Here is a 224370-nt window from a genome sequence, read left to right on the forward strand (position 1 = left end):
TCTTCACCGCCCGCTCGGTGTCGCGACCGTCGACCCTGACATGGTGGATGCTCTCGCCCGCGCTGCGTCTGCTGCAGTGGTGGACGCATCGGCAGTACACCCGGATCGTGCTGGACGCCGTGCGTCGCCAGTACCCTCCCAGAATCGATGAGTAGGCTGGAAATCATGCGGCGCGGTACCTTCCGAGACGGCACGGTGGATTATGCAGCCGTGGGAGCGACTCACGCGCCCGATCTCATGCAGTATCCGCCGGAGCGGAGCATCCCCGCGGAGAACGCCTGGCGCATCGGCAGCGGTGCGGAGCGCTTCCGCAGCGCGGGAGACGCCCTGCTCTCCTGGACGGCGCAGCGCGCCGCCGGTTTGAGCCTCGAGGACGTTCAGCCCGCGCCTGGCCCGTCCTACACGGGCGTGAGCTTCGACGCCGAGGGAAACGCGATCGCGCCGAGCAAGCGCGATGTCGAGCAGCGCTTCGACGCCGAGGGGCTTCCTTATGCAGGCGCAGGAATGACCGTGCACCTGCGCGGACGCGTCGGCGGCATGCGCGCGGACGCGGAGCTCCGCGTGATCTCCGTGACCGAGGAGGCCCGTCGGATCGGTTTCGTGCTCGGAACCGTCGGCGGCTCCGTCGTGAGCGGCGAGGAGTCGTTCGAGCTCGACTGGCGTGAGGACAACGACGAGGTCTGGTTCACGGTCCGCGCCTTCGATGCACCGACGGGTCTGCTGTACCGCACCGTCCCCGCGCTGGTGAAGCGGCGCCGACGCGAGCTCTTCGCCCGCTATCTGCGGGCGATCTCGCCGCTGTACGCGACGCCGGTCTGATGGCCGGTCCGCTTCCCGTCGGTGCGCCGGCGCCAGTTGACGGACGCCTTCCCGCCGATCTCGACATCGACGCAGCCGTCTCGTTCTCGGCGTACCTGCATATCCCGTTCTGCCGGGTGCGATGCGGGTACTGCGATTTCAACACCTACACGTCCGGGGAGCTCCGCGGCGCGCGCCAGGAGGACTACGCGGACACGCTCGGCGCGGAGATCGCCCTCGCGCGAGACGTCCTCGCCGACGTCGGCGCCCTCCGCCCGATGGATACCGTCTTCTTCGGCGGCGGGACCCCGACACTGCTGCCGGCCGGGGACCTCGCCAGGATGATGGACGCCGCCACGGAGGCGTTCGGCCTGACGGAGGGCGCCGAGGTCACCGTGGAGGCCAATCCGGACACGGTCACCACCGAGGTCGTCCGCACACTGGCCGCCGCCGGTGTCACCCGGCTTTCGGTGGGGATGCAGTCGGCGGTCCCGCACGTGCTCGCGGCGCTGGACCGCACCCACAGGCCCGAGAACGTGCGCACGGCGGTGGAGGCGGCGAAGGATGCCGGCCTCGCCGTGAGCGTCGATCTCATCTACGGCGCACCGGGGGAGTCGCTCGGCGACTGGGAGACATCGCTGGATGCTGCGCTGGCGCTGGAATCGGATCACATCTCCGCGTACGCCCTGATCATCGAGGACGGCACGAAGCTCGCCCGCCAGATCCGTCGCGGCGAGGTGCCCAGGCCGGACGACGACCTTCAGGCCGACATGTACGAGCTCGCGGACGCCAGACTCGCCGCTGGCGGATTCGAGTGGTACGAGGTGAGCAACTGGGCGCGCACGCCCGAGCAGCGTTCGCGTCACAACCTCGCGTACTGGCGGGGAGCGGACTGGTGGGGCTTCGGACCAGGCGCCCACAGCCACGTCGCCGGCCTTCGCTGGTGGAACGTGAAGCACCCGGCGGCGTACGCGCAGCGTCTCGCTGCCGGCGAGTCGCCGGCAGCGGGGACCGAGCGGCCGGACGCCGAGTCGAGGATGCTCGAGCGGGTGCTGCTGCTGAGCCGGATCCGCGAGGGCATCCCGGTCGCCGATCTTCCCTCGGCGAATCGTCAGCGCGTTGCCGGCCTCATCGCGGACGGTCTGGTGGATGCTGCAGAGGCCGTCCGCGGCAGCGTCCGGCTCACCCTGAAAGGGCGGCTCCTCGCCGACGCCGTCGTGCGCGAGCTCACCGACTGAGCATCGAGACGGGCGCTCTGCTCAGGGGAGGAGGTCCAGGGGGCGCTGCCTGCGCTGCGGAACGTCCTGGATGACCGTGTCGTACACGCGCGTGGTCCGTGCCGGGCCGAACGCCGGCCAGCCGGGGTCGCCGCTCGTGATGAATCGGATCCAGTCGGCGTGCATCGATGCGGCGAGGTCACGGGGCGCATCCGGGCCCGCCATGCGCAGCGACTCTCCGCTGTCGAGCCGATCGAAGGTGAAGCCCAGCTCGAGCGCATGCGCGGCTCTGAGATCCCGCATCCTGCTCTGCCAGGCGAACTCGTACACGTGCACCGGCGCACCCGAGCGGCGGGCGACTCGCGTCGCCGGTGCGCGGAGAAGGAAGTCCGTGGCGACCTGTCCGAAGATCTCGCCGGTGCTCGCGGCCGGCCATGCCTCGCGATACGCCCGGATCGCCGTGCCTGGAATCCGCAGCGCCGTGCGGGCGAGCAGCAGTTTCGCCCTGCCGATGCCGTCCAGCGCCTCGGGCGTGAACCACAGGCGGTACTCGTCGGTGTTCGTGCCGATCAGCAACGGGACCTCGGAGCTGCCGAGGACCTCGTGCGGGGAGCGCGGGAGGGACGCGTCGTCGATCGCGAGCTGGAATCCGGGGGCCCCTCCCAGCGGCGAGCTCCCCGCGGCCTGTACGCGCCTCGCTTCGAGGAGCTGCTCCGGCGGGACGGCAAGGAACGAGTCCCGATCCGCGTGGATGCCCAGCGCCTTCGCGAGCTGGGCCGTGACGCGCCCTGCTCTGCGGGCGGGCTGAGCCGTCAGCGGACCGGACTGGATGATCGCCCGGTGGATGAACTCGCGGGAGTCCTCCCGCGCGAGCAGCGCAGCGACGAGCGAGCCGCCGGCGGACTCGCCCATGACGGTGATCCGCGCCGGGTCGCCGCCGAAGGCGCCGATCTCCCGATGCACCCACTCCAGGCCGGCGGCGGCGTCTCTGAGGCCGAGGTTGAGGGGCGCCCCGTCGAGCACGGAGAACCCCTCGGAGCCCAGCCGATAGTTGATGGAGACGAACACGATTCCCGCGCGCGCGAATCCTGAGCCGTCGTAGCCCTCCATCGCCGCGGCGCCGCGCTCCAGTGCTCCGCCGTGCAGCCAGAGCACGACGGGAGCGGCGGAGGCGTCGGTCGGTGACCAGACGTTCGCGGTGAGGATGTCCTCGCCGGCGATCGAAACGCCGCCGAGGAGCTCGCCGATGGGTCCTGAGTAAGGGAGCTGGGGTGCGGTCGGGCCGAAGCGGGTAGCGTCCCGCACGCCGTCCCAGACCCGCGGAGGGCGAGGCGGGCGGAACCGGTCGTCGCCGAAGGGCGGCGCGGCGTACGGGATGCCGAGGAACCGCCGGACTCCGTCCTCGCTCGTCCCTCGGACGGTCCCGGTGGAAACCTGCGCGTGCGACTGCTCCGTCATGGACGTCATCGTATGACGCGCTGTCCGGAGCCTCGTGCACGCGCCGCCGTCGCTTCGCCGGGTAGAATTGGCACTCGAACGAGGTGAGTGCCAGGCGGAGGGAGGCGGACATGGTCACCGAACGCGGTCTCCAGGTGCTGCGAGCCATCGTGCAGGACTATGTCGAGACCCATGAGCCGGTGGGCAGCAAGTCGATCGTCGACCGCCACTCCTTCGGCGTCTCCGCCGCCACGATCCGCAACGACATGGCGCTGCTGGAGGACGAGGAGCTCATCACGGCTCCGCACACCTCGTCCGGTCGGGTGCCGACGGACAAGGGGTACCGGGTCTTCGTCGACCACCTCGCGCAGCTGCGCCCGCTCTCCGGCGCTCAGCGCAGCGCGATCGAGACGTTCCTCTCCGATCCCGCGGACCTCGACGACCTCATGGCCCGCACGGTCCGCGTGCTCACGCGCCTCACGGGGCAGGTCGCTCTCGCCCAGTATCCGTCCTTCGCCAGAGCCAGGCTGACTCACCTCGAACTGGTGGCACTGGCTCCGAACCGTCTGCTCGTCGTGCTCGTCACGGATGCGGGCGGGGTCTCGCAGCGCATCGCGACGCTGCCGTTCGAGCTCGACGAAGGCGACGTCGCCGTGCTGCGCGCGCGTCTGCTGACCCTCATCGCGGGCCAGGGCGTCGGCGAGGCCCGAGAGCGCGTGTCCGCGCTCGCGCTGCCCGTGGAACCCACCGGCGGCGACCGCGCTCTCGTGATGCTCGCGACGGTGATCGGCGAGGAGCTCGACGAGTTCCGTCAGGAGCGTCTCGTGATGGCGGGCGCCGCCACGCTGGCGCGCAGGGAGCAGGACTTCCGTGGCAGCATCCATCCGCTCCTCGAGGCGATCGAGGAGCAGGTGACCCTGCTGCGGCTGATGAACGAGATGGTGACCGACGAGCACGGGCTCGCGGCCAGCATCGGCACGGAGAACGCGCCGTTCGGCTTGGGCGAGGCGTCGATCGTGGCCAGCAACTACGCCACCCCCGGTGGGATGGCGAGGGTGGGCGTGATGGGCCCGACCCGGATGGATTATCCGAGCAACCTGGCAGCGGCGCGGGCGGTCGCCCGCTACCTGTCCCGGCTGCTCGACGAAGACGAGAGGTGATTTGTGGCGGACCACTACGAGGTCCTCGGCGTCGCGCGTGACGCCTCGCAGGATGAGATCAAGAAGGCCTATCGCAGGCTCGCACGACAGCTGCACCCCGATGTGAACCCGGGGGAGGACGCCTCGGAGCGCTTCAAGCTCGTCACCCACGCCTACGACGTGCTCAGCGACGAGGACTCGCGACGCCGCTACGACATGGGCGGCGATGAGAACGGCGGCTTCGGCGGAGGGTTCGGCGGGTTCGGCGACATCTTCGAGACCTTCTTCGGCGCGGCGGGCGGAGGCCGCGGCGCACGACCGAGGTCCAGGCGCGAGCGGGGTCAGGACGCCCTCGTGCGCGTGTCGCTCGAGCTCGGCGACGTCGTCTTCGGCGCGCACAGGGACATCGAGGTCGACACAGCCGTGCTGTGCGAGACCTGTCAGGGTTCGTGCTGTCAGGAGGGGACGTCTCCCGTCACCTGCGACATCTGCGGCGGAAGCGGCCACGTGCAGCGTCAGGTGCGGAGCCTGCTCGGCAACGTCGTCACCTCTCAGCCCTGCGGCACGTGCGAGGGATACGGCACGACCATTCCGTACCCGTGCGCGACCTGCGCCGGCCAGGGCCGGGTGCGCTCGCGTCGGACGGTGTCGCTGGACATCCCCGCCGGCGTCGAGACGGGTCTGCGGCTGCAGCTGCCCGGCTCCGGCGAGGTGGGCAAGGCGGGCGGTCCGAACGGCGACCTCTACGTCGAGGTGACCGTCGCGACGCATCCGACGTACAGCCGTGAGGGCGACGATCTGCTGGCCACGCTCGAGGTCGCGATGACGGATGCGATCCTGGGCGCCGAGACGACGATCGAGGGACTCGACGGTCCGGTGGAGCTGGAGATCCGACCCGGCGTGCAGTCCGGCGATGTGCTGACGATCAAGGGCCGCGGCATCACGCCGCTGCGCGGAACACAGCGCGGAGACCTCCGCGTCGGTGTCCAGGTGCTGACCCCGACCAAGCTGGATCACGCGCAGCGCAAGCTCGTTGAAGAGCTCGCGAAGAAGACGAAGGCTCCCGCGCCGCAGCTCGCGCAGTTCCAGCAGGGGCTGTTCCACAAGCTGCGCGATCGCTTCCGCGGGCACTGAGCCGATGGCGCTGCACTTCGTCGTCGACGCCGCCTCGGACGCCGTGGCAGGTGACGTCGTGGTCCTCACCGGGGCGGAGGCCAAGCATGCCGCCGTCGTGCGGAGGGTCCGCGTCGGTGAGCCCGTGACGCTGGGCGACGGCTCCGGCGTGTGGCTGGAAGGGGCGGTCGCCGACGTCGAGCCCGCCCGCGTCGAGGTCGCGGTGACGTCCCGTCTCGAGATCGCCGCGCCATCACCGCGTCTCGTCCTCGTGCAGGCGCTGGCCAAGGGCGACAGGGACGAGCTCGCCGTGCAGGCGTCGTGCGAGCTCGGCGTCGACGAGATCGTGCCGTGGCAGGCGGCGCGCAGCGTCTCACGCTGGGAAGGGCCCAAGGCGGCCAAGGGACGCGAACGCTGGGCGAGCATCGTGCGGGAGGCGGCGAAGCAGGCGCACCGGGCGTGGATCCCGGCCGTCGCGGATGCCGCGACGACGGCACAGCTCGCCCAGCGCGCCCGCACCGAGCGGATGCTGGTGCTGGATCCCGGCGCTGACGTCCGATTGTCCTCGATCGACCCCGACGATCGTGACCTCGTCCTCGTCGTCGGTCCCGAGGGCGGGATCGCTCCGGAGGAGCTGGAACGACTGGTCGCGGCCGGCGCCCAGCGCGTTCGCCTCGGTGACACGGTGCTCCGCACCTCGACAGCGGGCCCTGCCGCGATCGCGGTGCTGTCGGCCGCGCTCGGTCGCTGGTGATCCCTGCACCAGACCGATGCCGCATCGGCTTGGCTAGACTGGACGCATGACCGAGCCGACGATCTTCACGCGCATCCTCGAGGGCGAGATCCCCGGGGAGATCGTGGCGTCCACCGACCGTCTCTTCGCTCTGCGCGACATCGCCCCGCAGGCTCCCGTGCACATCCTCGTCATCCCGAAGAGCGCCGACTACCGCGATGTGGTGGAGCTCGCCGCCGGCGACCCGCAGCTGCTCGCAGAGCTCATCGCATTCGCGCGCGAGATCGCCGATGAGCACGCCGACGGCGATTTCCGACTCGTCTTCAACACCGGGGCGAACGCGGGCCAGACCGTCGCCCACGTGCACGGCCACGTGCTCGCGGGCGGCCTCAGCGAGAAGAGCGTCGGTGCCTGACCCCGGAGAAGACGCGGTCACAGAACGTCTCTACGCCGACGGCGTCGCCATGGTGCGCGTGCTCGGTCCGCAGGATCGATTGTTGAGGATGCTCGAGAAGGAGCACCCCGAGGTCCAGGTCCTGGTGCGAGGCAACGAGATCACCCTCAGCGGTGCGGCATCCCGTGTCGCCGCTGCCAAGACCCTCGTGGAGGAACTGCTCACGATGACGAAGGAAGGCCACGACCTCGCCCCGAGCGACGTGTCGAGTTCGGCGCGGATGCTGCGGCAGGAGGGCGGCCCCCGGCCGAGCGAGGTGCTCGGCGAGGCGATCCTCTCCAGCCGCGGCAAGGTCATCCGGCCGAAGACGCCGGGGCAGAAGGAGTACGTCGACGCGATCGAGGAGAGCACCATCGTGTTCGGCATCGGTCCCGCCGGCACGGGGAAGACCTACCTCGCCATGGCCAAGGCCGTCCAGGCACTGCAGCGCAAGGAGGTCACGAGGATCATCCTCACCCGCCCCGCCGTGGAGGCCGGCGAGCGGCTCGGGTTCCTCCCCGGAACGCTCAACGACAAGATCGACCCCTACCTCCGCCCGCTCTACGACGCGCTGAACGAGATGATGGACCCGGAGATCGTTCCTCGGCTCATGGCGACGGGCACGATCGAGGTCGCGCCGCTGGCCTACATGCGCGGGCGCACGCTGAACGACTCGTTCGTCGTCCTCGACGAGGCGCAGAACACCACGCCGGAGCAGATGAAGATGTTCCTCACCCGCCTCGGCTTCGGAACGAAGATGGTCGTCACCGGTGACATCACGCAGGTCGATCTGCCCACCGGCGCATCCGGGCTCCGCCTCGTGACGCGCGTGCTCAAGGACATCGACGACATCCACTTCTCGCGCCTGACCAGCGACGACGTGGTGCGTCACTCGCTCGTCGGCAGGATCGTCGACGCCTACAGCGAATACGACGAGCAGCGCACCGCGGCCAGGCACGAGCGCGAGCAGGCGGCCGAGTTCGCCAATCGGGCGGAGCGTCGCGCGCCGCTGCAGGGACCACGGGATCGGATGCCGAAGCGAGGACGCGCATGATCGAGATCAACAACGAATCCGCCATCGACGTGGACGAGACGGTGCTGCAGCGCCTCACCGACTTCAACCTCGCGCAATTGCACGTGAGCGCGGATGCCGAGGTGGCCATCGTCCTCGTCGACGAAGGAGCCATGGAGGCGCTGCACGTGCAGTGGATGGACGAGCCGGGCCCCACCGACGTCCTCAGCTTCCCGATGGACGAGCTGCGACCTGGCACCGAGGATCGGCCGACGCCACCGGGGCTGCTGGGCGATATCGTGCTCTGCCCGCAGGTGGCCGAGTCCCAGGCGCAGACCGCCGGGCACACGCTGATGGACGAGCTGATCCTGCTCACCACGCACGGGCTGCTGCACCTGCTGGGCTACGACCACGCCGAGCCCGATGAGGAGCGTGAGATGTTCGGGCTGCAGAAGGAGTTGATCGCAGGCTTCGCCCGCACCGAACGCGCTCGATGACCGAGGTCCTGCTGCTCGTCGCGGCCGTGCTGCTGGTCGCGACAGGTGGCCTCATGTCCGCCATCGACGCGGCGTTCGGTGTCACATCCCGCTCGGATCTCGAAGCCCTCGGCGAGCAGGGACGCCATGCGAAGGAGCTCCGCAGCATCGCCGCCGACCCCGACGTGCACGTCAACGCGGTCGCCTTCATCCGCATCCTGGCGGAGACGACGGCGGCCGTGCTCGTCACCGTGGCATTCGTGAACCTCATCGGCAGCATCTGGTGGGCGATGCTCGCCGCCGCCGTCCTCATGACGGGGATCACCTTCGTCCTCGTCGGAGCGAGTCCCCGTACCGTCGGACGCCGCAGGGCTCCCGGTCTGCTGCGCGGTTGCGCTCCGCTCGTGCGAGGCCTGCGGATCCTGCTCGGTCCGCTCGCCCAGGGCCTCGTGGCTCTCGGCAACCGGGTGACCCCAGGCGCGGGTCGGAGCACCTTCACCAGCGAGGACCAGCTTCTCAGCATGGTCGACGAGGCGGCCTCGAACGACCTCATCGAGGAGGACGACCGGGATCTCATCCACTCGGTGTTCGACTTCACAGACCAGTTCGTCCGCGCCGTGATGGTGCCGCGCACCGAGATGGTGGCTGTCGACGCCACCGCCACGACGAGCGAGGCGATGGAGCTCTTCCTGCGACGAGGCGTCTCCCGCATGCCCGTGGTGGACGACGACGCCGACGACGTCGTGGGCGTCCTCTACCTCAAGGACCTCGTGCAGTTCGCATATCGCGACGAGAGCGCATGGCGCGGCGTGCCGGTGCGCCCCATCGCACGACCCGCCACCTTCGTGCCCGAGTCGATGCGAGCCGAGACGCTCCTGCAGCAGATGAAGCGGGATGCCGTGCACGTGTGCCTGGTGATCGACGAGCACGGCGGGATCTCGGGGCTCGTGACCCTCGAGGACCTCATCGAGGAGCTCGTCGGCGAGATCTCCGACGAGTACGACCACGGCCCTGCCGAGGTGGTGGAGCTGGGTGACGCGCGCTACCGGGTGAGCGCGCGTCTGTCGCTGGAGGATGTCGGCGATCTCTTCGGGCTCGAGCTCGAGGACGACGATGTCGATTCAATCGGCGGGCTGCTGGGCAAGGCGCTCGGGCAGGTTCCCCAGCCTGGTGCGACCGCTGTCGTCGGTGCGCTGGTGCTCACCGGCGGCGCTTCGCGTGGGCGGGGAAGAGGAATCGCGACGGTGTTCGTGGAGCGCGCGCCGGATGATGAAGGAGACGACGATGACTGAGACCACGCGCAGCGGATTCGCCACCTTCGTCGGCAGGCCGAACGTGGGCAAGTCCACCCTCACGAACGCGCTCGTCGGCGAGAAGATCGCGATCACCAGCGAGAAGCCGCAGACGACGCGGCGGGCGATCCGCGGCATCCTGAACCGGCCGGACGGACAGCTCGTGATCGTCGACACCCCCGGCATCCACAAGCCGCGGACGCTGCTCGGAGAACGTCTGAACGACCTCGTCGAGCAGGTGCTCGGCGACGTGGACGTGATCGGCTTCTGCGTGCCGGCGACCGAGAAGGTCGGGCCGGGAGACCGGAGGATCGCCGCGTCGCTGGACGGATATCCTCGCGCGAAGAAGATCGCCATCGTCACGAAGACCGATGCCGCGAGCCGCGATGAGATCACCGAGCGCCTCATGGAGGTGGACTCGCTGCGCGAGGACTGGGCGGCCGTCATCCCGCTGTCCGCGCTCACGCGGCAGCAGCTCGACGTCCTCGCCGATGAGATCATCCAGCTCATGCCGGAAGGTCCTGCGCTCTACCCCGAGGGCATCACCACCGACGAGTCCACGGAGGACAGGATCGCGGAGATCATCCGCGAAGCCGCGCTCGATGGCGTCCGCGATGAGCTGCCGCACTCCATCGCCGTCGTCGTCGACGACGTCGCCCCGCGGGAGGACAGCGATCTCACCGATGTCCATGCTCAGATCGTTGTGGAGCGCGACAGCCAGAAGGCGATCATCATCGGGCGCAAGGGCTCTCGCCTGAAAGACGTCGGCGCTCGGTCCCGCGCGGGCATCGAGGAGCTCCTCGGCACGAGGGTGTTCCTCGGGCTGCACGTCAAGGTGGCCAAGGAATGGCAGCGCGACCCGAAGCAGCTCGGGCGGCTGGGATTCTGAAGCCACGTGCGGCGGAGCGCCTTGCGCACCGCCGCCGTGTCTTCGACTGGCTCTTCGAGGAGTTCTGGTCGCCGGTCACCCGGCATGTGGAGTGCTATCTCGGAACCGATGCCGAGGTCTACGAGGTCGTCGGCCAGGTGTTCCAGCTCGCCTGGGAGCGTCTGAGACCAGAGCGGCCTGCGAGGTTGACCTGGCTGCTCCGGCTCGCCGATGACGTGCTCCGCGACCGCCGTCGCAGAGGGACGCTCCGCGAACAGGCGATCGGTGCCGTTCACCAGAAGGCGGTGACGGGCGAGGAGAACGGGAGTACCCTCGGCCCTCGAGAGGTCCGCTCCGCGTTCGCGCGTCTTCGCGAGCGCGAACGCAGAGTCATCGTCCTCCTCTATTGGGATGCTCTCACGGTGGAAGAGGCCGGGGAAGTGATCCGCAGGGCACCAGGGGTGGTCCGTGCGATCGATGCGAGGGCACGCGAGAAGCTGCGGAAGGCATGGGAGGGCGCGGGCGGTGAGAACGATGGATGACGCGGAGCTGACACGTCTGCTCGTCGAGGCGAGCCCGGCACGCACGCCGAGGGATGCTCGGCCGGACGCACACGCCAGGAGGATGCGGGATCGCATCCTCACTGAGACGCGCCGTGCACCGCGGCGATCTCCATCTCCGCGCCTGGCCTGGGCGTCCGTCGCGACCGCCGCCGTCGCCGGCGTCGCCGTCGTGCTCGGCGTCGTCGCCCAGGGTGGTGCGGCCGTCGCCGTCACACCGAGACCGCTCCAGTTCACGGAGGCGGGCACCACCGGTGAGATGCTCACGCGCGCCGAGACGCTGCTCGCGGAGGACGCAGGGCCGGCCGAGCCGTCGCGGGAGGTGCGGTCGGTCACCTGGGCGCTCTCGGTGGATGGCGAGGAGCAGACGATGCAGATCGTCCCGCAGTGGACGACTCTCAGCTGGCAGGAGGACCTCTCCGGATCGATCACGGTGATCGCCGGGGATGCCTACTGGCCGACCGAGACCCCACCGTCCGGGGCGGAGGTCGTCGAGGGCGACGAGGTGCTCTTCGACCTCGTCTTCGAGCCGGGGGACTTCAACACTCCGGTGGCGCAGCCACCCGGCGATACGATCGACGACGTCGTGGCGATGCTTACGGCCTTCGGCATGCCGGCGGATCCGTCGGCGCGCGACGTCGTCGTCGCCGCCTTCACCGCCATGGACCAGTGGACGCTGACGGATGCGCAGCACGCGGGCATCCTCGACTACCTCGTGTCCAGGGGAGGCGTCGAGGCGCTGGGGGAGACGACCGATCGCGCAGGACGTGCCGTGGACGCGCTGCGGGTGACGGGGGAGACGGGCGTTTCGGAGACCGTGCTCATCTCGCAGGAGACGGGGCGGATCATCGGGATGGAGACGATTCAGACGGAGGGTGACGGGATCATTCCCGCAGGAGCGGTGGTGAGCTACCGCCTGTGGGACCTGCAGGAAAGGACAGGAAGATGAACCCCACCCTCACGGCGATCGTCGCGGCCGCGCTGATCGCACTCGGAATGACGGCGGCTCCGCCCGCCGTCGCATCCGAGCACCCCCTCGATGACCAGGTGCAGGAGATGCTCGATGCGATTCCCGGAGGGATCGCGCTGAGCTCGACGCATGCGATCTGGCCGGAGCTCGGCATGGATCTCGTGATCGTGCCCGCCTCGGCGTCTCTCGACGCGTCGTCGCTCGCGCTCCTCGCCGCGGTCGGCGCCTGCCCCAGCGGCAGGGTCTGCGCCTTCAGCCAGGCAGCGACGGCCGGCTCGCGCCTGAGTTGGACCACGTGCGACACCTCGTTCCCGGTGGGGACATTCGTCGTCCGGTCGATCGCCGATGCGCGCTCGACCGGCTACGCGCAGGCGAAGTACGGCACGACCGTCAGAGGCACGGCCTCCGCGGGATCGTTCACGAACATCTTCGCATCGGTGACCCGTGTGAGCTGCGTCTCCTGAGCCTCAGTCGAGGGGCACGAGAGCGGAGCGCACGATGACGACACGTTCGCCGAAGTCTGCGTCGGCCGCGTCCTGCAGGGTGCCGTCATCCCAGACGACGTCCACCCAGACGTATCCGCGGTCGGGGTAGGCGCCGAGGAGGACGTCGTCATCAGCAAGGCGCGCCGCGACCTCGTCGACGATCTCGCTCGCGCGGGACTCGTCGGTCTCGCCCTGCTCGCCTCCGGTCGGATCAGGCAACGGCATCGGGTCGTACAGGGCGAGGAGGACCGGTGCTTGCGTGCTCGTGAACGTGTCGCCGTCGTAGGTGCCCGTCACGGCATAGGCGCCCCAGCGCACCTCGCCGGACTGCTCGCTGCCGTCGACGCCCTCCCAGCTCCAGCCCGCGACGGGGATGCCGCTGCACTGGGGCGGATACGACTCGGCGACCGCTCCGAGGCAGAGCTCGACGTCACCCGCCGTGTCCATCACCGTTCCGGTGGCTCGCACCTCGCCGTCGGGAGGAGCGGGCAGCAGCGAGCCGAGGCCCTGCTCTGGCGGTGCATCCGAGCTGACCGGGGCCGGCGACCCGGGGGAAGCGGCGGCGCAGCCCGCGAGCGCCAGCATCATCGCGGCGGTGAGGGCGATCCGGCATCCTTGCGTTCTGCTCATACCCGTCAGTGTCGCAGGCGCTCGGATCGTCTCAGAGCTGTTCGATGCGTGGGCGCGTCCCTGCTACCATGGCGCTATGCCATTCGGCGGTCTGCTTCTTCTTAGCTGCCGCGACGAGTCCTGAACGTAGGGCCTTCCTCGTCGCGGCGCTTGTGTTGGCCCGGTCACATTGACGAAGAGAAGAAGCCCATCATGCAGAACACCCAGCGCCCGTCCTCGATGCCGATCCACAAGTATCGGCCGTTCCACGAGCAGATCCGCGTCGAGCTGCCCGACCGCACCTGGCCGTCGAAGACGATCACCACCGCACCTCGGTGGTGCGCTGTCGATCTCCGCGACGGCAACCAGGCGCTCATCGACCCGATGTCGCCGGAGCGCAAGCGCATCATGTTCGAGCTGCTCGTCGGCATGGGGTACAAGGAGATCGAGGTCGGGTTCCCGTCGGCGAGCCAGACGGACTTCGACTTCGTGCGCCAGCTGATCGAGGAGGGGCTGATCCCCGACGACGTCACGATCCAGGTCCTGACCCAGGCGCGCGAGCACCTCATCAAGCGCACCTACGAGGCCATCGCGGGCGCTAAGCAGGCCATCGTGCACCTCTACAACTCCACGAGCATCCTGCAGCGGGATGTCGTGTTCCGCACGGACCGGCAGGGCATCGTGGACATCGCGCTGGAGGGCGCCCGTCTGTGCCGCGAGTACGAGAAGACCGTGCCCGAGACGCAGGTGTTCTACGAGTACTCGCCCGAGAGCTACACCGGTACCGAGCTCGAGTTCGCCGTCGACATCTGCAACGAGGTCCTCGAGGTGCTCGAGCCGACGCCGGAGCGGAAGGTCATCATCAACCTGCCGGCGACCGTCGAGATGGCGACCCCGAACGTCTATGCGGATTCCATCGAGTGGATGAGCAGGAACCTGAACCATCGCGAGAACGTCATCCTCTCGCTGCATCCGCACAACGACCGCGGCACCGCGGTCGCTGCCGCCGAACTCGGCTACATGGCAGGCGCCGACCGCATCGAGGGATGCCTGTTCGGCAATGGCGAGCGCACGGGCAACGTCGACCTCGTCGCGCTGGGCATCAACATGTTCACCCAGGGCATCGACCCGCAGATCGACTTCAGCGACATCGATCAGGTCAAGCGCACGGTCGAATACTGCAACCAGCTCCCGGTGCCTGAGCGCAGCCCCTGGGCCGGCGATCTCGTCTTCACCGCGTTCAGCGGATCGCACCAGGACGCGATCAAGAAGGGCTTCGAGGCGATGGCCGCGACGGCCGCGGCGAACGGCGTGACGGTCGACGACATCGAGTGGGCTGTGCCGTACCTGCCCGTCGACCCGAAGGACCTCGGTCGCTCTTACGAGGCCGTCATCCGCGTCAACTCGCAGTCCGGCAAGGGCGGCGTGGCCTACCTGCTCAAGGCGGACCATTCGCTCGATCTGCCCCGCAAGCTCCAGATCGAGTTCTCCGGTGTGGTGCAGGCGATGACGGATGCCGAGGGCGGCGAAGTCACCAGCGACGCCATCTGGTCGATCTTCAGCGACGAGTACCTGCCGTCCTCGGATGCCGCCGAGAAGTGGGGGCGGTTCGAGCTGCTCGCCACGAAGACCGCGAGCGAGATGACGGGCGACGTGGAGCTGAGCGTCCGTCTGCGCGACGGGGATGCGGCCTCCGATGAGGTCGGACACGGCAACGGCCCCATCGCCGCCTTCCTGGAGATCATCCGCTCGCGCGGTTTCGACATCTCGCTGTACGACTACGTCGAGCACACGCTCTCCACGGGAGGCGATGCTCAGGCGGCTGCGTACGTCGAGCTTCAGGTCGAGGGCGACCGCCTGTGGGGCGTCGGCATCGACGGTGACATCTCGACGGCCTCGCTCAAGGCGATCGTCTCCGCGGTGAACCGTTCGATCCGCACGCGGGAAGCGGCATCGGAGCTCGCCTCGGTCTGACCTTGAGACTGCGACACCACGCCGAACCGACGTCGGTATGACGCGGTCTCGGCGTGGTGTCGCAGTCTCAATGAGGGTCACGGCTTGACGATCGGGATCGCCCCGGTCTCCGCGGCGACCTTGCGGCGGTAGAGTCTGCGCTGTTCGGGAAGCGACAGGTCGAACATCACGGCGAGCACACGGATGACGGCGGTGACGGCGATGCCGATCACGCTCGAGGTCACGATGTCGACGCCGAAGGCGTGCGCGGCGACGATGACCGTGCAGCCGAGGCCAGCGGCGACCGCGTACAGAGAGCCGACGTGCATGATCGAGACGGGGAGCCCCATGATGACATCTCGCAGCACGCTGCCTCCGACGGCGGAGGCGACGCCGATGAAGACGGCAGGGACGGGCGGGACTCCGAGCCCCAGAGCCTTGCTGGTTCCGAACGCGCCGAACATCCCGATGACCACAGCGTCGAGACCGACGATGACCGCTGTCGCCCTGTTCAACAGGCCGGACAGGAGCATCCCGACGATGGCGGCTCCTGCGGCGGTGACGAGGTACCAGTTGTCCTGGAGCGTCGCGGGGGGCTGCCCCAGCAGCAGGTCGCGGATGAGACCGCCGCCCATGCCGATCAGGATTCCGATGATCGCCACGCCGAGCAGATCCAGGCGCCGCTGGCCTTGGAACCCCGAGGCGAAGAGGGCCCCCTGAACGCCGCCGAGCCCGACGCCGAGCAGATCGGCCCAGAGCGGAATGGTGAAGAGCGGTTCGGTCACGCATCCATTCTTCCGTGAGCGGAGGATAATCGGACAGTGCCCACCTACCGAGATGAAGCGGTGATCCTGCGCACTCACAAGCTCGGTGAGGCGGATCGCATCGTGACGATGCTCTCGCGGCGCCACGGCAAGATCCGGGCGGTGGCCAAGGGGGTGCGTCGCACGTCGTCGAAGTTCGGCGCGCGGCTGGAGCCGTTCATGGTCGCCGACGTCCAGCTCTACCAGGGACGCTCGCTGGACATCGTCCAGCAGGCGGAGTCGTTGGGCTCGTACGGCACGGACATCGCCGTGCACTACGACCGTTTCACCTCGGCGAGCGCGATGGTCGAGACCGCGGACCGCTTGAGCGATGCCGAGGCGACCGCCGATCAGTACCTCCTGCTCGTCGGCGGGCTGCGTGCGCTGTCGCGGGGCGAGCATGCTCCGCGGAGCATCCTCGATTCCTACCTCCTCCGGGTGATGGCGCTGTCCGGCTGGGCGCCGTCGCTCTCGGACTGTGCGCGCTGCGGACGGCCGGGACCGCACAGCGGGTTCGTCGCCCAGCTGGGCGGCGCGGTCTGCGCGGATGACGCTCCGGCGGGCAGCCCCCGCATCGCGGCATCCGCGCTCGCTCTGCTGCGCGCGCTGCTGGCGGGCGAATGGGAGATCATCGATGCGGCCCCGCCCGCCGATGCTGCGGCGGCGTCCGGCGTGATCGCCGCCTATGCCCAGTGGCATCTCGAGCGAGGCATCCGCTCGCTCGCACATCTGGAAGGATCACGGTGAGCCCGAAGCCGTACACCCACAAGGACGCGGTCGCCTACCGCCCGCTGGACTGGACCGGTCTGTACCCGCCCGCGTTCCCGAAGGTGCCTGAGCACGTGGCGATCGTCATGGACGGCAACGGACGCTGGGCGAATCGTCGAGGTCTCACGCGCATCGAGGGGCACAAGGCGGGGGAGGAGGTGCTGCTCGACGTCGTCGCCGGCGCCATCCAGGCAGGGGTGAAGCACCTCAGCGTCTACGCCTTCTCCACGGAGAACTGGGCTCGCTCGCCCGAGGAGGTCCGCTTCCTCATGGGATACAACCGCGATGTGCTGCACCGTCGTCGCGATCAGCTCAACGAGTGGGGCGTGCGCGTGCGCTGGGCGGGCCGCAAGCCGCGGCTGTGGGGCTCGGTGATCAAGGAGCTGCAGCACGCCGAACAGCTCACGGCGGGCAACGACGTGCTCACCCTCACGATGTGCGTGAACTACGGGGGCAGGATCGAGCTGGTCGACGCATTCCGTGCGATCGCCGCGGACGTCGCGGCCGGGCGCGTGAAGCCGAGCGCGATCAGCGAGAAGATGATCCGCCGGAACCTGTACGTCCCCGACATGCCCGATGTGGACCTCTTCCTTCGGAGCTCGGGCGAGCAGCGGACGTCGAACTTCCTGCTCTGGCAGTCCGCGTACGCCGAGATGGTGTTCCTGGACACTCTGTGGCCCGACTTCTCCCGCAGCGAGCTCTGGCGGGCGATCGGCGTCTACCTGTCCAGGGACCGCCGCTTCGGCGGTGCGATCGACACGCCGGACGCCTCCGCCTGAAGAGCGGCCAGCCATCGTTCGGCCTCCCGAGGATGCCGCAGGCGGATGATCGTCAGATGCGGGAATCGCTCGATGAGCCCCGGCATCCTCTCCCGCCACCGCTCGAGCGTCACCGTCTGCCAGCGGAGCACGTTCTCCTCCGGCTCGCGCGTGGTCGCGAGCTTCCACAGACTCGGCTCGACATTGCCGTTCCACAGCTCGCGGCGCAGGATGCTCCGCACGAGCGTCCGTCGCCACAGGCGCGCCCGCACGATCCGGTTCGGATAATCCAGCCACACGACGAGCTGCGCGCGTGGCGGAAGGATCTCGTCGACGCCCTTTCCGGAGTACTGCCACTCCGACACCCAGCGCCTGCTTGTGGCGAAGGCACGGACATCGTCGATGAACGCCGGTCGCGGGACCCATCCTGGGCCGTGATGGAGCGCATCCAGCTCGTAGCGGGGGAGGCCGAGCGCCTGGGCGAGACGCGCGGCGAAGGTCGTCTTACCTGATCCCGAGACGCCGGCCACGAGGATCCGATCGGCCGCGGCATGAGGGTCTGGCGCCGGGAGCATCCGAAGATGCTATCAACGGAATACTTCCCGTGCATCGGGTGTTGGATGGTGACGTGACTGAACCCATCTCGATCGACATCTGGTCCGACATCGCCTGCCCCTGGTGCTACATCGGCAAGCGCAACCTCGAGAAGGGACTCGAAGCCGTCTCCGGCGACGAGGACGTGCCGGAGGTCACCATCACGTTCCATTCCTTCGAGCTCTCGCCGGACACCCCGGTCGACTTCCACGGCGACGAGATCGACTTCCTATCCGGACACAAGGGCATGCCGCGCGAGCAGGTGCAGCAGATGCTCGACCGCGTCACCGGCGTGGCGCGCGACGCCGGGCTCGAGTACCGGTTCGACCTGCTCCAGCACACCAACACCGTCAAGGCGCACGAGCTCCTGCACCACGCCAAGGCAGAGGGCCTGCAGCACGAGATGGAGGAGCGGCTGATGTCCGCGTACTTCACCGAGGGCAAGCACGTCGGCCGCATCGACGATCTCGTCGAGCTCGCCGCGGAGGTAGGCCTCGATGCAGAGCAGACGCGAGTCGCGCTCGAGGGATCCGTGCACCTGCCCGCCGTCCGCCAGGACCAGGCGCAGGCCCAGGCCTACGGCATTCAGGGCGTGCCGTTCTTCGTCATCGACGGGCAGTACGGCATCTCCGGTGCCCAGCCGCCCGCGACCTTCGAGAGCGTGCTGCGCGACCTCTGGGCCAAGCGCGATCAGGCGACGCCGGAGGACGAATCGGCGGCCTGAGCCGCTGCCGTCCAGCGGTGGGCGGTGAGAGCGCGCAGGAGGTTCGTGCGCCACACCGCCCAGTCGTGCCCGGCCTCGTAGGGCGAGAGCGCGACCTGCCGCCGGTCTGAGCGCACATCGGCGCGCAGCGCGGTGGCGAGGGCGGCGGCGTCCGCGAGCATGTCGCCTTCGTACGCGCCCGCCTCGAGCAGGATGGAGTGCCAGTCGTCTGCCTCCAGGAGCGCCTCTGCCATCTCGAAGCGCCACAGCGACGGCGACTGGGCGATCGCATGCCCCACCTCGCCCCTCGAGAGCGCGACGGTCCACAGCGCGGCGATCCCGCCCAGGCTCTGCCCGCACACGAGCGTGTCCGCACCGTCACGGCTGACCGCCCACCGGTCGCGCACGAGAGGCAGGAGCTCGTCGATGACGACATCCACTTGACCGTCGGGGACGCCGAGCCGTTCCCATCGGGTGTCGGCGTCGTGCGCGTCGAGCATCGCGACATGCAGCGGCGGCAGGAGTCCCGCGTCGATCGCCGCATCGAGGCGCGGAGGGAGCTCGTGCCGCCAGACGTCGCCGTCGAAGAGCACGAGCAACGGCGTCGGCTCGGTCACGTCCGCGGGGGAGTAGATCCAGGCCCGCTCACCGGCCGCGAGCCCGAGCTCTTCGACCCGGCCGACGGCTGTGGCAGCCGGGATCACCGCGAGCGGATCCTGCGGCGCGTCGGGCCCTGCCGCGACGGACGAGATGGACCCTCGAGATCCTCGTACGACATCCGGGCAGCGCTCGTCCGGTGCACTCGCGCCCATCGCAGCGAGGATGACGGGCCTCCGTCCCGTCGCTTCGCGCCACGGAGGAATCGTGTCCTCACGCCACACGCCGATCCGATAGGACGCGCGTAGGGCCGAGGGCAGCCGCAGGCAGATCGTCCATAGATCGGAGTCGGCGAGGCGGGTGAACTCGGCGGTCGAGACGTTCTCGTGGTCGAAGACGGGATTGGTCCAGAGCACGATCGCGCGGGCGCGGGGATCTTCGACGACCCAGGTCCATCGGCTCATCGAGGCGTCCTCACCGTCGGCCTCGATGAACGGGTTGGGCCTGCGCAGAGCTTCGGCCCGCAGCGTCGCGCGTCGGCGCGGATCGGCCCATCCGCTCTCGAGTGCGCTCGAACGGCGATCCATGCGCGGCTCCGCGCTGCGCGTACCAGGGCGACGCTCGCGATGGACGCGCCCGAACCGGTCTGTCCTGTCCCTGAGCTCGGCGAGGTCGCCGGGGAACCGTGCACGGGCGCTCATGCGCTTCTCCCATCGATGTCCAGCCTGTGCGCATCAAGTGCGCGCGGGTCGAGCGGCACCACCAGCGGTGTCTTCGTCACGGGATCGGGCATGACCAGCGCGCGCAGGCCGAAGACCTCCTCGATGAGCCTGCTCGTGATCACCTCCTGCGGTGAGCCGGCAGCGACGGCTGCGCCGTCGTTCATGACGATGACGTGCGTGGCGTACCTGGCCGCCTGATTGAGGTCGTGGAGCACGGTGACGACGGTCTTGCCCCGCGCATGCAGCCCGCGGAGCAGCTCCATGAGGTCGTACTGATGCGCGATGTCGAGGAAGGTGGTCGGCTCGTCGAGCAGCATGATCGGGGTCTGCTGCGCCAGCAGCATCGCGATCCAGACGCGCTGGCGCTGACCGCCGGAGAGCTCGTCCACGAGGCGTCCGGAGAGGTCCTCGAGCCGCGTCGCGGCGAGGGCGTCCTGCACGGCCTGCTCATCGCTGGCGCGCCACTGCTGGATCAGCGACTGGTACGGGGAGCGCCCGCGCGCGACGAGATCGGCCACGCGGATGCCGTCTGGCGCGAGCGAGGTCTGCGGCAGCAGGCCCAGCCTGCGAGCGAGCTGCTTGGTCGGCACAGAGCTGATCGAGGCGCCGTCGAGGAGGACGTCCCCCTCCGTCGGCCTGAGGACACGGGCGAATGCTCTGAGCAGCGTGGACTTGCCGCATCCATTCGGGCCGATGATCGCCGTGAACGACCCATCGGGGACGCCGACCGTGAGCTCGCGTGCGATCACGTTCTTGTCGTAGCCGATCGTGACGGCGTCGGCGAAGAGGGCAGGGGTGTGCGGCGTGCTCAACGGGGTGCTCCTGAATGGATGCGGGCTTCGCGGATGAGAAGGACGATGAGGTAGACGCCTCCGAGGCACACCGTGATGAGCCCGAGGGGTACGGGCCGGAACAGCACGCCGAGGAGCTGGGACGCGAGGTGCGCTGCGCTCAGGAGCGCGGCACCCATCGCCGCGGCTCCGAGGATGCTGACGCCTGGCGTCCCCGTGACCCGGCGGGCCAGCTGCGGCGCCACGAGGGCGATGAAGCCGATGGGGCCGGCCGCGGCGGTCACGAGCGCGGTCGTCGCGACGCCGACGACGAGCAGCGCCAGGCGGGCGGGCCCGACACGGATGCCGTGCGCGACGGCGACATCGTCGCCCAGCTCCATGGTGCGCAGCGCCGGCGCGAGCACAATGGCGGCGCACACGATGACGGCCGTGATCGTCAGCGAGGGCACGAGCGTCGACCACGACACCCTGCTGAGCGACCCGGCGCCCCAGAAGCCGACCTGCATGGCGTCGTCGATGTCGGCGCGGGTGATGAGGTAGCTGTTGATCGAGCCGAGCATCGCCGAGACGGCGATCCCCACCACGATCAAGCGGAAGCCCTGCATGCCTCTGCGGTAGGCGAGCACGTAGACGAGGAGCGCGGTGAGCAGCCCGCCGAGGATCGCCGCGCCGGCGATCGACCAGGTGACGCTCGAGCCGAACACGAGCATGACGAGCACGACGGCGGTGTACGAGCCCGCGTCGAAGCCGATGACATCCGGCGATCCGAGTGGGTTGCGGGTCAACGATTGGAAGATCGCCCCGCCGATCCCGAGCAGCGCCCCGAAGAGGACGGCGGCGATGGCGATGGGCAGCCGCCATTCCAGGACGATCATGCGGATGAAGTCGTTCGCGTGTCCGCCGAGGGCGGCTGACACGTCCGAAAGCGTCAGGGGATAGTCCCCGAGGAAGAGCGCGATGAACGCAAGTAGAGCCGCGAGCACCGTCAGGAAGGCGCTCGTCACGGCCAGGCGCACGCCGATCCGGCCGGAATACAGACGTGATTGCGTGCGGAGCATCCGGTACCCGAACTCCAGGGGCGGCGTCTGCACGTTCACAGCCCGCTCGCCTTCCGTCGCCGCACGAGCGCGATGAGCACCGGAGCACCGACGACGGCGGTGACGATGCCGACCTCGATCTCGCTGGGGCACACGACGACGCGGCCGATCACATCGGACAGCAGCAGGAGGATGGCGGCGCCGACGGCGCTGCCCGGGATGATCCGCCGCTGATCGGGTCCGGTGAACCACCGGATGACGTGGGGGACCATCAGTCCGACGAAGGCGATGCCCCCGGTCAGCGCGGTGGCACCGCCGGCGAGCAGCGTCACAGCGATGACACCGAGAACACGGGTACGCAGGATGCTCGTCCCGAGCGATGCGGCGAGATCGTCGCCGAGGGCGACGGCGTTCAGCGAACCGGAGAGCATGAATGCGAGGAGGAGCCCCGCCGCGAGGAAGGGCAGCACCGTCAGGGTGTCGTCGATGCTCGTGCGGGCGATGGATCCGACGCCCCAGGTGCGCACGGAGCGGAAGGTGTCCTCGTCGAGAAGCGTCAGGAACGTGGAGATGCCGCCGAGGACGGCGCCGAGCGCGACGCCGGCCAGCACCATCGTCACCGGCGACGTGCTGCGACCGAGCGAACCGATGAGATAGACGAGCACGGTGGCTCCTGCCGCGCCCAGGAAAGCCCACCAGATGTAGCCGGAGACGCCGCTCAGGCCGAAGAGCCCGACGCCGATCGTCACGGCGAAGCCGGCTCCCGCGTTGACCCCGAGGATCCCAGGATCGGCGAGCGGGTTGCGTGTCATGGCCTGGATGAGGGCGCCGGCGACGCCGAGCGCCATGCCCACCAGCACCCCGAGCAGGGTCCGCGGCATGCGTTCAGTCCACACGATCACGGACGCTTCGCTGGCGTCGGGGTGGACGAGACCTTGCCATACCTGGGCGGGGGTGAGCGGGTTCGCGCCGACCAGGAGGCTGAGCGAGAGGGCGAAGGCCAGCCCCGTGACGAGGACGACGACCCCGAGCGGCCCTCTGGCGGACGCGGGCGTCGCCGCGGTCGCCAGAGCGGGGCCGATCGGGGTCGCGCTCATCGTGATGCGATCACTCCGCGAGCGTCGCGGAGAGCGCCGGGGCCAGCTGCTCGGCAGCCCACGTCGCGGAGAGCGGGCCGCTGCGGGCGAGGCCCCACGGCAGGTTGCCCTCGTGCTCCACGCCGTCGATGACGAAGACGCCTTCGGTCGCCTGGTTGTCGATGAGGATCACGTGGTCGGACTGCGCGGCCGACAGCCCCTGGAACAGCGGCGAGTCCGTGACCTCGGCGTAGCTGCCGCCCGAGTTGTCGGAGAAGATGATGACGTCGGCGTCGATGGCCGAGAGCATCTCATTGCTGACGGCGGCGCGGTACTCGAGCCCGGCCGCGTTCGGGTTCGTGGCGAAGCCCATCTGCTCGAGCGTGGATCCGGCCGGGCTGCCTGCCGTCGAGTGGTACTGGAGTCCGGATTCCGCACCGTAGTACACGACGTAGGAGGCGGTGAGGCCGTCGAACTCCGGATGCTCGGCACGGAAGTCGGTGAAGAACTGCTCCTCGGTGGCCAGTGCCTCTTCCGCGGCCGCCTGCAGATCGAGCGCCTCGCCGATCGCGGTCAGGCTGGTCTCCCAGTCGTTGGCGACGGATGCTTCGCCGGCGTTCGACTCCGACGTGCTCAGCACGGGAGCGATGGCCGCGAGCTTCTCGTAGTCGGCGCTGACGTCCGCGCCGAGGACGATGATGAGATCGGGGTCGGCGGCAGCGATCTGCTCGACGGGGAAGTCCGTGTCGCCGGTGCTGTAGCGCTCCGGGATCTCCTGGGTGAGGGCCCTGGCGGTCCACACATCCGTGGAGTACTCGTTGGCGAGCACGGGTGTCACGCCGATCGCCGCGAGTGCCTCGACGTCGTCCTGCGACGGCGTGATCGCCGCGATCCGCTCCGGACGCTCCTCGAGCGTCGTCGATCCCCAGGGGGAGTCGAGTTCGAGCGGGTAGGCGGTGGTTCCCTCGGCGGCGGGCAGATAGCTCTCGGCGGCTGCATCGGCATCCGGTTCGGCCGCGGCCGGCGCTTCGGACGAGCAGGCGGTGAGGGCGAGCGCCCCGACGAGGGCGAGCGCACCGAGAGCTCCGGCGCGCGCACGAATGGTGCGGATCATGGGTCTTCTTCCTCCGGGCGCCCGATTCGGGTCGGGCGCGGCTGTCACGGCAACAGCTACCTACGTTAGGTGAGGGTACCCTTATTTCGCCGTGCCGAAAGCGACACCATGCTCGCCGGAGGCGACAGCACCGCCGCCCGTGCTCACCGGGTCAGCGCGGCCTCGATCGCCGAGACGATCTCCGGGGAGTCCGGCTTCTGCTTCGGGCGGAAGCGCTGCACGGAGCCGTCTGGCAGCACGAGGAACTTCTCGAAGTTCCATTCCACGCGCCCCGCGCCGCCGCCGGCGTCCTGCGTCTTCTTGAGCTGCTTGTACAGCTCGGTCGCGTTTCGGCCGTTCACCTTGACCTTGTCGTTGATCGGGAAGCTGACCCCGTAGGTCGTGGAGCAGAACTCCAGGATCTTCTCCATGGAGCCGGGCTCCTGGCCCATGAACTGGTTGCACGGGAAGCCGACGACGCTGAAGCCGCGCTCCGCATAGGTGCGCTGGAGCTGTTCGAGCTGCTCGTACTGCGGGGTGAGGCCGCACTTGGAGGCGACGTTGACGACGAGGAGCACGTCGGCGCCGTAGTCGTCGAGGGTCTTCTGGGCGCCTTCGGCGTCGGTGAACGGGATCTGACGGAGGCTCGCATCGCTCATAGTCCACAGCCTAGGACGCGCTGGGCCGCCGAGGGCCGAGTCGGTGGGAGAATGGACGGGTCATGACTATCGCTCCCGCTCCCGCCAGGCCGCTGCGTATCGGCCCGATCGACATCGACGTTCCCGTCGTCCTGGCCCCCATGGCCGGGATCACCAACACCGCCTTCCGACGGCTGTGCCGTGAGTACGGTGCGGGCCTCTACGTCAGCGAGATGATCACCTCGCGCGCGCTCGTCGAGCGCAACGACGTCACGATGCGCCTGATCCGCCACCACGAGTCCGAGACGCCGAGGTCGATCCAGCTCTACGGCGTCGATCCAGGAACCATCGCTGAGGCGGTCCGGATCATCGTCGCCGAGGACCATGCCGATCACATCGACCTGAACTTCGGCTGCCCGGTTCCGAAGGTGACCCGCAAGGGCGGGGGAGCGGCTCTTCCCTGGAAGACGACGCTGTTCGCCGACATCGTCGACCAGGCGGTGAAGGCAGCGGGCGACATCCCGCTGACGGTGAAGATGCGCAAGGGCATCGATCGCGATCACCTCACGTTCCTCGACGCGGGGCGTGCCGCTGAGAATGCGGGTGCTGCGGCGGTGGCGCTGCATGCGCGCACCGCGAGCGAGTTCTACTCGGGGCACGCCGACTGGAACGCGATCGGCGAGCTCAAGCAGGCCGTCACGAGCATCCCCGTGCTCGGCAACGGCGACATCTGGTCGGCCGACGACGCGGTGCGGATGATGGCCGAGACCGGCTGCGACGGCGTCGTCGTCGGGCGCGGATGCCTCGGCAGGCCGTGGCTGTTCGGCGATCTCGCCGCGGCGTTCGGGGCGGAGTCCCGTCCCGTCGATGCGACGCTGGGTTTCGTCGCCGATGCCTTCCGCAGACACGCCGATCTCCTCGTGGAGTTCTTCGAGGACGAGGATCGCGGCTGTCGCGACATCCGCAAGCACGTGTCCTGGTACTTCAAGGGCTATCCGGTCGGCGGGGAGCTGCGGACGGCGCTCGCGAAGGTCGAGAGCCTCGCGCAGATGGACGATCTGCTCGGTGAGCTCGACCGCTCGGCTCCGTACCCCGGTGCGGATGCCGAGGGGCAGCGCGGGCGTGCGGGTCATCCCAAGCGGCCTGCGCTTCCGGACAAGTGGCTGGAGTCCCGCGACGTCGCCACGGAGACGCAGGAGATGCTGCGCGGAGCGGAGATCGAGAACAGTGGTGGCTGAGGGGTCTTCGCCCGTCGAGGGCTACGGCGGGCATGACACCGAGCGCTTCTTCGCCGAGACGCATCGCTCCGAACGCGATGACTTCGCACGCGACAGGGCCAGGGTGCTGCACTCGGCTGCGCTGCGCCGCCTTGCGGCGAAGACCCAGGTGCTGAGCCCTGCGTCGACAGCCGACTTCGCCAGGAACCGGCTGACCCACTCGCTGGAGGTCGCCCAGGTGGGGCGGGAGCTCGCCGTCGCTCTCGGGGTCTCTGCGGACGTCGTCGACACGGCGTGCCTCAGTCACGATCTCGGGCATCCCCCCTTCGGACACAATGGCGAGCGCGCGCTCAACGAATGGGCCGAGGACATCGGCGGCTTCGAAGGGAACGCCCAGTCGTTGCGCATCCTCACCCGGCTCGAGGCCAAGGTGCTGGACGACGACGAGCGATCCGTGGGGCTGAACCTGACCCGCGCGAGCCTCGATGCGACCTGCAAGTATCCGTGGACCGTCGACAACCCCGTGCCGGACCCCGGCGGCAGGCTGAAGTTCGGCGTGTACCCGGAGGACGAAGCGGTCTTCCGCTGGATGCGCGAGGGGGCGCCTGGGCGCCTGCGCTGCATCGAGGCGGAGATCATGGACCTCTCGGACGACATCGGCTATTCCGTGCACGACTTCGAGGACGCCATCGTGAACGGCTATCTCGACGTCGCCCAGCTCTCCGACCCCGCCGAGCACGAGGCCCTGCTCAGCCGCGTGCAGCAGTGGGTCGGCTACGACTTCACCCGTGAAGAGCTCGCGGATGCGCTCTACCGACTCTCCTCGCAGCAGATGTGGCTGCGCTCCTTCGACCGGTCTCGTCAGGACCTGGCGCGCTTGAAGAACCTGACGAGCGACCTGATCGGCCGCTTCGCCAGGGCCGCGGTCACTGAGACCAGAGCGGCCTATGGCGGCTCTTCGCTCGCCCGCTACAACGCCCACGTCGTGGTGCCGCGCGTGGTCGAGACCGAGATCGCCGTGCTCAAGGGCATCATGGGTCAATCCATCGTCACGATCGATGCGCGCCGGGGCGTCTACAAGGAGCAGCGCCGGGTGCTCAAGCGCCTCGCGGACGCGCTCTGGTCGACCGATGCCCTCTGGATCGCCGGTGCAGACGTGCTGGAGCCGGCGTTCGCCGCGGACTTCATGGCGGCGAAGACCGACGCAGAGCGGGCGCGGGTCGTCGTCGACCAGATCGCGAGCCTCACCGACCAGACCGCGCTGGACTGGCACGGCAGGCTCGTGGGCGATGTCGATCCGGCCGAGGTCGGCATCTGGACGCCGCGCCACGCTCGTCCAGGCGCCAGGGCCCACATCACTCCGCGGACGGTCTCCGAAGGGGCGATCTGATGCCCCGCATCCGGCAGGCCGACGTCGATGAGGTCAAGGCCCGCACGAACATCGCGGACATCGTCGGGGAGCGGGTCGCGCTGAAGTCCGCCGGCGTCGGGTCCCTCAAGGGACTGTGCCCGTTCCATGACGAGAAGAGCCCGAGCTTCCACGTGCGCCCGCAGGTCGGGTACTACCACTGCTTCGGATGCGGCGAATCCGGCGACGTCTACTCGTTCCTCCGTGAGATGGATCATGTCAGCTTCACCGAGGCGGTGGAGCGGCTCGCCGGACGCCTGGGGTACGCACTGCACTACGAGGACGGGGGCGCCGCACCCGAGACGAGCGGGCGCAGCCGTCTGTATGCCGCCAACTCCGCTGCCGCGGAATTCTTCCGAGGCCAGCTGCTGTCGGCCGAGGCGGAGGCGGGCAGGCGGTTCCTCGGCGAGCGCGGCTTCGATGCCGGAGCCGCCGCCCACTTCAGCGTCGGATACGCCCCCCGCGGATGGGACGGCATGCTCAAGGCGCTCACCGCCCAGGGCTTCACCAGGGAGGAACTGCTCGCCGCCGGACTCGTCTCCCAGGGCCAGCGCGGCGTGTACGATCGATTCCGCGGTCGCCTCGTCTGGCCCATCCGCGATGTCACCGGCCAGACGATCGGCTTCGGCGCCCGCAAGCTCTACGACGACGACCAAGGTCCGAAGTACCTGAACACGCCGGAGACGCCGATCTACAAGAAGGCGCAGGTGCTCTACGGGCTCGACCTCGCCAAGCGCGACATCTCACGCGGCGTCCCGCGACGCGTCGTCGTCGTCGAGGGGTACACGGATGTGATGGCGGCCCACCTCGCCGGGCTCACGACAGCGATCGCGACGTGCGGGACGGCGTTCGGCACCGAGCACATCAAGGTCCTCCGCCGTGTGATGGGCGACGACTCGGCGGCGGGCGAGGTCGTGTTCACCTTCGACGGCGATGAGGCGGGGCAGAAGGCTGCGCTGCGAGCGTTCAGCGAGGACGATCGGTTCAACGCGCAGACCTTCGTCGCCGTCGCGCCGGACGGCCTCGACCCCTGCGATCTGCGACTGCAGCGCGGAGACGCGGCCGTGCGCGGCCTCATGGACGCGAAAGTGCCGATGTTCGAGTTCGCGATCGACCGCAAGCTCGCCTCCTTCGACCTCGCCACGGTGGAGGGGCAGGTCGGCGCGCTGCGCGCGGCCGCGCCGATCGTGGCCGAGATCCGGGACCGGCTGCTCCGTCCCGGCTACGAGCGCGTGCTGGCGCGGAGGCTGGGCATGGACCCCACCGAGGTGCATCGGGAGGTCGAGCGCGCAGCCAGGGGTGCGGCACGTCAACCTCAACGCCAGGAGACCGCGGCGACACCCGCCGAGGCGGGGTCCGGTGGACAGGTCGTCGCGGCGGTGACGCTGGCGAGCCTGCCGCGTGGCGCGGATGCGGCGCTGGAGCGCGACGCCCTCATCGGCGTGCTGCAGTACGGCCACAGGGTCGACCAGGAGCTGCTCGCCACGGCGCTCTCGCATCCTTTCCGGCATCCCGCCCTCGACGCCGTGCGCGAGACCGTCCTCTCGGCCGACCGGACGAGAGCGGGGTGGGTCACGGAAGCCGTCAACCGCGTCCGCGAGCCGTACCGGTCGCTCGCCGACGAGCTGCTCATGACATCGTTCCCCGCGCGCGATGAGGCGGGTGCGATCGCCTCGACGACGGATCTCTCGCGACGACTGATCGTGCGCGGTCTGGACCGCGAGAAGCACGAGCTGCTGGCCGCCGTGCAGCGGGTGCCGGCCGATTCCGATGGCGGGCGCGCGCTGCGCGTCCGGCTGAGGGACATCGACCTGGAACGTCAGCGGTTCACCGAGTCGTAACGGCTGCCGCCGCGCAGCGCGGGGGAGGATGGACGCATGTCTCGCAGTCCCGAATCGTCGAACGTCATCGACTGCTCCGATCTCGTCATCGACCGCCTCGGTCACGGCGCGCCCACTCGGGCCGTGGACGGGGTGTCGTTCAGTGTGGAGCCCGGTGCGCTGCTCTGCGTGGCGGGGCCGACGGGTTCCGGCAAATCGACCCTCGTGGCTGCTCTGGCCGGCTCCACGGACCCCTCGGTGCGGATCGTGGGCGGAAGCGCCGTCGTCTGCGGCGTGAATGTGCGAAAGCCGGGGCGGCGCCATCGTGAGCTCACCTACGCCAGCGGATTCGTGCCGCAGGGCGCTGGGGCGGATCTCCCGCCCAGCCTGACGGTCAACGAGGTGATCGCGGAACCCATCCTCATCAGGGAGAAGAAGGTCAACGCGAAGGCGCTCTCCATCCGCGTCGCGACCCTGCTCGACGAGTTGCACCTCCCGCTGGGCACGGCAGGGAAGTTCCCCTACGAGCTCAGCGCAGGCATGCGTCAGCGGGTGGCGATCGCGCGGGCATTCGTTCTGGAGCCGAAGGTGCTCATCGCCGATGAGATCCTCGCGAACCTCGACCTCGAAGTCCGGCCCGTCGTCTTCGATGCGATCACCCGCCGCCGTCGCGAGCAGGGGATGGGGGCGCTTCTGGTGACCAACGACGCCGCCTTCATCCGTGAACTCAACGCAGAGACCCTGATGCTGCGCGGGGGGCATGTGGTCGCACGCGGTGTCGGCGACGATCTGCTCTGGGTGCCCAACGCGGAGGCGGATTCGCGTCGCTGAGCGCGACACTCCCGGGCGCGCGAAAGTGCGACCTGGTGTCATGCGCACGTCCTGGAGTTTGCTAAGCTAGTGGAGTTGCTTCGGCAGCAGAGGATGATCCTCGGTAGCTCAATTGGCAGAGCAGCCGGCTGTTAACCGGCAGGTTCTTGGTTCGAGTCCAAGCCGGGGAGCTCATGAAGGCGCCTGTCCCTCCTCGGGACGGGCGCCTTCTCCCTTTTAGGTGCGCATTCTCCGCAGCGCATGTGCCGGACGCAAGACACGTCGAGGGTAGTGCAAGACGCGTGATTCGCATGAGCGGCGCCAGGGACACACGAAGGGCCCGCGCAGATGCGCGGGCCCTTCCTGTTCGAGTGGTGTCGGATCAGCGGGCGACGCCGGCGAGCGACCCCTCGACCTCGGCGTTGACCGTGTCGAAGATCAGGCACTGGACGAGGCGGTCGTTCGATGCCCAGCTCGACTCGGTGGGCTCGTACCAGGTGATGTCCAGCGTGGAGGAGGCGTAGTCCAGACCGACGAAGTCCTCGAACGCCGGCATGCACTGGGCCTCGACCTCGGTGTAGATCGCGTCGCTGCCAGGGAACTCGCCGTCGGCGAGGTCGAACTCGTAGTAGACCTCGTAGACGTGCGGCTGGTCGCAGGGCACGAGGTCCGCGTCGGAGGTCTCTCCGCCGGTCATCGCGCTCTCGGGAAGGCAGTCGCCCAGCTTCAGCGAGAAGATGTCGACGTTCGACTCCTCGGTCACGTTGCCCTCGTCGTCGCGCGGTGCGTCACCGCCGCCGAGCAGGCCGTTCAGGGCGCTGCAGCCGGTGAGCGCGATGCTCAGGACGGCCGCGGAACCGGCGAGTGCGAGTGCGCGTCGCGTGCGCAGCTTCATCATGGTGTCATTCCCCCTCGGAATAAGAGATTTTGGGGGATGCGTTCACCCCGCCTCAGGAACCGTACCGAGCCTTGAACCTGTGACGCAACTTGGAAGATCCTGTCTAGCGGCTGAATACGCGGCCGTCACGCCTCGAGGTGGTCGACGCCCGGCGTCCAGCGCGCGCCGGGTTTTCCCCAGCCCCGCTTGCGGGCGATCTTCTGGGCGGTCTTCCAGTCCCCGTCGGACAGGCGATCGACGTAAAGGATGCCGTCGAGGTGATCGAACTCGTGCTGCATGATGCGTGCGCGCCAGCCGTCGACCTCGATGCGCACGGCTGCGCCATCCAGGTCGATGCCGGTCACGAGGACGCGATCGGATCGGCGGAGCGGGAACCGTTCCCCGGGGAAGGAGAGGCACCCCTCGGACTCCTCGTCCGGGTCGGGAGAGCCGGGCTCTGGCGGCGACATCCACAGCACGGGGTTGATGAGGACGCCGCGCCAGGGGCGGTCGTCGTCATCGATGTAAGCGTATGTATAGATGCGCAGGGGGACGCCGACCTGCGGCGCGGCGAGACCGACGCCGGGCGCGGCATCCATCGTCTCGTACATGTCCGCGACGAGCGTGCGGACCTCGTCGGTGATCTCCTCGACCTCGGCGGCGGGGGAGTGCAGGACGGGGTCGCCCATGATGCGAATCGGAAGAACAGCCACGCCATAACCCTACCCGCGACGTACCGCCGGGTATGGTCTTAGTGTGCGTGCGGATGTGTGGATGGCGGGGGTCGACGTCGGCGACCAGCTCGTCGGTGTGTTCCAGAACCCCGGCCTCCTGCTCGGCATCCCGCTCGCTCTCGCCGGAGCCGTCTTCATGTCGCTCGGCGCGCAGTATCAGCACCGCGGTGTCGAAAAGGTCGAGCGCCTCAGCGGGGAGGATGGCGCCACCGGCCTCTCCATGGCGCAGCTGGGACGGCTGCTGACCCGTCCGTCCTGGATCATCGGAACGCTCATGCTCGGGCTGGCGATCGTCTGCCAGCTCGCCGCGCTCTCCGTCGCCCCCCTCATCGTGGTGCAGCCCCTGGGCGCGATCGCCCTGGTGATGACGACCCTGCTCAACGCCCGCGTCTCCGGCCACACTCCGACCAGGCAGTCGCTCATCGCCATCGCGGCGTGTGTGGGCGGCATCTTCATCTTCGTGTTCTTCGCCGCGATCTACGCGGTCGAGAAGGAGATCACGACCGATGAGCTGTTCACGATCCTCGTGATCCTGCTCGTGGTGATCATCCTTCTCGGCGCATGCTGGCTCATCCTCCGCCACCGCATGCGTGCGCTGTTCTACGTCGTCGGAGCAGGCATCCTCTACGGCTTCGTCGCGACGCTCGCCAAGACGGTCATCGTGCGCGTCAAGGCGGGGGAGTTCGACTGGGTCACCGCGGTCTGCGTGCTCGCGCTCATCGCTGCCGCCGCGGTCGGCGCGTACTTCGTGCAGACCGCGTACAGCTCCGGCCCACCGGACCTCGTGATCGCCGGTCTCACCGTGGTCGATCCGCTCGTGGCCGTCCTCATCGGCGCCCTGGTGCTCGGGGAGGCGGATGCCGCACCCGGCTGGGTTCTCGTCGCCTTCGGCGTCTCCGGCGCGATCGCGGTCTGGGGAGTCGTCGGTCTGGCGCGCTACCATCCGCAGGTGCTCAGCGAGAGCCAGGATCTCGGTATCACGCGCGGAAGCGATCGCGAAGGACCGCAGCCGCCTGCGGGCGGCGTGCGCTGATCCCTCGCTTTGACAGGCTCAGCGAGCTCAGTGGTGGGGCTCAGCGAGCTAGGGACTGCTCGCCGGGTTCAGTACGCCTGATCGATGAGGTCGGGGGAGACCTCTGAGGCCGCTGCCTCGTCGACGAAGAACACCGTGCGCTTGCGCCCCTTGGCGCCGGCTACGGGCACGCTCGTGTAGCTCGCGCCGGCGAGTGCCAGCCCGAGCGCGGAGGCCTTGTCCGCGCCGGTGAGCACCAGCCACACGCGCTTGGACGAGTTGATCACCGGACGCGTCAGGGTGACGCGCTCCGGCGGCGGCTTGGGGGAGTCGCGCACCGGCAGCGCCGCCGCATCCGTCACCGTCACCTCGGCGCGGTCGGGGAAGAGCGACGCGATGTGGCCATCGGGGCCCACACCGAGGAAGCACACCGCGAACGAGGGCCATGGCTGCTCCGGTGTGCCGAAGCGGGCCAGCTCCGCCGCGTATGCCGCAGCCGCCTCGTCGAGTCCGACACCCTCGTCCGCCCCGGCCACCTCGTGCACGTTGTGGGGCGGGACGGGGATGTGATCGAGCAGTGCCTGCCTGGACTGCCTCGCGTTGCGGTCGGCGTCGTCCCTGGAGACGAAGCGCTCGTCGCCCCACCAGAAGTGCACGAGGGACCAGTCGATCTCGCCGGCCCGCGGATGGGTGCGCACCGCCGAGAGCACGGCGCCGCCCATCGAGCCGCCGGTCAACGCGATGTGCGCGACCCGTCCGTTCCGCGTCCTCGCGCGGACCCGTGCGAGGAACCGGTCGGCGACCCGCGCGGCAAGCGCCTGCGGGGTCGCCTCGACGACGACGGTCTTCTCGGCGGCAGCCTCCATGGTGCTCACGCTCCCGTCTCGGGCGGACCGAGCCTCTCCCAGCCCTCGGTGATCACTCGACCGTACAGGACGTCGGGGTCGAGGCGGCGGAGCTCTTCGGCCAGGCACTCGCGCAGCGTGCGCCGCGGCAGATGCAGGTCGTGATCGGGCTGACCCGGCTGCGTGAGCACGGCGGTACCCGGCACGGGACGCGTGAGCAGGATGTCCCCTGACGCGCGGGTGAGCCGCACCGACTTGATGCCCTCGTTCCACGTCGCGGGGTCCTCGTAGGCCCAGTGCACGGGCACGTCCAGCGCGAGTCGCAGCCAGGCCGCCAGCAGTGCGGTCGAAGGAGACGCGGCGGAACCGCGCACCTCGACGGCGGTGACCGGTTCGAACGGAGGCTGATCGAGCACCGCGGCGAGCTGCTCGCGCCAGTGCGTCAGACGGGTCCATGCGAGGTCGGTGTCGCCGGGGGCGTGCGTCTTGTCGAGCAGGGCGAGGCGATCACGGACATCAGGCGAGGTCGCCGCATCCGTGATGCGACGCTGCGCGATCCGCCCGAGCGGGGAGGATGAAGGATCCGTCGGCGCCTGCTCCGGCCACCACGCCACCACAGGCGCATCAGGCAGGAGCAGCCCCGTGATGAGGCTCTCCTCATTGCTCGCCGCGTCGCCGTAGGCGCGGAGCACGACTACCTCGCTCGCACCGGCGTCGCCGCCGACGCGGATCTGGGCGTCGAGGTGCGATTCCCCGTCGCCCGTGGTGAGCACGATGACACGCATCGGATGCTCGCGGGAAGCGTCGTTGGCTGCATCGATGGCGGCCTCCGCGACGCCGTTTCTGGCGGCGATCACGAGGGTGAGGACGCGGCCGAGGGCGACGGCGCCGCCCTCCTCGCGCACGCTGACGAGCTTCTTGGCGACCTGGCTGACGGTCGTGTCGGGAAGGTCGATGATCACGGTCGTCTCCAGACTCGTCCGTCGCGGGCAAGCAGAGCGTCGGCGGATGCCGGGCCCCACGAACCGGGTGCGTACTGCTCCACCGGGCCGCCCTCCGCGGCCCAGTACTCCTCCACGGGATCGAGGATCTTCCAGCTCAGCTCGACCTCCTCGTGGCGGGGGAAGAGGGGCGGGTCGCCGAGGAGGACATCGAGGATGAGGCGCTCGTACGCCTCGGGGCTCGCCTCGGTGAAGGCGTGGCCGTATCCGAAGTCCATCGTGACGTCGCGCACGTTCGTACCGGCGCCAGGCACCTTCGACCCGAAGCGGATCGTGACGCCCTCATCGGGCTGCACGCGGATCACGAGGGCGTTCTGGCCGAGCTCCGAGGCGTTCGAGCGACCGAAGAGGTGCTCGGGGGCGCGCTTGAACACCACGGCGATCTCGGTGACCCGGCGGCCGAGGCGCTTGCCCGTGCGCAGATAGAACGGCACACCGGCCCAGCGGCGGGTGTCGATCTCAAGCTTGATCGCCGCGTAGGTCTCCGTCGCGGAGGCGGGGTTCATGCCGTCCTCATCGAGGAAGCCGGTGACCTGCTCGCCGCCCTGCCAACCGCCTGCATACTGGCCGCGCGCGGTCGCGTGCGACAGGTCCTCGGGGAGGTGGACGGCGGCGAGGACCTTCTCCTTCTCCGCCCGCAGGTGCTCGGCGGAGAGGCTGATCGGCTCCTCCATCGCGGTGAGCGCGAGCAGCTGCAGCAGGTGGTTCTGGATGACGTCCCGCGCGGCGCCGACGCCGTCGTAGTAGCCGGCGCGACCGCCGACGCCGATGTCCTCAGCCATGGTGATCTGGACGTGGTCGACGTAGTTGCGGTTCCAGATCGGCTCATAGAGCTCGTTCGCGAAGCGCAGCGCCAGGATGTTCTGGACCGTCTCCTTGCCGAGGTAGTGGTCGATGCGGAAGATCGAGTCGGGTGCGAACGCCACCTCGAGCGCCTTGTTCAGGTCCCTCGCCGATTCGAGGTCGTGCCCGAAGGGCTTCTCGATGACCACGCGACGCCAGTGATCCTCGTCGACCTCGTCGCCGACGAGACCGGAGTCCTTCAGCTGACGTGCTACCACGGGGAACGCCTTGGGCGGGATCGAGAGGTAGAACGCGTGGTTGCCCATGGTGCCGCGCTCCGCGTCGAGCGTGTGCAACGTGTCGCGGAGCCTGGCGAAGGCGTCCGGATCGTCGAACTCGCCCGAGACGAAGCGGATGCCCTGCAGCAGCTGCTGCCATGTCTCCTCGCGGAAGGGCGTGCGCGCATGCTGCTTGACGGCGTCGTGCACGACCTGGGCGAAGTCCTGATCCTCCCAGTCGCGGCGGGCGAACCCGACGAGAGCGAACCCCGGCGGCAGCAGCCCGCGGTTCGCGAGGTCGTAGACGGCGGGCATGAGCTTCTTGCGCGAGAGATCGCCGGTGACACCGAAGATCACGAGGGCGCTCGGGCCGGCGATCCGGTTCAGGCGGCGATCGTCTGGGTCGCGCAGCGGGTTGTTCCCGCGGGTGATGGGGACAGACATCAGTGGGGTGTTCTCCTACAGAACTACTTCTGAGCGGCTTCGAAGAGGGTGAGGACGTCCACCGAGGAATCGGTGATCGTCAGGGATACGACCGGTCGACCGTGCTCGGCGAGGACGGCGGCGTCTCCCGCCGCCTGCGCCTGGATGAGCTGGCCGAAGGTGAATGGGCGGCCGGGGATCTCCAGATCCACATCCGTGCGTTCCAGGATCTGCACGAACACGCCCTCCGCGGGACCGCCCTTGTGGTACTGCCCGGTGGAGTGCAGGAAGCGCGGCCCCCAGCCGAAGGTGGTCGGACGCCCGGCATCCGCCGCGACGAGCTCGCGAAGGCCCTGCAGCTGCGGGAGGTCGAGACGGTTCACGTAGGCGTGGATCGCGACATACCCCGACTCGGGAATCCTCGCCCAGAGCGCGTCGAGGACGCCCTCCAGCGTGCCGGAGGCGGCGAGCGAGGCATCGGAGACCCGCACCTCGACGCCGTTCTCCACGAACGCGGGGGACGCGGCTGCGGGGCGCGCATCGAGGAGGCCACGAGCGGCCTCCTTCGCCGACTCCACGTCCGGCTGGTCGAACGGATTGATGCCGAGCAGGTGACCGGCGATCGCTGTCGCGTGCTCCCACACGACGAAGCTCGCGCCCAGCGTGCCGCTGACGAGGATCTCGCCGGGATGCGGTTCACGCAGGTGGAACTCGTTCGCGTCGTCCACGAGACGCACGATCTGCAGGTCCGGCGTCTCCGTCTCGAGCTCCGGAGAGACCGGCAGGAGCACGACGGGCAGGATGCCGGTGCCCTCCTTGCCCGTCGACTCGGCGACGAGCTGCTCGATCCAGTCCGGGAGCCCCTGGATGTGCGTGCCATCCGTGATCAGGCCGAGCTTGTCGCGGCGCGGAGAGGTTGCGGCGATCGCCGCCGCGAGCCGCAGCGCCGGGTTCTCCGCCGAGTCGACGGCCACCTCGAGCAACGAGGCCTCGGCCTCATCGAGCAGCTCCGCGATGTCGGCACCGGCGAGCCCCGCGGGGACGAGCCCGAATGCCGTCAGGGCGGAGTAGCGCCCGCCCACGTTCGGATCGGCCGTGAAGACGCGGTAGCCCGCATCGCGCGCGGAGGCGTCCAGCGGCGAGCCGGGATCGGTCACCACGACGATGCGCTCCGCAGGGTCGATGCCGAGGTCGCGGAAAGCGGCCTCGAAGGCCCGGCGCTGGGAGTCGGTCTCGACGGTCGAGCCGGACTTGGAGGAGACCACCAGTGCGGTCTGCTCGAGTCCGTCATCGATGGCCGAGAGCACCTGGCCCGGCGCCGTCGAGTCGAGGATCGTCAGCGGCACGCCAGCGGTGCGGGCGATGACCTCCGGCGCGAGCGAAGAGCCGCCCATGCCTGCAAGGACGATCCGGTGCACGCCCTTGGCCGCGAGTTCCTCGCGCAGGGCGACGATCTCGGGCACGAGCGGTCGGGAGACGGAGACCGCCTCCACCCAGCCCAGCCGGATCGAGGCCTCCGCCTCGGCCTCGGGGCCCCACAGGGTCGCATCTCCCGCGGTGAGCCGGGATGCGACCAACCCGCCGACGAGGGCGGGGACGGCCGAATCGATGGCCGCCGCCGCCCCGCCGGAGGCGTGCAGGGCGAATGTCACCGCTGGGCCTCCAGGCCCGCGGCGACCTGGGTGAGCAGGTCATGCCAGGATTCGATGAACTTCGCGACGCCCTCGTCCTCCAGGACCTGGGTGACGTCTGCGAAGTCGACGCCGACCTCGGCGAGACCGGCGAACACCGTCTTCGCCTCGTCGTAGCCGCCGGTGATGGTGTCGCCGGTGACGACGCCATGGTCGAAGGTCGCCTCGAGGGTCTTCTCGGGCATGGTGTTGACGACGCCCTTCGCGACGAGCTCCGTGACGTACAGGGTGTCCGGCAGCGCCGGGTCCTTGACGCCGGTGGACGCCCACAGCGGGCGCTGCAGGTTCGCGCCTGCGGCGAGCAGCGCTGCGGCGCGGTCGCCGGCGAAGGTGTTCTCGAAGAGCTCGTAGGCGAGACGCGCGTTGGCGAGGCCGGCCTTGCTCTTGAGCGCGAGCGCCGCGTCGGTCCCGATCGCGGTGAGACGCTTGTCGGTCTCGGTGTCGACGCGCGACACGAAGAACGAGGCGACCGACTGGATCGTCGACAGGTCGATGCCCGCCGCCTTTGCCGTCTCGAGGCCGGTGAGGTATGCCTCGATGACCTCGGCGTAGCGCTCCAGGCTGAAGATCAGGGTGACGTTGACGCTGATGCCTGCACCGATCGCCTGGGCGATGGCCGGAAGGCCCGCCTTGGTGGCCGGGATCTTCACGAGGAGGTTGGGACGGTCGATCTTCGCCCAGAGCTGCTTCGCCTGTGCGACGGTGCCATCGGTGTCGTGGGCGAGGTCGGGCGAGACCTCGATCGAGACGCGGCCGTCGACGTGTCCTGAGGCCTCCCAGACGGGGCGGAACACGTCCAGGGCTGCGGCCACGTCCTGCGTCGTCGCAGCGAAGACGGCGTCCTCGGCGGTCGCGCCGGAAGCGGCGAGCTCGGTCACCTGGGCGTCGTAGGAGGTGTCGTCAGGGTTGGTGATCGCGTTCGCGAAGATCGTCGGGTTCGTGGTGACACCCGTGATGTTGCGCGTCTCGATCAGCTCGGCGAGGTTGCCGGAGCTGATGCGGGTGCGGGAGAGGTCGTCCAGCCAGATGCTGACGCCGGCGTCGTGGAGCTGTGCGGTGGGGGTGCTCATGCGTTCTCCTTGAGGGTCTCGCGCGCCGCCTCGACGACGGCCTCGGCGGTGATGCCGAACTTCTGGAACAGGGTCTTGTAGTCGGCGGATGCGCCGAAGTGGTCGATGCCGATGGAACGGCCCTTGTCGCCGACGATGCCGCGCCAGCTGAGGACGGAGCCCGCCTCGACGGAGACGCGCGCGGTGACGGCGGACGGCAGGACGGACTCGCGGTAGGCGGCATCCTGCTCGGCGAACCACTCCAGAGACGGTGCCGATACGACGCGGGCGTTGACTCCGTCCGCGGCGAGGGTCTCGCGCGCCGACACGGCCAGCTGAACCTCGGAGCCGGTGGCGATGAGGATCACGTCCGGCGTGCCGTTCGGTGCCTCGGCCAGCACGTAGGCGCCCTTGGAGGTGTTCGCAGCGGATGCGAAGACCTCACCGGATGCCTCGCCCGTGCCGCGGGACACGTTCGGCACGTTCTGGCGGGTGAGGGCGATGCCCACGGGGCCACCGTGACGACGCAGGATCTCCAGCCAGGCGGCCGCGGTCTCGTTGCCGTCCGCCGGGCGCACGACCGTGAAGTTCGGGATCGCGCGCAGCGTCGCGAGCTGCTCGATGGGCTGGTGCGTCGGGCCGTCCTCGCCCAGCGCGACGGAGTCGTGCGTCCAGACGAAGATGCTCGGGATGTCCATCAACGCCGCGAGGCGCACCGCCGGGCGCATGTAGTCGCTGAAGATCAGGAACGTGCCGCCGAAGGAGCGCGTCTTGCCGTGCAGCGTGATGCCGTTCAGGATCGAGCCCATCGCGTGCTCGCGGATGCCGAAGTGCAGGACGCGCCCGTAGGGGCTGCCCGTCCAGTCGTGGGTGGACCACTCGGCCGGGATGAACGATGCCGCGGGGGAGATCGTCGTGTTGTTGGAGCCGGCGAGGTCGGCGGAGCCGCCCCACAGCTCGGGCAGCTCGGGAGCGAGCGCGTTGATCACCTTGCCGCTGGCGGCGCGGGTGGAGACCTCGGTGCCTCCCTCGAAGACCGGGAGGGCGTTCTCGATGCCATCGGGCAGCACCTGCGCCTCGAGGCGGTCCAGCAGCGCCTTGCGCTCTGGGTTCGCGGCGGCCCACGCGTCGAAGTCGGCCTGCCATGCGGCACGCGCCTCGGCCGAGCGGCCGACCAGCTCGCGGGTGTGCGCGATGACGGCATCCTCGACGACGAAGCTCTTCGTCGGGTCGAAGCCGAGCACCTCCTTGGTGGCGGCGACCTCGTCCGCGCCCAGCGCGTTGCCGTGCACCGACTCGGTGCCCTTCTTGTTCGGCGCCGGGTAGCCGATGACCGTCTTCAGGATGATCAGGGTCGGCTTGGCGGTCTCCGCCTTGCCGTCCTCGATCGCGCCGAGCAGCTCGGCGACGTCCTCGACGTACTCGCCGGTCCGGGTCCAGTCGACCTCGAGCACCTGCCAGCCGTAGGAGCGGTAGCGGGCGGCGACGTCCTCGGTGAAGGCGACGTTCGTGTCGCCCTCGATGGAGATCTGGTTGGAGTCGTAGATCGCGATGAGGTTGCCGAGCTGCTGGTGGCCGGCGAGCGACGAGGCCTCGCTGGTGACGCCCTCCTGCAGGTCGCCGTCGCCCGCGACGACATAGACGTAGTGATCGAACGGGCTCGTGCCTGCCGCGGCCTCAGGGTCGAACAGGCCGCGCTCGTAGCGGGCGGCGTAGGCGAACCCGACGGCGGAGGCGAGGCCCTGGCCGAGAGGGCCTGTGGTGATCTCGACACCCTTGGTGTGTCCGTACTCCGGGTGACCCGGGGTCAGCGAGCCCCAGGTGCGCAAGGATTCGAGGTCGCTGAGCTCGAGACCGAAGCCGCCGAGGTAGAGCTGCACGTACTGCGTCAGCGAGGAGTGGCCGACCGAGAGGATGAAGCGGTCGCGACCCAGCCAGTCGGTGTCCGTCGGGTCGTGGCGCAGGACCCGCTGGTAGAGGAGATACGCCACGGGCGCGAGGCTCATCGCCGTTCCGGGGTGACCGTTGCCGACCTTCTGCACGGCGTCCGCCGCCAGGATCCGCGCGGTGTCCACCGCACGTCGATCGATCTCATCCCACTGCAATTCCGACACGGTCATGCCCTTTCCGACAGTAACGAGGGCGCCCGTATTCCCCTGGCGCATCCGCATCGTCACGGACAGGTGCACAGCGCCGGGCGCGCGAGTGATTTTCAGCATAGCCCGCATACTCCGTTCACATTGCGCGCATGACGAAGTGAGGCTCCGACAAGGGATGCTCGCCGCGCGGAAGGCGTGCCGTAGAATGAGCCGGGTATGCCCATCGGCTTAAGGAGGGGATCGAGATCTCGACGCAGACGCAGTCGGTCACGGCCAAGAAGTCGCTCGGACGCACGGTGAAGGCCTACGTGGCGCTCACCAAGCCCCGTGTCCTCGAACTCCTGCTGGTCTCCACCGTCCCGGTGATGTTCCTCGCACAGGGCGGTCTGCCCGACCTCTGGCTCGTGCTCGCGACCGTCATCGGCGGGTCCATGAGCGCGGGCTCCGCCGCAGCGTTCAACATGTATCTCGACCGCGACATCGATGCGCACATGCACCGTACGGAGAATCGTCCGCTCGTCACGGGTGAGGTCTCGCCGCGCGGTGCGCTCGTCTTCTCCTGGGTGATGGCCGTCGGATCCACGATCTGGCTGCTCGTCACGACCAACTGGCTCGCCGCGGCGCTGTCCGCCGGCGCGATCTTCTTCTACGTCGTCATCTACACGATGATCCTCAAGCGCCGCACGGAGCAGAACATCGTCTGGGGCGGGATCGCCGGCTGCTTCCCCGTGCTCATCGGCTGGGCTGCGGTGACGGGGTCCCTGGACTGGCCTGCCTTCATCCTCTTCCTGCTCGTCTTCCTCTGGACGCCGCCGCACTACTGGCCGCTGTCGATGAAGTACCGGGGCGACTACGAGGACGTCGACGTGCCCATGCTGGGCGTCACCCGCAACGCCTCGCAGGTCGGCCTCCAGGTGATCCTGTACGCCTGGGCCACCATCGCGTGCTCCCTGCTCCTCATCCCGGTGGCCGGCATGGGCGTGGTCTACTCGGTGTCGGCCCTCGTCTTCGGCGGATGGTTCATCTACGAGTCTCACCGTCTGTATAACCAGGCGGTGCGTGGTTCGGAGCCGCGCCCGATGCGCGTGTTCCACGCGTCGATCACCTATCTGACCCTGATCTTCGTCGCGGTCGCCGTCGATCCGCTGCTCCCGTTCTGATCGCGAGGAACGCCCGTCCGCCGAGGACTCTCGTGCCTGCCGAAGGCCGAGCATCCGCTCGTCGGACGGGCGTTTCATCCGTCACCGGGTGATCGCCGGCTCCGCCTGCTCAGCGTCGACCTCGGACGACGTGTCGGAAGTCTCGGCCTCCGTCGCTCCGGTCGGGTCCGCCGACTCGCTCTCGTCGTCGTCCGACCCCTGTGCCGTCCAATCGATCGCCTCGACGACCTCGACCGCAGGCCGTGGCAGCAGAGCCCTCGCTGCGGCGAGGGCGAGGGCGAGGAAGAGCCCGATCACTCCGCCGGCGAGCAGCGCGCCGGCCAGCACCACCCACGCCTGGCCTGCGTAGACCTCGACGCCGGTGGCGGTTCCGTCGAGCAGCGTCGTCGTCATGACGCCGATCTGATCGGTGGCTATCCAGCCGCCGATGCCGATCGCGGCGAGGGAGAGGACGAGCAGCAGCCAGAAGGGGATGCTCCGTAGGAGCGCTGTGTTCTTCATAGGGCCAACCCTGACGGGGGACCCGGTGCGTTCCTTATGCGGAGATTGTGGATGCGCTGTGCGCCGTCGCGACGGGCGGCACCGGCGTGCGCTTCAGGTTCAGCACGACGACGGTGTACGCGGCCGCCGACAGCGAGGCGAGCACCATGTGCGTGCCGACGAGGATCTCGGGCAGACCCTCACGGGCCTGCCACACCCCGACGGCGATCTGGACGAGGATCACCCCGGTGAGGGCGAGGAGCCAGCGCTGCAGCGGATATCTGCGGATCAGGGCCGTGACGGTGAGCGTGAGGACGAGGACGGCGAGGATGTATCCGGGCCAGGAGTGCACGTGCGCGAGGACGGTCGCGTCGAAACCGTTGCGGACGACGTTCTCATCGCCGGAGTGCGGTCCGTTGCCCGTCGTCAGGACGCCGAAGAGGATCGTCGCCGCGAGTGCGACGCCCGTGACGTGCGTGAGGATCGCGAACCACCGGGGGACGACGCGCTCGCGCGGACCGGGGACGGCGGCGAGCCGGACGAGATACGCCGCCGTGACGCACACGAGCACGAGGGACGACGTGTAGTGGAATCCCACGATGAAGGCGTTGAGGTCCGTGACGACGGCGAGGCCGCCGACGACGGCCTGCGCCATGACGCCGGCCAGGACGAGCCAGGCGAGGACGGCGAGGTCCTTGCGCTGGGCGATGCGACGGATCGAGTCGATCGCCGCGACGAGGACGGCGAGCAGGAGAACGGCGGAGAAGGCGAACGCGCCAAGACCTGATGCGGCGGTCGTGAGGTACGCCGCGAACCCGAGGACGATGCCCCCCAGGGCGAACCAGACGGCTCGCAGGACCGCGCCGCGGCCGGTGACGGCGGACAGGGTGAGGAACAGCACGGCCAGGGCGAGGATGCCGACGAGGCCGGTCATCGTCCTGTTGCCGAACTCGATGATCCCGTGGATGCCCTGCTCAGGCAGCGGGACGAGGGACTCCGGCGTGCACAGCGGCCATTCGGTGCACCCGAGGCCCGAGCCGGTGAGCCGGACGGCACCGCCGGTGCCGATGATCACGACCTCCGCGAGGAAGGACAGCCACGCCAACACCTTCAAGGGCGTCGAGAAGCGTGCGGTCGTGACGGCGAGGGGTTCGGCGGTGCGCTCGGGCATGGGTCCTCCGGTTCCCTCCGGACGCCGGGGATCGGCCCGGATGTCAGGGGGAACCTGTAGAATCGGATTGTTGCGATGCGCGCGAGAAGCGCGAGATGCATCAACAACAGTTTAGGCGCGACGATCGCGCCGGTGATGAGGGCCCCAGAGCGGCATCCCACCCCGTTCTCCCGACGGGGCTACGGCATGCCGGAGCGGATGACACCGTCTGGGCCTGAAGAGGAGAGTGTGTGATGTCGGATGTGCTGATCGACCGCCCGGAGCTCGAAGGTCTGGGGGTGTACGAGTTCGGCTGGCACGACCCCGACGCCGCCGGCGCGAGCGCGAAGCGGGGCCTCTCCGAGGCCGTCGTGCGCGATATCTCCGCCCTCAAGAGCGAACCCGAGTGGATGCTCAAGACGCGTCTCAAGGGCCTCGGACTGTTCGGCCGCAAGCCGATGCCGACCTGGGGCGCCGATCTCAGCGAGATCGACTTCGACAACATCAAGTACTTCGTCCGCTCGACGGAGAAGCAGGCGCAGTCCTGGGAGGATCTCCCCGAGGACATCCGCGAGACCTACGAGCGGCTCGGCATTCCCGAAGCCGAGCGCCAGCGCCTCGTCGCCGGTGTCGCCGCCCAGTACGAGTCCGAGGTCGTCTACCACCAGATCCGCGAGGACCTGGAGGAGCAGGGCGTCATCTTCATGGACACCGACACGGCGCTGCGCGAGCACCCGGAGTTCTTCCAGGAGTACTTCGGCACCGTCATCCCGGCCGGTGACAACAAGTTCGCGGCGCTCAACACCGCGGTGTGGTCGGGCGGCTCGTTCGTGTACGTGCCCAAGGGCGTGCACGTGGAGATCCCGCTGCAGGCCTATTTCCGGATCAACACCGAGAACATGGGCCAGTTCGAGCGCACGCTGATCATCGCCGATGAGGACAGCTACGTCCATTACATCGAAGGCTGCACGGCGCCGATCTACAAGTCCGACTCGCTGCACTCCGCGGTCGTCGAGATCATCGTGAAGAAGAACGCCCGCGTGCGCTACACCACGATCCAGAACTGGTCGAACAACGTCTACAACCTCGTCACCAAGCGCGCCGTCGCCCACGAGGGCGCGACGATGGAGTGGGTCGACGGCAACATCGGCTCCAAGGTGACGATGAAGTACCCGTCGATCTACCTCATGGGCGAGCACGCCAAGGGCGAGACGCTCTCCGTCGCCTTCGCAGGGCCCGGCCAGCACCAGGATGCCGGCGCGAAGATGATCCACATGGCGCCATACACGCAGTCGTCGATCGTCTCGAAGTCGATCGCCCGTGGCGGCGGCCGCGCAGGCTACCGCGGCGAGGTCCGTGTGGATGCGAATGCGCATCACTCCGCCAACACCGTGCGCTGCGACGCGTTGCTCGTCGACACGCAGTCGCGCTCCGACACCTATCCCGCCATCGACATCCGTGTCGACGACGTCCAGCTCGGGCACGAGGCGACGGTCTCGAAGGTCAGTGAAGAGCAGCTGTTCTACCTGCAGTCGCGCGGTATGCCGGAGGACGAGGCGATGGCCATGATCGTGCGCGGCTTCATCGAGCCGATCGCACGCGAGCTGCCGATGGAGTACGCGATGGAACTGAACAAGCTCATCGAGATGGGCATGGAAGGATCGGTCGGCTGAGATGACGACCCAGACCACGACGCCCAGCGCGTCGCAGGATTCCCGCGCGCACGTGGACCCCGCCGCACAGGTCGCGGACGCCGGATTCGTGCCGGTGCAGACGCGCTCCGAGCGCCCGCATTCCTTCGAGCCGGCGGACTTCGGCACGCCGACGGGGCGCGAGGTGAACTGGAAGCACACGCCGATCGCTCAGCTCGACGCTCTGCTGCGTGACGAGGCGGGGGACGCGGATGCGATCTCCTACGATCTGGATGCCGTCGAGGCCTTCCTCACCCCGGAAAGCGACGGGTACGGCGAGTTCTTCCGTCCGGAGGATCTCCCCAGCGCGCTCGCCTGGAAGCACGGACCGCGCGGTCTGCACATCCAGGTGCCGGCCGAGACGGAGATCGCCGAACCGATCATCGTGCCGATCACGGGCGCGGCGATCGACAAGCGCGGCTTCGCGCAGATCCTCATCGAAGCGCAGCCGCATGCGCGCGCCACCGTCGTGCTCGAGCACTCGGGTTCGGCGCAGTACGCGCAGAACGTCGAGATCATCGCGCGGGACGGATCCGCGCTCACCGTCATCAGCCTGCAGCGCTGGGACGACGACGCCGTGCATGCCGCGGCCCATCAGGCGACCGTCGGTGCGGATGCCACGCTGAAGCACTTCGTCATCACCTTCGGTGGCGCGCTGGTGCGCGTCAACCCGAGCGTCGAGCTCACGGGGGCGGGCGCCGAGGGATACCTGTACGGGCTGTCCTACGCCGACGCCGGACAGCACCTCGAAAGTCAGGTGTACCTGCACCACAAGGGCGCGCACACCACCGGCGACGTGCTCTACAAGGGTGCACTCCAGGGCGAGGGTGCTCACAGCGTGTGGATCGGCGACGTCCTCATCGGCAAGGACGCGACCGGCACCGACTCCTACGAGGCGAACCGCAACCTGGTGCTCACCGAAGGCGCGCGCGCGGATTCGATCCCGAACCTCGAGATCGAGACGGGCGACATCCAGGGCGCAGGCCACGCCAGTGCCACCGGACGTTTCGACGACGAGCAGCTCTTCTACCTCCAGGCCCGGGGCATCACGGAGGAGGAGGCGCGCAGGCTCGTCGTGCTCGGCTTCCTCAGCGACATCGTGCAGCGTCTCGGCATCCCCTCGCTCGAGGAGGAGCTGCTGGCCCGCATCGAAGCCGAACTGGCGGAGGTGAGCGCGTGAGCGCGCAGCGCGCCTGTGCCCTGAGCGACCTCGAGCAGGACACCCCGCTGCGCGTCGAGCTCGATGGCGTCCCCATGGCGCTGGTGCTCGATTCCGAGGGAACCGTCCACGCCATCGGAGACACCTGCACTCATGGCGACATCTCCCTGTCCGAGGGCTTCGTCGAGGGCGACACGCTGGAGTGCTGGGCGCATGGCTCGGCCTTCTCGCTGTGCACCGGCAAGCCCCAGAATCTCCCTGCTTTCGAGCCCGTCCCGGTCTACATCGTCGAGATCGACGGAGACGACGTGCTCATCGACCCCACCGTTACGAAGGAAGTCTGAATGTCTGTTCTCGAGATCCGCGATCTGCACGTGACAGTCGAGACCGAGGCGGGGACGACCCCGATCCTCAACGGCATCACGCTCACCATGAAGACCGGTGAGACCCACGCCATCATGGGCCCGAACGGCTCCGGCAAGTCCACGCTCGCTTACACGATCGCCGGTCACCCGAAGTACACGGTCACCGGTGGATCGATCACCTTCGACGGCGAGGACGTTCTGGAGATGAGCGTCGACGAGCGTGCGCGCGCCGGTCTCTTCCTCGCCATGCAGTACCCGGTGGAGATCCCGGGCGTCACGGTGACGAACTTCCTCCGCACGGCGAAGACCGCGCTGGACGGCGAGGCGCCGTCGATCCGCTCCTGGACCAAGGATGTCAAGGAGGCCATGGGCAATCTGCGCATGGACCCGAAGTTCGCGCAGCGTAACGTCAACGAGGGCTTCTCGGGCGGAGAGAAGAAGCGTCACGAGATCCTCCAGCTCGAGGTGCTCAAGCCGAAGTTCGCCGTGCTCGACGAGACCGACTCCGGTCTCGATGTCGACGCGCTGAAGATCGTGTCCGAGGGCGTCAACCGCGCCAAGGAGGCGACCGGTCTCGGCGTCCTCCTCATCACGCACTACACCCGGATCCTGCGCTACATCCGACCCGACTTCGTGCACGTCGTCGTCGCGGGGAAGATCGTCGAAGAGGGCGGCCCCGAGCTCGCAGACCGGCTGGAGGACGAGGGCTACGACCGCTTCCTCGACCCCGCCGCCCCTCTCGAGGCGTAGGCTGAACGCATGACGGCCACGCTTGCAGGCGAGAAGTACGATGAGGTCACCGAGGCGCTCAAAGACGTCATGGACCCGGAGCTCGGGATCAATGTCGTCGACCTCGGGCTGATCTACGACCTCGCCTGGGATGAGGAGAACGACGCGCTCGTGATCCACATGACCCTCACCAGCGCCGGCTGCCCCCTGACGGACGTGCTCGAAGAGCAGACGGCCCAGGCGCTGGACAACGTCGTGGAGCGATTCCGCATCAACTGGGTGTGGATGCCGCCGTGGGGTCCCGAGCGGATCACGGACGACGGCCGCGACATGATGCGCGCCCTCGGCTTCGCGATCTGATCCGCCCGGAGATGCAGCGGGTGGAAGCACTCCCGCTCGAGAAGCTCCGTGAGCGCTCCAGCGAGAAGTGGCGGGAGTATCCGGCGGATGTGCTGCCGATGTTCGTCGCCGAGACGGATTTCCCTCTCGCGCCCGAGGTGTCGCGCGTGCTCGAGCGCGCCGTCGCTCTCGGCGATACGGGCTACATCGCGTCGCGGACGGCGCTTCCTGAGGCCTTCGCCGCCTTCGCTCGACGGCGCTACGGCTGGGACCCCGATCCTGCGCGGATGCGCCCGACAGCGGACGTCAGCATGGGCATCGTCGAGATCCTGCGGCGGGTGACCGAACCCGGTGACAGGGTCGTGGTGATGCCGCCGGTGTATCCGCCGTTCTACGACCTCGTCGAGGAGGCGGGTGCCGTCGTCGAGCGGGTGCCGCTGCGGGATACCGGCGATGGCTGGGAGATCGACGTCGACGGCGTCGAGCATGCCGTCGACCAGGGCGCCACCGCGATCCTGCTCTGCAATCCGCACAATCCCACCGGAACGGTGCACTCGGCGGCTTCGCTGGCGGCGCTGGCAGATCTCGCCGCGTCGCGGTCGGTCTCCGTCGTCTCCGATGAGATCCACGCGCCCCTGGCTCAACCGGGAACGGGCTTCACTCCTTTCCTCGCGGTGTCGGACGCGGCGCGCGAGGTCGGCTTCGCGGTGGTCAGCGCCAGCAAGGCCTTCAATCTGGCAGGGCTCAAGTGTGCGCTGATGGTGACCGCGGCTGATGAGCCGACGAGGGTCGTCCGCGGGATGCCGATCGAGGTCGTCTGGCGCACGGGGCAGTTCGGCCTGCTGGCGGCCGTGGCTGCGTTCGGCGAGGAGAGCGATCCGTGGTTGGACGGCCTGCTGCACACTCTGGACGGCAACCGGCGTCTCCTCGCCGAACTGCTCACGCAGCACCTGCCGGAGGTCGGCTATCGCGTGCCGGACGCTGGCTATCTCGGCTGGCTCGACCTCGGTCCACTGGAATGGGGCGACCGTCCTGCCCGACGGATCCTCCGCGAAGCGAAGGTGGCTCTTCAGGACGGACGTCCGTTCGGTGCGGAAGGTGAGGGATTCGCCAGGATCAACTTCGGCACGAGCGCCGAGATCATCACGGAGGCGATGATGCGCATCGCCGCGCTGCGATGAGCGCGCTGCGGCCGACGGCCGAGGCGTCGATCTGGGATGCGGAGCGGCGGTGGATCACCGCCGGCGCCGTCGCGTTGATCTTCCTCGCGGCGATCGAGTCGCTCGCCGTCACCACCGTGATGCCCGTGGTCAGCGCCGCGCTCGACGGGGAGTCGCTGTACGCGGTCGCGTTCGCGGGCACGCTGGCGACGAGCGTCATCGGCATGGTGGCGAGCGGCGCCTGGTCCGACTCCCGAGGTCCCCGCGGAGCACTGTACGCTGCGGTGACGCTCTTCCTCGTCGGGCTGGTGATCTCCGGCGCCGCCGTGTCGATGCATCAGTTCCTCCTCGGACGCCTCGTGCAGGGACTCGGGGCCGGGGGACAGACCGTCGCGCTCTACGTCGTCGTCGCGCGGCTGTATCCGCCGCACCTGCATGGCCGGGTGTTCGCGGCCTTCGCGGCCGCATGGGTCGTGCCGTCGATGATCGGCCCGTTCCTCGCCGGTGCGGTCGCCGACTATCTGGACTGGCGATGGGCCTTCCTGGGCGTCGCCGTGCTCACGGCCCTCGCTTTCCTCACCGTCGCCGTCCGGCTCCGCGGTGTGGACCTCGGAACGGGCGAGCCCATGGAGAAGCGCGTCGTGGCGGTCCGGCTGCTTCTCGCGCTGGCCGTTGCCGCATCCGCCGTCGTCGTGGGCTTCTCGGCGGATGCGCCGCCCGCGCTCGGCTGGCCGATCGCCGGCACGGCCGTCGTCCTGATCGGCCTCGCCCTGCTGCGCCTGATGCCGCCCGGCACGCTGCGCGCCGGGCGGGGGCTGCCCAGCGTCGTCCTCCTGCGAGGAATCGTGGCCGGTGCGTTCTTCGCGGCTGAGGCGTACATCCCCTACCTCCTCATGGAGCGCTTCGGATTCACGGCGACGTTCGCGGGGATCGCCCTGATGTTCGCGGCCTTCGCCTGGGCGGGCGCCTCAGCGCTGCAGGGCCGCTTCGGCGAGCGCCTCGGCAACACCCGCATCGCCCTCATCGGCCTGTCGCTCGTGCTCGCCGCGCTTCTCGCCGTGCTCTGCACCACCCTGCTCGGCGCGTCGCCGGTGGTGGTGATCCTCGGGTGGATGCTCGCCGGCGGTGGGATGGGCCTGCTCTACCCGCGGCTCACCGTGCTCACCCTCGCGTACTCGGATGAGGCCAACCAGGGGTTCAACTCCTCGGCCCTCTCGATCTCCGACGCCGCCGGCTCCGCCGTGGCGATCGCTCTCGCCGGTCTTCTCGTCGCCACGCTCGGCGGCGGCGTCGGTGCGTTCGGCGCGGTGTTCGCGTTCGCCATCGTTCTCGTGCTCGTCGGCGCGATCCCGGGGCTGCGCCTCGGACATGCCGCCGAGCGGCGCTGAGCGGCTGCAGCGCAGCGCGCAGGCGAAGAGTGCGACGGCGATGGCCGCGGTGAGCGGCGTCGTCCCGACGACGAGGAGCAGGACGACGCCGGCGAGGCCAGCCGGCACTGCGAGGGAGAGCCTGACCGCCGACGCCGTGGCGCGCGGCGGGCGCGCCGTCTCGCCACGCGCCAGACCAAGCGCGACGAGCGCCGTGAGCGCGAGCGTGGAGAGCACCCAGAGCGGGCGGGTCGCCCACCAGCTCGCCGTGCCAGGATCGGGCAGCGGTGTCCCCGTGCCGATGGCGAACAGGGCAAGGATGCCCGCCATCGACAGGAGAACGGGCATGTGCCAGAGGTAGACGGTCATCGCGCGTCTGCAGACGAAGTGGCGGATCGGTGCGATCAGGCGGTGCCCGCTCCACTGCGTCAGCCGCTCCCGATGAAGGGAGAGCAGCATGGTGTGGGCGACCCCGACGAGGATCAGTGCCGTGGTGGGGGGATTGAGGTGCGCGATGAGATCCGGCGACCAGACCCCGGCGAGCATCGCGACGGCGAGCACGCCGACGGAGGAGAGGAGCAGACCGCGACGGATGGCCGGGGGGAGCGCATCGAGCACCCCATCGGCGAGGAGGAATCCGATCTGCTGCACGGCGAGCCAGACGAAGGCGAGATTGGCGAAGCCGATGCCATCGAACCCGGTCGCCGCTCTGACGACGTCGACGCTGACCGCCGCACCGACGAGCACCGCCAGCGTCCGAAGCGGTGCACGGTCATGCAGGGAGAGCATGGCTGGAAGCAGAGCCTGGCAGAGCAGGAACACGCCGAGGAACCAGAGCGGCTGCGCGAATCGGTAGCCGGCGATGACCAGAACCTCGTGAGCGACGCCGGCCCCGGCGAGGATCACCAGCGCTGAACCGGCCGTCCCGATGGCGATGGTCGCGGGCAGCAGCAGGCGATGAAGCCGTCCGGCGACGAAGGCCCTCGCTGTCCCGCCGCGGGCCAGCGAGCGTCGGTACGCACTCGCGCCGGCGAAGCCCCCGATGACGAAGAACAGCGGCATCACCTGCAGGACCCAGCTCACCGGCACGATCCACGGTGACCCCTCACTCGCGTTCGCGAAGACCGGTGCCCCCTCGGAGACGGTCACCCCGACCATGAGCGCGTGCAGCACGACCACGCCGATCACACAGGCAGCGCGGACGAGGTCGATGCCGGCATCCCGCCTGGTGGTGCGTGCGCCGTCACGATGCGGTGCGGTCGGAACCCCGGAAGCGGGGTGTGTTGTCAGGACGGTCATGGCGCCTCCTCTGCGTCGTGAGGAGGCTATGCAGGCGGTGCCGGTGCGGACATCACCCGTCGGAGCGGTCGTACCCCATACGGGGGTATGAGATCAGGCCGGCTCGACGAGGCCTGCGTCGTAGGCGAAGATCACGGCTTGCACGCGGTCGCGGGCGGCGAGCTTCGCGAGCACCTTGCCGACATGCGTCTTCACGGTCTGCTCCGCGATGAACAGCTCCGTGGCGATCTCAGCATTGGAGAGCCCTCGGCCGATGAGGACGAGAACCTCGCGCTCGCGCTCGGTGAGCTCGGACAGCTGCGGCCCGAGCCGCGAGCCGCGGGGCTTCTGCGCGGCGAAGCGCTCGATCATTCGACGGGTGACGCTCGGGGCGAGCAGGGCGTCGCCGGCCGCTACGACGCGGACCGCCTGGACGAGCTCCTCCGGCAGCGCATCCTTCAGGAGGAACCCGCTCGCACCCGCGCGGAGCGCGTCGTACACGTAATCGTCGATGTCGAAAGTCGTCAGCATGATGATCCGCGGAACCTTCGCCGCCGGATAGTCCGCCCCGAGTATCCGCGACGTCGCCTGGATCCCGTCGAGTTCCGGCATCCGCACGTCCATGAGGATCACATCCGGGTCGAGCCGTGCGGCGAGGCGAACGGCTTCGGCGCCGTTCGCGGCCTGCCCGGTCACCCTGATCCCCTCGTGCGCGTCGAGGAGGGCTGCGAAGCCTGCCCGTACCATGGCCTGGTCGTCTGCGATGAGCACATCGATCGTCATACGGAGCCTTCCTGGAAGGGGGCGGGATGCCGGGGGAGTGTCGCCGAGACCCTCCAGATGCCTTCCGCGTCGACGCCGGCCGTGAGCGCCCCGCCGAGGAGGGTGGCGCGCTCGTTCATGCCGCGCACGCCGTGACCGCTCGTCAACGCTTCGGATGCCGCGTCGGTGGTCGGATTGCGGACGGACAGCGTGAGCGAGGCCTCGTCCGTGCGGAGCACGACCTCGATCGCCGTACCTGGCGCATGCCGGACGGCGTTGCTGAGCGCCTCCTGGATGATGCGATAGGCGGCGATCTGCGTGGCGGGGGAGATGTCACCGCTGACTTCGGTCGTGAGCGCCACCTCGGCGCCGGCGCGGCGCACGGTCTCCACCAGCGCGGGGACGTCGTCGACGCCGCGCTGCGGTGCGAGCTCGAGCTCCTGATCCTCGGTGCGGAGCACGCCGAGGATCCGGCGCATCTCGGTGAGTGCACTGCGGGCGGAGGCGGCGATGTCCTCGAATTCCTGAGCGGCGTCGTCGGTGAGCTCCGGCACGCGGTATCGCGCGGTGGATGCCTGCACCTGAATGACCGACATCCCGTGCGCGACGACATCGTGCAGCTCCCTGGCGATCCGCGTGCGCTCCTCGACGAGCTCGCGTCTGGCCTGCTCCTGCGCCGTGTGCGCGCGCTCCCTGGTGAGCTCACGGCCGAGACGGAGCCGCCCTGCCAGCAGCACGGCCAGAAGATAGATGCCGCCCACGACGGCTGTCGTGACGATCAGCGAGTTGGCACTGGGGATCGCCGGGAGCATGATCGCCGCAACGAGCCCTGCGGCCGTGCCGAGCGCGAGCTGGACGAGCCCCCTGCGCCAGCCGTACTGGAAGGTCGTCGTGGTCACGATCACGGCGAAGGCGAGCAGCATCGGCACCGACCACGGCCACGGTCCGCCGAGAGACGGATCTCTGGACACGGTGAGCGGGATGAGCAGCGCGGGGCCCGTGAAGAGCACCATCGCGAGGTCGGGATGGGTGACCGACACCAGCGGCGCGGCCGTGGCAGCCGCACCCAGCAGCATCGTGACGGCGACCGCGCTGCCGTAGGCGCCCGCCTGCACGGGAACGAGCACGCTGTAGAGGGCGACCGCGACGATGCCGAGGACAATGAGCAGCGCGATGCGCCGCTCGTGAGCCGTGTACTCTCGGCGGACGCGCTTCATGCGGGTTCTCCGGCGCTTCTGCCCTGAGCCCGCGCCCGCATCCTCCGGCGTCTCGGTCCGAGGGGTCCGTGAGGCGCGCGCACTCCGCTTGCTCGCCCTCATGGGTGTCATCCTGCCATCCTTGCGGGCTCGCCGCGGCGCACCTCGCCCTCGCATCCGCTCTCGGCCGCGGCTGCGGTGCGACGCCGTCGCCGCGCAGCGATCCGATCGACGACGATGCCGATGGTCACGGCGAGGACGATCCCGAGGACCGCGCTCAGAAGGGGCTGATCCTCCAGCCAGTGGCCGGCGAGCATCCCGATGCCCGCGCTGTACGCGGCCCACGTCGCTCCAGCCATGGCGCTCAGCGGGAGGAACCGCCGCCACGGATAGCCGAGGGCTCCCGCCGACATGTTGACGGCGACGCGGCCGATGGGGATGTAGCGTGCTCCGAGGATCAGTCCGGCACCGTTGCGAGCGAGGGTGCGTTGCGCCCAGCCGAAGGCGGAGGCGATGCGCGGTCTGCGCATCCACGTGAACCGGGTCGTCCCGACCGCCCGCCCGATCGCGTAGGCGATGTTGTCGCCGATCATCGCGCCGAGCGCTGCCACCGCGCACAGAGCCAGGATGCTGGCATCCCCCGTGGACATCGCGACCGCCGTCGCTGCGACGAGCACCGTCTCGCTCGGGATCGGCGGGAAGAACCCGTCGATCACAGCCGTCGCGAACATGACGGGCAGCAGCCACGGCGAGGCGACAGCCTGCAGGATGATCTCGTTGATGACGTCCACGCTTCGACGCTACGGAGCGCGGGCGCCGTAGGCATCACTCTCGAGTATCGTCCGCGTCATACCGCAGAGGGGTCTTCCAGCCCGCTCGTCCTATACTGGGAGGCTGGCCCATCGGGTCTTCCCATCCCCTCCTGACGAACGGACATCCGCTGTGCTCGCCGTGCACGACCTCGAGATCCGCGTTGGTGCGCGCCTGCTGATGGAGAACGTGTCGTTCCGCGTCTCCGACGGAGACAAGATCGGCCTCGTCGGCCGCAACGGCGCGGGCAAGACCACGCTGACCAAGGTGCTGGCCGGCGACCTCCTGCCGTCCGGGGGAGAGGTGACCCGCTCCGGAGAGCTGGGCTACCTCCCGCAGGACCCGCGCTCCGGCGATCCCGAGATGCTCGCCCGCACGCGCATCCTCGACGCCCGAGGTCTCGGCTCGCTCGCCCTCGGCATGGCGCAGGCCACCGTCGACATGGGATCGGACGACCCGGCCGTCGCCGACAAGGCCATGAAGCGCTACGCGCGCCTCACCGAGCAGTTCGAGGGGCAGGGCGGCTACGCCGCGGAGGCGGAGGCGGCGTCGATCGCGAACAACCTCTCGCTGCCGGACCGCATCCTCGACCAGCCGCTGAAGACGCTCTCCGGCGGTCAGCGGCGCCGCATCGAACTCGCCCGCATCCTGTTCTCGGATGCGGACACGATGATCCTCGACGAGCCGACCAACCACCTCGACGCCGACAGCGTGGTGTGGCTGCGCGAGTTCCTGAAGAACTACAAGGGCGGCCTCATCGTCATCAGCCACGACGTGGAGCTCGTCGGGGAGACGGTCAACCGCGTCTTCTACCTCGATGCGAATCGTCAGGTCATCGACGCGTACAACATGAACTGGAAGAACTACCTCCGCCAGCGCGCCGCCGATGAGGAGCGCCGCAAGAAGGAGCGGGCGAACGCGGAGAAGAAGGCGACGACCCTGCAGCAGCAGGCCGCGCGCTTCGGTGCCAAGGCCTCCAAGGCCGCCGCGGCGCATCAGATGATGGCGAGAGCCGAGAAGCTGCTTGCGGGTCTCGATGACGTCCGCCAGGAGGACAGGGTTGCGAAGCTCCGGTTCCCGAAGCCTGCTCCGTGCGGGAAGACCCCGCTGATGGCGTCAGGGTTATCGAAGTCCTATGGCTCGCTGGAGATCTTCACCGATGTCGACCTGGCGATCGACCGCGGCTCGAAGGTCGTGGTCCTCGGCCTGAACGGTGCGGGCAAGACGACGCTGCTGAGGATGCTCGCCGGTGTCGACCAGCCGGACACGGGCCAGCTCGAACCGGGGCACGGTCTGAAGGTGGGCTACTACGCGCAGGAGCACGAGAACCTCGACGTGAACCGCTCGGTGCTGGAGAACATGGTGTCGGCGGCGCCGCACATCACCGAGACCGAGGCGCGCAAGGTCCTCGGCTCGTTCCTGTTCACCGGAGACGACGTCCTGAAGCCCGCCGGCGTGCTCTCCGGCGGAGAGAAGACGAGGCTCTCGCTGGCGACGCTGGTGGTGTCATCGGCCAACCTCCTGCTGCTCGACGAACCGACGAACAACCTCGATCCCGCGTCCCGCGAGGAGATCCTCGGCGCACTGGCGCACTACGAGGGCGCTGTCGTGCTCGTCTCGCACGACCCCGGTGCGGTGCAATCGCTGAACCCCGAGCGCGTGCTCATCCTCCCCGACGGCGTGGAGGACATCTGGAACCAGGAGTATCAGGACCTCATCGAACTGGCCTGAGCCGGGCTCAGCGTCGTTCGCGGATGAAGTCGCCCTTGGCCTCGACGTAGGCGATTCTGTCGTTCGGGTGCCGCCGGGCGAGCCGGGCCTTGAGCGCCGCATAGGCATCGCGGTCCGCGGCAGAGGTCCTCAGTCGGTCTCTGAAGTCGATGTAGTGGTGCCAGGCATCGGTCCCGTGTTCGAGAACGTGGACGTTCATCAGCCGGACACGCGGATCGAGTTCATAGCCGTACAGTCGATCAGGGCGGATTCCGTTTGCCTCGCCGCGGAAGCTCAAACCGAGTCGCGTCAGCCAGGCGTCGACGTCCGGCAAGACAGCACCGGCATCGACCGGAACGGTGAGCGCCACGGCGACGTCGAGGATCGGCTTGGCCGCGAGTCCCGGCACCGCGGTGGAACCGATGTGCTCGATCGATCGAACGGCTGCCGGTGCGGATTCCATCAGAAGGTCCCGCACCCTGTCGAACACGTGGTGCCATCGACGCGTCGGTGAGGCGAGAACGACCCTGCCTCGGAGAAGTCCGAGCTCAGCACCGGCGAAGGCGGCAGCGAGCTGTTGCGGAGGTGACACGGTCCTGCTCCTCGTGCGTCAGCGCGAGACCGGCTCGGCGTCGAGGAGCTCGTCCTCGGCATCCGCGTCGCGATCCCTGCGGCGCTTCTTCGGTGCGCTCGGCCTGCCCTCGACGTCCTCGCGGTGCTTCTGGATCTCCGTCCGGATGATGTACCCGATGAAGACGAAGCCCATGATCGCGAAGAGGATCCACTGGATGGCGTAGGAGAGGTTCATGCCGGAGTCCTCCTCCGGCTTCTCGAAGCCGCCGAGCGGCGTCGACGGAGCGGGGTCCTCCGAGACGAGTTCGCCATACGCCGTCGTGATCGCATCCGCCTCGTCGAGCGCATCGGCGACGGTGGGGAGATGGATGGTCGGCACCTGGCCCTCGGGCGCGGAGCGCCCTGACGGCGGCAGCACTTCACTCGGACGCATCCGCACGACGACGGTGACCTGACCAGACGGCGGCTCGGGAACCGCCTCCGTCTCGTCGCCGGAGGCCGCCCCGACCCAACCGCGATTGACGATGAGGAGTCGACCGTCCGGCGTGCGGAAGGGCACGAGGATCTCGTAGGTGTTCGTTCCTCCGTTGACGCGATTGCGCACCGCGATGTGCTCTCCGGGGACGTACTCGCCCACGAGCATCACCTGTCGCCATTCGTCCGTCTCCGGCGCGAAGCGATCGTTATCGCCCATCACCGCGTCGAGCGCGACAGGGGCGGCGTCGTAATTGGCCTCGACGAGGGCGATCGTGGCGTTCTTCTCCTCCGACCGGGAGAACTGCCAGTGGGACAGGAATCCGCAGGCGATCGCGAAGCAGATCGCCACGGCGACATACGCGCACCACCGGGCCGCACGGCTGCTCATATGCTCACCTCGTCGTCGGCCGGGACGCCGCTCTGCACCGATACCGGGAAGTCCCTCGCGCGGAGGTACTCGCTGAGAAAGTCCACGTGCTCGTCGCAGGCCAGCCAGATCTTCCGGCGATCCTCGGCGTGGATGCGAGGATTGCGCCAGATCACGTGATGCGTCGCGGCCTCCCGGCATCCTGCCCGTGAGCACTCCAGGGCGCTCATCGCGCCCCGTCCTCGCCTGCGCGACGCTCCTCGATCCGGAGCACGTCCGGTTGCTCGGCTGGCTCAGCCGGCTGCGGAGGCGCGGTGAGCTCCTGCTGCGGAGACTCCGCGCCGACGACCCTCGCATCGCTGCCGGTGTTCGCTGCCACGACGGCGATGTACGGCAGCACGGCCGCCGCGATGCCGAACACCCAGGTGTACCAGCCGTAGGGCGTGACGAGGACCATGAGGGCGAAGCAGAGGATCCTGATGCCCATCGAGATGAGATATCGGCGCGTGCGGGAGTCTGCCTCGACCTTCGGCGACTGCGGAAGCGAGGTGACGGATGCGGCATCCCGGGTGCGTTTCACGATGCCTCAAGCCTACGCCGCGCAGAGACCGGCGCGGGCCTTGGCACGCCCTTCTCCGCAGGCCTCAGGACGTGAGGAAAGGCACGCTGAAGGCGCCGAAGGCGACGATGGCGAGGATGCCGAAGAGGAGAAGGATGATGCTGATCGCGATCGGCACGTAACCGAGGATGAGCCCGGTGAGGGCCATGCCCCGCCCGCCCAGTGCCGGGTTCCGCTTGATCTGCGACAGCGAGATGTGGCCCATGACGACCGCGGCGAGGGAGATGAAGATGGGGACGATGATCGCGAAGATCAGCCAGCTGAACACGATGCCCGCGATCCCGCAGATGAGGGTCGCGAGCGCGAGCCCATTGGTGGGCCGCGCAGCGGCATACGCCGGGTATGCCGGGGCAGGGTATCCGGGAGCGGCAGGCGCCTGATAGACCGGTGCTGCGGGGGCGGAGTACGTCGGCGCACTCGGGTACGCGGGGGCGGCAGGGTAAGGCTGTCCTGCGGGGGCCGCGGGGATCGGATGGACGGGCTGCGCAGAACCCGGGTATCCGGGAATCGCGCCTGCGGGTGCGGCCGGCGGCACGGGCGGAATCTGCTGCGGAGCGGCGGGGGTCGTCGCGTGACCGGCCGGGAACGGCGGCGGCGTCGTCGGCTGCACGGCCTCGGCCGGGAACGACTGCTGCGGCCCCGGCTGCGGAGGCAGATAGGGGTTGCTCGAATTCTGAGTGCTGTTGTCGCTCACGATGCGCCTTTCGTCACGCACAGGCTCTCAGCCGGGAAGGTGGGTGTCAAACGGCCCGATAGGATTGCCGAGCCCGAGTCCACCGATCTGGAGTGAAGTCATGAGCGAAGGACGCGTCGTCCTTGTCACCGGAGGCAACCGCGGTATCGGCCGCGCGATCGCGGAGCGCTTCCTCCGGGACGGCTACCGGGTCGCCGTGACGGCGCGCAGCGGCGAGGGGCCTGTCGGCGCGCTCACCGTGCGCGCCGACGTCACCGATGCCGCGGCCGTCGACGCCGCGTTCACCGAGGTGGAGCAGCGACTCGGCCCGGTGGAGATCGTCGTGGCGAACGCGGGGATCACGAAGGACACGCTGCTCCTGCGCATGAGCGAGGAGGACTTCGACAGCGTCGTCTCCACGAACCTCGGCGGATCGTTCCGTGTCGTCAAGCGCGCCTCGAAGGGGATGCTGAAGGCCAGGTTCGGTCGTGTCATCCTCATCTCGAGCGTCGTGGGCCTCTACGGCTCCGCTGGGCAGATCAACTATGCGGCCTCCAAGAGCGCACTCGTCGGCTTCGCCCGTTCGCTCACCCGGGAGCTGGGCGGACGAGGGATCACGGCGAACGTCGTCGCTCCCGGATTCATCGAGACCGATATGACGGCGGAGCTCCCCGAGGAGACGCAGAAGCAGTACAAGGCGAACATCCCGGCAGGCCGTTTCGCGACCGCGGACGAGGTCGCCGGTGTCGTCACCTGGATCGCCGGGGACGATGCGGCGTACATCTCCGGCGCCGTCATCCCCGTCGACGGCGGCCTCGGGATGGGGCACTGACCCCTCAGGGCCGCTGCCGCACGGCATCCTCAATCACGCCTGCGAGGCGATCGGGGACGCTGAACTGCGGCCAGTGACCGGAGCCGATGGCGACGACCGTCGCATCATGGATGGCGCGGTACTCCTCTCCGTACGGCCCCCAGTCGTCGATCTCCGCCTCCAGGCCCTGCTGATCGAGTGAGCCCATCAGGAGGGTGACCGGTACTCGATGGCGCCCCCCGTTCAGCGCGATGGAGCCCGTCGGAACCCGTGCGGGCACGCTCAGGGTGAGAGCCTCGGTGGCCGCTCGCGTCTCCGGCGGAAGATCGGCCGTCTCCTCGGGCGGGAAGAACTCCCAGCCGGGGAACGGGATCACGCCGTCGACGACGGCGAACTCGGCGATCGAGGCGCCGGGCGGCGGGGGAACGGTGTCGACGAGGATGACGCGCCGCACACGGTCTGGTCTGGCGTCGGCAGCGCCCCAGGCGACGTTGCCACCGCCGCTGTGACCGACGATCACGACGTCGCCCGTGAGCTCGTCGATGCGTTCCACGACCGCATCCACCCAGTCGGAGATCCCGATCTCCGAAGATCGTTCTGCCGGCTCGCCGACTCCCGGCATCGTCAGGGCATGCACACGATGACCTGCGGCGGTGAGAGCGGGGGATACCCCGCTCCATGAAGAGCCGTCGAGCCAGAGACCGGGGATCAGGATGATGTCCATCCCCTGACGCTACGCGCGGCCTCCGACACCCGCCAGGGGGATCAGGGCAGGAGCGCGATGACCTCTCGCAGGTCCACCGCGTCGATGACGAGATCGGCCTGCTGTCGCGCAGCGGGCTTCGCGTTGAAGGCGAGGCCGAGACCCGCCTCCGCGAGCATCAGGAGATCGTTGGCTCCGTCGCCGATCGCCACGGTCGCCGTCCGCGCGATGCCGAGATCGTCGGCCCACTCCCTGAGCGAGGCCGCCTTCGCAGCCGCGTCCACGATGTCGCCGTCCACGCGGCCGGTCAGAGCGGCATCCGCGACCTGCAGCCTGTTCGCGCGCCAGCGGTCGACGCCCAGCTCGGGCGCGATCTCATCGAGGATCTCGTGGAAGCCGCCGGAGACCACGCCGACGACCCCGCCCTTCGCGTGCACGGCAGCGGTGAGCTCGCGAACGCCCGGCGTCGGTTCGATGCGCGAGATGACACGTGCGAAGGCGTCCGTCGGTACGCCGGCGAGCGCCTCTACTCGAGAGCGCAGACTGGTCGCGAAGTCGACCTCGCCGCGCATCGCCGCCTCGGTCGCCGCCTGCACCTCCTCGCGACGCCCCGCCTCATCGGCGAGGAGCTCGATCACCTCGTTGCGGATGAGGGTGGAATCGGCATCGAGGACGACGAGGAAGCGCGGGGAACTCACGGACGAAAGCTTATGGCACCCCGTGCCCTCCGCCTTACCGCGCGACGCGGATGCCCTTGCCGACCACGGTGATGCCGGAATCCGTCACCGTGAACCCGCGCGAGAGATCGAGTTCGCGGTCGACGCCGACCGTCGCGCCGTCCTCGAGGACGACGTTCTTGTCGAGCACGGCCCTGTGCACGCGCGCACCCTGGCCGATGTGCACATGGTCGAAGAGCACCGAATCGGTGATCGTGGAGCCACCACCGGCGAGCGTCCACGGTCCGACCACGCTGCGTTCGAGATGGGTGCCGGACAGCACGGAGCCGAGCGAGACGATCGAATCGATCGCATTGCCGATCCGGCCGACCGAATCCCGCACGAACTTCGCCGGCGGCGAGTTCACGGCCTGGGAGTGGATCGGCCACTCCATGTTGTAGAGATTGAAGACGGGCAGCGTGGAGATGAGGTCCATGTGCGCGTCGAAGAAGGAGTCGATCGTTCCGACATCCCGCCAGTAGGCGCGATCGCGCGGCGACGAGCCTGGCACGTCGTTGCGCTTCATGTCGTAGTAGCCGGCTTCGCCGCGGGAGACGAAGTAGGGGATGATGTCCCCGCCCATGTCGTGACCGGACGTGGTCAACTCGCCGTCGGCCTCGACGGCGGCGATGAGTGCATCCGCATCGAAGATGTAGTTGCCCATCGACACCAGCACCTCATGCGGGGAGTCCGGAAGGCCGGCGGGGCTCGTCGGCTTCTCCAGGAAGTCCTTGATGAGGCCTGAACCCTCAGGATCGGCGTCGATCACGCCGAACTGCGACGCGAGCGCGAGGGGCTGCCGGATGCCGGCTACCGTCGCCTTGGCTCCGGAGGCGACGTGGGCCTCGAGCATCTGCCGGAAGTCCATCCGGTAGACGTGGTCGGCGCCGATGACGACGACGATGTCCGGCTTCTCGTCATTGATGAGATTCAGGCTCTGCAGGATCGCATCGGCCGATCCCGAGAACCAGCGCTTGCCGAGCCGCTGCTGCGCGGGGACCGAGGTCACGTAGGAGTCCAGGAGGGCCGACATGCGCCAGGTCTGCGAGATGTGCCTGTCGAGGCTGTGCGACTTGTACTGGGTCAGGACCACGACCTGTCTCAGCCCCGAGTTGATGAGGTTCGAGATCGCGAAGTCGATGAGGCGGTACTGCCCGCCGAAGGGCACCGCCGGTTTCGCTCTGTCCGCCGTGAGAGGCATGAGTCGCTTGCCCTCGCCGCCGGCGAGGATGATCCCGAAGACTTTCAGCGGTGCCGCCATGGCTCAACCATAGATCCCCAGAGCCCGGCTGTACTACCGTTCAGACATGCGCGTCGACATGATCACGAAGGAATACCCGCCGGAGATCTACGGCGGTGCCGGTGTGCATGTGACCGAGCTCGTCTCGGCGCTGCGCGAGGGCACCGATGTGCGGGTGCGGGCGTTCGGGGCCGATCGATCAGAGCAGGGGACGATCTCGTACCGGACGCCTGCTGAGCTGGCATCCGCGAACCCGGCGATCCAGACCCTCGGCACCGATCTCGCGATGGTCGGCGACATCGCCGGTGCCGATCTCGTGCACAGTCACACCTGGTACGCGAACTTTGCGGGACACCTCGCCTCGCAGCTGCATGGGATCCCGCATGTGCTCACGGCCCACAGCCTGGAACCGCTGCGGCCCTGGAAGGCCGAGCAGCTCGGCGGCGGCTACGCCGTCTCGAGCGGCATCGAGCGCCTCGCCTACGAGAACGCAGCGGCGATAGTCGCCGTGAGCGCAGGGATGCGCGCAGACATCCTGCGCAGCTACCCGCAGGTCGATCCTGCGAGGGTGCGCGTGATCCACAACGGCATCGACGTGGAGAAGTGGCACCCGGTGGAGGATCCGGCGTTCCTGGAGAGCATCGGGATGGATCCCGGACGACCCTCCGTGGTCTTCGTGGGGCGCATCACGAGGCAGAAGGGCCTGCCGTACCTGCTGCGTGCGGCGGCCGAACTGCCGCCGGAGGTGCAGCTCGTGCTGTGCGCCGGCGCGCCTGACACGCCCGAGATCATGGCTGAGGTGCAGGAGGGCGTGCGCCTTCTGCAGCGGAGCAGGCAGGGCGTGATCTGGATCGAGAGGATGCTCCCGCGGGAGCAGCTGTCCGCGATCCTCACGGCGGCGACGACATTCGTGTGCCCCTCGGTCTACGAGCCGCTCGGCATCGTCAACCTCGAGGCGATGGCGTGCGGTGCGGCCGTCGTCGGTACGGCGACCGGGGGGATTCCGGAGGTGGTGGACGACCACGTGACCGGCAGGCTCGTCCCGATCGAGCAGGTGCAGGACGGCACTGGCACGCCCGTCGATCCCGATGTCTTCGTCGCCGAGCTCGCGGGCGTCCTGACCGAGGTCGCGATGGATCCGGAGCGTGCTCGCGCCTACGGGGATGCCGGCCGGGAGCGGGCGAGAAGCGCCTTCAGCTGGCAGGCGATCGCCGACACCACCCGCGCGCTCTACGCCGAGCTGATCGACTGAGCCGATAGGCTGGCGGCATGCCGAGTGCCCTCGAACTCACCGATGTCGTCGTGCGCCGTGACGGGCGCAACATCGTCGATCATGTGACCTGGCAGGTCGCTGACGACCAGCGATGGGCGGTGCTCGGGCCCAACGGCGCGGGCAAGACCACGCTGCTCCAACTCGCAGACACCTTGCTGCACCCGACGTCCGGCACGGTGAGCGTGCTGGGCGAGACGCTCGGCAGGAGCGACCTCTTCGAGGTGCGCCCCCGGATCGGCTTCGCCTCGTCCGCACTCGCCAAGCGCATCCCCCGAGACGAGACGGTCCTGAACACCGTCCTCACCGCCGCCTACTCGGTGATGGGCCGGTGGAACGAGCAGTACGAGAACATCGACGAGCGTCGTGCGTTGCGCGTGCTCGCCGACTGGCGGCTGGATCACCTGGCCGATCGCCTGTTCGGAACTCTCAGCGACGGCGAGCAGAAGCGCGTCCAGATCGCGCGCGCGGTGATGACGGATCCAGAGCTGCTGCTGCTGGACGAGCCGACGGCATCGCTCGATCTCGGTTCGCGCGAGGAGCTGCTCTCCCTCCTCAGCGGGTACGCCTCATCGCCGACGACGCCGGCGATGGTCATGGTCACGCACCACGTCGAGGAGATCCCCGTCGGCTTCACGCACGTGCTGCTGATCCGTGACGGCGCCGTCGTCGCGGCCGGTCCGATCCAGGAGACCCTCACCGAGGCGAACCTCAGTTCGGCGTTCGGCATGCGCATCGCGCTCTCCGCGGACGGCGGTCGCTACGCCGCGAGGGCCGCTGCCTGACGCATTCGGCGGTTCTGGCAGACCACTGCTATAATCGATCCTTGGTGCATTCTGCACCGCAGACTTCCCTCGCTCCTGGCACAATCCAGGGCAACACCTAAGGAATCCCATGAAGACTGACATCCACCCCGACTACCAGGCGGTCGTGTTCCGCGACCTCGGCTCGGGAGAGACCTTCCTCACCCGTTCCACCGTCACCAGCGACAAGACCATCGAGCTGGACGGCGTGGAGTACCCGGTGATCGACGTCGAGATCTCCTCGGCATCGCACCCCTTCTACACGGGCAAGCAGCGCATCATGGACTCGGCCGGTCGTGTCGAGAAGTTCAACCAGCGCTTCAAGGGCTTCGGCGGCAGCAGCAAGTAATCCGCCGCTTCAGAAGGCCCCGATCTCTTCGGAGATCGGGGCCTTCGTCGTTGATCGATTCCCGCTGTCAGCGCAGGCAGGGGTGGTCACGGCATGTCGACGTCGAGGGTGATGCGGCCGTCGCCGATCATCCAGGGCGGGTCGCCTGGTGCGGGTGCCGGGGCAGTGCGCTTGGTCTGACGATCGCGCTCGATGCCCGCCTCCTGCGAGGTGGGGAAGAACGCGGCATCCATCCCGCTGAGCGCGCCACCGACGATCCTTCCTGAGCCTCCGTAGCGCTTCTCCAAGGGGCGACGGGAGTAGAGCGTCCAGATGCCTATGCCGCCCAGCACGACCGACAAGACGACGAGCATGAAGACGAACGCTGTCATCAACCCGCCCTCGATGATGTCGCTCATGTGTCCACGCTAGGCCTGGCGTCCGGTTTCCGCATCCGCCTTCAGGGTGAGGGAGCTCCGTCTCTTACGGGCCAGGAGCCGTCCAGTGCTTCCTCGGGGTCGAGTCGCCCGATCCGGATGAAGTACTCCGTCAGGCTCTCCGCCTGGGTGCGGGCCCAGCCGATCTGCTGCGTGTGCAGGTCGGCGGCGGAACCGGCCAAGGGGAAGCGGCGGACGAGCTCGAGAGCGACACGACCGGCCGCGGTCGCATCGGCGGAAGCCTCGTGCGCGGCATCCAGTGTGACGGCGTAGTGACCGGCGACCACTTCGAGCGTGCGTTTTCCCTTCCGGAAACGATCGACCGCCTTGTCGATGACGAGCGGATCGATCACGGGGGAGGGATCGACCAGCGGCTCCAGACCGTGCCGGAGGCATTCGTGGTGGAGCAGGGAGAAGTCGTAGGAGGCGTTGTACGCGACCACGGGCACGCCCTGGCTGAGCAGAGCGCGCAGGGATGAGGTGATCTCGGCCACGACGGCGGCGGCGTCGCGCCCTTCCTGCCGTGCCCGCTCGGTCGAGACGCCGCGGATCGCGGCAGCCGATGCCGGGATCGGGATGCCGGGGTCGGCGATCCAGTCGCGAGCGGCGAGTCGGCGGCCTCTGCCGTCGAGGATCCCGACGTGCGCTGTGACGATGCGATCATGAGCGACATCGACTCCCGTGGTCTCGAGATCGAACACGCCGATGCGGCTGATCCAGTCGGGGAGCGCGGTGTCTTCGGCCATGACCACACGCTATGGCGGCCCTCGGACATCATGCCTGAGGCGCTCCGGGCCGGGCGTCCGTCCACCGAGCGCTCAGTAGAATCGGGAGCATGTCCTCGCCGTATGCCGACCGTCTCCGCACGCTCCCGTCTCAGCGCAGAGAAGTCAGCGTGGCAGGCGGGACGACCGTGTTCTGGGACTACGGCGACTCCGCCGCGGATACGGTTCTCATCGCCGTGCACGGCTTCCGCGGTGATCACCACGGCCTGGAGCCGGTGCTCGCGTTCCTGCCCGGGGTGCGTGTCATCGCCCCTGATCTTCCCGGGTTCGGCGAGACCGCGCCGTTGCCGGGTGGTACGCACGACCTCGATCGCTACGCGCGATGGCTCATCGAGTTCGCCGGATCCGTCGCGCCCGGCGCTGTCATCCTCGGCCACTCCTTCGGATCCATCGTCGTCTCCGCAGCCCTCGCCGCAGGGCTCGAGGCGCCCAGAGTCGTTCTGATCAATCCGATCGGCGCGCCTGCTCTGGAAGGCCCGAAGGGTCTGATGACCCGTCTTGCCGTCTTCTACTACGCGCTCGGCGCGAAGCTCCCGGCGCGCATCGGCACGGCACTGCTGCGCAACCGCGTGATCGTCCGGGTGATGAGCATCGCGATGGCGAAGACCCGCGACCCCGAGCTCCGGCGGTTCATCCACGATCAGCACGATCGATACTTCTCGCGCTTCGCCGACCGCGACGTCCTGCGCGACGCCTTCGTCGCGAGCGTCTCGCACGATGTCCGCGAGTTCGCCGGAGGCATCGAGGCGCCGACGCTTCTGATCGCCGCGCAGAAGGACGACATCACCCCGATCGAGGCCGAGCGCCGCCTCGTCACGCTGTTCCCCGACGCCGAGCTCGTGGAGATCGCGGATGTGGGGCATCTCATCCACTACGAGACGCCCGCTGAAGCAGCGGGCGCGATCAGGCGCTTCCTCAGGCTTCCCGCCTGGCGAGACCGATGAGCCCGGCGACGCGGTAGGGGATCACCTCGCCCATCGCCAGGGAGGTCTCCGTGCGCTCGATGCCATCGATCGCCAGGATGCGGGCATCGGTGTCGAAGAGATGGCGGGCGTCGCGGCAGGCGACCCTTGCCATCAGATCGATGGATCCGCTGAGACCGTGGACCTGAAGGATCTCGGGGATGCGCGCGAGCTCGGCCGTGATGCGCGGCAGCTCGGTCTGCCGGAGGCCGATGCTGATGAAAGCCTGCAGCGGGAATCCGAGGACCTCCGGTGAGTAGGAGCGCTCGTATGACAAGAGCACGCCGGTCTGCTCGAGGCGGGTCATCCTCGCCTGGATGGTGTTCCTGGAGAGGCTGAGACGCTCGGCGAGCGCGACGATCGTGACGCGGGGATCTTCGGCGAGGGCGGTGAGCAGCTCGAGGTCGGTTCGGTCCAGTGCTGGCATAGTGCCAAACGATAGCAGGGCTGGGGCGTGGCTTTCTGAGCAACATGCTCAGTGCAGGCGTTAATGCTTGAGCGAGGTGATCAGCAGACGTACCCTCGAACCAGCCGATGATGATGTCGGCGAGGCAGCGACGCTCTCATGAGGAGCGCGCGGACGAGGAGGACGATGATGTCGCCGCACGCCGGACCGATCACCCAGACCGCCCAGGATCTCGATCTCTCAGAACGTCTCATCGCGCCGGACGGCACGAGACTGGTGCACCCCGAGCTCGACCGCCACGTCGCCGACGTCACGCCGGAGCAGCTGGGCGCGCTGTACCGCGACATGGTCGTCCTCCGACGCATCGACGCCGAGGGATTCGCCCTGCAGCGGCAGGGCCAGCTCGGTCTCTGGGCACCCTGTCAGGGGCAGGAGGCGACGCAGATCGGCACCGCCAGGGCGCTCGCCCCGCAGGACTTCGTCTTCCCGAGCTATCGGGAGACCGGAGTGATCCTCGCTCGTGGCGCCGAGCCCGGCGACTTCGTGCGCACGTGGCGCGGGGAAGAAGGGGCTGCGTACGATCCGCAGCGTCTGCGGTGCGCCCCCATGCAGATCATCATCGGCGCGCAGAGCCTGCATGCCGTCGGCTATGCGATGGGCGTCCAGCGCGACGGCGCCGACGAGGTCGCCGTGGCGTACTTCGGAGACGGTGCGACGAGCCAGGGAGATGTCAGCGAGGCGATGGTGTTCGCGGCGTCGTATCAGGCGCCGGTGGTCTTCGTCTGTCAGAACAACCACTGGGCGATCTCGGAGCCGGTCTCGGTCCAGTCGCAGTATCCGATCGCCGGGCGCGCACCCGCGTTCGGGATCCCCAGCCTGCGCGTCGACGGCAACGACGTCCTCGCGTGCATGGCGGCGATGCGCTGGGCGCTCGAGCATGCGCGCAGTGGGAAGGGTCCCGCCTTCATCGAGGCGGTGACGTATCGGATGGGACCGCACACCACGGCCGACGACCCGACGCGCTACCGGGACCCCGCCGAGCTCGAGGCGTGGCGCACCAGAGACCCCATCGCACGGCTCGACGCCCATCTGCGCAGCATCGGCGCCCTCGACGACGCGGCGGCGGCCGAGGTCGCCGCCGAGGCGGACGCCATGGCGCGTGCGATGCGCGCGGAGTGCATCGGGATGATCACCAGGGCGCCATTGGCCGTGTTCGACGGGGTGTACGCCGAGCCGCACACCGGGATCGCAGAGCAGCGCGCGGCATACGCCGCCTACCTCGACTCCTTCGAGCCGGAGGCCTGACATGACCGAGATGACGTTGGGAAAGGCGCTCGGCGCAGGACTCAGGCAGGCGATGCGCGACGATGACAAGGTCGTCCTGATGGGGGAGGACATCGGCCGGCTGGGCGGTGTGTTCCGGATCACCGACGGGCTCATCGACGAGTTCGGTGCGGCACGGGTCATCGACACCCCGCTCGCCGAGTCCGGGATCGTCGGCACCGCGGTCGGGCTCGCCTACCGGGGCTATCGCCCGGTCGTCGAGATCCAGTTCGACGGATTCGTGTACCCGGCCTTCGACCAGATCGTCTCGCAGGTGGCCAAGCTGCACTATCGGACGCAGGGCCGGGTCAGGATGCCGATCACGATCCGGATTCCATGGGCAGGAGGCATCGGCGCCGCGGAGCACCACTCCGAGTCGCCCGAGGCCTACTTCGTGCACACGGCAGGCCTGAGGGTCATCGCAGTATCGAATCCGCAGGACGCCTACCGGTGCCTCCGCCAGGCGATCGCCAGCGACGATCCGGTGATCTTCTTCGAGCCGAAGCGCCTGTACCACCACAAGGGCGAGGTGGATCTCGATTCCCCGTTGGCGGATGCGGTGCCGATGGGGCTCGCCCAGATCGCGCGCTCCGGAACGGATGTTACCGTGCTCACGTACGGGGCCATGGTGACGACCGCGCTCGATGCGGCAGAGGCCGCCGAGCACGACGGCGTGTCCCTGGAGGTGATCGATCTGCGGTCGCTCTCGCCGGTGGACTACGACACCATCGCGGCATCGGTGCGCCGCACCGGGCGAGTGGTGGTCGTGCACGAGGCGTCGCGCGAGGCCGGAGTCGCGGCCGAGGTCGTCGCAAGCGTCACGGAGCGCTGCTTCGAGTACCTCGAGGCCGCGCCCCAGCGCGTCACGGGACACGACATCCCCTATCCGCCCGCGAAGCTCGAGAAGCACCATCTCCCGGACCTCGATCGAATCCTGGATGCGGTGGACCGCGTGCTGGACCGTCCCGGCAGCCTTTCGGAGGCGGAAGCATGAGCACCGAGTTCCGCCTTCCCGATCTCGGCGAGGGCCTCACCGAGGCGGAGATCGTCCAGTGGCTGGTCGCGCCGGGCGATGCCGTCGTGCTCAACCAGACGCTTGCGGAGGTCGAGACGGCCAAGGCCATCGTCGAGCTCCCCTCGCCCTATGACGGAACGGTGACGGCGTTGCACGCCGAGGCAGGTGACACGGTCGCGGTCGGTGCTCCGCTCATCGCGTTCGCGGTCGCCGGCGATGCGCCGGACGACCCCGTCGACGGGCGCGCGGAGGGAGTGCGGACGCAGGAGTCGCAACCGGCGGCGGACGCGGCGCCCGCTGCGCAGGCGAATCTCGTCGGCTACGGTGCAGCACCGGCTGCTGGCCGTCCCGCGCGGCGTGCGCGCCGTGCAGCGACGGCCTCCTCGGCCGATACCGCCGTCCTCGAAGCCGCGCCGCATGACGCGGTCGCGGCGACGCCGATGGATCCGGTCACGGGAGACCGGCCACGGTCGACCCCGCCCGTGCGGGCATACGCGAAGCGACGCGGCGTCGACCTGGTCCTGCTCGCGACGGAGATCGGCGAGCGGGTGATCACCCGCGCCGATGTCGACGCGTACGCCGAGAGAGTCGACCCCGTAGCTCCTGCGGTGAACGAGCGACGTTCAGAGCGCGTGCTCGTCGAGACGCCGGAGCGCGAGACGAGGATCCCCATCCGCGGGGTCCGCAAGCACACGGCGGACGCCATGGTGGCCAGCGCCTTCACCGCGCCGCATGTGACGTGCTTCCACACGGTCGATGCGACGGCCACGATGCAGCTCATCGCGTCGCTGCGCGAGGACAGGATGCTCGCAGAGCACCGTATCGGGCCGTTGGCGGTGATCGCCAAGGCGGTGTGCCTGGCGCTGGCGCGAACCCCAGGGCTCAACGCACGCTGGGACGAGGATGCGGTCGAGATCGTGCAGCATCACTTCGTGGATCTCGGCATCGCGGCGGCGACGGATCGCGGGTTGATCGTCCCGCACATCCGAGAGGCTCAGGGGCTCTCGCTCATCGGCATCGCGGACGCCCTGCGCGAGCTGACCGATGTCGCGCGTGCGGGGAAGACATCGCCGGCGGATCTCGCAGGGGGGACCTTCTCGATCACCAACATCGGGGTCTTCGGGATCGAGGGCGGGACACCGATCCTGCCACCCGGTCAATCGGGCATCCTGGCGGTCGGAGCGATCCGACCGCAGCCGTGGGTGCACGAGGGGGAGTTGGCGGTCCGTCAGGTGATGACGCTCAGCCTGTCCTTCGACCATCGCATCGTCGATGGCGCGGAAGGCGCGCGGTTCCTCAAGGACGTCGGCGATCTGATCGAGGAGCCAGGACGCGCCATGCTGATGGCATGAGCGCAGTCATGCGGTGAGTGCGGCGAAGGCCATCTCCGCGAGCACGGAAGCCGTGGAGGCTCGTCGCCGCGCGGCCGAGCGAGTGCTGTGCGGTGTCGAGTTGATCAGGCCGAACCCGGCCTGGACGCGGAGGCGGAGCTCATCCGTCTCCGCGTCGCAGAGCGGGGCGAGAGCGGCGATCCACAGATCGATGTACGCGCGCTGCAATCGGCGGACCTCGGCCCTGTCCGCATCGGTGAGGTGCGCCAGGTCGCGATCCTGCACGCGGATGACCTCTGCGTTCCCGACGGCGAAGTCGACGTGGAAGCGGATCAGCGCGCGCATCCGCTCCTCGCCCTCCGCGCAGCTCGTCGAGACGGAGGTGCCGCGCTCGACGAGCTCTCGACTGACGCCGATGAGGAGCGCACCGAGCAGCGCCTGCTTGCCGGCGAAATGGCGGTACACGGCGGGACCGGAGACGCCGACGGCGGCGCCGATGTCCTCCAGGCTCACGCCGGAGAATCCGCGCTCGGCGAAGAGCCCTGCCGCGGCACGGAGGAGGGCATCGGAGCGCTCCGCCTTGGCTCGATCTCGGGGGGTGATCGGGGTTGTCATTTCAGTTAATGCTCACTAACCTAAATGAACGGGTTAGTGAACACTAACCGACCGGCGCGGTCGAGCGCCAGTGCGTGAGTCGAGGAGGACATCACGATGTCGTATACCCAGCGCGAACTCGCATCGCGGCTGCGTGAACGGCTGCAGCAGGCAGCGCTCGGGGGACCGGAGTCCTCGCGGCGCCGCCATGTCGCGCGGGGCAAGCTGCTGCCACGGGAACGGGTCGCTCGGCTGCTCGACGAGGGCAGTCCGTTCCTCGAGGTCGCGCCGCTCGCCGCGGACGGGCTCTACGACGGGGGAGCCCCGGCCGCCGGGGTGATCGCCGGCATCGGTCTGGTGCACGGCCGCCACGTGATGGTGGTGTGCAACGATGCGACGGTGAAGGGCGGCAGCTACCTGCCGATGACGGTGAAGAAGCACCTGCGGGCCCAGGAGGTCGCGCTGGAGAACCGACTCCCGTGCCTGTATCTCGTCGACTCCGGCGGAGCCTTCCTGCCCAAGCAGGACGAGGTCTTCCCTGATCGCGATCACTTCGGGCGGATCTTCTTCAACCAGGCGCGGCTCTCCGCTGCGGGCATCCCTCAGCTCGCCGCCGTCCTTGGATCATGCACGGCCGGCGGTGCCTATGTCCCCGCGATGAGCGATGAGACGGTCATCGTGAGGGGGCAGGGAACGATCTTCCTCGGCGGTCCGCCGCTCGTGAAGGCGGCGATCGGTGAGATCGTGACCGCGGAGGAGCTCGGCGGAGGCGAGATGCACGCGCGCCGGTCCGGCGTCGTCGACCACCTCGCGGACGACGACGAGCATGCACTGGAGATCCTGCGCGACATCGTCGCGACGCTGCCTCAGATGGGCGATCCGGTCTGGGACGTGCGGCCGTCGGTTCCTCCGGCCGATAGCTCCAGCCTCTATGACGTGGTTCCGGTCGACGTGAACGAGGGATACGACGTCCATGAGGTGATCGTGCGCCTCGTCGACGCAGGCAGCGTCCTGGAGTTCAAGCCCGATTACGGCACGACGCTGGTGACCGCGTTCGCCCGGTTGCACGGACATCCGGTCGGCATCGTCGCGAACAACGGCGTGCTGTTCAGCGAGTCCGCGCTCAAGGGTGCGCATTTCATCGAGCTGTGCGACCAGCGGGGGATCCCGCTGCTCTTCCTGCAGAACATCACCGGGTTCATGGTGGGCTCCGACGCCGAGGCGGGAGGCATCGCGAAGGACGGTGCGAAGATGGTCACCGCCGTCGCCACGACCAGGGTGCCGAAGCTGACGGTGATCATCGGCGGATCCTTCGGCGCGGGGAACTACTCGATGTGCGGGCGCGCATACGCGCCTCGCTTCCTGTGGAGCTGGCCGGCGAGCAGGATCTCCGTGATGGGTGGCAACCAGGCGGCCTCGGTGCTCGCCACGGTGAAGGAGGACCAGCTCTCGTCCCACGGAGAGAGCTGGAGCGCGGCGGAACGGCTCGCCTTCGAGGATCCGATCCGGAACCAGTACGAGCAGCAGGGCGAGCCCTACTACGCCACAGCCAGGCTCTGGGACGACGGGATCGTCGACCCGGAGCGCACCCGCGATCTGCTCGGACTCGCCCTCGATGTGATCTCCCGTACGCCGCTCCCCGCGCCGGGTTTCGGCGTCTTCAGGATGTGAGAGAGATGTTCGACACCGTCCTCGTGGCCAATCGCGGCGAGATCGCCCGCCGTGTCATCCGTACGCTGCGCCGGCTCGGCATCCGCAGCGTCGCCGTCTTCTCCGATGCGGATGCCGGTGCACCCCACGTCCGTGAGGCGGACGTCGCCGTTCGGATCGGTCCGCCGGCCGCTTCGGCCTCGTACCTCGACGTCGGCGCGATCATGGCCGCCGCCGTGGAGCACGGTGCCCGTGCCGTGCACCCCGGCTACGGCTTCCTGTCGGAGAGCGCTGCGCTCGCGCGGGCCTGTGCAGAGGCGGGCATCGTGTTCATCGGTCCGGGTGTCGAGGCCCTGGAGGTCATGGGCGACAAGGCACGGTCCAGGGATCACGTCTCCCAGCGCGGCGTGCCCGTCGTGCCCGGCTTCGACGCCGCCGGCCTCACCGATGCCGAGATCGCCGGCCGCGCCGTGCAGACCGGATTCCCGCTGCTCGTGAAGCCGAGCGCAGGAGGTGGCGGCAAGGGCATGGAGATCGTCGAGGATGAGGCGGGTCTCGCCTCCGCACTGTCGGCGGCTCGCAGGGTGGCGAGGTCGTCGTTCGGCGACGACGCGCTCATCCTCGAGCGTCTGCTCCGGCGCCCTCGGCATCTCGAGGTGCAGGTGTTCGGCGACGCCCATGGTCGGATCGTGGCGGTCGGGGAGCGGGAGTGCACGCTGCAGCGACGGCATCAGAAGGTGATCGAGGAGGCTCCGGCCGCGATCGACGCGGCGCTGCGGGCCCGCCTGTGGGAGGAGGCCGTCCGCGTCGCCGAGAGCGTGCAGTACGTCGGCGCAGGGACTGTCGAGTTCCTCGTCGACGCGGATGCTCCCGGCGAGTTGTTCTTCATCGAGATGAACACCCGGCTCCAGGTCGAGCATCCCGTCACGGAGGCTGTGACCGGGCTCGATCTCGTGGAGCTGCAGCTCAGGGTCGCGGCAGGCGAGCCGCTCCCCGAGATTCCTCCCGTGGTCGGCCATGCCGTGGAGGCGCGCGTGTACGCGGAGAGCCCGGAACGAGGGTTCATGCCGTCGACGGGGACCGTGCTCCGATTCGATGCGCCGCCGGGTGTGCGCGTGGATGCCGCCGTCGAGACCGGCTCCGAGGTCACAGGTTTCTACGACCCGATGATCGCCAAGGTGATCGCGACGGGGGCGGACCGTGGCGAGGCGCTCGCGCGGCTCGATGCGGCACTGGGGCGGACCATCGTGCTCGGGGTGGAGACGAACATCTCCTTCCTGCGACTGCTCTGCTCGCACGGGCGGGTGGTCGCCGGAGATCTGGACACCGGGCTGATCGAGACGATGCTTCCGGTGGTCGCGCCGCCCGTCTCCGAAGGGATGCTCATCGCGGCATCTGCGGCGGTCGACGTGGAGCGCGAGACGGGGGCGGCGAACGAAGGGCCCTCTCAGCTTCCTGGGTCGGTGTGGTCGATGCTCCGCGGATGGCGCCTTTCTGCGACGGAAGACGCTTCGCCGCGCCGCGCGTTCCTCACCGACGCGGGCGAGATGCTCGAGGCGTCGGCGCACGGCGCGGGTGCGGCGGGGCATCACGCCGTCGCCGCCATCGGTCCTGACTCGGCCCTGTGGGTCGCCGAGGACGGTCGGACGGTACGCCTGCGGCCGCTGACTCGCAGGCAGCGCATGGATCAGCTCCGTGGCCAACGGCACCCGGAGGTCAGCGACAGCCAGCCGGAGGTCAGCGCCCCGATGCCGGGGACGGTCGTCGCCGTGCATGCGGCGGACGGCGACACGGTGCGGGCGGGACAGGTCCTCGTCTCGATCGAGGCGATGAAGATGGAGCACGCTGTCACCGCGCCGCATGACGGCACGGTTCGCGTCCTGGTCGCGCAGGGCGATCAGGTGCGTCGCGATCAGACGGTCGCGCGTGTGGAGACGGAGGAGAACGATGACTGATCTGTCCGAAGAGGAGCAGCAGCTCGCCGGGATGGTCCGGGAGTTCGCGGAGTCCGTGGTCGCGCCTCAGGCCTACCAAGCCGATCGCTCGCACACGCTCAACCTGGAGGTCGTCGCCCGGATGGGTGAGCTCGGGTTGTTCGGCCTTCCCTTCCCCGAGGAGTACGGCGGGCAGGGCGGCGACCTCATGGCGTTGGGCATCGCCATCGAGGGCCTGGCACGCGCGGATCAGTCCATCGCCATCACGCTCGAAGCGGCAGTGAGCCTCGGCGCGATGCCCGTCTTTCGGTTCGGCAGCGAGCGTCAGAAGGCGGAGCTGCTGCCCGATCTGCTCGCCGGCCGCGCTCTGGCGGGCTTCGGCCTCACGGAGCCCGAAGCGGGCAGCGATGCGGGCGCCACGAGGACCACCGCCCGGCGGGATTCCGGTGAATGGGTGATCAACGGCGCCAAGCAGTTCATCACCAACTCGGGGACGACCATCACGCGCTTCGTCACGGTCACGGCGGTGACGGGGGTGGAGAACGGTCGAAAGCGCATCTCGACGATCATCGTGCCGAACGGCACACAGGGCTTCACCGTGGAGGCTCCCTACGACAAGCTCGGCTGGCGTGCCTCCGACACGCATCCGCTCACCTTCGTCGACGCCCGCGTTCCGGAAGAGAACCTGCTGGGTGAAGAGGGACGGGGATTCGCGAACTTCCTCAGCATCCTGGACGAGGGGAGGGTCGCGATCGCGGCCCTGTCGACCGGTGCAGCAGAGGGATGCCTGGAGGAGGCGACGGCCTATGCGCGCAGCAGGACGGTGTTCGGCGCTGCGCTGAGCACGCGTCAGAACGCACAGTTCACCCTCGCCCGAATGCGGGCCCGCGTGCACACCGCGCGCCTCGCCTGGCACCATGCGGCGCGTCTCAGGGATGCCGGTCAGGCATTCGGCGAGGCAGCGGCGATCGCGAAACTCGTGGCCGGGGAAGCGGCGATGGACAACGCCAGGGATGCGACGCAGATCTTCGGCGGAAACGGCTTCATGGACGAGTTCCCGGTGGCGCGTCACTACCGCGACTCGAAGATCCTGGAGATCGGTGAAGGGACGACCGAGGTCCAGCTCCTCGTCATCGCGCGAGCGCTCGGGCTCGCCGGGTAGCGTGGGCGCCATGACGGAGATCGTCCAGCGCGGGTTGTACTTCGAGGAGTTCGAGGTGGGCGCCACGTACGTGCACCGACCGGGGCGCACAGCGACCGAGGCGGACAACGTGCTCTTCACCACCCTGACGATGAACACACAGGCGCTGCACCTGGATGCCGCGTTCGCCGCGGAGCAGGAGTTCGGTCAGCGCCTGGTGAACTCGATGTGGACGCTGTCGACGATGGTGGGGTCGTCGGTCGCCCAGCTCACCCAGGGCACGCTCGTCGCGCAGCTGGGGCTCGGCGACATCCGCTTCCCGAGACCGCTGTTCGTCGGCGACACGCTCTACACGTCCAGTGCGGTCGCGGACAAGCGCCTCTCCACGTCGCGGCCCGGTCAGGGCATCTGCACGATCGAGCACACCGGCCGCGATCAGCACGGCGAGATCGTCGCGACCGCCACGAGGACCGTCCTCGTGCGTTGTATGCCCGAAGGGGAATGATGGATTTCACGCTCGGCCCCGCGCTGCTGTTCTGCCCTGCAGACCGCCCCGAGCGGTTCGCGAAGGCACTGGATCGTGCGGATGCGGTGATCCTCGATCTCGAGGACGCCGTGGCCCCCGCGGACAAGCTCGCCGCGCGGGGGAACATCATCGACGCGCACCTCGACCCGCACCGGGTCGTCGTACGGGTGAACGCGCCGGGTTCGCGGGAGTTCGCGAGCGATCTGGCCACGCTGGCGCAGACGGACTACCGCACAGTGATGGTGGCGAAGTCGGAGTCGCCCTCCGAGCTGGATGCGTTCGATCCGAGGTTCCAACTCATCGCGCTCTGCGAGACGGCGCGAGGTGTCGCCGCGGCGGGCCGCCTGGCGGAACACCCCCTGGTCACGGCTCTCATGTGGGGAGCGGAGGATCTGGTCGCCTCACTCGACGGGACATCGAGCAGACGCGCGGACGGCGCTTATCGCGACATCGCCCGACTCGCGCGGGCGCGCATTCTCCTCGAGTCAGGCGCCCGCGGCAAGGCCGCGATCGACGCCGTGCACATCGCCATCGAGGATCAGGTGGGTCTCGCGGCCGAGGCGGAGGATGCCGCGGCCAGCGGCTTCGCGGCGACGGCGTGCATCCATCCCGCCCAGGTCGAGGTGATCAGGGCGGCGTACCGTCCCGACGAGCGGACCGTGGCGTGGGCGCGAGCGGTGCTCGAGGCGGCGGCGGGGGAGCGCGGGGTCTTCCGCCACGAGGGGCGCATGGTCGACGAGCCCGTGCTCCGGCATGCGCGCTCGGTCCTCGAACGCGCCCGTTGAGGCGAGGATTCGAACCCCGCGAGAGAAACTCAGCCCGCGACGGGCTCCAGGAGCCGGAGCACACCAGGCGATGCTTCGAAGCGATGGACGGAGCCATTCGCAAGCGGAACGCCCTGCAGGGGGAGAGCACCGCTGGAAGCATGATCCAGGAGCGATCGGATCACGGCGCCGTGCGCGACGACGATCACGGATTCGGCGGCGGGCGCTGAACGCAGCCGGGATGCGCGGGCGATGGTGTCCAGCGCGCCCAGTGCGCGGTCTCGCACCTGGTCAAAGGTCTCGGCACCAGGGACATCGGCGTGCCAGTCGCCGTACCGGTCGATGTAGTCGGCGACGAGCATCCCCTCTCCCTCGCCGAACTCGCGTTCCCGGAGGTCGGGCACGAGTTCCGGCTCGTCGAGCCCGATGAGACCCGCGATGATCTGCGCCGTCTCCCTGGCACGGACGAGCGGGCTGGCGTAGATCGCGTGGTGGGTGTCGCTTGCAAGGATCGCGGCGGCATCCCTCGCGTGGCCGCGTCCCGTCTCGTTCAAAGGGATGTCCGTTGTCCCCTGGATGCGCCGCTCCAGGTTCCAGTCGGTCTGGCCGTGGCGGACGAGGGTGAGGAAGGTCATGTGAGCAGCTCCTGCAATGCGGGCAGGACCTCGCTCGTGCCGCCGGCGAGCGTCACATCGGCCCAGGCATCCGCCCGTGTCGGTTCTCGGTTGATGATGATGAGGGGGATGCCGCGGCGTCTGGCGCGCTCGACGAGCCGTACCCCCGAGTTGACGACCAGCGACGATCCGGCGACGATCATCGCGCTGCTGGCCCTGAGCAGGGATTCGGCCGCGCGGAAACGGTCGCCCGGGACGAACTCCCCGAAGAAGACGACATCCGGCTTGAGCATCCCGTCGCACACCGTGCAGGTGGGGATGACGAATCCCTCCGCGGTCTCCGGTGTGACGTCGCCGTCCGGATTCAGCCGGATGTTCTCCGGCACGGAGATCCAGGGGTTGAGCTGCTCGATCTGCGTCGCGATGTCACGACGGTCGAACACCTGACCGCACTGCAGACAGGTCACGCGGCGCATCGTGCCGTGCACCTCGATGACGTGCGAACTCCCTGCACGCAGGTGCAACCCGTCGACGTTCTGCGTGATGACGCCCGTGACGAGGCCATCGGACTCCATCTCAGCGAGCGAGACGTGCCCGGCATTCGGCTCCGCCTGGGCGAAGGCACGCCATCCGAGGTGTCCGCCGATCCAGTATCTCCGCCTGGCTGATTCGTCGGCGAGGTAGCGCTGGACGGTCATCGGGTCCGCCCGGACCATCGCGCCTTCGCCGCGATACGCGGGGATGCCAGAATCTGTCGAGATGCCGGCGCCGGTCAGCAGTGCGATTCTCTTGCCGTCCAGGAGTTCGGCGGTGCGGGCGATGCCGGCGCTCAGCTCGGCAGTCATCGTCACGGTCACAGATCCTCCCTGTGGGAGTCTACGACCTGGTCGGATGCGTGGCGCACCGACGCTCTAGTCCACGATCCCGGTCAACCGGTGTCACGGTTCGAAAATGACCCCCGCCCGGGGGTCATTTACTTCCTCAGCCGCAGACGCGTGCATTCCATCCACTTGACTGTGCTCGCAGCTCCCCACAGCTGCGTCATGTTTTCGTGCGCATCGCACGCCCCGGGTGTGCGGCTCGCGCTGGCGCGCATCTGCGCGCCTGACTGGAGGAGGAACGATGGCGGATCATCCGCGACAGCTCACGGCACGGAGGATGGGGGCGATCGCTGTAACCGGCGGTCTCGTCGCCGGCTCCATCTTCTTGGCGGCACCGGCTCAGGCCGCCGCGGACGTGATCACGGTCACGAATCTCGCCGTCTCCGGGAGCGGTTCGCTCCGCGCTGCCATCGAGGCGGCCAACGCTTCTGTGAACCCGGATGGCGTGGAGATCGTCTTCGACGCCGCTCTCGCCGGTACCGGCGAGCTCTCGCTCACGGGCGGCGCCGCGGACAATATGTCGACAGCACAGGTGGGCAACGGCACGGGGCATCTGGCCGGTTCGATCGGCCCTAACGGGGCGCGCTTCCTCATCGATTCCGCTGTCCCGGTCTCGATCGACTTCACGAACCTCGACGGCATCACCGATGTCGATGGGTCGTTCTCGGCCGGCTTCCACGTCGCGTCCGACAACGTGTCGCTCTCGAATCTCGCCAACCTTCGCGCGGCCGAGACGGGCATCGCGATCAGCGGCACGAACGTGCGCGTCACGAACGTCGAACTCAAGGACAACGAGACGAACTTCCAGGAGGCCGGCGTCGTCCTGCTCGACGGAGCGTCCCAGGTCGCCCTGGTGGACCTCGTGATCCAGAGCCCGCTGTACACGAGCTTCGGTGTCGAGACCAACGCGACCGTGTCCGACGTCACGATCACCGGTGCGGCCAGCCGCGGCGTGGAGAACTGGGGCCACATCGACATCGAGGACGGCGCGACCGTCGACGGATTCATCGTCGATGACAGCGTCCTCGGTCACCAAGATGAGACCTCGCCGACGCACGGCTTCTACATGAACCCCAACATCACCGTGACGGGTCTGGAGTTCGTCAACTCCGAGTTCCACTCCCCACGGCAGAACTTCATGTACTTCGAGGGTGCGGGACAGACGTTCAGCGACACGTTCATCGCTGGCAACGACATCAGCGGAACCGGCAACGATGTCCGTGGGTTCGACAGCGGCAACATCTCCCGGGTGATCGGCGGAAACACGGCGACCTGGGACGAGTTCATCTTCGCGGAAAACACTGTCGACCAGGCGCAGAGCATCGTGTTCAGCGGCTCGCTGTCGAACGCGAGCATCGTCAACAACACGTTCACGAACATCAACGACGGCGCGTACGCTGCTCTGCAGCTGGGCAACGTGACCTCGGACGTCCTCGTGTTCGGAAACTCGTTCGACAGGATCTGGGCCGTCGACACGATCCGCATCCAGGGAACGAGCGCAACGGGCGTCCAGATCGGCAACAACACGATCGAGAACCTTGTCGCGGACAGCAGCCGGTCGGCGATCCGCATCGACGTACGCGGTGGCGAGAACATCATCGCCGGCAACACGCTCACCCAGGACATCTCGGGTTCTGATTCGAACCTGCCGCTGGACATCGACAACCACTGGGCCATCTACAACTCCGCGAACGCCGTGGACGCGGACTCGTCCGTCGGGTGGTCGATCATCGAGAACGCGATCGACGGCTTCGGCGGCGAGGATCGTTCTCAGGCTCCGATCGTCCACAACGCCTACGGAAAGCTCGACGTCGTCGGCAACACGTTCGGTACCAACACCCGTGGTGGCGTCACGACCGACGTTGAGCACTCCGCGTACTGGTTCCTCTGGAACGTCGGTGACTCCGTCAGCAACAATACGGTGCAGACTTTCCGCGTGGGCGAGCCGTCGTTCGACGGGGCCAACGCCACGTTCACGGCAGAGCAGCCTGCTCCGCTGATCGGCAACAACGCCGCCGTGGGGCCTGTCGTGCTGCACGTCTACTGGACCGCCGCCGACAACGCCGAGGAGTACCTCGGCGCGATCGAGGACGTGAACCCCGGCGACGTCGTTTCGATCCCGACCACCCACACCGACGGCTTCCTCCGTCTTCAGACGGTTGACGCGAACGGCAACGTGTCGCAGTACTCCAGCATCGACCCCGACGCGCCGAGCGTCCAGCCGGTTCAGCCGGTCGTCGTCACGGTCGGCGAGGACACCGCTGAGGGCACCGGCGCCGCCGGCGCCACGGTCAGCATCCGCAACGCCGACGGCGAGGAGATCGCGACCGCGGTCGTCGACGAGGAGGGTACCTGGGCTCTGGAGGACGGCGTCCTCGAGTGCGACAGCGACTACGTCGCCGTGCAGACGCTGAACGGCATCGAGAGCGAGGAGACCTCGTTCTCGACCGCCGCCTGCGACTCCGGCGCCGCTGAGGGCGCAGCCGACGCCGAAGGCGCTGCTGACGGTGCAGACGGCTCCGCGGACAGTGCTGGTGCGGCCGACGGCTCGTCTGCTGATGCGGACTCCGATGGATCGCTCGCGACGACCGGTGGTGCTGCACCGATCGCCCTCATCGTGATGGCCGCGTTCGCCGTGGCTGCCGGTGCAGGCCTTGTCGTGCTTCGCATGCGGCGCCGCCTGAGCTGATCGCACGCTGAAACGCCGAGGGGCGGGGTCCGGATGTCGGGGACCTCGCCCCTCGCCGTGTCTTCGGCGCAAGCGGCATCCGCGGCCTGGCAAAGTTGTTTCGTGCTGCTTCATCAGGTGACCGAACCGGACGACCCGCGTCTGGACGAGTATCGGGGGCTTACGGACACGGCGCTGCGGCGCGTTCAGGAGCCACGCGGCGGGTTGTACATCGCGGAGTCCGCGAAGGTCATCGCACGCGCCGTCGAGGCTGGTCATCGCCCCCGGTCAGTGCTCACGCAGCGCCGCTGGGTGTCGGGGCTCGAGGAGATCCTCGACGACGCCGACGTCCCCGTTTACCTCGTCCCCGATGACGTCGCCGAAAGTGTGACCGGATTCGCGGTCCATCGGGGAGCGCTCGCATCCATGCACCGACCGGAGCTCCCACCGGTCGCCGATATCGTGCGGGACGCCTCGCTCGTGCTGATCCTCGAGAACCTCCTCGATCACACGAACGTCGGGGCGGCGTTCCGCGCTGCCGCGGGGCTCGGCGCTGACGCGGTGCTCGTGTCCCCTGGCTGCGCCGACCCGTTGTACCGTCGCAGCGTCCGCGTCAGCATGGGCACGGTGTTCCAGGTCCCCTGGACGCGGATCGGCGACTGGCCGGAGGCGACCGAGCAGCTGCACGGCGAGGGGTTCGAGATCGCCGCACTCGCATTGAGCGATCGTGCGGTCGCCTTGGACGCCTACGCCGCTGACCGTGCGTCCAAGACGGCGCTCGTGCTCGGCACCGAGGGCGACGGTCTCACCCGAGCAGCTCTCGACGCGGCCGACCGCGTCGTCACCATCCCGATGAGCGGGGGAGTGGACTCGCTCAACGTGGCATCGGCGGCAGCCGTCGCGCTCTGGGCACTGCGGACCGGAGGTCAGTCCGCGGCAGGGCTGTCGAACGGCACGTAGTCCGGTCGCTTCGCCTCGACGTGATCGCCGGAGGACTGGTGGCGCAGACGCCGCAGCACCCAGGGCACGAGATGTTCGCGTGCCCATCCGAGGTCCTCGCCGCGTGCCTCGCGCCAGGTCCGCACCGGAAGCGGGTCTGGCTGCATGGCCTGCAGGTCGTTGGGGACGTTCAGCGCCCGCAGGACCATTCTCGCCACCTCATGGTGGCCCAGTGCGTTGTAATGCAGGCGGTCGTCGTCGAAGAATCGCACGTCCTGGACGGTCTTCAGCGCCCACTGATCGGCGACGATGCAGTCGTGCCGGTCTGCAATGCCACGGACGTTCTCGTTGTAGATCGCGACCTTGCCGCGGAAGGCTCGGAAGACCGGAGTGAATCCCGTGTCGATCCCGGTGAACAGGATGACCGCCGCGCCCGTCGAGGAGAGCCGCGCGACCGCGTCTTCGAGCTGCATCGCGATCGCGTCGGGATCGGTGCCAGGACGGATCACATCGTTGCCGCCCGCGCAGATCGACACCAGGTCGGGGCGCAGCGCGACGGCCGGCTCGATCTGATCCGCCACGATCTGCGCGATGAGCTTGCCGCGGACGGCGAGGTTCGCGTAGGCGAAGTCGTCGACCTGTCGGGCCAGCACCTCGGCGACCCGATCCGCCCAGCCCCGGTGCCCGCCTGGCACGGCGGGATCCGGGTCGCCGATGCCCTCGGTGAACGAGTCACCGACGGCGACGAACCTGCGCCATGGATGCATCCCCTCGTTCGGGACGAACGGGGTACGGGACGATTCCTGATCGGCCATCACACTCTCCTTCGTGGCAGCGCGGCCATGGATCGCGGCCTCGCAGGCATCGAGCCTACTCGCCGAGCAGACGCGGCCGATGTCCCCGGCACGGATTATCGTGGAGGGGATGCTTTCTCCGTCCTTTCCCCAGCGTGCTCCCTGGGGCACCGCCAACAAGCTGAGGGCGTGGCAGCAGGAGTGCCTGGAGGACTACTTCCAGGCCGACAAGCGCGACTACCTCGTCGCGGCGACGCCCGGTGCAGGGAAGACGACGTTCGCCCTCACCCTCGCCGTCGAACTGATGCGCACGGGTGAGGTCAACCGGGTGATCGTCGTCGCACCGACCGAGCATCTCAAGACCCAGTGGGCGGATGCCGCCGCGCGCGTGCACATCCGCCTCGATCCGCACTTCAAGAACAGCCACTGGGCACCGTCGCGTCAGTACCACGGCGTGGTCGTGACGTATGCGCAGGTCGCGGCGAAGTCCTCCGTGCACCGGCACCTCACCGAGGACGCGAAGACGCTGGTGATCCTCGACGAGGTGCATCACGGCGGAGATGCCCTGAGCTGGGGCGACGCCATCCGTGACGCCTACGGCCCCGCCAAGCGGCGCCTGCTGCTCTCCGGCACCCCGTTCCGCAGCGATACCGCCCCGATCCCGTTCGTGGAGTACCTGCCGGACGAGTCCGGTGCGCGGGTGTCGAGCACCGATTACTCCTACGGCTACGGGCGCGCGCTGGCCGACGGCGTGGTCCGTCCCGTGCTCTTCCACATGTACTCCGGCAAGATGCGCTGGCGCACGAGCACGGGGGACGAGCTGGAGGCGCACCTCGGACAGGACAACACCAAGGACGTCAACTCGCAGGCCTGGCGGACGGCTCTCGACCCCGAGGGCGAATGGATGCCGGCGGTGCTCTCCGCCGCCGATCGAAGGCTGACGGAGATCAGGCATCACGTCCCAGACGCCGGAGGTCTCGTCCTCGCCACGGATCAGACGGTCGCCCGCGCCTACGCGAAGATCCTGCACAGCATCACGCGTGAGCAGCCGACGATCGTGCTCTCCGACGACGCGTCCGCCTCGGAGCGCATCGAGAAGTTCAGCGCCAACACCTCGCGGTGGATGGTCGCGGTGCGCATGGTGTCGGAGGGCGTCGACGTTCCCCGTCTGGCCGTCGGGGTGTACGCGACCTCGTCTTCGACGCCGCTCTTCTTCGCGCAGGCCATCGGGCGCTTCGTGCGCGCCAGGCGTCGCGGCGAGGCGGCGAGCGTCTTCCTGCCGAACGTGCCCGTGCTTATGGGGCTCGCCAACGAGATGGAGAAGGAGCGCGACCATGCCCTGGACCGCCAGAGCAAGGATGACGACGGCCTCGAGGACTCGCTGCTGGAGAGTGCGAACCGCGAGGACGACGCCTCCGACGCGCTGACGCAGGAGTTCAGCTATCAGGCGATCTCGTCCTTGGCCCATTTCGACCGGGTCGTCTTCGAGGGCAAGGACTTCGGCCAGCTCGCCGAGCCGGGCACGCCGGAGGAGGAGGAGTTCATCGGCATCCCGGGACTCCTCGAGCCCGAGCACGTGCATGAGCTGCTCATGCAGCGCAGCGCGCGCCAGTCGCGCCTTCGGGAGGCGCGTGAGGCCGAGCAGGGTCCGGATGCCGTCACCACTCTTCCACCGCCCTTGCACCGCACGCTGAAGGAGCAGCGTCAGCTGCTGAACAGCCTCGTCGGGCTCTACGCCCGCCAGGCCGGCGAACCGCATGGCGCCGTCCATGCCGAGCTGAGGCGCCTCTGCGGCGGACCTGCCGTCGCACAGGCGACGGTGACGCAGCTCCAGTCGCGCATCGACCTGCTCCGCAAGCGCGTGAAGGCGCGCTGACACAGGCGGGTTCCGCGGCGAGAGCGCATCGGCCGATGCTGCTCCTCGCTACACTCACGGGGTGCCTCGCATCGTCTTCCTCGCGGTGATCCTCCTCGTGCTGGCCGCCGTGCTCTATGCGGAGGCGCGGCACTGGCGGGCCTCCCGACGTGGGCTGCCACGATCGCGTCCACGTGGTCGGTTCACCGAGGCGATCATCGTCCTCGGGTTCCGCAACGGCGGACGGCGGGCGAACGCCGTGAACCGATATCGCGTGCGCGCGGCGCTGCGATCGGTCGATCCCTCTGCGTCACGCTCCGTTCTCGTGCTCTGCGGAGGAGCCGTCGGAGGGCCGGTGCCCGAGGCCGAGCTGATGCGGGACGAGGCGCGAAGACGGGGGTGGCGAGGGCCGATCCTCATGGATGCGACCAGTCGCAGCACGGAGGAGAACATCCGGCACGCGATACCCCTCATCGAGGACGCCGACGTCATCCGCATCGTCTCGAACTCGCTGCACGCGGAGGTCGCCAGGGGGATGCTGCGCGTGCTGCGTCCTGATCTGGCGGCTCGGCTGCACAGGGCGGCGGAGCACCGCCTTGGAGAGGTCGTCCTGCAGAAGCTCTACGCCGTCGTCAGGCTCGCCGTGCACGCGCGTTCGGCAGCCTCGTAGCGTCCGCGACTCGCTCGGGTTCGGAGGCCCGAAATGCTGGCAATCCGGGCCGTTCGGCGATTGCTGGCACGATGCGTCGCTAGCGTGGAAGTTCCATGATCCGGCCCGATAGGAGTTCTCTTGAGCGTGCCAGCGACCGCCGAACCGACAGCAGCCGATCGCCGTCGGTGGGCGCGCTATCTCGTCGAGGAACGCGCTGAGGGTCTCGTCTATCAGAAGCTCGCCGCGCGGCGTTCCGGTGAGGAACGCGAGATCCTCCTCAGCCTTGCCGATGCCGAGCGGCGCCATGAGCAGCACTGGCTCGGTCTGCTGGGGGAGGAGCCGTCACGGCTGCCGCGCGCGGGGTTCCGGTCGAGACTGCTGGGATGGATGGCCGGCCGATTCGGGACGATCTTCGTCCTCGCCCTGGCGCAGAGCGCAGAGGCGAGATCTCCGTACGACACCGAGCAGTACGCCACCGCTGCCATGCGCGCGGATGAGAAGATCCACCACGAGGTCGTCCGCGGGCTCGCGGCGCGCGGACGCAGGCGCCTCTCCGGCTCATTCCGTGCGGCCGTCTTCGGAGCCAATGACGGACTGGTCAGCAACCTCGCCCTCGTGCTCGGCATCGGCGCCACAGGCGTCAGCAGCGGCTTCGTGCTCTTCAGCGGCATCGCCGGCCTGCTCGCCGGGGCGCTGTCCATGGGTGCCGGCGAGTTCGTCTCGGTGCGTTCGCAGCGGGAGCTCCTCGCCGCGACCGAAGCCAACGATGACGCCCATGACGCGGCCGTCGACCTGGACATCGACGAGAACGAGCTCGCGCTCGTCTATCGAGCGAGGGGGATGGACGAGGCTGAAGCGCTGAGGAGGGCCCGTCGGATCGTGTCAGCGGCTCAAGCCGGTGTGCGCGCCGCTGCGACAGGGCCTGTGCGCACGCACAGCGATGAGCATGATGTCGTCGGCAGCGACTGGACGGCCGCGCTCTCCAGCTTCCTGCTCTTCGCCTCCGGGGCGATCATCCCCGTGCTGCCGTGGATCTTCGGTCTCCAGGGCGTCGCAGCTGTCGTCCTCGCCCTGGTGCTCGTCGGCATCGCCCTGCTCAGCACGGGCGCCATGGTCGGCATCCTCTCCGGAGGTCCTCCGCTGCGCCGAGCGCTCCGACAGCTCGCGATCGGCTTCGGCGCCGCGGCGATCACGTATCTGCTCGGTCTCCTCTTCGGCGTCGGCGCGGTCTGACTCCGGCGGACGGGTGCCGCACGGGCCTGCTGAGTAGCCTTGATGCGTGACTCTGCTCAACAAGGACATGACGCTGTGCATCTCGTTGTCGGCTCGCCCCAGCAACAACGGCACGCGGTTCCACAACCACCTCTACGAGGCGCTTGGCCTGAACTGGATCTACAAGGCGTTCGCGCCGACCGATCTCGCCCTCGCCATCGGCGGTGTGCGCGGGCTGGGCATCCGGGGGTGTGCGATCTCGATGCCGTACAAGGAGGAGGTGATCGCCCTCGTCGATCGGATGGATGCCTCGGGCTCCGCCATCGACTCGGTCAACACCATCGTGAACGACGATGGCGTCCTCACGGCCTACAACACCGACTACTCGGCGATCGCGCAGCTCATCGAGCGTGAACAACTGGACCCGGCATCGACGGTGCTGCTGCGCGGATCAGGAGGCATGGCCAAGGCGACCGCGGCGGCCTTCCGGGACGGCGGGTTCCGTGACGTGACGGTGGTCGCGCGGAACGAGGATGCCGGGCGCACGCTCGCCGAGCTGTACGGCTTCGACTGGGCTCCCGAGCCGGGGGAGCGCACCGCCGACGTGCTCGTGAACGTCACGCCGATCGGGATGGCCGGTGGGCCGGAGGAGCACGCGCTGGCGTTCTCCCGTGACGCTGTGGCCGAGGCGGAGGTCGTCTTCGATGTCGTCGCCCTTCCCGCGGAGACGCCGCTCGTGCGGGCGGCCGGGGAGGCGGGCAAGGCCGTCATCACCGGCGCCGAAGTGGCCACGCTGCAGGCCCTGGAGCAGTTCGTGCTGTACACCGGCATCCGTCCGAGCGAGGACCAGGTGCGCGCGGCCGAGCGCTTCATGCGGGCGGGATGACAAGAAGGCCCCGGATCCGAAGATCCGGGGCCTGTCTGTGCGCGAGGGGGGACTTGAACCCCCACGCCCTATTCGGGCACTAGCACCTCAAGCTAGCGCGTCTACCTATTCCGCCACCCGCGCAGGTGATGAAAAGTCGTTGCCGACCGAAGAATGAGACTAGCACGTTCTCCGGGGTGCCACGAACCAGGGCGCACCCCGGGCGCGCCGCGCTCATTCGATAGCCTGAGGTCATGTCCGATCCCCAGGTTCCCGAAGTCGTCCGCGTCGCGCAGGATCTGATCCGCTTCGACACGTCGAACTTCGGCGGGGGCAACGCACGGGGCGAGCGCGAGGCGGCCGAGTACGTCGGGGAGTACCTGACCGGTCTCGGTCTGAAGGCCGAGTACTACGAGCCGATCCCTCGGCGTGCGAACGTCATGGCCCGGGTACCGGGCAGGGACAGGTCCAAGCCCGCCCTCGTCGTGCACGGGCATCTCGACGTCGTCCCCGCGATGGCGGAGGACTGGAGCGTGGATCCCTTCGCCGGCATCGTGAAGGACGGGATGCTGTGGGGCCGCGGCGCCGTGGACATGAAGAACATGGACGCGATGATCCTCACCTCCGTCGCGGAGATGCTCCGCTCCGGCGAGCAGCCGGAGCGGGATCTCGTCCTGGCGTTCTTCGCCGATGAGGAGAACGGCGGCGTGGAGGGCTCCGCCCTGGTCGTGAAGAACCGTCCGGAGTGGTTCGACGGCGCGACGGAGGCGATCAGCGAGGTCGGCGGTTACTCGATCTCCGTCGACGACCGCAGGGCGTATCTCCTTCAGGTGGGGGAGAAGGCGCTCATCTGGATCCGGCTGGTCGCCAAGGGACGTGCCGGTCATGGGAGCCGCCTGCACGAGGAGAACGCGATCACCCGGCTCGCCGAAGCCGTCGCGGCCATCGGCCGCACCCGCTGGCCCATCCGCCTGACACCGACCACGGAGGCGCTCCTGCAGGGGCTCGGCGACCTCACCGGGCGTCCGCTCGACGACCCGGACGCGCTGGCTGCGGCTGCGGGGCCCGCCGAGGCCTTCCTGCGCTCGACCTTCCGCACGACGACGAACCCGACCGCCCTCACCGCCGGCTACAAGCACAACGTGATCCCCGAGCGCGCGGAGGCGCTCATCGACGTCCGTGTGCTGCCTGGGACCGAGGATGCCGTGCTCGCGGAGCTGCAGCGCATCGTGGGCGATGACATCGCGATCGAGACCGTCGTGCGGGACATCGGCATGGAGACGCCGTTCGAGGGGCCGCTCGTCGAGTCGATGGTCGCCGCTCTCGGTCGTCACGATCCAGGGGTCCCCGTCATCCCGTACCTTCTCGGCGCAGGAACCGACAACAAGGCTCTCTCCACGATCGGCATCACCGGCTACGGGTTCGCTCCGCTGCGTCTGCCGGCGGACCTGGACTTCACAGGAATGTTCCACGGAGTAGACGAGCGCGTGCCCGTAGAATCGCTTGTCTTCGGTCAGCAGGTCCTGACCGACCTCCTGCGCACGTACTGAGCCGCGCGTCCCGAACCAGAAAGTCCCTCTATGCACCTGCTCGAAGCGCTGTTCCTCGGCATCATCCAGGGCCTCACGGAGTTCCTCCCGATCTCATCGAGCGCGCACCTGCGCATCGTCGGAACCTTCACGGGCTCCGGCGAGGATCCTGGCGCGGCGTTCACGGCGATCACGCAGATCGGGACCGAGGCAGCCGTCGTGGTCTTCTTCTGGCGCGACATCGTCCGCATCATCGGGAACTGGTTCCGCTCCCTCGCCGGGCGCATTCCGCGCAACGACCCCGATGCCCGCATGGGCTGGCTCATCATCATCGGCAGCATCCCGATCGTCGTCCTCGGGCTGCTCTTCCAGGACCAGATCGAGACGGTCCTGCGATCGATGTGGGTCGTCGCGATCATGCTGATCGTCTTCGGCGTGCTGCTCGGGATCGCCGACCACGTCGGCGCGAAGCGCCGCGCGCTGCAGGACATCACCGTCCCGCACGGGATCGCGTTCGGCGCGGCTCAGGCGCTCGCTCTCATCCCCGGCGTCTCGCGCTCCGGCGGCACCATCACGATGGGGCTCTTCCTCGGCTACGAACGTGCCGCCGCAGCCAGGTATGCATTCCTGCTGGCGATCCCCGCGGTCTTCGGCAGCGGCTTCTATCAGCTGTTCAAGAGCTGGGACGAGCCGGATCAGTACTTCTCGATGGGTGAGACGCTCGCCGCGACGGGGATCGCCTTCGTCGTGGCGCTCGGCGTGATCGCGTTCTTCATGAACTGGATCTCCAAGCGCAGCTTCCTGCCGTTCGTGATCTACCGGGTGCTGCTGGGCGTCACGCTGCTGATCCTGCTCGGCACCGGCGTCATCGCCGCCTGAGCGAAGCGGCGGGCGCTCAGCGCTTGTGGTCGCCCGGCCCCTCGCCGCGACGGCGGAGGTACCGCTCGAAGGCCTGCGCGATCGCGTCGCCGGACGCCTCCGGGGAGTCCCAGGTGTCCCTGGTCCGCTCGAGCTGGTGGATGTACTCCGTCATGTCCTCGTCCTCGGCGGCCGCGGCGTCGATGGACGCCTCCCACGCAGCCGCCTCGGTGCGCAGGTGCGTGCGGGGGATGTCGATGCCGGTGAGCTCCTCCAGCCGGTCGAGGAGCGCGAGCGTCGCCTTCGGCGACGGCGTGGCGGACGCGACGTAGTGGGGCACGCTCGCCCAGAGCCCCGCCGTCGGGATTCCGGCGCGCTCGGCGAAATGCTCCAGCACGCTGAGGATGCCGACCGGCCCCTCGTAGAGGGATCGCTCCAGGCCGTGAGCCTCGCGCACCTGCTCATTGGGGCTCGACGCGAAGATCGAGATCGGGCGGGTGTGCGGCACATCGGAGAGCATGGCGCCGAGTGTGAGGAATCCGGTCACATCGTCGCGGAGGGCCACATCGATGAACTCGTTCGCGAACGCCTGCCAGGTGCGCGCCGGCTCCGCACCGGTGAGGATCCAGAACTCGGGCCCGATCTGCGCGGCGGGGACGGGGCGCCAGAGCGATGCCCCCGGCCACTGCAGCTCGCGCTTGCCCGACGCATCCATCCGGGTGGACGGCCGGGTGTACTGGTAGTCGAAGTACAGCTCGGGATCCACGGCGTGGACGAGCTCGTAGTCTCCGGAGGCGCGGATGGCCTCGACCGCTCCGGTCGCGGCCTCGCCGGCGTCGTTCCAGCCGTCGAAGGCGGCGACGATGATACGGGACCCCAAAGCATCCATCCCGATCTCCCTTCTGCTCGCCCGCCTGCGGCAGGTAATCCCTCCAGGCTAGTGCCCTCGTCGAGAGGGCGGGGCTGGCGTGCCGGAGCGGCCGGATAGAATCGCTTCGATGAGTGAGACGCCGAGCGCAGTCCTGTGGGACATGGACGGGACCCTTGTCGACACCGAGCCGTACTGGATGGCGGCAGAGACGGCCCTGGTCGAATCCTTCGGCGGCACCTGGACGCACGAGGATGCGCTGCAGCTCGTCGGCAACGGCCTTCTGGACAGTGCACGCATCCTTCAGGCGGCCGGTGTCGCGATGCAGCCCCAGGCGATCATCGACCGGTTGACCGACGAGGTCCGCGGCGCGCTCGTCACCCAGGGCGTTCCTTTCCGGCCAGGGGCGCAGGAGATGCTGCGGGACCTGCGCGCCTCAGGCATCCGGACGGCCCTGGTGACGATGTCCCTGCGCCGGATGGCCGAGGGAATCGTCGACCTCATGGAGGCGGAGGCGTTCGAGCTGATCGTCGCCGGGGATGACGTGGCCAACCCGAAGCCTCATCCGGAGCCGTATCTGACGGCGGCCTCGCAGCTCGGCATCGACATCGCAGAGGCGGTCGTGATCGAGGACTCGCCGACCGGGCTGCGCGCCGGCATCGCCTCAGGCGCCGTCGTCCTCGGCGTGCCGCACATGGTTCCCCTCGACGGCGTCGGAGCTCACGAGCTCTGGCCCTCCCTGTACGGCAGGACCGCGCAGGACATCACCGCGCTGCACCGAAAGCACCGCGCCAGCATCACGGAGACCTCCGCATGACCGAAGCCGCCAGCACCAGGCCCTCTGGTCCTTTCCGCGAGGGCGACCGTGTGCAGCTCACCGGACCCAAGAACCGGATGCACACGATCACCCTGCGCGCGGACGGTGAACTGCACACCCATCACGGCGTGCTCACGCACCGCGACCTCATCGGTCAGCCAGACGGATCCGTCGTGACCAACAGCTCAGGCCACGACTACCTCGCGCTCCGACCGCTGCTGCGCGACTTCGCGATGTCGATGCCGCGCGGTGCGGCGATCGTCTACCCGAAGGATGCCGCGCAGATCGTCATGCAGGCGGATGTCTTCCCCGGCGCCGTCGTCGTCGAGGCCGGTGTCGGGTCCGGTGCGCTGTCGCTGTCGCTCCTGCGTGCGATCGGTTCGGACGGCACGCTGGTCTCCTTCGAACGTCGCGAGGACTTCGCGGATGTCGCCCGCGCGAACGTGGAGACGTTCTTCGGGGGTGCGCCGGACACCTGGCGCGTCGTCGTCGGCGACCTCGTCGAGGCGCTGCCCCAGGAGCTCCCGGCCGGCGGTGTCGATCGCGTCGTGCTGGACATGCTCGCTCCCTGGGAGTGCATCGACGTCGTCGCGGATGCGCTGACCCCCGGCGGCGTCGTGCTCTGCTACGTGGCCACAGCCACGCAGCTGTCCAGGGTCGCCGAGTACATCCGCGGAACGGGGCTGTTCACCGAACCGGACGCCTCGGAGACGATGGTGCGCGGCTGGCACGTCGAGGGCCTCGCCGTGCGGCCGGATCATCGCATGGTCGCGCACACCGGCTTCCTCATCACGGCGCGCCGGCTCGCGCCGGGAGCGATCCCGCCCGAGGTCAAGCGCCGGGCGTCGAAGAGCAGTTACGGCGACGAGGACGTCGAGCTGTGGACCCCTGGCGCGGTCGGCGACAGGGAGATCACCGACAAGAACCTGCGAAAGCGCGTGCGCGAGGCGGAGAAGGCGGCCAGCGGCGCGCGCAGGGCGGCCGCGTCGCGCACGGGCGAGCAGGCGAACGAATAGACTGGAGCGCGTGCGTAAAACGTCCGCTGCTCTCGCCAGCCTCAGCCTTGCCGCCCTCGCTCTGACCGGCTGCTCGGTCTCGACCCCGAACTCGTTCGACGGTCAGGTCTGCGATCGCCCCGCATCCACGAGCGGCGTCGACGACTCCGTCACCGTCTCCGGCGAGTTCGGCGTATCGCCGAAGGTCGAGATCGCGGCCCCGGTGCACGCGGAGGAGACGTCGTTCACGGATCTCGCCACCGGCGAGGGCACGCCGCTCACCAGCGCCACCCAGGCCTTCAGCATGGATTACGCGCTCTACAACGGTGAGACCGGCGAGCAGATCGAGCAGAGCTCCTTCTCCGGCGATCTCAGCCAGGTCTACAACATCAACTCCTGGGTGCAGTCCGTTCCCGGCATCGCCGATGCTCTCGCCTGCGCCACGCCGGGTACGAGGACGCTCATCGCGGTCGCACCAGGCGATTCGGGCAACGTCGCGTCCATGGTCGGCGCCGACGACGTGACCGCCATCGCGGTGATCGACGTGCTCGACACCACGCTCGCGCGTGCGGAGGGCTCGCTGCAGTTCAACGACGCCCGCAGCCTCCCCACCGTGGTGCGTGCACCAGACGGCCGCCCGGGGATCATCGTCCCGAAGGACGCCGCTCCGACGGAGACGGTCACGCAGGTGCTCATCAAGGGCGACGGCGCGGAGATCACCGAGGATGACGCCTTCGTCTGGACGAACTACACGGCGGTGGACTGGGCCTCGCGCTCCGTCGTGAACACGACGTGGGACACCAACCCCGTCGCGAGCCTCCAGGATCTCGACCCCGAGGTCGCCGCCTCGCTCGCAGGTCACACGGTCGGCTCGCAGCTCCTCGTCGTCGTCCCCGGCGAAGCCGGTGCCGCGACGGCATATGTCGTGGACATCCTCGGCATCCCCGTCCTGCCGGAGCAGTGATGGCGGCCCAGATCCCCGCGGAGGAGCGCCTGACGAACCTGGTCGTGGCGCTCATGGCCACGGAGATCGGGCTCACGAAGCAGCAGATCCTGGAGAACGTCTCCGGCTATCGTCAGCGCGCCGACGCGGGAACCCGCACCGACGCGCTTGAGAAGATGTTCGAGCGTGACAAGGACGAGCTGCGATCTCTGGGCGTCCCCGTCGAGACCATCGGCGATGCGAGCGATCCGCAGGACCTCAGAGAAGCGCGGTACCGCATCCCGCAGGCGGAGTACGACCTGCCGGCAGACATCGAGTTCACGGCGGCGGAACTGGCCGTCCTGCGCCTTGCGGGCAGCGTGTGGGGTGCCGAGTCGGCGTCGAGCGACGCGCTCTCCGGTGTGCGCAAGATCCGGGCGCTGGGCATCGACGGTGACGAGCCGATCATCGGTTTCGCTCCTCGCATCACCACCAGGGATGCCGCGTTCGCTCCTCTGCAGGATGCCATCGAGCGCTGCCGTGTGGTGCAGTTCGACTATCTGAAGCCCGGCGAGGATGCGCCGCGTCGGCGGAGCATCCGACCGCTCGCGCTCGTCGACTACGAAGCGCGGTGGCACGTCTTCGGCATCGACACCACGATCGACGAGGATCGCATGTTCCTGCTGAGCCGCATCGTCGGTCAGGTCAAGACGACGAGCACGCGGTTCGACGCGTCGCTGCGCGAGGGAGCGGGCGAGCGCGCCATGGCGGGCCTCGAGGAAGTGGCCGCGTCCCATCGGGCTCTGCTCGAGGTGACGCCGGGCACGGAGGCCTCGCTGCGCCTTGGACGTCGAGCGGTGCCGGCCCCCCAGGGCATCCACCTGCACTACGTCGATGTACACATCCTCGCCGACGAGCTCGCGTCCTACGGGCCTGAGGTCCGCGTCGTCGAGCCCGCGGAGCTCCGCGACGCCGTGATCGGACGTCTGTCGGCGATCGTCGCCGCACACGAGGGGGAGGGGACGGCGTGAGCGAGAAGCAGAGACCCCTGCTGGCGGCAGACCGTGTGCGCCTGTATCTGACGCTCGTCCCGTATCTGCTCGAGCACGGCCAGGTCTCCTTGGCGGAGGCGGCGGAGGAGTTCGGCGTCACGACCGCAGAGATGCGCGCCATGGTCGAGAAGCTGACGGTGATCGGGCTGCCTGGTGATTCCGGGTACTGGCAGCAGCCCCATGAGATGTTCGACATCGACTGGGATCTGCTCGACGAGCAGGACGTCATCGAGATCACGAATGACGTCGCCCTGCGCAGGGTCCCGCGTTTCACCGCGCGAGAGGCCGCCGCGCTCCTCGCCGGGCTCCAACTCGTGGCCGCGGTTCCGCAGGTCGCGGACTCGGGGCTGGTCGCCGGGCTCATCGCCAAGCTCGCCCGCGGAGCGGCCGACGCGCCGGCCGATCTCGTCATCGCAACCGGCGCGGTCGATGAGGTGCGCCAGGTCGTCTCGAGCGCGCTCCGCGCGGGTGTCGCCGTGTCCTTCACCTATCGGGCCCCGGATGCGGCCGAGACCACCCGCACGGTTGACCCTGTGCAGATCCTCATCACCAACGGGCAGTGGTATCTGCAGGGCTGGTGCCACCTGCGCGAAGCGATGCGCACCTTCCATCTCGACAGGGTCAGCGATGTGCAGCTCACCGAGATCGCCAGCACGCACGGCGGGGATGCCGTACCGGAGGCCTTCGGCACGGGAGCAGGTGCCGCAGACGACCGTGACGTCATGGTTCGGGTCCCCTCACAGCTCGTCCCGCTGCTCGGTGGTTTCGATGTGGAGCAGCAGGACGGCGACGCCGACCCGGCCCGCGCACGCCTGCGGATGGCCGACCCGCGGGGCATCAAGCGGCTTGCAGCGCGGTTCGGCGGTCGTATGGAGGTGACGGCGCCGGGCATCGCGCGGGCGGCGACGCGGGAATGGGCCGCCGCCGGACTCGCCCTGTACCATCGACCAGACGGCGACCTGGCCGGTTAGACTTCAAAGAACCCCCGAACTGAGGAGAATCATCATGGGCGGACTCCAAGGCTGGCACCTGCTCATCGTTCTCGCTGTCATCCTGCTCCTTTTCGGCGCAGCGAAGCTGCCCGCGCTCGCGAAGAGCATGGGCCAGTCCGCGCGCGTCTTCAAGGGCGAGATGAACGCGATGAAGGATGAGGATGCCGCACGCAAGTCGGACGGCACTGCCACATCGACCGAAGCGCCCGCGTCCCCGGCGGTGACCGACAGCACGAACAGCGCTGCACCCGGGACTGATCGCCCCTCCTCCTGACCGACGTGTCGGAAGGCGTGTCGTCTCCGCCCAGCGGGGACCGTCCTCGGCGTGACCGCCGGATGTCGCTCGGGGCTCATCTCGTCGAGCTCCGACGGCGCCTGATCATCTCGGCGATCGCGCTCGTGGTGGCGATGGTGATCGCGTTCTTCGTCACCGATCCGATCATCCACTTCATCAGCGAGCCGATCAGGGTGATCTCCGAGCAGCGCGGCGAGGAGATCGTCGCCCTGTCTTTCACCTCGGTGACGAGCCCGTTCGATCTGCGCATCCGCATCGCCTTCTCGATCGGCATCTTCCTCTCCGCACCGGTCTGGCTGTGGCAGGTATGGGCGTTCCTCATGCCCGGACTCACCCGGAAGGAGATCCGCTACACGGCGGGCTTCGTCGGCGCAGCCATCCCGCTGTTTTTCGCGGGCTGCTACGTGGGGACGATGCTCGTCCCGCACGTCATCGAGATCATGGCCGGTTTCACGCCGGAGGGCGGCACGAACCTCTATGAAGCGTCGAAGTTCTACGACTTCGTCTTCAAGCTCATGATCGTCGTCGGCGTGTCCTTCGTTCTCCCGGTGTTCCTCGTCGCGCTCAACTTCGCCGGGATCATGTCGGGAAGGGCGATCCTCAAGGGATGGCGGGTGGCCATCCTCATCGCGACGATCTTCGCCGCGCTGACGACCCCGGCGGCCGACGTCATCAGCATGCTCATCCTCGGCGGCATCCTCATCGTGCTCTACTTCGCGGCCGCCCTGCTCTCACTCCTCTTCGATCGACGCAAGCGCAAGCGGAGTGCTGCGGCCGGCCTCCTCCCGGACGCACCCGCATGACCTCTCCCTCCGAGCGCTACGCCGCAGCGAGTGCATCAGCGGCGTCTCCTGCGACCTCGGCGTTCGCGGCGCGCCAGTCCTTCCAGCTCGATCCGTTCCAGCTCGAGGGGTGTCGTGCCCTCGAGCGCGGCAGCAGCGTGCTGGTGGCGGCGCCGACCGGGGCGGGCAAGACGATCGTCGGCGAGTTCGCGATCCACCTCGCGATGCAGACGCCCTCGGACAAGGCGTTCTACACGACGCCGATGAAGGCGCTGTCGAACCAGAAGTTCCGTGAGCTCGTCGAGGTGTACGGCCCGGACCAGGTCGGTCTGCTCACCGGCGACACGAACATCAACGGCAGCGCCCGTATCGTCGTGATGACCACCGAGGTGCTGCGCAACATGCTCTACGCGCAGTCGTCGTCGCTCGATGAGCTCCGCTACGTCGTCATGGACGAAGTCCACTACCTCGCCGACCGCTTCCGTGGGCCTGTCTGGGAAGAGGTCATCCTCCATCTGCCCCCGCGGGTGCGTCTCGTCTCGCTCAGCGCCACGGTCTCCAACGCCGAGGAGTTCGGCGACTGGCTGGACACCGTCCGCGGCGACACCGAGATCATCGTCTCGGAGATCCGGCCCGTGCCGCTCGAACAGCACGTCCTCGTCCGAGACGACCTGCTTCCCCTCTTCGATGACCGGGCAGGCGTCGCGACAGCGCAGGTGAACCAGGAGCTCCTTCGCATCCGCTCGTTCACGGGTTCTCGTTACGAAGGCAATCGCCAGGCGCAGTCCTATCGCAGCGGTCGCCACGCCGGACGTCAGGCGCCGCGCCCTGAGCGCGGAGGACGTCGTCCGGTGCGCGCCTCGAATGCGCGCCGGATCGAGCGGATGGATCGGCCGGATGTGGTGCGTCTGCTCGAGCAGTCGAACCTTCTGCCCGCGATCTTCTTCATCTTCAGCCGGATCGGATGCGACTCGGCCGTGCAGCAGGTGAGCCGCGCCGGGTTGCGGCTGACGACCGCCGAGGAGCGCGCGGAGATCAGGGCGATCGTCGAGGAGCGCACCCGTGCGCTGCAGGACGAGGACCTCGGCGTCCTGGGGTTCTGGGAATGGCGTGACAACCTCGAGCGCGGTGTCGCGGCACATCACGCCGGTCTGCTCCCGGCATTCAAGGAGATCGTCGAAGAGCTCTTCCGTCTCAAGCTCGTCAAGGTCGTCTTCGCCACGGAGACGCTCGCCCTCGGCATCAACATGCCGGCGCGCACGGTCGTGCTGGAGAAGATGGAGAAGTTCAACGGCGAAGCCAGGGTCGCGATCACCTCGGGGGAGTACACCCAGCTCACCGGACGTGCAGGCCGCCGGGGGATCGATGTCGAGGGCCATGCGGTCGTGCAGTGGACCGAAGGCATGGATCCGCAGGCGGTGGCAGCGCTCGCCTCGCGTCGCACGTATCCGCTGAACTCCAGTTTCCGTCCGACCTACAACATGGCGGTCAATCTCATCGACCGTTTCGGGCGCACCAGGGCCAGGGAGATCCTGGAGTCCTCGTTCGCGCAGTTCCAGGCCGATCGCGCGGTCGTGGGACTCGCGCGGGAGGTGCGGGAGGCCGAGACCTCGCTCGCCGGCTATCTGACCTCGATGGAGTGCGAGCACGGCGACTTCGCCGACTACGCGGCGATCCGTCGCGAGCTCAGCGACCTGGAGAAGAAGAACCGACAGGACGCCGGGTCCAGAGCAGCACGCGACAAGCGCAGCAAGCAGATCGAGTCGCTGAGACGGCGCATGCAGCGCCACGGCTGCCACACCTGCCCGGACCGCGAGAAGCACGCGCGCTGGGGGGAGCGGTACTACAAGCTCAAGCGGGAGACCGATCGCAAGCGCAGGCAGATCGAGACCCGCACGGGCACGGTCGCGCGGATCTTCGACCGCGTTCTCGACGTCCTGGGAACGCTGGAGTACACCACGGGGTCCGGTGAGGCGACCGCCCTCACGGATGCGGGACGGACAATGCGTCGGATCTATGGGGAACGCGATCTCCTCGTCGCGGAGAGCCTGCGCCAGGGGCTCTGGGCAGGGCTCGACGCGCCGTCTCTCGCGGCGATGGCCTGCTGTCTCGTCTACGAACCGCGACGCGACGAGGCAGGCGCCGGTGAGCGCGGTCTGCCGCGAGGTGCCTTCCGCGCCGCGTATGAGAAGACGACCACCCTGTGGGCGCAGCTCGACGACCTCGAACAGGATCACCATCTGCCTGGCACCGAGCCGCTGGCTCCTGGTCTGGCATCCGCGATGCACGCCTGGGCCCGCGGGGGGATGCTCGACAGGGTGCTCGTCGATGCCGACATGGCCGCGGGCGACTTCGTCCGCTGGGCGAAGCAGACGATCGATCTGCTCGACCAGCTGTCCATCGTGGCCGAGGACGCGGCGCTCGCACGGACGGCGAGGCAGGCCCTGGACGGCGTACGACGCGGCATCGTCGCGTATGCGGCGGTCTGAGGGGCCCGAAGATGGTCACCGAACGCCCTCGACCGCAGCGAGCCCTGCTGCCCCTTTGGCTCGCCGTCCCCGTCGCCGCCGTCGCCGGATGGCTCATGGATCTCGCGTACCCCGACGTGGGTGCCTGGATCCTCGCGTTCCCCGCGACAGCGCTACTGCTGCTCGCATTGATCGGACGACGTGCGGGGGGAGCACTGCTGGTCGGCCTCGTCTACGGCGCTGTCTTCTACTTCCTGCTCGTCTCGTGGACGGCGCGTTACCTCGGGCCGATCCCGTGGGCCGCTCTCGCGGGTCTTGAGGCAGTGCTGACCGCGGTGATGGTCATCCCGCTCGCACTTGCCTATCGATGGGTGCCGCGGGCGTTCGGCGGCTCGATGGCGCGCCTGGTCGTGCTGCCTGCTGTGGTGGCGGCGCTGTGGGTCGGTCGCGAGGTGGTTCTCGGTGCATGGCCGTACGGAGGATTCCCCTGGGGGAGGCTCGGAATGAGCCAGTCGGAGAGCCCGCTCGCGCACCTGAGCTCCTGGGTAGGGGTGAGCGGCCTGAGCTTTCTCATGGCCTTCGCCGTCGCGATGATCATCGAGTCCGTCCGGATGAAGCTCTGGCGACGTCCGCTGCGGGTGGTCGTGCCGGTCGCGCTCATCGCGGTCCTCCTCGTCGTACCGCAGTACCCGACGGCGGAGGCAGGAAGTCTGAGTGTCGCGGCCGTGCAGGGAAACGGTCCTACCGGATACTTCGACGAGCGCGAGCCGTATGCCGTGATCCAGGCGCAGACCGATGCGACCGCTCCGCTGTACGGCGAGGACGTGGACCTGCTGGTCTGGCCGGAGGGTGCCGTCGACGGCGATCCGTTCCAGAACGCGAATCTGGCGCGTCGGATGACTCTCGTCGCCACGAGGATCGGAGCGCCTCTGCTCGCGAACGCCGCGACGGCACGCGGCGAGGAGTTCTTCAACACGTCGATGCTCTGGATGCCGGACGGCACGGCCGAACAGAGCCACGACAAACGCCACCCGGTTCCCTTCGGCGAGTATGTGCCGGACCGGGCGTTCTTCAACGCGATCGTGCCGGATCTGATCGGTCTGCTCCAACGCGAGTACACCCCGGGTGAGAACCCTCCCGTCGTCGACGTCGACGGGATCGTCGTCGGGCTCGCGATCTGCTTCGACGTGATCTACGACGAACTCGTCACGGAGAGCATCCGATCCGACGCGCAGGTGCTGGTGTTCCAGACGAACAACGCCGATTTCCGCGGGACGGACGAGAACCTGCAGCAGCTCGCCTTCGCACGCATGCGTGCCATCGAGACCGGGCGCTCAGTGGTGAACATCTCGACCGTCGGCACGAGCCAGATCATCCGCTCCGACGGCACGACCATGGCGCACCTGGACGCGGATGAGGCGGGCGCGATGCGGGAAGACGTCGAGCTCCGCACCGGTATGACCGCGGGAGTCCTGCTCGGAGCCGGCATTCAAGTCACGCTGCTCTGGGGAGGCCTCGGGGCACTTCTCGTCTGCGCCTGGCTGGCTCGCCGCAGACAGAACGACTGAGAACCGATCGTCAGCCTCTTAACGCGGAAGCGACCTGCGGCGAGGATCGCGCAGGTCGCTTCGGGGTAGGGCGTCAGACGGGCGGCTCAGGCGCCGATCTTTGCCCTGGTCGGGTCCTCGCCGGCACCGCGACGGGCGCGGATGAAGGCGAGCCGCTCCTCGAGGAGCTCCTCGAGCTCGGCGCGGGTACGCCGCTCCATGAGCATGTCCCAGTGGGTGCGTGCGGCCTTCTCGTCGCTCTCCTCGAGCTTGACGGACTTGCCGTCGACCTGCAGGATCGCGTCGGCGCCGCACGAACGGCACTCCCACGTCTGCGGCGGCTCTGCATCAGCGGCGAACATCAGATTCGTGACGTGTCCGCACGTGTCACAGGTGTAGGTGGTTTCACGGCGCTCCATGAACACGACGCCCTCTTCGCTCTGTAGGCTCTGGGCGCCGAGTCGGATGCCGCGCAGGCTGCGATCTGCCATTGTGTGGTCCTCTCGTCGCTCTCAGGTATAACGCTCAGACCTGTGCGCTTCATCCACGCGCCTGATTCCGTGGCGAGATTCACAGTGGAATCCCAGCCGCATAGCTTATTGAGGGGCGAGGACCTCTATGGCGACATCGGCGCGGTCGGTGACGATGCCGTCGGCGCCCGCCGTGACGAGCCGGGTCATCGTGGCGGCATCGTTGATCGTCCACACATGCACCTCGGCGCCGTGCCTATGCGCAGAACGGACGAGGGCTCCGTCGAAGATGGGTAGAACCCCTGCGGAGAGCGGGATCTGGAGAGCATCCACCTCACGCAGCGCCGTCATCGCAGGCAGGCGGAGCGCCGATGTCGCGCGAACGGATGCGATCGTTCGTCGACCGCCCGATGCCGCGGGGCGCAGCGCGGCGCCGGCGTCGAGCGCAGCCGCGACCGCGCGTCGCCGTCTGGCATCCGAAAAACTCGTCAGCAGCACGCGAGAGGTGTGCTTCGCCACCGCCCGGCCTGCCGGGCCGGCGCCTTCGTCGCTCTTCACGTCGATGTTGAACCGGGAGGTCGGGAAGGCCTCGAGGGCATCCGCGACGGTGAGGAGACCGCCGTGAGGGGCGAGCAGTCCGGCGAGCTCACGCGTCCGTACCGCGGATACCGGGCGAGGGTCGCCGAACAGCCGATCCAGCGTCTCGTCGTGGAACAGCACGAGATCGCCGTCGGCCGTGAGCCGACAATCGGTCTCGATGTATTCGGCACCGACCGCATGGGCGGCGGCGAAGGCGGCTGCGGTGTTCTCCCACACAGAGGAGGACGGATCCTTGTCGTCGGACAGAGCGAGACCGCGGTGCGCGAAGACCCGAGGGTGACGGGCTCCGCTGAAGTACGGATGCGTCACGCGCCAGGAGAGCCGTTCTGGCCGTGCTGCTTCGGTGTGAAGGCCGTCCCGATGCCCTTGAGCGCTTCGGTGAGCTCACTGGGGATGATCCAGAGCTTGCTCGATTCGCTCTCACTGATCTTCGGCAGCATCTGAAGGTACTGGTAGGCGAGGAGCTTGTCGTCCGGCTGGCCCTGGTGGATGGCGCTGAAGACGTTCTGGATCGCCTCCGCCTCACCCTGCGCGCGCAGGACGGCTGCCTGCTTGTCGCCTTCGGCCTTGAGGATCTCCGCCTGTCGCCGTCCTTCAGCCTCCAGGATCTGCGATTGCTTCGAACCTTCGGCGGTGAGGATGGCGGCGCGACGGTCGCGCTCGGCGCGCATCTGCTTCTCCATGGAGTCCTGGATCGAGACGGGCGGATCGATCGCCTTGAGCTCGACCCTGCCGACACGGATGCCCCACTTGCCCGTCGCCTCGTCGAGGACGACGCGCAGCTGTCCGTTGATGTTGTCTCGGCTGGTCAGCGCTTCCTCGAGGTTGAGACCACCGACCACGTTGCGCAGGGTCGTCGTGGTGAGCTGTTCGACCGCACCGAGGTAGTTCGCGATCTCGTAGGTCGCGGCGCGTGCATCCGTGACCTGGAAGTACACCACCGTGTCGATGGAGACGACGAGGTTGTCCTCGGTGATCACCGGCTGGGGAGGGAAGGACACCACCTGCTCGCGCATGTCGATGAGCGGGCGAAGCCGGTCGATGAACGGCACGAGCAGATTGAGGCCGGGGGAGAGGGTCTTGTGATAGCGACCCAGTCGCTCGACGATGCCCGCGGTGGCCTGCGGGATGATCCGGATCGAGCGTGCGATCGTGACCACCGCGAAGATGACGATCGCGATGACGAGGATCCAGCCGATCGCAGCCGGGATGAAAGAGGTGTCGTCCACGATGTTCTCCTAGTCGGTGACGGGCCGGACGATCGCGGTCGCTCCGTTGATCGCGGCGATCGAGACGGGGGAGCCCTGGATGATGGGGGAGCCCGAGGGGATGCGTGCTGTCCAGGTGTCGCCATTGGCGAGCTTCACCTGGCCTGAGACGAGCGTGACGTCCTGCAGCACGACGCCGCGCAGACCGATCAGCGCGTCGACGTTGGACTTGGTCGGGTCCTCGCCGCGCCGGAGTCTTCGCAGCAGCGGTGGACGCAGCAGGAGGATGAACACCGCGGCCGCAGCGGCAGCGACGAGGGCTTGTACCCAGAACGGTGCGCCGATCAGATCGACGATCAGTCCGGCGGCGCTGCCGAGGGACAGCATGAGGAACGTGAAGTCGAGAGTGAGCATCTCGATCACGAGGAAGACCGCGATCAGCACGAGCCAGCCGATCCAGGCCCACTGCTCGATCAACTGGATGAACACGGAGAACTCGTCCATGCTGACCTCCTTCGCCGTCACGGTACCACGCGCCGCCGACGCGCTCGCGGCTCCTGGCCGATTGATAGTCTGGTGCGGTCGTGTCCACACGGCATCCCCGCATCACAAGGAGTCATCGTGACCGACGTTCTGCCCGCAGGTTCCCTCGACGGCAAGGTCGCGCTCGTGACCGGATCCTCTCGCGGCATCGGTGCCGACACCGTCCGCTACTTCGCCGAGGCGGGCGCCGACGTCGTCATCAACTTCCGCAACAAGGCGCCGAGGGCTGAGAAGCTCGCCGCGCAGCTGCGCGAGCTGGGCCGCCGCGCCCTCGTCGTCGGTGCAGACCTCACCGACCCGGAATCCGTCGCCGAGATGTTCGACCAGGTGCGCTCGGAGTACGGCAAGCTCGATGTGCTCGTCCTGAACGCCTCCGGCGGCATGGAGTCCGGCATGGCGGAGGACTACGCGCTGACGCTGAACCGCGACGCGCAGCTCAATGTCCTCGACGCGGCGCTTCCTCTGCTGGGCGAGGGATCGCGCGTCGTCTTCGTTACCAGCCACCAGGCGCACTTCATCCGCACGACGCCGACGATGCCGGAGTACGAGCCGGTCGCGCTGTCGAAGCGCGCGGGGGAGGACGCGCTCCGTGCGCGCATTCCCGAGCTCGCGGCGAAGGGCATTGGGTTCACCATCGTCTCGGGCGACATGATCGAGGGCACGATCACCGCCACGCTGCTCGAACGGGCGAACCCCGGCGCGATCTCCGCACGTCGTGAGGATGCCGGAAAGCTCTACAACGTGGCGGAGTTCGCCGCCGAGGTCGCCCGTGCCGCGATCGACCCGGTGCCCGAGGACAACACCCGACTCGTCGGGGACATCTCCTCGTTCAGCGCGGAGTGACCGCGGCCTCGGCTCACTCCGAGCCGAGGTCCTGCTTGATCTCGGAGACGACGCTCTTCGCGCCCTTGCCGATGGTGATCGCGCGGATGATCTGCGCGATTCCCAGCACGACGAGCGAGACGCCGAGGAAGATCCAGAGGACGATTCCTGCGGCGAGGACGTTGAAGAGGACGTAGATGCCCGCGATGACGCTGAGGATCGCATACAGGAGGGTCCATACCCTGGATCCGTCCTGACCGAGCAGCGTCAACGAGACGATGCCGTCGACGATCCAGCTCACGCCGATGAAGACGACGACGACGAGGGCCAGTGTGGCCGCGGCAGCGCCGAGATTCGCGAAGGCGATGATGCCGGCGACGATGTACAGCAGCCCGAGCAGGATGTGTCCGGCTCGGACCCACCCGCCGCCCTTGCCGGAGAAGATGCCGAGCCCGAGGTACACGATGCCGGCGACGATGAGATACGCGGCGATGATGCCAGTGACGATCACCGCGGACTTCGTCGGCCACACGAGCACGACGATGCCGGCGATGAGCGCGAGCACACCCGAGATCGCCAGGGAGATGCGGACGGAGCGGAAGATCGACTTCGCTTCGGAGAGCGTGTCGGACATGGGGGATACCGCCTTTCTGAAAAGAACCTGTGAAGGTCGCGCCCAGCGTAGCGCGGTATATCGGAATCCGGTCGAGAACCGGCCGATCGGAGCGTCATCCTGGTTCATCCTTCGCCGTGATCGATGTCCGTCGTCCGTGGGAGGATCTCAGCGTGACCGAAGACGCACGCATCCGAGACCTGAGGGCCATGCGGCGTGTGCGCGATCGCATAGACCGCGAGTACGCGCAGCCGCTCGATGTGGAGTCGCTGGCGCGCGGCGTACACCTTTCCGCGGGGCACGTGAGCAGGTTGTTCAAGAAGACCTACGGCGAGTCGCCGTACTCATACCTCATGACGAGGAGGATCGAGCGGGCGATGGCGCTCCTGCGTCGGGGAGGGCTCAGCGTCACGGAGGTGTGCTTCGAGGTCGGATGCTCCTCCCTCGGCACGTTCAGCAGCAGGTTCACCGAGCTGGTCGGGATGCCGCCGAGTCGGTACGCGGAGCTCGCCGTCGATGTCTCCGGCATCCCGAACTTCCATGTCAAGCACATCGCGCGACCGATCAGGAATCAAGAAGCGACCGGCGCCGGCCGTCCATAAGGTGAATCCATGAACATCACGATCCACTATGCGTTCCTTCCGCACACTGACGCAGACGCGGCACTCGGCTTCTATCGGGATGCGCTCGGCTTCGAGGTGCGCAACGACGTCGGCTATGAAGGTCTCCGGTGGCTGACGGTCGGCCCTCCCAGCCAGCCGGAGACCTCGATCGTGCTCCATCCACCGGCAACGGATCCCGGCATCTCCGACACCGAGCGTCAGACGATCCTCGAGCTCATCGCGAAGGGCAGCTATGGTGCCCTCACCCTCGCGGTGGACGACCTCGACGCCCTGTTCGAGCGGCTCGAGGCCGCCGGCGCCGATGTGGTGCAGGAGCCGATGGATCAGCCATACGGCGTGCGAGACTGTGCTTTCCGCGACCCGGCGGGCAACCTTCTCCGTATCAATCAGACCTCCTGATCCGAAAGGAACCGTCGATGACCCACGCCGCCGACACCCACGACCTCATCCGTGTGCAGGGTGCGAGAGAGAACAATCTCAAGGACATCAGCGTCGATCTTCCGAAGCGACGGCTTACCGTCTTCACGGGTGTCTCAGGCTCGGGGAAGAGCTCGCTCGTCTTCGACACCATCGCGGCGGAGTCCCGGCGTCTGATCGACGAGACCTACAGCGCCTTCGTGCAGGGGTTCATGCCCTCCGTGCCGCGGCCGGACGTGGATGTGCTGGAGGGGCTGACCACCTCGATCCTCGTCGACCAGGAGCGGCTCGGCGCGAATCCGCGTTCCACGGTCGGCACCGTGACGGATGCGAATGCGATGCTGCGGATCCTGTTCAGCAAGCTCGGCGAGCCGTACATCGGAGGGCCGACCGCGTTCTCGTTCAACATCCCCACCCAGAAGGCCAGCGGTGTCATGACGGGTCCGAAGGGGGAGAAGACGATCGTCAAGGACGCCGTCTACCTCGGCGGCATGTGCCCTCGGTGCGAGGGCAGGGGAGCGGTGTCCGATTTGGATCTCGCCCAGATCGTCGACGAGTCGAAGTCGCTCGACGAAGGCGCGATCATGGTCCCTGGGTACACCGCGGACGGATGGATGGTGAAGGGCTTCTCTGCGTCGGGCTTCTACCCCGCGGACAAGCCGATCGCGACGTTCACCGAGAAGCAGCGTCAGCTGTTCTTGTACGGCGAGGTCACCAAGGTCAAGATCAGCGGGATCAATATGACCTACGAAGGGCTGATCCCCAAGATCACGAAGTCGATGCTCTCCAAGGACCTCGATGCCCTCCAGCCGCATATCCGCGCGTTCGTCGAGCGTGTTGCGACGTTCGCCACGTGTCCGGAGTGCGATGGCACGCGGCTGACCGAAGGAGCGCGGTCGTCGAAGATCGCCGGGATCAGCATCGCGGATGCCTGCCGGATGCAGGTCACCGACCTCGCCCAGTGGGTACGAGGGCTGGATCTGCGCGGTGCCGGCCCGTTGCTGGACGCGCTGAGGGCGAATCTCGAGGCGTTCGTCACGCTGGGCCTCGGTTACCTGAGCCTTGAACGACCATCCGGCACCCTGAGCGGGGGAGAGGCGCAGCGCATCAAGATGCTCCGCCACCTGGGCTCCGCTCTCACGGATGTCACCTACGTCTTCGACGAGCCCTCCATCGGCTTGCACCCCCACGACATCCAGCGGATGAACACCCTGCTGCTCCAATTGCGCGACAAGGGCAACACCGTGCTCGTGGTGGAGCACAAGCCCGAGATGATCGCGATCGCGGATCGTGTGGTCGACCTCGGCCCTGGCGCCGGAAGCGCGGGCGGTGAGATCTGCTTCGAGGGAACGATCGAAGGCCTCCGTAAGAGCGGCACGCTCACCGGAAAACACCTCGATGATCGCGCCTCGCTGAAACCGGCTGTGCGGGAGCGCGCCGGCGCGATCGAGGTCAGGGGCGCCGACGCGAACAATCTCAAGGACGTCGACGTCGATATCCCCACCGGTGTCCTCACGGTCGTCACCGGGGTCGCGGGCTCCGGCAAGAGCTCGCTGATCCACGGCTCCGTTGCGCCGCGCGACGGCGTCGTAACGATCGATCAGAGCGCGATCAAGGGTTCACGCAGGAGTAATCCGGCCACCTACACGGGGCTGCTCGAGCCGATCCGCAAAGCGTTCGCCAAGGTCAACGGTGTGAAGCCGGCGTTGTTCAGCGCTAATTCCGAAGGCGCGTGCCCGAGCTGCAAGGGATCGGGCGTGATCATCACGGAATTGGGCTTCATGGACACCATCGAGACGCCCTGCGAGGACTGCGGCGGGAAGCGTTTCCAGGCGGCGGTGCTGGAGTACAAGCTCGCGGGCAAGGACATCACCGAGGTACTCGATCTGCCGGTGGCGGAGGCGAGGTCCTTCTTCGCAGAGGGTGAGGCGAAGATCCCCGCCGCCGTGGCGATTCTCGGCCGATTGGAAGATGTCGGGCTCGGCTACCTCTCATTGGGGCAGCCGTTGTCGACGCTCTCCGGAGGTGAACGTCAGCGCGTGAAACTGGCCATCCAGATGGGGGAGAAGGGGGACGTCTACGTACTCGACGAGCCCACGACGGGCCTTCACCTTGCCGATGTCGACAAGATCCTCGCGCTGTTGGACCGGCTCGTCGAGTCGGGCAAGACCGTGATCGTCATCGAGCACCACCAGGCGGTCATGGCGCATGCGGACTGGATCATCGACATCGGACCGGGAGCCGGGCATGATGGCGGCGAGGTCGTCTTCGAGGGCACGCCGGCCGATTTGGTATCCCAGAGATCGACACTGACGGGGGAGCACCTCGCAGAATACGTCGGGGCGTAGGGGAGGAGCGCTGGTGCCGTTCAACGGGCGCGGCGCGATCACGCTGAGTGGAGCCGGGCCATGAGACACAGGATCGGAACCGACGCCGTCGTTGTATCGGCCCTGATGCTGACCGCATGCACGCCCACAGGAGGCCCGGAGGGTGTGCAGACGACCGCCGCCGATGCGGGGTCGATCGCGGATGCTGACCGAGCGCTCGACAATGCTCAGCAGCGGGTGGATCGGTGGCTGGGCTCGACGCCGACGCCTGAGGGCACGGTGTCGCACGAGACGCTGACGACGGACGTGTTTGATCAGTCTCATCAGGGGTGGGTGTGCACGCCGATGGCGACAGGCACTGCCTACTGGTCTGTGCCGTCGACGACCGTCATCGAGACCGTGACCTGGATGATCGCGAACCCTGTGCCGGGTCTTGAGCCGACCCTGACCAGCGTCGATCTCTTCGATCCGACGATGCAGAACTTCTCATTCGGCAACATCGAGGAGCGAGGAGTGGTCGAGGGTATCGCGTTCACGCTCGTGCAGACCGGGGACGACGTCGCGATCCGCGCGGAGGCCGGCGTCATCCCGGAGGGGGCGGCGTGCCAGACGCTCGGGCCCGGTGAGCAGTGGGGAAGCCCTGGCGAAGGATGAGAGGCGCCCGAATGACGCGATAATGGAAAGATGCCCGTCGATCGAACATACATTCGCGTCAAGGCGATGCTGATCGCGCCGAACGCAGCCGGCACAGCGCACCTCGTGAGCGTGGCGAGTCCGTCACTGGAGAACCCCGCCGGCTTCCACAGGCTCGTCGGTGGCAGCGTGGAGCTCGGCGAGACTCATCGGGACGCTGTGATCCGCGAGGTGCAGGAAGAACTCGGTGCGCAGGTCTCCGAACTGGCCTACCTCGGGATGCTCGAGAACATCTTCCGCTACGATGGCGAGCTCGGACATGAGATCGTCGCGATCTACAGCGGGCGCCTGGATCCCGAGCCGGCCGAGTCCGGAGGCACGCTGACGGAATCCGATGGCTCCATCGTGCCGGTCGTCTGGCGACCGTTCGATGATGCCGCTGAGGCGGAGCCCCTGTATCCGGCAGGTGTGGATGAATGGGTGCGTGCGCTCACCAAGGGCTGACCCGCCCCACTCGGCCCCATGCCGATAATGCACATTATGTCAGGTTGGATTGCCTCTTCCCTGTATATACGGTCCGCGTCCGCGAATCGTCAGCGCTTCTCTGATGCACGACGGCCTCCACGTGGATAGCTCTATCATCGTCGGATGAGCGTGTCGGCACCGAGAGGGAACGTCCTCACACACCAGCGGTCGACGTTCGTGAACTTCCGAGAGATCGGGGCGGACTTTCGCTGGATCGACGCTCAGCAATACACACTGCGCGCCGCAGCGATCGACCAAGAGCTTCTGGCGGCTCTCGTGACGGATGTCCGGTATGACTACAGCTACGCCGAGCCGAGGTCAGAACGTCCGAAACCCGGTGCCGGAATTCATGGGCCCTACCGCCTCGAGGCCATCTCTTCGGAGTCCTTCAAGCCCGTTTCCCGAGCTGACGCGGTGCGCAGGCTCGAAGCCTGGTATCACGGCGTTCCGGAGCATTTCGCGATGACAGTGACAAGACTGATCGATGAGCTTCTCCCCCGCGATTGGGCGCTCTACGAGCTCCCGGATACGCGTTCGGAGAATAGTCATGAGTGGGGCAATGTCATCGGTGTGGATGGTTTCCATGAGTTCGTCGCGATCTCTCCCGATCGGACGTGCATCAACCTTGTGGTGGCCGGCGACGACTAGCGCAGGTCCTGCGCGAGCATGACGAGAATCCCGCTCGGGCCGCGCAGGTACGTGAGCTTGTACACGCCCTGATAGTCGGCCACACCGCGAAGCGGCATGCATCCGTGCCCAGCAGCGATCTCCAGCGCCGCTTCGATGTCGTCGACGGAGAAGGCGACGCGGTGCATGCCGATCTCGTTCGGCAGCACCGGATCCCTCGCGATCGCCTCTGGATGGATGTACTCGAACAACTCGATACTCCCCGAACCGTCCGGAGTGCGGAGCACGGCGATCCTCGCGTGATTGCCATCCAGACCGACCGCCGTCGATGCCCATTCCCCACTGACCTCGTCCCGGCCGACGACCTCCAGGCCGAGATCGGTGAAGAACGAGATCGCCACCTCGAGATCCTCGACGGCGATGCCGACGTTCTCGAAACGGATCGCCATCAGCGCGCCTCCGGCGAAACGGGGCTCTCCCCCGCATCCGATGCTGGCCCGCCGGCGGGAGCCGGAGCATCCGGATCCACGGCCTCATCCGTGGCGATGATCGGCAGCGCAGCCGTCTCGAACACCTCCACGAACGCCTCGTCGACGGGCGTCTCGACCCATGGGTGATCGTCCTGGGAATGGTCGTACTCGGCGGGAACGAGGGCGAAGTCGTCGCCGTACTCCTCCAGGCCGGTGCGGACGCTGTGCCGGAGGGCTTGTCTCGCGTACTTCTCCCGGAGGACCATGGGGTCGCGCCGAAGATCCTTCATCAGAGCGATCATCATGAACACCATGATCACGGCGAACGGCAGGGCGGCGATGATCGTGACGTTCTGGAGCGCCCTCAGACCGCTCCCCTCCTCCCCCGTCACGAGCAGCACCGCGGCGATGACACCGACGAGCGTGCCCCAGGTGACCGTGACCCAGCGCTGCGGCTCTGGACGCCCCTGCTGCGACATGGTCCCCATGACGAGTGAGGCGGAATCGGCGCCGGTGATGAAGAAGATCGCGATGAGGATCATCAGCACGATGTTGGTGATCGCGGTCCACGGCAGATTCGCGAGCACACCGAACAGGACGTCTTCGGCAGGGGTGGTCGGCAGGGCCGCGCCGTTCATCTGCTGATCGATCGCGGTCGTGCCGTAGATGGCGAACCACACGAGCGAGATGAGCGACGGCACGAGGATCACGACGAGCACGAACTGCCGGATCGTCCGTCCGCGCGAGATCTTCGCGATGAACATGCCGACGAACGGCGACCACGAGATCCACCACGCCCAGTAGAAGATCGTCCACGACGCGAGGAACTGCTCGGCCGCCTCGCCCTGCGCCGCAGAGCGGCCCATGAGCTGAGGAAGATCGTTGATGTACTCGAAGGCGATCGCGGGGATCGCGTTGAGGATCAGCAGGGTCGGCCCGACGAAGAAGACGAAGAGCGAGAGGATGATCGCGGCCACCGCGTTGATGTTGGAGAGCGCCTGGATCCCCTTCGACACTCCAGACGCCGCCGACGCGATGAAGCAGGCCGTCAACACGGCGATCACGCCGATGAGGATGCCGTTGCCGACCTCGCCGATACCCGACACGAGCTCGACGCCGTGTCCGATCTGAAGCGCGCCGAGCCCGAGCGACGCCGCGGTGCCGAAGAGGGTCACGATGATCGAGAAGATGTCGATCGTCCGACCGATCGGGCCCGTCGTCCTCCGCTCCCCCAGCAGCGAGCTGAACAGGGAGGAGATCAGGGGTGTGCGTCCTCGGCGGAACGAGCTGTACGCGATCGCCGCCCCCACCAGCGCGTAGAAGGCCCAGGCCTGCGGCCCCCAGTGGTAGAGGACTTGCGCTTGTCCAGTCATCATGGCCTCGAGCGTGCCGCCCTCGACCGTGCCGGGCGGCGGGTTCTCGAAGAACGTGAGCGGTTCGGCCGCACCCCAGAAGACCAGACCGATGCCCATCCCCGCGGCGAAGAGCATCGAGATCCAGGAGAACATCGAGAACTCCGGCTCTTCGTCATCGCGTCCCAGGGGGATGCGACCGTACTTGCTGACGCCGAGGAAGAGCATGAACAGCAAGATCGCCGTGGCCAGCGTCGTGAAGAATACCCCGGTGTAACGGATCACCCAGTCCAGAACGGTGGATGCGGTCGCCGACAGACTGTCGCCCGCGAAGACGCCCCAGCTGATGAACCCGACGGTGAACGCGGCCGCGATGCCGAAGACGAGCCAGTCGGTGCGATAGACCCTGCCCGTCTGCTCAACGCCGACACCAGGGATGAGAGCCGGGTGGACGCCGGGCGGCGGAGTCGGTGTCAGACTCCGGGCGATGCTCCTGGCCACCTCGGCTGCGCGCGCCGTCGACCGTGCGGACCCGGTGTCCTTGGCGTTCCTATCCGTTCCGTATCCGTCTTCCATGTGCCCATTGTTGCAAGGACCCCGTGCGCCGTGGTGGACATCCGGTCGAAGCCGCCGATCACCGGGCCGAGCGGCTGACCCGAGTGGTCGAACGATGAGAGGATGCCGGACATGACCAAGTACTTGATCTCGTTCCCGAGCGGAGAGATGGATGTGCAGGAAGAGGACCTTGAGAAGGTCGGCGAAGCCGCCCATGCGGTCCTCCGCGAGGCCAGAGCGGCCGGCGTCTGGGTGTTCGGTGGCGGGATCGATGAGAGCATCCCGCCCGTCATGGTCGCCGCCGATGGCACCGTCACGCCGGGGACGTATCCGCAGACGTCCCGGATCGAGGGCGGCTACGCCGTTCTCGAGCTGCCCGATAGAGCGGCAGCCGTCCACTGGGCGGCGAAGTTCGCCGCCGCCTGCCGGTGCCCGCAGGAGCTTCGAGCGTTCCAGTACGACCCGGAGAGCTGAGGCCGGTCACGGGCGAAAGGGCTCCGCGGCTGCTTCGCCGACGACGGTCGTCCAGCGGCGGACCGTCCAGCCCGTCACGACGCCGTTCAGCACGTACGGGTCCACGGCCGCGAATGCCGCGGCGGCGGACAGCGGATCATCGCCGCGGAAGATGAGGAGCCCGCTGTCGGGCCCCTCGCCGACGGCCCCGCCGAGAACGAGCTCGCCGCGGTCGGCCGCAGCCCAGGCGGCGCGCAGATGCGCGGTGCGATGCGCCTGTCGTGAGGTCAGGTAGTCGTCGGCGTACGCGTACTCAAGAATGGCGTGCATCCCTTGTTCCTCTCGTCGTTCTCAGCGTATGCGGCGAGGATGCCGTCCGATGCCCGGTTCCGCGATGATGAAGCGTATGCCTTCCTTCTCCCCTATCGATCTGTTCCTCGAGGACGGGCTCCGCATCGATGCGATCCGAACCGGCGACGCACCGACACTCCTCGACGCATTCATGGATGCGGACCTGCGGCGGTGGCTGCCTCTTCCGAGGCCCTACACCGCCGAGATGGCCGAGGACTGGTGCGGCCCCCTATCGCACGAGCGAGCGACGAGCGGTCGGGGGTTCGTCGCCGCCGTGCGGGTCGACGGAGCATTCGTCGCCAGCATCGACGCGAAACGCGTCGACTGGGCTGCGCGAAGCCTCGAGCTGAGCTACTGGACGGCACCCGCGCACCGTGGGCGAGGCATCATGACCAGAGCGGTCAGAGCCGTCGCCCTTCAGGTGATCAGTGCGCAGGGCTTCGAGCGTGTGGAACTGAGGATCGCGCCGGAGAACACGGCATCGCTGCGGGTGGCAGACAGAGCGGGGTTCACCCGCGAGGGTGTGGCGCGCAACGCCGGATACACGGACAGCGGGAGGATCGATCTCGTGATCCACTCCCTGATCCCCGCTGACATCGCATGACCGGAATCCGCATCGCTGAGTGGGTCGGGGGTGAGAGCATGCTCGCCGGGATCGCCGACGTATACGCGACGGTGTTCGCCGAGGCACCGTATCTCGAGGACATGGACGAGAGCAGGGTGTCGATCAGAGAACGCATCCTCCGCTACGCAGCGACGGCGCCGGCTTTCCGGCTTCTCGTCGCCCTCGATGATGACCAGCCGATCGGCTTCGTGCTCGCGATGGGCATCGGTCCCGGCGACTGGTGGCGTGATCGCATCGCCGCGCTCATGAGCGATCAGATTCGTGAGCAGTGGCTCGGCGACGGATGCTGGTGCATCGCCGAGCTCGCCGTCGCCCGCGACTATCGCCGTTCGGGCATCGCCCGCGAGCTGATGACCGCGGTCTCCTCCGAGGTCCCCTACGCCACCTCGGTTCTGGGCTGTTACGAGACCGCCGCGCCCGCGCGCTCCTTCTATGCGGGACTCGGCTGGGAGCACATCGCGACAGACGCGCTGAGCTCCGGCGTGAACCTGCACGTGCTGGGGCGGCGCAGCGACGCTGCTTCGGCGGAGTAGCGTGGAGGGGTGACAGCACTTCCCCACTCCCCCGCGACCGACCCGGGGTGGCGGGCCTGGTTGATCTGGTCGGTCGGCGTCGCAGCCTACGTGCTGGCGATCACGAACCGCACATCGCTCGGCGCCGTCGGCGTCGACGCGGCAGAACGCTTCCTCGCGGATGCCTCCACGCTGTCGCTCTTCGCCGTCGTGCAGCTCGCCGTGTACGGCGGGATGCAGATCCCGATCGGTGTCCTCCTCGACAAGTACGGCTCCCGCCCGATCATCGCGATCGGCATGGTTCTCATGGCTGCAGGCCAGCTCACCATGGCGCTGTCCCCCAGCATCGGCATCGCGCTCATCGCCCGTGTGCTGCTCGGTGCCGGTGATGCCGCCGTGTTCCCTGCCGTCCTGCGCCTGGTCGCGACCTGGTTCCCCGCTCAACGGGGGCCGATCATGGTGCAGTTCACCGGGATCGTCGGGCAGGCAGGGCAGCTGGTCGCCCTCGTGCCTCTCGCGGCCCTGCTGCATGCGACGAGTTGGACGATCACTTTCGGAAGCGTCGCCGGGCTGGGGATGCTCTTCGCGATCCTCGTCTTCGTCGTCATCCGCAACCACCCGCCCGAACAGACCGCGGACGTCACCGTCGACACCGATACAGGTGTCATCCGCGTGGTGACGAGCTCCATCGATACCGGTGTCGGAATCCGCGCAGCCTGGGCGCACCCGGGCACCCGCCTTGCGTTCTGGTCCCACTTCACGACGCCCTTCGCCGGCACCGCCTTCGTCCTGCTCTGGGGAATGCCCTTCTTGACCGCCGGCGAAGGTCTGTCCACCGCGCAGGCAGCGACGATCATCTCGGTGTATGTCGTCACCGGCATGGTCCTCGGTCCGGTCATCGGCGAGCTCTCCCGTCGCTTGCCGCTGCAGCGTTCGCTGGCGCTCGTCCTCCCGGCCGTCATCGTGCAGCTCTTCGCGTGGCTCAGCGTGATCCTGTACCCAGGCCCTGCGCCGTTGTGGCTGCTCTACCTCCTCGCCGTCGCCCTGGCCACGGGCGGCCCTGCGTCGATGATCGCCTTCGATCACGCACGCACGCACAACCCCTCGCATCGGCTGAGCACCGCGACAGGTGTCACGAACGCCGGCGGTTTCATCGCGGCCCTGGTGGCCGTCTTCCTCATCGGACTCGCGCTCGATCTCCAGAACGCCGGCACGCCGGACACCTACTCCCTCGACGCCTTCCGGATCGCCTTCCTGACCCAGGTGCCGCTGTGGATCCTCGGAGGCGTATTCATCGTGATCGAACGGAAGCGCACGCGGATCCGCATGGGACTCGACCCGGAGAAGAGACGATGAACGGCTTCATCTTCGCTCAGGACGACGCACGGATCGACCGTCCGCGCGTACACCGATGGCTCAGCACGCAGGCCTACTGGGCCGACGGTCGTTCTCGCGCGACACAGGATGCAGCCATCGACGGATCCCGCAACTACGGCGTCTGGTCCGAGGAGACGGATGCCCAGGTGGCCTGCGCCAGGGTGGTGACGGACCTTGTGACGTTCGCCTGGCTGTGCGACGTGTTCGTCGATCCTTCTGTGCGCGGCCGGGGCGTCGGCAAGCAGCTCGTCTCGGGCGTCCTCGACGACCTCGGTCCGCTCGGCCTTCGGCGCATGCTGCTGGCGACCGCCGACGCGCACGGTCTCTATGCGCAGTTCGGCTTCGAAGCGCTCGAGGAGCCGAGCCGCTACATGCTTCGTCCGATGTCGTGACCGCTCGGCTCAGATCGTCCCATCGTCCGTGCGGGCGGCGCGGCGGGTGACCTGTTCGCCGACCGTCGGATCCACATCCGTACGCGTGACGATGTCGGTCCGCCGACGGCGGGCGAGCAGGATGACGCTGATCAGGAAGACGACGACTCCCGCTCCCATGAGGATGTACCCGATGATGTCGAGATCTGCCCACGCGACTTCGACATCGATGGCGAAGGTCAGGATGGCGCCGATGACGAAGAGCGCGACGCCCGTGCCGATACCCATGAGAAATCCTTCCCGAGCGGGTGGATCCCGCCCCTGACGGCTCTCGCCGATGCATCCAGCATCCGCGGAGCCCTGTCGGGGCGCATATGGGGTTGACAGCGGCGGCGGCGACCGTCAGCGCTGGAGGGCCTGGAACGTCTCCATGATCAGCTCCACGCTCACGCGAGCCGGGACCTCGGCATCCCCGTCCTCGAACTCGGCGAGTTCCACACCTCTGACCCGTCCCGCAGGAAACGCGGCGAAGATGTCGGCCACCTCATGCGGCAGCAGCCCGTCGGCGACACGGTACGCCGCCGGGATGTAGCCCGGCTCCAGGACGTCCCAGTCGACGTGGATCCACACGTCGCGTCCGGCGACGAGCTCGGCGACGCGCGCGGGGGTGCTCTCGGAGGGCGGAAGGACCGTCACGCCCGCCCCTGCGAGCAACTCAGCCTCAGCGGGGTCGATATCCCTGCCGCCGACGACGATGACCTGCTTCGGGTCGAGGCCGGAGCCATGGCCGCTGTCCCAGAGCCCGCATGCCGCTGCGAGAACCATTCCGCCGAGATATCCGGATCCGGTGGTCGCCGGAGTGTTGAAGTCGCCGTGCGCATCGATCCACAGCACGACGGCGTCGGGATAGCGCGCTGCGGCAGTGGGCAGCGTGCCGAGGCTCGCTGCGCACGTGTTCGTCAGCAGCAAGGGCACCGTGTCCGCGTCCAGGGCTGCGACGACGGCATCCCGTAGCGCGTGCAGGGTCTCCTCCGCTTCGGGCAGGGCGGTGCTCCAGTCGTCCGTGCGTGCCGGGGCCGGAGAGCCGACCACGACGGGCGTGCGTCCGAGGTACGCCGACAGCGCCGTGCCGGCCGCACGGGCGCCACGGAGCGCACCGTCCGTACGGTCCGCGACACGTCCCTGATTGATGATGGGAGCGAAATCGTATGCCATGCGGGTGATCCTTTCGAGATGATGCTGTCAGCGCTTCGGCGTCCAGCCGAGCGGCGTCGGGGCGTCGGAGACGGCGCGCTCCTGGTCGGCGCGTGCAGACCACCCCTGGGCGGCGTCGATGCTGTCGAACCCGCCCCTGGCGAGTCGCATGCCGACATCCTCATGGTGCATCCTCGGCGCACCGCCGCGTCGGACGGATGCCCGGACGCTCCACGCGTCGTCCGCGAAGCCGCCGCCCCTGAACACGCGATAGTCGTCGTAGCGTGCCGGGTCGAGGAGATCCCAGCACCATTCCCACACATTGCCGAGGGTGTCGAAGAGGCCGTTGAGGTTGGGTAGCCGGCCGCCGACATCCTGGGGCGATCGCACGCCGTCGGCGCTGGTCCAGGCGATGTCCGGGAGCGGTCCGTACTGAGGCCCGGTCGATCCCGCGCGACAGGCGTACTCCCACTCGGCTTCGGTCGGAAGGCGATACCCGTCGCTGTCGACGTGCCAGGTCACGTCCTCGCCATCGAACGTGTACGCGCTGTCCAGCCCCTCCCACTCGGATACGGCGTTGCAGAAGCGGATCGCGCGCAGCCAGCTGAGGTCGGCTGCGGGGCGCCGCGGATGGGCGGATGCGATGCCGAGGACGTCGGCGAACTGCTCTTCCGTGACGGGATAGACGCCGATCTCGAACGCCTCGAGTCGCACGGATCGTGTCAGTCGCCTGCGGGCGTCGTGAAGCGTCACTGTGCCAGCCGGGATGCTCGCGAGTTCGATCTCCGTCACGGGCGGATCGTCCGTTCCTGGTCCTCGACGGTACGCGCGTCCGTCGTCGCGTCCCTGGGTTCGGCGCCCACCGGAACGGCGAAGAGCCGCATGAAGAACTGGCACAACGGCCCGACCAGCAGCGCGAAGGCGAGAGTACCGACCCCGACATCTCCGCCCAGCAGCCAGCCGATCACGACCACGGTCACCTCCAGCGCGGTCCTCACGATCCAGATCCGCCAGCCGGTGACGCGGTGGAGTCCGGTCATCAACCCGTCTCGGGGGCCCGGCCCGAAGCGCGCCCCGATGTAGAGGCCTGTCGCGGCGGCCAGCAGGACCAACCCGATCACGAAGAAGCAGACCCGGACCCACAGGACCTGACCTTGGGGGATCACCGCGAAGCCGATGTCCGCCGCAGGGCCGACGAGGAGCGCATTGAGCAGCGTCCCGATGCCGGGCTTCTGACGCAGCGGGATCCACAGCAGCAGCACGACGACGCTCGTCAGAATCGTGATGACACCGAAGCTCAGCGGCACGTGCGTCGCGATGCCCTGTGTGAGCACATCCCACGGCGCCGCGCCGATCTCGCCGCGGACGATGAAGGCGATGCCGATCCCATAGAGGAAGAGGCCGACGAGCAGCTGCGCCCACCTCCGCGGAAGACGCCTGGCGTTCGTGCTGGTCACTGCGGTTCCCGTTCGACCCAGGCCGGGTGCTTCGCCGTCCTGCCGTCACCGGAGGAGGTGCCGGTGACCCGCCGCTTCACCCAGGGGCCGACATGCTCGCGGTAGTAGGCGAATCCGCTCGGACCGGCGGGTGGGTACGCGCTTGGCGCCCACCATTCGGCCGGCGGCTCGAGCCCGAGCGCGTGCAGCACGCGCGCCGCGACACGGTGATGACCTGCAGCGTTCATGTGAAGGCGGTCGGCGGACCAGTACGCAGCCTCGGACAGCTCCCTGTCCGGCCAGTTCAGCGCACGCACGACGTCAGGACGATCGGCCACCCGACGCAGGACGGCCGCGGACAGCTCGTCACCCCGGCGCTGGATGAGCGAGCCCATCGGCAGCTGACCGGCGGGGTTCGCCCCGGAGAGCAGGATGAGGGTCACTCCCTCCTCATCGCAGCGACGAAGCACGCGCGAAAAGGAATCGGCGATGTGCTCCATGTCCGCGCGAGGGCGCAGCATGTCATTGCCGCCGCCGTTGAAGGAGAGGTGCGTGGGGCGAAGCGCGAGAGCGGGTTCGAGCTGCTGTTCGACGATCGGCCAGGCGAGTTTGCCCCGGATCGCGAGATTCGCGTAGGAGACGGTCTGGTTCGACGCATCCGCCCAACCCTGGGCGGCGATGTCCGCCCAGCCCCGCACGCGTCCATCGGGGAGCTCATCCCCGACACCCTCGGTGAACGAATCGCCGATCGCGACGAACCTGACTGCACTCACCTCCCCAGCCTACGGCGCCGGGGAGCGTCCCGGATGCTCAGCGGTCGTCGAGCGCCTCGCCCCTGCGGTCCACCAGACCCCACGCGGCCGCAGCCGCGATGACGAAGCATCCGCCGAAGATGATGAACAGCGTCGCGGCGCCGGCGCCGTCCAGGACCACGGGGACGATGAGCGGAGCCAGGACCGAGGCGATCCGGCCGACCCCGGCCGCCCAGCCGGCGCCGGTGGCACGCGCCGACGTCGGATAGACCTCCGGTGTCACGGCGTACAAGGCGCCCCACGCACCGAGGTTGAAGAACGACAACGCCATACCGGTCGCGATGATCGCGCCCTCCCCCGTCGCCGTGCCGAAGAGCACGGCGGAGACGGCGGAGCCGACGAGGAACACGGACAGCGTGAGGCGTCGTCCCCAGACCTCGATGAGCCACGCGGCGACGGCATAGCCGGGAAGCTGCGCGAGCGTGATCAGCAGGGTGAAGCCGAATGATGTCACGAGGTCGTAGCCCGCGGCGACGAGGATGCTGGGGATCCAGATGAACGCGCCGTAGTACGCGAAGTTGACGGCGAACCAGACCGTCCACAGTGCGAGCGTCCGCCCTCGGAACTCGCCGTTCCAGAGCGTCGCGAGTCGTGCACGAGCTGTGCCGGCGATCGCGCGAGAGGGCGGCTCCTTGCGGATCGCCGGCGTCGACGCGATGCCGGCCGCCGCCTCGAAGGACTGGACGACGCGCTCGGCCTCGGCGATACGGCCTCGACCGGCCAGCCACCGCGGCGACTCCGGCAGGCCCCAGCGCACGATGAGCGCGTACGCGGCAGGGATCGCTCCGAGCGCGAAGGCCCAGCGCCAGCCGTCTTCGGATGCCGGGATGACGAAGAACCCGATCAGCGCCGAAGCCGTCCACCCGATGGCCCAGAACGCCTCGAGGATCACGATGAGGCGGCCTCTGATCCGGCTGGGGGCGAACTCGCTGACATAGGTCGAGGCGACAGGCAGCTCGGCGCCGAGCCCCAGCCCGACGAAGAAGCGCAGCACGAGCAGGAGAGCGACACCGCCGACCAACGCGCTGGCACCGGTGGCGATGCCGTACACGAGCAGCGTGAGGGCGAACACCTGACGGCGTCCGAGGCGATCCGCGAGGAGACCGCCGAGGCTCGCGCCGATGGCCATGCCGATGAATCCGACCGATGCGATCCAGCCGGTCTCCGTCTTCGTCAGGTCCCACTGCTGCGCGAGGGCGGCGATGATGAACGAGATCAGCCCGACGTCCATCGCATCGAGCGCCCAGCCGAGACCCGATCCGGTCAGCACCTTCAGGTGTCGGCGCGTGAACGGAACGTCATCCATGCGAGCGGCGAGGGAGGAGCGACTCGGCGGCGAGGTATCGGCCATGCCCTTCATCGTAGGGGTGCTCGGGCGCCGGCTGGATCAGCCGGCGTCGCCGAGGATCTCGCGCACCCGCGGGATGACCTCCGTGCCGTAGAGCTCGATGCTCTGCATCATCTGCTCGTGCCCCAGTGTGCCCGTCGCGTACTTCAGGTCGAAGCGTCCGAGCCCGAGAGAGGTCACGGTCTCCGCGATCTTCTGGGCGACTCGCTCTGGCGAACCCGAATAGATCGCGCCGGCGGGGCCGACATCGTTCTGGAACCGTGCTCGGCTGTAGGCCGGCCAGCCGCGCTCCGCTCCGATGGTGTTGTTCATCGCTTCGAATCCGGAGTATGCAGCATCCCACGCCTCCTCGTCGGTGCGCGCGATGTGTCCCGGCGAGTGGACGGCGATGGGATGCCTCGTCGTGCCGAAGCTGTCGACGGAGCGGTGATAGAGATCGACGAACGGGCGGAACCGGGCAGCAGGTCCGCCGATGATGGCGAGCATCAACCCGAGACCGTGCCTGGCGACCCTGACGACGGATTCCGGGCTCCCGCCGACGCCGACCCAGGTGCGAAGACCGTGCTCGGTCTTGGGGAAGACATCCGCCGCATCGAGCGCGGGACGGAGCGTGCCCGACCAGGTCACGGGCTTCTCCGAGAGCAGCTGGACGAAGAGGTCGAGCTTCTCCTCGAAGAGCTGCTCGTAGTCGCGCAGGTCGAAGCCGAACAGCGGGAAGGACTCGACGAAGGAACCTCGGCCGAGGACCACCTCGGCACGCCCAGACGACACGGCGTCGAGGGTGGCGAACCGCTCGTAGACGCGGACGGGGTCGTCCGAGGAGAGCACCGTCACCGCGGTGCCGAGGCGGATGCGTTCGGTCTTCGAGGCGATGGCGGCGAGCACCATCTCGGGAGCGGACACCGCGAACTCCTGCCGGTGGTGCTCCCCCACGCCGAAGAAGTCGATGCCGACCTGATCGGCCAGCTCGGCTTGCGCCACGATGTTGCGGATCGTCTGCGCGCCGCTGATCAGCTCGCCATCCGCACCGCGCGTGATGTCTCCGAAGGTGTCCAGCCCGAATTCGATGCCCATGGTGCCGCCTTTCCTATTCACATGCATGAACCAGGTGGGCGGCTCCGGCATTCCCGCCGGCTCAGCCGATCAGCGCGGCACGGAGAGTGTCCAGACCGACGCCGCCGAGATCGAGCGCGCGCTTATGGAATCGCTTGATGTCGAAGGCCGCTCCCTCGCGCTGCCGATACTCGTCGCGCACCTGTTCCCAGATCCGCTGACCGACCTTGTAGGAAGGCGCCTGCCCCGGCCAGCCGAGATAGCGGTTGACCTCGAACTGGACGAACTCGTCCGACATGTTCACGTTCCGCCGCATGAACTCCAGCGCGTACTCGGCATCCCAGACGCCGGTGCCGTCCAGGCGCGGCTTTCCAAGATGGACGCCGATGTCGAGCACCACTCGTGCTGCGCGCATCCGCTGCCCATCGAGCATGCCCAGTCGGTCCGCAGGATCGTCCAGGTAGCCCAGCTGCTCCATCAACCGCTCCGCGTACAGGGCCCAGCCCTCGGCATGTCCCGAGGTGCCGGCGAGGAGTCGGCGCCACGAGTTCAGCTCCGAACGGTTGTAGACGGACTGCGCGATCTGGAGGTGATGCCCGGGGACGCCCTCGTGGTATACGGTGGTCAGCTCGCGCCAGGTGTCGAACTCGGTCACTCCCTCCGGAACGGACCACCACATCCGGCCAGGGCGGGAGAAGTCGTCGGTCGGCCCGGTGTAGTAGATCCCGCCTTCCTTGGTCGGAGCGATCATGCACTCGAGCGTGCGGATCTCCTCCGGGATGTCGAAGTGCGTGGCAGCCAGCTCAGCGACGGCACGGTCGCTGGTCTCCTGCATCCAGCGCTGCAGAGCCTCGGTGCCATGCAGCTTCCGGGCGGGGTCGGCCTCGAGATGCGCGACAGCCTCTTCCACGGTGGCGCCGGGGAGGATCTCCCTGGCGATCGAGGTCTGCTCGTCCACCATGCGGCGCAGCTCGTCGATGCCCCACTCGTACGTCTCGTCGAGGTCGATCGTCGCGCCGAGGAAGCGACGGGAGTTCAGGGCATAGAGCTCACGCCCGACGCCGTCGTCCTCCGTCGCTGCCTGCGCGAGCGGTCCCGCGAGGAAGGTGCGCAGTTCGTCGTAGGCGACCCGCGCGGCGGCGGCGTTGTCGGCGAGCGTGCGCGCCAATGATGCGGGCAGCTCTCCGTCAGCGGGCGCCGCGTCGGCGACGAACTCCGCGAAGAACCCGTCGTCCGCGGTGTAGCGGTCGATCTGCGTCGCGACCTCGACGGCCTGACGACGTGCCGGCAAGATGCCCTTCGCGATGCCCTCCCTGAGGCTCTCCGTGTAGCCCTTGAGCGCGGCGGGCACGGCGCTCAGCCGTCGTGCGATCGTCTCCCAGTCCTCGAGCGACGCCGTCGGCATGAGGTCGTACGCCGAGCGGACGTCCTGTACGGCCGAGGCGATCACGTTGAGGTCGCGCAGGTGCCATCCGGCGTCGTGGAACTCCAGTTCCAGCCGGAGTTCACTGCCGAGATCCGCTTTGGTGACCTCGTCGACCGCATCCGTCGGCGCTTGCGCATCGAGGCGCGCGAGGGTGCTGCGGACCTCCGCAGCGTACTGGTCGCGGCCTTCGGGGCTGAGATCGGCATAGCGATCGTTCGCCTCGTTGCGCCCGATGTACGTTCCGAGCGTGGGCTCGAGCGTGGAGAGCGTGTCGACCCATTCTTCGGCGATCGCGTCGATGGGGGTCGTCGTGCGGGGGGTTCTGCTCATCATCCCAGAATACTGGTCACCGTCCCCGCGTCAGTGGGCGGCCTCGTTCCAGTCGTTTCCACGCCCCACCTGGACGTCGAGCGGGACGGAGAGCGACGCTGCGTCGCCCATGCGCTCCCGGACGATGCGCTCCGTCTCGTCCCACTCCCCCGTGGCGACCTCCACGACGAGCTCGTCGTGGATCTGCAGGAGCACGCGCGAGCGCAGCCCGGCAGTGATGAGGTCGTCATGGATCCGGAACAGCGCGATCTTCATGATGTCGGCGGCGCTCCCCTGGATGGGGGCGTTCAGCGCCGCGCGTTCGGCGTTCTCGCGAAGGACCCGGTTCGGGCTCGTGAGGTCGGGGAACGGGCGTCGACGGCCGAAGATCGTCTCGGTGTAGCCGACTTCCTTCGCCGCCAGCACGGATGCGCGCAGATAGTCGCGCACAGCGCCGAAGCGTGCGAAGTACTCGAGCATGAGCTGCTTCGCCTCGGACTGCTCGATGCGCAGCTGCTTGGAGAGGCCGAAGGCGCTGAGGCCGTAGACCAGACCGTAGGACATCGCCTTGACCTTCGTGCGCATCGCCGAGGTGACGTCTCCCGGCTCCACCCCGAAGACCCTCGCACCGACGAAGCGGTGCAGGTCCTCTCCGCTGTTGAACGCCTCGATGAGACCCTCATCGCCCGACAGATGAGCCATGATCCGCATCTCGATCTGGGAGTAGTCCGCCGTGAGCAGCGTCTCGTAACCCTCGCCCACCTGGAACGCGCTGCGGATGCGCCGTGATTCCTCGGTGCGGACCGGGATGTTCTGGAGGTTCGGATCCGTGCTCGAGAGCCTGCCGGTCTGGCTCCCCGTCTGCACGTAGGTGGTGTGGACGCGGTGGTCCGGCTTGATCGCCGTGTCCAGCGATTCGATGATCTGGCGGAGCTTGGTCGCCTCGCGATGCTGCGAGAGCTGTTCGAGGAAGGGATGCGGCGTGCTCTCCTGGAGGTCGGCCAGTGCCGCGGCATCCGTGGAGTATCCGGTCTTGGTCTTGCGGGTCTTCGGGAGCTGGAGGTCTTCGAAGAGGACCTCCTGGAGCTGCTTGGGCGAGCCCATGTTGAACTCGCGCCCGATCGTCGCGAAGGCGTCCTGCGCGATGCCGTCTGCACGGGATCCGAGCTCGGACGAGAACGTCGAGAGCACCTCGTGCGAGACGGCGACGCCGGCGAGCTCCATGTCGGCGAGGGCCCGCAGCGTGGGCAGCTCGATGTCCGTCAGCACCGCGGCGACGCCGTCCGGCGTCTCCCCACGGAGCGCACCAGCCGCCCTGAGAGCGAACCATGCCTCCTGTGACGGCGTCGCGCCCTCGGTCTCCGGCACGAGCTGTGTGGGGTCCGATTCGGGCAGCTTCTCGCCGAGGTAGCGCTCGACGAGATCCCCCAGGGTCTTGTCTGGGAAGCTCGGCCGCAGCAGCCATCCCGCGAGGATCGTGTCGTAGGCGAGCCCGCCGAGACGGATGCCGGAGCGCAGCAGCGCCTTCACCTGCGGCTTCGCGTCGTGGAGGACCTTCGGGGCGTCGGATTCGAGCCAGGGCCGCAGAACGTCAGTGGCCGCATCGTCCCAATCCGTCTCACGGAGCTCGTCTGCGGACGCGATGCCGATGCGCACGGCTTCGCCGCCGTTGACGACGAGCGTGACGGCCTTCTCGCCCTCATGAGAGGCGAGCCAGGCCGCCAGCTCCTGAGGCGTCGCCTGAACGGCGTCCGGCAGGACGACCGCGTTCGCGGCATCCTCTTCCGGCGCTTCGGCGCCGACCGCCTCGAAGACCCTGGGCAGCAGGGTACGGAACTCCAGTCGGGCGAAGATGTCCCTCACCGCCTGGGCATCGATCGGCGCCACCGCGAGATCGGCCGGCTGCACGGGCAGCTCGACGTCGGTGAGCAGCCGGTTCAGCTTTCGGTTGCGGCGGACGTCGTCGATGTGGTCGCGCAGGTTGCCGCCCACGACGCCCTTGATCTCCCCCGCTCTGGCGAGGAGCTCGTCGAGACTCCCGAACTGCGTGAGCCACTTCACCGCGGTCTTCTCCCCCACCTTGGGGACACCGGGAAGATTGTCGCTCGTCTCGCCGACCAGGGCGGCGATGTCGGGGTACTGCTCCGGTCGCACGCCGTAACGCTCCTGCACGGCGGTGGGGTCGTAGCGCTTGAGCTGCGAGACCCCTTGCACCGAGGGGTACAGGAGCGTGACGTCGTCGTTGACGAGCTGGATGGTGTCGCGATCGCCGGAGACGACGAGCACGTCGTAGCCCTGCTCCGAGCCCTGGGCCGCGAGCGTGGCGAGGATGTCGTCGGCCTCGATGCCCTCCTGCGTGAGCACCTGGATCGACATCGCGGCGAGGCAGTCCTGCAGCAGCGGGATCTGACCGCGGAACTCCTGGGGCGTCTCGGACCGCGTGGCCTTGTACTCCGCGTACTCCTCCGTGCGGAAGGAATGCCGTGACGTGTCGAAGGCGATCGCGAGATGCGTCGGCTGCTCCGCCTTCAGCAGGTTCACCAGCATCGACAGGAAGCCGTAGATCGCGTTGGTGTGCTGGTTGTCCTTGGTGGTGAAGTTCTCTACCGGCAGCGCGAAGAACGCGCGGTAGGCGAGGGAATGGCCGTCGACGACCATGAGGGTAGGCTTTGCGGAGTCCGTCACCCTGTCAGCCTAACGAGGACGACAGACATGCGCTGAGGAGGATGCGTGAGCGACACCACCACGACCGAGGGACTCGAATGGGCCACGGCGAGAGGCATGGGCGCGCTCGCGGAGAAGATGGGCATCCGGTTTACCGAGTTCGCCGTCGAGCGAGCGGTGGCGACGATGCCCGTGGAGGGCAATACCCAGCCGGTGGGGCTGCTGCACGGCGGCGCCTATGTGGTGCTGGGTGAGTCGCTCGGCTCGATGGCGGCGAACCTGCACGCAGGCCCCGGTCGGCTGGCCGTCGGCGTCGATATCAACGCCACGCACACGCGATCTGCGACGTCCGGAGTGGTGACGGGCGTCTGCACCCCGATTCACCTCGGGCGAAGCGTCACCGTGCATGAGATCGTCGTCTCGGACGATCAGGGCCGTCGATGCTCGACGATCCGCATCACCAACATGATCAAGGACCTGCCCGCCTGAGGCGAGCCGCGTCCTCTGGCGTGAGGATCCGCTGGAACAGGTGGTGATCCTGCCATCGTCCTGCGATGCGGAGATACTGCGGAGCCGTCCCGATCCGGGCGAAGCCGTTGGCGGCGAGGACCCGCTGCGAGGCGGTGTTGTGCAGCAGCGTCGCGGCTTGGAGCCGATGCAGGCGGAGCTCTCCCGCCGCGTGCGCGCAGATCTCGGCGACGGCGCGTCGCATGATCCCGCGCCCGGCGAGCGAGGCATCGATCCAGTAGCCGAGGTCGGCGCTGAAGAACGCACCACGGACGATATTGCTGATGTTCACCCGCCCGACGATCGCGCCATCCGCCTCGCGCGACAGGACGAAAGGTGCCGCGCGCCCGCTCTCCCGATCGGCGAGGAAGGCGTCGATCAGAGCGGCCTGACGCTGCTCGGTGTAGAAGCTCTCCTCGCGGACGGGATCCCAGGACGCGAGATGAGCACGATTGCGCTCATAGGCATCCCGCAGGGCCAGGGCGTCGTCCGCGGCGAGCGGACGCAGTCGGACCTCTCCTCCGAGCGAGATCAGGCCTTCTTCGGAGCCAGCTGCTCGATGATGGCCTTGGCGACGTCCTGCATCGTGAGGCGACGGTCCATGGACGCCTTCTGGATCCAGCGGAACGCCTCCGGCTCGCTCAGACCCATCTTCTCGTTCAGGAGGCCCTTGGCCCGATCGACGAGCTTGCGGGTCTCGAAGCGCTCGACCATGTCGGCGACCTCGGCCTCGAGGGTGATGATCTGCTCGTGGCGCGCGAGGGCGATCTCGATCGCGGGCAGCAGGTCGTTGGGGGTGAAGGGCTTCACCACGTAGGCCAGCGCACCGGCCTCGCTGGCGCGCTCGACGAGCTCCTTCTGGCTGAACGCTGTGAGCAGCACCACCGGGGCGATGTTGCCCTTGTGCAGCTTCTCCGCGGCGCTGATGCCGTCCAGCTGCGGCATCTTCACATCCATGATGACGAGATCGGGGCGCAGCTCCGTGGCGAGGGCCACCGCAGTCTCGCCGTCTCCCGCCTCGCCGACCACGTCGAAGCCGTTGTCGCGGAGGATCTCGACGATGTCGAGACGGATCAGCGATTCGTCTTCGGCGACGACGACCCGTCGCGGTGCGGATGCCGTGGACTGCTCAGCCTGTTCTTCGGTCACGATTCCCATTCTAGTCGAGGGTCATTCTGTGCCGGCGGTGGGACTCGAACCCACACGCCCTCTCGGACAAAGCATTTTGAGTGCTCCGCGTCTGCCATTCCGCCACGCCGGCCCACAGACGAGCGTATCGCACGCCCGCAACGGCGAATGCGCGCCGCACAGGCTCCGAGTGGAGCGGCGGCGCGCATTCGCAGGTGTCAGAGGTCAGACGCCGGTCTGGTAGACGGGCGCTGCACCTCCAACGGCATCCCCGACCTTGTGGACGCGGATGTCGTTCGTCGATCCGATGATCCCGGGAGGCGAACCGGAGATCACGACGACCTTGTCGCCCTCGACGGCCAGGCCGTTGGAGAGCAGGTAGTCGTCGACCTGGAGATACATGAGGTCGGTGTGCTGCACCACGTCGACGAGCGTCGAGTGGATGCCCCACGTCAGCGCCATGCGACGGCGGATGCCGGGCTCCGGGGTGAACGCCAGCATCGGGATGCGGGAACGCAGCCGCGAGAGCCGGCGTGCGGAGTCGCCGGACTGCGTGAACACGCAGAGGTACTTCGCCTCGACGAAGTCGGCGACCTCGAGGGCTGCGAGCGTGATCGCGCCTCCCTGAGTGCGGGGCTTCGCGGTCAGCGGCGCGATGCGCTCCAGACCGTGCTCCTCGGTCGACTCGATGATCCGGGCCATCGTCTCGACGACGACGATGGGGTACTCCCCCACGCTCGTCTCGCCGGAGAGCATGACCGCATCCGCGCCGTCGAGCACCGCGTTGGCGACGTCGCTGGTCTCCGCACGGGTCGGCACGGGGCTCGAGATCATCGACTCAAGCATCTGCGTGGCGACGATGACCGGCTTCGCCATGCGCCGGGCGAGCTCCACGGCGCGCTTCTGGACGATCGGGACGGCTTCGAGCGGGAGCTCGACGCCCAGGTCGCCACGGGCGACCATGATGCCATCGAAGGCGTCGACGATCTCTTCCAGCGCGTCGACGGCCTGGGGCTTCTCGATCTTGGCGATGACAGGGACCCGGACGCCCTCCTCGGCCATGATCTCGTGCACGCGGGTGACGTCCTCCGCGTTGCGGACGAACGACAGCGCGATGAGGTCGGCACCGATGCGCAGGCCCCAGCGGAGGTCGGCCTCGTCCTTCTCGCTCAGGGCGGGCACGTTGACGGCGACACCGGGCAGGTTGATGCCCTTGTTGTTCGAGACCGCGCCGGCGACGATCACCTTTGTGGTGACGACGACGCCGTCCGTCTCGACGACCTCGACGCGGACCTTGCCGTCGTCGATGAGGAGGAAGTCCCCGGGCTTCACGTCCTGCGGCAGACCCTTGAACGTGGTTCCGCAGATCTCGCGGTTGCCGATGATGTCCTCGGTCGTGATCTTGAAGATGTCGCCCTCGGCGAGCTCGTAGGGGCCGGCCTCGAACTTGCCGAGGCGGATCTTCGGTCCCTGCAGGTCGACGAGCACGGCGACGGCCCTGCCTGCGTCGTCAGCCGCCCGACGCACGTTGGCGTAGTTGGCGTCGTGGACGGAGTAGTCACCGTGGCTGAGGTTCAGTCGGGCGACGTCAACTCCTGCCTCGATGATGGCCCTGACGTTCTCGTAGGAACTGGTGGCAGGGCCGAGGGTGGCGACGATTTTCGCGCGTCTCAACAGAATTCTCCAGGGTAGAGAGGAATGGAACTGGCGACGATGCCTGGCTCAGCCTACGCGGGCTGAAGGCCGATCGCGACATCGGTGGGGCGCACGGGTGAGGGCAGCAGCGTCTCACCCATGAGGAAACGGTCGACGCTCGCGGCGGCCGCACGGCCCTCCGCGATCGCCCAGACGATGAGCGACTGGCCACGACCGGCGTCGCCGGCGACGAAGACGCCGGGGATCGTCGACTCGTAGGCGTCGTCACGACGGAAGTTGCCGCGGTCGGTGACCTGCGGACGGGTGTCCTCCGTGAAGCCGTCCTGCTCCGGCCCGGTGAAGCCCATCGCGATGAGCACGAGGTCCGCGGGGATCTCCCGCTCGGTGCCGCTCTTGGGGACGCGGCGTCCGTCCACGAACTCCGTCTCGGCGACACGCAGCGCGCGCACCTCGCCGGCGTCGTTGGAGAGGAACTCGACGGTGGAGGCGAGGAAGACCCGCTCTCCGCCCTCCTCGTGCGCGGAGGAGACCTCGAACACGGTCGGCATCATGGGCCAGGGCTGGTGGTCGGGGCGCGTATCCCCCGGCTGACGGCCGATGGCGAGGTTCGTGACGCTGAGCGCGCCCTGGCGGTGCGCGGTGCCGATGCAGTCGGCACCGGTGTCTCCACCACCGATGACGACGACGTGCTTGCCCTCAGCCGTGATCTGGTTCGGCACCTTGTCGCCGGCGACGACATGGTTCGACTCGACCAGGTACTCCATCGCGTAGTGCACGCCGTCGAGGTCGCGGCCGGGGATGGCGAGGTCACGGGGAACCGTGGATCCGGTGGCGATGACGACGGCGTCGTAGCGCGCGCGCAGATCGGCCCAGGAGATGTCCTTGCCGATCTCCACACCGGCGCGGAACCGCGTGCCCTCCTCCTGCATCTGCCGAAGGCGAGCCTCGACCTGGCCCTTCTCCATCTTGAAGTCGGGGATGCCGTAGCGCAGAAGGCCGCCGATGCGGTCGTCGCGCTCGAAGACCGCGACGGTGTGCCCGGCCCTGGTGAGCTGCTGCGCAGCGGCCAGGCCTGCGGGGCCGGAGCCGACGACGGCGACGGTCTTGCCCGTCAGCCGCTCGGGCGGCTGCGGCTCGACCCAGCCCTTGGAGAAGGCCTCGTCGATGATCGAGACCTCGATCTGCTTGATCGTCACGGCTGGCTGGTTGATGCCCAGCACACACGAGCTCTCGCACGGTGCAGGGCACAGCCGCCCCGTGAACTCGGGGAAGTTGTTCGTCGCGTGCAGACGATCGATCGCGGAGCGGCCCTCGCCGCGCCACGTCAGGTCGTTCCACTCCGGGATGAGGTTGCCCAATGGACATCCGGAGTGGCAGAACGGCACACCGCAGTCCATGCAGCGCCCAGCCTGGCGGCGGAGCACGGCCTGGTCGCCTGGTTCGTAGACCTCTTTCCAGTCCATGATCCGCACGGGAACGGGACGGCGAGCGGGAAGCTCCCGCTCCGTCACCTTCAGAAAGCCCTTGGGGTCAGCCACCGGTCACCTCCAGGATCCGGTTCCAGATGACGTCGCCGTCCGGGTCGAGCCCGGCCGCCTCCGCCTCCTGGCGCATGCTCTGCACCGCCGCGAAGTCCCGCGGAAGCACCTTGACGAATTCGGCCGCGACGGTGTCGAAGTCGGCCAGGATCTCGGCGGCCAGAGCGGACGCCGTCCGCTCGACGTGCTCGCCGAGCAGGCTCCGCAGCACCTCGAGATCCGCGCGATCGAGCGGCTCGAGCCGCAGTTCGCCGCTGTCGCGGGACTGCGCGTTCACCTTCTCGTTCTTGAGGCCTCTGACGTACGCGACGCCGCCGGACATTCCGGCACCGAGATTGCGCCCCGTGGAGCCGAGGATCACGGCGAGACCGCCGGTCATGTACTCGAGAGCGTGGTCGCCCACGCCCTCGACGACGGCAGTCGCCCCCGAGTTGCGGACGAGGAAGCGCTCGCCCACGACACCCGAGATGAACATCGTCCCGCTCGTGGCACCGTAGCCGATCACGTTGCCGGCGATCACGTTCTCCTGAGGAACGATCTGCGAGCCGCGCGGCGGCCGGATCGTGATGTCACCGCCGGAGAGCCCCTTGCCGACGTAGTCGTTCGCGTCGCCCTCGAGGCGAAGCACGATGCCGGAGGGCAGGAATGCGCCGAGCGACTGACCCGCGGTGCCGTGCAGCGTGATGTCGATCGTCTCGCGCGCCAGCCCCTCCGCGCCGTAGCGCGAGGTGACCTCGTGCCCGAGCATCGTCCCGACCGCACGCTCGGTGTTGCGGATCGGGAGCTCGATGACGATGGGCGCGCGATCGGTGAGAGCCTCCTGGGCCATCTCGATCACCGGAACGTCGAAGTGCTTCTCCAGCTCGTGATCCTGCTCGCGCGCACCGCGACGCGGCTCGGATGCGGGGAACACCGGCCCCTCGAGGATCGGCGACAGGTCGAGGCCTTCGGCCTTCCAATGCGCGATCGCGGCGTTGGTGTCGATGAGGTCACTGCGCCCGATGATCTCGTCCAGCGAGCGGAATCCGAGCTCGGCGAGGATCTCGCGCACTTCTTCGGCGATGAACTCCATGAAGTTCACCACGAACTCTGGCTTGCCCGTGAAGCGCTCGCGCAGCACAGGGTTCTGCGTCGCGACGCCCACCGGGCAGGTATCGAGATGGCACACGCGCATCATGATGCATCCGCTGACGACGAGCGGGGCCGTCGCGAACCCGAACTCCTCCGCACCGAGCAGCGCGCCGATGATGACGTCGCGGCCGGTCTTGAGCTGACCGTCGACCTGGACGACGACGCGGTCGCGCATGTTGTTGAGCATGAGCGTCTGCTGGGTCTCGGCGAGGCCGAGCTCCCACGGGGTTCCCGCGTGCTTGAGCGAGTTCAGAGGGCTCGCGCCGGTGCCGCCGTCGTGGCCGGAGACGAGGATGACATCGCTCAGCGCCTTCGCGACGCCCGCCGAGACTGCGCCGATGCCGGACTGGCTGACGAGCTTCGTGTGGATGCGGGCATTCGGGTTGGCGCGCTTCAGGTCGAAGATCAGCTGCTTGAGATCCTCGATGGAGTAGATGTCGTGGTGCGGCGGTGGCGAGATGAGCCCGACGCCGGCCGTCGCATGACGGGTGCGCGCCACCCACGGGTAGACCTTGCCGGGGGGCAGCTGCCCGCCCTCGCCGGGCTTCGCGCCCTGCGCGAGCTTGATCTGGATGTCATCCGCCTCGGTGAGGTACTGGCTCGTCACGCCGAATCGGCCGGATGCCACCTGCTTGATCGAGCTGCGACGCTCAGGGTCGACGAGACGATCGGGGTCCTCGCCGCCCTCACCGGTATTGGACTTGCCGCCGATGCGGTTCATCGCTATCGCCAGCGTCTCGTGCGCCTCGCGGGAGATGGATCCGTAGCTCATCGCACCCGTCGAGAAGCGCTTGACGATCTCGCTGACCGGCTCGACCTCGTCGATCGGGATGGCCTTGCCGCCCGGGTGCAGGGTGAACAGACCGCGCAGCGTCTTCAGCTCCGCCGCCTGATCGTCCACGAGCCTGGTGTACTCGCGGAAGATGTCGTACCGCCGGTTGCGCGTGGAGTGCTGCAGGCGGAAGACCGTCTCAGGGTTGAAGAGGTGCGGAGAGCCGTCCCTGCGCCACTGGTACTCGCCGCCGGTCCACAGCCGCTCGTGCACGCGAACGGCGGCGTCCTCAGGGTACGCGTAGTCGTGCCTGGCCTGGTTCTCGGCGTAGACCTCCTCGACGCCGATGCCGCCGAGCTTGGTCTCCGTCCCGGTGAAGTATGCGTCGATGAAGTCCTGGCTGAGGCCGACCGCCTCGAAGACCTGGGCTCCCGCATAGGAGGACACCGTCGAGATGCCCATCTTCGACATGATCTTCAGCACGCCCTTGCCGAGCGCGTAGATCAGGTTGCGCACCGCCTTCTCGGGCGTGACGCCGGAGATGAAGCCTGTACGGACGAGGTGCTCGACCGTCTCCATCGCGAGATAGGGGTTGACCGCGGAGGCGCCGTAACCGATCAGGGTGGCGACGTGGTGCACCTCGCGCACATCGCCCGCCTCGACGATGAGACCGACCTTCATCCGGTTCTCGCGTCGGATGAGGTGATGGTGGATCGCCGAGACCATGAGCAGCGACGGGATCGGCACGAGGTCCTTGTTCGAGTCCCGGTCCGAGAGGATGAGGAACTCCGCGCCGTCCTCGATGGCCTCGTCGACCTCTGCGCACATCTCCTCGAGACGCTCGGCGAGCGACTGCGAACCCGCGTCGAAGTGGTAGAGGCCGCGGATCGTGGCGCTGCGGCGATCCGGGAGCGCCTTGTCGATGTAGCGGATCTTCGACAGTTCGTCGTTGTCGATCACCGGGAAGTCGAGCGTGACCGTCCTCGTGTGCTCCGGACCCCAGCTGAGCAGGTTCCGCTCAGGACCGAGGCCGAGCTTCAGGCTGGTGACGACCTCTTCACGGATCGAGTCCAGCGGCGGGTTCGTGACCTGCGCGAACTGCTGGGTGAAGTAGTCGAAGAGCAGGCGGGGCCGCTCGCTGAGCACGGCGATCGGCGTGTCGGACCCCATCGCGCCGAGCGGCTCGACGCCGGTCTGACCCATCGGGGCCAAAAGGATCCGCACCTCTTCCTCGGTGTAGCCGAAGGTGCGCTGACGGCGCGTGATGGATGCCGGCGGATGCACGATGTGCTCGCGCTCCGGCAGATCGGCGAGGCGCACGGAGCCCTCGTCGAGCCATTCCTGCCAGGGATGCAGCGTCGCGAGATGCTGCTTGATCTCGGCATCCTCGACGATCCGGCCTGCTGCCGTGTCGACGACGAACATCTTGCCCGGCTGCAGGCGCCCGCGGCGCTTGATGCGCTCCGGCTCGAACTCCAGCACGCCGGTCTCCGAGCCGATCACGACGAGGCCGTCGGTCGTCTCGGTCCAGCGGCCAGGACGAAGACCGTTGCGGTCCAGCGTCGCGCCGACGAGCGTGCCGTCGGTGAAGATGAGGGCGGCGGGGCCGTCCCACGGCTCCATCTGGTTCGCGTGGTACTCGTAGAAGGCGCGCAGTTCCGGGGCGATGTCGGTCTGCTTCTCGTACGCCTCGGGCACCATCATCATGATGGCGTGCGGCAGGCTGCGACCGGTGAGCGTGAGCAGCTCCAGCACCTCGTCGAAGGACGCCGAGTCGCTGGCGCCGTCCGTGCAGATCGGGAGCAGCGGCTTCACATCGCCGAGCAGCTCGGACTCGAGCTGCGACTGGCGTGCGCGCATCCAGTTGCGGTTTCCGCCGACCGTGTTGATCTCGCCGTTGTGCGCCAGCATCCGCAGCGGCTGGGCGAGCGGCCACGACGGGAAGGTGTTCGTGGAGTACCGGGAGTGGACGACGGCGAGCTCGCTGGCGAAGCGCTCGTCCTGCAGGTCGGGGTAGAACGGCTCGAGCTGCAGCGTGGTGACCATGCCCTTGTAGCCGAGCGTGCGGCTGGAGAGCGAGACGAAGTAGGCGCCGACCTCGTGACCTGCGCGCTTGCGCAGCCGGTAGGCCACCCGGTCGAGCTCGATTCCCGAGAGCGCGGGCCGGTCGCCCTTCGCCGGACGCGACACGAACAGCTGCTCGAAAGCGGGACGCGCCTCGTCCGCGAGCTTGCCGAGGTGCTCGTTGGCGGTGGGGACGACACGCCAGCCCAGGACGGTGAGGCCCTCTTCACGGGCGATCTTCTCCACGCCGGCCTTCTGCGTGCGTCGCTCCCCCGCGTGCAGCGGAAGGAAGGCGAGGCCGACGGCGTACTCGCCGACCGCCGGAAGGTCGAAGTCGACCACGGCGCGCAGGAAGGCGTCCGGCATCTGCGTCAGGATGCCTGCGCCGTCGCCCGTTCCCGCATCGGAGCCGATCGCTCCGCGGTGCTCGAGATTGCGCAGTGCCTCGAGGGCCTGCTGGATGATGTCGTGGCCTGCCGTGCCGCGAAGGGTCGCGACCATGGCGAGGCCGCAGGCGTCCTTCTCGAATGCCGGGTTGTACATCCCCTGCTTGGCAGGGAACGCCTGCCCGACGGGAGTGTGGGCGGGGGCGCTGGATGACATGCGGACCGTCCTCAGTTCTTCAGATGACACCGGGGACGACGTCGGCCCGCTCGTTCAGTGCAATGGTTCCTCACTCGGCGAGGAGGCGTTATCGGGTGCCGTTCTCGCTCGAGGGAGCGGTGCTTGTGGCGGTGGCTCCTGCGATGACTTCTTCTGCCGGAGGCTCGCTCACGTCCACGAAGTCAGAGGGATTGTCTTGCGATTGTACATCAGCATCGACGTCGTTCCGGCTTCGGCCAGGCACGTACGGAGAGCTCTCCTGCCCGGTGTGCCGACGAGTCTGGACGACGAGGATCACGAGGCCGACGACGACCCCGATGATGGCTGCCCACACGTTGCTGCGCAGGCCGAGGATGATCTCGCTCGGGTCGATGCGGATGGACTCCCACACGATGCGACCGGCGCTGTACCAGATGAGGTAGACGGCGAACAGACGCCCCCACTGCATGGAGAGCTTGCGACCGAGCCAGAGCAGCACGAGAACGCCCAGACCGTTCCAGATCACCTCGTACAGGAACGTGGGGTGGAACAGGGTGCCCTCGGCGAGCCCTGGGGGGAACGCGGAGTTGTCGGACTCGATCTCGAGACCCCACGGGAGATCGGTCGGCAGCCCGAAGAGCTCGTGGTTGAACCAGTTGCCGAAGCGTCCCATGGCCTGTGCGAGCAGCAGCCCGGGCGCGAGGGCGTCCGCGAAGGTCCAGAATCGGATGCCTGTCCAGCGGCAGCCGAGCCAGGCACCGACCGCGCCGCCGATGAGGGCGCCGAAGATCGCGATGCCGCCCTCCCAGATGGCCCAGACGGATCCGGGCTCGAACGGGTTCCAGGTGTTGAGGCCCTCGCCGAAGTAGTCGTTCGGGTGCGTGGCGACGTGGAAGATGCGCGCGCCGATGATCGCGAGCGGCACGGCGAGGATCGCGATGTCGATCACCACCCACGGCTCCGCTCCGCGCTTGGTGAGGCGGCGGTTCGTCATCAGGACGGCGACGATGATGCCGGCGATGATGCAGAGCGCGTAGTAGCGGATCGGGAGCGGACCGAGGTCGAATCCGTTGGACGGCGGGCTCGGGATGCTGGTGAGCACGCCGGTGAGCGTGCTGTGGAGCGCGAGGGACATGAGTGCGATTCTAGTTTCTCTCAGCGGCGGAGGCGGGCAGCGCCGTACCGGCGGACAGGGTGCGCGCCGTCTCGGCGAGCCCGGCGAGGCCGCCGTCTCGCAGCGCTCTGACGAGGGCGGTGCCGACGATGGCGCCGTCGGCGTACTCGAGCACGGACGAGATCTGCTCTGCCGTGGAGATCCCGATGCCGACGCAGGCGCGGCGCGCGCCGTGCTCTCTGAGCCGGCCGACGAGCGTCCTGGCGGCGGAGTCGAGTGCCGCCCGCTCTCCCGTGATGCCCATCGTCGATACCGTGTACACGAAGCCGGTCGACGAGGCGGTGACGAGGTCGAGTCGCTCGTCGGTGGATGTGGGTGCGGCGAGGAAGATGCGGTCGAGCCCGGTGCGCTCGCTCGCAGCGATCCACTCGCTCGCGGCCTCCGGAGTGATGTCGGGAGTGATGAGACCCGCTCCCCCGGCGGCGAGCAGGTCGTCCGCGTATCGATCGACGCCGTACTGCACGACGGGATTCCAGTAGGTCATCACGACCACAGGCACGTGGGTGGCTGCGGTGATCGTGCGCAGCGCCTCGAAGAGATGGGCCGTGCGGAAACCGGCCGCCAGTGCCGCCTGGGTCGCCTCCTGGATGAGCGGCCCGTCCATGACGGGGTCGCTGTACGGCGGGCCGAGCTCGATGACGTCCACGCCGTTGGCGGCAAGCGTCAGCGCGGCGTCGATGCTCGTCTGCAGGTCCGGGTAACCAACGGGAAGGTATCCGATGAATGCGCCGCGACCCGCATCGTGCGCGCGCTGGATCGCTTCGTCGACGCGGCTCATCACTGCTCCTCGGTCTCGTCGTAGAGGCGGAAGTAGGTCGCCGCGGTGTCCATGTCCTTGTCGCCCCTGCCCGAGAGGCAGACCGCGATGACCCCGTCGGGGCCGAGCTCTCGTCCGATGCGCAGTGCACCGGCCAGGGCGTGGGCGGACTCGATCGCGGGGATGATGCCCTCGGTCCTGCTGAGCAGCCGCAGGGCCTGCATCGCCTCATCGTCGGTCGCGGGGATGTACGACGCCCGTCCGATGTCCGCGAGCCAGGAGTGCTCGGGGCCGACGCCAGGGTAGTCGAGACCGGCGGAGATCGAGTGGGACTCGATGGTCTGGCCGTCCTCGTCCTGGAGCACGTAGGTGCGCGCACCATGCAGAACACCGGGTCGGCCTCGCTCGATCGATGCGGCGGTCCGCGGTGTGTCGACGCCGTCCCCGGCCGCCTCGACGCCGTACAGCCGGACGTCGGCGTCATCGAGGAAGGCGTCGAACATGCCGATCGCGTTGGAGCCCCCTCCGACGCACGCCACGACGGCGTCGGGCAGTCGACCGGCCGTCTCCAGGAGCTGCGCGCGCGCCTCCTCGCCGATGACCTTCTGGAAGTCGCGCACCATGGCAGGGAAGGGATGCGGCCCGGCGGCGGTTCCGAAGATGTAGTTCGTCGTCTCGACCGTCGCGACCCAGTCGCGGTAGGCGTCGTTGATGGCGTCCTTGAGCGTGCGCGAGCCGCTCTTCACCGCGACGACCTCGGCGCCGAGCAGACGCATACGGGCGACGTTCAACGCCTGACGCTCGGTGTCGACCTCGCCCATGTAGATCGTGCAGTCCAGCCCGAACAGCGCGGCGGCGGTCGCGGTGGCGACACCGTGCTGACCGGCGCCGGTCTCGGCGATCACGCGCGTCTTGCCGAGACGCTTGGTGAGCAGCGCCTGCCCGAGGACGTTGTTGATCTTGTGGCTGCCGGTGTGGTTGAGGTCCTCGCGTTTGAGGAACACCCGCGCACCGCCGGCGTGCTCGGCGAACCGCGGCACCTCCGTCAGTGCGGACGGACGACCCGCATAGCTGCTCAGCAGCCCCGCCAGCTCGGCGCGGAACGCCGGATCGGCGATCGCCTGCTCATAGGCATCCGTCAACTCGTCGATCGCCGCGATCAGCGACTCCGGCATGTAACGCCCGCCGAAATCACCGAAGAACGGGCCGTGCTGCTCCCGCAGACTCATCGTGCTGCCTCCTGGATGACGGACCCGCCGTCGCTGCCCGCTGCGAGGAAGCCCTGCAGCGTCGAGACCGGGTCCCCCGTGACGAGGGCCTCGCCGATGAGGACGACGTCCGCTCCCGCTCCGCGGTAATGGGCGACATCCGCCGGCGCCAGGACTGCGGATTCGGCGATCTTGATCGCGGAGTCGGGGATTCCGCCGACGAGGCGCCCGAAGAGGTCCTTGTCCAGCTGCAGAGTCGTGAGGTCCCTGGCGTTGACTCCGATGAGTCCTGCGCCGAGGTCCACCGCCGCGGAGACCTCATCGGCGGAATGCGTCTCCACCAGCGGCGTCATGCCGAGTTCCGTGATGAGGGCGAACAGCTCGGCGAGCACCTGTGGCTCGAGCCCAGCCACGATCAGCAGCGCCAGGTCGGCGCCCGCAGCGCGCGCTTCGAGCACCTGATACGGGGTCGCGATGAAGTCCTTGCGGAGCACGGGCACGGCGACCCTGGCCGTGACGGCCTCGAGGTCCGCGAGGCTCCCGCCGAAGCGGCGTTCCTCGGTGAGGACGCTGATCGCAGATGCCCCGCCGGCCTCGTAGAGCGAGGCCTGGTGGGCGGGATCCGGGATCTCTGCAAGCGCTCCCCTCGAAGGGCTCGCACGCTTCACCTCGGCGATGATCTTGACACCCGAAGAGGGGGCGAGTGCGGCGAGGGCGTCCTTCGCCGCAGGGCGCGCGAGCGCTGCCTTCTCGACATCGGCGATCGGGCGCGTCAGAGCCCGTCGTTCCGCGTCTGCGACAGCGCCGGCCGTGAGGTCGGCGAGAACCACTAGTGCCCCTTCGGGGTGTACTTGGGGCCCTTCACGCCGTAGCCCGCCTTGGCGAGGATCGGCCCGAGCAGTGCCCCGATCAGGACGATGCCGGCCGAGATCCACACGAAGAGGGGCTGCTCGAAGCAGAAGGCGACGGTGCCGGCGGTGACGCCGATCAGCATGACAACCACAGCTGTCCAGGCCGCAGGCGAGTGTCCGTGGCCGGGGTCTGCGATGGGGTTGGTCATGGGGATTCCTCCGAGGTCGGTTGCTGCCGTGGTCAGTCTATCGGTCTCAGCGCGTCGGATCGGTTCCGCGCGACAGGTCGTCCCACGAGTCGACGGCGTCGACGGGGCCCGTGCCGCGGTCGGCGACGCTGTCCGTCCTGTAACGCCGGCCGCCGGTGCGCCAGGAGCGCGCCGTGACGACGGCGAAGACCGCTGACGTGAGCAGCACCAGCCATCCGAACAGTGCGGCGATCGGCCAGGCGGTCGGGACAATGGCATCCACGATCCCTGAGATCGTGTCGTCGCCGGCGAGTCCCGTGACCTCGGTCACCGTCGCCGCGACCGCGCTCAGCGGACGCGTGAGGAGGATCTGAAACGTCCACCACCCCAGCAGAGCCGCAGCTCCCAGACCGAGCGCGGCGAGGATGTGACGCAGCACACGGCCGGACAGGGCGAGCACTGCGGCGAGGGCGAGCACGGCGAGGCTCAGCGGTGTCAGGAGCGGAATCGCCTGGCTGCCGGTGACGAGGATCGGCTCCGCGGCATCATGCCGTTCGACGGTGAGCCAGGTCTGCGTCGCGGAGAGCACTCCGATACCACCGGCGAGCAGGAAGCCGATGACCGAGAGGCTCCGTCCGCGCTCCGCCAGGCTCATGCGCGCCCGTCCGCCGGCACGGCCTCGAGATCGACGGCGTCGAAGCACGTGCGCGTGCCCGTGTGGCAGGCGGGACCGTTCTGGTGCACGAGCAGGAGGATGGCGTCGCCATCGCAATCCAGACGCGCCCCGTGGACGAGCTGGGTGTTGCCGGAGGTGTCGCCCTTGCGCCAGTACTCCTGACGGGATCGCGACCAGTAGGTGGCCCGCCCCTCGGTGAGGGTCCTGCGCAGCGCCTCGGCGTCCATCCACGCGAGCATGAGCACCTCAAGCGAATCCCACTGCTGCACGATCACGGGCGCCAGACCGTCGGCGTTCCACGCCACTCTCGCGATGCGGGTCTCCAGATCGATCATCGGACCAGCACCCCTTCCGCACGCATCGCCTCTTTGACCTGGCCGACGGTGAGAGCGCCGGTGTGGAACACGCTCGCGGCGAGGACCGCATCCGCGCCTGCATGGATCGCGGGGGCGAAGTCGGCGGCGGCGCCGGCGCCGCCCGATGCGATCACCGGGACGGAGGAGACTTCGCGCATGAGACGGACGAGTTCGAGGTCGAACCCGTCGCGCGTTCCGTCGGCGTCGATGGAGTTGACGAGCAGCTCCCCCGCACCGCGTTCGATGGCCTCTCGTGCCCATGCGAGCGCATCGAGGGTCGTCTCGGTGCGCCCGCCGTGGGTCGTGACGACGAATCCGGATGCCGTGGCCGGCGAACGCTTCACATCGAGGGAGAGCACGAGCACCTGGGCGCCGAATCGGTCGGCGATCTCGCCGAGGAGCTCAGGGCGGGCGATGGCCGCGGAGTTCACCCCGATCTTGTCCGCGCCGACTCCGAGCAGGCGCGCGACGTCCTCGACGCTGCGCACTCCTCCCCCGACGGTCAACGGGACGAAGACCTGCTCGGCGGTCCTGCGCACCACGTCGTAGGTCGTCGCCCTGGCGTCGACCGTCGCGGTCACGTCGAGGAACGTGATCTCATCCGCGCCCTGCTCCGCGTAGTGGGACGCCAGTTCGACCGGGTCCCCCATGTCCCGCAGGTTCTCGAAGTTCACACCCTTGACGACGCGGCCATCGGCGACGTCGAGGCAGGGGATCACCCGGCTGACGAGAGTCATCAGAGCCTCGCGGCGTGGATCGCCGTGACCAGCAGCGCTCGCGCGCCGAGCGCGTAGAGCGAGTCCATGACCTGGTTGACGCCCTTGCGCGGGATCATCACGCGCACGGCGACCCAGCTCGAATCCTGCAGCGGGGAGATGGTCGGCGACTCGCGGCCGGGGGCGATGGCGGCGGCCTGATCGATGAGCTCGGCCGGCAGGTCGTAGTCGAGCAGCACGTAGCGGCGGGCCACGATGACTCCGCGCAGACGCCGCAGCAGCGTCTCGGTTCCCTCCGCCTCGCCCGGCCTGCTGATGAGGACGGCCTCGGACTCGATGATCACCGGTCCGAAGATCTCCAGGCCGGCCTGTCGCAGCGTGGTGCCCGTCTCGACGACGTCGGCGATGGCATCCGCCACGCCCAGACGGACCGCGGACTCGACCGCGCCGTCGAGCGGGACGAGGATGGCCTCGACGCCCTGCTCGCGCAGATACGCGTCGACGAGACCCGGGTAGGCGGAGGCGACGCGGACGCCGGCCAGATCCTGGATCGTGGCGTACTTGCCGGGGGGCGCCGCGAAGCGGAACGTGGACTGGGCGAAGCCCAGCGCCTGGACCTCGCGGGCCTGCTGCGGCACGTCCTTCAGCAGGTCGCGTCCGGTGATGCCCACGTCGAGGGCGCCGGAGGCGACATAGGTCGCGATGTCCCGCGGGCGGAGGAAGAAGAACTCGACGTCGTTCTCGGCGTCGATCACGTGCAGGGTCTTGGAGTCGCGGCGTCCGGCGTAGCCGGCCTCCGCGAGCATCTCAGCGGCGGTCTCGGAGAGCGAGCCCTTGTTCGGAACGGCGATGCGCAGCATGACGGGTCTTTCGGAATCGTTCGATCAGTGAGTCGGCGAGGCGCGGATCACAGATGTCGGTACACGTCGGCCAGGCTCAGGCCCTTGGCGATCATCATCACCTGCACGTGGTAGAGCAGCTGGGAGATCTCCTCCGCCGCCTCGTCCTGCGACTCGTACTCCGAGGCCATCCAGACCTCGGCGGCCTCCTCGACGATCTTCTTGCCGATCGTGTGCACGCCGCCGTCGAGCTCCGCGACCGTGCCGGATCCGTCTGGACGCGTCTCGGCCTTGTTCTGGAGCTCGGCGAACAGCTCGTCGAAAGTCTTCACGATTCCAGGCTAGCGGCTCTGGCGCGGTCTCTGAGCCCGACGATGGCCGCTTCGACGCTCGCGGCGCCGTAGACAGCCGATCCTGCGACGAACGTGTCCGCGCCGGCCGCAGCCGCCTGCTCGATGGTGGCGTCGGAGATCCCGCCGTCGACCTGGAACCAGGTCGACGTGCCGCGGCGGCGGGCCTCATCGACGAGACCACGGAGCTTCGGCATCGTCTCGGGCATGAACCCCTGGCCGCCGAAGCCGGGCTCCACGGTCATCACGAGCACCTGATCGAACTCGTCGAGGATGTCGTAGAGGCTCTCCCCCGCCGTTCCGGGCTTGATCGCCACACCGGCGCGAGCGCCCATCGCCCTGAGGCGCCGGGCCAGCGCGACCGGATCGGCGGCGGCTTCGAGGTGGAAGGTCACGCTCGCAGCTCCCAGTTCGGCGTAGCCAGGGGCCCACCTGTCCGGGTCGCTGATCATGAGGTGGACATCCAGTGGGACAGGGCTCGTCGCCTGGATGCGCTCGACCATCTGCGGGCCGAAGGTGAGGTTCGGGACGAAGTGGTTGTCCATCACATCGACGTGCACGAAGTCCGCCGCGGCGATCCGGGCGAGCTCGGCCTGCATGTTGACGAAGTCCGCCGCCAGGATGCTGGGGTTGATGCGGGGAGCACCGGGAAGTGTCATCGGATTCCCTTCGGAGAGCGCTGCAGGAGCGCGAGGAACATGGCATCGGTGCCGTGACGGTGCGGCCACAGCTGGACGCGACCGGATCCGTCGGAGGCGAGATCGATGGGGCTCGCCGACACCGCGGACACGACGGTCTTGGCGTCGAGTTCGATGACGTCCTCGCGGAGGCGGAGCACCTCGGAGACGACGCCGCTCGTCTCGGCGAGGTGCGGCGAGCAGGTGGCGTACGCGACGATCCCACCCGGCCGGACGGCGTCCAGCGCCGCCATCAGCAGCTGCTCCTGGAGCGCGGTCAGCTCTGCCACATCAGCAGGGCTCTTTCGCCAGCGCGCCTCAGGACGGCGACGGAGGGCGCCGAGGCCGGTGCACGGCGCATCGACGAGGATGCGGTCGAAGACATCGGGATGCGTGTCGGCGAATGTGCGCCCATCCGCTTCGTGCACGGTGACGGAGCCGGGAACGGCCGACAGCGCCCTGCGGACGAGTCCCGCCCTCGCCGGTACGACCTCGTTCGCCTCCAGCGAGACGCCGTGCGGTGCGGCGATCGCCGCCAGCAGGGCGGTCTTCCCGCCGGGACCGGCGCACAGATCGAGCCAGCGCTCGCCCTCGACGATGGGCGCCGCACCGGCGAGGGCGAGCGCGACGAGCTGCGAGCCCTCGTCCTGGACCCGGACCGCGCCCGCACTCTCGGCGAGGTAGACGTGAGGATCGCCACCGGGTGCTCCGAACGCCGTCGGCGCATATGGTCGTCGTGGCTCGCCCGGTTCGGCGAGACCGGGGAGGGCCGCGAGGGTCACCTCCGGGGAGGCGTTGTCGGAGGCGAGCAGTTCATCGAGCTCATCCGCCCTGCCCTCCGCGGCGAGAGCGCGGCGAAGCGCCCTGATCACCCAGACCGGGTGCGCGGTCGCGAGGCCGAGACGCTCATCGTCCGAGCGCGCCGCCTGGGCGATGCGGGCGTCCCACTCCCCCGGGGTGTCGCGCGCGACCCTGCGCAGCACCGCGTTGGCGAAGCCGGCAGCGCCTCTGCTGTGCGCAGCCGCCAGATTGACGGACTCGTTCACGGCCGCGTGCGACGCGACCCTCGTGGCGAGCAGCTGGTGGACTCCGAGACGGAGGGCGTCGAGGACGGGGGGATCGATGTCCTCCGCGTCGCGACGGGACGCCTCCGCGATCACGGCGTCATAGGTGCCGCGACGGCGCAGGGTCCCATAGGCGAGCTCCGTGGCGAGGGCGGCGTCCTGAGGGTTGAGCCCGGCCTCCCTGATCGCCTGCGGAAGGAGCAGGTTCGCGTAGGCATCCGACTCCGAGACCGCGCGCAGCACGTCGTAGGCGACGCGGCGCGCGGACTGCACGGTCCGCTCCGGCGTCCGGTCGCGACCACCGCTGCGCGCGGGACGGCGCGACGATCCGCGTTCCGCACTCATGAGCCGACCACCAGCGCATCCGTCGCTCGAAGACCGCGCCACCAGTCGGCGGCCTGCATCGCCGGCTTGCCCGCCGGCTGCACGCGCGTCACCTCCCACGGAGCCGTCGCGGTGCCGATCAGGACGCCGTGCTTGGTGCCGACCATGGTGCCCGGTGGCAGAGCCTCGGCGGCCGTGGCGGGAGTCGCAGCCAGGATCTTCAGCCGCGCGCCATCGAGGGTCGTATGCGCGCCCGGCTCCGGCGTCGTGCCCCTGAACCGGGCGTGCACCTGCTCGAGAGGAAGAGTGAAGTCGAGCCGCCCGTCCTCCAGTGTCAGCTTCGGAGCCAGGGTCGCGACGCCTGTCTGGGGCGCGGCGACCGCCGTGCCGTCCTCGATCGCATCCACGACCGACAGGGTCAGCGGAGCACCGGCCTCCGCGAGCACCTCCAGAGCGGTGTCGGCTGCGGCATCCTCGGGGACGTCGATGGCCTGAGCGGCGAAGACATCACCGGCATCGAGCGCGGGCATGAGCTGGAAGACGCTCGCCCCGAGCACGCGGTCGCCGGCGATGAGCGCGTGCTGCACCGGTGCGGCGCCGCGCCACTGCGGGAGCAGGGAGAAGTGCAGGTTGATCCAGCCATGCCGCGGCGCGGAGAGCAGCGGCTCGCGCACGAGCCCGCCGTAGGCGACGATGACGCCGAGGTCGGCGTTCGCCGCCATGATCTGTTCGGTCGCCGCTTCGTCGAGCCTGGCGGCCTTGACCACCGGGAGTCCCAGCTCCTGGGCTGCCTCCGCCACGGGTGAAGGGGTCATCACGCGGCGACGACCGAGCGGGGCATCCGGCCGGGTGACGACGGCCGCCACCTCGTGCGAGGCCGCGAGCAGCCGAAGGGTCGGAACGGCCACGGCGGGCGTGCCGGCGAAGACGAGGCGCATGAAAGGTACTCCGGTCGGGTCAGATCTCGGGTTCAAGGATATCGAGGCGGACCGACAGCCCGGCCCGTGCGGGTCTGCCCTTCGTCCTCCGCCGCTGGACGGCGTCCGCGATCACCAGGGCGCGCAACGTGGAGGCGACCTCACCGCCCTTTCCATAGCCGAACCGCACGAGCGCTCTCACCCGCCCCTCGCCGTCGGGGACGGGGAGCGGTCCGAGCACCGCGTCTGCGGGGAGACCGAGCCCGCGGACCGCATCGATCGCGGTGGACACAGATGATGACGGCCCTTCGAGCTGCGCCGTTCTCGTCGTGGGCGGCATGTGCAAGGGCGCGCGCGCCTCGAGTTCGCTGCGCGCATAGCCCGCGTGGTTCCAGGTCGCCAGGGCTCGCGCGACCTGCCCGTCGACCCCCACGAGGTGCACGGGTGCGCCGGGGGCTGCCAGGGAGGCTGCGTTGGACCACCAGCGCAGGCACGACTCCCCGATACGCAGGTCGGGCGCCTGCAGCATCCGCGGACCGTCCAGGAGGACGACGGCGCGGTATCCGCCTTCGGCCAGCGGCTCGGCGCCTCGGGTGGCGACCACCAGCGAAGGGCGCTCATCGACGCGCTCCACGGGATGCGCGCCGTCGGCGACGATCACCCGCACCCCGGGGAACGCACGGCCGAGCTCATCAGCTGTCCGCTCGCTCCCCGACGACGCCAGCCGCAGGGTCGTCGACGCGCACGACGGGCAAGACCACGTCCGCGCACCGCGCCCGCACCAGCCGCACACCGGGACCGCGCCGCGGCGATGCGCCCCGAGCGGGCCGCCGCAGTGCGCGCATCGCGCAGGACGCCGGCACTCGGCGCACACCAGCGACGGCGAGAAGCCAGGACGTGCGACCTGAATGAGCACGGGGCCTTCCGCTGTCGCCGTGCGCGCGGAGAGGAAGGCGCTGGAGGGCAATCGCTGGGTGTGCTGCTCCAGTTCCTGCGGGGTGCTGAGCTGCACACGAGGGAGCACGCGTCGCTTCGCTCTGACGTCCTTCAACCAGCCGGTCAGCACGAGCCGTTCGACATCGCTCGTGCGCGTATGCCCGGCGATGATGAGGGAGCTCCCCTCCTGCTCCTGCCGGAGCAGCGCTGCGTCCCTCGCGTGCACATAGGGCGCGAGCGGCTCGGCGAGCAAAGGGTCTCCGTCGTCCCACAGCAGCACCAGCCCGGCATGGACGGGCGCGTACACCGCTGATCGGTTGCCGATGACGATGCAGGGGGCATCCTCGAGCGTGCGCAGGAACGCGCGGTAGCGGTCCGGATTGGCCTGCCTGGCATCGTGACGGACGATCGCCTCAGCCGGCACGAGCCGTTCGAGGGCGGCGATCGCGCGGTCGAGATCCCGGTGGTCGGGGACGACGATGATCGTGGAGCGTCCATCGGCGAGCATCCTGGCCGCGGCCGCCGCGATGAACTGCGCCCAGGCCTGTTCCTGGCCGTCGGACACCGGGATCGCCTCGACGGCCGCACGCCCCGCTTCCGCCAGCACCTCCGCGACGCCGTCGTAGCGGTCCAGGATCTCCTCCGCCCTCGCCAGGGCAGCGGCATCCGGCACGGGGACCGGCGATTGCGCCTTCCACGCCTTCTCGACGCGGACCTGGCGCTTCGGGATGGCCAGACGGAGGAGATCCGACGCGGAGCCCGCTGCGCGATCCGCCGCCCTGCGCGCGAGGCGGTAGAGCTCGGCGGGGAGCACGGCGACCGGTGAGACGACGGACTCGACCTCGGAGAGTGGTCGGTCGGCATCGCTCTCGCGATCGACCTCGACGACGTAGGCGTCGATCACCCGTCCCGCGGTGCGCAAGGGCACCTTGACCCTGATGCCGGGCACGACGTCGCCGAGCTCCTCCGGCACCGCGTAGTCGAACAGGCGGTCGAGCTGCGGCAGCGGCGAATCGAGCAGCACGCGGACGATGCGCCTGCCCTGCGGCGGCATCAGAGCCCGGCGGCCCGGCGCAGCTCTTCGGCTCGGTCGGTCCGCTCCCAGGTGAAGTCGGGGAGCTCGCGTCCGAAGTGGCCGTATGCCGCGGTCTGCGCATAGATCGGCCGCAGCAGGTCGAGCTCCTCGATGATCGCCTGCGGACGCAGATCGAAGACCGCGGAGATCGCGCGCGTGATGGCGTCGTCCTCGATCTTTCCCGTGCCGAAGGTCTCCACGTAGAGCCCGACGGGCCTCGCCACGCCGATGGCGTAGGCGACCTGGACCTCCAGGCGATCCGCGAGACCCGCGGCGACGGCGTTCTTCGCGACCCAGCGCATCGCGTAAGCGCCGGAGCGGTCGACCTTGGACGGGTCCTTGCCGCTGAACGCGCCACCGCCGTGCCGCGCGGCTCCGCCGTAGGTGTCGATGATGATCTTCCGGCCGGTCAGGCCGGCGTCTCCCTTGGGGCCTCCCGTGACGAAGGGGCCGGCGGGGTTGATGTAGTAGGTCAGATCAGCCGGGATGTCGAGGCCGGTCGAGGCCAGGACGGGGTCGATGACGTGCTCGCGCACCTGCGCCTTGAGCTCCTCCTGGGAGACATCGGGGTGGTGCTGCGTGGACAGCACGACTGCGTCGACCGTCTTCGGGGTGAACCCGTCGTACCCGAGCGTCACCTGCGTCTTGCCGTCCGGCCGCAGGAACGGAAGCAGTCCAGACCGACGCACCTCTGTGAGGCGTTCGGCGATCCGGTGCGCTGTCCACCCCGCCATGGGCATGAGCTGAGGGGTCTCGTTCGTCGCGAAGCCGAACATGATGCCCTGGTCGCCCGCGCCCAGGGCGTCGCGCACGTCCGTCGACGAGCCGTCGCGGTGCTCCTTGGCCTGATCGACGCCGTGGGCGATGTCGGAGGACTGCTCGCCGACCGAGACGCTGACGCCGCAGGAGCTGCCGTCGAATCCGGTGTCGCTGGAGGTGTATCCGATCCCGTTGACGACGTCACGGACGATCGTCGGGATGTCGACGTACGCCTCGGTGCGGATCTCACCGGCGACGTGCACGAGGCCCGTCGTGACGAGGGTCTCGACCGCGACGCGCGATCCGGGATCCTTCGCGATGAGGCCGTCGAGGATGCTGTCGGAGATCTGGTCGCAGATCTTGTCCGGGTGCCCCTCGGTGACGGATTCGGAGGTGAACAGTCGGAGTGCGCTCATCTGTCCGTCGCGCCTCACTCGGCGTGACGGATGCGGAGCTTGTCCTCGTTGATCTCGTGCAGCGCGATCGTGAGCGGCTTGTCCTCGACCGAGGAGTCGACGAGCGGGCCGACGTTGTCGAACAGGTTGCCCTCGTGGAGGTCGGAGTAGTAGTCGTTGATCTGGCGCGCGCGCTTGGCCGCGTAGATGACCAGCTCGTACTTCGACTCGACGCGGTCCAGCAGGTTGTCGATGGGCGGGTCGATGATGCCGTTGGTGTGGTGTCCGGCCATGGTGGGACCTCCGGTTCGGGCGACGGGTTCGTCGCGAAGTCGATTCGGCGTGCGCGCGAAAAGGATCAGCGCGCGGTCGCCTCGGACAATTCTACGACCTCGCGGGCCGCGGAGCCGACATCCTCGTTCACAATCAGATAATCGAACTCGCTCTGCGCGGCCAGCTCGACCTTGGCGGTGCGCAATCGGCGCGTTCGCTCCTCCTCGTCCTCCGTGCCACGACCGACCAGGCGGTGGACGAGCTCGTCCCAGCTCGGCGGCAGCAGGAAGATGAGCGTGGCGGAGGGATCAGCCTCGCGGACCTGCCTGGCGCCCTGGAGGTCGATCTCCAGCAACACGGTCCTGCCTGCGTCGAGCGCCGCGTCGATCGGCGCACGCGGGGTCCCGTAGCGGCTGCGGTTGTGGACGACCGCGTACTCCAGGAGCTCGCCGTCGGCGATCATCCGGTCGAACTCGGCGTCATCGACGAAGTAGTAGTGCACGCCGTCGACCTCTCCGGGACGCGGCGCGCGCGTGGTCGCCGAGACCGAGAGGTGGATCTCGGGATGCTCTTCGCGGATGCGCGCTGCCACCGTGCCCTTTCCGACAGCGGTGGGCCCAGCGAGGACGAGCAGACGACTGCGCCCGGCTCGTGGCCGGTGCGGCGGGAACCGTCCGTCCAGCCAGGTGGCCAGCGCCGTGCGCTGACGGGTGCCGAGACCGCCCAGGCGCTTGACCGGAGAGATCTGGAGCTCCTCGAGGATCCGGTCCTTCTTGCCTGCGCCGATGGCGGGCAGGGCGAGCAGAAAGTCCGTGACCCTGAACGAACCGGCGACCGAGTCGGGATCGGCCATGGCCTGGGCGAGGACGGACTGCGGCGAGATCACCCTGGTCGTGAGATCGCGCTTGATCGCAGCGCGCTCGCGCCGCCGTTGCACGGCGCGCTGAGCAGCCGCTACCCGATCCACCTCGGGAACCGTCCGCTTCTCAGACACCTGCGACCTCCCGGTAGCGTTCGGCTGCCGCATCGATCGCGTCCGCTATGCCCTTCGCCCCCGCCGCGAGGATGCTTCGGCTCTCGCTGGCGATCACGGCCGGCGCCATCACTCCGAAGCGACCGACGAGGTCCGCGGGCGTCGCGCCCTGCGCGCCGAAGCCCGGTGCGAGGATCGGTGCCATCGGGGCGAAGGGCGCGATTCCGGCAGAGGACCAGTCGACGGTCGCCCCGATCACGAAACCGAAGCTCCCCCACTCTCCCTTCGTGGCCGTGTTCGCGTTGCGCACGGAGACGTCGCGGATGATCTGGGCCGAGACGGCATCCGCTTGCGCGTCCGTGGAGCGCTGGACGCCGACCGCCTCCGGATTGCTCGTCGCCGCCAGGACGAAGAGCCCCTTGCGGTGCTCGGCGGCACGTGCGAACGCGCCCTCCAGCGCGCCGACGCCCAGGTAAGGGCTCACCGTCAGAGCATCCGCCTCCAGCGGCGCTCCGGGAGTGAGCCACGCCTCGGCATAGGCATCCATCGTGGTGCCGATGTCGCCCCGCTTCGCGTCGGCGATCACGACGAGGCCTGCCGCGCGCGCCGCGGAGAGCACGTCCTCCAGCGCGGCGAAGCCGGCGGAGCCGAATCGCTCGAAGAACGACACCTGCGGCTTCACGATCCCGACGCGCGACGCCGCGGCGTCGATCGTCCGCAGGCCGAACTCGCGCACGCCTGCTGCGCTCTGCGGAAGCCCCCACGCATCGAGGAGCGCCGCGTGAGGGTCCACCCCGACGCACAGCGGTCCTCGTTCGCGCAGAACGCGACGGATCCGCTCACCGAAGCCTTCGGTCACACCGCAGCCTTCCGATCGAGGGCGTACTCCTGGAGGCTCCTCACGTCGAAGCCCTGCTCGGCCGCGCCCATACCGCTCACGGCTGCACCGAGGACGGCCATGGTGGTGAAGAGCGCCTTGTCCGCGGCGACCGCCGCGGCGCGGATCTCGTAGCCGTCTGCGCGTGCAGCGCCGCCGGACGGCGTGTTCACGACGATGTCGATCTCTCCCGCGTTGATCAGGTCCACGATGTTCTGCTCGCCCGATTCCTGGGTGTCGCTGTACTTCTCCACCGTCGTCACCGCGATGCCGTTGCGGGAGAGGATCTCCGCCGTGCCCTCGGTCGCCACGAGCGAGAAGCCCAGCTCCTGGAGGCGGTGCGCGGGGAGGATCACGGCGCGCTTGTCCGCATCGGCGACGGAGATGAACACCGTGCCGGACGTCGGCATCCCGCCGTAGGCGGCGGCCTGGCTCTTGGCGAACGCGGTCGGGAAGTCCCGGTCGATCCCCATGACCTCGCCCGTCGAGCGCATCTCAGGGCCGAGGACCGAGTCGACGATCTTGCCGTCCCGCGTACGGAAGCGCTTGAAGGGCAGCACGGCCTCCTTGACGGCGACCGGCGAGCCGAGCGGCACGTGCGAGCCGTCCTCCGCCGGAAGCAGGCCCTCCGCCTTCAGCTCGGCGACCGTGCTTCCGGCCATGATGCGGCTGGCCGCCTTCGCGAGCGGAATGCCGAGAGCCTTCGAGACGAACGGAACCGTGCGGCTGGCACGAGGGTTGGCCTCGATCACGTAGAGCACGCCGGCGCTGATCGCGAACTGCACGTTCAGCAGTCCCCGCACGCCGACACCCTCGGCGATGGCGAGCGTGGCCTTGCGGACCCGATCGATGTCGCTGCGTCCGAGCGACATCGGGGGCAGTGCGCAGCTCGAGTCGCCGGAGTGGATGCCCGCCTCCTCGAGGTGCTCCATGACGCCGCCGATGTAGAGCTCGGTCCCGTCGAAGAGGGCGTCGACATCCAGCTCGATGGCGTCGTCGAGGAAGCGGTCCACGAGCAGGGGCTTGCCCTGCTCGATCACGACCTCGCCCGCCGTGCGGACGAAGTAGTCCCGCAGGCTCTCCGTGTCGTACACGATCTCCATGCCGCGACCGCCGAGCACGAAGCTGGGGCGCACGAGCACGGGGTAGCCGATCTCCTCGGCGATCGCGACCGCGCCTTCGACGTCCACGGCGGTGCCGTGGCGGGGCGCCACGAGGCCGGCGTCGTCGAGCAGTCGCGAGAACAGCTCGCGCTCCTCGGCGATGTCGATCGCCGCGGGGCTCGTGCCGAGAACGGTGTATCCGGCCGCTTCGATGCCCTTCGCGAGGCCGAGGGGGGTCTGGCCGCCCAGCTGGCAGACGACGCCGAGGATCGTGCCGCTCGCGGCCTCCGCGTCGAGGACCTCGAGCACGTCCTCGAGCGTCAGCGGCTCGAAGTACAGCCGGTCGCTCGTGTCGTAGTCCGTGGAGACGGTCTCGGGGTTGCAGTTGACCATGACGGTCTCGTAGCCGGCATCCGAGAGGGCGAAGGAGGCGTGCACGCACGAGTAGTCGAACTCGACGCCCTGGCCGATGCGGTTCGGGCCCGATCCGATGATGACGACCTTGGTGCGCTCGGACGGCGCGACCTCGGTCTCCGTGTCGTAGCTCGAGTAGTGGTACGGGGTCAGTGCGGGGAACTCTCCCGCACAGGTGTCGACCGTCTTGTAGACCGGGCGGACTCCGAGCCCGTGCCGCACACCGCGCACCTCGGCCTCGGATTCGCCGCGGATCTCGGCGATCTGCGCATCGGAGAAGCCGTGCTCCTTCGCGTACCGGAGCGTCTCCGCATCCAGCTCGCCCGCCGTGCGGACGACCTCGGCCACCTCGTTGATGAGGACGATCTGGTCGAGGAACCACGGGTCGATCGCGGTCGCCTCGAAGGCCTGCTCGATCGTGGCGCCCTTGCGCAGCGCCTGCTGCAGGACGACGATCCGGCCGTCCGTCGGCGTCTTGGCGATCTCCAGGAGCTCCTCGACGCTGCGCGGCTCCTCGCCCCAGTGGAAGCTCGATCCGCGCTTCTCGAGCGAGCGGAGGGCCTTCTGCAGTGCGGTGGCGTAGTTGCGGCCGATCGCCATCGCCTCGCCGACCGACTTCATGGTCGTGGTCAGCGTCACGTCCGCCGCAGGGAACTTCTCGAACGCGAAACGGGGCACCTTCACCACGACGTAGTCGAGCGTGGGCTCGAAGCTCGCCGGGGTGACACCGGTGATGTCGTTCGGGATCTCATCGAGACGGTAGCCGAGTGCGAGCTTGGCGGCCAGCTTGGCGATCGGGAACCCGGTCGCCTTCGACGCGAGCGCGCTCGAACGCGACACGCGCGGGTTCATCTCGATGACGATGATGCGCCCGTTCTCCGGGTTCACGGCGAACTGGATGTTGCAGCCGCCGGTGTCCACGCCGACGGCGCGGATGATGTCGATCCCGATGTCGCGCAGACGCTGGTACTCGCGGTCCGTGAGCGTGAGCGCGGGTGCCACCGTGATCGAGTCGCCGGTGTGCACGCCGACCGGGTCCACGTTCTCGATGGAGCACACGACGACGGTGTTGTCCGCGGTGTCGCGCATGAGCTCGAGCTCGTACTCCTTCCAGCCGAGGATCGACTCCTCGAGGAGCACCTCGCTCGTGGGAGAGTCGTGCAGGCCCGCGCCGCCGATCCGGCGGAGGTCCTCCTCGTCGTAGGCGAAGCCGGAGCCGAGACCGCCCATGGTGAACGACGGGCGGACGACCAGCGGGTACCCGAGCTTCTCGGCGCCGGCGAGCAGCTCGTCCATGGAGTGGCAGATGACGGATGCGGCGACGTCGGCGCCGGCCTCGATGACCAGCTCCTTGAAGATCTGGCGATCCTCGCCCTTCTTGATCGCGTCCACCTTCGCGCCGATGAGCTCGACGTCGTACTTCGCGAGGATGCCGCGCTCGTCGAGCGCCATGGCGGCGTTGAGCGCGGTCTGGCCGCCGAGAGTCGGCAGGATCGCGTCCGGACGCTCCTTGGCGATGATCGTCTCGATGACCTCGGGGGTGATCGGCTCGATGTAGGTGGCGTCGGCGAAGTCGGGATCGGTCATGATCGTTGCCGGGTTGGAGTTCACCAGGATGACGCGGACGCCCTCCTCACGGAGCACGCGGCACGCCTGGGTGCCCGAGTAGTCGAACTCGCAGGCCTGACCGATGACGATCGGACCGGATCCGATGACGAGGACGGAGGTGATGTCTTCGCGCTTTGGCATTACTTGCTGCTTTCCTTGCTCGAACCCTGAGCCTGTCCAAGGGTGGCGACGACCAGGTCGCGGAAACGGTCGAAGAGGTAGTTGGCGTCGTGCGGTCCCGCGGCGGCCTCCGGGTGGTACTGCACGGAGAAGGCCGGGATGTCGAGGGCGCGGAGCCCCTCCACGACGTTGTCGTTCAGGCCGACGTGGCTGACCTCGACCTTGCCGTAGCCGGCCGGGCTGTCGAAGGAGCCCTCGATCGGCGCGTCGACGGCGAAGCCGTGGTTGTGCGCGGTGATCTCCACCCGGCCAGTGGTCTTGTCCTTGACGGGCTGGTTGATGCCGCGGTGGCCGAAGGTGAGCTTGTAGGTGCCGAGACCCAGCGCCCTGCCGAAGAGCTGGTTGCCGAAGCAGATGCCGAAGTAGGGCAGCTTGGCGTCCAGGACCTCGCGGAGCACGGCGACCTGGGCGTCGGATGCGGAAGGATCTCCTGGGCCGTTCGAGTAGAACACGGCCACCGGGTCGATGGCGGTGATGTCCGCGAACGTCGAGCTCTGCGGCAGCACGTGCACATCGAAGCCGCGCGCGGCGAGATTGTCGATGGTCGCCTGCTTGACGCCGAGGTCGAGCACCGCGAGGTTGCCGATCTTCTCGCTCGTCGCCGGCGTCACCGTGGCGACGGAGACCGAGACCTCCGCGGAGAGGTTCTGGCCCGCCATCTGCGGCGCCTCGCGGACGATGCGCAGCTGCTCCTCAGCGTCCAGAGCCGCGGCCTCGCCGGAGAAGATGCCTCCGCGCATGGAGCCGGCGGAGCGGAGCACGCGGGTGATCGCCCTGGTGTCGATGCCGCTGATGCCGACGATCCCGTCGCGCTCCAGCGTGTCGTCGAGAGAGGTGTTCGCCCGCCAGTTGGACACGACGCGCGAGGGGTCGCGGACGATGTAGCCGGCGACCCAGATACGGCGGGACTCCGGGTCCTCGTCGTTCATGCCGGTGTTGCCGATGTGCGGTGCGGTCTGCAGGACGATCTGGCCCGCGTAGGACGGATCGGTCAGCGTCTCCTGGTACCCGGACATCCCGGTGGCGAAGACGACCTCGCCGAGCGTTGTTCCTCGTGCGCCGTATGCGCGGCCGCGGTGGCGGGAGCCGTCTTCGAGGACGAGGACGGCGGGTTCGGGAAGGGTCATGAGTGTGCTCCCGTCGTGGGGGCCGCGATGAGCGGCCGGAGTTCGGAGATGAGGGTCTGAGGGTCGCCGGAGGCGAGGCGCAGGTACGAGTCGACCGGATGGGCGTCGGCGACGTCCCACACGAGCTTCACGAGGCCGCCCTTCTCGACGACCCGGTCGATGGTGACCGTCGCACGGTCGACCGCCTTCAGGCGGTCCTTGGCGAGGAACACCGTCGGCGCGCCGTCCAGGCAGAGCGCGACACCGCGGTCGGTGACCGCCAGCTCACCGCGAGCGCGGTAGGCCAGCGGCGAGATCGCGAGGCGCTCCAGAGGCTGGTCGTGCCTGGTCGTCGACACGTAGAGGACCTCGTGGCGCGCCTGGACCTCCGCATGCTCCGGCACGCCGAGCGGCGCGGAGAAGGCGGCGTCGCGCCGGAGTCGTCGTCGCCAGGCGAACAGCATGAGCAGGAGGATCGCCAGGGCGAAGAGACCGGCGATGAGGAAGAGCGCCTCGCGGGTCACCGCTCGATCCCCTCGACGAGCGATCCGGATTCGACGGTGACGGTACCGCGGTGGATCGTCCACTCCACCCGACCGGGCAGCTCGCGACCGAGGTAGGGCGAATTCGTGCTGCGGCCGTGCAGGTCCTGCTCCGTGAACACGCCATCGGCGGCGGCGTCGTAGAGGGTGACGTTGGCGGGGGCGCCGACGTCGAGCGATCCGAAGCCGGCGAGTCGGCCGATGCGCGCCGGCGCCGCGCTCAACACCCGTGCGACATCGCTCCAGCCGATGAGGCCGGTGGCGACCATCGACTGGTGCACGACGCGCAGCGCGCTCTCGAGCCCGACCATCCCGTTCGCCGCGGCCTGCCACTCGCACGCCTTGTTCTCGCTGGGGTGCGGGGCGTGGTCGGTCGCGACGATGTCGATCGTGCCGTCGGCGAGGCCTTCGCGGACCGCGAGCACGTCCTCCTCACGGCGCAGCGGAGGGTTGACCTTGTAGCGCGCGTCGTAACCACGCACGAGCTCGTCGGTCAGGAGGAGGTGGTGCGGGGTGACCTCGGCGGTGACGTTCACGCCCCGCTTCTTCGCCCACCGGATGATGTCGACGGAACCCGCGGTGGAGAGGTGGCAGACGTGCAGCCGGGAACCGACGTGCTCTGCCAGGAGCACATCGCGCGCGATGATCGACTCCTCCGCGACGGCCGGCCAGCCCGCGAGGCCGAGCTCGGCCGAGACCACGCCCTCGTTCATCTGTGCGCCCTCGGTGAGCCGGGGGTCCTGGGCGTGCTGGGCGATGACGCCGTCGAAGCTCTTCACGTACTCCAGTGCACGGCGCATGATGAGCGGGTCGAACACGCAGAAACCGTCATCGCTGAACACGCGCACCTTAGCGCGCGAGGAAGCCATGGCGCCGAGCTCCGCGAGACGCTCGCCCTTCTGCCCCACGGTGACCGCCCCGATCGGCTGTACCGTCGCGTAGCCGGCCGCCTCGCCGAGGGCGAGCTCCTGCTCGACCACCCCTGCCGAATCGGCGACCGGCGAGGTGTTCGGCATCGCGAACACGGCCGTGAATCCGCCCGCCGCCGCGGCCCTCGTGCCGGTGAGGACGGTCTCCGACGCCTCGTATCCCGGCTCGCGCAGATGCGTGTGCAGATCCACGAGACCCGGCAGGGCGACGAGCCCTGCGGCATCCACGACCCGCGCGCCCGCGCGGCTGAGCCCGGATCCGATCTCGGCGATCACGCCGTCCTCGATGATGATGTCGGCGCTCTCCGCGCCGAGCAGCTGTGCACCGGTGATGACGAGGGTCTCGCTCACAGGTCTCCCCCTCGTTCGTCGTCTCGTTCTCCTGCCAGCAGCAGGTACAGCACCGCCATGCGCACGGACACCCCGTTGGTGACCTGCTCCAGCACGGTCGATCTCGCGGAATCCGCGGCCTCTGAAGAGATCTCCAGGCCGCGGTTCATCGGGCCGGGGTGCATCACAATGCTACCGTCCGGGAGCCCTGCCGCTCGCACGGCGTCGAGGCCCCACCGGCGGGAATACTCCCGCTCACTGGGGAAATACGCGGCGTTCATCCGCTCCAGCTGGATGCGCAGCATCATCACCGCATCCGGGCCGGAGGCGAGCGCCTCGTCGAGGTCGTAGAGCACGCGCACCGGCCACTGCGACACGTTCTGCGGGATGAGCGTCGGCGGGGTGACGAGAGTCACCTCTGCACCGAGGGTGGTGAGCAGCCAGACGTTCGAGCGGGCCACGCGGGAGTGCAGGACATCACCGACGATGACGACGTGGATGCCGGAGAGATCGCGTCCTCGACTGTCAGCGCCGTAGCGGCGCTTGCGGATGGTGAAGGCGTCGAGCAGAGCCTGAGTGGGGTGCTCGTGCGTGCCGTCGCCCGCGTTGACGACACCGGCCGAGATCCAGCCGCTCGTCGCGAGGGTGCGCGGCGCGCCGGACGCGGAGTGCCGGATGACCACCGCGTCCGCGCCCATCGCCTCCAGCGTCTGGGCGGTGTCCTTCAGGCTCTCGCCTTTGGAGACGCTGGACCCCTTGGCGGCGAAGTTGATGACGTCCGCCGAGAGGCGCTTCGCGGCGGCCTCGAAGGAGATGCGGGTGCGGGTGGAATCCTCGAAGAAGAGGTTGACCACGGTCTTGCCGCGCAGAGTCGGGAGCTTCTTGACCTCCCGCGACTGCGTGTCCGACATGTCCTCGGCGACGTCGAGGATGCGCAGCGCGGCGGCCTTGTCGAGGCCCTGGGTGTCGAGGAGGTGCCTCATGCGCCGATCGTCACCTCCTCGGCTCCGTCGTACTCGCGAAGACGCACGTTGACGCGCTCGGTGCGCGCCGATGGGATGTTCTTGCCGACGAAGTCGGGCCGGATCGGCAGCTCGCGGTGACCGCGGTCGACGAGGATCGCCAAGCGTACTGCCGATGGCCGACCGATCGACTGGATCGCATCGAGCGCGGCGCGGATGCTGCGTCCGGAGAAGAGCACGTCGTCGACGAGGACGACGGTCTTGCCGTCGATGCCGCCGGCGGGGATCTGAGTCGGATGCGGCGAACGCGTCGGATGCTTGGAGAGATCGTCCCTGAAGAGCGTGACGTCCAGGGCGCCGGTGGGAACGGGCTCCTGCGAGATCCCCTCGATGAGGGTGCTCAATCGCTGGGCGAGCGCCACTCCCCTGGTCGGGATGCCGAGGAGCACGAGGTCCTGCGCACCCCGGTTCGACTCGAGGATCTCGTGGGCGATGCGGGTCAGAGCCCGCGAGATGTCGGCTTGCTGCAGCACGGTGCGCGTGCTCATCCGCCGCTCCCTTCTCCGCCTCACGGGACGGTGTTAAAGGTTGCTCAGTGCGTCCAGTCTAGCCCAGGCGCAGCGCTTCCTCGGTGACCTCGTCGACCCGCTTGGCGCGGATCTCGTGGCCGGCGGTCGACAGGCAGCGCCCGGTCTTCAGATCCCACTTCCAGTCGTGCATGCTGCAGGTGAGCACGCCGTCCTCGTCGATCTTCCCTGTGCGGGTGAGGTCAGCGCGCAGATGCGGGCATCGGCGCTGCACCACCCAGTCGCCGATCTCAGCGTCCTCCGTCTGATCCGTCTGCTCCTGGTACCAGTTCTCGACGTACTCGATGCGGTCCACGGACAGGCACTTCAGGAAGGTGGTGAGGAACTCGTTGAACTTCCCGCTGCGGCCCACCGAGAACTGCATCGACAGGAAGATCGAGTTCGACCAGTCGATCTCGTGATCGCGGATGTTCGTCGAGACGAGATCGGCCGGGATCGTGTACCAGTAGATGCACTCCTCCCCCGCGTACTCGCGGACCTTGGCGCGGGGGAAGTCCACGACCATGTCGAGCTCCCCGATCCGGAACCGGACGTTGCCGCCGACGCCGAGACGGATCGTGCGCGACTTCTTCAGCAGCGGCTCCCACCAGGTCTTGATGGCTTCCAGCATCTCGTCGGGCGGGATCACTTCGGCGCGCGTCGCGATCTCGTCCGTGATCTCCTGCTGACGGCTCGCCCGCTGCGACTCGAGATAGTCCCACTTCTCATCGAAGATGTGCGCGATCTCGGACTCCGTGTACAACGTCTGCTGCGTGGAGACCTCGCCTCCTTCGACGGTCACGACCGTGCCGGGGATGAAGAGCTGCCCGTCGTACTGGGGCGCCAGCTCGTTCATGTGGGCGAGGAACTGCTTCTGATCGGTGAAGATCGACTCGCCGTTGCGGCCGACGCCGTTGAAGTCGAAGAGGTCGTCGCGCAGGAACATCGGGGGGCCGGCCATCGGGAACACGTGCGGGGCGTCGACCTTCTCGATGTAGTACATCGCACGCTTGTTCTGGGCCTCGCGCTTGAGCTGGGCGAAGTTCTGCTTGGCATCCATCGGCAGGTCGTACACCATGGGCCACCAGATCGCTCCGGACACCTGGGTGAAGTAGGCGTCCGGCTTTCCGAAGTGGAGCAGCTTCTCGAGATCGAGCGGATGCGAGTCGTTCTGGTTGAGGACGGAGCCGGTGCCGTCGTCCACGCTGAGGGAGGAGTCGCCGATCGGACCGTCGCTGGGCGCACGCAGCGGCGTGATCATGATCTTCAGCTCGCCGCGCTGGATGATCTCGCCCGCCGGCGCATAGGTGATGTTGGTGTATCCCAGCGCACGGATGTCCTGTTCGAGATCGTCGATCGGGTACTCCGGCAGCAGCACCTCGATGTCCTTGCGGATGTAGCGCTCGAGCAGGCGCGGGTCGAAGTGGTCGCGGTGGCGGTGCGAGATGTACAGGAAGTCCGCGTCACGCCCGAATCGCTCCCAGTCGAGGGCACGGTTGTCGGGGAACGGGAACCAGGAGCCGAAGAAGGATGGGCCGAGCACAGGGTCGCAGATGATGTTTCCGCCCACCGTCTCGATGAACATCCCGGCGTGGCCGAGTCCCGTGATCCGCATTGCGCTCCTCCTGACCTGAACGCTCGATTCTATCCGGGGCGGCCGGGGAGGAGCCTGAGGCGGGCCGTGCGAAACCCTCGTACGACGCGATGCCGAACCGTGACCGAAGCCTTATCGGTTCGTGACCGGACTCCCGGCGATCGTTCGGTTGCCGTCGGGATGCTTCCCCCATGAGCACACCACGACGCCGCTTTCCCGCCATCGCCCTCAGCATCGCCGCACTCCTCGCCCTCGTCGGATGCAGCGCCGCCGACGAAGCCGCCGACAGCGCCATCGGCGCCGGACCCGTCGCCGGGGGGAACGCGGTGGCCACCGAGACGGATGCCGTCGACCCAGCCGTCGTGATCACGGGCTCCATCAGAGTCCGCGTCGATGATCCCGTGGTCGCTGCGGACGCCGCGAGCACGATCGTCGAACAGGCGGACGGGGCGATCAGCGGACGGCAGGAGTTCGTCGCGGATGAGGGCGGTTCGTCGAGCGCCGAGCTCACGTTGCGCATCCCCGCCGATCGGGTCGACGAAGTGCGGGACGCACTGAGGGAGCTCGGCACCATCCTCGAGACGTCTCTGGTGAGCACGGACGTCTCCGCCGCTCAGCGTGATCTCACCGCACGGATCTCGACGCTGCGCGCGTCGATCACCCGATTCACCGAGTGGCTCGGCACCGCGTCGAAGACGAGCGATCTCATAGAGCTCGAATCGGAGATCGCGACACGGCAGAGCGAGCTGGAGGCCCTCGAGGCGGAGCAGCGGACCCTGGCGGACCAGGTCTCGCTGTCGACCATCACCCTGCTGCTGACCGAGGAGCATTCCGCTCCCACGACCGAGCCCTCCGACTTCGGTCATGCGCTGACCCTCGGCTGGACAGGATTCCTCGGCTTCTGGACCGGTCTCGGTCTCGTCCTGGCGACGGCCTTGCCGTGGCTGGTGCTCCTCGGCGCGATCGCGGGGACGACGGCATGGCTGATGCGTCGGCGCGCACGCCGGAAGGCATCGTGATCAGCGCGGTCAGGGCTCGAACAGGCCCCGGATGTCCTCGGCGGTGAGCGACCTCGCGAAGAGCTCGTCATCGTCCATGACCGCCGAGAAAAGGCGAGCCTTGCGCTGCTGCAGCGCGAGCACCTTCTCCTCGATCGTCCCGGTAGAGATCATCCGGTAGACGAAGACCTGCTTGTCCTGCCCGATCCTGTGGGTGCGGTCGACCGCCTGGGCCTCAGCGGCAGGGTTCCACCACGGGTCGAGCAGGAAGACGTAATCCGCCTCGGTGAGCGTCAGCCCGAACCCGCCCGCCTTCAGGCTGATCAGGAACACCGGCTGCTCGCCGGAGCGGAACCCCTCGATCACCGCGCTGCGGCGCCGTGTCGAACCGTCCAGGTAGGCATAGGGGATTCCTGCACGATCGAGGCGCTGCGCGGCCAGGTCGAGGAACGAGGTGAACTGACTGAACACCAGGGCGCGATGGCCCTCGGCACGCAGCTCCTCGACGCGTTCGACGAGGACCTCCAGCTTGCGGGAGGCGATCCCTGCATCCGCCTCGTCGACGAGTCCCGGCGCCAGGCTCAACATCCGCAGCAGCGTCAGCGAACGGAACACGATGAACCTGTTGCGATCGAGATCCTGCAGCAGGCCGAGCACCTTCTGCCGCTCCCTCTGCAGCACGGCGTCGTAGACCGCACGATGCGCAGGGGCGAGATCGACGTGCAGGAGCTGCTCCTGCTTGGCAGGCAGCTCCGCGGCGACGAGCTCTTTCGTGCGTCGGAGCATCAGCGGACGGATGCGTCGACGCAACCGTTCGAGGCGGCGGCGACGATACTCCCCGCCCTCCTCGTTCTCAGGGACCTTCCCCTGCTCGATCGGCTGGATGTACTCCTGCCTGAACCTCCTCGCCGAGGGGAAGAGACCTGGCGCGGTCAGCTGCAGCAGCGCCCAGAGCTCGCTCAGCGAGTTCTCCATAGGGGTACCCGTCACAGCGATCGTGACCTCGGTGCGCAACGCCGACACCGCACGGTGCACCCTGGTCACCGGGTTCTTCACGAACTGCGCCTCGTCCAGGATCACCGCCGCCCATTCGACCGCAGAGAACTCCTCCTCGTCCAGCCTCAGCAGGGTGTACGACGTCACGATGAGGTCGGCTTCGGCGGCGGCGTCTGCGACCGAGTCCCCACGTTTCACCGAGGTCGCATCGATCGCGGTGACACGCAGCCCAGGAGCGAAACGCGCAGCCTCCTCCTGCCAGGTGAGAAGGACGGAGGTGGGCGCGACGACGAGGACCGGACGTTCCTCGCCGATCTCGGCGAGGTGCTGGACGAGGGCGAGCAGCTGCAGCGTCTTGCCGAGGCCCATGTCATCGGCGAGGATGCCCCCGAGCCGGTGCGACCACAGGAAGGCCAGCCAATCGAAGCCCGCCTTCTGATAGGGCCGGAGCACGGCATCGATCCCGGCCGGCTGAGCCGTCTCAGGCACCGATGCGACATCACGCAGTCCCTCCGCCAGCGCACGCCAGGCCACGGCGGGCTGCGCCTGATCGGCGAGGTCTTCGAACTCCTCCCAGAGCGCGATCTGATGGCGGCTGATCCGCGGGCCCGTCTCCCACTCCGCAAGCTCCGCCGCCTCGTCGAGGAGATCGCGCAGCCGCTGGAGTGCCGGGTGCGCCAGGGAGAAGTAGCTCCCGTCGACGAGCATGAGCTTGGTGCGTCGCATCGCCAGGGCGGTGAACAACGGCTGGAACGGGATGGTCTTTCCGTCGATCGTGACGAGCACCCCGAGGTCGAACCAGTCCGGCTGCGTCGTCTCCACCGTCGACACGGTGATCTCGGGAACGCCGGTCAGCTCACGATAGGAGCGCGAACGACCGGAGATCTCGACGCGGACACCGTCCGCCTCGAGCGCGGGCATCACCTCGGCGACGAACTCAGCGGTGTCGAGGTCGTTCAGGCTGCCGCTCACGCGGAAGCTCAGCGCGCTGTGCTGCGACCAGACGTTGGCGATGCCTTCGAGGATCTCGCGCTCGGCATCCGGATCGCGCACGGGCTCGCTCCCCGCGCCGACGGGGAATCGCCCGAATCCCTCGTACTCCCAGGCGAGCGCGTACTCGAGGCGATGGCCGCGCCCGAACCGGACGTCGAGGACGGCCACGGGGGCGACGACCGGAGGCAGCTCGAGCCCTTCCGCGAGGACGAGCCCGCCCTGCCGGACGAGCGCCGGGTACGCCTCGCGGATGAACGCCTCGCGCTCCGCCGCAGGTACGACGACGTCTTCGCCTTCGCCCATGAGGGTCATCATGATCGGCGAGATGTCGGCAGGCCCCAGCTGCAGGTGCACTCTGGCCCCGCGCACCTCCCACGCGTAGAGGCCGCTCTTCCCGATCGCACGGATGCGGGCGGAGTCCTGATGCTCACCGTCGATCGTGACGTCCGCCCCGATCTCCAGCTCGTCCGTGCCGGTGATCCGCACTGTGACGTCCGCTCTGTCGAACCGGACGAGGTCGGTGTGCTTCTGCGTCGCGACCAGAGGGATCCCCACCGCCGATGCCGCGTCCAGGAGGGGCCACAGCAGCTGCGAACCGACGTGGTCCAGAACGATCCAGTCCCCGGCGGTGCCGGACAGCATCGAATCCCTCGCGATGCCCAGGAAATCGGTGAACCAGCGCACCTGATCGGCGGCGAACCGCAGCGGTGAGCGACGGATCGTGTCCCACGTGGCGTCGCCCTGGATCCAGTTCCCGGTCGCATCGCTGCGCAGGAGCGGACGCACCGCCAGCAGCACCTGACCGGGATCACGCACGAGATCGCGAGGATGCGCGGACTCCGCCGGCTTCGGCGACCACTGATGCCGCCCTGTCGTCGCTCTGCGACGGAGCTCGATCCCGAGCGCGAGCGGCGTCGAGCCCGCTCCCTGTCCTGCGCGTGCGATGAGCGAGCGCCAGCGCGGGGTGGAGGTTGCGGCGCCCCCGAGCGCCGACGTACCAGGTGCAGCGGCGACCCTTGAGGAGCGGTTGCTGACGATCACCGCCGCGACGACGTGCTTGCAGGCCTCGCGAACCGGACAATCGCACGAACTCGATACGAGCGCGCCGTCCGGCCCGAAGACCACTCGGCAGCGATAGCTGTCGCGACCGGATCCGCGGACGACGGCATTCAGGGACGAACGTCCTGCATCCCAGGCGATGCTCGTGACCATGCCGATCCGTGCGTACTCGGCCCCGCGCTGATAACCGCCCGCATCGGTGAAGGCGCGCAGAGCGCGTTCGCTGACGGGGGGCGCGGTCATGTGGACCATCCTGCCGTCGGGGTCCGACACGCGTCCGTACTCAGTTCGCGCGCGCCACCCGTGCGAGGACGCCGTGCACGAAGGCGCCGGAGTCCTCCGTGGAGAACTCCTTCGCGAGCTCGACAGCCTCGTCGATGGCCACGGCCGTCGGGACGTTCTCGTTGAAGAGGATCTCCCAGACGCCGATCCGCAGCAGCGCGCGATCGACGGCGGGCATCCGCTCCAGCTTCCAGTCACGGCTGTGCGTCGTGATCTGCTCGTCGATCTCGCCACGATGATCCACGATGCCGTCGACGATCTCGCGGGCGTACATCCAGCTCGCCTCGCGGGCGGGCTCCGACGCCGCCCTCCCCGCCTCGGCGGCGAGGGTCACGGGAATGGCGTCTCCGCGGACGTCCGAGGAGAAGAGGATGTCGAGTGCGCGCTTGCGCGCCTTGGTCCTGGCGCTCACGCCTTACTTCTCGCGGCCGAGGTAGTCGCTGGTGCGGGTGTCGACCTTGACCTTCGTTCCCGCCTCGATGAACAGCGGGACCTGGATCTCGTAGCCGGTCTCGAGGGTCGCGGGCTTCGTGCCGGCCGACGAGCGGTCGCCCTGCAGGCCGGGCTCCGTGTAGGTGACCTCGAGGATGACGGACGGCGGGAGCTCGATGTACAGCGGGTTGCCGTTGTTCAGCGCGATGGTGACCTGCTGGTTCTCCAGCAGGAAGTTCTTCGCGTCGCCGACCGTGGGCGCGCCGACCGTGATCTGGTCGTAGTCCGTGGCGTCCATGAAGACGAAGCCGTCGCCGTCGGTGTACAGGTACGTGAAGTCGCGGCGGTCGACGTTCTCGATGTCGATCTTCGCGCCGGCGTTGTAGGTGCGGTCGACGACCTTGCCGGAGACGACGTTCTTGAGCTTCGTCCGCACGAAGGCGCCGCCCTTGCCCGGCTTGACGTGCTGGAATTCGATGACGCTCCAGAGCTGTCCGTCGATGCTGAGGACGACGCCGTTCTTGATGTCTGCGGTGGATGCCATGAGGAGCGTATTCCGTTTCGTTTCGAAGGTTCGAGGGGCCGCGCGCACGCAGCCGACAGTCGATTCTAAGGGATGAGGGCCGCCAGGCCGCGCACGGCGGTGGCGTACCCGGCCACGCCCTCCCCGATCACACGCACCGCGGCGACGTCGTGCAGGTAGGAGAAGTGCCGGAACTCTTCGCGGGCGTAGACGTCGGAGACGTGGATCTCGGCGAACGGCAACGCGACCCCCGTCAGTGCGTCGCGGAGGGCGACGGAGGTATGTGTGAGACCGCCAGGGTTGATCACGATTCCCGCGCACTCGTTGCGCGCCGCGTGGATCGCGTCGATGAGCACGCCCTCATGATTGGACTGCAGCGCCGTCAGCTCGAAACCCTCAGCGGCTGCCGCGTCCGTCGTGATCCGCACGACGTCCTCCAGCGTCTCCGTCCCGTACACCGCCGGCTCTCTGGTGCCGAGGAGGTTCAGGTTCGGTCCGTTCAAGAGGAGGATGCGGCGGGTCACGTTCGGCACTCTAGCAGCGGCTCAGGCCGAGACCTCAGCGAGGACGAGGACGCCGCGCTCGCCGGCGTCGCAGAAGCTTCCGAACGAGGAGAAGTAGGAATCCGGGTTCCCGCCACCGGGGAGCTGCTCGAGCTCGATGAGAGCGCCCGCACCGGACAGGACGGTCTCCTCGTCGACGACCGTTCCGTCCGCCAGGACCGCCGCTCCGCCCGCTTCGGGGTCGAGGCCGACATCGGACGGCCACACCACCCATGCGCCGTCCGCACTCCCCTGGCCCGACCAGGTGTGGCAGCCGTTGTCCAGCGTGACGATGCCGCCGGCCACGGGCACGGGCTCGACGCCCGCGTCCACGAACACCTCGGCCGCGTCGTGCGCATCGAGCTCGGGGAGGCCGAATCCGCCCTCATCGGCGCCCTGGCCGACGCATCCCGTCAGCAGGAGCATTCCGAGAACGCTCCAGGACACGAGAGTTCTCCGTCGATCGTCCATGCGGGCACCGTATCAGGCACCCACCTCCTGGTAGGCGGCGAACAGCAGGGACTCGTCCGGCGCCTGGAGCACCGTCGGCTTCGCGATGTCGTCCAGCACGATGAACCGCAGCATGCCGCCGCGGCTCTTCTTGTCGCGCTGCATCGTGGCCAGGAGCGTGTTCCAGGCCCCCGCCCGATAGCTCGTCGGCAGGCCGAGGGATTCAAGGATGCTTCGGTGGCGCTCCGCTGCGGCATCCGGGAGACGCCCGGCCAGGCGCGACAGCTCGGCGGCGAACAGCATGCCGACCGAGATCGCGGCGCCGTGTCGCCAGCGGTACCGCTCGGCGTGCTCGATGGCGTGCCCGAGCGTGTGACCGTAGTTGAGGATCTCGCGCTGGCCCGCCTCGCGGAAGTCCTCCGAGACCACACGCGCCTTCATGTCGACGGCGAGCTCGACGGCACGGCGGAACTCCGCGGTCGTGGTGTCGACGGCGCGCTGCGGGTCGGCCTCGATGATGTCGAGGATCTCCGGCGCCCAGATGAAGCCGGCCTTGACGACCTCCGCGAAACCTGCGGTCGCCTCGTGCGCGCTGAGGCTGCCGAGTTCGTCGAGGTCGCCGATGACCGCGCGAGGAGCCCAGAAGGCTCCGACGAGGTTCTTGCCCTCCGCCGTGTTCACGCCGGTCTTGCCGCCGACGGAAGCGTCCACGAGCCCGAGGACCGTCGTCGGCACCTGCACGACCTGGACGCCGCGCAGCCAGGTCGCCGCCACGAAGCCGGCGACATCGGTCACGGCGCCCCCGCCGTAACCCACGACGGCGTCCGTGCGGGTGAAGTCCGCCTGGCCCATGATCTGCCAGCAGAACGCGGCGACCTCGATGCGCTTGCCCTGCTCGGCATCCGGGATCTCGGCGAGCAGCACCTCACGCGGCCCCTCGGAGGCGTCGGAGAGGAGGCGGTCGCGCAGTTCGGCGGCCCTGGCTGCGAGCGTGGGCGGATGGACCACGAGAACCTTGCGGACGGCAGGGTCCAGCGCCCGCGAGACCTCGTCGAGGATGCCCCGTCCCACCTGGATGTCGTAGGCGTCCTGCCCTGTGACGCTGATCGTGGTCGTGCTCATGGCATCCCTCTCCGCCAGTCGGCGATCTCCTGTGCGATTCTGCTCATCGGACGTCGCGACGTGTCGAACACGGCGGTCGCGACCTCCTCGTACCAGCCGCGGCGCTCCTCGAAGATCCTCGCCCAGCGCAGGAGGGGATCCTCGTCGTCGGAGTTGAGCAGCGGCCGAGCGGCTCCCTTGATTCGTTCGGCGACCGCATCCTCGCTGACCGTGAGGAAGACGACGGGATGCTCGCGGAGCAGCTCCCGCGTCTGAGCCGTCACGACCGCGCCGCCTCCGAGGGACACGACGCCGCCCTCGGCGATCGCCGAAGCCACCGCCGCCCGTTCCAGCTCGCGGAAGCGGGCTTCGCCATGCGCGTCGAAGATCGCGGCGATCGCACCGTGCTCGGCGACGATCCTGCGGTCCGTGTCGATGAAGGGCACGTCCAGCAGCTTGGCGACCCGCCGCCCGATGCTCGTCTTGCCCGCGCCCATCGGTCCGACGAGCACGAGCGTACGGGGGCGCCCGTCAGACATCGCTGACGGCGAGTCCTGCCTCCGATGCGGCGGAGGTGCGCAGTTCGGCAGGGATGGCGGCGAGATAGCCCTCGAGGTTGCGTCGGGTCTCCCCCACGCTGTCTCCGCCGAACTTCTCCAGGACCGCACCGGCGATCTCGATGGCTACCATCGCCTCGGCGACGACACCGGCCGCAGGCACGGCGCAGACATCCGAACGCTGGTGATGCGCAGTGGCCGTCTCACCGGTGGCGATGTCGATCGTGCGCAGCGAGTGCGGAACGGTCGCGATCGGCTTCATCCCCGCGCGCACGCGCAGCACGGTACCGGTGGACATGCCGCCCTCGGTGCCGCCGGCCCGATCGGATGCCCTGGTGATCCCCGCCTCGGCGGCGAAGAGCTCGTCGTGGGCGGCGGAGCCGCGGCGTCGTGTGGTCTCGAACCCGTCGCCGACCTCGACGCCCTTGATCGCCTGGATGCTCATCAGCGCCTGCGCGAGTCGCGCGTCCAGGCGGCGATCCCACTGCACGTGGGACCCGAGCCCGGGGGGCAGACCGTAAGCGAGCACCTCGACGATCCCGCCCAGCGTGTCGCCGTCCTTCTTCGCATCGTCGACCTCGGCCACCATGCGCGCAGAGGTCTCCGCGTCGAAGCACCGAAGCGGATCGGCGTCCAGCGCGTCCACGTCGTCCGGCGTCGGAAGCGCAGAGTCATCCGGCACCTGCACGGGGCCGATGGAGAGCGTGTGGCTGACGAGGCGGATGCCGAGCTCCCCGAGGAAGGCCCTGGCGACGGCGCCGAGCGCGACGCGCGCCGCCGTCTCGCGCGCGCTCGCACGCTCGAGGATCGGCCGAGCCTCGTCGAAGTCGTACTTCTGCATGCCGACGAGGTCGGCGTGACCCGGCCGCGGACGGGTGAGCGCCGCGCCGCGCCCGCGGGACTTCTCGGTGAGCTCGACGGGCTCGGGGCTCATCACCTCGGTCCACTTCGGCCATTCGGTGTTGCCGATGCGCAGCGCGATCGGGCTTCCGAGCGTCTTGCCGTGCCGGATGCCGGAGGAGAGCGTGAGCTCATCCTGCTCGAACTTCATGCGCGATCCTCGGCCGTAGCCGAGCTTGCGGCGCAGCAGATCGGCCTGGATCTGCGCGGGCGAGATGGGGACGCCGGAAGGCAGGCCCTCCATGATGGCGATGAGTTCGGGGCCGTGCGATTCGCCGGCCGTGAGCACGCGGAGCATTGCTCCAGTCTCCCATGATCGGAGGGCGTGTGACGTCAGGCGTCGAGTGCGGCACGCATCGCCGCCAGCACCTCGTCCTCTCGATCCAGCACGGCGAGCGGATCTCCGCCGACGAACACGCGGATCTGACGGATCGCCTGGTGCAGCAGCATCCCGAGCCCTGAGACGACCGGAGCAGTCGTCCACGCACCCGCGAGGGCAGAGGGCCATGGCGCATACGCCGCGTCGAAGAGCGCGCCGCCCGCTGCGGCGAAGGCCGCCGACTGCGCACCGTCGAGCACGGTGCCGCTGGGCAGGGTGGCGACGGTGAGATCCACCGGTTCGGCCGGAGCATCGAACGGATGCACCTCGACGGGGATGCCAAGCCGCTCCCCCAACCACTGCAGCGCCGCTGCGCGCTCAGGTCGTCGGGCTCTGGCATCCGCGTGCTCGACACCGAGCTCCCGTGCAGCGACCAGCGCCGACGCCGCCGTGGCTCCCACCCCGAGCAATCGGAGCGTCGACGCCCCGGTGATGGCGGCGTCGCGGAGCGCGTCCAGGATCCCTCCCACATCGGTGTTGAAGCCGACCGGCTCATCGCCGAGCAGCAGGGTGTTCACCGCTCCGGTGAGCTCTGCGTGGGCGTCCCGGCGGACGGAGGCGCGGAACGCGACCTCCTTCAGCGGCATCGTCAGCGACAGCCCTCGCCATGACGCGTCCAGCGAGTCGAGGGCGGCACCGAAGCCGTCCGCGTCGACGCGTCGTCGGTCGTACTCCCAATCCAGCCCGAGGACACGGTACGCGGCCGCATGCAGCGCGGGCGACTTCGAATGCGCGATCGGGTCGCCCCAGACCGCGAGGCGGTGCGGTGTCACCGCGTCAGCATCCGTCCGGATTGTCGCGGCACCACTGCCGCCACTGCTCGACGCCGCGAAGATGCTCCTCATAGGTGACCGAGAAGATCGTCTCGCCGCTCTGCGGGTTCACCGTGACGAAGTAGAACCAGGGCCCGTCCACCGGATGCATAGCCGCATCGATCGCGGCATCACTCGGGTTCGCGATCGGACCGACCGGGAGGCCCTCGTGCACGTAGGTGTTCCAGGGATTGTCGTCGTACTGGGCCTCTTCGCTCGTCGACACGGACCCCGCGTGCAGCTCGCCGTAGCCGTACTGCGCGGTCGAGTCCATCTGGAGCTTCATGCCGTCATCGAGACGGTTCTGGATCACCCTGGACACCTTGGCGAAATCGTCGAGGCGCCCCTCGCGCTGGATGATCGAGGCGATCGTGAGGACCCGCTGCGCGTCCTCATCCGGCACACCCGCGGTGGCGAGCGATTCCCTGGTGCGGTCGACCATCCTGGCGATCACATCCGTGGCCGTCGCACCGGGATCGAAGGTGTACATCGCCGGGAAGATCCACCCCTCGAGGCTGTCGGCGGCCACGCCGTATGCGGAGGGGTCGGCGACGGCGGCCTCGAGATCCGCCAGCGGGAGGCCGAGGGACTCCGCGATCGTGGGCAGCGACGAAGCGATGGTGCCGCCCTCGCGGATGCTCACGGTGTTCTCGAGGCGGTTCTCCGGATTCTCCAGTGCTTCGAGCGCCGCTGCGGCGGTCATCCGCTGCTGGAGCTGGTAGACGCCGGGCTGGAAGTTCGGGTTCAGCCCCTCGTCGATGAGCATGTCGTAGAAGACGTCCTCGGTCTTCGTCACACCGGCCTCGAACAGGGCAGCCGAGATCGGGCGCCCCGTGTCGCCGCTGACGATGGTGACCTGCGCCTCGCCGGTCGCCTCGCCTGCCTCGTAGTCCTTCGGCTCGCCCCAGCCCATGATCTCGTTGATCCTGTCACCATAGGTGTTCATCACCCAGACGCCTCCGGCCGCGATGCCACCGAGGACGACGAGAACGACGATGAGTGCGACGAGGCATCCCTTGCGACGCTTACGACGCTCAGCGGGCCGCTCGTCCTCCTCATCCGGCGCGAAGAGATCATCGAGCGATCCACCGGACGGCGCCGGCGTCTCTGCCGGCAGAGACGCGGCGACGGGCTGCGCGGCGGTGACGGGCTGCGGAGTGTCGGCAGGATGCGGCACGGATGACTCCGCGGGCTCTGCCGCCCCGGCATCCGCACCGCGTTGCGCCGCCTCGCGCGCTGCACGCCGCGAGCCGGGCGCTGCGGGCGTCTGATCCACCGTCGGATGCTCGGTCGACGGGTCCGGCAGATTGTCGAACAGGTCTCCCTGTGCCATGTCAGCTGGTCTCCTCATCGAGATCGACGGCGGCTCCGGCGGGGATTCCGGTGCTCTTCTCCATGTCGATCGCCTGCTGCAGCAGCACGACCGCCGCAACCTGATCCACAATGCTACGAGAGTTCTTCTGGGATCGTCCGGAAGCACGAAGGGCGCTGTGCGCACTGACCGTGCTCAGCCGCTCATCGATGAGGCGCACCGCGACGCCGCTCCGGCGCCCGAGATCCCTGGCGAAGACCCGCGCGTCCCTCGTGGACTCGGTGTCCTCGCCGCGCATGTTGACGGGGAGTCCGACGACGAATTCGATCGGCTCGTACTCCGCTGCGAGCTCGGCAAGTCGCTGCAGGGTCGTCTCCGAGCGCGGCACGGTCTCGACGGGTACGGCGAGCAGGCCGTCGGGGTCACAGCGCGCGACCCCGACCCTGGCCTTGCCGACATCGATCCCGAGACGGATGCCGCGCCGGAAGCCGGTCACGCGTTCCGCAGCGCCGCGACGATGCCGTCCAGCGCGGCGGGCAGCGCTGACGCATCGGCGCCACCGCCCTGCGCGACGTCGTCGCGTCCGCCGCCTCCGCCGCCGAGCACACCTGCGGCGCCCTTGGCGAGGAGGCCCGCCTTGGCCCCGGCGGCGCGCGCCGCGTCGTTCGTCGCGACGACGACGATCGGGCGACCGGCGACGATGCCGCCGATCGCGATGACCGCGGCGTCGGAGCCGAGCCTGTCGCGCACACTGAGCGCGATGCCGCGGATGTCGTCCGCAGAGCCGACCTCGCCGAGCGACTGCGCGCTGACGCGGAACGCGCCCACCTGCTCCGCCGCCTCCGCGATGGCCGGGACGCGTCCTTCGCGCTCCTTGGCCTCGAACTGAGCGATCCGCTTCTCGGCGGCCTTGAGGTTCGACGCGAGCTCCGCGATGCGGTCCTGGAGCTGGTCCCGGGGGGTCTTCAGGTTCGTGACGAGCTGCGAGACGAGTGCGCGCTCGGCCGCCAGCTCGCGGAAGGCGTCCTGTCCGACCAGCGCCTCGATCCGTCGGTTCGAGGCGCCGACCGACGACTCGCCGGTGATGCTCACCAGACCGATCTCGGAGCTCGACGAGACGTGCGTGCCGCCGCACAGCTCCCGCGACCACGGGCCGCCGATGTCGACCATGCGCACGACGTCGCCGTACTTCTCGCCGAACAGCGCCATGGCGCCGGCCTCCTTGGCCTCATCGAGGGTGACGATGCGCGTCGTCACCTCGAGCGCGTCGTTGACCGCGCGGTTCGCGATCTCCTCGATCTCGGTGCGGGTCTCTGCGGAGAGCGCCTGCGACCAGGCGAAGTCGAAGCGCAGGTAGCCGGCACGGTTGAGCGAGCCCGCCTGCGTCGCGCCCTTGCCGAGCGTGTCACGCAGCGCGGCGTGCACGAGGTGCGTCGCGGAGTGCGCCTGCTGGGCGGCTCGGCGATTGGCAGCGTCCACCACGGTGCGCGCGGCGTCGCCCACCGCGACGGTGCCGGTCGAGACCTCGACGGTGTGACTGATCAGGCCGGGGACGGGTCGCTGCACGTCCAGCACGTCGAGCGAGAACCCGGAGCCGACGATCGAGCCCTTGTCGGCGACCTGACCGCCGGACTCGGCGTACAGGGAGGTCTCGGCGAGGACGATCTCGGCGACCTGGCCCTCTGTCGCGCTCTGCGCCGGGTGGCCGTCGACGAGGATGCCGAGCACCCTCGACTCCGTCTCGAGCTCGCTGTACCCGTCGAAACCGGTCTCGCCGAGCGCACGGAGGTCGCGGTAGACGGACACATCCGCGAGCTGACGGCGACGGTTCTTGGCATCCGCCTTGGCGCGTGCCTTCTGCGCGCGCATCAGCTCGTCGAAAGCGCCGCGGTCGACGGAGAGGCCGGCCTCCTCGGCGACTTCGAGTGTGAGGTCGATCGGGAACCCGTAGGTGTCGTGCAGGAGGAACGCCTGATTACCGGCGAGCGTGGAGCCGCCGGTGCTCTTCGTCTCGCTGAGGGCGAGGTCGAGGATCGTCGAGCCCTGGGCCAGCGTGCGCAGGAAGGTCTCCTCCTCGGCGACCGCCGCGCCCGAGAGGGTGTCCCAGTCGGCCTCGAGGATCGGGTACGCGCTCTTCATGGCGTCCTTGGACGCGGTGAACAGCTCGGGGAAGGTGGGCGCGTCGACGCCGAGCAGGCGCATGGCGCGCACCGTGCGGCGCATGAGGCGACGCAGGATGTAGCCGCGGCCCTCGTTGGACGGGCGCACGCCGTCAGAGAGCAGCATGAGCGAGGAGCGGACGTGATCGGCGATGACGCGGAAGCGCACGTCGTCCTCGTGGACCTTGCCGTAGGTCCGCCCGGAGATCTGCTCCGCGCGGTCGAGGACAGGGCGGACCTGATCCGTCTCGTACATGTTGTCGACGCCCTGCTTGAACATCGCGACGCGCTCGAGACCCATGCCGGTGTCGATGTTCTTCTTCGGCAGCGGGCCCGCGATGTCGAAGTCGACCTTGGAGCGGACCTCGCTGAGCAGCTCCTGCATGAAGACGAGGTTCCAGATCTCGGTGAACCGGTTGTCGTCGACGATAGGACCGCCGTCACGGCCGTAGGCGGGCCCGCGGTCGATGTAGATCTCCGAGCAGGGGCCGGCAGGACCGGGCTGGCCGGTGTGCCAGTAGTTGTCCTCCTTGCCCATGCGCTGGATGCGCTCGGCGGGGAGCCCGGCGATCTTCTGCCAGAGGCGAGCCGCTTCGTCGTCGGTCTCGTAGACCGTGACCCAGATGTCCTTCTCCGCGAAACCAAGCCCGCCGTCCGCCTCGGTACGCGTCAGCAGGTCCCAGGCGTAGCTGATCGCTCCCTCTTTGAAGTAGTCGCCGAACGACCAGTTGCCCAGCATCTGGAAGAACGTGCCGTGGCGTGCGGTCTTGCCGACCTCTTCGATGTCGTTGGTGCGGATGCACTTCTGAAGGTCCGCCGCACGGGGGTACGGCGCAGGGACGACGCCCGTGAGGTAGGGGACGAACGGGACCATTCCCGCGATCGTGAACATCACGGTCGGGTTGTCGCTCACCAGGGATGCCGATGGCACGATGGTGTGGCCGTTGTTCTCGAAGAAGTTCAGATAGCGCTGCGCGATGTCCGCAGTTTTCATAGGGGTACGGCTGTCCTCGTGTGAAGGGGAAGGCTCCGCGGGCACGGAACCGGGAGGTCGGTCAGTTCTCGTCGGCCAGGCGCGCTTCCTGCGCGCGGTAGGCCTCGCCGAGGATCGCGGTGAAGCCGCTGATGCGGGCATCCACCTCGGCGAGCAGGTCGTGGCCGCGGGGGTCCTTGTTCATGAAGTGCGCGGCGACGAATCCACCGATCACGCCGATCAGGAACCACAGCAGTTTCTTCATGTCGATGTCCTCGCCCTCGGGCCGCGCAGACGCGGTTCTTCCATCGTATGCGGAATCGCACCCGGATACGACGAGAGGCGCCGGGATGACCCGGCGCCTCTCGCCATGACCTGAACAGGTCCGCAGAGCTCGGAAGCGTCAGCGAGCCGCGTAGTACTCGACGACGAGCTGCACTTCACAGGTCACGGGGACCTCGGCGCGCTTCGGGCGACGGACCAGACGGGCCTGCAGCTTGTCGAGCTCGACCTCGAGGTAGCCGGGAACCGGGGGAAGCACCTCGGCGTGGCCACCGGCCGCTGCCACCTGGAAGGGCTCGGTGCCCTCGCTCTTGGGCTTGACGTGGATGAGCTGGCCCGGCTTCACGCGGAAGGACGGACGGTCGACGAGCTGGCCGTCGACGAGGATGTGACGGTGCACGACGAGCTGGCGGGCCTGCGCCGTGGTGCGGGCGAAGCCGGCACGGAGCACGAGGGCGTCGAGACGCATCTCGAGGAGCTCGACGAGGTTCTCACCGGTCAGGCCATCGCGGCGACGGGCCTCGTTGAAGGTGTTGCGCATCTGCTTCTCGCGGATGCCGTACTGCTCACGCAGACGCTGCTTCTCGCGCAGACGGACGGCGTAGTCGCTGTCGGCCTTGCGCTTGGTGCGGCCGTGCTCGCCGGGAGCATACGGGCGCTTCTCGAGGTAGCGGGCGGCCTTCGGCGTCAGCGGAATGCCGAGCGCACGGGACAGACGGACCTTGCGGCGGTCCTGGGACTTCGTGACCACGAAGTTCTTCCTTTCCATGACGTGGACGTGCCTTTCACGTCGCACGGGCGTATCTCCGTCGCTCTGCCTCGATGTGCACGCCGGGGCACGGTTCGAGGTGGGGATGAGCGAGGGGATGCCCGAAAACACGGTTTCGAGCCGCTCAAGTCTAACAGACGCCCGATCAGGCGACGCCTTCCGGGCCTCGGCGATCCGTTCAGCGTCCGCCGAGGATACGGCGGATCCGCTCGAGCCTGGCCGAGACGTCGCGCTCCGCACCCAGTTCCTTCGGGTTGTAGTACCGACGCCCCTGGAGCTCGTCAGGCAGGTACTGCTGGGGCACGATGCCGTGCTCGTTGTCGTGCGGGTACCGATATCCCTTGCCGTGCCCGAGACGCTTCGCTCCCGGATAGTGCGCGTCCCGGAGGTGCACCGGCACGCGTCCGAATCCGCCGGCCCTGATGTCGGCGATGGCCGCGTCGATTCCGGCATATGCGGCGTTGGACTTCGCGGTGGTGGCGAGATAGACGGTCGCCTCGGCGAGCGGGATACGCCCCTCCGGCATCCCGATGAACGCGACGGCGTCCGCCGCGGCCGTCGCGATCACGAGCCCCTGCGGGTCGGCGAGACCGATGTCCTCCGCCGCCGAGATGACCAGACGCCTGGCGATGAAGCGCGGGTCCTCCCCCGCCTCGATCATCCGCGCCAGGTAATGCAGCGCCGCATCCGGATCGGATCCGCGGATCGATTTGATGAAGGCGCTGATCACGTCGTAGTGCTCATCGCCCTGTCTGTCGTAGCGGAGCAGGGCCCTGTCGACGGCCTGGGCGACGTCGTCATCGGTGATCACGGGGACCTGGGCGTCGTCGTCATCGGTGGCGTCCTCGACGCCGGACAGCGCGACCGCCGCCGCCGCCTCGAGGCCGGTGAGCGCCCTTCGCGCATCGCCGGAAGCGAGCCTGATCAGTGCAGAGCGCGCCGAGTCGTCCAGGCTCACCGATGCGGAGAGGCCACGCGCATCGACGACGGCACGGTCGACGAGCTCGCCGATGTCGTCGTCGGTGAGCGGCTGCAGTGTGAGCAGCAGCGATCGCGACAGCAGCGGCGAGATCACCGAGAAGGACGGGTTCTCCGTCGTGGCGGCGATGAGGATGACCCAGCCGTTCTCCACACCGGGCAGCAGAGCGTCCTGCTGCGCCTTGGTGAAGCGGTGGATCTCGTCGAGGAAGAGGATTGTGGTCTGCCCGTACAGATCGCGCTGGGTCACGGCCTCCTGCATGACCTCCCTGACGTCCTTCACACCGGCCGTGATGGCGGAGAGCTCGACGAAACGCCGGCCGGAGGAGCGGGCGATCGCCTGGGCGAGCGTGGTCTTGCCCGTACCGGGCGGACCCCACAGGATGATCGACACCGCGCCGGGTGACGCAGCCGCTGGGTCCGCGAGGGCGAGGATGGGCGAACCGGCGCGCAGCAGATGGCGCTGCCCGGCGACCTCGTCGAGCGACACCGGGCGCATCCGGACGGCCAGCGGCGTCTGGCCGGACATGAGCGGGGCCGGTGAAGTCATGAGACCAGGCTAATGCGCGCCGTGGACACCCGGTCGATGACGGTCGGGAAGCCTCACGACGGTAGGCTCGCAGATGCTGTTCCGCACACGGAGAAGGGTTGACGATGGCCGGACGTGGTACCCCCAGCGCCAAGCGCGCACGCTCGGAGGCAGAGCGCGCCCGCGTCTACGCCGCACGCACCGCCTGGCATGAGGGGCGGATCCGTCGGCGCGTCAGGGACAACGTCCTCGTCGGCGTCGTCGGAGGACTGCTCGTCGTCGGCGCGATCGGCAGCCAGTTCGTGCACGCCCAGGTGACCGCGCCAGAGCCGACAGAGACGACCACGCCCTCGCCGACCGCTCCGGTCGTCGAGACCCCTGCCTCGACCCCCGAGCCCAGCGTCGTCCCCACCGAGACCCCCGCAGGCTGAGTTCTCACAGCGGCTCCGCGCCCATGTGCGCGATTCGCACCAGAGACGTAACCTCGCGGGTCTCCCGCTGAAACGCCTCTCCTCCACGCTGGACGAAGATGAGCCAGAACGGCTCCCGTCCCCCGCTGGAGGTTCCGTGTCCTACGTCAAGCCAGCCGTTCTCGTCACCCGCATGGTCGACGCCGGCGCATACAAGATGCAGTTGTCCACCAGGGACACCCTGGTCCGCTCGTTCATGGGCGCGGCGCTGCTCACGATCGCCGCCGCGTTCGCCGTGACCGTGTCCACCCAGACAGGGCAGCCGCTGCTCGGCGCCGTCCTGTTCCCCGTCGGCTTCGTCATGCTCTATCTGCTGGGCTACGACCTGTTGACCGGCGTCTTCACACTCGGCCCTCTCGCGGTGCTCGATCGCCGGCCCGGAGCGACCTTCGGCGCCCTCATGCGCAACTGGGGGCTGGTCTTCCTCGGCAACTTCGGTGGAGCGTTCCTCGTCGCCGTCCTGATGGCCATCTACTTCACATACGGCTTCTCGACCGAGCCCAGCGCGGTCGGCCAGGCGATCGGGGAGATCGGACACGGTCGCACCGTCGGCTACGCGGATCACGGGGCGGCGGGCATGCTCACCCTGTTCATCCGCGGCGTGCTCTGCAACTGGATGGTCTCCACGGGCGTCGTGCTCGCCATGATCTCCGACTCGACGATCGGCAAGATCGTCGCGATGTGGCTCCCGATCATGCTCTTCTTCTACATGGGCTTCGAGCACTCGATCGTCAACATGTTCCTGTTCCCCTCCGGGCTGCTGCTCGGCGCGGACTTCACCATCTGGGACTATCTGATCTGGAACGAGATCCCCACGGTGATCGGCAACCTCGTCGGCGGTCTGCTCTTCGTCGGCCTGCCGCTATACCTCACCCACGGACGCACCAAGCAGCGCGCCCTGAAGTCGTCGCGTCGTCGCACCACCTCGATCAGCGCGGTCGCCACGCCTGCAGCGGCGACGTCCGTCGACGAGGTCCCGGTCGAGAGCGAGCCGGAGACGGTCGGGGCGCGCTGAGCGCGACGACCGGAAAGAGGGGCGGTGCCGGATATCCGGCACCGCCCCTCTTGCGTGAACGAGGTCAGGCGGCGGCGAAGCGCTCGACGACCACCTGGGCGATCCTGGGATCGGCGCCGAGCGGCTCGGAGACGACATCGGCGCCGCTGGCCCTGACCCGACCGGCGAAGAACCCGGGAGCCAGCACATGGCTGGCCGCGATCACACGACCGGAACCGCCGTTCTTCGCCGCGCGCACCGCCGCATCGATGCGAGGCTCCGCCGCGGAGGCGTATCCGATGGTGATGGGGGCGGGGATGATCCTGCCGAGGTGGCGAGCCGCCTCGGCGACGTCGGCGACGGCATCCGGATTGCTCGATCCTGCCGCGGCGAGGACGACGCGATCGTCCTCGCGCCACGTGCCGCCGACCGCGGCCCGAAGACGGGTGGCGAGGACCTGCGCGATGAGCGGATGCGTGCCCAGCGGAGCGGCCTGCACCGCGTTCGCATATCGGGAGACCGCCTCGGCGATGTCCACCGCCGTGTGGAAGCCGACAGACAGGAGCAGGGGTACGACGACGACGTCGTCGAGGGCCGCCTCCTCCTCCAGGACGGAATCGATGTCCGGCTGCTGCACATCGACGAAGGCCTGGACGACCTTCGTCTCCGGGAGCAGCGAGCGCACGAGATCGACCAGGTCGGCGATGGCCTGTCGCCCCTCGAGGGAGTCCGTTCCGTGCGAGCAGGCGATCAACGTGGTCATGAGCTCTCCTCCACCGCGAGTCGGTACCCGCGCTTGATCACGGTCTGGACGACCGATGGACAACCAAGGGCCTCCCGGAGCCGGCCGACGGCCACTTCCACCGCGTGGGCGTTCTCCCCGCCGCGCGGCAGGGCACGGCCGAGCTCATCGCGCGCGAGCACACGGCCCTGCGCATCGAACAGCGCGCCGAGCACACCGGCCGAAGCCCGGGACAGCGGGATGAACGAGCCGTCGAGCAGGGCTCCCCCGCTGCGCACCTCGAGGTCTCCGGCCGGCGTCCGCAACCGCGGGGCGCTGCCGCCGCCGAAGTGGTCGATGACGCACCGGGCGAGGGATCCGAGACGTCCGCGCGCTGCGAGCGTGACGGTGAGCCCTGCGGCGTCGAGCGGAGCAGCCGTGACCGGACCGACGGCGGCGAGCAGCAGCCGGCCGTTCGCGGCCCTGGCGCGCACGGCGTCGAGCATGCCGGCACGCTGCGCGGTGGCGATCCACTCCGCCGCGCCTGGCGCAGAGGTGAACAGCACCGCGTCGACCTCGCCTGAGCCCGCCTGCACGGTGGAGCGATGCACGAGCTGCGGATCAGGCGGAGGCCCCCAGCGGTACACGGTGATGCTCACCACATCCGCCCCGCCCGCGGTCATGAGCTCGTCCAGGCCATCCGCTCCTGCACCGTGATGCTGGACCGCGACACGCTTGCCCGCGACCCCGATCCCGGTCAGGTACTCCCCCACCTCGGCAGCCGTCTCCGACTCCGCGACCCAGTCCGCCGTGAATCCCGCCTGCTGGATCGCTCCGTGCGCCTTCGGCCCGCGCGCCACGAAGAGGGTCTGCGCGAAGGCATCCGCGAGCTCCTCGGCGAGGCCGTTCTCGTGAGCGGCATCCATCCATCCCCGGAAGCCGACACCGGTGGTGACGATCACCACGTCCGGCGGCTGCGCGATGAGTTCCTCTGTACGTGCGAGCAACTGGGCGTCATCGGCGTTCGGCACGATGCTCAGCGCGGGTGCCCGATACGCGGCGCCGCCTCTGCGCTCCAAGGCGCTCGCCAGGTCCGCGGCGCGCCGGTCGGCCGCGATCACGATCGTGCAACCGATCAGTGCGGCATCCAGCTGTCGCGGTGCCGTCACGCCAGGGCGGCCCTGCCCGTGACCCCGGTCGGAAGGAGGAGGTCAGCCCTCGTGACATCGCCGATGACGATGACGGCCGGGTTGCGCAGCCCGATCGCGGCCGCGTCGGCGACGGCGCTCCCCAGTGTCGTGCGCGTCGTCCGCTGCTGTGCCGTGTGTCCGCTCTCCACGAACGCCATCGGCCGATCATCGCGGATGCCGTGACGACGCGCTTCCGCGACGAGGCGCGCGAGGGCTGCGACGCCCATGAGGACGACGGTGGTGACGGCGGGATCGGCCATGGCTTCGAGCGTAGCGGTGCCGATGCCCCCCTGCCCGTTCACGACGTGGAAAGCCGAGGCCGTGCCGCGGTGCGTGACCGGGATTCCCGCTGCCTGCGGCACCGCGACCGCACTGGACGGCCCGGGGGTCACGTCCACGGCGATGCCCGCCGCATGGCAGGCCATCAGCTCCTCACCGCCCCGGCCGAACACGAAGGGGTCCCCGCCCTTCAGACGGACGACGCGTCGTCCGCGCAGCGCATGCTCGACGATGAGCCGGTTGATCTCCTCCTGAGGCACAGGGTGATGCCCTGGCTGCTTGCCCACGTCGATGACCTCGACATCGGGGCCGAGACCCTGCACGACCTCATCAGCGGGACCGAGACGATCGGTGACGATGACGTCTGCCTCGGCGATGAGCCGCCGGGCCCTGACGGTCATCAGATCCGCGGGTCCTGGCCCGCCGCCGACCAGATCGACTCGTCCGATTCCGGAAGCCCTGCGTCGGCGCATCGGCAGGCTGCCGGTCGCGATGAGGTCCCCGATCGCATCGCGGATCGCGACGGAGCGGCGCGGGTCAGCACCGACGCTGCTCGTCACGGCGACCGTGACGTCTCCGGTCTCGAGCTGCGCCGTGAACCGTGCCGTGCCATGAGCGCCGTCTCCGGCGTTGATGCACAGGATCCGTCGGCGCTCGCAGTGCGCGGCGACGGCGAGGTCGGTCTTCGTGCTCCCCGTCGCCGTGTGGACCACCCAGGCTCCGCCGATGTCGGATGCCCTGAACCGCCGCGGCGTCCACGGGATCCCATGCCGTTCGACGAGCGCAACGGTTGCGGCATCCAGCTCCGGCGCGACGACGCGCGGCGTCGCCCCCTCGGCGAGGAACCGGCCCAGCCGCTTGGCCGTGACCACACCGCCGCCGACGAGCAGGACGTCACGTCCGGTCAGGGAGACTCCGAGCATCACCGTCATCGCAGTTCCTCCTGCTTCAGCAGGACGTCGCCGTCCTGCACCTGCACCGTCCACACCCGAAGAGCGAGCGGTTCCTTGCCCTGGGCATCGAGGCAGGCCCCGGTGCGCAGATCGAACACCTGCTTGTGCATCGGCGAGGCCACTGTCGGCGTGTCGCCGCGGGTGCCGACGATCCCCCTGGACATCACATTGGCCCCGCTGTACGGGTCGAGATTCGACACGGCATGCACCGTGCCGTCGGCGAGCAGGAAGAGCGCGATCTGCGTCGTGCCGAACAGAGCGGCCCTCCCTCGCTCGACCTCGAGATCGGCGAGGGAACAGACGCGCACCAGCGCCGTCCGGTCTGTCGCGATGGTCATCGCCGCACCTCCAGACGCGATCCGGCGATGAGAACGGCTCCCTGCTCGCGCTCCTGCGCCGTGGCCGGGCGCTTCTGCCCCCGTTCCGGCACATAGGCCAGCGAGGGATCCGGCGTGTCCGCCGCGTTGACGAACGACTCGAAGCGGCGCAGCTTCTCCGGATCGCGCAACGTCGCCGCCCATTCGTCCTCGTAGCGCTCCACATGCAGCGCCATGGCCGCATCGAGGTCCGCGCAGATGCCGAGGCTGTCGTCGAAGATGACCTCCCTGAGGCCGTCGATGCCGCCCTCGAGCTCCTCGCACCAGGTCGCCGTCCGCTGCAGACGGTCGGCCGTGCGGATGTAGTACATGAAGAACCGGTCGATCGCGGCGATCAGCCCCGCGTCGTCGAGGTCCGAGGCGAGCAGCTGGGCGTGTCTCGGCGAGAACCCGCCGTTGCCGCCCACGTACATGTTCCAGCCGTTCTCGGTCGCGATGACGCCGACGTCCTTGCCGCGGGCCTCCGCGCACTCCCTGGCGCAGCCGGACACACCGAGCTTGAGCTTGTGGGGCGCCCGCAGGCCTCGGTAGCGCAGTTCCAGCGTCACTGCCATACCGACGGCGTCCAGCACACCGTAGCGGCACCAGGTCGATCCGACGCAGGACTTCACCGTGCGGAGGGACTTGCCGTACGCCTGGCCGGACTCGAAGCCCGCGTCCACGAGACGCTGCCAGATCAGCGGCAGCTGCTCGAGCCGCGCACCGAACATGTCGATCCGCTGCCCGCCGGTGATCTTCGTGTAGAGGCCGTACTCGTCGGCGATGCGGCCGATCGCGATGAGGCCGGCCGGGGTGACCTCGCCGCCGGGCATCCTCGGCACGACCGAGTAGGTGCCGTCCTTCTGCATGTTGGCCATCACGTGGTCGTTGGTGTCCTGCAGCGCTGCGTTCTCGCCCTCCAGCACGTGGTCGCCGACGAGCACCGCGAGGATGCTGGCGAGCACCGGCTTGCACACGTCGCAGCCGCGCCCGCGTCCGAAGCGGGCGATAACGGCGCTGAACGTGGCGAGGCCCGACACGCGCACGGCGTCGAACAGCTGCCTGCGCGACAGATCGAAGTGCTCGCAGAGCGCGTTGGAGGCCGACTGGCCCGTCTTCGCGAGTTCCTGACCGACGATCTTCTTCACCGTGAAGATGCACGAACCGCAGGTCGCCCCCGCCTTCGTGCACGCCTTCACCGCTCCGGCATCCGCGCAGCCCTCGTCGTGGACGGCACCGCGGATGCGGCCGGCCGTCACGTTCGAGCAGGAGCACACCACGGCCTCGTCCGGCAGCTCTCCGGCCGGCGCCTCGACGCCGCCCTCGGGCATGAGGTAGGCCGCAGGATCCGCGCCGAGAGGTGCGCCGACGAGCGGTCGCAGCGATCCGTACGCGGACGCGTCGCCGACGAGGATCCCGCCGAGAAGCGTCTTCGCGTCGTCGGAGAGCACGAGCTTCTTGTAGACCCCCGAGACCGGGTCTGCGAAGACCACGTCGAGGGCGTTCGGCGTGGTCGCCATGGCATCGCCGAAGCTCGCGACATCGACGCCGGAGAGCTTGAGCTTCGCGGATTCGTCATACCCGGGGAACGTCGCGTCTCCGCCGAGCAGACGCGTCGCGGCCACTTCCGCCATGGCGTACCCTGGCGCGACGAGACCGACGGAGCGTCCGTCGAAGTTCGCGACCTCGCCGATCGCCACGATCCTCGGGTCGGCTGTCCTGCACCGCTCATCGATGAGCACGCCGCCGGAGGGGTGCACGGGCAACTGGGCCGCTCGTGCCAGCTCGTCCCTCGGGCGCACGCCGACCGTGAACACGACGACATCCGCGGCATGCATGCTGCCGTCCTGGAACTGCAGCGCCGCGACGGCTCCCGATGCGTCAGGATCGAGCCTGGTCGTCCTCGTCTGCGTGCGCACGGAGATGCCGCGCGCCTCGATGAGCCTGCGCAGCATCGTCCCGCCCGCGAGGTCCAGCTGCGCCGACATCAACCGATCCGAGGACTGCACCACGGTGCACTCCACATCGAGACCCTGCAACGCCCCTGCCGCCTCCAGGCCGAGGAGGCCTCCGCCGATGACGGCGCCGCGCAGCGGACGCCCGAGTGCTTCCGTGCGCGCTCGGACGTAGTCGCGGAGCGCCTTCACATCGTCGAGCGTGCGATAGACGAAGCATCCGGGAAGATCCGCGCCGTCGACCGCGACGCGTGCGGCGTAGGATCCCGTCGCGAGCACGAGCGTCTCGTAGGTGTACTCGGCGCCGGAGCGCGTCCGCACCGACTGCTGCGCCCGATCGATCCTCGTCACGCGGTCGGAGGCGACGAAGCGGACCCGCTCGTCGTCCATGACCGAGGCATCCAGGGCGAGGTCGTCTTCGGAGGAGCCCGAGAAGAATCCGGTGAGCCCGACCCTGTCGTACGGGCCGCGTCCCTCATCACCGATCACGGTGATCCTGCGCCCGTCATCGGAGCCGCTCAGCAGGCTCTCCACGAACCGGTGCGCCACCATGCCCGCACCGATCACCAGGACCTCCGTCCCGTGCTGCTGCGTCCTGTCCATGGACCCTCCCGTTCTCGCTGACGCCGACGCTAGGCGGCCGGTGTTTCGCGAAGAGGACGGGCGGCGTTACGCGCAACGAACGATCTCCTCACAAACTGATCACGAGAATGTGAAAGCGTGCGCATACTAGGCTGAACACCGTCCCTTCCCACTCCCGCGGGATGACCGCGCAAGGAGAGCAACGTGTCTGCCACCGATTCCCCGAAGCCGACTCCCCCCGTGCCCGCGCCGCCGGTGCCGGCCCCGCCGCGCATCCCGACGCCGCCGAAGCGCCCCACGGCGGCCGCTGCCGCGCCCGTCGTCTCTGCCGCCCCGACGATCGAGGGCGCCGCGGAATGGGGTCGCGCCGCAGACGACGGCACCGTCGAGGTCCGCGAGGGCGAGGCCTGGCGCGTGGTCGGTCAGTACCCCGACGCGACGCCGGCAGAGGCATTGGCCTACTTCGTCCGCAAGTTCGAGGATCTGGCGTTCAAGGTGACCACGCTCGAGCAGCGCCACGCCGGCGGAGGAGCCGCCGCCGGCGAGCTGTCCGCGCAGGCGGCGCACCTGGTCGAAGAGACCACGGATGCTGCTGCCGTCGGCGACCTCGCGGGTCTGAAGGAGCGTCTGGCGACCCTCACGACCGCGCTCGCCGAGGCCAGCGCGGCGGAGGCGCAGCAGGCGAAGGAGGCGCTCGACGCCGCCATCGCCGAGCGTACGGCGCTGGTCGAGAAGGCCGAGGAGATCGCGGCTCGCGATCTGTCCAAGGCGCACTGGAAGCAGGTCACCACCGAGCTGACCGACCTTTTCGACGCCTGGCAGTCCCAGCAGCAGAACGGGCCCCGGTTGCCGAAGTCCGTCTCGCAGCAGCTCTGGAAGCGCTTCCGTGACGCCAGGGCGACGGTCGATCGCCAGCGCCGCGCCTTCTTCGCAGAGCTCGACGAGACCCACAAGGCGGCCCGCGACGTCAAGGCCCGCCTCGTGGAGCGTGCGGAAGCCCTCGCGCCCCGCGGCGTCGACGGCATCCCGGCCTACCGCCTGCTGCTCGACGACTGGAAGGCAGCCGGCCGCGCCGGCCGCAAGGTGGACGACGCCCTGTGGGCGAAGTTCAAGGCGGCAGGAGACGCCCTCTACCAGGCGCGCGCCGACCAGGCCGCCGCCGACGAAGCGGACTCCGCCCCCAAGATCGAAGCCCGCACCGCCCTCCTCGAAGAGGCGAAGGCCGTCGCCGACGAGTCGAACATCAAGGCGGCTCGTGCCCTGCTGACGCGTATCCAGCGCCAGTGGGACGAGGTCGGCCGGATCTTCCCTCGGGAGCGCGAGCGTGCGCTGGATGACAAGCTGCGCGTCATCGAGCAGGCTCTGAAGGCCCGCGAGGACGTCGACTGGAAGAAGAACAATCCGGAGACGAAGGCCCGCGCGAACGACATGAGCCAGCAGCTGCTGGACGCGATCGCGAAGCTCGAAGCGGAAGAAGCGGCGGCGAAGGCCGCGGGCGACAAGAAGGCGGCGACCGTCGCCGCCGAGGCGATCGCTGCCCGCAAGGCCTGGCTGAGCGCACTCGGAGGCTGATCCTCCGGCCCGCTCTCCACAGAAGACGCCCTCCCGCTCCGCGGGAGGGCGTCTTCGTCCACACTGACGGGATGAGACGCGCCTTCGTCTATCTCCCCGGTTCACCCCTCTCCGGGGCGGAACTCGGCTCCTGCCGGCTCGACGGGCTGCTCGTCGAGGTCGGCGACGGCTACCTCCCGGCAGATCTTCCGGAGACGGCACCCGCCAGGGCGGCCTCGATCGCGGGGCTGCTCAGGCCCGAGCTCGCCGCAGCGGGCCCCTCGGCGGCATGGATCCACGGCGCGGGTGACCGTCCGCCGGGGCGACACCACGCGCGGCCCGCCGTGTCACGCCGCCTGCGCGCACCCTCCAGCATCCGGTTGAACGTGCACGAGTCCGCGGTCGAGGCAACGGAGCTGGTCGACATGGGCGGCATCCGAGTCACCACGCCGATCGAGACGGCCATCGACCTCGCGCGAGGCATGGGCGGCGCTGACGCGCACGCATGGCTCGCGGCCCTCGCCGTCGCCATCGGGCCAACGCTCCTGCTCTGGGCGCAGGAACGCCTGAGCATCCGGCACCGGATGCCGGGCAAGCGCGCCGCGCTGACCGCGTTGGAGCGCGCCTACGACGAGGTGACCCGGTACACGTCGTAGACGGCGTCGATGCGGCGGACGGCGTTCAGAACGCGATCGAGGTGCACCGCATCCCCCATCTCGAAGACGAACCGGCTGAGAGCGAGACGCTCATCGGTCGTCGTGACCGTCGCGGAGAGGATGTTGACGTGATGCTCGCTGAGCACGCGGGTGACATCGGAGAGCAGGCCGGAGCGGTCGAGAGCCTCGACCTGGATCTGGACGCGGAAGACGCTCTTCGTCGTCGGGGCCCATTCGACCTCGACGAAGCGGTCGCGCTCCTCCTCGCCGAGGGCTTTGACGTTCACGCAGTCCGCGCGATGCACAGAGACACCGCTGCCCCGGGTGACGAAGCCGACGATCGGGTCGCCCGGTACCGGCGTGCAGCACTTAGCCAGTTTGACCAGAATGTCGGCGGCACCGCGGACGAGGATGCCCGAATCACCCGTGCGCGGCTCGCGCATGGGCATCACGGGGATGTCGATGGCGCCTGTGGACGTATCCTCATCCGCGACGAGCGCCGTGACTTTCTCGATCACCGATTGCGTGGAGATGTGCCCCTCGCCGACGGCGGCGTAGAGTCCGGCGACATCCTCGTAGTGCAGCTGCCGTGCGAGCTCGGAGAACGACTCCTGGCTCATGAGGCGCTGCAGGGGCAGGTTCTGCCGGCGCATCGCTCTCGCGATGGCCTCCTTGCCCTGCTCGATGGCCTCCTCGCGGCGCTCCTTCGTGAACCAGCCGCGGATCTTGTTGCGTGCCCTGGTGCTCTTGACGAAGCCGAGCCAGTCCTGGCTCGGGCCGGCATCCGGGTTCTTCGAGGTGAAGACCTCGACCACATCACCGCTGTTGAGGACGGACTCGAGCGGCACGAGCCGACCGTTGACCTTGGCCCCCATCGTGCGGTGACCGATCTCGGTGTGCACGGCGTAGGCGAAGTCGACCGGGGTGGCACCGGCCGGCAGCCCGATGACGCGTCCCTTCGGCGTGAAGACGTAGACCTCCTTCGCGCCGATCTCGAACCGGAGCGAATCGAGGAACTCGCCGGGGTCGGCCGTCTCGGCCTGCCAGTCGGAGATGTGCGCGAGCCACGCCATGTCGGTGTCGGAGGCGCGCATCTCGGCCTTGCCGCCGTTCATGCGCTCCTTGTACATCCAGTGCGCTGCGACACCGAACTCCGCCTGCTGGTGCATCTCGTGCGTGCGGATCTGGATCTCCACCGTCCGCCCGCTCGGGCCGATGACCGTGGTGTGCAGCGACTGGTACAGGTTGAACTTCGGCGTGGCGATGTAGTCCTTGAACCGCCCCGGCAACGGCGTCCACCGTGCATGGATCGCGCCGAGCACGGCGTAGCAGTCCCGCACGGACGCCACGAGCACACGGATGCCGATGAGGTCGTAGATGTCGTCGAACTCGCGGCCGCGCACGACCATCTTCTGGTAGACGGAGTAGAGCTGCTTCGGGCGGCCGCCGACCTTGCCGCGGATGCGCAGGTCTCGCAGATCCTCGTCGATCGCATCCACGACCTGCTGCAGGTACTTCTCGCGCTGCGGGGTGCGCTGCGCGATGAGGCTGTTGATCTCCGCGTAGATCTTCGGATGCAGCACCGCGAAGGACAGATCCTCGAGCTCGGACTTGATCGCCTGGATACCGAGCCGGTGCGCGAGCGGCGCGTAGATCTCGAGCGTCTCCTTGGCCTTCTTCGCCGCCTTCTCCGGCGGGACGAAGCCCCAGGTGCGCGCGTTGTGCAACCGGTCGGCGAGTTTGATGAGGAGGACGCGGATGTCCTTGGACATCGCCACGATCATCTTGCGCACCGTCTCGGCCTGGGCGCTCTCGCCGTACTTGACCTTGTCGAGCTTCGTGACGCCGTCCACGAGCATGGCGACCTCGTCGCCGAACTCCTCGGTCAGCTCGCTGAGCGCGTAGCCGGTGTCCTCCACGGTGTCGTGCAGGAGGGCCGCGGCGATCGCCCTCGGCCCGAGCCCCAGATCTGCGAGGATCTCGGCCACGGCGAGCGGGTGCGTGATGTACGGCTCACCGCTCTGGCGCTTCTGCCCGGCGTGCTTCTCCTTGGCGACCGCGTACGCGCGGTCGATGATCGCGAGGTCGCCCTTGGGATGGTTGGCCCTGACGGCCCTGGTCAGGTTGCCGAGGTCGTCGACGCGAGGCGCGCGCGAGAAGATGCGGGGCACGAGTCGTCTCAGACTCGACCCCTGCGTCTGCGTGTTCGCCTCCGCCATCGGCTACCTCCTGGGCTCTGCAATCCTACGCTCACGCGGGGAGGGCGGCCCCGCGTGAGCGACGTCCGTCACGCCGCGGAGACGGTGCGTTCCCTGGATTCCAGGATCCGCGCGTCGCGCTCGGCGATCTGCGGCTCCTTCTCGCGGAACAGCGAGTACAGGGGCGCGGCGACGAAGAGCGTGGAGTACGTGGCGACGAGGATGCCGACGAAGATCGACAGCGAGATGTCCGTGAGGGTCTCAGCGCCCAGCCAGAACGCGCCGATGAAGAGGATCGCTCCCACCGGGAGCGCCGCGACGATCGACGTGTTGATCGAGCGCACCAGCGTCTGGTTCACGGCGAGGTTCACGGACTCGCCGAACAAGCGGGAGGTCTTCTCGCCGTCCTCCGCGGTGTTCTCACGGATCTTGTCGAACACGACGGTCGTGTCGTAGAGCGAATAGGCGAGGATCGTCAGGAAGCCGATCACGGCGGCGGGCGAGATCTCGAACCCGGCCAGGGAGTACACGCCCACCGTGATCACGAGCACATCGAGGAGGCCGATGATGGCCGCCGCGGACATCTTCCAGGTGCGGAAGTAGATCGCGAGGATGAGGAAGGTCAGAGCGAGGAAGATCGCCAGGCCCCAGAGCGACTGCCGCGTGACGTTCTCACCCCATGCAGGGCCGATGAACGACGAGGTCACCGCCTCGGTCGAGACGCCGAACTCCTCGGCCAGTGCCGCGGAGACCTGCTGGGTCTGGGCGTCGTCGAGCTGATCGGTCTGCACGCGGATGTCCGAGCCGTTGACCGTGACGACCTTGGTCGTCGCGTCCGGCACGACGGAGCGCACGGCATCCGTCGCCTTGGACTGCTCCGTGCTGCTCGGTGCAGCGACGGTGAACTGCGATCCGCCGGTGAATTCGATGGAGAACTGCGGCGGCTTGACGAACAGGATGAGCGCAGAGCCGACGACCAGCGCGATGGCGAGGATGAACCACAGGCGTCGGCGTGCGACGAAGGGGAAGGAGGTCTTCCCGGTGTAGAGGTTGTTGCCGAACTCGTTCATGGAGAACATCAGTCGTCGCTCCCGTTCGTGGTGTCCGTCGTTCGTGCGGACAGCGACTCCGCCTTCTTGCGCTCGGCGATCGTCTGTCGCCGATCGGCCTCGGCCCTCGCTCTCGTGTTGCGCGCAGCGCGACCGGTGCTCACGGTCTCCACCTCGCGGAACTGGGCCCTCGTGCGGTACACGGCGCCGAGCGACTCCGGGTCGAGGCCGGAGAGCCGGTGCCCTCCCCCGAAGAACTTCGTCCGCGCCAGCAGCTGCATGACGGGGTGCGTGAAGATCACGAAGATGAACACGTCGATGATCGTCGTGAGCCCGAGGGTGAACGCGAAGCCCTTCACCGTGGCATCGGCGAGGATGTACAGCACGACGGCCGCGAGGATGTTGATCGACTTCGAGATGTAGATCGTGCGCTTCGCACGACCCCAGCCGTCCTCGACCGCCGCGGTGATCGACTTGCCGTCGCGCAGCTCGTCTCGGATGCGCTCGAAGTAGACGATGAAGGAGTCCGCGGTGAAGCCGATGGACACGATGAGACCCGCAACGCCGGCGAGCGACAGACGGTAGCCGAGACGCCAGGCGAGGATGCAGATGATGATGTACGTCAGCACCGCCATCACCCCGATCGAGGCGATGATCACCCAGCCGAGGGCACGGTAGCTGAACAGCGAGTACAGCGCGACGAGGGCCAGACCGATGAGGCCGGCGATGAGACCGATCTGCAGCTGCTGCGTTCCGAGAGTCGCGGAGATGGTGTCCGAGCTCTCCACGGTGAAGCTCAGCGGCAGTGCGCCGTACTTCAGCTGGTCTGCGAGCGTCGTCGCCGTCTCCTGCGTGAAGCTGCCCGAGATGCTGGGCTGCCCGTTCGTGATGACGCCGTTCATCTGCGGTGCGGAGATGACAGAGCCGTCGAGCACGAAGGCGAACTGATCGCGCGGGCTGAGGCCGGAGAGCTGGTTCTGGTAGAGCCGCTGGCTGACCTTGCCGAAGATCTCGGTGCCCTCGTCGTTGAAGTCGAGGTTGACGACCCAGGCGCCGTTCTGCTGGTCGCGACCGCTGGTCGCATCGTCGATCGAGTCGCCGGTCAGCTCGACCGGGCCGAGCAGGTACTTCACCGTGTTCGTCGGGTCGCAGGCGATGAGCGGCTGATCGGACGGCGCGTTGGCCGGGTCCGTGGCGGGGTCCGCACAGTCGAACGCGAGGAACTCTGCCTGGAGCTTCTCAGTGATCCACGCGAGGTCGCTGCCGTCGGTCGGCTCAGGAGTCGGAACAGCGTTCGCGGTCTCGGCCGGGGCGGGATACGGCGTCGCGTTGCCGTCCTCGCCGACGAAGCTCGTCGCCGCCTCGGTCGCGGCGATCACCGAACGCAGCTCGAGCTGAGCGCTCGCCTGGATGCGGTCGCGGGTCGCCTGATCGGCAGCACCGGGGATCTGCACGACGATGTTGCGACCGCCCTCGGTCGTGATGTCCGCCTCGGCGACGCCGGAGGCGTCCACGCGCTGGCGGATGATCGCGGCGGCCTGATCGAGCTGTTCGGCCGTGGGGTCGGCTCCGTCCTCGGTCTGCGCGCTGAGGATGATCTGGGTGCCGCCCTGGAGGTCGAGCGCGAGCTCTGGCGTCCAGGAGCTCTTCTGGAAGCCGTACACGCCCAGCGCGTTGATGCCGAAGAGGGCGGCCGTCACCAGGAGCAGGCCGAGGAGGACCCGCCAGGCGTGGCGGGTCGGAGTGGATGAAGCCACGTGTGTCGCGCTTTCTAGGAGGCCGGCAGGCGGTGGAGCGTGAAGAAGCTTACTTGTCGTCGGCGTCGCGCTCGAGACGGGCGCGCGTCTCCTCCGGCGTCTCGACGGCGACGAAGGAGGCGTCCTCGGCGGCGGCCTCGACCTCGTCGTCCGCGTCGGTCTCGGCCTCAGCGGCCTCGACCTCGGGCTCGACGACGCGCAGGATGGCCTGGCTGTGCACCTCGACGACGGCGCCGGGGGCCAGCTCGATCTGGGCGGGCTTGTCGAGGTCTTCGGGGTCGAACGACACGACCGTGCCGTACAGGCCGCCCTGGAGCAGCACCTTCGCACCCGGGATGGTCTTGGCGGCCTTCTCCTCACGCTCCGCGGCGAGCTGCTTGTTGCGCTTGCGGGTGTTGATGAACATGAACACGAGCAGGACCGCAAGGAGGCCGAAGAGCAGAATTTCCATGAAGGAGCCTTTCCGGGGCACGCATCGCAGCGCGCAAAGAGGGTTCGGGGGAAGTCTTCAGTGATTATAGGTCATCGAACAATGCGGCCCCCTCGGGGTGCGCGACGCCGAGGTGCGCGTATGCCTCGGGGGTCGCGACCCTGCCGCGAGGCGTCCTGCCCAGGAACCCGATGCGAACGAGGTAAGGCTCGACGACGCTCTCCACCGTCTCCGCCTCCTCGCCTACGGCGACGGCGAGGGTGCTGAGCCCCACCGGACCGCCGCGGAATCGCCGTACGAGGGTGTCCAGCACAGCCCGGTCGAGGCGGTCGAGACCGATGGGATCGACGTCGTAGAGCTCGAGAGCGGCACGCACGTCCGCGACCGAGGCGGCGTCCCTCGCACCGTGCACGAGCGCGTAGTCGCGAACGCGGCGCAGCAGGCGGTTGGCGATGCGAGGCGTGCCGCGCGAGCGTCGTGCGATCTCGGCACGTGCGTCTGTCGGGAGCTGGACGCCGAGGACGAGCGCCGAGCGGGCGATGACCTGCTCGAGATCGCCGTCGTCGTAGAACTCGAGGTGGCCGGTGAATCCGAAGCGATCGCGCAGGGGGTTCGGGAGGAGTCCCGCACGGGTGGTCGCACCGACGAGGGTGAACGGTGCGAGATCGAGCGGGATGCTCGTGGCGCCGGCGCCCTTGCCCACCATGATGTCGATGCGGAAGTCCTCCATCGCGAGATAGAGCATCTCCTCGGCGGAGCGCGCCATCCGGTGGATCTCATCGATGAAGAGCACCTCGCCGGGGACGAGGCTGGACAGCAGCGCGGCGAGATCGCCGGCGTGCTGGATGGCCGGTCCGCTGGAGAGACGCAGAGGGCGCTCGCTCTCGTGCGCGACGATCATCGCCAGCGTCGTCTTGCCGAGACCGGGAGGACCTGCGAGCAGGATGTGGTCCGCAGGACGCTGCTGGATGCGCGCGGCTTCGAGCAGCAGCTGCAGCTGTCCGCGCACCTTCGGCTGGCCGACGAACTCGCCGAGGCTGGCGGGACGCAGCGCCCCTTCGATCGCGAGCTCGGTCTCGTCGGCCGGTGCGGTCGGATCGAGGTCCTCAGCCACGCTGGCTCCCCTGGGCGGGGCCAAGCAGCGCGAGGGTCCGTCGCAGCAAGGCGGGGACGGATGCCTTCTCGGCCTCGCTCGCCTCGGCGATCGTCTGCGCGGCCGCCTCGGATGCCACCTTCTCCGACCAACCGAGGCCCACCAGCGCGGCGGAGACCTGACCTGCGATGTCTCCCGAGCCCTGCGACGACCGCGTCATCGGCGCGGCCGAGGCATGAACCTTCCCGGCGAGCTGGAGCACGATCAGTTTCGCGGTCTTCGGTCCGATCCCGCTCACCCGACGGAACGGAGCGTCGTCCTCGCCCGTCACCGCCTCCGCGATCTGATCGACGGTGAGGTGCGACAGCACACCGAGCGCGGATTTCGGACCGACGCCCGTGACGCCCAGCAGCAAGCCGAAGATCTCCAGCTCGTCCCGCTCGGCGAAACCGAAGAGCGAGAGCGCGTCCTCGCGGACGATGAGGCTCGTGTGCAGGCGAAGCTGCTCGCCCTCCCTGGCGGTGTGCGCGACATCGGCGGGAACCGCGACGGCGAAGCCCACGCCGCCCACGTCGATGACGACCTGATCCGCGGTGGCGTGCAGCACTGTGCCGTGCAGGGAGGAGATCATTGCTCCACCCTACGACGCGAGGTCGTAGTTATGTTCGAGCGACACGCTCGGCCTCAGCCCACGCCCGTTGCGCCGGAGTCAGCGCCGCACCGGCAGCCGGCCCCGAGGCGCCCCGACGCCACGCGTGACAGAGCGCGATCGCCAGCGCATCGGCGGCGTCGGCGGGCTGGGGAGGCGCGTCGAGGCGGAGGATGCGCGCGATCATCGCCTGCACCTGGCGCTTGTCCGCCGAACCGTAGCCGGTCACCGCCGCCTTGACCTCGCTCGGTGTGTGGGTCGCCGCCGGAAGACCGGCTTCGGCAGCGAGCAGCAGCGCCACGCCAGAGGCCTGAGCCGTTCCCATCACCGTGTGGCTGTTGTGCTGCGCGAAGACGCGCTCGACGGCCACGGCATCCGGCTCATGCTCCTGGATGACGGCGCGGATGCCGGAGGCCACGAGCGCCAGGCGCTCCCCGACCGGGGCATCCACGGGCGTGCGGACCACGCCGACGTGCACCAGCTTCGCGCGACGCGAGCGGTCGACATCGACGATGCCCACACCGCAGCGGGTGAGACCGGGGTCGATGCCGAGGACGCGCAGGGGGGAGGTCACTCCCCCAGGCTAAGCGGCACGGCAGGCGCGACCGCGCCGACGCGCCTTACTCGTCTTCTTCGAGCTCGGCCTGCACCTCGGCGGTGAGGTCGAAGTTGCTGAACACGTTCTGGACGTCCTCGCTGTCCTCGAGCGCATCGATCAGGCGGAACACCTTGCGCGCCGTGTCGGCGTCGATCTCGACCTTGAGGTTGGGGACGAACTCGACGTCGGCCGACTCGTACTCGATCCCGGCATCCACGAGCGCGCTGCGGACGCCGACGAGGTCGGTCGCCTCCGTGATGACTTCGAAGCCCTCGGCGTGCGGCTCGATCTCCTCGGCACCCGCCTCCAGCGCCGCCATCATGACGTCGTCCTCGGTGGTGCCCTCGGCGCTCACGACGATGACGCCCTTGCGGCTGAAGTTGTACGCCACGCTGCCAGGGTCCGCGAGGGTGCCGCCGTTGCGGCTGAGCGCGGTGCGGACCTCGGCCGCAGCACGGTTCTTGTTGTCCGTCAGACACTCGATCATCAGCGCGACGCCGTTGGGGCCGTAGCCTTCGTACATGATCGAGGTGTACTCGACGGCCTCGCCGCCGATGCCCGCTCCGCGCTTGATCGCGCGGTCGATGTTGTCCTTGGGGACGGAGGTCTTCTTCGCTTTCAGCACCGCGTCGAACAGCGTCGGGTTGCCCGCCTGATCAGGGCCGCCGAGCTTCGCCGCGACCTCGATGTTCTTGATGAGCTTGGCCCACGACTTCGCGCGCTTGGCGTCGATGGCGGCCTTCTTGTGCTTCGTGGTGGCCCACTTGGAATGCCCGGACATAGGTCTCCGCTCGTCGTATCCGCCCTGCGGCGTAGCCAGGGCGTCGTCCAGTCTAACGAAAAGCGCGGGTTCTCCGAGGCGGGCGTCTCCGCGAGAGCTCAGCCCTCGCCGCTCGTGCGGCCCGATCGTCCGCGTGCCGCCGTGATGGACGGCATGTCCGGCAGCGCGAGAGGAACGTCCATGGCGGCATCCGGCGTCCAGCGATCCCATCCCTCGTCGAGCGGCCACGCCGCATCCGCGATGAACGCGCGGGTGGCGTGATCCGCCAACGACCGTACGGCCACCGCCTGCTCCTCGCTGAAGCGTCCCTGGTGGACGGCCGCATCGAGTTCATCGGCGTCCTTGAGCCAGACGTCTTCGGCACCCCGATGCTCGGCGTCGATCCAGATGTCGAGGACGAGGTCCCTGGAGAAGATGCCGGCCGCCTCTCCCCCGACGCGGCGGTGCGGGAGCTCGAGGTTGACGTATGCGCCGTCCGGCGTCCCGTCGCTCCGGCGGAAGAACCAGACCGACCACGGCATGCCGGATGGGGCCACCCGGAGGACGCCCGGCCCCGTCCACGTCGCCTCGCGCATCACCCAGGGGACGCTGAAGCGCTCCTCCAGGGCGACCTCGCGGGTGCGGCGTCCGTCCGCGGGAGCGGACTCCAGCCTGGCCGAGCCGGAGGGGATCCAGATCACGAGCCCGCGGTCGTCGTCGCGCACGACGCGCACCGCTTCGACATGACGCGCGTAGCGCCACAGGATCGCCTCACCTGCGGCGAAACGGACCGTATCGGCATCCGTCGACGGCAGAGCCGCCGCCTCGTGAGGATCCTCGGTGACGTCGCTTTCCGGTTCTGGCGTCAGCAGGGCGATGGCCTCATCGAGGGGCAGTTCCCGCTCGGCGATGCTGCGCCACCTCTCCCCTCGACGTCCGATGAGTTCAGCCGTGCCGCCGCTCGCGCTGACGGACAGGGATCCGATGGGGTGCCGCATCCCGGCACGCTATCACCGGATGCTGTCGAGCAGCCTCTCGTGGAAGCGCGTCTCGCCGGTGATCTCGGGGTGAAAGCTCAGCCCGAGCAGATCGCCCTGGGCGACGGCCACGACCCGGCCGTCGGTGAGAGTCGCTATCGCCTGCGCACGCGGCCCGACGGACTCGATCACCGGCCCCCGGATGAACGCGGCATGCACGGGCGCAGCGCCCAGGCCGGTCACCGCCAGCTCCGCCTCGAAGGACTCCGTCTGCCGCCCGAAGGCGTTGCGGCGCACGACGACGTCGAGGCCGCCGAACGACTGCTGACCGTCGATCGCGTCGACCACCGTGTCGGCGAGCAGGATGAGCCCCGCACAGGTGCCGAGGACGGGCATCCCGTCGGCGATCGCCGCGCGGATCGGTTCCTGCAGCCCGAACGATCTGGACAGCTTGTCGATGACGCTCGATTCGCCGCCCGGGATCACGAGCCCCGAGATGCGGGCCAGCTCCTCCGGTCGCCTGATGCGGACCACCTCTGCCCCGAGACCGCGCAGTACCGCCTCGTGCTCGCGGACGTCACCCTGCAGCGCGAGGACGCCGACGGTCGGCGCCGCCGACGACCTCGAGCCGCTGCTACCAGCCACGCTCGGCAAGACGATGCGGTGCGGGGAGGTCCGAGACATTGATGCCGACCATGGCCTCGCCGAGGCCTCGGGACACCTCGGCGATCACGCTCGGGTCGTCGTAGAAGGTCGTCGCCTTCACGATCGCCTTGGCGCGCTCCGCCGGGTTTCCGGACTTGAAGATGCCGGATCCGACGAACACGCCGTCCGCGCCGAGCTGCATCATCATGGCGGCATCCGCCGGTGTCGCGACGCCGCCCGCGACGAAGAGCACGACGGGCAGCTTGCCCGTCTCTGCGATCTCGGCGACGAGCTCGTACGGCGCCTGCAGCTCCTTCGCCGCAACGAACAGCTCGTCCTTGGGCAGAGCCGTCAGCGCGGCGATCTCGCCCCTGATCTTGCGGATGTGCTTCATCGCCTCCGAGACGTCGCCGGTGCCTGCTTCGCCCTTCGAGCGGATCATGGCCGCGCCCTCGTTGATCCGGCGAAGCGCCTCACCGAGGTTCGTCGCGCCGCACACGAACGGCACGGAGAACCCGAACTTGTCGATGTGGTTCACGTAGTCGGCCGGCGAGAGCACCTCCGACTCGTCGATGTAGTCGACGCCGAGCTCCTGCAGCACCTGCGCCTCGACGAAGTGCCCGATGCGTGCCTTCGCCATCACCGGGATCGAGACCGCCTCGATGATGCTGTCGATCATGTCCGGGTCGCTCATCCGCGAGACGCCGCCCTGCGCGCGGATGTCCGCGGGAACCCGCTCGAGGGCCATGACGGCCACCGCGCCCGCGTCCTCCGCGATCTTCGCCTGCTCGGCGGTGACGACGTCCATGATGACGCCGCCCTTCAGCATCTCGGCCAGGCCGCGCTTGACGCGACCCGTCCCGGTGACGACGGTGGAATCAGGCATCGGGATCCTCCAACAGGTCATTGCGATGATTGATCTATGCCAAAACATAGCACTGTCGCAGAACGAACTAGACTCGATGACGATGAGTGACACGACCGAGATCACCGGCACCACCGCCGCCGAGATCGCGGACAGCGTGCGCGGGCTCCACGACCGCGGGGTCCTGAGCCCCGGCGAGGCGCTCCCGCCGGTGCGCGAGCTGGCCGCGCACCTCGGTGTGAACCGCAACACGGCGGTGGCGGCCTACCGGCTGCTCGCCCAGGCGGGGCTCGTCGTCACGCGCGGTCGGGCGGGCACGATCGTCAGCGGTCAGGCGCAGACCCCGCAGGACGGCTACGACCCACACACCGTGCTGCGCGATGTGGGCACCGGCAACCCCGATCCGGCGCTCATCCCCGACCCGTCCGCCGTCCTCACCACCGTCGCCGGCCGTCCCATCCTCTACGGTGAGCCCGTCATCGACCCCGCGCTCGAGACGTGGGCTCGCGAATGGATGGAGCCCGACCTCGGGTATCCGGGTTTCCGGATCACGATCACGAGCGGCGCCGTGGATGCCGTCGAGCGACTGCTCGCCCAGGCGCTCACCCGCGACGATGCGGTCGCGCTCGAGGACCCGTGCTTCCTCGCGAGCATCCACACCGTCCGCCTCGGCGGCTATCGCGCCGTACCGGTGCCCGTGGACGCCGAGGGGATGACGGTCGACGGTCTGCGTGCCGCGCTGGAGGCGGGTGTTCGCGCGATCATCTGCACGCCTCGCGCGCAGAACCCGACCGGGGCGCGCCTCACACCGGAGAGAGCGTCGGCGCTGCGTGCGCTGCTCGCGGATCACCCGTACGTCCTGATCATCGAGGACGACCACTTCTCGATGCTGTCCCCCCACCCGTACGAGTCGCTCATCACGCCGGAGCATCGCCGCTTCGCGCTCATCCGCTCGGTGTCGAAGTTCCTCGGACCCGACATGTGCCTCGCGGTCGCCGCCACGGACCCGACGACCGCCGATCGGCTCGCCCAGCGCCTGAGTCCAGGGACGACCTGGGTGAGCCATCTGCTCCAGCGTCTCGTGCTCGGTCTCGTGACCGATCCCGTATCGCAGGAACGCATCGCCGCGGCCGGAGCGCACTACGCCCGGCGCAACGGCGCCTTCGCCGACAGGCTGCGCGAGCATGGCCTCGTCGCGACCCAGGGCGACGGCATGAACCTGTGGGTGCGGTTGCCGCTTCCCGCCTCCACCGTCTCGGAGCGTCTGATGCGGCGCGGCTGGCTCGTGCGAACCGGCGACGCCTTCCAGCTCGCCGAGAACACCGAACCGTCAAGGCACCTGCGCCTGACCGTCCACGATCTCAGCGACGACGAAGGCGATGCGTTGATCGCCGACCTCGTCGCCGCCACACGCCCCTGACCCGCCCGAATCTCCCGAACGAAGAGAGCACCCATGAAGATCCTGTCGATCCAGTCCGCCGTCGCCTACGGTCACGTCGGCAACTCCGCGGCCGTCTTCCCCCTGCAGCGCATCGGCGTGGACGTGCTGCCCGTCTATACGGTGAACTTCTCGAACCACACTGGATACGGCGCCTGGCGCGGTCCGCTGATCTCCCCAGACGACGTCCGCGAGGTCATCACCGGCATCGAGGAGCGCGGTGCTTTCGCCCGGGTCGACGCCGTGCTGTCCGGATACCAGGGCGGCGAGGGCATCGGCGACGTGATCATCGACGCCGTGGCACGGGTGAAGGCTGCGAACCCCGACGCGCTCTACGCGTGCGACCCCGTCATGGGCAACGCGAAGAGCGGATGCTTCGTCGCTCCCGCCATTCCCGAGCTGCTGAGGGAGAAGGTCGTCCCGGTCGCCGACATCATCACGCCGAACCAGTTCGAACTCGGTTTCCTCACCGGTACGGAGCCGGACAGCCTCGAGTCGACGCTCGCCTCGGTGGACGCCGCTCGGGCGATGGGACCGAACACGGTCCTCGTCACGAGCGTCGAGCGCCCCGACCGCGAGGAGGGCACGATCGAGATGCTCGCCGTCGACGACAAGGGCGCGTGGATCGTGCAGACTCCGTTCCTGCCGATGAAGGCGAACGGTTCGGGCGACGTCACCGCCGCGCTGTTCACGGCGCACTACGTCGAGACCGGCAGCGCGGCGACGGCGCTGGAGCGCACGGCATCGAGCGTCTTCGACCTGCTGAAGCTGACGCTGGATTCCGGGGAGCGCGAGCTGCAGCTCATCGAGGCGCAGGAGTCCTACGCCCACCCGCAGCTGCAGTTCACCGCGCGACAGGTGCGCTGAACGGCGGACGCTCGGGGTCCTTGGTCAAACAGAGTCCGCGCCCGCGAGAGTGGTCGCGGCGATGGTCCCTGCACCGTCGCCGCGATCGCTTCGACCGGAGTCCCGCCGACCGACTCCTTGCTACGAATCCGTGCGCGGGGGCCACGCGCCCGCCACGGCCTCCCGCACCTCGCCGAGAAGCTGCGGCAAGGCCTTCGTCTTGGCGATGATCGGGAAGAAGTTCGCATCGGACGACCAGCGCGGCACGATGTGCTGATGCAGATGCGCATCGACGCCCGCGCCGGCGACGGCGCCCTGATTCATGCCCAGGTTGAATCCATCGCAGTTCGAGACGCTGCGAAGCACTCGCATGCCGATCTGCGTGAGCGCGCCGATCTCGGCGACCTCCTCCGGCGTCGCCTGGTCGTACGTCGCGATATGGCGGTACGGGCAGACGAGCAGATGACCCGAGTTGTACGGGAAGAGGTTCAACAGCACGTACGCCGTCTCGCCTCGGGCGACGATCAGCCGATCGGCATCCGGATGCTTCGGCGCCTCGCAGAACGGGCACTCCTCGCGCAGCGGTTCAGGACCCGCCTGGATGTAGGCCATCCGGTGCGGGGTCCACAGCCTCTGGAACTCGTCGGGCACGCCGGCGAGGTGCGCGGCATCCTCAGGGCTGACGCCCTCGGGTGCCGCGGGGCCTTGGGTCACGCCAGATCCCCCGCCTTCAGCACGAGCGCGTGCGATGCGACGGCGGCGCGGATGCGGGCGATCGCGTCGGCGACGGGCACGCCGTTCTCCTGCGTGCCGTCACGGAACCGGAAGGACACGGTGCCTGCTTCCTTGTCCTGCTCCCCCGCGATGAGGATGAGCGGCACCTTAGCGGTGGTGTGGTTGCGGATCTTCTTCTGCATGCGATCGTCGGAGTGATCGACCTCGGCACGCACGCCCTCGGCGCGCAGCTGCGCCACGACGTCTCCGAGGTAGTCCGCGTATTGCTCGGCGACGGGCACGGCCACGACCTGCGACGGTGCCAGCCAGAGCGGGAAATCGCCCGCGTAGTGCTCGAGGAGGATCGCGAAGAAGCGCTCGACGGAGCCGAGCAGGGCGCGATGGATCATCACCGGACGATGCTTCTGGCCGTCGGAGCCGGTGTACTCCAACTCGAAGCGGTCCGGCTGGTTGAAGTCCAGCTGGATCGTCGACATCTGCCAGGTGCGACCGATCGCGTCCCGCGCCTGCACCGAGATCTTCGGGCCGTAGAACGCCGCCCCGCCTGGATCGGCGACGAGTTCCAGACCGGAGGCGACCGCCACCTCGCGCAGCGTGTCGATCGCCGTGGACCACTGCTCCGGCTCGCCGAGGAACTTCGGATTCCCCTCCTCGTTCGTGGACAGCTCCAGGTAGAAATCGTTCAGGCCGTAGTCGCGGAGGAGGTCCAGCACGAGGTTGAGGTTGGTGGTCAGCTCCTCCTTGACCTGGTCCTGGGCGACGTAGATGTGGGCGTCGTCCTGGGTCAGGCCGCGAACACGGGTGAGCCCGGAGAGCGTCCCGCTCTTCTCGTATCGGTAGACCGTGCCGAACTCGGCCAGGCGCAGCGGAAGCTCGCGGTACGAGCGTCCGCGCGAGCGGTAGATGAGGTTGTGGAACGGGCAGTTCATGGGCTTCAGGTAATAGTCCTGGCCCTGGCGGGTGACATTGCCCTCGTCGTCGACGATCTCGTCGAGATGCATCGGGGGGAACATGCCGTCGGCGTACGTCTGCAGGTGGCCGGAGGTCGCGAAGAGGTCCTTCTTCGTGATGTGCGGGCTGTTGACGAGCTCGTAGCCGTTGCGCAGGAGGTGCTTGCGCAGGTTCTCCTCGATCTCGTAGCGGATGATGCCGCCCTTGGGGTGGAAGACCGCGAGCCCTGACCCGATCTCGTCGGGGAAGGAGAACAGATCCATCTCCGCTCCGAGCTTGCGGTGGTCGCGGCGCTCCGCCTCGGCGAGGCGTTCCTGGTAGGCGCGCAGCTCGTCCTTCGTCGGCCATGCGGTGCCGTAGATGCGCTGCAGCTGCGGGTTCTTCTCGCTGCCGCGCCAATACGCCGCAGCGACGCGGGTGAGGTCCCAGCCGTTGCCGACCATGCGCGTCGAAGGCACGTGCGGTCCGCGGCAGAGGTCCTTCCAGGCGACCTCGCCGTCGCGGGTGACGTTGTCGTAGATCGTCAGCTCGCCGGCGCCGACCTCGACGGAGGCTCCTTCGGCGGCATCCGCGCCAGAGCCCGGCCCGCCGGCGAGATCGATGAGCTCGAGCTTGAACGGCTCGTTCGCGAGCTCCTGCCTCGCCTCGTCGGCCGAGACGACACGACGCGTGAAGCGCTGGCCCTCGCGGACGATGCGCTGCATCTCCTTCGAGATGGCCTTCAGATCCTCAGGGGTGAACGGGTTCTCCACACCGAAGTCGTAGTAGAAGCCATCGGTGATGAACGGCCCGATGCCGAGGTTCGATGCCGGATGCAGCCGCTGCACGGCCTGTGCGAGCACGTGCGCCGTGGAGTGGCGCAGGATGTTCAGGCCGTCGGCGCTGTCGATCGTGACCGGCTCGGTGGTCTGCGTCTCGGTGACCTCGGTGGCGAGGTCCTTGAGTTCGCCGTCGACGCGCAGGGCGACGACGTTCCGGTCGGGGTACAGATCGAATCCAGTGGTCACCGCACCATCTTAGTTGCGCGCGGAGAAGCGCTCCGAACCCACGACGCCGAGCAGTCGGACCTGCTCCGCAGCGGTGGCGTCGGCCGCGGTCAGCACGAGCAGTGCCTGGGACTGATCCTCCGTGAAGAGCACCTGGCAGTCCAGCTCGATCGGCCCGATGTCCGGATGGATGAGCACCTTGTGGTCCTCGAAGCGCCGCGCCACCTCCTGGCGCTCCCACAGCTCGGCGAACTCCTGGCTCTCCACCAGGAGCGCACGCACGAGCGCGCCTGCTCGCGAGCGGGGGCCCTGGATGCCGTACGCCACGCGCAGGTTCGCGACGAGAGCCCTGGACTGACGGGCGCGATCGTGTTGCGGGTAGAGGTCTCGCGCGCCGTCGATGCGGAACCAGCGGTAGACGTCGCTGCGGGCATGGCCGTCGAGCGCTGCGGGATCGCCGAAGAGTGCGATAGCGAGTCGGTTCGCGACGAGTGCCTCGCCGATGTCGGAGAGGATCAGCGCCGGCGTGTCCTCGAGGCGGTCGAGCACGCGCATCAGGGCCGGAGCGACGTGCGGCGAGGCATCCGTCCTCGTCGGCGCACTGTGACCCGCGAGACGGAACACATAGTCCCGTTCATCGGCGGTGAGGCGCAGCGAGCGAGACAGCGCAGACAGCATCTGCGTGCTGGGCTGCGGACCCCGCGCCTGTTCGAGACGGGTGTAGTAGTCCACCGACATGCCGGTCAGCTGCGCGACCTCCTCGCGGCGCAGGCCTGGCGCGCGTCTGCGCGGTCCCGGCGTGAGTCCGACGTCCTGCGGGCGCAGCCCTTCGCGACGTCGACGCAGGAAATCGGCGAGCTCTGATCTCTACATGACTCCATCCTCGCGCGTCCGTCGTCCCTCAACCAGGGATCGCGGATCCCCCGTTCGACGGGTCTCTGCCGCATCTGCGACGGAGCTCTGACGATGGAGTCATGAACATCTCAGGACGCACCGTCTTCATCCCAGGAGCGACGAGCGGCATCGGCCTCGCTCTCGCTCTCCGTCTTCAGACCGCCGGCGCGACCGTCATCATCGGCGGTCGCCGCGCCACACTCCTCGACGAACTGCGCAGCGCGCACGGATTCGACACCGTAGCGATCGACGTGTCGGATGCCACGAGCATCACACACGCAGCGGAGAACGTGCTCACCCGGCATCCGGAGCTCGACACCGTCATCGCGATGGCAGGCATCATGGTCGCCGAGGACTGGCACTCCCCCGCGGGCTTCCTCGACACGGCGGAGCGCATCGTGGAGACGAACGTGCTCGGACCGATCCGCCTCATCGCTGCGTTCGTAGAGCACCTGCAGACCCGGCCGGATGCCGCGATCGTCACCGTCTCCAGTGGGCTCGCCTCCGTGCCGCTGCAGCCCACCCCGACGTACAACGCCAGCAAGGCGTTCGTGCACATGCTGAGCGAGTCCATCCGACTGCAGCTCGCCGACACGTCGGTGCGCGTGATCGAGCTCGTCCCGCCGGCGGTGCAGACCGATCTCATGCCCGGTCACCGCGAGAGCGAGACGGCGATGCCGCTGGATGCCTTCGCCGATGAGACGATGAGCCTCCTCACCGGAAGCGAGGACTCGCACGAGATTCTCGTCGAGCGCGTGAAGTTCCTCCGCTTCGCCGAGGTACGGGGCGAGTACGACCGCGTCGTCGGCGTGCTCAACGCGACGGACGTCCACGCCCGCTGACGTGCCACTGTACGAGAAAAGCCCCCGGGAGACCGGGGGCTTTTCGTCTGTGCGCGATACTGGGATCGAACCAGTGACCTCTTCCGTGTCAGGGAAGCGCGCTACCGCTGCGCCAATCGCGCCCGTAGGGGCTGTGTTCAATTGTGCCAGAGAGGTGGCGACGGGATTCGAACCCGTGTAAACGGCTTTGCAGGCCGGTGCCTAGCCACTCGGCCACGCCACCGCGAAGTGGATTCGAACCCACATGCCGAAGCCCCCGAAGGGGCTCCTGCACTCGAGCGGATGACGAGACTCGAACTCGCGACCCTCACCTTGGCAAGGTGATGCGCTACCAACTGCGCTACATCCGCATTTCGTTCCCGGCGTCCCGGGCACTTGTAAAACATTAGCCGATGATCTGCGGGACGCCAAACCAGACCCGGATCTCGCGCGTGTCTCGCGAAATGGTCATGAGCGCTCGAGAGCGTCCGGTAGTATCGATTCTCGACCCCAGGGTCTTGGGCGATTGGCGCAGTTGGTAGCGCGCTTCCTTCACACGGAAGAGGTCGTCGGTTCGAGTCCGGCATCGCCCACCAGAATAGGAAAGGCCCGCGGAATCCCGCGGGCCTTTCGTCGTCGACAGCCGTGGTGGATCGGGCGGACCGATCAGAGCCCGACCGCTCCCTCGACCTCTGCGAGCACGACTGCAGGCGCAGAGGACCGAGCGATCTCGCGATAGGCGCCGCGCTCGACGCGATACCCGACGATCTCGCCGTCTTCCTCCCGCACGGTCCAGTACAGGTCGATATCACCGACAGCGACGATCGTGCCGGCGCTTCGGCGCAGCACGTCGAGTCCTGCTCGTCGGGCGAGATTCTCGACGCGGTCAGCGAGTTCCTCGCGTGACAGCGCCCCTTCGGCGGGCGGTCGTGGCCCGAACTCGTCCAGGGCCGTTCGTGCACCGCGTACGAAGACCGCGTAGGCCTCAGCATCCGGAACCGCGCCAGGAGCGCGCAGCACCTGCTCGTCCGGCGCGACGAAGACGGTCTCCCGTTGGTCGGGCCAGACGACTGCGATCTCCTGGGAGCCGCCCGTGACCGCGTATCGCAGGCTCTGACGGTCGAACGGCACACCTCGCGCAACGGCCGTACGCATGAGCAGATCCCTCGCCCACGCCGCCCGGCGCATAGCCCCGCCACCCCACACCGCGAGCTCGTCCTCCGTGATCAGCGGAGCATCCGCGCCCTGAGCCGGCACTGCGGCGAAGCTCGATCCCGCTGCGTTGCGACCGCTCTCGCGCCGACGGAACTGCTCGAATGGCGTGCGCCGACCCGAGCGGAACATCTCCAGTGCCTCGTGCGGAGGTGCGCCCGATCCCGCGAACAGCACCGTCTCGTCCGCCGCGACATAGATCCGCCCGCCGCCGCGCACCGCGTGTGAGACGACGACCGCGCCGTCATCGGGCAGCGGTTCGACGGTCAAAGGTGCGTCCTCAGCGACCACCCGCCGCCAGTGCGAGATACCCACATCGATGAGACGCTGCTGATCAGCGGACAGCCCGCCAGCGGGCAGCTCCTCCCCCGCTGGTTCGCCCCGGCGCGCGTCATAGAGCACGACCCCCTGCGGGTCTCGGATCTCAATCACACCGTGCTCACGGTCGACGACCGCGGCGTAACCCACGGGGAGGCTGAGCGCCGCGACGGCCTCCGGTCTGAATGTGAACAGCTCGACGCAGCGGGCGATGTCACCCGCGAGCCGGTCCACGAGCGCATCGTCGAACGGCTCCCTGCCGATGAACCACTGCGTCGGCGAACCGATATCGATGCGCCGACACTCCAGCACACCCGACGTCTTCAAGACATCGACCGCCATGTACAGCGAATCACGCCAGTACGTCGGAACGATCTCCGTACCGCTGACCGCAGCGATGCGCCGCCACGCCGCGAGGACCCAGAGCACCTGTGTCACATCGTCACGACGAACGGTACGACGCGTGGACCCGCCGTCCTTCGACGTCGCGAGCAGTCGGTCGCCATGAGCATCGAAACGGATCCGATCCCACCCGAGATCGACCTCCCCGCCCTCGACCGCCTCGACACGATCATCGACGAGGCGGCGGATGAGCCGATCGAGTTCTTCCTCAAGCTGTTCGGATGCCCGGAACACGACCGCGCGCGCACCGAGCATCACCGTGCGCTCGATCACCTCACCCGTCTCTGGCGGACAGATCCCGACAGCGCTCACAACGCACCCCCTGCCAGAACTTCGCGATCACCTTCCCGCACAACCGTGCGCACGGAATCGCCGTCGACGATCGCCGCCACACCCACCGGAAGCGCGAAGCAACGCCCGACCGCACGCCGGGCACGCGCCACGCGCCACGCGGGGAGACGGACCAGCTGCTCCGGCCGCCACGGCACCGTCGACGTGGGCGGGAAGGGCTCGACGAACCACCCCGAATCCTTCGCCGTCGTGGTGTCGATCCGCGACAGCGACAGCATCGGATGACGCTCCCACTCCCGCACGCAGATGACATCATCGTCGAACGCGATCGCCGTTGCTTCCACACCCGCGGCCGTCGGCAGCGCGTCGAGCGCGCCCATGAACGAGATCGCGAGCGTGAGGTCCTCCTTCACCCCCTCGAAAGGATCCGTCTCGTAGTCGGGCGCGACGACGCGATATCCCGCATCCTCGGTGCGGAGACTCAGCGGCCCCCAACCGAAGGGGATTCTGAACCCGTCGCGCCATCGAGACTCGTGCTCCACGAACGTCGTCAGCACACCCTGGGCGAGCGCCTCGAGCTCGACCGCAACCGTGGCCCGGATACCGACGCCCGCCCCTGTCGCCGTCACGGTCACCGTCTCGACATGATCCACCGCGCTGATTCCTTTCGCTCCTGCGTCATCGGATGCTTCCTCCACCGTCGAACTCATTGCGAACCGGCCTCCTGCTCACGATGAGGGGAACCGCTCGCGAAGTTGGACCGCCCCCACGGCACAGCAGCCGCCCCGGCGACGACCGCCGACGTCGACCGGCCGGACTCGTCCTCGATCCAGACATGGATCCGCTGCGCGGCGAGGTCCTCGACGGTCTGCACGACGGTCTTCCCACGCGTGTTACAGGTTCCTCCAGACGGGAATGCCACCAGCGCACCGGACTTCACCCCTCCGGCCAGCGCGTCGAAGTCGGAGAGATCCTTGAATCGCGCGATCCGCCCGGAGCGAAGAACACCACCCGTCTCGAGATCGACCCACTCGAACGCGCGACGGAAAGCCCCTACCAGAGCCATCCCGGTCAGCACCCACAGCGCGACCGTCCAGACGACGACACCCACGATGACGACCGCAGGGCCGCGCGATGCCCGCACCGGGGCGAAACCGTCAGCCACGTCCTCCTGCAGACGCACGATCCACCCGGGGGCGACGATCGTGAACACGATGGCCGCAGCACCGAACACACTGGCGCCGATGAGGTAGGGGGTGCGCTTGCGGCGAGACGCACGTCGTTCGAACCTCGCAGGCTGCGCCGCGAGATAACCCTTCTCGATCTCGGCTAGCTTCGACACCGTCACCTACCGTTCCGAATCATCCGCGCAAGCATCCTGATCGATCTTGTTCAGCGACGTCGATCGCTCTGTTGCTCCACCGACCTGGACCGCGCCGACTTTCATGCTATGCGCGGGACGGTCGTCCTCCATCCCAAACGGATGGGGAGATGTCCCCATGCTCGCCACTGCGTGCACGAGAATGGGCGCATGCCGTCCCCTTCGCTCGTCTGGTTCCGCGACGATCTGCGTCTGGCTGACAACCCCGCCCTGAGAGCGGCCCTGGACAGGGACGAGCCGGTCATCGCACTGTTCGTCCTCGATGAGGTCTCACCGGGCATCCGTCCGCTCGGCGGCGCCGCGCGCTGGTGGCTGCATCACTCCCTGGAGTCCCTCGCCGAGAGGCTGCGCGACCGCGGAGGCGACCTGGTGCTCCGACGCGGCCGAGCAGCCGATGTCCTTCCGCGGCTCGTCGCGGAGACCGGCGCCGGCGCCGTCTTCTGGAACCGGCGGTACGGCGGTGCCGAGCGCGAGGTCGACACCGCGCTGAAGACCGAGCTGCGGGCGGCGGGCATCGAAGTCTCCTCCTTCTCCGCCTCGCTGCTCCACGAGCCGTGGACGGTGCAGACCGGGAGCGGCACGCACTTCTCCGTCTTCACGCCGTTCTGGCGGGCGTGCCTGAGCCTGCCCGTCCCGCGCCGCCCGCTGCCCGAACCGCGCGAGATCCCCGGTGCGCCGACGTCCCCGGCATCCGATGGGCTGTCGGACTGGGAGCTGCTGCCCTCGCGCCCGGACTGGGCGGGAGGGCTTCGCGACACGTGGGAGCCCGGCGAGCCGGCGGCGAAGCGGCGCCTGCATGCCTTCCTCACGGAGGATCTGCCGGTCTACGACCGCGCACGGGACGAGCCTTCCGCCGCAGCGACGTCACGCCTCTCCCCGTACCTCCGCTGGGGAGAGATCAGCCCCCACTCCGTCTGGCACGCCGCAGTCGAGGTCGACGGCGCCGCCGGCTTCCTGTCAGAGCTCGGATGGCGCGAGTTCGCCTGGCACACGCTCTTCCACTCCCCCGATCTCGCGACGGTCAACCTCCGCAGGGAGTACGACGCCTTCCCCTGGCCGGATGTGGATCCCGCGCACCTCGAGGCCTGGCGGCGCGGAGAGACCGGCATCGCGCTCGTCGACGCAGGCATGCGCGAGCTCTGGCACACCGGCTTCATGCACAACAGGGTGCGCATGGTCACGGCATCCTTCCTCGTGAAGAACCTGCTCATCGACTGGCGGCGCGGAGAGGAATGGTTCTGGGACACGCTCGTCGACGCCGACGGCGCGAGCAATCCCTTCAACTGGCAGTGGGTCGCCGGCTCCGGCGCCGATGCGGCGCCCTACTTCCGCGTCTTCAACCCCGATCTGCAGGCGAAGAAGTTCGATCCGCAGGGCCTGTACATCTCCCAATGGGCGTCGGATGCACCGGATTCGCCGATCGTGGACCTCGGAGAGACGCGCAAGGCGGCGCTCGCCGCCTATGACGTCGTCAAGCGCACGCCGCGCAGCTGACTGACCGCGTCAGGTCGCGTCAGCGTGCGAGCAGCATCTCGGAGTACCCGTCGACGTAGGAGGGGTACACGAACGGCCCCATGATCTGCTGGACGAGTCCGCCGTCAAGGCGATGACCTCCACCCATCGCCTCCGGATCCTTCGGCGGCAGGGGCACCCCGAGGCGCTCGGCGATGAATCCCGCCACAGCGCCGAGCCTGGCAGGTACGCCGTCCACGGCGTGCACGAGTGCGGGCGGATCCCCCATCCAGAGCACCCGGTCGAGCACCCGGACGAGATCGACCTCATGTATCCGATTCGTCCACCGCCGATGGTCCAAGGAGACACCTTCGCGCACGCGTCGGATGAGGAACTCCCGTCCCTCCCCGTAGATACCCGCCGGACGAACGATGACGGCGCCGAAGAGCTCTCGCGCGGCTCGTTCACCGTCCAGCAGTTCGAGAGCGCGATCGGTGCTCGGCGTCGGCTCATCCGATTCCGAGCGCATCCTGTCGTCGGATGCCCCGGCGAACACTCCCGTCGAGGACACGAAGACGGTGCGTTCCGGGAGCTCGGGAAGCGCCGTCCGGATGCTCTGCAGCACCCGCCGATAGTCACCGCTCTCGCCCGGCGGCAGCGTCACGATCAAGCGATCCGCGCGAGGCAGCACAGGCAAGACCGGGGCGCGGACGTCGGCGCGGAGGATCCGGACGCCCGAAGGCGGCTCGACAGCGCTCCGTCGTACCGCGACGACGCTCGCGCCCCCGCTCGTAAGACTCGGGGCGAGACGCCGCCCGAGTTTCCCGAAGCCGATCAAGAGGACCGTCGAGCCGGTGTGCACCGCATCCATCCCCTCACCCTGACACAGTTCGAGATCCTGCTCCCGCACCCGCGCCACCGCACCCGTCCGATGTTGCTCCGCCACTCCTCGGCTCCGTAGTCTGGAACCCCCACGATCCCCGTACAGATGAGGTCGCCATGAATGCGAAGCGGCGAACCAGCCGGCGTCGACGGGGAGTCGCGCTCGCGATCTCTGCGCTCAGCGCCCTTCTCCTGCCCTTGACGGCCATGCCGGCCGCTGCTCTCACGGATCCGACCCCTGACACGACGGTGATCCGCGTCAACATCGCGGACGTCCGGGTGAGCGCCGGGCTCACCCCCAGCGACATCGACTCCCGTTACACGGAGGGACAGACTCTCCTCCTCGCCGCCGACGAGTCCGGCGCCGAGCCTCTGGGCGACGCATGGGCCTCGTGCGTCACCGATGCCGACGGCATCTGCGAGTTCGTCGTCCCCGACACGCAGTCCGGCGGCGCGAACGCGGGTATCACGCCGTGGATCGTCTTCGGGGATCCCGTACCAGGCAGCGCCGCAGCGCTGAACACCTACGTCGTCGACTCCTTCTACACCTCCAATCGCACGGGCCAGCGCGGTCAGATCCCCTACAGCGTCCAGGTGCCCGCAGGAACGGTCACCGGCGGGGCGATCGTCGACCTGCCGGAGGCCGTCGACCCGGCCCTCGACACCGGGCTCACTCAGCGCGACACGTTCGGCAACCTCGGCTTGTCGCTGAACAACCCCGATCTCACCGACCAGTGCCGGCCGCTCCAGGTGGCGATCGTGTTCGATCTGTCCTCGTCGATCGGCGAGGCGAACCTGCCGCTCGTCAAGGAAGCCGGTCGCGCGCTGGTCGACGGTCTCGTGGGCTCCGGATCCTCCGTCGCGCTCTACACGTTCTCGCGCTACGCACCGTCCAACAACACGACGAACCACGCGCTCACCCCGGTCGATGCGCCAGGCGGTCGCGACGAACTCGTCGCCGACATCGAGTCCTACGTCACCTCCTCCGGCACGAACTGGGATCGCGGCATCGCGCAGGTCGCCGAAGACGCTCCGGACTACGACATCGCCTTCGTCCTGACCGATGGCTTGCCGGACAAGTCGGGCTTCCCGTACATGCCGGCATCCTCGACCTTCCCCCAGCGCTTCGCCGAGGTGGACCAGGGCCGCTTCTCCGCCAACGAGCTCAAGGCCGAGGGAACCCGTGTCTTCGGCATCGGGATCAACCTCGACGACGCGACGTCGGTTCCCTCGCAGCCCGAGAGCTCGATCCAGGCCATCAGCGGCCCCAACGAGTACCCCGAGTACCCGGTGACCCAGGCCGACTACGCCGGCGTCGACTGGGACCGTCTCGTCTCCCTCACGAGCGAGCTCATCGACGAGATCGTTTGCCGAACCGACGTGACGGTGCACAAGACCCAGATCGACCGCGAGGGCGTCTCCTCTCCGGGCGAGGGCTGGCACTTCGACATCGCGTCGTCGAACGCGGATGCCGTCATCGACCCTGCGGACGGCGTGACCACCGACGAGAACGGAACCGCGACCGCCGACATCACGACGACGGGCACGGCCGCAACTGACGTCACGATCACCGAGACACCGCAGCCGGGGTGGGAACTCGCCGACGTCACGTGCACGGTCGACGGCGAGCCGATCGCCGTCGACGTCGCAGAACAGGTGACTCTCCCCCAGGTCTCGCCGGAGTCGCACGCGGAGTGCTTCTTCACGAACCAAGACATCCGCGTCGAGTCGACGCTGACCGTGCACAAGGTCGAAGCAGCCGGAACCGGCGACCGCCCCGGGGCGGGCTGGTCGTTCGACGCGACGGCCACCGGCGAGGGCGTCCAGATCGACCCGACCGGCGCGCTGGTGACGGATGGTGAAGGGTCGGCGACGGCGGTCATCGCGTCGCCGGACACACCGTTCGACCTCGAGCTCACCGAGGCACCCCAGGACGGCTGGACGTTCGCCGACGTGTCGTGCACGGTCGACGGAGCTCCCGTCGCCGTGGACTCGGCGGAGACAGTCTCGCTCTCTGATGTGCCTGCGGGCTCGACTGCGTCTTCGTCAACACCGAGGATCCGCTCAGCTCGACGCTGACGATCGAGAAGATCGAGCTCCTCGACGGTGTCCGTGTTCCAGGCGGCGGATGGACGTTCGACCTCGATGCCGAAGGAGTGGAGTTCGCTGCTGGTGACTCGCTCACCACGGGCGATGACGGCATGGCATCCACCGTCGTCACCGCGCCGAACCGCCCCTATGAGCTCACGATCAGCGAGCAGGACGAGGCGGGCTGGACCCTCGACTCTGTGACCTGCACGGTAGCCGGTGCCGCTGTCGACGTCGACCAGACGGCCACGATCACCCTCAGCGGAGTCGCCGCCGGCGCAGACGTCCACTGCACCTTCGTCAACACGGACGATCCGGAGGTTCCCGGAGTCCCCGAGGGCCCGGATGACAACGAGGACGGCGGCGCGGATCCAGGGCAGGACCCGGACGACGATGCACAGGGCGAGCTCGGCGTCACAGGTGCCGAGCCGGCCATCGGCGCAGCACTGCTGGGCGTCGCGCTGCTGCTCGGTGGTGCGACCATCGTCACAGCGCGTCGTCGGCACAGCTGAGCGGACGACGCGTCGCGCGGCAGACGCCGTTGGACTCGTCCGCCGCGTCGGCGCCCGTCAGCGCGCGCGTCGCCATCCGTAGCGCTTCGCGAGGGCTCCGGCGACACGGTCGTAGCGTGCTGCGTCGAGCGCGGCGGCTTCACGCCTGAGCCCGTCGTCGTGCACGCTGTACAGCTGCTCGACGTCGACCCAGCTCTCGCGGCCCTGGGAATCCCACGCTCCGGTGCCGATCGACAGGTAGTCCCGATCTCCCTCGTGGGCCCTGCTCGTCATCCTGACCGCGTACACCCGTGAGCCCGACTGCCGCCCGATCACGAGCACGGGCCTGTCTTTGCCGCGTCCGTCGTTCTCCTCATACGGCACCCACGTCCATACGATCTCCCCGGCGTCCGGCGCGCCGTCCCGCTCCGGTGCGTACTGCAGGACGAGGTCGTCGATGCGCGCCGGCGAGATCCTCATCGTCTCGGTCCCATGGCCCTGTCCGCGCTCTGACGTCTCTGCCGCGTCGACAGACCCCGCATCGGTGCCGTCGACGCGGAGCGTGGCTCGCTTGACCGGGGAATCGCGAACAGCCGAACGCCCCGGCTCCGTGTCAGGAGTCCGGGACGTCCGGCTGTTCAGCAGTCCGAGGACGATGTCCGAGACCAGGGCGAGGATGCTCTTGGAGGAACTCACCCGGTCACACTATCGGGGCTCAGGCGTCGACGAGCGCGTAGCCCTCCTCGCCGTGGACGACCGAGTCGACTCCGGCGATCTCGTCCTCGTTCGTGATGCGGAAGCCGATCGTCTTCTCGATCGCGAAGCCGATGATGAAGGCGACGACGAAGGAGTAGATCAGCACACCCAGCGCCGCGATGACCTGGACGGCCAACTGACGGGCGTCGCCGCCGACGAACAGGCCGGTGCCGGTGGCGAAGAAGCCCAGGTAAATGGTGCCGATGAGGCCACCGACGAGGTGGATGCCCACGACGTCCAGCGAGTCGTCGAAGCCGAGGCGGAACTTGAGCTCGACCGCCAGGGCGCAGACGATGCCGGCGACGGCACCGAGCAGCAGCGACCAGCCAGGCGTCAGGTTGGCGCAGGCGGGGGTGATGGCGACGAGACCGGCGACCGCACCGGAAGCGGCTCCGACCGATGTCGCCTTGCCGTCCTTGATGCGCTCGATCAGGATCCAGCCGAGGATCGCCGCGGCGGTAGCGCCGAGCGTGTTGAGGCCGATGAGTCCGACCCCGCCCATGTCCTCCGCGAGCCACTCGGCACCGGCGTTGAAGCCGAACCAGCCGAACCAGAGGATCGCCGCGCCCAGCAGGGTCAGCGGGACGTTGTGCGGCTTCAGGATTCCCTTCTGGAAACCGATGCGCTTGCCGAGGACGAGCGCCAGGGCCAGGGCCGCAGCACCCGCGTTGATGTGCACAGCCGTGCCACCGGCGTAGTCGATGACTCCGATGCCACTGTCCTCACCGAACATCGTCGAGCCGAGGCTCATGATCCAGCCGCCGCCCCACACCCACGCGGCCACCGGGAAGTAGCCGACCGTGGCGAAGACGCCGGCGAAGATCAGCCAGCTGCCGAACTTCGCGCGGTCGGCGATCGCGCCGGAGATCAGGGCGATCGTGATGATCGCGAAGGTGGCACCGTATGCCACGCCGATCAGGGCGACGTTCGAGCCCTCACCCGACGCGAGGCCGGCGAGACCGAAGTCCGCGAAGGGATTGCCGGCGAAAGCCGTCGGGCTGTCCACCGCGCTCATCGAGAAGCCGAAGAGAATCCACAGCACGGCGACGAGACCGATCGAGCCGAAGCTCATCATCATCATGCTGACCACGCTCTTCGCCTTGACGAGACCGCCGTAGAAGAAGGCGACGCCTGGCGTCATCAGCAGGACCAGCGCAGTCGCGGTAATACCCCACGAGATGTTGCCGGGAGCATCCATAGGAAAACCTCACATCCGAAGTAGTTGAGAGCTTCAGTGTGTCGACGCCCGATTTCGGAAATGGGTGAGGTTTGTTTCCGCGCTGTTACAGGCGCGGCTCTCCTGTGAACATCCCGTTACGCGGATCTGCGGTCTTACGCAGAATGCGTGAGCGCATTCAGGCGCGAGATCGCCCTGAGGTACTTCTTGCGGTATCCGCCGGCGAGCATCTCCTCGGAGAACACCTCGTCGAGGCTCCGCCCTGTCGCGATGATCGGCGTCTGGGCGTCGTAGACCCGGTCGACGAACGCGACGAAGCGCAGCGCCTCCGACTGATCGGTGAGCTGGCGGACGTCACGGAGCCCGACGAGACCGATGCCGTCGATGAGCCGGATGTATCGCGAGGGATGGACCGCGGCCAGATGACGGATCACGTCGTCGAAGACGTCGTCGGATGCTGTGCCTGCCGGCGCGGCTTCCAGCCGTTCGCCGTAGGCCGCCTCCTCGAGGACCACGGAGTGCCCGTCGATCGCGCGCTGACGGAAGTCGACGCCGTCGATGCGCAGCGTCTGGAAGCTGTCCGCCATCGCATGGATCTCGCGCAGGAAGTCCTGCGCGGCGAAGCGCCCTTCGCCGAGCGCGTTCGGCGGGGTGTTCGACGTCGCCGCAAGACGCGTCCCCGTGGCGGCCAGCTCGCCGAGCAGGCGCGTCATCACCATCGTGTCGCCTGGATCGTCGAGCTCGAACTCGTCGATGCAGAGCAGATCGGCCCCGCGCAGCAGATCGACGGTGTTCTTGTAACCGAGAGCGCCGACGAGCGCGGTGTACTCGATGAACGAGCCGAAGTACTTGCGCCTGGCCGGCATGGCGTGGAAGACGGAGGCCAGCAGGTGCGTCTTGCCGACGCCGAATCCGCCGTCGAGGTAGACGCCGGGCTTCATCTCCGGCTCCTTCGGCGCCCTGCGGAAGAACCCGCCGCGTTTGACCGGGGCCCCGCGTCCAACGAACGTCTGCAGAAGCGCCTTGGCCTCCTCCTGAGACGGATACGCAGGATCGGCACGGTAGGTCTCGAACGTCGCCTCGTCGAACTGCGGAGGAGGGACGAGCCCGGCGAGCATCTCGGGCCCAGTGACGACGGGGGTCCGGTCGGAGAGGCGGACAGTGGCCGCGCGGGGCGTCGTTTCGGTCATGAGGTCCTGTGTCGCAGTCTTACGGAACCGGTGCGCAGCGCGCCGGACGGATCTATCGTCGAAGGGGTCGGCACAACACTACGCCGTCGCAGCCCGAGCCTTCGCCCGCCCACCACCGAGGAGCGCCCCGTGACCATCGAGTTCGACACATCATCCGCGAAGTTCGCCGAGTACGCCGAGCCAGGCCGGCTCGTGACCACGGAATGGCTGGCAGCGCATCTCGGGGAGCCGGGGCTCGTCGTCGTCGAATCCGACGAGGACGTCCTGCTCTACGAGACGGGGCACATCCCCGGTGCGGTGAAGGTCGACTGGCACACCGAGCTCAACGACCCCGTCGTACGCGACTACGTCGACGGCGAAGGCTTCGCGCGCCTGCTGAGCGCCAAGGGCATCTCCCGCGACGACACCGTCGTGATCTACGGCGACAAGAACAACTGGTGGGCGGCGTACGCCCTCTGGGTGTTCTCGCTGTTCGGTCATGAGGACGTGCGGCTGCTCGACGGCGGTCGGGATCGCTGGATCGCCGAGGGCCGCGAGATCACCACCGCCCCTGCCGAGCGCGCCGCGACGGACTACCCCGTCATCGAGCGTGACGACTCCGTCCTGCGTGCCTACAAGGACGACGTCCTCGCTCACATCGGCAACCCCCTCATCGACGTGCGCTCACCCGAGGAGTACAGCGGAGAGCGCACGACGGCTCCCGCGTACCCCGAAGAGGGCACGCTCCGCGCCGGCCACATCCCGACCGCGCAGAGCGTGCCGTGGGCGAAGGCCGTCGCCGAGGACGGCGGGTTCCGCAGCCGCGCGGAGCTCGATGCCATCTACCGCGATGGCGCCGGTCTCCGCGACGGTGACGAGGTCGTCGCTTACTGCCGTATCGGGGAGCGCTCCAGCCACACCTGGTTCGTCCTCAAGCACCTGCTCGGATTCGAGAACGTGCGCAACTACGACGGTTCATGGACCGAATGGGGCAGCGCCGTGCGCGTTCCGATCGTGACCGGGAGCGAGCCGGGCTCCCTGTGAGCATGTGAGAATTCTGGGATGAGCACCGCGCAGGTTCCCCCCGCTCTCGCAGAGATCCGCGACGACTTCCTGGAGCTGCCCGAAGCCGAACGGCTCCAGCTCCTGCTCGAGTTCTCGGGCGAGCTCCCCCCGGTTCCGGACGAGATCGCCCAGCACCCGGAGATGTGCGAGCGGGTCGCAGAGTGCCAGTCCCCCGTCTACATCTCTGTGGAGGTCACCGACGGCGTCGTTGCGATGCATGCGACCGCGCCGCCGGAGGCTCCCACGACGCGGGGCTTCGCCAGCATCCTCGTGCAGGGGATCACAGGACTCTCCGTCGACGATGCTCTGGCGATCCCCGACGACTACCCGCAGACGATCGGTCTCACCCGCGCGGTCTCACCCCTGCGCATCAGCGGCATGACCGGAATGCTCATGCGCGCGAAGCGACAGATCAGACAGAAGCGCTGAGGTCCTGTGCCTCGAGCCAGTCCGTGATCGCCCTCGTCCAGCCCGCCTGATCGTAGTTCCACAGCTTCGTGTGCCTGGCGCCGCTGAAATGCGGCATGGTGACGATGTCCGGCCGAGCCTCCGAGAGGGCGTGCGAGGCGTCAGCCGGCACGAACCCGTCGTCGTCGCTGTGCAGGATGAGGATCGGCACCTCCAGCTCCGCGGCTCGGGAGACCATGTCGAGACGGTCGAACGGGATGGGCTCCTCCGCCCCGCCCCAGCGCGCCGTGACAGGCGACGACAGCAGGCCCATCGCCAGATCGGGGAAGGGCTCGCGCACGCCCATCCCCCGCGCCTGGAAGCGGAGCACCGTGCGCCAGTCCACCACGGGCGATTCGAGCACGAGGCCGGCGATCGCGCCTCTGCTGCCCGATGAGACGGCGGCCTGGAGGACGAGCGCCCCTCCCATCGACCAGCCCATCAGGATCACGCGCCGCGCGCCATGCCTCAACGCGTACGCGATAGCGGCATCGACGTCGCGCCACTCTGACGCACCGAGGGCGTAGGAGCCTCCGCGGCTGCGCGGTGCCTCTCCGTCATTGCGATACGACACGACGAGGCTCGTCATCCCCTGCGCATGGAAGACCGGCACCGCTCTCAGGCACTCGGCCCTGGTGACACCGCGGCCGTGGACCTGGATCACCCAGACGTCACCGGCCGGCGCGTCCGCCGAGGCGGGGAACAGCCACGCAGGGCACGGCCCGCTGGGCGAGCCGATGAGGACGTTGTCCCATGGGAGATGCAGCTCGCGCGGTGAGCTGTAGTACCACCCGCTGAAACCGGCGGATCGATCGATCCTGGCCCCGGGATCGATCTGCGTGAGGAGCTTGCGACGCACTTTCTTGGCATCCGCGGACAGCACGGCACCGAGCTTCACGTAGCCGTGGGTTCCCGTCGTGAACAGGCCGTACCGACCGGGGAGCTCGGTATCGGCGGTCCGCGTCAGCTCGATCGTCTGCGCGCCGGTGTCGACCCCGAGGATCTCGGTATCCGTGCCCCGTCCGGCCGGGGTGACCACCCGCCGCGCGAGCGCCAGCACCACGACCCCGACGGAGGCGACGAGCGTGAGCAGGGCGAGGACGATGACGGTGACGGCGTGCCTGATACTCTTCATCGCTTCCTGACTCTAGCCTGTTGGCGTGACCGCACATCCCGACGCCGGCGCACTCTTCGAGAAGGCTGCCGCAGAACTGCGCGGGACGACCTTCCGCTCCGATATCACGGTGCGCGAGATCCCGTCCCCTCAGGGCCTCGCGCCGTACGCGATCGCGTTCGCGGCCGACGTCCGTCCGGACGATCACGGCGACTCGATCTACGGCACCGCGCGCTTCGTGCTGCTGCACGACCCCGAGGTCCCCGACGCCTGGGACGGAGCCTGGCGGATCGTCGCGTTCGCGCAGGCCCCCCTCGAGCCGGAGATCGGAACCGATCCGCTGCTCGCCGATGTGACCTGGTCCTGGCTGGTCGATGCGCTCCAGTCACACGGCGCCCGCTACCACTCCCCCTCGGGGACCGCGACCAAGACGCTCTCGAAGGGCTTCGGCGGCCTCGCCGCGGAAGGAGACGGCGCGCAGATCGAACTGCGCGCATCCTGGACTCCTGAGGAGCCGTTCCGCCCGCACACGGAGGCATGGGCGGAGTTGGTCGGTATGCTCGCAGGGCTCCCCCCTGGATCAGAGAACATCGCCGTCTTCGGCGCACGAAAGGCGGCTCGTGACTGAGTACACCGTGATCGACGACCGCGACGAGTTCCTCCGTTCGGTCACCGCACTCGCCGCAGGCACGGGCCCGGTCGCCGTTGATGTGGAGCGGGCGTCCGGCTTCCGGTACTCCCAGCGGGCCTACCTCGTACAGGTGTTCCGCAGAGACGCAGGCGTCTTCCTCTTCGATCCGCCTGCACTCGACGATTTCGCGCCCCTGCAGGAGGCGATCGGCGACGTGCAGTGGGTCTTCCACGCGGCCAGCCAGGATCTGCCCTCCCTTCGGGAGCTCGGCCTCGAGCCGCCCTCGATCTTCGACACCGAGCTGGCCTCGCGGCTCCTCGGTCACGAGCGCGTCGGACTCGCCGCCGTGGTCGAGGAGGCGCTGGGCATCACCTTGAAAAAGGAGCACTCCGCTGCGGATTGGTCCACGCGTCCCCTTCCGGTCGCGTGGCTCGACTACGCAGCACTGGACGTCCTGCACCTGATCGATGTGAGCGAGATCCTCGCGGAGGAGCTCGCAGCCCAGGGCAAGAGCGAGATCGCCGCGGAGGAGTTCTCCGCGACCCTGACGCGCGAGCCGAAGCCTGCCAAGAGCGAGCCGTGGCGACGTCTGAGCGGTCTCCATCAGGTGCGCGGTGCGCGCAACCTCGCCGTGGCGAGGGCGCTCTGGCTCGCCCGCGAGGAGTACGCGAAGGAGCAGGACGTCTCTCCCGGCAGGCTCGTCCCCGACCGGTCGATCGTCGCCGCCGTCGTCGCCGCTCCTGCGAGCAAGCAGGCGCTCGCCGGCATCACCGCGTTCAACGGTCGCGCCAGTCGCACGCAGCTCGATCGATGGTGGGCCGCGATCGAACAGGGGCGCGCCGAGAAGGACCTCCCCCGCGAGCGGGTCCCCAGCGATGCGCTCCCGCCCCCCAGGGCCTGGGCTGATCGCAACCCGGAGGCGGATGCCAGGCTGAAGGCCGCAAGGCCCGCGGTCGAGGAGACCGCCGTCGCGCTCAACATGCCGACGGAGAACCTGCTCACGCCGGAGCATCTGCGCCGCGTGGCCTGGACGCCACCGGGCGAGACCCCCGAGGAGATCGGCGCCGCACTCGCCGCGCTCGGCGCACGCCCCTGGCAGATTGCGCACACCGCACAGAAGATCGCAGCTGCCTTTGTAGAAGCAGCGCAATCGGCCGGAGAAGGCCCGGCGGACGCTTCGTAGGTTCGAACCAACCGATTCCCGCGGGTCGGACCCTGCTCCTAGGCTGGCATCATCCCAACCCCAGGAGGCAGAGTGGCCGAGATCTCGGACGTCTACTTCGTCGATGGCGTGCGCACCCCGTTCGGGCGCGCCGGCGAAAAAGGCATGTACTGGAACACCCGCGCGGACGACCTCGCCGTCAAGGCGACGATCGGGCTCATGGAGCGCAACCCCGGTGTCCCCGCGGACCGCATCGATGATGTCGCGATCGCCGCGACGAGTCAGACCGGCGACCAGGGGCTCACACTCGGGCGGTCTGTCGCCATCCTCGCCGGCCTCCCGCAGACGGTTCCCGGTCTCGCCATCGAGCGCATGTGCGCCGGAGCGATGACGAGCGTCACGACGATGGCGGCGTCCATCGGGATCGGCATGTACGATCTCGCCCTCGCCGGCGGCGTCGAGCACATGGGTCACCACCCCATCGGCGGCAACGCCGACCCCAACCCGCGCTTCGTCGCGGAGAAGATGGTCGACCCCGGTGCGCTCAACATGGGGGTCACGGCCGAGCGGATCTTCGACCGCTTCCCGCACCTCACGAAGGAGCGCTCCGACCGGTTCGGGATGCTCAGCCAGCACAAGGTCCAGGCGGCATACGACGCCGGAAAGATCCAGCCCGACCTCGTCTCCGTCGCCATCAAGGGCGCTGACGGTGCCTGGGGCCTCGCGACCGAGGACGAAGGACGCCGCCCGCAGACCACGATGGAGGATCTCGCGGCGCTGAAGACGCCGTTCCGCCCCCACGGACGGGTCACGGCCGGCACGTCCTCGCCACTCACCGACGGGGCGACGATGTCGCTGCTGGCAGGCGGCGGCGCCGTGAAGGAGCTCGGTCTCGCACCCAAGATGAAGCTCGTCTCGTTCGCATTCGCCGGTGTGCAGCCGGAGATCATGGGCATCGGGCCGATCCCCTCGACCGAGAAAGCGCTCAAGAAGGCCGGTCTGAGCATCTCGGACATCGGCCTGTTCGAGCTGAACGAGGCCTTCGCCATCCAGGTCATCTCACTGCTCGACCACTTCGGCATCGCCGACGACGACCCGAGGGTGAACGCCTGGGGCGGAGCGATCGCGCTCGGTCACCCGCTGGCGGCATCCGGGGTGCGCCTGATGATCCAGCTCGCCGCCCAGTTCGCCGAGCGCCCGGATGTGCGCTACGGCCTGACCGCGATGTGCGTCGGCCTCGGCCAGGGCGGATCGGTCATCTGGGAGAACCCGTTCTACGACGGCAAGAAGAGGAAGTGAGTGCGGCAGTGACCGGCTACGAGGACATCGACTTCTCCCCCATCCTGGCGCTCACCGACGACGAGGTCGTCACGCACTCCCCCGTGCGCGACATCCGCCTCGCCTCGGGCAAGGTGCTCGCCCTCATCACGCTCGACAACGGCAGGGATCACACCCGTCCGAACACCCTCGGCCCTGCGACGCTGGTGGAGCTCGGCGCGACGCTCGACGGCCTCCGCGCACGCGCCGCGTCCGGTGAGATCCACGCCGTCGGCATCACCGGCAAGCAGTACATCCTGGCCGCCGGTGCCGATCTGTCCGACATCAGCAAGGTCGGCTCCCGCGACAACGCGAGACTCATCGCCCAGCTCGGCCACAAGGTGATCGGAGGGCTCGGTGAACTCGGCGTGCCGTCCTTCGCGTTCGTCAACGGTCTCGCGCTCGGCGGCGGCCTGGAGATCGCGCTGAACAGCACCTACCGCACGGTGGATGCCTCCGCGGCCGCAGTGGCACTCCCCGAGGTGTTCCTGGGCATCATCCCCGGCTGGGGCGGCGCGTATCTGCTGCCGAACCTGATCGGCATCGAGAACGCGCTCGAGGTCGTGATCTCCAACCCGCTCAAGCAGAACCGGATGCTCAAGCCGCAGCAGGCGTTCGACTACGGGATCTTCGACGCGATCTTCCCCGCCGCGAACTATCTGGAGAACTCGCTCGCCTGGGCGGATGGCGTACTGAGCGGCACGACCAAGGTGGAGCGCAAGAACGAGCCGGGCAAGATCGAGCGGCTGACCAAGTGGCCGATCGCGATCAAGGTCGCGCGCGGCATGCTCGAATCGAAGATCGGCACCGTTCCGAAGTCGCCGTATGCGGCCCTCGACCTGCTCGACAAGGCCAAGGGCGGCACGAAGGCCGAAGGGTTCGCGCGCGAGGACGAGGCTCTCGCCGAGCTCGTCACCGGCGACCAGTTCGCGGCGTCCATGTACGCCTTCGACCTGGTGCAGAAGCGCGCCAAGCGCCCCGTCGGCGCCCCCGACAAGGCTCTCGCGCGCAGGGTCACGAAGGTCGGCATCATCGGTGCGGGCCTCATGGCCAGCCAGTTCGCGCTGCTGTTCGTCCGCAAGCTCCAGGTGCCGGTGCTCATCACCGACATCGATCAGGCCCGCGTCGACAAGGGTGTGGCCCACATCCACGAGGAGATCGGCGCGCTGGAGGCGAAGGGACGCCTCGATGCCGACACCGCCAACAAGCTGCGGGGCCTCATCCGAGGAACGGTCGACAAGAGCGAGTACGCGGATGCGGACTTCGTCATCGAGGCCGTCTTCGAGGAGGTCGGTGTCAAGCAGCAGGTCTTCGGCGAGATCGAGAAGATCGTCGCCGCAGACGCGATCCTGGCGACGAACACCTCTTCTCTCTCCGTCGAGGAGATCGGCGCGAAGCTGGAGCACCCGGAACGGCTCGTCGGGTTCCACTTCTTCAACCCGGTGGCGGTCATGCCGCTCATCGAGATCGTGAAGACGCCGGTGACCAACGAGCAGGCGCTGTCGACGGCGTTCGTCGTCGCGCGCAGTCTCGGCAAGAATGCCGTCCTCACGGCGGACGCCCCTGGCTTCGTCGTGAACCGGCTCCTCGCGAAGGTCATGGGCGAGGCGGCACGCGCCGTCTACGAGGGCACTCCCGTCTCCGAG

220 protein-coding genes, 7 tRNA genes and 2 pseudogenes (2 of these 229 only partly in view) are annotated in these 224370 nt (G+C 68.6%); 94 read left to right on the plus strand and 135 right to left on the minus strand.

Features of this window, described 5'->3' with window-relative positions:
- The 3 genes in view from ACWGJP_RS10705 to hemW are tightly spaced (at most 10 nt apart) and all read left to right on the plus strand, a layout consistent with a single transcriptional unit that may run on beyond the window.
- Positions 1-155, plus strand: partial view of a DUF1990 family protein gene (locus ACWGJP_RS10705; RefSeq protein WP_452329779.1) — the 3' portion only. The gene continues 343 nt to the left of window position 1, outside the view; only the last 155 of its 498 coding nucleotides appear in the window; its start codon lies beyond the left edge, outside the window; it ends in the stop codon at positions 153-155.
- 10 nt (positions 156-165) lie between these two features.
- On the plus strand, positions 166-819 hold the full coding sequence (locus tag ACWGJP_RS10710; protein WP_452329780.1) for a DUF1990 family protein: 654 nt from the start codon (positions 166-168) through the stop codon (positions 817-819).
- The gene (hemW, locus tag ACWGJP_RS10715) at positions 819-2036 is read left to right on the plus strand and encodes a radical SAM family heme chaperone HemW (protein ID WP_452329781.1); all 1218 of its coding nucleotides are present in this window, start codon (positions 819-821) and stop codon (positions 2034-2036) included. The genes ACWGJP_RS10710 and hemW overlap by 1 nt, the downstream gene beginning before the upstream one ends.
- Positions 2037-2057: 21 nt before the next feature.
- Here hemW and ACWGJP_RS10720 read toward each other — a convergent pair whose 3' ends face one another.
- The gene (locus ACWGJP_RS10720) at positions 2058-3473 is read right to left on the minus strand and encodes a carboxylesterase/lipase family protein (protein WP_452329782.1); all 1416 of its coding nucleotides are present in this window, start codon (positions 3471-3473) and stop codon (positions 2058-2060) included.
- 110 nt (positions 3474-3583) lie between these two features.
- Here ACWGJP_RS10720 and hrcA point away from each other — a divergent pair, with 110 nt between their 5' ends.
- The 11 genes from hrcA to ACWGJP_RS10775 are packed head-to-tail and all read left to right on the plus strand — an operon-like array spanning position 3584 to position 12512.
- A complete protein-coding gene (gene hrcA / locus ACWGJP_RS10725) occupies positions 3584-4612 on the plus strand; it encodes a heat-inducible transcriptional repressor HrcA (RefSeq protein WP_452329783.1) in 1029 nt (342 codons plus the stop codon).
- A gap of 3 nt (positions 4613-4615) precedes the next feature.
- Positions 4616-5725: a molecular chaperone DnaJ gene (dnaJ, locus tag ACWGJP_RS10730; RefSeq protein WP_452329784.1), complete on the plus strand. Its 1110-nt coding sequence runs from the start codon at positions 4616-4618 to the stop codon at positions 5723-5725.
- A gap of 4 nt (positions 5726-5729) precedes the next feature.
- Complete coding sequence (locus ACWGJP_RS10735) at positions 5730-6458, plus strand: 16S rRNA (uracil(1498)-N(3))-methyltransferase (RefSeq protein ID WP_452329785.1); 729 nt, start codon at positions 5730-5732, stop codon at positions 6456-6458.
- A 46-nt stretch (positions 6459-6504) separates the two neighbouring features.
- Positions 6505-6852 (plus strand): HIT domain-containing protein, encoded by a 348-nt coding sequence (locus ACWGJP_RS10740; protein WP_452329786.1) that lies wholly within the window; start codon positions 6505-6507, stop codon positions 6850-6852.
- Between the two features lie 49 nt (positions 6853-6901).
- Complete coding sequence (locus ACWGJP_RS10745) at positions 6902-7924, plus strand: PhoH family protein (RefSeq protein WP_452330365.1); 1023 nt, start codon at positions 6902-6904, stop codon at positions 7922-7924.
- Positions 7921-8379: an rRNA maturation RNase YbeY gene (ybeY, locus tag ACWGJP_RS10750; RefSeq protein WP_452329787.1), complete on the plus strand. Its 459-nt coding sequence runs from the start codon at positions 7921-7923 to the stop codon at positions 8377-8379. The genes ACWGJP_RS10745 and ybeY overlap by 4 nt, the downstream gene beginning before the upstream one ends.
- Positions 8376-9650, plus strand: coding sequence for a hemolysin family protein (locus ACWGJP_RS10755; protein WP_452329788.1), 1275 nt, complete (start codon positions 8376-8378; stop codon positions 9648-9650). The genes ybeY and ACWGJP_RS10755 overlap by 4 nt, the downstream gene beginning before the upstream one ends.
- Complete coding sequence (era, locus tag ACWGJP_RS10760; protein WP_452329789.1) at positions 9643-10539, plus strand: GTPase Era; 897 nt, start codon at positions 9643-9645, stop codon at positions 10537-10539. Before ACWGJP_RS10755 ends, era begins: the two co-directional genes overlap by 8 nt.
- Positions 10497-11060 carry an RNA polymerase sigma factor gene (locus ACWGJP_RS10765; RefSeq protein WP_452329790.1) on the plus strand — a complete coding sequence of 188 codons (564 nt, stop codon included), beginning with the start codon at positions 10497-10499 and terminating at the stop codon, positions 11058-11060. The genes era and ACWGJP_RS10765 overlap by 43 nt, the downstream gene beginning before the upstream one ends.
- Complete coding sequence (locus ACWGJP_RS10770) at positions 11053-12027, plus strand: hypothetical protein (protein ID WP_452329791.1); 975 nt, start codon at positions 11053-11055, stop codon at positions 12025-12027. The genes ACWGJP_RS10765 and ACWGJP_RS10770 overlap by 8 nt, the downstream gene beginning before the upstream one ends.
- Entirely contained in the window at positions 12024-12512 is a 489-nt protein-coding gene (locus tag ACWGJP_RS10775) for a hypothetical protein (protein WP_452329792.1), read from the plus strand. The genes ACWGJP_RS10770 and ACWGJP_RS10775 overlap by 4 nt, the downstream gene beginning before the upstream one ends.
- A 3-nt stretch (positions 12513-12515) precedes the next feature.
- On the opposite strand, the gene ACWGJP_RS10780 is transcribed toward ACWGJP_RS10775, so the two are convergent.
- Positions 12516-13163 (minus strand): hypothetical protein, encoded by a 648-nt coding sequence (locus ACWGJP_RS10780; protein ID WP_452329793.1) that lies wholly within the window; start codon positions 13161-13163, stop codon positions 12516-12518.
- A gap of 192 nt (positions 13164-13355) precedes the next feature.
- Between ACWGJP_RS10780 and leuA the strand changes: the two genes are divergently transcribed.
- The gene (gene leuA / locus ACWGJP_RS10785) at positions 13356-15116 is read left to right on the plus strand and encodes a 2-isopropylmalate synthase (RefSeq protein WP_452329794.1); all 1761 of its coding nucleotides are present in this window, start codon (positions 13356-13358) and stop codon (positions 15114-15116) included.
- A gap of 77 nt (positions 15117-15193) precedes the next feature.
- Here the strand turns inward: leuA and ACWGJP_RS10790 are convergent, their stop codons facing one another.
- Positions 15194-15880, minus strand: coding sequence for a trimeric intracellular cation channel family protein (locus ACWGJP_RS10790; RefSeq protein ID WP_452329795.1), 687 nt, complete (start codon positions 15878-15880; stop codon positions 15194-15196).
- A gap of 36 nt (positions 15881-15916) precedes the next feature.
- On the opposite strand from ACWGJP_RS10790, the gene recO reads away from it, so the two are divergent.
- Both recO and ACWGJP_RS10800 read left to right on the plus strand, forming a co-directional pair.
- The gene (gene recO / locus ACWGJP_RS10795) at positions 15917-16645 is read left to right on the plus strand and encodes a DNA repair protein RecO (RefSeq protein WP_452329796.1); all 729 of its coding nucleotides are present in this window, start codon (positions 15917-15919) and stop codon (positions 16643-16645) included.
- On the plus strand, positions 16642-17445 hold the full coding sequence (locus ACWGJP_RS10800) for an isoprenyl transferase (protein WP_452329797.1): 804 nt from the start codon (positions 16642-16644) through the stop codon (positions 17443-17445). The genes recO and ACWGJP_RS10800 overlap by 4 nt, the downstream gene beginning before the upstream one ends.
- On the opposite strand, the gene ACWGJP_RS10805 is transcribed toward ACWGJP_RS10800, so the two are convergent.
- The gene (locus tag ACWGJP_RS10805) at positions 17385-17999 is read right to left on the minus strand and encodes an AAA family ATPase (RefSeq protein ID WP_452329798.1); all 615 of its coding nucleotides are present in this window, start codon (positions 17997-17999) and stop codon (positions 17385-17387) included. The two genes, ACWGJP_RS10800 and ACWGJP_RS10805, sit on opposite strands and share 61 nt — an antisense overlap.
- A 53-nt stretch (positions 18000-18052) precedes the next feature.
- On the opposite strand from ACWGJP_RS10805, the gene ACWGJP_RS10810 reads away from it, so the two are divergent.
- A complete protein-coding gene (locus tag ACWGJP_RS10810) occupies positions 18053-18742 on the plus strand; it encodes a DsbA family oxidoreductase (protein WP_452329799.1) in 690 nt (229 codons plus the stop codon).
- Here the strand turns inward: ACWGJP_RS10810 and ACWGJP_RS10815 are convergent.
- From ACWGJP_RS10815 to ACWGJP_RS10840, 6 genes are all read right to left on the minus strand, one after another.
- On the minus strand, positions 18709-20019 hold the full coding sequence (locus ACWGJP_RS10815) for an alpha/beta hydrolase (protein ID WP_452329800.1): 1311 nt from the start codon (positions 20017-20019) through the stop codon (positions 18709-18711). The two genes, ACWGJP_RS10810 and ACWGJP_RS10815, sit on opposite strands and share 34 nt — an antisense overlap.
- Complete coding sequence (locus ACWGJP_RS10820; RefSeq protein ID WP_452329801.1) at positions 20016-20852, minus strand: ABC transporter ATP-binding protein; 837 nt, start codon at positions 20850-20852, stop codon at positions 20016-20018. The genes ACWGJP_RS10815 and ACWGJP_RS10820 overlap by 4 nt, the downstream gene beginning before the upstream one ends.
- On the minus strand, positions 20849-21928 hold the full coding sequence (locus ACWGJP_RS10825) for a FecCD family ABC transporter permease (RefSeq protein ID WP_452329802.1): 1080 nt from the start codon (positions 21926-21928) through the stop codon (positions 20849-20851). Before ACWGJP_RS10825 ends, ACWGJP_RS10820 begins: the two co-directional genes overlap by 4 nt.
- Positions 21925-22965 (minus strand): FecCD family ABC transporter permease, encoded by a 1041-nt coding sequence (locus ACWGJP_RS10830; RefSeq protein ID WP_452329803.1) that lies wholly within the window; start codon positions 22963-22965, stop codon positions 21925-21927. Before ACWGJP_RS10830 ends, ACWGJP_RS10825 begins: the two co-directional genes overlap by 4 nt.
- A gap of 10 nt (positions 22966-22975) precedes the next feature.
- Positions 22976-24058, minus strand: coding sequence for an ABC transporter substrate-binding protein (locus tag ACWGJP_RS10835; RefSeq protein WP_452329804.1), 1083 nt, complete (start codon positions 24056-24058; stop codon positions 22976-22978).
- A 143-nt stretch (positions 24059-24201) separates the two neighbouring features.
- Positions 24202-24696: a glutathione peroxidase gene (locus tag ACWGJP_RS10840; protein ID WP_452329805.1), complete on the minus strand. Its 495-nt coding sequence runs from the start codon at positions 24694-24696 to the stop codon at positions 24202-24204.
- Between the two features lie 62 nt (positions 24697-24758).
- Between ACWGJP_RS10840 and dusB the strand changes: the two genes are divergently transcribed.
- The 5 genes from dusB (at position 24759) to ACWGJP_RS10865 (ending at position 30121) form a co-directional block, all read left to right on the plus strand.
- Positions 24759-25913 (plus strand): tRNA dihydrouridine synthase DusB, encoded by a 1155-nt coding sequence (dusB, locus tag ACWGJP_RS10845; protein WP_452329806.1) that lies wholly within the window; start codon positions 24759-24761, stop codon positions 25911-25913.
- The gene (locus tag ACWGJP_RS10850; protein WP_452329807.1) at positions 25903-27282 is read left to right on the plus strand and encodes a deoxyguanosinetriphosphate triphosphohydrolase; all 1380 of its coding nucleotides are present in this window, start codon (positions 25903-25905) and stop codon (positions 27280-27282) included. The genes dusB and ACWGJP_RS10850 overlap by 11 nt, the downstream gene beginning before the upstream one ends.
- Positions 27282-29141: a DNA primase gene (dnaG, locus tag ACWGJP_RS10855; RefSeq protein WP_452329808.1), complete on the plus strand. Its 1860-nt coding sequence runs from the start codon at positions 27282-27284 to the stop codon at positions 29139-29141. The genes ACWGJP_RS10850 and dnaG overlap by 1 nt, the downstream gene beginning before the upstream one ends.
- Positions 29142-29177: 36 nt before the next feature.
- Positions 29178-29951, plus strand: coding sequence for an ATP-binding cassette domain-containing protein (locus ACWGJP_RS10860; RefSeq protein WP_452329809.1), 774 nt, complete (start codon positions 29178-29180; stop codon positions 29949-29951).
- A 97-nt stretch (positions 29952-30048) separates the two neighbouring features.
- A tRNA-Asn gene (locus tag ACWGJP_RS10865) sits at positions 30049-30121 on the plus strand.
- Positions 30122-30312: 191 nt separating this feature from the next.
- Here ACWGJP_RS10865 and ACWGJP_RS10870 read toward each other — a convergent pair.
- On the minus strand, positions 30313-30828 hold the full coding sequence (locus tag ACWGJP_RS10870) for a septum formation family protein (RefSeq protein ID WP_452329810.1): 516 nt from the start codon (positions 30826-30828) through the stop codon (positions 30313-30315).
- Positions 30829-30953: 125 nt separating this feature from the next.
- Complete coding sequence (gene def / locus ACWGJP_RS10875) at positions 30954-31520, minus strand: peptide deformylase (RefSeq protein WP_452329811.1); 567 nt, start codon at positions 31518-31520, stop codon at positions 30954-30956.
- A 61-nt stretch (positions 31521-31581) separates the two neighbouring features.
- Between def and ACWGJP_RS10880 the strand changes: the two genes are divergently transcribed.
- A complete protein-coding gene (locus ACWGJP_RS10880; RefSeq protein WP_452329812.1) occupies positions 31582-32574 on the plus strand; it encodes a DMT family transporter in 993 nt (330 codons plus the stop codon).
- 68 nt (positions 32575-32642) lie between these two features.
- Here ACWGJP_RS10880 and pgl read toward each other — a convergent pair whose 3' ends face one another.
- From pgl to tkt, 6 genes are read right to left on the minus strand one after another with little or no spacing between them, the layout of a single operon-like run.
- Positions 32643-33419, minus strand: a complete 777-nt coding sequence (gene pgl / locus ACWGJP_RS10885; RefSeq protein ID WP_452330366.1) for a 6-phosphogluconolactonase — start codon at positions 33417-33419, stop codon at positions 32643-32645.
- A gap of 5 nt (positions 33420-33424) precedes the next feature.
- Complete coding sequence (locus ACWGJP_RS10890) at positions 33425-34360, minus strand: glucose-6-phosphate dehydrogenase assembly protein OpcA (RefSeq protein ID WP_452329813.1); 936 nt, start codon at positions 34358-34360, stop codon at positions 33425-33427.
- A complete protein-coding gene (zwf, locus tag ACWGJP_RS10895) occupies positions 34357-35904 on the minus strand; it encodes a glucose-6-phosphate dehydrogenase (RefSeq protein ID WP_452329814.1) in 1548 nt (515 codons plus the stop codon). The genes ACWGJP_RS10890 and zwf overlap by 4 nt, the downstream gene beginning before the upstream one ends.
- A 23-nt stretch (positions 35905-35927) precedes the next feature.
- On the minus strand, positions 35928-37535 hold the full coding sequence (locus ACWGJP_RS10900; protein WP_452329815.1) for a glucose-6-phosphate isomerase: 1608 nt from the start codon (positions 37533-37535) through the stop codon (positions 35928-35930).
- Positions 37532-38644 carry a transaldolase gene (gene tal, locus ACWGJP_RS10905; RefSeq protein WP_452329816.1) on the minus strand — a complete coding sequence of 371 codons (1113 nt, stop codon included), beginning with the start codon at positions 38642-38644 and terminating at the stop codon, positions 37532-37534. Before tal ends, ACWGJP_RS10900 begins: the two co-directional genes overlap by 4 nt.
- Positions 38641-40737 carry a transketolase gene (tkt, locus tag ACWGJP_RS10910; RefSeq protein WP_452330367.1) on the minus strand — a complete coding sequence of 699 codons (2097 nt, stop codon included), beginning with the start codon at positions 40735-40737 and terminating at the stop codon, positions 38641-38643. Before tkt ends, tal begins: the two co-directional genes overlap by 4 nt.
- Before the next feature lie 224 nt (positions 40738-40961).
- Between tkt and ACWGJP_RS10915 the strand changes: the two genes are divergently transcribed.
- The gene (locus ACWGJP_RS10915) at positions 40962-41882 is read left to right on the plus strand and encodes a heme o synthase (protein ID WP_452330368.1); all 921 of its coding nucleotides are present in this window, start codon (positions 40962-40964) and stop codon (positions 41880-41882) included.
- An 81-nt stretch (positions 41883-41963) separates the two neighbouring features.
- Here the strand turns inward: ACWGJP_RS10915 and ACWGJP_RS10920 are convergent, their stop codons facing one another.
- The gene (locus ACWGJP_RS10920) at positions 41964-42383 is read right to left on the minus strand and encodes a hypothetical protein (protein WP_452329817.1); all 420 of its coding nucleotides are present in this window, start codon (positions 42381-42383) and stop codon (positions 41964-41966) included.
- 34 nt (positions 42384-42417) lie between these two features.
- The gene (locus tag ACWGJP_RS10925) at positions 42418-43533 is read right to left on the minus strand and encodes a COX15/CtaA family protein (RefSeq protein ID WP_452329818.1); all 1116 of its coding nucleotides are present in this window, start codon (positions 43531-43533) and stop codon (positions 42418-42420) included.
- A gap of 233 nt (positions 43534-43766) precedes the next feature.
- On the opposite strand from ACWGJP_RS10925, the gene sufB reads away from it, so the two are divergent.
- Genes sufB through ACWGJP_RS10960 form a run of 7 tightly spaced genes read left to right on the plus strand, consistent with a single transcriptional unit; the run spans position 43767 to position 50343 of the window.
- On the plus strand, positions 43767-45185 hold the full coding sequence (gene sufB / locus ACWGJP_RS10930) for a Fe-S cluster assembly protein SufB (RefSeq protein ID WP_452329819.1): 1419 nt from the start codon (positions 43767-43769) through the stop codon (positions 45183-45185).
- Between the two features lies 1 nt (position 45186).
- The gene (gene sufD / locus ACWGJP_RS10935; protein WP_452329820.1) at positions 45187-46383 is read left to right on the plus strand and encodes a Fe-S cluster assembly protein SufD; all 1197 of its coding nucleotides are present in this window, start codon (positions 45187-45189) and stop codon (positions 46381-46383) included.
- Positions 46380-46706 carry a non-heme iron oxygenase ferredoxin subunit gene (locus tag ACWGJP_RS10940; protein ID WP_452329821.1) on the plus strand — a complete coding sequence of 109 codons (327 nt, stop codon included), beginning with the start codon at positions 46380-46382 and terminating at the stop codon, positions 46704-46706. Before sufD ends, ACWGJP_RS10940 begins: the two co-directional genes overlap by 4 nt.
- Positions 46707-47477 carry a Fe-S cluster assembly ATPase SufC gene (sufC, locus tag ACWGJP_RS10945; protein WP_452329822.1) on the plus strand — a complete coding sequence of 257 codons (771 nt, stop codon included), beginning with the start codon at positions 46707-46709 and terminating at the stop codon, positions 47475-47477.
- Between the two features lie 9 nt (positions 47478-47486).
- A complete protein-coding gene (locus ACWGJP_RS10950; protein WP_452329823.1) occupies positions 47487-47816 on the plus strand; it encodes a metal-sulfur cluster assembly factor in 330 nt (109 codons plus the stop codon).
- Between the two features lie 11 nt (positions 47817-47827).
- Positions 47828-48976, plus strand: coding sequence for a MalY/PatB family protein (locus tag ACWGJP_RS10955; RefSeq protein ID WP_452329824.1), 1149 nt, complete (start codon positions 47828-47830; stop codon positions 48974-48976).
- Complete coding sequence (locus ACWGJP_RS10960; RefSeq protein ID WP_452329825.1) at positions 48973-50343, plus strand: MFS transporter; 1371 nt, start codon at positions 48973-48975, stop codon at positions 50341-50343. The genes ACWGJP_RS10955 and ACWGJP_RS10960 overlap by 4 nt, the downstream gene beginning before the upstream one ends.
- A gap of 183 nt (positions 50344-50526) precedes the next feature.
- On the opposite strand, the pseudogene ACWGJP_RS10965 reads toward ACWGJP_RS10960, so the two are convergent.
- From ACWGJP_RS10965 to ACWGJP_RS10980, 4 genes and pseudogenes are all read right to left on the minus strand, one after another.
- Positions 50527-51621, minus strand: a pseudogene (locus tag ACWGJP_RS10965) (acyltransferase family protein); the annotation flags it as partial.
- Between the two features lie 93 nt (positions 51622-51714).
- Positions 51715-52383, minus strand: a complete 669-nt coding sequence (locus ACWGJP_RS10970) for a response regulator (RefSeq protein WP_452329826.1) — start codon at positions 52381-52383, stop codon at positions 51715-51717.
- Positions 52380-53690 (minus strand): sensor histidine kinase, encoded by a 1311-nt coding sequence (locus tag ACWGJP_RS10975; protein WP_452329827.1) that lies wholly within the window; start codon positions 53688-53690, stop codon positions 52380-52382. Before ACWGJP_RS10975 ends, ACWGJP_RS10970 begins: the two co-directional genes overlap by 4 nt.
- Positions 53687-54349, minus strand: a complete 663-nt coding sequence (locus ACWGJP_RS10980) for a DedA family protein (RefSeq protein ID WP_452329828.1) — start codon at positions 54347-54349, stop codon at positions 53687-53689. The genes ACWGJP_RS10975 and ACWGJP_RS10980 overlap by 4 nt, the downstream gene beginning before the upstream one ends.
- A gap of 151 nt (positions 54350-54500) precedes the next feature.
- Here ACWGJP_RS10980 and ACWGJP_RS10985 point away from each other — a divergent pair, with 151 nt between their 5' ends.
- Complete coding sequence (locus ACWGJP_RS10985) at positions 54501-56099, plus strand: ABC-F family ATP-binding cassette domain-containing protein (RefSeq protein WP_452329829.1); 1599 nt, start codon at positions 54501-54503, stop codon at positions 56097-56099.
- Between the two features lie 7 nt (positions 56100-56106).
- Here ACWGJP_RS10985 and ACWGJP_RS10990 read toward each other — a convergent pair whose 3' ends face one another.
- The 5 genes from ACWGJP_RS10990 to ACWGJP_RS11010 all read right to left on the minus strand — a co-directional run bounded on the left by ACWGJP_RS10990 (position 56107) and on the right by ACWGJP_RS11010 (position 58808).
- Positions 56107-56670: a GrpB family protein gene (locus ACWGJP_RS10990; RefSeq protein WP_452329830.1), complete on the minus strand. Its 564-nt coding sequence runs from the start codon at positions 56668-56670 to the stop codon at positions 56107-56109.
- A gap of 18 nt (positions 56671-56688) precedes the next feature.
- Positions 56689-57516: an SURF1 family cytochrome oxidase biogenesis protein gene (locus ACWGJP_RS10995; RefSeq protein ID WP_452329831.1), complete on the minus strand. Its 828-nt coding sequence runs from the start codon at positions 57514-57516 to the stop codon at positions 56689-56691.
- On the minus strand, positions 57513-57725 hold the full coding sequence (locus tag ACWGJP_RS11000) for a hypothetical protein (RefSeq protein WP_452329832.1): 213 nt from the start codon (positions 57723-57725) through the stop codon (positions 57513-57515). Before ACWGJP_RS11000 ends, ACWGJP_RS10995 begins: the two co-directional genes overlap by 4 nt.
- On the minus strand, positions 57722-58075 hold the full coding sequence (locus tag ACWGJP_RS11005; RefSeq protein ID WP_452329833.1) for a DUF3099 domain-containing protein: 354 nt from the start codon (positions 58073-58075) through the stop codon (positions 57722-57724). The genes ACWGJP_RS11000 and ACWGJP_RS11005 overlap by 4 nt, the downstream gene beginning before the upstream one ends.
- Before the next feature lie 64 nt (positions 58076-58139).
- Positions 58140-58808, minus strand: coding sequence for a DUF4190 domain-containing protein (locus ACWGJP_RS11010; protein WP_452329834.1), 669 nt, complete (start codon positions 58806-58808; stop codon positions 58140-58142).
- A 100-nt stretch (positions 58809-58908) separates the two neighbouring features.
- On the opposite strand from ACWGJP_RS11010, the gene fabG reads away from it, so the two are divergent.
- Positions 58909-59619 carry a 3-oxoacyl-ACP reductase FabG gene (fabG, locus tag ACWGJP_RS11015; protein ID WP_452329835.1) on the plus strand — a complete coding sequence of 237 codons (711 nt, stop codon included), beginning with the start codon at positions 58909-58911 and terminating at the stop codon, positions 59617-59619.
- A 4-nt stretch (positions 59620-59623) separates the two neighbouring features.
- Here the strand turns inward: fabG and ACWGJP_RS11020 are convergent, their stop codons facing one another.
- From ACWGJP_RS11020 to ACWGJP_RS11030, 3 genes are read right to left on the minus strand one after another with little or no spacing between them, the layout of a single operon-like run.
- The gene (locus ACWGJP_RS11020) at positions 59624-60322 is read right to left on the minus strand and encodes an alpha/beta fold hydrolase (protein ID WP_452329836.1); all 699 of its coding nucleotides are present in this window, start codon (positions 60320-60322) and stop codon (positions 59624-59626) included.
- 41 nt (positions 60323-60363) lie between these two features.
- Positions 60364-60999: a phosphoserine phosphatase SerB gene (gene serB, locus ACWGJP_RS11025; protein WP_452329837.1), complete on the minus strand. Its 636-nt coding sequence runs from the start codon at positions 60997-60999 to the stop codon at positions 60364-60366.
- 34 nt (positions 61000-61033) lie between these two features.
- Entirely contained in the window at positions 61034-62278 is a 1245-nt protein-coding gene (locus tag ACWGJP_RS11030) for a glucose-1-phosphate adenylyltransferase (RefSeq protein ID WP_452329838.1), read from the minus strand.
- A 46-nt stretch (positions 62279-62324) separates the two neighbouring features.
- Between ACWGJP_RS11030 and glgA the strand changes: the two genes are divergently transcribed.
- The 3 genes from glgA (at position 62325) to ACWGJP_RS11045 (ending at position 64679) form a co-directional block, all read left to right on the plus strand.
- The gene (gene glgA, locus ACWGJP_RS11035) at positions 62325-63509 is read left to right on the plus strand and encodes a glycogen synthase (protein ID WP_452329839.1); all 1185 of its coding nucleotides are present in this window, start codon (positions 62325-62327) and stop codon (positions 63507-63509) included.
- 17 nt (positions 63510-63526) lie between these two features.
- Positions 63527-64312: an ABC transporter ATP-binding protein gene (locus ACWGJP_RS11040; protein WP_452329840.1), complete on the plus strand. Its 786-nt coding sequence runs from the start codon at positions 63527-63529 to the stop codon at positions 64310-64312.
- A gap of 109 nt (positions 64313-64421) precedes the next feature.
- Positions 64422-64679: a type B 50S ribosomal protein L31 gene (locus ACWGJP_RS11045; protein ID WP_047520045.1), complete on the plus strand. Its 258-nt coding sequence runs from the start codon at positions 64422-64424 to the stop codon at positions 64677-64679.
- 86 nt (positions 64680-64765) lie between these two features.
- Here ACWGJP_RS11045 and ACWGJP_RS11050 read toward each other — a convergent pair whose 3' ends face one another.
- Together ACWGJP_RS11050 and ACWGJP_RS11055 are read right to left on the minus strand one after the other, a co-directional pair.
- Positions 64766-65077 carry a hypothetical protein gene (locus ACWGJP_RS11050; protein WP_452329841.1) on the minus strand — a complete coding sequence of 104 codons (312 nt, stop codon included), beginning with the start codon at positions 65075-65077 and terminating at the stop codon, positions 64766-64768.
- A 41-nt stretch (positions 65078-65118) separates the two neighbouring features.
- The gene (locus tag ACWGJP_RS11055; RefSeq protein WP_452329842.1) at positions 65119-65841 is read right to left on the minus strand and encodes an exonuclease domain-containing protein; all 723 of its coding nucleotides are present in this window, start codon (positions 65839-65841) and stop codon (positions 65119-65121) included.
- A gap of 89 nt (positions 65842-65930) precedes the next feature.
- Here ACWGJP_RS11055 and ACWGJP_RS11060 point away from each other — a divergent pair, with 89 nt between their 5' ends.
- Positions 65931-66824 carry an alpha/beta fold hydrolase gene (locus tag ACWGJP_RS11060; protein WP_452329843.1) on the plus strand — a complete coding sequence of 298 codons (894 nt, stop codon included), beginning with the start codon at positions 65931-65933 and terminating at the stop codon, positions 66822-66824.
- On the opposite strand, the gene ACWGJP_RS11065 is transcribed toward ACWGJP_RS11060, so the two are convergent.
- On the minus strand, positions 66796-67269 hold the full coding sequence (locus ACWGJP_RS11065) for an Lrp/AsnC family transcriptional regulator (RefSeq protein WP_452329844.1): 474 nt from the start codon (positions 67267-67269) through the stop codon (positions 66796-66798). The two genes, ACWGJP_RS11060 and ACWGJP_RS11065, sit on opposite strands and share 29 nt — an antisense overlap.
- Positions 67270-67434: 165 nt before the next feature.
- Between ACWGJP_RS11065 and pdhA the strand changes: the two genes are divergently transcribed.
- From pdhA to ACWGJP_RS11080, 3 genes are read left to right on the plus strand one after another with little or no spacing between them, the layout of a single operon-like run.
- Positions 67435-68553, plus strand: a complete 1119-nt coding sequence (gene pdhA, locus ACWGJP_RS11070) for a pyruvate dehydrogenase (acetyl-transferring) E1 component subunit alpha (RefSeq protein ID WP_452329845.1) — start codon at positions 67435-67437, stop codon at positions 68551-68553.
- Between the two features lies 1 nt (position 68554).
- Positions 68555-69565 (plus strand): alpha-ketoacid dehydrogenase subunit beta, encoded by a 1011-nt coding sequence (locus ACWGJP_RS11075; RefSeq protein WP_452329846.1) that lies wholly within the window; start codon positions 68555-68557, stop codon positions 69563-69565.
- Complete coding sequence (locus ACWGJP_RS11080; RefSeq protein WP_452329847.1) at positions 69562-70938, plus strand: dihydrolipoamide acetyltransferase family protein; 1377 nt, start codon at positions 69562-69564, stop codon at positions 70936-70938. The genes ACWGJP_RS11075 and ACWGJP_RS11080 overlap by 4 nt, the downstream gene beginning before the upstream one ends.
- A gap of 6 nt (positions 70939-70944) precedes the next feature.
- Here ACWGJP_RS11080 and ACWGJP_RS11085 read toward each other — a convergent pair whose 3' ends face one another.
- On the minus strand, positions 70945-71532 hold the full coding sequence (locus tag ACWGJP_RS11085; RefSeq protein WP_452329848.1) for a TetR/AcrR family transcriptional regulator: 588 nt from the start codon (positions 71530-71532) through the stop codon (positions 70945-70947).
- Between the two features lie 96 nt (positions 71533-71628).
- On the opposite strand from ACWGJP_RS11085, the gene ACWGJP_RS11090 reads away from it, so the two are divergent.
- From ACWGJP_RS11090 to ACWGJP_RS11110, 5 genes are read left to right on the plus strand one after another with little or no spacing between them, the layout of a single operon-like run.
- A complete protein-coding gene (locus ACWGJP_RS11090; protein WP_452329849.1) occupies positions 71629-73182 on the plus strand; it encodes a carboxyl transferase domain-containing protein in 1554 nt (517 codons plus the stop codon).
- 5 nt (positions 73183-73187) lie between these two features.
- Positions 73188-75116: an acetyl/propionyl/methylcrotonyl-CoA carboxylase subunit alpha gene (locus ACWGJP_RS11095; protein WP_452329850.1), complete on the plus strand. Its 1929-nt coding sequence runs from the start codon at positions 73188-73190 to the stop codon at positions 75114-75116.
- Positions 75109-76257: an acyl-CoA dehydrogenase family protein gene (locus tag ACWGJP_RS11100; RefSeq protein WP_452329851.1), complete on the plus strand. Its 1149-nt coding sequence runs from the start codon at positions 75109-75111 to the stop codon at positions 76255-76257. The genes ACWGJP_RS11095 and ACWGJP_RS11100 overlap by 8 nt, the downstream gene beginning before the upstream one ends.
- Positions 76258-76267: 10 nt before the next feature.
- Positions 76268-76741 (plus strand): MaoC family dehydratase, encoded by a 474-nt coding sequence (locus tag ACWGJP_RS11105; RefSeq protein ID WP_452329852.1) that lies wholly within the window; start codon positions 76268-76270, stop codon positions 76739-76741.
- Complete coding sequence (locus tag ACWGJP_RS11110) at positions 76741-77547, plus strand: HpcH/HpaI aldolase/citrate lyase family protein (RefSeq protein WP_452330369.1); 807 nt, start codon at positions 76741-76743, stop codon at positions 77545-77547. The genes ACWGJP_RS11105 and ACWGJP_RS11110 overlap by 1 nt, the downstream gene beginning before the upstream one ends.
- A 29-nt stretch (positions 77548-77576) precedes the next feature.
- Here the strand turns inward: ACWGJP_RS11110 and ACWGJP_RS11115 are convergent, their stop codons facing one another.
- Complete coding sequence (locus ACWGJP_RS11115; protein WP_452329853.1) at positions 77577-78161, minus strand: histidine phosphatase family protein; 585 nt, start codon at positions 78159-78161, stop codon at positions 77577-77579.
- Entirely contained in the window at positions 78158-78985 is an 828-nt protein-coding gene (locus ACWGJP_RS11120; protein ID WP_452330370.1) for a Sir2 family NAD-dependent protein deacetylase, read from the minus strand. The genes ACWGJP_RS11115 and ACWGJP_RS11120 overlap by 4 nt, the downstream gene beginning before the upstream one ends.
- A 277-nt stretch (positions 78986-79262) precedes the next feature.
- On the opposite strand from ACWGJP_RS11120, the gene ACWGJP_RS11125 reads away from it, so the two are divergent.
- A complete protein-coding gene (locus tag ACWGJP_RS11125) occupies positions 79263-81710 on the plus strand; it encodes an Ig-like domain-containing protein (protein ID WP_452329854.1) in 2448 nt (815 codons plus the stop codon).
- A 102-nt stretch (positions 81711-81812) separates the two neighbouring features.
- Positions 81813-82649 (plus strand): TrmH family RNA methyltransferase, encoded by an 837-nt coding sequence (locus tag ACWGJP_RS11130; RefSeq protein WP_452329855.1) that lies wholly within the window; start codon positions 81813-81815, stop codon positions 82647-82649.
- Here the strand turns inward: ACWGJP_RS11130 and ACWGJP_RS11135 are convergent.
- Positions 82616-83443 (minus strand): SGNH/GDSL hydrolase family protein, encoded by an 828-nt coding sequence (locus ACWGJP_RS11135; RefSeq protein ID WP_452329856.1) that lies wholly within the window; start codon positions 83441-83443, stop codon positions 82616-82618. The two genes, ACWGJP_RS11130 and ACWGJP_RS11135, sit on opposite strands and share 34 nt — an antisense overlap.
- 109 nt (positions 83444-83552) lie before the next feature.
- Between ACWGJP_RS11135 and ACWGJP_RS11140 the strand changes: the two genes are divergently transcribed.
- The 4 genes from ACWGJP_RS11140 (at position 83553) to ACWGJP_RS11155 (ending at position 88027) form a co-directional block, all read left to right on the plus strand.
- Positions 83553-85298: a DEAD/DEAH box helicase gene (locus ACWGJP_RS11140; protein WP_452329857.1), complete on the plus strand. Its 1746-nt coding sequence runs from the start codon at positions 83553-83555 to the stop codon at positions 85296-85298.
- A gap of 61 nt (positions 85299-85359) precedes the next feature.
- Positions 85360-85947, plus strand: a complete 588-nt coding sequence (locus tag ACWGJP_RS11145) for a YdcF family protein (RefSeq protein ID WP_452329858.1) — start codon at positions 85360-85362, stop codon at positions 85945-85947.
- A gap of 120 nt (positions 85948-86067) precedes the next feature.
- Positions 86068-87162, plus strand: coding sequence for a VIT1/CCC1 transporter family protein (locus ACWGJP_RS11150; protein WP_452329859.1), 1095 nt, complete (start codon positions 86068-86070; stop codon positions 87160-87162).
- Between the two features lie 46 nt (positions 87163-87208).
- Positions 87209-88027, plus strand: coding sequence for a shikimate 5-dehydrogenase (locus tag ACWGJP_RS11155; protein WP_452329860.1), 819 nt, complete (start codon positions 87209-87211; stop codon positions 88025-88027).
- A gap of 38 nt (positions 88028-88065) precedes the next feature.
- Here the strand turns inward: ACWGJP_RS11155 and ACWGJP_RS11160 are convergent.
- Positions 88066-88150, minus strand: a tRNA-Leu gene (locus ACWGJP_RS11160).
- Positions 88151-88260: 110 nt separating this feature from the next.
- On the opposite strand from ACWGJP_RS11160, the gene ACWGJP_RS11165 reads away from it, so the two are divergent.
- Together ACWGJP_RS11165 and ACWGJP_RS11170 are read left to right on the plus strand one after the other, a co-directional pair.
- Entirely contained in the window at positions 88261-89556 is a 1296-nt protein-coding gene (locus ACWGJP_RS11165; protein ID WP_452329861.1) for a M20/M25/M40 family metallo-hydrolase, read from the plus strand.
- Between the two features lie 30 nt (positions 89557-89586).
- The gene (locus ACWGJP_RS11170) at positions 89587-90414 is read left to right on the plus strand and encodes an undecaprenyl-diphosphate phosphatase (RefSeq protein ID WP_452329862.1); all 828 of its coding nucleotides are present in this window, start codon (positions 89587-89589) and stop codon (positions 90412-90414) included.
- Between the two features lie 16 nt (positions 90415-90430).
- On the opposite strand, the gene ACWGJP_RS11175 is transcribed toward ACWGJP_RS11170, so the two are convergent.
- A complete protein-coding gene (locus ACWGJP_RS11175; RefSeq protein WP_452329863.1) occupies positions 90431-91282 on the minus strand; it encodes a PAC2 family protein in 852 nt (283 codons plus the stop codon).
- Between the two features lie 109 nt (positions 91283-91391).
- On the opposite strand from ACWGJP_RS11175, the gene ACWGJP_RS11180 reads away from it, so the two are divergent.
- The 9 genes from ACWGJP_RS11180 (at position 91392) to lnt (ending at position 101152) form a co-directional block, all read left to right on the plus strand.
- Positions 91392-92078, plus strand: a complete 687-nt coding sequence (locus tag ACWGJP_RS11180) for an HAD family hydrolase (protein ID WP_452329864.1) — start codon at positions 91392-91394, stop codon at positions 92076-92078.
- Positions 92075-93094: a tRNA (adenine-N1)-methyltransferase gene (locus tag ACWGJP_RS11185; RefSeq protein WP_452329865.1), complete on the plus strand. Its 1020-nt coding sequence runs from the start codon at positions 92075-92077 to the stop codon at positions 93092-93094. Before ACWGJP_RS11180 ends, ACWGJP_RS11185 begins: the two co-directional genes overlap by 4 nt.
- 10 nt (positions 93095-93104) lie before the next feature.
- Positions 93105-94037: a hypothetical protein gene (locus ACWGJP_RS11190; RefSeq protein WP_452329866.1), complete on the plus strand. Its 933-nt coding sequence runs from the start codon at positions 93105-93107 to the stop codon at positions 94035-94037.
- Positions 94037-95026 carry a helix-turn-helix transcriptional regulator gene (locus tag ACWGJP_RS11195; RefSeq protein ID WP_452329867.1) on the plus strand — a complete coding sequence of 330 codons (990 nt, stop codon included), beginning with the start codon at positions 94037-94039 and terminating at the stop codon, positions 95024-95026. The genes ACWGJP_RS11190 and ACWGJP_RS11195 overlap by 1 nt, the downstream gene beginning before the upstream one ends.
- Entirely contained in the window at positions 95023-96018 is a 996-nt protein-coding gene (locus ACWGJP_RS11200) for a helix-turn-helix transcriptional regulator (protein ID WP_452329868.1), read from the plus strand. The genes ACWGJP_RS11195 and ACWGJP_RS11200 overlap by 4 nt, the downstream gene beginning before the upstream one ends.
- Positions 96019-96049: 31 nt before the next feature.
- The gene (gene tatA / locus ACWGJP_RS11205; protein WP_452330371.1) at positions 96050-96313 is read left to right on the plus strand and encodes a Sec-independent protein translocase subunit TatA; all 264 of its coding nucleotides are present in this window, start codon (positions 96050-96052) and stop codon (positions 96311-96313) included.
- A 62-nt stretch (positions 96314-96375) separates the two neighbouring features.
- Positions 96376-97137: a twin-arginine translocase subunit TatC gene (gene tatC / locus ACWGJP_RS11210; protein ID WP_452329869.1), complete on the plus strand. Its 762-nt coding sequence runs from the start codon at positions 96376-96378 to the stop codon at positions 97135-97137.
- Positions 97134-99605, plus strand: a complete 2472-nt coding sequence (locus tag ACWGJP_RS11215) for a DEAD/DEAH box helicase (protein WP_452329870.1) — start codon at positions 97134-97136, stop codon at positions 99603-99605. The genes tatC and ACWGJP_RS11215 overlap by 4 nt, the downstream gene beginning before the upstream one ends.
- 11 nt (positions 99606-99616) lie before the next feature.
- Positions 99617-101152: an apolipoprotein N-acyltransferase gene (lnt, locus tag ACWGJP_RS11220; RefSeq protein WP_452329871.1), complete on the plus strand. Its 1536-nt coding sequence runs from the start codon at positions 99617-99619 to the stop codon at positions 101150-101152.
- Positions 101153-101238: 86 nt separating this feature from the next.
- On the opposite strand, the gene ACWGJP_RS11225 is transcribed toward lnt, so the two are convergent.
- The 4 genes from ACWGJP_RS11225 to ACWGJP_RS11240 form a co-directional block, all read right to left on the minus strand.
- The gene (locus ACWGJP_RS11225; RefSeq protein ID WP_452329872.1) at positions 101239-101622 is read right to left on the minus strand and encodes an RNA polymerase-binding protein RbpA; all 384 of its coding nucleotides are present in this window, start codon (positions 101620-101622) and stop codon (positions 101239-101241) included.
- A gap of 105 nt (positions 101623-101727) precedes the next feature.
- Positions 101728-102510 carry a glycerophosphodiester phosphodiesterase family protein gene (locus ACWGJP_RS11230; protein ID WP_452329873.1) on the minus strand — a complete coding sequence of 261 codons (783 nt, stop codon included), beginning with the start codon at positions 102508-102510 and terminating at the stop codon, positions 101728-101730.
- The gene (locus tag ACWGJP_RS11235; protein ID WP_452329874.1) at positions 102507-103430 is read right to left on the minus strand and encodes an SPFH domain-containing protein; all 924 of its coding nucleotides are present in this window, start codon (positions 103428-103430) and stop codon (positions 102507-102509) included. The genes ACWGJP_RS11230 and ACWGJP_RS11235 overlap by 4 nt, the downstream gene beginning before the upstream one ends.
- Positions 103431-103439: 9 nt before the next feature.
- Complete coding sequence (locus ACWGJP_RS11240; protein WP_452329875.1) at positions 103440-103913, minus strand: NfeD family protein; 474 nt, start codon at positions 103911-103913, stop codon at positions 103440-103442.
- 117 nt (positions 103914-104030) lie between these two features.
- Here ACWGJP_RS11240 and ACWGJP_RS11245 point away from each other — a divergent pair, with 117 nt between their 5' ends.
- Positions 104031-104795 carry an SDR family oxidoreductase gene (locus tag ACWGJP_RS11245; protein ID WP_452329876.1) on the plus strand — a complete coding sequence of 255 codons (765 nt, stop codon included), beginning with the start codon at positions 104031-104033 and terminating at the stop codon, positions 104793-104795.
- Positions 104796-104808: 13 nt separating this feature from the next.
- On the opposite strand, the gene ACWGJP_RS11250 is transcribed toward ACWGJP_RS11245, so the two are convergent.
- Entirely contained in the window at positions 104809-105408 is a 600-nt protein-coding gene (locus ACWGJP_RS11250) for an HdeD family acid-resistance protein (RefSeq protein WP_452329877.1), read from the minus strand.
- A 188-nt stretch (positions 105409-105596) separates the two neighbouring features.
- On the opposite strand from ACWGJP_RS11250, the gene ACWGJP_RS11255 reads away from it, so the two are divergent.
- From ACWGJP_RS11255 to ACWGJP_RS11280, 6 genes are all read left to right on the plus strand, one after another.
- Positions 105597-105989 (plus strand): helix-turn-helix transcriptional regulator, encoded by a 393-nt coding sequence (locus ACWGJP_RS11255; RefSeq protein ID WP_452330372.1) that lies wholly within the window; start codon positions 105597-105599, stop codon positions 105987-105989.
- Positions 105990-105998: 9 nt separating this feature from the next.
- The gene (locus tag ACWGJP_RS11260) at positions 105999-106409 is read left to right on the plus strand and encodes a VOC family protein (RefSeq protein WP_452329878.1); all 411 of its coding nucleotides are present in this window, start codon (positions 105999-106001) and stop codon (positions 106407-106409) included.
- 17 nt (positions 106410-106426) lie between these two features.
- On the plus strand, positions 106427-108775 hold the full coding sequence (locus tag ACWGJP_RS11265; RefSeq protein ID WP_452329879.1) for an ATP-binding cassette domain-containing protein: 2349 nt from the start codon (positions 106427-106429) through the stop codon (positions 108773-108775).
- A 60-nt stretch (positions 108776-108835) separates the two neighbouring features.
- Positions 108836-109408, plus strand: coding sequence for a hypothetical protein (locus ACWGJP_RS11270; RefSeq protein WP_452329880.1), 573 nt, complete (start codon positions 108836-108838; stop codon positions 109406-109408).
- A 30-nt stretch (positions 109409-109438) separates the two neighbouring features.
- The gene (locus tag ACWGJP_RS11275) at positions 109439-109891 is read left to right on the plus strand and encodes an NUDIX domain-containing protein (protein WP_452329881.1); all 453 of its coding nucleotides are present in this window, start codon (positions 109439-109441) and stop codon (positions 109889-109891) included.
- A 144-nt stretch (positions 109892-110035) separates the two neighbouring features.
- Entirely contained in the window at positions 110036-110560 is a 525-nt protein-coding gene (locus ACWGJP_RS11280; RefSeq protein WP_452329882.1) for a hypothetical protein, read from the plus strand.
- Here the strand turns inward: ACWGJP_RS11280 and ACWGJP_RS11285 are convergent.
- Both ACWGJP_RS11285 and ACWGJP_RS11290 read right to left on the minus strand, forming a co-directional pair.
- Entirely contained in the window at positions 110557-110988 is a 432-nt protein-coding gene (locus tag ACWGJP_RS11285; RefSeq protein WP_452329883.1) for a VOC family protein, read from the minus strand. The genes ACWGJP_RS11280 and ACWGJP_RS11285 overlap by 4 nt on opposite strands.
- Positions 110988-112937, minus strand: a complete 1950-nt coding sequence (locus ACWGJP_RS11290) for a BCCT family transporter (RefSeq protein ID WP_452329884.1) — start codon at positions 112935-112937, stop codon at positions 110988-110990. Before ACWGJP_RS11290 ends, ACWGJP_RS11285 begins: the two co-directional genes overlap by 1 nt.
- A 111-nt stretch (positions 112938-113048) precedes the next feature.
- On the opposite strand from ACWGJP_RS11290, the gene ACWGJP_RS11295 reads away from it, so the two are divergent.
- Positions 113049-113390: a YciI family protein gene (locus tag ACWGJP_RS11295; RefSeq protein ID WP_452329885.1), complete on the plus strand. Its 342-nt coding sequence runs from the start codon at positions 113049-113051 to the stop codon at positions 113388-113390.
- Between the two features lie 6 nt (positions 113391-113396).
- Here ACWGJP_RS11295 and ACWGJP_RS11300 read toward each other — a convergent pair whose 3' ends face one another.
- Complete coding sequence (locus ACWGJP_RS11300) at positions 113397-113699, minus strand: YciI-like protein (RefSeq protein ID WP_452329886.1); 303 nt, start codon at positions 113697-113699, stop codon at positions 113397-113399.
- A 76-nt stretch (positions 113700-113775) separates the two neighbouring features.
- On the opposite strand from ACWGJP_RS11300, the gene ACWGJP_RS11305 reads away from it, so the two are divergent.
- Genes ACWGJP_RS11305 through ACWGJP_RS11320 form a run of 4 tightly spaced genes read left to right on the plus strand, consistent with a single transcriptional unit; the run spans position 113776 to position 116626 of the window.
- Entirely contained in the window at positions 113776-114324 is a 549-nt protein-coding gene (locus ACWGJP_RS11305; protein WP_452329887.1) for a GNAT family N-acetyltransferase, read from the plus strand.
- Positions 114321-114878, plus strand: a complete 558-nt coding sequence (locus ACWGJP_RS11310; RefSeq protein ID WP_452329888.1) for a GNAT family N-acetyltransferase — start codon at positions 114321-114323, stop codon at positions 114876-114878. The genes ACWGJP_RS11305 and ACWGJP_RS11310 overlap by 4 nt, the downstream gene beginning before the upstream one ends.
- Positions 114879-114887: 9 nt before the next feature.
- On the plus strand, positions 114888-116213 hold the full coding sequence (locus ACWGJP_RS11315) for an MFS transporter (protein WP_452329889.1): 1326 nt from the start codon (positions 114888-114890) through the stop codon (positions 116211-116213).
- On the plus strand, positions 116210-116626 hold the full coding sequence (locus ACWGJP_RS11320) for a GNAT family N-acetyltransferase (protein WP_452329890.1): 417 nt from the start codon (positions 116210-116212) through the stop codon (positions 116624-116626). The genes ACWGJP_RS11315 and ACWGJP_RS11320 overlap by 4 nt, the downstream gene beginning before the upstream one ends.
- Positions 116627-116635: 9 nt before the next feature.
- Here ACWGJP_RS11320 and ACWGJP_RS11325 read toward each other — a convergent pair whose 3' ends face one another.
- The 9 genes from ACWGJP_RS11325 to polA all read right to left on the minus strand — a co-directional run bounded on the left by ACWGJP_RS11325 (position 116636) and on the right by polA (position 126868).
- A complete protein-coding gene (locus ACWGJP_RS11325; protein ID WP_452329891.1) occupies positions 116636-116893 on the minus strand; it encodes a DUF6458 family protein in 258 nt (85 codons plus the stop codon).
- Positions 116894-117007: 114 nt separating this feature from the next.
- Positions 117008-117820: an arginase family protein gene (locus tag ACWGJP_RS11330; protein ID WP_452329892.1), complete on the minus strand. Its 813-nt coding sequence runs from the start codon at positions 117818-117820 to the stop codon at positions 117008-117010.
- Positions 117821-117847: 27 nt separating this feature from the next.
- Complete coding sequence (locus ACWGJP_RS11335) at positions 117848-118591, minus strand: formylglycine-generating enzyme family protein (RefSeq protein WP_452329893.1); 744 nt, start codon at positions 118589-118591, stop codon at positions 117848-117850.
- Positions 118588-119256: a membrane protein YczE gene (yczE, locus tag ACWGJP_RS11340; protein ID WP_452329894.1), complete on the minus strand. Its 669-nt coding sequence runs from the start codon at positions 119254-119256 to the stop codon at positions 118588-118590. Before yczE ends, ACWGJP_RS11335 begins: the two co-directional genes overlap by 4 nt.
- Positions 119253-120008 (minus strand): SGNH/GDSL hydrolase family protein, encoded by a 756-nt coding sequence (locus ACWGJP_RS11345; RefSeq protein ID WP_452329895.1) that lies wholly within the window; start codon positions 120006-120008, stop codon positions 119253-119255. Before ACWGJP_RS11345 ends, yczE begins: the two co-directional genes overlap by 4 nt.
- Positions 120009-120045: 37 nt before the next feature.
- A complete protein-coding gene (locus ACWGJP_RS11350; protein ID WP_452329896.1) occupies positions 120046-121398 on the minus strand; it encodes an MFS transporter in 1353 nt (450 codons plus the stop codon).
- A gap of 36 nt (positions 121399-121434) precedes the next feature.
- Positions 121435-122469, minus strand: coding sequence for an LLM class flavin-dependent oxidoreductase (locus ACWGJP_RS11355; protein WP_452329897.1), 1035 nt, complete (start codon positions 122467-122469; stop codon positions 121435-121437).
- 61 nt (positions 122470-122530) lie between these two features.
- Complete coding sequence (locus ACWGJP_RS11360) at positions 122531-124204, minus strand: DUF885 domain-containing protein (RefSeq protein ID WP_452329898.1); 1674 nt, start codon at positions 124202-124204, stop codon at positions 122531-122533.
- Positions 124205-124234: 30 nt separating this feature from the next.
- Positions 124235-126868, minus strand: coding sequence for a DNA polymerase I (gene polA / locus ACWGJP_RS11365; protein WP_452329899.1), 2634 nt, complete (start codon positions 126866-126868; stop codon positions 124235-124237).
- A 96-nt stretch (positions 126869-126964) separates the two neighbouring features.
- On the opposite strand from polA, the gene ACWGJP_RS11370 reads away from it, so the two are divergent.
- Positions 126965-127336, plus strand: coding sequence for a hotdog fold thioesterase (locus ACWGJP_RS11370; protein ID WP_452330373.1), 372 nt, complete (start codon positions 126965-126967; stop codon positions 127334-127336).
- On the opposite strand, the gene ACWGJP_RS11375 is transcribed toward ACWGJP_RS11370, so the two are convergent.
- The 31 genes from ACWGJP_RS11375 to ACWGJP_RS11525 all read right to left on the minus strand — a co-directional run bounded on the left by ACWGJP_RS11375 (position 127317) and on the right by ACWGJP_RS11525 (position 160965).
- Positions 127317-127976 carry a GNAT family N-acetyltransferase gene (locus ACWGJP_RS11375; protein WP_452330374.1) on the minus strand — a complete coding sequence of 220 codons (660 nt, stop codon included), beginning with the start codon at positions 127974-127976 and terminating at the stop codon, positions 127317-127319. The genes ACWGJP_RS11370 and ACWGJP_RS11375 overlap by 20 nt on opposite strands.
- Positions 127886-128512 carry an ANTAR domain-containing response regulator gene (locus ACWGJP_RS11380; protein WP_452329900.1) on the minus strand — a complete coding sequence of 209 codons (627 nt, stop codon included), beginning with the start codon at positions 128510-128512 and terminating at the stop codon, positions 127886-127888. The genes ACWGJP_RS11375 and ACWGJP_RS11380 overlap by 91 nt, the downstream gene beginning before the upstream one ends.
- 20 nt (positions 128513-128532) lie before the next feature.
- Positions 128533-128615, minus strand: a tRNA-Leu gene (locus ACWGJP_RS11385).
- A 92-nt stretch (positions 128616-128707) separates the two neighbouring features.
- A complete protein-coding gene (gene pyk, locus ACWGJP_RS11390) occupies positions 128708-130156 on the minus strand; it encodes a pyruvate kinase (RefSeq protein WP_452329901.1) in 1449 nt (482 codons plus the stop codon).
- A 53-nt stretch (positions 130157-130209) separates the two neighbouring features.
- Positions 130210-131676: a glutamate synthase subunit beta gene (locus tag ACWGJP_RS11395; RefSeq protein WP_452329902.1), complete on the minus strand. Its 1467-nt coding sequence runs from the start codon at positions 131674-131676 to the stop codon at positions 130210-130212.
- The gene (gltB, locus tag ACWGJP_RS11400; protein WP_452329903.1) at positions 131669-136246 is read right to left on the minus strand and encodes a glutamate synthase large subunit; all 4578 of its coding nucleotides are present in this window, start codon (positions 136244-136246) and stop codon (positions 131669-131671) included. Before gltB ends, ACWGJP_RS11395 begins: the two co-directional genes overlap by 8 nt.
- An 88-nt stretch (positions 136247-136334) precedes the next feature.
- A complete protein-coding gene (gene lgt, locus ACWGJP_RS11405; protein ID WP_452329904.1) occupies positions 136335-137360 on the minus strand; it encodes a prolipoprotein diacylglyceryl transferase in 1026 nt (341 codons plus the stop codon).
- 10 nt (positions 137361-137370) lie between these two features.
- Positions 137371-138180, minus strand: a complete 810-nt coding sequence (gene trpA, locus ACWGJP_RS11410; RefSeq protein ID WP_452329905.1) for a tryptophan synthase subunit alpha — start codon at positions 138178-138180, stop codon at positions 137371-137373.
- Positions 138177-139385 carry a tryptophan synthase subunit beta gene (gene trpB, locus ACWGJP_RS11415; RefSeq protein WP_452329906.1) on the minus strand — a complete coding sequence of 403 codons (1209 nt, stop codon included), beginning with the start codon at positions 139383-139385 and terminating at the stop codon, positions 138177-138179. Before trpB ends, trpA begins: the two co-directional genes overlap by 4 nt.
- Positions 139382-140194 carry an indole-3-glycerol phosphate synthase TrpC gene (trpC, locus tag ACWGJP_RS11420; protein WP_452329907.1) on the minus strand — a complete coding sequence of 271 codons (813 nt, stop codon included), beginning with the start codon at positions 140192-140194 and terminating at the stop codon, positions 139382-139384. Before trpC ends, trpB begins: the two co-directional genes overlap by 4 nt.
- Positions 140194-140424: an HGxxPAAW family protein gene (locus tag ACWGJP_RS11425; protein WP_452329908.1), complete on the minus strand. Its 231-nt coding sequence runs from the start codon at positions 140422-140424 to the stop codon at positions 140194-140196. The genes trpC and ACWGJP_RS11425 overlap by 1 nt, the downstream gene beginning before the upstream one ends.
- A 46-nt stretch (positions 140425-140470) precedes the next feature.
- On the minus strand, positions 140471-141058 hold the full coding sequence (locus ACWGJP_RS11430) for a Trp biosynthesis-associated membrane protein (protein ID WP_452329909.1): 588 nt from the start codon (positions 141056-141058) through the stop codon (positions 140471-140473).
- The gene (hisI, locus tag ACWGJP_RS11435) at positions 141055-141414 is read right to left on the minus strand and encodes a phosphoribosyl-AMP cyclohydrolase (protein ID WP_452329910.1); all 360 of its coding nucleotides are present in this window, start codon (positions 141412-141414) and stop codon (positions 141055-141057) included. The genes ACWGJP_RS11430 and hisI overlap by 4 nt, the downstream gene beginning before the upstream one ends.
- Positions 141411-142172: an imidazole glycerol phosphate synthase subunit HisF gene (gene hisF, locus ACWGJP_RS11440; RefSeq protein ID WP_452329911.1), complete on the minus strand. Its 762-nt coding sequence runs from the start codon at positions 142170-142172 to the stop codon at positions 141411-141413. The genes hisI and hisF overlap by 4 nt, the downstream gene beginning before the upstream one ends.
- Complete coding sequence (hisG, locus tag ACWGJP_RS11445; protein WP_452329912.1) at positions 142172-143011, minus strand: ATP phosphoribosyltransferase; 840 nt, start codon at positions 143009-143011, stop codon at positions 142172-142174. Before hisG ends, hisF begins: the two co-directional genes overlap by 1 nt.
- A gap of 47 nt (positions 143012-143058) precedes the next feature.
- Positions 143059-143322 carry a phosphoribosyl-ATP diphosphatase gene (locus ACWGJP_RS11450; protein ID WP_452329913.1) on the minus strand — a complete coding sequence of 88 codons (264 nt, stop codon included), beginning with the start codon at positions 143320-143322 and terminating at the stop codon, positions 143059-143061.
- Complete coding sequence (gene rpe, locus ACWGJP_RS11455; protein WP_452329914.1) at positions 143319-143999, minus strand: ribulose-phosphate 3-epimerase; 681 nt, start codon at positions 143997-143999, stop codon at positions 143319-143321. The genes ACWGJP_RS11450 and rpe overlap by 4 nt, the downstream gene beginning before the upstream one ends.
- Positions 143996-145426: an RsmB/NOP family class I SAM-dependent RNA methyltransferase gene (locus tag ACWGJP_RS11460; protein WP_452329915.1), complete on the minus strand. Its 1431-nt coding sequence runs from the start codon at positions 145424-145426 to the stop codon at positions 143996-143998. Before ACWGJP_RS11460 ends, rpe begins: the two co-directional genes overlap by 4 nt.
- Positions 145423-146343: a methionyl-tRNA formyltransferase gene (gene fmt, locus ACWGJP_RS11465; RefSeq protein ID WP_452329916.1), complete on the minus strand. Its 921-nt coding sequence runs from the start codon at positions 146341-146343 to the stop codon at positions 145423-145425. The genes ACWGJP_RS11460 and fmt overlap by 4 nt, the downstream gene beginning before the upstream one ends.
- 19 nt (positions 146344-146362) lie before the next feature.
- Entirely contained in the window at positions 146363-148312 is a 1950-nt protein-coding gene (locus ACWGJP_RS11470; protein WP_452329917.1) for a primosomal protein N' family DNA-binding protein, read from the minus strand.
- A complete protein-coding gene (gene metK / locus ACWGJP_RS11475; RefSeq protein WP_452329918.1) occupies positions 148312-149508 on the minus strand; it encodes a methionine adenosyltransferase in 1197 nt (398 codons plus the stop codon). The genes ACWGJP_RS11470 and metK overlap by 1 nt, the downstream gene beginning before the upstream one ends.
- Before the next feature lie 14 nt (positions 149509-149522).
- Positions 149523-149780 carry a DNA-directed RNA polymerase subunit omega gene (gene rpoZ / locus ACWGJP_RS11480; RefSeq protein WP_243225662.1) on the minus strand — a complete coding sequence of 86 codons (258 nt, stop codon included), beginning with the start codon at positions 149778-149780 and terminating at the stop codon, positions 149523-149525.
- A 65-nt stretch (positions 149781-149845) separates the two neighbouring features.
- Positions 149846-150787 carry a guanylate kinase gene (gene gmk / locus ACWGJP_RS11485; RefSeq protein ID WP_452329919.1) on the minus strand — a complete coding sequence of 314 codons (942 nt, stop codon included), beginning with the start codon at positions 150785-150787 and terminating at the stop codon, positions 149846-149848.
- On the minus strand, positions 150747-151592 hold the full coding sequence (gene pyrF, locus ACWGJP_RS11490) for an orotidine-5'-phosphate decarboxylase (RefSeq protein WP_452329920.1): 846 nt from the start codon (positions 151590-151592) through the stop codon (positions 150747-150749). Before pyrF ends, gmk begins: the two co-directional genes overlap by 41 nt.
- Positions 151589-154876, minus strand: a complete 3288-nt coding sequence (gene carB / locus ACWGJP_RS11495; protein WP_452329921.1) for a carbamoyl-phosphate synthase large subunit — start codon at positions 154874-154876, stop codon at positions 151589-151591. Before carB ends, pyrF begins: the two co-directional genes overlap by 4 nt.
- Positions 154876-156042 carry a glutamine-hydrolyzing carbamoyl-phosphate synthase small subunit gene (gene carA, locus ACWGJP_RS11500; protein ID WP_452329922.1) on the minus strand — a complete coding sequence of 389 codons (1167 nt, stop codon included), beginning with the start codon at positions 156040-156042 and terminating at the stop codon, positions 154876-154878. The genes carB and carA overlap by 1 nt, the downstream gene beginning before the upstream one ends.
- Positions 156039-156545, minus strand: a complete 507-nt coding sequence (locus tag ACWGJP_RS11505; protein WP_452329923.1) for a PH-like domain-containing protein — start codon at positions 156543-156545, stop codon at positions 156039-156041. The genes carA and ACWGJP_RS11505 overlap by 4 nt, the downstream gene beginning before the upstream one ends.
- Positions 156542-157843 carry a dihydroorotase gene (locus tag ACWGJP_RS11510; RefSeq protein ID WP_452329924.1) on the minus strand — a complete coding sequence of 434 codons (1302 nt, stop codon included), beginning with the start codon at positions 157841-157843 and terminating at the stop codon, positions 156542-156544. The genes ACWGJP_RS11505 and ACWGJP_RS11510 overlap by 4 nt, the downstream gene beginning before the upstream one ends.
- Positions 157840-158805 (minus strand): aspartate carbamoyltransferase catalytic subunit, encoded by a 966-nt coding sequence (locus tag ACWGJP_RS11515; RefSeq protein WP_452329925.1) that lies wholly within the window; start codon positions 158803-158805, stop codon positions 157840-157842. The genes ACWGJP_RS11510 and ACWGJP_RS11515 overlap by 4 nt, the downstream gene beginning before the upstream one ends.
- Positions 158802-159332: a bifunctional pyr operon transcriptional regulator/uracil phosphoribosyltransferase PyrR gene (gene pyrR / locus ACWGJP_RS11520; protein WP_452329926.1), complete on the minus strand. Its 531-nt coding sequence runs from the start codon at positions 159330-159332 to the stop codon at positions 158802-158804. Before pyrR ends, ACWGJP_RS11515 begins: the two co-directional genes overlap by 4 nt.
- Positions 159333-159390: 58 nt before the next feature.
- Positions 159391-160965 carry a Rieske 2Fe-2S domain-containing protein gene (locus ACWGJP_RS11525; RefSeq protein ID WP_452329927.1) on the minus strand — a complete coding sequence of 525 codons (1575 nt, stop codon included), beginning with the start codon at positions 160963-160965 and terminating at the stop codon, positions 159391-159393.
- Between the two features lie 170 nt (positions 160966-161135).
- On the opposite strand from ACWGJP_RS11525, the gene ACWGJP_RS11530 reads away from it, so the two are divergent.
- On the plus strand, positions 161136-161963 hold the full coding sequence (locus ACWGJP_RS11530; protein WP_452329928.1) for a DUF4349 domain-containing protein: 828 nt from the start codon (positions 161136-161138) through the stop codon (positions 161961-161963).
- Between the two features lie 9 nt (positions 161964-161972).
- Here the strand turns inward: ACWGJP_RS11530 and ACWGJP_RS11535 are convergent, their stop codons facing one another.
- The 15 genes from ACWGJP_RS11535 to ACWGJP_RS11605 form a co-directional block, all read right to left on the minus strand.
- Positions 161973-165233, minus strand: coding sequence for a DEAD/DEAH box helicase (locus ACWGJP_RS11535; RefSeq protein ID WP_452329929.1), 3261 nt, complete (start codon positions 165231-165233; stop codon positions 161973-161975).
- Between the two features lie 40 nt (positions 165234-165273).
- Positions 165274-165684 carry a transcription antitermination factor NusB gene (gene nusB, locus ACWGJP_RS11540; protein WP_452329930.1) on the minus strand — a complete coding sequence of 137 codons (411 nt, stop codon included), beginning with the start codon at positions 165682-165684 and terminating at the stop codon, positions 165274-165276.
- Between the two features lie 3 nt (positions 165685-165687).
- Entirely contained in the window at positions 165688-166248 is a 561-nt protein-coding gene (gene efp / locus ACWGJP_RS11545) for an elongation factor P (protein WP_452329931.1), read from the minus strand.
- 65 nt (positions 166249-166313) lie between these two features.
- A complete protein-coding gene (aroQ, locus tag ACWGJP_RS11550; protein ID WP_452329932.1) occupies positions 166314-166751 on the minus strand; it encodes a type II 3-dehydroquinate dehydratase in 438 nt (145 codons plus the stop codon).
- Positions 166752-166772: 21 nt separating this feature from the next.
- Positions 166773-167240 carry a hypothetical protein gene (locus ACWGJP_RS11555; RefSeq protein WP_452329933.1) on the minus strand — a complete coding sequence of 156 codons (468 nt, stop codon included), beginning with the start codon at positions 167238-167240 and terminating at the stop codon, positions 166773-166775.
- A gap of 12 nt (positions 167241-167252) precedes the next feature.
- Positions 167253-168341 carry a 3-dehydroquinate synthase gene (gene aroB / locus ACWGJP_RS11560; protein ID WP_452329934.1) on the minus strand — a complete coding sequence of 363 codons (1089 nt, stop codon included), beginning with the start codon at positions 168339-168341 and terminating at the stop codon, positions 167253-167255.
- Entirely contained in the window at positions 168338-168859 is a 522-nt protein-coding gene (locus ACWGJP_RS11565) for a shikimate kinase (RefSeq protein WP_452329935.1), read from the minus strand. The genes aroB and ACWGJP_RS11565 overlap by 4 nt, the downstream gene beginning before the upstream one ends.
- Positions 168852-170075 carry a chorismate synthase gene (gene aroC, locus ACWGJP_RS11570; protein ID WP_452329936.1) on the minus strand — a complete coding sequence of 408 codons (1224 nt, stop codon included), beginning with the start codon at positions 170073-170075 and terminating at the stop codon, positions 168852-168854. The genes ACWGJP_RS11565 and aroC overlap by 8 nt, the downstream gene beginning before the upstream one ends.
- 35 nt (positions 170076-170110) lie before the next feature.
- Positions 170111-170929, minus strand: a complete 819-nt coding sequence (locus ACWGJP_RS11575; protein WP_452329937.1) for a shikimate dehydrogenase — start codon at positions 170927-170929, stop codon at positions 170111-170113.
- 4 nt (positions 170930-170933) lie between these two features.
- Complete coding sequence (gene mltG / locus ACWGJP_RS11580) at positions 170934-172301, minus strand: endolytic transglycosylase MltG (protein WP_452329938.1); 1368 nt, start codon at positions 172299-172301, stop codon at positions 170934-170936.
- Position 172302: 1 nt separating this feature from the next.
- A complete protein-coding gene (gene ruvX / locus ACWGJP_RS11585) occupies positions 172303-172776 on the minus strand; it encodes a Holliday junction resolvase RuvX (protein ID WP_452329939.1) in 474 nt (157 codons plus the stop codon).
- Entirely contained in the window at positions 172773-175433 is a 2661-nt protein-coding gene (alaS, locus tag ACWGJP_RS11590; protein WP_452329940.1) for an alanine--tRNA ligase, read from the minus strand. The genes ruvX and alaS overlap by 4 nt, the downstream gene beginning before the upstream one ends.
- 61 nt (positions 175434-175494) lie before the next feature.
- Complete coding sequence (locus ACWGJP_RS11595) at positions 175495-175677, minus strand: hypothetical protein (RefSeq protein WP_452329941.1); 183 nt, start codon at positions 175675-175677, stop codon at positions 175495-175497.
- A 138-nt stretch (positions 175678-175815) separates the two neighbouring features.
- A complete protein-coding gene (gene rpsD / locus ACWGJP_RS11600) occupies positions 175816-176445 on the minus strand; it encodes a 30S ribosomal protein S4 (protein ID WP_452329942.1) in 630 nt (209 codons plus the stop codon).
- Positions 176446-176641: 196 nt separating this feature from the next.
- Entirely contained in the window at positions 176642-177991 is a 1350-nt protein-coding gene (locus tag ACWGJP_RS11605; RefSeq protein ID WP_452329943.1) for a replication-associated recombination protein A, read from the minus strand.
- 104 nt (positions 177992-178095) lie between these two features.
- Between ACWGJP_RS11605 and ACWGJP_RS11610 the strand changes: the two genes are divergently transcribed.
- Both ACWGJP_RS11610 and ACWGJP_RS11615 read left to right on the plus strand, forming a co-directional pair.
- Positions 178096-178401 (plus strand): hypothetical protein, encoded by a 306-nt coding sequence (locus tag ACWGJP_RS11610; protein ID WP_452329944.1) that lies wholly within the window; start codon positions 178096-178098, stop codon positions 178399-178401.
- A 136-nt stretch (positions 178402-178537) separates the two neighbouring features.
- Positions 178538-179455: a formate/nitrite transporter family protein gene (locus ACWGJP_RS11615; protein WP_452329945.1), complete on the plus strand. Its 918-nt coding sequence runs from the start codon at positions 178538-178540 to the stop codon at positions 179453-179455.
- Between the two features lie 64 nt (positions 179456-179519).
- Here ACWGJP_RS11615 and ACWGJP_RS11620 read toward each other — a convergent pair whose 3' ends face one another.
- From ACWGJP_RS11620 to nirB, 5 genes are read right to left on the minus strand one after another with little or no spacing between them, the layout of a single operon-like run.
- Entirely contained in the window at positions 179520-180197 is a 678-nt protein-coding gene (locus tag ACWGJP_RS11620) for a sirohydrochlorin chelatase (RefSeq protein WP_452329946.1), read from the minus strand.
- Positions 180194-181324: a uroporphyrinogen-III synthase gene (locus ACWGJP_RS11625; RefSeq protein WP_452329947.1), complete on the minus strand. Its 1131-nt coding sequence runs from the start codon at positions 181322-181324 to the stop codon at positions 180194-180196. Before ACWGJP_RS11625 ends, ACWGJP_RS11620 begins: the two co-directional genes overlap by 4 nt.
- A complete protein-coding gene (gene cobA, locus ACWGJP_RS11630; RefSeq protein ID WP_452329948.1) occupies positions 181321-182556 on the minus strand; it encodes a uroporphyrinogen-III C-methyltransferase in 1236 nt (411 codons plus the stop codon). Before cobA ends, ACWGJP_RS11625 begins: the two co-directional genes overlap by 4 nt.
- A complete protein-coding gene (nirD, locus tag ACWGJP_RS11635) occupies positions 182553-182915 on the minus strand; it encodes a nitrite reductase small subunit NirD (RefSeq protein ID WP_452329949.1) in 363 nt (120 codons plus the stop codon). The genes cobA and nirD overlap by 4 nt, the downstream gene beginning before the upstream one ends.
- Positions 182912-185491 (minus strand): nitrite reductase large subunit NirB, encoded by a 2580-nt coding sequence (gene nirB / locus ACWGJP_RS11640; protein ID WP_452329950.1) that lies wholly within the window; start codon positions 185489-185491, stop codon positions 182912-182914. The genes nirD and nirB overlap by 4 nt, the downstream gene beginning before the upstream one ends.
- Before the next feature lie 183 nt (positions 185492-185674).
- On the opposite strand from nirB, the gene ACWGJP_RS11645 reads away from it, so the two are divergent.
- Both ACWGJP_RS11645 and ACWGJP_RS11650 read left to right on the plus strand, forming a co-directional pair.
- Positions 185675-187042 carry a DUF349 domain-containing protein gene (locus tag ACWGJP_RS11645; RefSeq protein WP_452329951.1) on the plus strand — a complete coding sequence of 456 codons (1368 nt, stop codon included), beginning with the start codon at positions 185675-185677 and terminating at the stop codon, positions 187040-187042.
- 71 nt (positions 187043-187113) lie between these two features.
- A complete protein-coding gene (locus ACWGJP_RS11650; RefSeq protein ID WP_452329952.1) occupies positions 187114-187677 on the plus strand; it encodes a type IV toxin-antitoxin system AbiEi family antitoxin in 564 nt (187 codons plus the stop codon).
- Here the strand turns inward: ACWGJP_RS11650 and ACWGJP_RS11655 are convergent.
- The 11 genes from ACWGJP_RS11655 to pdxS all read right to left on the minus strand — a co-directional run bounded on the left by ACWGJP_RS11655 (position 187647) and on the right by pdxS (position 198719).
- The gene (locus tag ACWGJP_RS11655) at positions 187647-189896 is read right to left on the minus strand and encodes a RelA/SpoT family protein (RefSeq protein ID WP_452329953.1); all 2250 of its coding nucleotides are present in this window, start codon (positions 189894-189896) and stop codon (positions 187647-187649) included. The two genes, ACWGJP_RS11650 and ACWGJP_RS11655, sit on opposite strands and share 31 nt — an antisense overlap.
- Before the next feature lie 68 nt (positions 189897-189964).
- Positions 189965-190954 carry a protein translocase subunit SecF gene (gene secF, locus ACWGJP_RS11660; protein WP_452329954.1) on the minus strand — a complete coding sequence of 330 codons (990 nt, stop codon included), beginning with the start codon at positions 190952-190954 and terminating at the stop codon, positions 189965-189967.
- Positions 190954-192681 (minus strand): protein translocase subunit SecD, encoded by a 1728-nt coding sequence (gene secD / locus ACWGJP_RS11665; RefSeq protein ID WP_452329955.1) that lies wholly within the window; start codon positions 192679-192681, stop codon positions 190954-190956. Before secD ends, secF begins: the two co-directional genes overlap by 1 nt.
- Positions 192682-192730: 49 nt before the next feature.
- On the minus strand, positions 192731-193132 hold the full coding sequence (locus tag ACWGJP_RS11670) for a preprotein translocase subunit YajC (RefSeq protein WP_452329956.1): 402 nt from the start codon (positions 193130-193132) through the stop codon (positions 192731-192733).
- Positions 193133-193196: 64 nt separating this feature from the next.
- Entirely contained in the window at positions 193197-194225 is a 1029-nt protein-coding gene (ruvB, locus tag ACWGJP_RS11675; protein ID WP_452329957.1) for a Holliday junction branch migration DNA helicase RuvB, read from the minus strand.
- Positions 194218-194835 carry a Holliday junction branch migration protein RuvA gene (gene ruvA, locus ACWGJP_RS11680; protein ID WP_452329958.1) on the minus strand — a complete coding sequence of 206 codons (618 nt, stop codon included), beginning with the start codon at positions 194833-194835 and terminating at the stop codon, positions 194218-194220. The genes ruvB and ruvA overlap by 8 nt, the downstream gene beginning before the upstream one ends.
- 28 nt (positions 194836-194863) lie before the next feature.
- Positions 194864-195427, minus strand: a complete 564-nt coding sequence (gene ruvC / locus ACWGJP_RS11685) for a crossover junction endodeoxyribonuclease RuvC (RefSeq protein ID WP_452329959.1) — start codon at positions 195425-195427, stop codon at positions 194864-194866.
- Between the two features lie 46 nt (positions 195428-195473).
- Entirely contained in the window at positions 195474-196232 is a 759-nt protein-coding gene (locus tag ACWGJP_RS11690; protein WP_452329960.1) for a YebC/PmpR family DNA-binding transcriptional regulator, read from the minus strand.
- Positions 196233-196330: 98 nt separating this feature from the next.
- Positions 196331-197209, minus strand: coding sequence for a DUF402 domain-containing protein (locus tag ACWGJP_RS11695; protein ID WP_452329961.1), 879 nt, complete (start codon positions 197207-197209; stop codon positions 196331-196333).
- A gap of 12 nt (positions 197210-197221) precedes the next feature.
- On the minus strand, positions 197222-197833 hold the full coding sequence (pdxT, locus tag ACWGJP_RS11700) for a pyridoxal 5'-phosphate synthase glutaminase subunit PdxT (RefSeq protein ID WP_452329962.1): 612 nt from the start codon (positions 197831-197833) through the stop codon (positions 197222-197224).
- On the minus strand, positions 197823-198719 hold the full coding sequence (pdxS, locus tag ACWGJP_RS11705) for a pyridoxal 5'-phosphate synthase lyase subunit PdxS (RefSeq protein ID WP_452329963.1): 897 nt from the start codon (positions 198717-198719) through the stop codon (positions 197823-197825). The genes pdxT and pdxS overlap by 11 nt, the downstream gene beginning before the upstream one ends.
- Positions 198720-198801: 82 nt before the next feature.
- Here pdxS and ACWGJP_RS11710 point away from each other — a divergent pair, with 82 nt between their 5' ends.
- Positions 198802-200118, plus strand: coding sequence for an aminotransferase class I/II-fold pyridoxal phosphate-dependent enzyme (locus ACWGJP_RS11710; protein WP_452329964.1), 1317 nt, complete (start codon positions 198802-198804; stop codon positions 200116-200118).
- Between the two features lie 33 nt (positions 200119-200151).
- On the plus strand, positions 200152-201003 hold the full coding sequence (gene pdxY / locus ACWGJP_RS11715) for a pyridoxal kinase PdxY (RefSeq protein ID WP_452329965.1): 852 nt from the start codon (positions 200152-200154) through the stop codon (positions 201001-201003).
- 120 nt (positions 201004-201123) lie between these two features.
- Here pdxY and ACWGJP_RS11720 read toward each other — a convergent pair whose 3' ends face one another.
- The 4 genes and pseudogenes from ACWGJP_RS11720 to ACWGJP_RS11735 form a co-directional block, all read right to left on the minus strand.
- Entirely contained in the window at positions 201124-201696 is a 573-nt protein-coding gene (locus ACWGJP_RS11720) for an HIT family protein (protein ID WP_452329966.1), read from the minus strand.
- Entirely contained in the window at positions 201693-203675 is a 1983-nt protein-coding gene (thrS, locus tag ACWGJP_RS11725; protein ID WP_452329967.1) for a threonine--tRNA ligase, read from the minus strand. Before thrS ends, ACWGJP_RS11720 begins: the two co-directional genes overlap by 4 nt.
- Before the next feature lie 9 nt (positions 203676-203684).
- Positions 203685-204278, minus strand: coding sequence for an MmyB family transcriptional regulator (locus tag ACWGJP_RS11730; protein ID WP_452330375.1), 594 nt, complete (start codon positions 204276-204278; stop codon positions 203685-203687).
- Between the two features lie 15 nt (positions 204279-204293).
- Positions 204294-204503, minus strand: a pseudogene (locus ACWGJP_RS11735) (helix-turn-helix domain-containing protein); the annotation flags it as partial.
- A gap of 125 nt (positions 204504-204628) precedes the next feature.
- Between ACWGJP_RS11735 and ACWGJP_RS11740 the strand changes: the two are divergent.
- A complete protein-coding gene (locus ACWGJP_RS11740) occupies positions 204629-205390 on the plus strand; it encodes an SDR family oxidoreductase (protein ID WP_452329968.1) in 762 nt (253 codons plus the stop codon).
- A 50-nt stretch (positions 205391-205440) separates the two neighbouring features.
- Here ACWGJP_RS11740 and ACWGJP_RS11745 read toward each other — a convergent pair.
- The 3 genes from ACWGJP_RS11745 to ACWGJP_RS11755 form a co-directional block, all read right to left on the minus strand.
- Positions 205441-205512, minus strand: a tRNA-Val gene (locus tag ACWGJP_RS11745).
- Positions 205513-205542: 30 nt separating this feature from the next.
- Positions 205543-205613 (minus strand) — tRNA-Cys (locus tag ACWGJP_RS11750).
- Between the two features lie 54 nt (positions 205614-205667).
- Positions 205668-205740, minus strand: a tRNA-Gly gene (locus tag ACWGJP_RS11755).
- Between the two features lie 149 nt (positions 205741-205889).
- Here ACWGJP_RS11755 and ACWGJP_RS11760 point away from each other — a divergent pair.
- Positions 205890-205965: transfer RNA gene (locus ACWGJP_RS11760), tRNA-Val, on the plus strand.
- Between the two features lie 70 nt (positions 205966-206035).
- On the opposite strand, the gene ACWGJP_RS11765 is transcribed toward ACWGJP_RS11760, so the two are convergent.
- Genes ACWGJP_RS11765 through ACWGJP_RS11775 form a run of 3 tightly spaced genes read right to left on the minus strand, consistent with a single transcriptional unit; the run spans position 206036 to position 208934 of the window.
- Positions 206036-207574: a hypothetical protein gene (locus tag ACWGJP_RS11765; RefSeq protein WP_452329969.1), complete on the minus strand. Its 1539-nt coding sequence runs from the start codon at positions 207572-207574 to the stop codon at positions 206036-206038.
- 35 nt (positions 207575-207609) lie between these two features.
- A complete protein-coding gene (locus ACWGJP_RS11770) occupies positions 207610-208302 on the minus strand; it encodes a hypothetical protein (protein ID WP_452329970.1) in 693 nt (230 codons plus the stop codon).
- Complete coding sequence (locus ACWGJP_RS11775) at positions 208299-208934, minus strand: hypothetical protein (RefSeq protein WP_452329971.1); 636 nt, start codon at positions 208932-208934, stop codon at positions 208299-208301. The genes ACWGJP_RS11770 and ACWGJP_RS11775 overlap by 4 nt, the downstream gene beginning before the upstream one ends.
- Before the next feature lie 189 nt (positions 208935-209123).
- On the opposite strand from ACWGJP_RS11775, the gene ACWGJP_RS11780 reads away from it, so the two are divergent.
- Positions 209124-210467 carry a cryptochrome/photolyase family protein gene (locus ACWGJP_RS11780; RefSeq protein ID WP_452329972.1) on the plus strand — a complete coding sequence of 448 codons (1344 nt, stop codon included), beginning with the start codon at positions 209124-209126 and terminating at the stop codon, positions 210465-210467.
- 19 nt (positions 210468-210486) lie between these two features.
- Here ACWGJP_RS11780 and ACWGJP_RS11785 read toward each other — a convergent pair whose 3' ends face one another.
- A complete protein-coding gene (locus ACWGJP_RS11785; protein ID WP_452329973.1) occupies positions 210487-211089 on the minus strand; it encodes a hypothetical protein in 603 nt (200 codons plus the stop codon).
- Between the two features lie 335 nt (positions 211090-211424).
- On the opposite strand from ACWGJP_RS11785, the gene ACWGJP_RS11790 reads away from it, so the two are divergent.
- Together ACWGJP_RS11790 and ACWGJP_RS11795 are read left to right on the plus strand one after the other, a co-directional pair.
- Positions 211425-213386, plus strand: coding sequence for a vWA domain-containing protein (locus tag ACWGJP_RS11790; RefSeq protein WP_452329974.1), 1962 nt, complete (start codon positions 211425-211427; stop codon positions 213384-213386).
- A gap of 11 nt (positions 213387-213397) precedes the next feature.
- Entirely contained in the window at positions 213398-213907 is a 510-nt protein-coding gene (locus ACWGJP_RS11795) for a prealbumin-like fold domain-containing protein (RefSeq protein ID WP_452330376.1), read from the plus strand.
- 57 nt (positions 213908-213964) lie between these two features.
- On the opposite strand, the gene ACWGJP_RS11800 is transcribed toward ACWGJP_RS11795, so the two are convergent.
- The 3 genes from ACWGJP_RS11800 to zapE form a co-directional block, all read right to left on the minus strand.
- Positions 213965-214582, minus strand: a complete 618-nt coding sequence (locus ACWGJP_RS11800) for a type II toxin-antitoxin system PemK/MazF family toxin (RefSeq protein ID WP_452329975.1) — start codon at positions 214580-214582, stop codon at positions 213965-213967.
- A gap of 19 nt (positions 214583-214601) precedes the next feature.
- A complete protein-coding gene (locus ACWGJP_RS11805) occupies positions 214602-215840 on the minus strand; it encodes an ammonium transporter (protein WP_452329976.1) in 1239 nt (412 codons plus the stop codon).
- A 134-nt stretch (positions 215841-215974) separates the two neighbouring features.
- On the minus strand, positions 215975-217009 hold the full coding sequence (gene zapE / locus ACWGJP_RS11810; protein ID WP_452329977.1) for a cell division protein ZapE: 1035 nt from the start codon (positions 217007-217009) through the stop codon (positions 215975-215977).
- A 129-nt stretch (positions 217010-217138) separates the two neighbouring features.
- On the opposite strand from zapE, the gene ACWGJP_RS11815 reads away from it, so the two are divergent.
- Positions 217139-218032 (plus strand): sulfurtransferase, encoded by an 894-nt coding sequence (locus ACWGJP_RS11815; protein ID WP_452329978.1) that lies wholly within the window; start codon positions 217139-217141, stop codon positions 218030-218032.
- An 18-nt stretch (positions 218033-218050) separates the two neighbouring features.
- Positions 218051-218482, plus strand: a complete 432-nt coding sequence (locus tag ACWGJP_RS11820) for a SufE family protein (RefSeq protein WP_452329979.1) — start codon at positions 218051-218053, stop codon at positions 218480-218482.
- Here the strand turns inward: ACWGJP_RS11820 and ACWGJP_RS11825 are convergent.
- Complete coding sequence (locus ACWGJP_RS11825; RefSeq protein WP_452329980.1) at positions 218466-219635, minus strand: alpha/beta hydrolase family protein; 1170 nt, start codon at positions 219633-219635, stop codon at positions 218466-218468. The genes ACWGJP_RS11820 and ACWGJP_RS11825 overlap by 17 nt on opposite strands.
- 25 nt (positions 219636-219660) lie before the next feature.
- Between ACWGJP_RS11825 and ACWGJP_RS11830 the strand changes: the two genes are divergently transcribed.
- The 4 genes from ACWGJP_RS11830 to ACWGJP_RS11845 all read left to right on the plus strand — a co-directional run.
- The gene (locus ACWGJP_RS11830; protein ID WP_452329981.1) at positions 219661-220242 is read left to right on the plus strand and encodes a DUF3000 domain-containing protein; all 582 of its coding nucleotides are present in this window, start codon (positions 219661-219663) and stop codon (positions 220240-220242) included.
- Complete coding sequence (locus tag ACWGJP_RS11835) at positions 220235-221428, plus strand: HRDC domain-containing protein (protein ID WP_452329982.1); 1194 nt, start codon at positions 220235-220237, stop codon at positions 221426-221428. Before ACWGJP_RS11830 ends, ACWGJP_RS11835 begins: the two co-directional genes overlap by 8 nt.
- Positions 221429-221500: 72 nt before the next feature.
- A complete protein-coding gene (locus tag ACWGJP_RS11840) occupies positions 221501-222706 on the plus strand; it encodes a thiolase family protein (protein WP_452329983.1) in 1206 nt (401 codons plus the stop codon).
- Positions 222707-222714: 8 nt separating this feature from the next.
- A protein-coding gene (locus ACWGJP_RS11845) for a 3-hydroxyacyl-CoA dehydrogenase NAD-binding domain-containing protein (protein ID WP_452330377.1) crosses the window boundary here: on the plus strand, positions 222715-224370 show its 5' portion. It continues 492 nt past the right edge of the window; the window shows 1656 of its 2148 coding nt (coding positions 1-1656); it begins with the start codon at positions 222715-222717; its stop codon lies off the right edge, out of view.

The sequence above is a fragment of the Microbacterium sp. NPDC055903 genome, from assembly GCF_053615555.1.

What these genes read in the sequence shown, in the direction of transcription:
- ACWGJP_RS11030 (WP_452329838.1), bottom strand. Translation starts at nt 62,278, where the DNA reads ATGGCGGCACCGCTGAAAGTCTTCGGGATCATCCTCGCCGGCGGCGAG.
- ACWGJP_RS11330 (WP_452329892.1), bottom strand. Translation starts at nt 117,820, where the DNA reads ATGGCATACGATTTCGCTCCCATCATCAATCAGGGACGTGTCGCGGAC.
- sufB (WP_452329819.1), top strand. Translation starts at nt 43,767, where the DNA reads ATGTCGGATGTGCTGATCGACCGCCCGGAGCTCGAAGGTCTGGGGGTG.
- ACWGJP_RS11175 (WP_452329863.1), bottom strand. Translation starts at nt 91,282, where the DNA reads ATGGATGCTTTGGGGTCCCGTATCATCGTCGCCGCCTTCGACGGCTGG.
- ACWGJP_RS11225 (WP_452329872.1), bottom strand. Translation starts at nt 101,622, where the DNA reads ATGGCAGATCGCAGCCTGCGCGGCATCCGACTCGGCGCCCAGAGCCTA.
- ACWGJP_RS10870 (WP_452329810.1), bottom strand. Translation starts at nt 30,828, where the DNA reads ATGATGAAGCTGCGCACGCGACGCGCACTCGCACTCGCCGGTTCCGCG.
- ACWGJP_RS10830 (WP_452329803.1), bottom strand. Translation starts at nt 22,965, where the DNA reads ATGAGCGCGACCCCGATCGGCCCCGCTCTGGCGACCGCGGCGACGCCC.
- ACWGJP_RS11670 (WP_452329956.1), bottom strand. Translation starts at nt 193,132, where the DNA reads ATGGAAATTCTGCTCTTCGGCCTCCTTGCGGTCCTGCTCGTGTTCATG.
- ACWGJP_RS11790 (WP_452329974.1), top strand. Translation starts at nt 211,425, where the DNA reads ATGAATGCGAAGCGGCGAACCAGCCGGCGTCGACGGGGAGTCGCGCTC.
- ACWGJP_RS11805 (WP_452329976.1), bottom strand. Translation starts at nt 215,840, where the DNA reads ATGGATGCTCCCGGCAACATCTCGTGGGGTATTACCGCGACTGCGCTG.
- ACWGJP_RS10805 (WP_452329798.1), bottom strand. Translation starts at nt 17,999, where the DNA reads ATGCTCCCGGCGCCAGACCCTCATGCCGCGGCCGATCGGATCCTCGTG.
- ACWGJP_RS10740 (WP_452329786.1), top strand. Translation starts at nt 6,505, where the DNA reads ATGACCGAGCCGACGATCTTCACGCGCATCCTCGAGGGCGAGATCCCC.
- ACWGJP_RS10755 (WP_452329788.1), top strand. Translation starts at nt 8,376, where the DNA reads ATGACCGAGGTCCTGCTGCTCGTCGCGGCCGTGCTGCTGGTCGCGACA.
- lgt (WP_452329904.1), bottom strand. Translation starts at nt 137,360, where the DNA reads ATGTCCCTCGCGCTCCACAGCACGCTCACCGGCGTGCTCACCAGCATC.
- pgl (WP_452330366.1), bottom strand. Translation starts at nt 33,419, where the DNA reads ATGGAGGCTGCCGCCGAGAAGACCGTCGTCGTCGAGGCGACCCCGCAG.
- ACWGJP_RS11770 (WP_452329970.1), bottom strand. Translation starts at nt 208,302, where the DNA reads ATGAGTTCGACGGTGGAGGAAGCATCCGATGACGCAGGAGCGAAAGGA.
- ACWGJP_RS11000 (WP_452329832.1), bottom strand. Translation starts at nt 57,725, where the DNA reads ATGAGCGCCCTGGAGTGCTCACGGGCAGGATGCCGGGAGGCCGCGACG.
- ACWGJP_RS11290 (WP_452329884.1), bottom strand. Translation starts at nt 112,937, where the DNA reads ATGGAAGACGGATACGGAACGGATAGGAACGCCAAGGACACCGGGTCC.
- hrcA (WP_452329783.1), top strand. Translation starts at nt 3,584, where the DNA reads ATGGTCACCGAACGCGGTCTCCAGGTGCTGCGAGCCATCGTGCAGGAC.
- ACWGJP_RS11605 (WP_452329943.1), bottom strand. Translation starts at nt 177,991, where the DNA reads ATGACTTCACCGGCCCCGCTCATGTCCGGCCAGACGCCGCTGGCCGTC.
- ACWGJP_RS11275 (WP_452329881.1), top strand. Translation starts at nt 109,439, where the DNA reads ATGCCCGTCGATCGAACATACATTCGCGTCAAGGCGATGCTGATCGCG.
- aroB (WP_452329934.1), bottom strand. Translation starts at nt 168,341, where the DNA reads ATGAGCACGACCACGATCAGCGTCACAGGGCAGGACGCCTACGACATC.
- hisF (WP_452329911.1), bottom strand. Translation starts at nt 142,172, where the DNA reads ATGACTCTCGTCAGCCGGGTGATCCCCTGCCTCGACGTCGCCGATGGC.
- ACWGJP_RS10880 (WP_452329812.1), top strand. Translation starts at nt 31,582, where the DNA reads ATGGCGGGGGTCGACGTCGGCGACCAGCTCGTCGGTGTGTTCCAGAAC.
- ACWGJP_RS11080 (WP_452329847.1), top strand. Translation starts at nt 69,562, where the DNA reads ATGAGCACCGAGTTCCGCCTTCCCGATCTCGGCGAGGGCCTCACCGAG.
- mltG (WP_452329938.1), bottom strand. Translation starts at nt 172,301, where the DNA reads ATGGCACAGGGAGACCTGTTCGACAATCTGCCGGACCCGTCGACCGAG.
- ACWGJP_RS11180 (WP_452329864.1), top strand. Translation starts at nt 91,392, where the DNA reads ATGAGTGAGACGCCGAGCGCAGTCCTGTGGGACATGGACGGGACCCTT.
- ACWGJP_RS10975 (WP_452329827.1), bottom strand. Translation starts at nt 53,690, where the DNA reads ATGACACCCATGAGGGCGAGCAAGCGGAGTGCGCGCGCCTCACGGACC.
- ACWGJP_RS11425 (WP_452329908.1), bottom strand. Translation starts at nt 140,424, where the DNA reads ATGACCAACCCCATCGCAGACCCCGGCCACGGACACTCGCCTGCGGCC.
- trpB (WP_452329906.1), bottom strand. Translation starts at nt 139,385, where the DNA reads ATGAGTCTGCGGGAGCAGCACGGCCCGTTCTTCGGTGATTTCGGCGGG.
- ACWGJP_RS11355 (WP_452329897.1), bottom strand. Translation starts at nt 122,469, where the DNA reads ATGGGCATCGAATTCGGGCTGGACACCTTCGGAGACATCACGCGCGGT.
- secF (WP_452329954.1), bottom strand. Translation starts at nt 190,954, where the DNA reads ATGTTCTCCATGAACGAGTTCGGCAACAACCTCTACACCGGGAAGACC.
- ACWGJP_RS11690 (WP_452329960.1), bottom strand. Translation starts at nt 196,232, where the DNA reads ATGTCCGGGCATTCCAAGTGGGCCACCACGAAGCACAAGAAGGCCGCC.
- carB (WP_452329921.1), bottom strand. Translation starts at nt 154,876, where the DNA reads ATGCCAAAGCGCGAAGACATCACCTCCGTCCTCGTCATCGGATCCGGT.
- ACWGJP_RS10860 (WP_452329809.1), top strand. Translation starts at nt 29,178, where the DNA reads ATGTCTCGCAGTCCCGAATCGTCGAACGTCATCGACTGCTCCGATCTC.
- ACWGJP_RS11120 (WP_452330370.1), bottom strand. Translation starts at nt 78,985, where the DNA reads ATGACTGCCGAGCTGAGCGCCGGCATCGCCCGCACCGCCGAACTCCTG.
- ACWGJP_RS11055 (WP_452329842.1), bottom strand. Translation starts at nt 65,841, where the DNA reads ATGGCCGAAGACACCGCGCTCCCCGACTGGATCAGCCGCATCGGCGTG.
- ACWGJP_RS11610 (WP_452329944.1), top strand. Translation starts at nt 178,096, where the DNA reads ATGGCCGGACGTGGTACCCCCAGCGCCAAGCGCGCACGCTCGGAGGCA.
- ACWGJP_RS10780 (WP_452329793.1), bottom strand. Translation starts at nt 13,163, where the DNA reads ATGAGCAGAACGCAAGGATGCCGGATCGCCCTCACCGCCGCGATGATG.
- ACWGJP_RS11595 (WP_452329941.1), bottom strand. Translation starts at nt 175,677, where the DNA reads ATGAAGAAACTGCTGTGGTTCCTGATCGGCGTGATCGGTGGATTCGTC.
- ACWGJP_RS10835 (WP_452329804.1), bottom strand. Translation starts at nt 24,058, where the DNA reads ATGATCCGCACCATTCGTGCGCGCGCCGGAGCTCTCGGTGCGCTCGCC.
- gmk (WP_452329919.1), bottom strand. Translation starts at nt 150,787, where the DNA reads ATGCGGCAGCCGAACGCTACCGGGAGGTCGCAGGTGTCTGAGAAGCGG.
- aroC (WP_452329936.1), bottom strand. Translation starts at nt 170,075, where the DNA reads ATGCTCCGCGTGCTCACGGCCGGCGAATCGCACGGCCCCGAACTCATC.
- ACWGJP_RS11065 (WP_452329844.1), bottom strand. Translation starts at nt 67,269, where the DNA reads ATGCCAGCACTGGACCGAACCGACCTCGAGCTGCTCACCGCCCTCGCC.
- ACWGJP_RS11655 (WP_452329953.1), bottom strand. Translation starts at nt 189,896, where the DNA reads ATGGCGGAGGCGAACACGCAGACGCAGGGGTCGAGTCTGAGACGACTC.
- ACWGJP_RS10840 (WP_452329805.1), bottom strand. Translation starts at nt 24,696, where the DNA reads ATGAGCGATGCGAGCCTCCGTCAGATCCCGTTCACCGACGCCGAAGGC.
- ACWGJP_RS11295 (WP_452329885.1), top strand. Translation starts at nt 113,049, where the DNA reads ATGACCAAGTACTTGATCTCGTTCCCGAGCGGAGAGATGGATGTGCAG.
- ACWGJP_RS11240 (WP_452329875.1), bottom strand. Translation starts at nt 103,913, where the DNA reads ATGGACGAGTTCTCCGTGTTCATCCAGTTGATCGAGCAGTGGGCCTGG.
- ACWGJP_RS11050 (WP_452329841.1), bottom strand. Translation starts at nt 65,077, where the DNA reads ATGAGCGACATCATCGAGGGCGGGTTGATGACAGCGTTCGTCTTCATG.
- ACWGJP_RS10815 (WP_452329800.1), bottom strand. Translation starts at nt 20,019, where the DNA reads ATGAGCGCCCGTGCACGGTTCCCCGGCGACCTCGCCGAGCTCAGGGAC.
- hemW (WP_452329781.1), top strand. Translation starts at nt 819, where the DNA reads ATGGCCGGTCCGCTTCCCGTCGGTGCGCCGGCGCCAGTTGACGGACGC.
- ACWGJP_RS11105 (WP_452329852.1), top strand. Translation starts at nt 76,268, where the DNA reads ATGACGGAGATCGTCCAGCGCGGGTTGTACTTCGAGGAGTTCGAGGTG.
- ACWGJP_RS11095 (WP_452329850.1), top strand. Translation starts at nt 73,188, where the DNA reads ATGTTCGACACCGTCCTCGTGGCCAATCGCGGCGAGATCGCCCGCCGT.
- gltB (WP_452329903.1), bottom strand. Translation starts at nt 136,246, where the DNA reads ATGTCATCCAGCGCCCCCGCCCACACTCCCGTCGGGCAGGCGTTCCCT.
- pyrR (WP_452329926.1), bottom strand. Translation starts at nt 159,332, where the DNA reads ATGAGCACGCGCACCGTGCTGCAGCAAGCCGACATCTCGCGGGCTCTG.
- ACWGJP_RS10770 (WP_452329791.1), top strand. Translation starts at nt 11,053, where the DNA reads ATGGATGACGCGGAGCTGACACGTCTGCTCGTCGAGGCGAGCCCGGCA.
- efp (WP_452329931.1), bottom strand. Translation starts at nt 166,248, where the DNA reads ATGGCATCCACCGCAGACATCAAGAACGGCGTCGTCCTCAGCATCGAC.
- ACWGJP_RS11045 (WP_047520045.1), top strand. Translation starts at nt 64,422, where the DNA reads ATGAAGACTGACATCCACCCCGACTACCAGGCGGTCGTGTTCCGCGAC.
- ACWGJP_RS10720 (WP_452329782.1), bottom strand. Translation starts at nt 3,473, where the DNA reads ATGACGGAGCAGTCGCACGCGCAGGTTTCCACCGGGACCGTCCGAGGG.
- ruvA (WP_452329958.1), bottom strand. Translation starts at nt 194,835, where the DNA reads ATGATCTCCTCCCTGCACGGCACAGTGCTGCACGCCACCGCGGATCAG.
- ACWGJP_RS11620 (WP_452329946.1), bottom strand. Translation starts at nt 180,197, where the DNA reads ATGACCACGTTGATCGCCTGCTCGCACGGAACGGACTCCCTCGAGGGG.
- ACWGJP_RS11820 (WP_452329979.1), top strand. Translation starts at nt 218,051, where the DNA reads ATGAGCACCGCGCAGGTTCCCCCCGCTCTCGCAGAGATCCGCGACGAC.
- ACWGJP_RS10775 (WP_452329792.1), top strand. Translation starts at nt 12,024, where the DNA reads ATGAACCCCACCCTCACGGCGATCGTCGCGGCCGCGCTGATCGCACTC.
- ACWGJP_RS11305 (WP_452329887.1), top strand. Translation starts at nt 113,776, where the DNA reads ATGCCTTCCTTCTCCCCTATCGATCTGTTCCTCGAGGACGGGCTCCGC.
- ACWGJP_RS11255 (WP_452330372.1), top strand. Translation starts at nt 105,597, where the DNA reads ATGCGGCGTGTGCGCGATCGCATAGACCGCGAGTACGCGCAGCCGCTC.
- nirD (WP_452329949.1), bottom strand. Translation starts at nt 182,915, where the DNA reads ATGACCATCGCGACAGACCGGACGGCGCTGGTGCGCGTCTGTTCCCTC.
- ACWGJP_RS11060 (WP_452329843.1), top strand. Translation starts at nt 65,931, where the DNA reads ATGTCCTCGCCGTATGCCGACCGTCTCCGCACGCTCCCGTCTCAGCGC.
- carA (WP_452329922.1), bottom strand. Translation starts at nt 156,042, where the DNA reads ATGACCCTTCCCGAACCCGCCGTCCTCGTCCTCGAAGACGGCTCCCGC.
- ACWGJP_RS11265 (WP_452329879.1), top strand. Translation starts at nt 106,427, where the DNA reads ATGACCCACGCCGCCGACACCCACGACCTCATCCGTGTGCAGGGTGCG.
- ACWGJP_RS11195 (WP_452329867.1), top strand. Translation starts at nt 94,037, where the DNA reads ATGGCGGCCCAGATCCCCGCGGAGGAGCGCCTGACGAACCTGGTCGTG.
- ACWGJP_RS11280 (WP_452329882.1), top strand. Translation starts at nt 110,036, where the DNA reads ATGAGCGTGTCGGCACCGAGAGGGAACGTCCTCACACACCAGCGGTCG.
- ACWGJP_RS11185 (WP_452329865.1), top strand. Translation starts at nt 92,075, where the DNA reads ATGACCGAAGCCGCCAGCACCAGGCCCTCTGGTCCTTTCCGCGAGGGC.
- ACWGJP_RS11360 (WP_452329898.1), bottom strand. Translation starts at nt 124,204, where the DNA reads ATGAGCAGAACCCCCCGCACGACGACCCCCATCGACGCGATCGCCGAA.
- ACWGJP_RS11710 (WP_452329964.1), top strand. Translation starts at nt 198,802, where the DNA reads ATGAGTGACACGACCGAGATCACCGGCACCACCGCCGCCGAGATCGCG.
- ACWGJP_RS11380 (WP_452329900.1), bottom strand. Translation starts at nt 128,512, where the DNA reads ATGGGAATCGTGACCGAAGAACAGGCTGAGCAGTCCACGGCATCCGCA.
- ACWGJP_RS11695 (WP_452329961.1), bottom strand. Translation starts at nt 197,209, where the DNA reads ATGCGGCACCCCATCGGATCCCTGTCCGTCAGCGCGAGCGGCGGCACG.
- hisI (WP_452329910.1), bottom strand. Translation starts at nt 141,414, where the DNA reads ATGATCGATCTGGAGACCCGCATCGCGAGAGTGGCGTGGAACGCCGAC.
- ACWGJP_RS11110 (WP_452330369.1), top strand. Translation starts at nt 76,741, where the DNA reads ATGGATTTCACGCTCGGCCCCGCGCTGCTGTTCTGCCCTGCAGACCGC.
- ACWGJP_RS10995 (WP_452329831.1), bottom strand. Translation starts at nt 57,516, where the DNA reads ATGAGCAGCCGTGCGGCCCGGTGGTGCGCGTATGTCGCCGTGGCGATC.
- ACWGJP_RS10735 (WP_452329785.1), top strand. Translation starts at nt 5,730, where the DNA reads ATGGCGCTGCACTTCGTCGTCGACGCCGCCTCGGACGCCGTGGCAGGT.
- ACWGJP_RS11460 (WP_452329915.1), bottom strand. Translation starts at nt 145,426, where the DNA reads ATGAGTGCGGAACGCGGATCGTCGCGCCGTCCCGCGCGCAGCGGTGGT.
- ACWGJP_RS11740 (WP_452329968.1), top strand. Translation starts at nt 204,629, where the DNA reads ATGAACATCTCAGGACGCACCGTCTTCATCCCAGGAGCGACGAGCGGC.
- ACWGJP_RS10950 (WP_452329823.1), top strand. Translation starts at nt 47,487, where the DNA reads ATGACGGCCACGCTTGCAGGCGAGAAGTACGATGAGGTCACCGAGGCG.
- cobA (WP_452329948.1), bottom strand. Translation starts at nt 182,556, where the DNA reads ATGACGGTGATGCTCGGAGTCTCCCTGACCGGACGTGACGTCCTGCTC.
- hisG (WP_452329912.1), bottom strand. Translation starts at nt 143,011, where the DNA reads ATGCTGCGCATCGCCGTTCCGAACAAGGGCTCGCTCTCCGAGACCGCC.
- ACWGJP_RS11250 (WP_452329877.1), bottom strand. Translation starts at nt 105,408, where the DNA reads ATGTCCGACACGCTCTCCGAAGCGAAGTCGATCTTCCGCTCCGTCCGC.
- rpoZ (WP_243225662.1), bottom strand. Translation starts at nt 149,780, where the DNA reads ATGGCCGGACACCACACCAACGGCATCATCGACCCGCCCATCGACAAC.
- ACWGJP_RS10970 (WP_452329826.1), bottom strand. Translation starts at nt 52,383, where the DNA reads ATGACGATCGATGTGCTCATCGCAGACGACCAGGCCATGGTACGGGCA.
- ACWGJP_RS11140 (WP_452329857.1), top strand. Translation starts at nt 83,553, where the DNA reads ATGCTTTCTCCGTCCTTTCCCCAGCGTGCTCCCTGGGGCACCGCCAAC.
- ACWGJP_RS11780 (WP_452329972.1), top strand. Translation starts at nt 209,124, where the DNA reads ATGCCGTCCCCTTCGCTCGTCTGGTTCCGCGACGATCTGCGTCTGGCT.
- alaS (WP_452329940.1), bottom strand. Translation starts at nt 175,433, where the DNA reads ATGAAAACTGCGGACATCGCGCAGCGCTATCTGAACTTCTTCGAGAAC.
- ACWGJP_RS11300 (WP_452329886.1), bottom strand. Translation starts at nt 113,699, where the DNA reads ATGCACGCCATTCTTGAGTACGCGTACGCCGACGACTACCTGACCTCA.
- pdhA (WP_452329845.1), top strand. Translation starts at nt 67,435, where the DNA reads ATGATGTCGCCGCACGCCGGACCGATCACCCAGACCGCCCAGGATCTC.
- ACWGJP_RS11325 (WP_452329891.1), bottom strand. Translation starts at nt 116,893, where the DNA reads ATGGGTATCGGCACGGGCGTCGCGCTCTTCGTCATCGGCGCCATCCTG.
- ACWGJP_RS11565 (WP_452329935.1), bottom strand. Translation starts at nt 168,859, where the DNA reads ATGTCTGACGGGCGCCCCCGTACGCTCGTGCTCGTCGGACCGATGGGC.
- ACWGJP_RS11090 (WP_452329849.1), top strand. Translation starts at nt 71,629, where the DNA reads ATGTCGTATACCCAGCGCGAACTCGCATCGCGGCTGCGTGAACGGCTG.
- ACWGJP_RS11650 (WP_452329952.1), top strand. Translation starts at nt 187,114, where the DNA reads ATGAGACGCGCCTTCGTCTATCTCCCCGGTTCACCCCTCTCCGGGGCG.
- ACWGJP_RS11530 (WP_452329928.1), top strand. Translation starts at nt 161,136, where the DNA reads ATGAGCACACCACGACGCCGCTTTCCCGCCATCGCCCTCAGCATCGCC.
- ACWGJP_RS11040 (WP_452329840.1), top strand. Translation starts at nt 63,527, where the DNA reads ATGCCGAGTGCCCTCGAACTCACCGATGTCGTCGTGCGCCGTGACGGG.
- sufC (WP_452329822.1), top strand. Translation starts at nt 46,707, where the DNA reads ATGTCTGTTCTCGAGATCCGCGATCTGCACGTGACAGTCGAGACCGAG.
- glgA (WP_452329839.1), top strand. Translation starts at nt 62,325, where the DNA reads ATGCGCGTCGACATGATCACGAAGGAATACCCGCCGGAGATCTACGGC.
- ACWGJP_RS11170 (WP_452329862.1), top strand. Translation starts at nt 89,587, where the DNA reads ATGCACCTGCTCGAAGCGCTGTTCCTCGGCATCATCCAGGGCCTCACG.
- ACWGJP_RS11430 (WP_452329909.1), bottom strand. Translation starts at nt 141,058, where the DNA reads ATGAGCCTGGCGGAGCGCGGACGGAGCCTCTCGGTCATCGGCTTCCTG.
- ACWGJP_RS11310 (WP_452329888.1), top strand. Translation starts at nt 114,321, where the DNA reads ATGACCGGAATCCGCATCGCTGAGTGGGTCGGGGGTGAGAGCATGCTC.
- rpe (WP_452329914.1), bottom strand. Translation starts at nt 143,999, where the DNA reads ATGACACTTCCCGGTGCTCCCCGCATCAACCCCAGCATCCTGGCGGCG.
- ACWGJP_RS11470 (WP_452329917.1), bottom strand. Translation starts at nt 148,312, where the DNA reads ATGCCGCCGCAGGGCAGGCGCATCGTCCGCGTGCTGCTCGATTCGCCG.
- ybeY (WP_452329787.1), top strand. Translation starts at nt 7,921, where the DNA reads ATGATCGAGATCAACAACGAATCCGCCATCGACGTGGACGAGACGGTG.
- ACWGJP_RS11135 (WP_452329856.1), bottom strand. Translation starts at nt 83,443, where the DNA reads ATGGCCGATCAGGAATCGTCCCGTACCCCGTTCGTCCCGAACGAGGGG.
- ACWGJP_RS10960 (WP_452329825.1), top strand. Translation starts at nt 48,973, where the DNA reads ATGAGCGCGCTGCGGCCGACGGCCGAGGCGTCGATCTGGGATGCGGAG.
- ACWGJP_RS11525 (WP_452329927.1), bottom strand. Translation starts at nt 160,965, where the DNA reads ATGCGGATCACGGGACTCGGCCACGCCGGGATGTTCATCGAGACGGTG.
- fabG (WP_452329835.1), top strand. Translation starts at nt 58,909, where the DNA reads ATGAGCGAAGGACGCGTCGTCCTTGTCACCGGAGGCAACCGCGGTATC.
- ACWGJP_RS11100 (WP_452329851.1), top strand. Translation starts at nt 75,109, where the DNA reads ATGACTGATCTGTCCGAAGAGGAGCAGCAGCTCGCCGGGATGGTCCGG.
- ACWGJP_RS11535 (WP_452329929.1), bottom strand. Translation starts at nt 165,233, where the DNA reads ATGACCGCGCCCCCCGTCAGCGAACGCGCTCTGCGCGCCTTCACCGAT.
- ACWGJP_RS10955 (WP_452329824.1), top strand. Translation starts at nt 47,828, where the DNA reads ATGCAGCGGGTGGAAGCACTCCCGCTCGAGAAGCTCCGTGAGCGCTCC.
- ACWGJP_RS11115 (WP_452329853.1), bottom strand. Translation starts at nt 78,161, where the DNA reads ATGACCTTCCTCACCCTCGTCCGCCACGGCCAGACCGACTGGAACCTG.
- ACWGJP_RS10925 (WP_452329818.1), bottom strand. Translation starts at nt 43,533, where the DNA reads ATGCCCGAGCGCACCGCCGAACCCCTCGCCGTCACGACCGCACGCTTC.
- ACWGJP_RS11260 (WP_452329878.1), top strand. Translation starts at nt 105,999, where the DNA reads ATGAACATCACGATCCACTATGCGTTCCTTCCGCACACTGACGCAGAC.
- tatC (WP_452329869.1), top strand. Translation starts at nt 96,376, where the DNA reads ATGTCGCTCGGGGCTCATCTCGTCGAGCTCCGACGGCGCCTGATCATC.
- ACWGJP_RS11270 (WP_452329880.1), top strand. Translation starts at nt 108,836, where the DNA reads ATGAGACACAGGATCGGAACCGACGCCGTCGTTGTATCGGCCCTGATG.
- ACWGJP_RS11515 (WP_452329925.1), bottom strand. Translation starts at nt 158,805, where the DNA reads ATGAGGCACCTCCTCGACACCCAGGGCCTCGACAAGGCCGCCGCGCTG.
- metK (WP_452329918.1), bottom strand. Translation starts at nt 149,508, where the DNA reads ATGAGCGCACTCCGACTGTTCACCTCCGAATCCGTCACCGAGGGGCAC.
- era (WP_452329789.1), top strand. Translation starts at nt 9,643, where the DNA reads ATGACTGAGACCACGCGCAGCGGATTCGCCACCTTCGTCGGCAGGCCG.
- ACWGJP_RS11320 (WP_452329890.1), top strand. Translation starts at nt 116,210, where the DNA reads ATGAACGGCTTCATCTTCGCTCAGGACGACGCACGGATCGACCGTCCG.
- dnaG (WP_452329808.1), top strand. Translation starts at nt 27,282, where the DNA reads ATGCCCCGCATCCGGCAGGCCGACGTCGATGAGGTCAAGGCCCGCACG.
- ACWGJP_RS11085 (WP_452329848.1), bottom strand. Translation starts at nt 71,532, where the DNA reads ATGACAACCCCGATCACCCCCCGAGATCGAGCCAAGGCGGAGCGCTCC.
- dusB (WP_452329806.1), top strand. Translation starts at nt 24,759, where the DNA reads ATGACTATCGCTCCCGCTCCCGCCAGGCCGCTGCGTATCGGCCCGATC.
- ACWGJP_RS10710 (WP_452329780.1), top strand. Translation starts at nt 166, where the DNA reads ATGCGGCGCGGTACCTTCCGAGACGGCACGGTGGATTATGCAGCCGTG.
- pdxY (WP_452329965.1), top strand. Translation starts at nt 200,152, where the DNA reads ATGAAGATCCTGTCGATCCAGTCCGCCGTCGCCTACGGTCACGTCGGC.
- ACWGJP_RS10765 (WP_452329790.1), top strand. Translation starts at nt 10,497, where the DNA reads ATGGCAGCGCGACCCGAAGCAGCTCGGGCGGCTGGGATTCTGAAGCCA.
- pdxS (WP_452329963.1), bottom strand. Translation starts at nt 198,719, where the DNA reads ATGCCTGATTCCACCGTCGTCACCGGGACGGGTCGCGTCAAGCGCGGC.
- ACWGJP_RS11350 (WP_452329896.1), bottom strand. Translation starts at nt 121,398, where the DNA reads ATGGCCGATACCTCGCCGCCGAGTCGCTCCTCCCTCGCCGCTCGCATG.
- ACWGJP_RS11075 (WP_452329846.1), top strand. Translation starts at nt 68,555, where the DNA reads ATGACCGAGATGACGTTGGGAAAGGCGCTCGGCGCAGGACTCAGGCAG.
- lnt (WP_452329871.1), top strand. Translation starts at nt 99,617, where the DNA reads ATGGTCACCGAACGCCCTCGACCGCAGCGAGCCCTGCTGCCCCTTTGG.
- fmt (WP_452329916.1), bottom strand. Translation starts at nt 146,343, where the DNA reads ATGCGCCTCGTCTTCGCCGGCACGCCCGCCGTGGCCGTTCCGACCCTT.
- ACWGJP_RS10920 (WP_452329817.1), bottom strand. Translation starts at nt 42,383, where the DNA reads ATGAAGAACACAGCGCTCCTACGGAGCATCCCCTTCTGGCTGCTGCTC.
- ACWGJP_RS10745 (WP_452330365.1), top strand. Translation starts at nt 6,902, where the DNA reads ATGGTGCGCGTGCTCGGTCCGCAGGATCGATTGTTGAGGATGCTCGAG.
- nirB (WP_452329950.1), bottom strand. Translation starts at nt 185,491, where the DNA reads ATGGACAGGACGCAGCAGCACGGGACGGAGGTCCTGGTGATCGGTGCG.
- zapE (WP_452329977.1), bottom strand. Translation starts at nt 217,009, where the DNA reads ATGACCGAAACGACGCCCCGCGCGGCCACTGTCCGCCTCTCCGACCGG.
- zwf (WP_452329814.1), bottom strand. Translation starts at nt 35,904, where the DNA reads ATGTCTGTCCCCATCACCCGCGGGAACAACCCGCTGCGCGACCCAGAC.
- leuA (WP_452329794.1), top strand. Translation starts at nt 13,356, where the DNA reads ATGCAGAACACCCAGCGCCCGTCCTCGATGCCGATCCACAAGTATCGG.
- sufD (WP_452329820.1), top strand. Translation starts at nt 45,187, where the DNA reads ATGACGACCCAGACCACGACGCCCAGCGCGTCGCAGGATTCCCGCGCG.
- ACWGJP_RS11020 (WP_452329836.1), bottom strand. Translation starts at nt 60,322, where the DNA reads ATGGACATCATCCTGATCCCCGGTCTCTGGCTCGACGGCTCTTCATGG.
- ACWGJP_RS11285 (WP_452329883.1), bottom strand. Translation starts at nt 110,988, where the DNA reads ATGGCGATCCGTTTCGAGAACGTCGGCATCGCCGTCGAGGATCTCGAG.
- ACWGJP_RS11825 (WP_452329980.1), bottom strand. Translation starts at nt 219,635, where the DNA reads ATGAAGAGTATCAGGCACGCCGTCACCGTCATCGTCCTCGCCCTGCTC.
- ACWGJP_RS11555 (WP_452329933.1), bottom strand. Translation starts at nt 167,240, where the DNA reads ATGGACGATCGACGGAGAACTCTCGTGTCCTGGAGCGTTCTCGGAATG.
- ACWGJP_RS11370 (WP_452330373.1), top strand. Translation starts at nt 126,965, where the DNA reads ATGGGCGCGCTCGCGGAGAAGATGGGCATCCGGTTTACCGAGTTCGCC.
- ACWGJP_RS11125 (WP_452329854.1), top strand. Translation starts at nt 79,263, where the DNA reads ATGGCGGATCATCCGCGACAGCTCACGGCACGGAGGATGGGGGCGATC.
- ACWGJP_RS11165 (WP_452329861.1), top strand. Translation starts at nt 88,261, where the DNA reads ATGTCCGATCCCCAGGTTCCCGAAGTCGTCCGCGTCGCGCAGGATCTG.
- tal (WP_452329816.1), bottom strand. Translation starts at nt 38,644, where the DNA reads ATGAGCACCCCCACCGCACAGCTCCACGACGCCGGCGTCAGCATCTGG.
- ACWGJP_RS11215 (WP_452329870.1), top strand. Translation starts at nt 97,134, where the DNA reads ATGACCTCTCCCTCCGAGCGCTACGCCGCAGCGAGTGCATCAGCGGCG.